195 protein-coding genes (2 of these 195 only partly in view) are annotated in these 230,686 nt (G+C 60.8%); 91 read left to right on the top strand and 104 right to left on the bottom strand.

What is annotated here, in order from left to right:
- Positions 1-44: the beginning of a thiol peroxidase gene (gene tpx, locus PSH64_RS12550; RefSeq protein WP_105342071.1), read on the bottom strand. 457 nt of this gene lie to the left of the window's left edge; only the first 44 of its 501 coding nucleotides appear in the window; its start codon is at positions 42-44; its stop codon lies beyond the left edge, outside the window.
- 325 nt (positions 45-369) lie between these two features.
- Between tpx and PSH64_RS12545 the strand changes: the two genes are divergently transcribed.
- Positions 370-795 carry a YciI family protein gene (locus PSH64_RS12545; RefSeq protein ID WP_019579276.1) on the top strand — a complete coding sequence of 142 codons (426 nt, stop codon included), beginning with the start codon at positions 370-372 and terminating at the stop codon, positions 793-795.
- A gap of 128 nt (positions 796-923) precedes the next feature.
- On the opposite strand, the gene PSH64_RS12540 is transcribed toward PSH64_RS12545, so the two are convergent.
- The 4 genes from PSH64_RS12540 to PSH64_RS12525 all read right to left on the bottom strand — a co-directional run bounded on the left by PSH64_RS12540 (position 924) and on the right by PSH64_RS12525 (position 5,931).
- Complete coding sequence (locus PSH64_RS12540) at positions 924-1,367, bottom strand: polyketide cyclase (RefSeq protein WP_305480824.1); 444 nt, start codon at positions 1,365-1,367, stop codon at positions 924-926.
- Between the two features lie 63 nt (positions 1,368-1,430).
- Complete coding sequence (locus tag PSH64_RS12535) at positions 1,431-2,999, bottom strand: S-type pyocin domain-containing protein (RefSeq protein WP_305480823.1); 1,569 nt, start codon at positions 2,997-2,999, stop codon at positions 1,431-1,433.
- A gap of 105 nt (positions 3,000-3,104) precedes the next feature.
- Positions 3,105-3,380, bottom strand: coding sequence for a bacteriocin immunity protein (locus tag PSH64_RS12530; RefSeq protein ID WP_230172559.1), 276 nt, complete (start codon positions 3,378-3,380; stop codon positions 3,105-3,107).
- The gene (locus PSH64_RS12525; RefSeq protein WP_305480822.1) at positions 3,370-5,931 is read right to left on the bottom strand and encodes an S-type pyocin domain-containing protein; all 2,562 of its coding nucleotides are present in this window, start codon (positions 5,929-5,931) and stop codon (positions 3,370-3,372) included. The genes PSH64_RS12530 and PSH64_RS12525 overlap by 11 nt, the downstream gene beginning before the upstream one ends.
- Positions 5,932-6,230: 299 nt before the next feature.
- On the opposite strand from PSH64_RS12525, the gene PSH64_RS12520 reads away from it, so the two are divergent.
- A complete protein-coding gene (locus PSH64_RS12520; protein WP_305480821.1) occupies positions 6,231-6,368 on the top strand; it encodes a hypothetical protein in 138 nt (45 codons plus the stop codon).
- A 59-nt stretch (positions 6,369-6,427) separates the two neighbouring features.
- Here PSH64_RS12520 and PSH64_RS12515 read toward each other — a convergent pair whose 3' ends face one another.
- The 4 genes from PSH64_RS12515 to PSH64_RS12500 form a co-directional block, all read right to left on the bottom strand.
- Entirely contained in the window at positions 6,428-7,099 is a 672-nt protein-coding gene (locus tag PSH64_RS12515; RefSeq protein ID WP_305480820.1) for a DUF3313 domain-containing protein, read from the bottom strand.
- 120 nt (positions 7,100-7,219) lie between these two features.
- The gene (locus PSH64_RS12510; protein WP_105342081.1) at positions 7,220-8,188 is read right to left on the bottom strand and encodes a hypothetical protein; all 969 of its coding nucleotides are present in this window, start codon (positions 8,186-8,188) and stop codon (positions 7,220-7,222) included.
- Between the two features lie 283 nt (positions 8,189-8,471).
- Positions 8,472-8,966: a DUF934 domain-containing protein gene (locus tag PSH64_RS12505; protein WP_305480819.1), complete on the bottom strand. Its 495-nt coding sequence runs from the start codon at positions 8,964-8,966 to the stop codon at positions 8,472-8,474.
- On the bottom strand, positions 8,963-10,636 hold the full coding sequence (locus PSH64_RS12500) for a nitrite/sulfite reductase (protein ID WP_305480818.1): 1,674 nt from the start codon (positions 10,634-10,636) through the stop codon (positions 8,963-8,965). Before PSH64_RS12500 ends, PSH64_RS12505 begins: the two co-directional genes overlap by 4 nt.
- A 428-nt stretch (positions 10,637-11,064) precedes the next feature.
- Here PSH64_RS12500 and ccoN point away from each other — a divergent pair, with 428 nt between their 5' ends.
- Entirely contained in the window at positions 11,065-12,492 is a 1,428-nt protein-coding gene (ccoN, locus tag PSH64_RS12495; protein ID WP_305480817.1) for a cytochrome-c oxidase, cbb3-type subunit I, read from the top strand.
- Positions 12,493-12,507: 15 nt separating this feature from the next.
- Positions 12,508-12,729: a cbb3-type cytochrome c oxidase subunit 3 gene (locus tag PSH64_RS12490; protein WP_305480816.1), complete on the top strand. Its 222-nt coding sequence runs from the start codon at positions 12,508-12,510 to the stop codon at positions 12,727-12,729.
- A gap of 135 nt (positions 12,730-12,864) precedes the next feature.
- On the opposite strand, the gene PSH64_RS12485 is transcribed toward PSH64_RS12490, so the two are convergent.
- On the bottom strand, positions 12,865-13,359 hold the full coding sequence (locus PSH64_RS12485; protein ID WP_305480815.1) for a hypothetical protein: 495 nt from the start codon (positions 13,357-13,359) through the stop codon (positions 12,865-12,867).
- A gap of 248 nt (positions 13,360-13,607) precedes the next feature.
- On the opposite strand from PSH64_RS12485, the gene PSH64_RS12480 reads away from it, so the two are divergent.
- From PSH64_RS12480 to PSH64_RS12465, 4 genes are all read left to right on the top strand, one after another.
- A complete protein-coding gene (locus PSH64_RS12480; RefSeq protein WP_105342095.1) occupies positions 13,608-14,975 on the top strand; it encodes a hypothetical protein in 1,368 nt (455 codons plus the stop codon).
- A gap of 73 nt (positions 14,976-15,048) precedes the next feature.
- Positions 15,049-15,984, top strand: a complete 936-nt coding sequence (locus tag PSH64_RS12475; protein WP_105342097.1) for a halovibrin HvnC — start codon at positions 15,049-15,051, stop codon at positions 15,982-15,984.
- Entirely contained in the window at positions 15,981-16,451 is a 471-nt protein-coding gene (locus PSH64_RS12470; protein ID WP_105342099.1) for a DUF2599 domain-containing protein, read from the top strand. Before PSH64_RS12475 ends, PSH64_RS12470 begins: the two co-directional genes overlap by 4 nt.
- A 112-nt stretch (positions 16,452-16,563) precedes the next feature.
- On the top strand, positions 16,564-17,256 hold the full coding sequence (locus PSH64_RS12465) for an aspartate/glutamate racemase family protein (protein ID WP_105342102.1): 693 nt from the start codon (positions 16,564-16,566) through the stop codon (positions 17,254-17,256).
- A 1-nt stretch (position 17,257) separates the two neighbouring features.
- Here PSH64_RS12465 and PSH64_RS12460 read toward each other — a convergent pair whose 3' ends face one another.
- From PSH64_RS12460 to gspG, 21 genes are all read right to left on the bottom strand, one after another.
- Entirely contained in the window at positions 17,258-17,776 is a 519-nt protein-coding gene (locus PSH64_RS12460) for a GNAT family N-acetyltransferase (protein WP_105342104.1), read from the bottom strand.
- Positions 17,777-17,882: 106 nt separating this feature from the next.
- A complete protein-coding gene (locus tag PSH64_RS12455; protein ID WP_105342106.1) occupies positions 17,883-18,869 on the bottom strand; it encodes a LysR family transcriptional regulator in 987 nt (328 codons plus the stop codon).
- 159 nt (positions 18,870-19,028) lie between these two features.
- On the bottom strand, positions 19,029-19,979 hold the full coding sequence (locus PSH64_RS12450; RefSeq protein ID WP_305480814.1) for a peptidylprolyl isomerase: 951 nt from the start codon (positions 19,977-19,979) through the stop codon (positions 19,029-19,031).
- Entirely contained in the window at positions 19,976-20,455 is a 480-nt protein-coding gene (locus tag PSH64_RS12445; RefSeq protein WP_305480813.1) for a YbjN domain-containing protein, read from the bottom strand. Before PSH64_RS12445 ends, PSH64_RS12450 begins: the two co-directional genes overlap by 4 nt.
- 20 nt (positions 20,456-20,475) lie before the next feature.
- Positions 20,476-21,105, bottom strand: coding sequence for a DNA repair protein (locus PSH64_RS12440; protein ID WP_305480812.1), 630 nt, complete (start codon positions 21,103-21,105; stop codon positions 20,476-20,478).
- A 17-nt stretch (positions 21,106-21,122) separates the two neighbouring features.
- Positions 21,123-22,823 (bottom strand): putative porin, encoded by a 1,701-nt coding sequence (locus PSH64_RS12435; protein ID WP_305480811.1) that lies wholly within the window; start codon positions 22,821-22,823, stop codon positions 21,123-21,125.
- 40 nt (positions 22,824-22,863) lie between these two features.
- A complete protein-coding gene (locus PSH64_RS12430; RefSeq protein WP_305480810.1) occupies positions 22,864-23,568 on the bottom strand; it encodes a TonB C-terminal domain-containing protein in 705 nt (234 codons plus the stop codon).
- A 2-nt stretch (positions 23,569-23,570) separates the two neighbouring features.
- Positions 23,571-23,996, bottom strand: coding sequence for a biopolymer transporter ExbD (locus tag PSH64_RS12425; RefSeq protein ID WP_105342120.1), 426 nt, complete (start codon positions 23,994-23,996; stop codon positions 23,571-23,573).
- 11 nt (positions 23,997-24,007) lie between these two features.
- Positions 24,008-25,816: a DUF2341 domain-containing protein gene (locus PSH64_RS12420; protein ID WP_305480809.1), complete on the bottom strand. Its 1,809-nt coding sequence runs from the start codon at positions 25,814-25,816 to the stop codon at positions 24,008-24,010.
- Positions 25,817-25,835: 19 nt separating this feature from the next.
- Positions 25,836-27,431: a ShlB/FhaC/HecB family hemolysin secretion/activation protein gene (locus PSH64_RS12415; RefSeq protein ID WP_305480808.1), complete on the bottom strand. Its 1,596-nt coding sequence runs from the start codon at positions 27,429-27,431 to the stop codon at positions 25,836-25,838.
- A 53-nt stretch (positions 27,432-27,484) separates the two neighbouring features.
- Positions 27,485-28,096 carry a transposase gene (locus tag PSH64_RS12410; protein WP_105342128.1) on the bottom strand — a complete coding sequence of 204 codons (612 nt, stop codon included), beginning with the start codon at positions 28,094-28,096 and terminating at the stop codon, positions 27,485-27,487.
- A 329-nt stretch (positions 28,097-28,425) separates the two neighbouring features.
- Positions 28,426-40,890 (bottom strand): filamentous haemagglutinin family protein, encoded by a 12,465-nt coding sequence (locus PSH64_RS12405; protein WP_305480807.1) that lies wholly within the window; start codon positions 40,888-40,890, stop codon positions 28,426-28,428.
- 210 nt (positions 40,891-41,100) lie between these two features.
- Positions 41,101-42,273 (bottom strand): substrate-binding domain-containing protein, encoded by a 1,173-nt coding sequence (locus PSH64_RS12400; protein ID WP_305480806.1) that lies wholly within the window; start codon positions 42,271-42,273, stop codon positions 41,101-41,103.
- A 694-nt stretch (positions 42,274-42,967) separates the two neighbouring features.
- Complete coding sequence (locus PSH64_RS12395) at positions 42,968-43,327, bottom strand: DUF6124 family protein (protein WP_105342135.1); 360 nt, start codon at positions 43,325-43,327, stop codon at positions 42,968-42,970.
- Between the two features lie 362 nt (positions 43,328-43,689).
- On the bottom strand, positions 43,690-44,901 hold the full coding sequence (gene gspF, locus PSH64_RS12390; protein ID WP_305480805.1) for a type II secretion system inner membrane protein GspF: 1,212 nt from the start codon (positions 44,899-44,901) through the stop codon (positions 43,690-43,692).
- Positions 44,901-46,319, bottom strand: coding sequence for a type II secretion system ATPase GspE (gspE, locus tag PSH64_RS12385; protein ID WP_305480804.1), 1,419 nt, complete (start codon positions 46,317-46,319; stop codon positions 44,901-44,903). The genes gspF and gspE overlap by 1 nt, the downstream gene beginning before the upstream one ends.
- A gap of 142 nt (positions 46,320-46,461) precedes the next feature.
- The gene (gene gspD / locus PSH64_RS12380; RefSeq protein ID WP_105342145.1) at positions 46,462-48,843 is read right to left on the bottom strand and encodes a type II secretion system secretin GspD; all 2,382 of its coding nucleotides are present in this window, start codon (positions 48,841-48,843) and stop codon (positions 46,462-46,464) included.
- Positions 48,840-49,397 (bottom strand): type II secretion system protein GspM, encoded by a 558-nt coding sequence (gspM, locus tag PSH64_RS12375; protein ID WP_305480803.1) that lies wholly within the window; start codon positions 49,395-49,397, stop codon positions 48,840-48,842. The genes gspD and gspM overlap by 4 nt, the downstream gene beginning before the upstream one ends.
- Positions 49,390-50,565 (bottom strand): type II secretion system protein GspL, encoded by a 1,176-nt coding sequence (gene gspL / locus PSH64_RS12370; RefSeq protein WP_305480802.1) that lies wholly within the window; start codon positions 50,563-50,565, stop codon positions 49,390-49,392. The genes gspM and gspL overlap by 8 nt, the downstream gene beginning before the upstream one ends.
- Positions 50,562-51,548 (bottom strand): type II secretion system minor pseudopilin GspK, encoded by a 987-nt coding sequence (gspK, locus tag PSH64_RS12365; RefSeq protein ID WP_305480801.1) that lies wholly within the window; start codon positions 51,546-51,548, stop codon positions 50,562-50,564. Before gspK ends, gspL begins: the two co-directional genes overlap by 4 nt.
- An 8-nt stretch (positions 51,549-51,556) precedes the next feature.
- The gene (gspG, locus tag PSH64_RS12360) at positions 51,557-52,015 is read right to left on the bottom strand and encodes a type II secretion system major pseudopilin GspG (protein ID WP_105342155.1); all 459 of its coding nucleotides are present in this window, start codon (positions 52,013-52,015) and stop codon (positions 51,557-51,559) included.
- A gap of 147 nt (positions 52,016-52,162) precedes the next feature.
- Here gspG and gspI point away from each other — a divergent pair, with 147 nt between their 5' ends.
- The gene (gene gspI / locus PSH64_RS12355; RefSeq protein WP_305481144.1) at positions 52,163-52,546 is read left to right on the top strand and encodes a type II secretion system minor pseudopilin GspI; all 384 of its coding nucleotides are present in this window, start codon (positions 52,163-52,165) and stop codon (positions 52,544-52,546) included.
- Between the two features lie 145 nt (positions 52,547-52,691).
- On the opposite strand, the gene PSH64_RS12350 is transcribed toward gspI, so the two are convergent.
- Positions 52,692-53,123 (bottom strand): type II secretion system protein N, encoded by a 432-nt coding sequence (locus PSH64_RS12350; RefSeq protein WP_305480800.1) that lies wholly within the window; start codon positions 53,121-53,123, stop codon positions 52,692-52,694.
- Between the two features lie 121 nt (positions 53,124-53,244).
- Between PSH64_RS12350 and gspH the strand changes: the two genes are divergently transcribed.
- Complete coding sequence (gene gspH, locus PSH64_RS12345) at positions 53,245-53,697, top strand: type II secretion system minor pseudopilin GspH (RefSeq protein ID WP_305480799.1); 453 nt, start codon at positions 53,245-53,247, stop codon at positions 53,695-53,697.
- Positions 53,694-54,302 carry a type II secretion system protein J gene (locus PSH64_RS12340; protein WP_305480798.1) on the top strand — a complete coding sequence of 203 codons (609 nt, stop codon included), beginning with the start codon at positions 53,694-53,696 and terminating at the stop codon, positions 54,300-54,302. Before gspH ends, PSH64_RS12340 begins: the two co-directional genes overlap by 4 nt.
- 136 nt (positions 54,303-54,438) lie before the next feature.
- On the opposite strand, the gene PSH64_RS12335 is transcribed toward PSH64_RS12340, so the two are convergent.
- From PSH64_RS12335 to PSH64_RS12325, 3 genes are read right to left on the bottom strand one after another with little or no spacing between them, the layout of a single operon-like run.
- Positions 54,439-55,377, bottom strand: a complete 939-nt coding sequence (locus tag PSH64_RS12335) for a FecR family protein (RefSeq protein ID WP_305480797.1) — start codon at positions 55,375-55,377, stop codon at positions 54,439-54,441.
- A 37-nt stretch (positions 55,378-55,414) separates the two neighbouring features.
- Positions 55,415-55,960, bottom strand: a complete 546-nt coding sequence (locus PSH64_RS12330; protein WP_105342168.1) for an RNA polymerase sigma factor — start codon at positions 55,958-55,960, stop codon at positions 55,415-55,417.
- Entirely contained in the window at positions 55,957-56,640 is a 684-nt protein-coding gene (locus tag PSH64_RS12325; RefSeq protein ID WP_105342169.1) for an STN domain-containing protein, read from the bottom strand. The genes PSH64_RS12330 and PSH64_RS12325 overlap by 4 nt, the downstream gene beginning before the upstream one ends.
- Positions 56,641-56,831: 191 nt before the next feature.
- Here PSH64_RS12325 and PSH64_RS12320 point away from each other — a divergent pair, with 191 nt between their 5' ends.
- The gene (locus PSH64_RS12320; RefSeq protein ID WP_105342170.1) at positions 56,832-57,179 is read left to right on the top strand and encodes a hypothetical protein; all 348 of its coding nucleotides are present in this window, start codon (positions 56,832-56,834) and stop codon (positions 57,177-57,179) included.
- Between the two features lie 232 nt (positions 57,180-57,411).
- Here PSH64_RS12320 and PSH64_RS12315 read toward each other — a convergent pair whose 3' ends face one another.
- Positions 57,412-57,852 carry a carboxymuconolactone decarboxylase family protein gene (locus PSH64_RS12315; RefSeq protein WP_105342171.1) on the bottom strand — a complete coding sequence of 147 codons (441 nt, stop codon included), beginning with the start codon at positions 57,850-57,852 and terminating at the stop codon, positions 57,412-57,414.
- A 208-nt stretch (positions 57,853-58,060) separates the two neighbouring features.
- Between PSH64_RS12315 and PSH64_RS12310 the strand changes: the two genes are divergently transcribed.
- The 3 genes from PSH64_RS12310 (at position 58,061) to PSH64_RS12300 (ending at position 60,485) form a co-directional block, all read left to right on the top strand.
- On the top strand, positions 58,061-59,494 hold the full coding sequence (locus PSH64_RS12310; protein WP_305480796.1) for a PLP-dependent aminotransferase family protein: 1,434 nt from the start codon (positions 58,061-58,063) through the stop codon (positions 59,492-59,494).
- A gap of 123 nt (positions 59,495-59,617) precedes the next feature.
- Complete coding sequence (locus PSH64_RS12305; RefSeq protein WP_105342173.1) at positions 59,618-59,911, top strand: putative quinol monooxygenase; 294 nt, start codon at positions 59,618-59,620, stop codon at positions 59,909-59,911.
- A 154-nt stretch (positions 59,912-60,065) separates the two neighbouring features.
- Positions 60,066-60,485, top strand: a complete 420-nt coding sequence (locus tag PSH64_RS12300; RefSeq protein WP_105342174.1) for a cupin domain-containing protein — start codon at positions 60,066-60,068, stop codon at positions 60,483-60,485.
- Between the two features lie 178 nt (positions 60,486-60,663).
- Here the strand turns inward: PSH64_RS12300 and PSH64_RS12295 are convergent, their stop codons facing one another.
- Positions 60,664-65,571 carry an NAD-glutamate dehydrogenase gene (locus tag PSH64_RS12295; protein ID WP_105342175.1) on the bottom strand — a complete coding sequence of 1,636 codons (4,908 nt, stop codon included), beginning with the start codon at positions 65,569-65,571 and terminating at the stop codon, positions 60,664-60,666.
- A gap of 514 nt (positions 65,572-66,085) precedes the next feature.
- On the opposite strand from PSH64_RS12295, the gene PSH64_RS12290 reads away from it, so the two are divergent.
- The 10 genes from PSH64_RS12290 (at position 66,086) to PSH64_RS12245 (ending at position 79,296) form a co-directional block, all read left to right on the top strand.
- Positions 66,086-66,439, top strand: coding sequence for a hypothetical protein (locus PSH64_RS12290; RefSeq protein WP_105342176.1), 354 nt, complete (start codon positions 66,086-66,088; stop codon positions 66,437-66,439).
- Positions 66,440-66,708: 269 nt separating this feature from the next.
- Positions 66,709-67,668 (top strand): MoxR family ATPase, encoded by a 960-nt coding sequence (locus PSH64_RS12285; protein WP_008067939.1) that lies wholly within the window; start codon positions 66,709-66,711, stop codon positions 67,666-67,668.
- Positions 67,669-67,673: 5 nt separating this feature from the next.
- The gene (locus PSH64_RS12280) at positions 67,674-68,618 is read left to right on the top strand and encodes a DUF58 domain-containing protein (RefSeq protein WP_105342177.1); all 945 of its coding nucleotides are present in this window, start codon (positions 67,674-67,676) and stop codon (positions 68,616-68,618) included.
- Entirely contained in the window at positions 68,615-69,109 is a 495-nt protein-coding gene (locus tag PSH64_RS12275) for a DUF4381 domain-containing protein (RefSeq protein ID WP_105342178.1), read from the top strand. The genes PSH64_RS12280 and PSH64_RS12275 overlap by 4 nt, the downstream gene beginning before the upstream one ends.
- Entirely contained in the window at positions 69,102-70,196 is a 1,095-nt protein-coding gene (locus PSH64_RS12270; protein ID WP_305480795.1) for a VWA domain-containing protein, read from the top strand. Before PSH64_RS12275 ends, PSH64_RS12270 begins: the two co-directional genes overlap by 8 nt.
- The gene (locus tag PSH64_RS12265) at positions 70,193-71,929 is read left to right on the top strand and encodes a VWA domain-containing protein (RefSeq protein ID WP_305480794.1); all 1,737 of its coding nucleotides are present in this window, start codon (positions 70,193-70,195) and stop codon (positions 71,927-71,929) included. Before PSH64_RS12270 ends, PSH64_RS12265 begins: the two co-directional genes overlap by 4 nt.
- Positions 71,926-73,566 (top strand): BatD family protein, encoded by a 1,641-nt coding sequence (locus PSH64_RS12260; protein ID WP_105342184.1) that lies wholly within the window; start codon positions 71,926-71,928, stop codon positions 73,564-73,566. The genes PSH64_RS12265 and PSH64_RS12260 overlap by 4 nt, the downstream gene beginning before the upstream one ends.
- Positions 73,567-73,820: 254 nt before the next feature.
- Positions 73,821-75,065, top strand: a complete 1,245-nt coding sequence (locus PSH64_RS12255; RefSeq protein ID WP_105342186.1) for an exonuclease SbcCD subunit D C-terminal domain-containing protein — start codon at positions 73,821-73,823, stop codon at positions 75,063-75,065.
- Positions 75,062-78,703: an SbcC/MukB-like Walker B domain-containing protein gene (locus PSH64_RS12250; RefSeq protein ID WP_305480793.1), complete on the top strand. Its 3,642-nt coding sequence runs from the start codon at positions 75,062-75,064 to the stop codon at positions 78,701-78,703. The genes PSH64_RS12255 and PSH64_RS12250 overlap by 4 nt, the downstream gene beginning before the upstream one ends.
- Positions 78,700-79,296, top strand: coding sequence for a glutathione S-transferase (locus PSH64_RS12245; RefSeq protein WP_105342191.1), 597 nt, complete (start codon positions 78,700-78,702; stop codon positions 79,294-79,296). Before PSH64_RS12250 ends, PSH64_RS12245 begins: the two co-directional genes overlap by 4 nt.
- Positions 79,297-79,466: 170 nt before the next feature.
- On the opposite strand, the gene PSH64_RS12240 is transcribed toward PSH64_RS12245, so the two are convergent.
- The 6 genes from PSH64_RS12240 to PSH64_RS12215 all read right to left on the bottom strand — a co-directional run bounded on the left by PSH64_RS12240 (position 79,467) and on the right by PSH64_RS12215 (position 82,173).
- On the bottom strand, positions 79,467-79,724 hold the full coding sequence (locus PSH64_RS12240; protein WP_105342194.1) for a hypothetical protein: 258 nt from the start codon (positions 79,722-79,724) through the stop codon (positions 79,467-79,469).
- The gene (locus tag PSH64_RS12235; RefSeq protein ID WP_105342196.1) at positions 79,721-79,933 is read right to left on the bottom strand and encodes a hypothetical protein; all 213 of its coding nucleotides are present in this window, start codon (positions 79,931-79,933) and stop codon (positions 79,721-79,723) included. Before PSH64_RS12235 ends, PSH64_RS12240 begins: the two co-directional genes overlap by 4 nt.
- Positions 79,934-80,048: 115 nt before the next feature.
- Positions 80,049-80,174 carry a hypothetical protein gene (locus tag PSH64_RS12230; protein WP_280523858.1) on the bottom strand — a complete coding sequence of 42 codons (126 nt, stop codon included), beginning with the start codon at positions 80,172-80,174 and terminating at the stop codon, positions 80,049-80,051.
- A 205-nt stretch (positions 80,175-80,379) separates the two neighbouring features.
- The gene (locus PSH64_RS12225) at positions 80,380-80,559 is read right to left on the bottom strand and encodes a hypothetical protein (protein WP_105342199.1); all 180 of its coding nucleotides are present in this window, start codon (positions 80,557-80,559) and stop codon (positions 80,380-80,382) included.
- A gap of 155 nt (positions 80,560-80,714) precedes the next feature.
- Positions 80,715-81,890 carry a lactonase family protein gene (locus PSH64_RS12220; protein WP_305480792.1) on the bottom strand — a complete coding sequence of 392 codons (1,176 nt, stop codon included), beginning with the start codon at positions 81,888-81,890 and terminating at the stop codon, positions 80,715-80,717.
- A complete protein-coding gene (locus tag PSH64_RS12215; protein ID WP_105342203.1) occupies positions 81,877-82,173 on the bottom strand; it encodes a DUF5629 family protein in 297 nt (98 codons plus the stop codon). The genes PSH64_RS12220 and PSH64_RS12215 overlap by 14 nt, the downstream gene beginning before the upstream one ends.
- 376 nt (positions 82,174-82,549) lie before the next feature.
- Between PSH64_RS12215 and PSH64_RS12210 the strand changes: the two genes are divergently transcribed.
- A complete protein-coding gene (locus PSH64_RS12210) occupies positions 82,550-83,512 on the top strand; it encodes a transposase (protein WP_305478208.1) in 963 nt (320 codons plus the stop codon).
- 568 nt (positions 83,513-84,080) lie between these two features.
- Here the strand turns inward: PSH64_RS12210 and PSH64_RS12205 are convergent.
- The 3 genes from PSH64_RS12205 to PSH64_RS12195 form a co-directional block, all read right to left on the bottom strand.
- On the bottom strand, positions 84,081-85,661 hold the full coding sequence (locus PSH64_RS12205) for an aldehyde dehydrogenase (NADP(+)) (protein ID WP_305480791.1): 1,581 nt from the start codon (positions 85,659-85,661) through the stop codon (positions 84,081-84,083).
- 10 nt (positions 85,662-85,671) lie between these two features.
- Positions 85,672-86,664: an AraD1 family protein gene (gene araD1 / locus PSH64_RS12200; RefSeq protein WP_105345277.1), complete on the bottom strand. Its 993-nt coding sequence runs from the start codon at positions 86,662-86,664 to the stop codon at positions 85,672-85,674.
- Between the two features lie 150 nt (positions 86,665-86,814).
- Complete coding sequence (locus PSH64_RS12195; protein WP_305480790.1) at positions 86,815-88,137, bottom strand: MFS transporter; 1,323 nt, start codon at positions 88,135-88,137, stop codon at positions 86,815-86,817.
- A gap of 194 nt (positions 88,138-88,331) precedes the next feature.
- Here PSH64_RS12195 and PSH64_RS12190 point away from each other — a divergent pair, with 194 nt between their 5' ends.
- The 3 genes from PSH64_RS12190 (at position 88,332) to PSH64_RS12180 (ending at position 96,001) form a co-directional block, all read left to right on the top strand.
- The gene (locus tag PSH64_RS12190; protein ID WP_305480789.1) at positions 88,332-90,068 is read left to right on the top strand and encodes an IlvD/Edd family dehydratase; all 1,737 of its coding nucleotides are present in this window, start codon (positions 88,332-88,334) and stop codon (positions 90,066-90,068) included.
- A gap of 223 nt (positions 90,069-90,291) precedes the next feature.
- Complete coding sequence (locus tag PSH64_RS12185) at positions 90,292-91,011, top strand: FadR/GntR family transcriptional regulator (protein WP_181150703.1); 720 nt, start codon at positions 90,292-90,294, stop codon at positions 91,009-91,011.
- 274 nt (positions 91,012-91,285) lie between these two features.
- The gene (locus tag PSH64_RS12180) at positions 91,286-96,001 is read left to right on the top strand and encodes a dermonecrotic toxin domain-containing protein (RefSeq protein WP_305480788.1); all 4,716 of its coding nucleotides are present in this window, start codon (positions 91,286-91,288) and stop codon (positions 95,999-96,001) included.
- 63 nt (positions 96,002-96,064) lie between these two features.
- Here PSH64_RS12180 and PSH64_RS12175 read toward each other — a convergent pair whose 3' ends face one another.
- The 8 genes from PSH64_RS12175 to PSH64_RS12140 form a co-directional block, all read right to left on the bottom strand.
- Positions 96,065-98,449 carry an RND family transporter gene (locus PSH64_RS12175; RefSeq protein WP_105345290.1) on the bottom strand — a complete coding sequence of 795 codons (2,385 nt, stop codon included), beginning with the start codon at positions 98,447-98,449 and terminating at the stop codon, positions 96,065-96,067.
- A gap of 28 nt (positions 98,450-98,477) precedes the next feature.
- Positions 98,478-99,545, bottom strand: a complete 1,068-nt coding sequence (locus PSH64_RS12170; protein WP_305480787.1) for a YCF48-related protein — start codon at positions 99,543-99,545, stop codon at positions 98,478-98,480.
- A gap of 405 nt (positions 99,546-99,950) precedes the next feature.
- Positions 99,951-102,608 carry an aminopeptidase N gene (gene pepN / locus PSH64_RS12165; RefSeq protein WP_305480786.1) on the bottom strand — a complete coding sequence of 886 codons (2,658 nt, stop codon included), beginning with the start codon at positions 102,606-102,608 and terminating at the stop codon, positions 99,951-99,953.
- 10 nt (positions 102,609-102,618) lie between these two features.
- The gene (locus tag PSH64_RS12160) at positions 102,619-103,449 is read right to left on the bottom strand and encodes a DUF2797 domain-containing protein (protein ID WP_105345297.1); all 831 of its coding nucleotides are present in this window, start codon (positions 103,447-103,449) and stop codon (positions 102,619-102,621) included.
- Positions 103,446-103,706 (bottom strand): YeaC family protein, encoded by a 261-nt coding sequence (locus PSH64_RS12155; protein WP_007937782.1) that lies wholly within the window; start codon positions 103,704-103,706, stop codon positions 103,446-103,448. Before PSH64_RS12155 ends, PSH64_RS12160 begins: the two co-directional genes overlap by 4 nt.
- Positions 103,707-103,737: 31 nt before the next feature.
- Positions 103,738-104,607 (bottom strand): rhomboid family intramembrane serine protease, encoded by an 870-nt coding sequence (locus tag PSH64_RS12150; RefSeq protein WP_105345299.1) that lies wholly within the window; start codon positions 104,605-104,607, stop codon positions 103,738-103,740.
- Complete coding sequence (locus tag PSH64_RS12145; RefSeq protein ID WP_178114263.1) at positions 104,604-105,578, bottom strand: metallophosphoesterase; 975 nt, start codon at positions 105,576-105,578, stop codon at positions 104,604-104,606. Before PSH64_RS12145 ends, PSH64_RS12150 begins: the two co-directional genes overlap by 4 nt.
- Entirely contained in the window at positions 105,575-106,465 is an 891-nt protein-coding gene (locus PSH64_RS12140) for an NAD(+) kinase (RefSeq protein WP_007906781.1), read from the bottom strand. Before PSH64_RS12140 ends, PSH64_RS12145 begins: the two co-directional genes overlap by 4 nt.
- 101 nt (positions 106,466-106,566) lie before the next feature.
- Here PSH64_RS12140 and PSH64_RS12135 point away from each other — a divergent pair, with 101 nt between their 5' ends.
- Positions 106,567-107,517 (top strand): DUF1853 family protein, encoded by a 951-nt coding sequence (locus PSH64_RS12135; RefSeq protein WP_305480785.1) that lies wholly within the window; start codon positions 106,567-106,569, stop codon positions 107,515-107,517.
- A gap of 103 nt (positions 107,518-107,620) precedes the next feature.
- Here PSH64_RS12135 and PSH64_RS12130 read toward each other — a convergent pair whose 3' ends face one another.
- Both PSH64_RS12130 and PSH64_RS12125 read right to left on the bottom strand, forming a co-directional pair.
- Positions 107,621-108,904, bottom strand: a complete 1,284-nt coding sequence (locus PSH64_RS12130; RefSeq protein WP_305480784.1) for an arsenic transporter — start codon at positions 108,902-108,904, stop codon at positions 107,621-107,623.
- Positions 108,905-109,139: 235 nt separating this feature from the next.
- Positions 109,140-109,700, bottom strand: coding sequence for an NADPH-dependent FMN reductase (locus tag PSH64_RS12125; RefSeq protein WP_305480783.1), 561 nt, complete (start codon positions 109,698-109,700; stop codon positions 109,140-109,142).
- A gap of 184 nt (positions 109,701-109,884) precedes the next feature.
- On the opposite strand from PSH64_RS12125, the gene PSH64_RS12120 reads away from it, so the two are divergent.
- The gene (locus PSH64_RS12120) at positions 109,885-110,121 is read left to right on the top strand and encodes a hypothetical protein (protein ID WP_105345315.1); all 237 of its coding nucleotides are present in this window, start codon (positions 109,885-109,887) and stop codon (positions 110,119-110,121) included.
- An 88-nt stretch (positions 110,122-110,209) separates the two neighbouring features.
- On the top strand, positions 110,210-111,103 hold the full coding sequence (locus tag PSH64_RS12115; RefSeq protein ID WP_305480782.1) for a LysR family transcriptional regulator: 894 nt from the start codon (positions 110,210-110,212) through the stop codon (positions 111,101-111,103).
- Here PSH64_RS12115 and PSH64_RS12110 read toward each other — a convergent pair.
- The 5 genes from PSH64_RS12110 to PSH64_RS12090 form a co-directional block, all read right to left on the bottom strand.
- Positions 111,069-111,683 carry a GNAT family N-acetyltransferase gene (locus PSH64_RS12110; RefSeq protein WP_105345320.1) on the bottom strand — a complete coding sequence of 205 codons (615 nt, stop codon included), beginning with the start codon at positions 111,681-111,683 and terminating at the stop codon, positions 111,069-111,071. The two genes, PSH64_RS12115 and PSH64_RS12110, sit on opposite strands and share 35 nt — an antisense overlap.
- A gap of 14 nt (positions 111,684-111,697) precedes the next feature.
- Entirely contained in the window at positions 111,698-113,953 is a 2,256-nt protein-coding gene (locus PSH64_RS12105; RefSeq protein WP_105345322.1) for an Orn/Lys/Arg decarboxylase N-terminal domain-containing protein, read from the bottom strand.
- 305 nt (positions 113,954-114,258) lie between these two features.
- Positions 114,259-115,017, bottom strand: a complete 759-nt coding sequence (dnaQ, locus tag PSH64_RS12100; protein ID WP_105345325.1) for a DNA polymerase III subunit epsilon — start codon at positions 115,015-115,017, stop codon at positions 114,259-114,261.
- Between the two features lie 225 nt (positions 115,018-115,242).
- Positions 115,243-115,695 carry a ribonuclease HI gene (rnhA, locus tag PSH64_RS12095; protein WP_003180633.1) on the bottom strand — a complete coding sequence of 151 codons (453 nt, stop codon included), beginning with the start codon at positions 115,693-115,695 and terminating at the stop codon, positions 115,243-115,245.
- A gap of 92 nt (positions 115,696-115,787) precedes the next feature.
- The gene (locus tag PSH64_RS12090) at positions 115,788-116,546 is read right to left on the bottom strand and encodes a methyltransferase domain-containing protein (RefSeq protein WP_105345327.1); all 759 of its coding nucleotides are present in this window, start codon (positions 116,544-116,546) and stop codon (positions 115,788-115,790) included.
- A 65-nt stretch (positions 116,547-116,611) separates the two neighbouring features.
- Between PSH64_RS12090 and gloB the strand changes: the two genes are divergently transcribed.
- The 8 genes from gloB to fabI all read left to right on the top strand — a co-directional run bounded on the left by gloB (position 116,612) and on the right by fabI (position 127,482).
- A complete protein-coding gene (gloB, locus tag PSH64_RS12085) occupies positions 116,612-117,379 on the top strand; it encodes a hydroxyacylglutathione hydrolase (RefSeq protein WP_305480781.1) in 768 nt (255 codons plus the stop codon).
- A 99-nt stretch (positions 117,380-117,478) separates the two neighbouring features.
- On the top strand, positions 117,479-118,933 hold the full coding sequence (locus PSH64_RS12080) for a transglycosylase SLT domain-containing protein (RefSeq protein ID WP_305480780.1): 1,455 nt from the start codon (positions 117,479-117,481) through the stop codon (positions 118,931-118,933).
- 353 nt (positions 118,934-119,286) lie between these two features.
- Positions 119,287-121,116, top strand: a complete 1,830-nt coding sequence (locus PSH64_RS12075) for an extracellular solute-binding protein (protein WP_305480779.1) — start codon at positions 119,287-119,289, stop codon at positions 121,114-121,116.
- The gene (locus tag PSH64_RS12070) at positions 121,113-122,954 is read left to right on the top strand and encodes an extracellular solute-binding protein (RefSeq protein WP_305480778.1); all 1,842 of its coding nucleotides are present in this window, start codon (positions 121,113-121,115) and stop codon (positions 122,952-122,954) included. The genes PSH64_RS12075 and PSH64_RS12070 overlap by 4 nt, the downstream gene beginning before the upstream one ends.
- A 4-nt stretch (positions 122,955-122,958) precedes the next feature.
- Entirely contained in the window at positions 122,959-124,032 is a 1,074-nt protein-coding gene (locus PSH64_RS12065; protein WP_105345342.1) for a microcin C ABC transporter permease YejB, read from the top strand.
- A gap of 1 nt (position 124,033) precedes the next feature.
- On the top strand, positions 124,034-125,053 hold the full coding sequence (locus PSH64_RS12060; protein WP_007906755.1) for an ABC transporter permease: 1,020 nt from the start codon (positions 124,034-124,036) through the stop codon (positions 125,051-125,053).
- Between the two features lies 1 nt (position 125,054).
- A complete protein-coding gene (locus PSH64_RS12055; RefSeq protein WP_105345344.1) occupies positions 125,055-126,665 on the top strand; it encodes an ABC transporter ATP-binding protein in 1,611 nt (536 codons plus the stop codon).
- Between the two features lie 22 nt (positions 126,666-126,687).
- Positions 126,688-127,482: an enoyl-ACP reductase FabI gene (gene fabI, locus PSH64_RS12050; protein WP_007937760.1), complete on the top strand. Its 795-nt coding sequence runs from the start codon at positions 126,688-126,690 to the stop codon at positions 127,480-127,482.
- A gap of 77 nt (positions 127,483-127,559) precedes the next feature.
- Here fabI and PSH64_RS12045 read toward each other — a convergent pair whose 3' ends face one another.
- Entirely contained in the window at positions 127,560-128,744 is a 1,185-nt protein-coding gene (locus PSH64_RS12045) for a hypothetical protein (protein WP_305480777.1), read from the bottom strand.
- A gap of 979 nt (positions 128,745-129,723) precedes the next feature.
- A complete protein-coding gene (locus tag PSH64_RS12040; protein ID WP_305480776.1) occupies positions 129,724-130,578 on the bottom strand; it encodes a LysR family transcriptional regulator in 855 nt (284 codons plus the stop codon).
- A 110-nt stretch (positions 130,579-130,688) separates the two neighbouring features.
- Here PSH64_RS12040 and PSH64_RS12035 point away from each other — a divergent pair, with 110 nt between their 5' ends.
- Positions 130,689-131,114 (top strand): VOC family protein, encoded by a 426-nt coding sequence (locus PSH64_RS12035; RefSeq protein WP_305480775.1) that lies wholly within the window; start codon positions 130,689-130,691, stop codon positions 131,112-131,114.
- 17 nt (positions 131,115-131,131) lie between these two features.
- Here the strand turns inward: PSH64_RS12035 and PSH64_RS12030 are convergent, their stop codons facing one another.
- From PSH64_RS12030 to PSH64_RS12015, 4 genes are all read right to left on the bottom strand, one after another.
- Positions 131,132-131,752 carry a GGDEF domain-containing protein gene (locus PSH64_RS12030; protein WP_305480774.1) on the bottom strand — a complete coding sequence of 207 codons (621 nt, stop codon included), beginning with the start codon at positions 131,750-131,752 and terminating at the stop codon, positions 131,132-131,134.
- Positions 131,753-131,826: 74 nt separating this feature from the next.
- Positions 131,827-132,405 (bottom strand): hypothetical protein, encoded by a 579-nt coding sequence (locus PSH64_RS12025; protein WP_305480773.1) that lies wholly within the window; start codon positions 132,403-132,405, stop codon positions 131,827-131,829.
- A 1-nt stretch (position 132,406) separates the two neighbouring features.
- Positions 132,407-134,575 carry a xanthine dehydrogenase family protein molybdopterin-binding subunit gene (locus PSH64_RS12020; protein ID WP_305480772.1) on the bottom strand — a complete coding sequence of 723 codons (2,169 nt, stop codon included), beginning with the start codon at positions 134,573-134,575 and terminating at the stop codon, positions 132,407-132,409.
- A gap of 47 nt (positions 134,576-134,622) precedes the next feature.
- Complete coding sequence (locus PSH64_RS12015; protein ID WP_007937751.1) at positions 134,623-135,078, bottom strand: (2Fe-2S)-binding protein; 456 nt, start codon at positions 135,076-135,078, stop codon at positions 134,623-134,625.
- 245 nt (positions 135,079-135,323) lie between these two features.
- Between PSH64_RS12015 and PSH64_RS12010 the strand changes: the two genes are divergently transcribed.
- The 3 genes from PSH64_RS12010 to PSH64_RS12000 all read left to right on the top strand — a co-directional run bounded on the left by PSH64_RS12010 (position 135,324) and on the right by PSH64_RS12000 (position 140,550).
- Positions 135,324-135,827: a VOC family protein gene (locus PSH64_RS12010; RefSeq protein WP_105345361.1), complete on the top strand. Its 504-nt coding sequence runs from the start codon at positions 135,324-135,326 to the stop codon at positions 135,825-135,827.
- A 34-nt stretch (positions 135,828-135,861) separates the two neighbouring features.
- Positions 135,862-136,695 carry an AraC family transcriptional regulator gene (locus tag PSH64_RS12005; protein ID WP_105345362.1) on the top strand — a complete coding sequence of 278 codons (834 nt, stop codon included), beginning with the start codon at positions 135,862-135,864 and terminating at the stop codon, positions 136,693-136,695.
- 171 nt (positions 136,696-136,866) lie between these two features.
- Complete coding sequence (locus PSH64_RS12000) at positions 136,867-140,550, top strand: hypothetical protein (RefSeq protein ID WP_305480771.1); 3,684 nt, start codon at positions 136,867-136,869, stop codon at positions 140,548-140,550.
- A 25-nt stretch (positions 140,551-140,575) separates the two neighbouring features.
- On the opposite strand, the gene PSH64_RS11995 is transcribed toward PSH64_RS12000, so the two are convergent.
- Positions 140,576-141,163 (bottom strand): LysE family translocator, encoded by a 588-nt coding sequence (locus PSH64_RS11995; protein ID WP_105345364.1) that lies wholly within the window; start codon positions 141,161-141,163, stop codon positions 140,576-140,578.
- A 261-nt stretch (positions 141,164-141,424) separates the two neighbouring features.
- On the opposite strand from PSH64_RS11995, the gene PSH64_RS11990 reads away from it, so the two are divergent.
- The 7 genes from PSH64_RS11990 (at position 141,425) to PSH64_RS11960 (ending at position 146,253) form a co-directional block, all read left to right on the top strand.
- The gene (locus tag PSH64_RS11990) at positions 141,425-141,637 is read left to right on the top strand and encodes a DUF1059 domain-containing protein (protein WP_105345367.1); all 213 of its coding nucleotides are present in this window, start codon (positions 141,425-141,427) and stop codon (positions 141,635-141,637) included.
- Positions 141,638-141,847: 210 nt separating this feature from the next.
- Positions 141,848-142,147, top strand: coding sequence for a hypothetical protein (locus PSH64_RS11985; protein WP_105345369.1), 300 nt, complete (start codon positions 141,848-141,850; stop codon positions 142,145-142,147).
- 176 nt (positions 142,148-142,323) lie between these two features.
- Positions 142,324-142,944, top strand: a complete 621-nt coding sequence (locus PSH64_RS11980; protein WP_105345371.1) for a LysE family translocator — start codon at positions 142,324-142,326, stop codon at positions 142,942-142,944.
- Positions 142,945-143,021: 77 nt separating this feature from the next.
- Positions 143,022-144,104 carry a bifunctional transcriptional activator/DNA repair enzyme AdaA gene (locus tag PSH64_RS11975; RefSeq protein WP_305480770.1) on the top strand — a complete coding sequence of 361 codons (1,083 nt, stop codon included), beginning with the start codon at positions 143,022-143,024 and terminating at the stop codon, positions 144,102-144,104.
- A 46-nt stretch (positions 144,105-144,150) separates the two neighbouring features.
- Positions 144,151-144,963 (top strand): isocitrate lyase/phosphoenolpyruvate mutase family protein, encoded by an 813-nt coding sequence (locus PSH64_RS11970; protein ID WP_305480769.1) that lies wholly within the window; start codon positions 144,151-144,153, stop codon positions 144,961-144,963.
- A 74-nt stretch (positions 144,964-145,037) separates the two neighbouring features.
- Entirely contained in the window at positions 145,038-145,655 is a 618-nt protein-coding gene (locus tag PSH64_RS11965; RefSeq protein ID WP_305480768.1) for a DNA-3-methyladenine glycosylase, read from the top strand.
- A 109-nt stretch (positions 145,656-145,764) separates the two neighbouring features.
- Positions 145,765-146,253 carry a GFA family protein gene (locus PSH64_RS11960; protein WP_305480767.1) on the top strand — a complete coding sequence of 163 codons (489 nt, stop codon included), beginning with the start codon at positions 145,765-145,767 and terminating at the stop codon, positions 146,251-146,253.
- Here the strand turns inward: PSH64_RS11960 and PSH64_RS11955 are convergent.
- The 3 genes from PSH64_RS11955 to PSH64_RS11945 all read right to left on the bottom strand — a co-directional run bounded on the left by PSH64_RS11955 (position 146,250) and on the right by PSH64_RS11945 (position 149,038).
- Positions 146,250-147,536 carry an ATP-binding protein gene (locus PSH64_RS11955; protein ID WP_305480766.1) on the bottom strand — a complete coding sequence of 429 codons (1,287 nt, stop codon included), beginning with the start codon at positions 147,534-147,536 and terminating at the stop codon, positions 146,250-146,252. The two genes, PSH64_RS11960 and PSH64_RS11955, sit on opposite strands and share 4 nt — an antisense overlap.
- A complete protein-coding gene (locus tag PSH64_RS11950; protein ID WP_305481142.1) occupies positions 147,537-148,244 on the bottom strand; it encodes a winged helix-turn-helix domain-containing protein in 708 nt (235 codons plus the stop codon).
- Between the two features lie 185 nt (positions 148,245-148,429).
- Positions 148,430-149,038 carry a tRNA-(ms[2]io[6]A)-hydroxylase gene (locus PSH64_RS11945; protein ID WP_105345386.1) on the bottom strand — a complete coding sequence of 203 codons (609 nt, stop codon included), beginning with the start codon at positions 149,036-149,038 and terminating at the stop codon, positions 148,430-148,432.
- 159 nt (positions 149,039-149,197) lie between these two features.
- On the opposite strand from PSH64_RS11945, the gene PSH64_RS11940 reads away from it, so the two are divergent.
- Positions 149,198-150,061, top strand: a complete 864-nt coding sequence (locus PSH64_RS11940; protein ID WP_305480765.1) for a universal stress protein — start codon at positions 149,198-149,200, stop codon at positions 150,059-150,061.
- 44 nt (positions 150,062-150,105) lie between these two features.
- Here PSH64_RS11940 and PSH64_RS11935 read toward each other — a convergent pair whose 3' ends face one another.
- Positions 150,106-150,576, bottom strand: a complete 471-nt coding sequence (locus PSH64_RS11935; protein ID WP_052964219.1) for a DUF1289 domain-containing protein — start codon at positions 150,574-150,576, stop codon at positions 150,106-150,108.
- 409 nt (positions 150,577-150,985) lie between these two features.
- Here PSH64_RS11935 and acnB point away from each other — a divergent pair, with 409 nt between their 5' ends.
- Positions 150,986-153,595 carry a bifunctional aconitate hydratase 2/2-methylisocitrate dehydratase gene (gene acnB, locus PSH64_RS11930; RefSeq protein ID WP_305481141.1) on the top strand — a complete coding sequence of 870 codons (2,610 nt, stop codon included), beginning with the start codon at positions 150,986-150,988 and terminating at the stop codon, positions 153,593-153,595.
- 148 nt (positions 153,596-153,743) lie between these two features.
- Entirely contained in the window at positions 153,744-154,424 is a 681-nt protein-coding gene (locus tag PSH64_RS11925) for a glycosyltransferase (protein WP_105345425.1), read from the top strand.
- A gap of 12 nt (positions 154,425-154,436) precedes the next feature.
- Here the strand turns inward: PSH64_RS11925 and PSH64_RS11920 are convergent, their stop codons facing one another.
- Positions 154,437-155,717 carry a serine/threonine transporter gene (locus PSH64_RS11920; RefSeq protein WP_105345429.1) on the bottom strand — a complete coding sequence of 427 codons (1,281 nt, stop codon included), beginning with the start codon at positions 155,715-155,717 and terminating at the stop codon, positions 154,437-154,439.
- A gap of 364 nt (positions 155,718-156,081) precedes the next feature.
- On the opposite strand from PSH64_RS11920, the gene PSH64_RS11915 reads away from it, so the two are divergent.
- Positions 156,082-157,053 carry a 2-hydroxyacid dehydrogenase gene (locus PSH64_RS11915; protein ID WP_105345431.1) on the top strand — a complete coding sequence of 324 codons (972 nt, stop codon included), beginning with the start codon at positions 156,082-156,084 and terminating at the stop codon, positions 157,051-157,053.
- Here the strand turns inward: PSH64_RS11915 and tssA are convergent.
- From tssA to PSH64_RS11890, 5 genes are all read right to left on the bottom strand, one after another.
- On the bottom strand, positions 157,050-158,144 hold the full coding sequence (tssA, locus tag PSH64_RS11910) for a type VI secretion system protein TssA (protein WP_105345433.1): 1,095 nt from the start codon (positions 158,142-158,144) through the stop codon (positions 157,050-157,052). The genes PSH64_RS11915 and tssA overlap by 4 nt on opposite strands.
- Complete coding sequence (locus PSH64_RS11905; RefSeq protein ID WP_305480764.1) at positions 158,141-161,959, bottom strand: type VI secretion protein IcmF/TssM N-terminal domain-containing protein; 3,819 nt, start codon at positions 161,957-161,959, stop codon at positions 158,141-158,143. The genes tssA and PSH64_RS11905 overlap by 4 nt, the downstream gene beginning before the upstream one ends.
- Positions 161,956-162,723, bottom strand: coding sequence for a DotU family type IV/VI secretion system protein (locus tag PSH64_RS11900; RefSeq protein WP_305480763.1), 768 nt, complete (start codon positions 162,721-162,723; stop codon positions 161,956-161,958). The genes PSH64_RS11905 and PSH64_RS11900 overlap by 4 nt, the downstream gene beginning before the upstream one ends.
- 18 nt (positions 162,724-162,741) lie before the next feature.
- The gene (gene tssK / locus PSH64_RS11895; protein WP_105345440.1) at positions 162,742-164,073 is read right to left on the bottom strand and encodes a type VI secretion system baseplate subunit TssK; all 1,332 of its coding nucleotides are present in this window, start codon (positions 164,071-164,073) and stop codon (positions 162,742-162,744) included.
- A gap of 213 nt (positions 164,074-164,286) precedes the next feature.
- Complete coding sequence (locus PSH64_RS11890) at positions 164,287-164,736, bottom strand: type VI secretion protein (RefSeq protein WP_105345443.1); 450 nt, start codon at positions 164,734-164,736, stop codon at positions 164,287-164,289.
- 228 nt (positions 164,737-164,964) lie between these two features.
- Here PSH64_RS11890 and tssB point away from each other — a divergent pair, with 228 nt between their 5' ends.
- The 12 genes from tssB (at position 164,965) to PSH64_RS11830 (ending at position 178,012) form a co-directional block, all read left to right on the top strand.
- Entirely contained in the window at positions 164,965-165,513 is a 549-nt protein-coding gene (tssB, locus tag PSH64_RS11885) for a type VI secretion system contractile sheath small subunit (RefSeq protein ID WP_007937708.1), read from the top strand.
- 29 nt (positions 165,514-165,542) lie between these two features.
- Complete coding sequence (tssC, locus tag PSH64_RS11880; RefSeq protein WP_105345445.1) at positions 165,543-167,030, top strand: type VI secretion system contractile sheath large subunit; 1,488 nt, start codon at positions 165,543-165,545, stop codon at positions 167,028-167,030.
- Between the two features lie 168 nt (positions 167,031-167,198).
- A complete protein-coding gene (locus PSH64_RS11875; RefSeq protein ID WP_018929664.1) occupies positions 167,199-167,696 on the top strand; it encodes an Hcp family type VI secretion system effector in 498 nt (165 codons plus the stop codon).
- Positions 167,697-167,711: 15 nt separating this feature from the next.
- Entirely contained in the window at positions 167,712-168,155 is a 444-nt protein-coding gene (tssE, locus tag PSH64_RS11870; RefSeq protein WP_105345448.1) for a type VI secretion system baseplate subunit TssE, read from the top strand.
- Positions 168,139-169,932 carry a type VI secretion system baseplate subunit TssF gene (gene tssF / locus PSH64_RS11865; protein WP_305480762.1) on the top strand — a complete coding sequence of 598 codons (1,794 nt, stop codon included), beginning with the start codon at positions 168,139-168,141 and terminating at the stop codon, positions 169,930-169,932. The genes tssE and tssF overlap by 17 nt, the downstream gene beginning before the upstream one ends.
- Positions 169,896-170,921 (top strand): type VI secretion system baseplate subunit TssG, encoded by a 1,026-nt coding sequence (tssG, locus tag PSH64_RS11860; protein ID WP_305480761.1) that lies wholly within the window; start codon positions 169,896-169,898, stop codon positions 170,919-170,921. Before tssF ends, tssG begins: the two co-directional genes overlap by 37 nt.
- Before the next feature lie 2 nt (positions 170,922-170,923).
- Positions 170,924-173,467: a type VI secretion system ATPase TssH gene (gene tssH / locus PSH64_RS11855; protein WP_305480760.1), complete on the top strand. Its 2,544-nt coding sequence runs from the start codon at positions 170,924-170,926 to the stop codon at positions 173,465-173,467.
- Positions 173,468-173,511: 44 nt separating this feature from the next.
- Positions 173,512-174,093 carry a hypothetical protein gene (locus PSH64_RS11850; protein ID WP_305480759.1) on the top strand — a complete coding sequence of 194 codons (582 nt, stop codon included), beginning with the start codon at positions 173,512-173,514 and terminating at the stop codon, positions 174,091-174,093.
- Between the two features lie 2 nt (positions 174,094-174,095).
- The gene (locus PSH64_RS11845) at positions 174,096-174,659 is read left to right on the top strand and encodes a hypothetical protein (RefSeq protein WP_305480758.1); all 564 of its coding nucleotides are present in this window, start codon (positions 174,096-174,098) and stop codon (positions 174,657-174,659) included.
- 173 nt (positions 174,660-174,832) lie between these two features.
- A complete protein-coding gene (locus tag PSH64_RS11840; RefSeq protein ID WP_305480757.1) occupies positions 174,833-175,414 on the top strand; it encodes a hypothetical protein in 582 nt (193 codons plus the stop codon).
- Positions 175,415-175,447: 33 nt separating this feature from the next.
- On the top strand, positions 175,448-177,457 hold the full coding sequence (tssI, locus tag PSH64_RS11835) for a type VI secretion system tip protein VgrG (RefSeq protein ID WP_305480756.1): 2,010 nt from the start codon (positions 175,448-175,450) through the stop codon (positions 177,455-177,457).
- Between the two features lie 12 nt (positions 177,458-177,469).
- Entirely contained in the window at positions 177,470-178,012 is a 543-nt protein-coding gene (locus PSH64_RS11830) for a toxin-antitoxin system YwqK family antitoxin (protein WP_305480755.1), read from the top strand.
- A 201-nt stretch (positions 178,013-178,213) separates the two neighbouring features.
- Here the strand turns inward: PSH64_RS11830 and PSH64_RS11825 are convergent, their stop codons facing one another.
- A complete protein-coding gene (locus PSH64_RS11825; protein WP_105345468.1) occupies positions 178,214-178,609 on the bottom strand; it encodes a DUF4280 domain-containing protein in 396 nt (131 codons plus the stop codon).
- Positions 178,610-178,797: 188 nt separating this feature from the next.
- Here PSH64_RS11825 and PSH64_RS11820 point away from each other — a divergent pair, with 188 nt between their 5' ends.
- The 3 genes from PSH64_RS11820 to PSH64_RS11810 all read left to right on the top strand — a co-directional run bounded on the left by PSH64_RS11820 (position 178,798) and on the right by PSH64_RS11810 (position 182,101).
- On the top strand, positions 178,798-179,865 hold the full coding sequence (locus PSH64_RS11820) for a phosphotransferase family protein (RefSeq protein ID WP_305480754.1): 1,068 nt from the start codon (positions 178,798-178,800) through the stop codon (positions 179,863-179,865).
- Positions 179,866-179,890: 25 nt separating this feature from the next.
- The gene (locus PSH64_RS11815; RefSeq protein WP_052964181.1) at positions 179,891-180,658 is read left to right on the top strand and encodes an SDR family oxidoreductase; all 768 of its coding nucleotides are present in this window, start codon (positions 179,891-179,893) and stop codon (positions 180,656-180,658) included.
- Positions 180,659-180,985: 327 nt separating this feature from the next.
- On the top strand, positions 180,986-182,101 hold the full coding sequence (locus PSH64_RS11810; protein WP_305480753.1) for a Gfo/Idh/MocA family protein: 1,116 nt from the start codon (positions 180,986-180,988) through the stop codon (positions 182,099-182,101).
- 455 nt (positions 182,102-182,556) lie between these two features.
- Here PSH64_RS11810 and PSH64_RS11805 read toward each other — a convergent pair whose 3' ends face one another.
- Together PSH64_RS11805 and PSH64_RS11800 are read right to left on the bottom strand one after the other, a co-directional pair.
- Complete coding sequence (locus PSH64_RS11805) at positions 182,557-182,805, bottom strand: DUF1652 domain-containing protein (RefSeq protein WP_105345476.1); 249 nt, start codon at positions 182,803-182,805, stop codon at positions 182,557-182,559.
- 193 nt (positions 182,806-182,998) lie between these two features.
- A complete protein-coding gene (locus PSH64_RS11800) occupies positions 182,999-184,495 on the bottom strand; it encodes a helix-turn-helix transcriptional regulator (RefSeq protein ID WP_105345479.1) in 1,497 nt (498 codons plus the stop codon).
- A 169-nt stretch (positions 184,496-184,664) separates the two neighbouring features.
- Between PSH64_RS11800 and PSH64_RS11795 the strand changes: the two genes are divergently transcribed.
- Together PSH64_RS11795 and PSH64_RS11790 are read left to right on the top strand one after the other, a co-directional pair.
- Complete coding sequence (locus tag PSH64_RS11795) at positions 184,665-185,099, top strand: YeeE/YedE family protein (RefSeq protein WP_105345481.1); 435 nt, start codon at positions 184,665-184,667, stop codon at positions 185,097-185,099.
- 2 nt (positions 185,100-185,101) lie between these two features.
- Complete coding sequence (locus PSH64_RS11790; RefSeq protein WP_305480752.1) at positions 185,102-185,515, top strand: DUF6691 family protein; 414 nt, start codon at positions 185,102-185,104, stop codon at positions 185,513-185,515.
- Between the two features lie 36 nt (positions 185,516-185,551).
- On the opposite strand, the gene PSH64_RS11785 is transcribed toward PSH64_RS11790, so the two are convergent.
- Positions 185,552-186,835, bottom strand: coding sequence for a Zn-dependent hydrolase (locus tag PSH64_RS11785; protein ID WP_305480751.1), 1,284 nt, complete (start codon positions 186,833-186,835; stop codon positions 185,552-185,554).
- Positions 186,836-186,981: 146 nt separating this feature from the next.
- On the bottom strand, positions 186,982-188,466 hold the full coding sequence (locus PSH64_RS11780; protein ID WP_105345759.1) for an NCS1 family nucleobase:cation symporter-1: 1,485 nt from the start codon (positions 188,464-188,466) through the stop codon (positions 186,982-186,984).
- A gap of 622 nt (positions 188,467-189,088) precedes the next feature.
- On the opposite strand from PSH64_RS11780, the gene hydA reads away from it, so the two are divergent.
- The 3 genes from hydA to preA all read left to right on the top strand — a co-directional run bounded on the left by hydA (position 189,089) and on the right by preA (position 193,318).
- Positions 189,089-190,528, top strand: coding sequence for a dihydropyrimidinase (gene hydA / locus PSH64_RS11775; RefSeq protein ID WP_105345489.1), 1,440 nt, complete (start codon positions 189,089-189,091; stop codon positions 190,526-190,528).
- Between the two features lie 147 nt (positions 190,529-190,675).
- A complete protein-coding gene (locus PSH64_RS11770) occupies positions 190,676-192,043 on the top strand; it encodes an NAD(P)-dependent oxidoreductase (RefSeq protein ID WP_305480750.1) in 1,368 nt (455 codons plus the stop codon).
- Positions 192,044-193,318: an NAD-dependent dihydropyrimidine dehydrogenase subunit PreA gene (gene preA / locus PSH64_RS11765; RefSeq protein ID WP_105345494.1), complete on the top strand. Its 1,275-nt coding sequence runs from the start codon at positions 192,044-192,046 to the stop codon at positions 193,316-193,318.
- A 143-nt stretch (positions 193,319-193,461) separates the two neighbouring features.
- Here the strand turns inward: preA and PSH64_RS11760 are convergent, their stop codons facing one another.
- The gene (locus tag PSH64_RS11760; RefSeq protein ID WP_105345496.1) at positions 193,462-194,082 is read right to left on the bottom strand and encodes a TetR/AcrR family transcriptional regulator; all 621 of its coding nucleotides are present in this window, start codon (positions 194,080-194,082) and stop codon (positions 193,462-193,464) included.
- Between the two features lie 139 nt (positions 194,083-194,221).
- Between PSH64_RS11760 and copC the strand changes: the two genes are divergently transcribed.
- From copC to PSH64_RS11715, 8 genes are all read left to right on the top strand, one after another.
- Positions 194,222-194,587: a copper homeostasis periplasmic binding protein CopC gene (copC, locus tag PSH64_RS11755; RefSeq protein WP_305480749.1), complete on the top strand. Its 366-nt coding sequence runs from the start codon at positions 194,222-194,224 to the stop codon at positions 194,585-194,587.
- 3 nt (positions 194,588-194,590) lie between these two features.
- Positions 194,591-195,451: a copper homeostasis membrane protein CopD gene (gene copD, locus PSH64_RS11750; protein WP_305480748.1), complete on the top strand. Its 861-nt coding sequence runs from the start codon at positions 194,591-194,593 to the stop codon at positions 195,449-195,451.
- Positions 195,452-195,675: 224 nt separating this feature from the next.
- A complete protein-coding gene (locus PSH64_RS11740; RefSeq protein WP_105345503.1) occupies positions 195,676-196,626 on the top strand; it encodes a polysaccharide deacetylase family protein in 951 nt (316 codons plus the stop codon).
- A gap of 267 nt (positions 196,627-196,893) precedes the next feature.
- On the top strand, positions 196,894-197,718 hold the full coding sequence (locus PSH64_RS11735; RefSeq protein ID WP_105345505.1) for an NAD(P)-dependent oxidoreductase: 825 nt from the start codon (positions 196,894-196,896) through the stop codon (positions 197,716-197,718).
- Positions 197,719-197,754: 36 nt separating this feature from the next.
- Entirely contained in the window at positions 197,755-198,648 is an 894-nt protein-coding gene (locus tag PSH64_RS11730) for an SMP-30/gluconolactonase/LRE family protein (protein WP_305480747.1), read from the top strand.
- Between the two features lie 60 nt (positions 198,649-198,708).
- The gene (locus PSH64_RS11725; RefSeq protein ID WP_305480746.1) at positions 198,709-199,692 is read left to right on the top strand and encodes a TRAP transporter substrate-binding protein; all 984 of its coding nucleotides are present in this window, start codon (positions 198,709-198,711) and stop codon (positions 199,690-199,692) included.
- Between the two features lie 77 nt (positions 199,693-199,769).
- Complete coding sequence (locus PSH64_RS11720) at positions 199,770-200,297, top strand: TRAP transporter small permease (RefSeq protein ID WP_105345512.1); 528 nt, start codon at positions 199,770-199,772, stop codon at positions 200,295-200,297.
- Positions 200,298-201,578, top strand: a complete 1,281-nt coding sequence (locus PSH64_RS11715; RefSeq protein WP_105345515.1) for a TRAP transporter large permease — start codon at positions 200,298-200,300, stop codon at positions 201,576-201,578.
- A gap of 15 nt (positions 201,579-201,593) precedes the next feature.
- Here PSH64_RS11715 and PSH64_RS11710 read toward each other — a convergent pair whose 3' ends face one another.
- From PSH64_RS11710 to PSH64_RS11650, 13 genes are all read right to left on the bottom strand, one after another.
- Positions 201,594-203,321, bottom strand: a complete 1,728-nt coding sequence (locus tag PSH64_RS11710; protein WP_305480745.1) for a NahK/ErcS family hybrid sensor histidine kinase/response regulator — start codon at positions 203,319-203,321, stop codon at positions 201,594-201,596.
- Complete coding sequence (gene ercA / locus PSH64_RS11705) at positions 203,305-204,468, bottom strand: alcohol dehydrogenase-like regulatory protein ErcA (protein ID WP_105345522.1); 1,164 nt, start codon at positions 204,466-204,468, stop codon at positions 203,305-203,307. The genes PSH64_RS11710 and ercA overlap by 17 nt, the downstream gene beginning before the upstream one ends.
- Positions 204,469-204,709: 241 nt before the next feature.
- Entirely contained in the window at positions 204,710-205,843 is a 1,134-nt protein-coding gene (gene pqqE, locus PSH64_RS11700; RefSeq protein WP_305480744.1) for a pyrroloquinoline quinone biosynthesis protein PqqE, read from the bottom strand.
- Positions 205,840-206,592 (bottom strand): pyrroloquinoline-quinone synthase PqqC, encoded by a 753-nt coding sequence (gene pqqC, locus PSH64_RS11695; protein ID WP_105345529.1) that lies wholly within the window; start codon positions 206,590-206,592, stop codon positions 205,840-205,842. The genes pqqE and pqqC overlap by 4 nt, the downstream gene beginning before the upstream one ends.
- Positions 206,593-206,733: 141 nt before the next feature.
- Positions 206,734-207,648: a pyrroloquinoline quinone biosynthesis protein PqqB gene (gene pqqB / locus PSH64_RS11690; RefSeq protein ID WP_305480743.1), complete on the bottom strand. Its 915-nt coding sequence runs from the start codon at positions 207,646-207,648 to the stop codon at positions 206,734-206,736.
- Positions 207,649-207,702: 54 nt separating this feature from the next.
- Positions 207,703-207,774 (bottom strand): pyrroloquinoline quinone precursor peptide PqqA, encoded by a 72-nt coding sequence (pqqA, locus tag PSH64_RS11685; protein ID WP_081499480.1) that lies wholly within the window; start codon positions 207,772-207,774, stop codon positions 207,703-207,705.
- Positions 207,775-208,033: 259 nt separating this feature from the next.
- On the bottom strand, positions 208,034-209,554 hold the full coding sequence (locus PSH64_RS11680) for an aldehyde dehydrogenase family protein (protein WP_095055061.1): 1,521 nt from the start codon (positions 209,552-209,554) through the stop codon (positions 208,034-208,036).
- Positions 209,555-209,801: 247 nt separating this feature from the next.
- The gene (locus tag PSH64_RS11675) at positions 209,802-211,577 is read right to left on the bottom strand and encodes a PQQ-dependent methanol/ethanol family dehydrogenase (protein ID WP_305480742.1); all 1,776 of its coding nucleotides are present in this window, start codon (positions 211,575-211,577) and stop codon (positions 209,802-209,804) included.
- 322 nt (positions 211,578-211,899) lie between these two features.
- A complete protein-coding gene (locus tag PSH64_RS11670) occupies positions 211,900-212,838 on the bottom strand; it encodes a quinoprotein relay system zinc metallohydrolase 1 (protein WP_305480741.1) in 939 nt (312 codons plus the stop codon).
- A 15-nt stretch (positions 212,839-212,853) separates the two neighbouring features.
- Positions 212,854-213,603, bottom strand: a complete 750-nt coding sequence (locus PSH64_RS11665; RefSeq protein WP_305480740.1) for a quinoprotein dehydrogenase-associated SoxYZ-like carrier — start codon at positions 213,601-213,603, stop codon at positions 212,854-212,856.
- Positions 213,600-214,478 carry an ABC transporter substrate-binding protein gene (locus PSH64_RS11660; protein WP_305480739.1) on the bottom strand — a complete coding sequence of 293 codons (879 nt, stop codon included), beginning with the start codon at positions 214,476-214,478 and terminating at the stop codon, positions 213,600-213,602. The genes PSH64_RS11665 and PSH64_RS11660 overlap by 4 nt, the downstream gene beginning before the upstream one ends.
- Before the next feature lie 3 nt (positions 214,479-214,481).
- Positions 214,482-214,940, bottom strand: a complete 459-nt coding sequence (pedF, locus tag PSH64_RS11655) for a cytochrome c-550 PedF (RefSeq protein ID WP_305480738.1) — start codon at positions 214,938-214,940, stop codon at positions 214,482-214,484.
- 103 nt (positions 214,941-215,043) lie between these two features.
- The gene (locus PSH64_RS11650) at positions 215,044-215,172 is read right to left on the bottom strand and encodes a hypothetical protein (protein ID WP_305412407.1); all 129 of its coding nucleotides are present in this window, start codon (positions 215,170-215,172) and stop codon (positions 215,044-215,046) included.
- 161 nt (positions 215,173-215,333) lie between these two features.
- Between PSH64_RS11650 and PSH64_RS11645 the strand changes: the two genes are divergently transcribed.
- The 6 genes from PSH64_RS11645 to PSH64_RS11620 all read left to right on the top strand — a co-directional run bounded on the left by PSH64_RS11645 (position 215,334) and on the right by PSH64_RS11620 (position 220,564).
- The gene (locus PSH64_RS11645; protein WP_305480737.1) at positions 215,334-216,518 is read left to right on the top strand and encodes an ABC transporter substrate-binding protein; all 1,185 of its coding nucleotides are present in this window, start codon (positions 215,334-215,336) and stop codon (positions 216,516-216,518) included.
- A 33-nt stretch (positions 216,519-216,551) separates the two neighbouring features.
- Complete coding sequence (locus tag PSH64_RS11640; protein WP_105345552.1) at positions 216,552-217,511, top strand: YVTN family beta-propeller repeat protein; 960 nt, start codon at positions 216,552-216,554, stop codon at positions 217,509-217,511.
- Positions 217,508-218,245, top strand: a complete 738-nt coding sequence (locus tag PSH64_RS11635) for an ABC transporter ATP-binding protein (RefSeq protein ID WP_305480735.1) — start codon at positions 217,508-217,510, stop codon at positions 218,243-218,245. Before PSH64_RS11640 ends, PSH64_RS11635 begins: the two co-directional genes overlap by 4 nt.
- Entirely contained in the window at positions 218,242-219,033 is a 792-nt protein-coding gene (locus PSH64_RS11630) for an ABC transporter permease (protein WP_105345557.1), read from the top strand. Before PSH64_RS11635 ends, PSH64_RS11630 begins: the two co-directional genes overlap by 4 nt.
- Before the next feature lie 248 nt (positions 219,034-219,281).
- Entirely contained in the window at positions 219,282-219,839 is a 558-nt protein-coding gene (locus PSH64_RS11625; RefSeq protein ID WP_305480733.1) for a PQQ-dependent catabolism-associated CXXCW motif protein, read from the top strand.
- A 59-nt stretch (positions 219,840-219,898) separates the two neighbouring features.
- Positions 219,899-220,564, top strand: a complete 666-nt coding sequence (locus PSH64_RS11620) for a response regulator transcription factor (RefSeq protein WP_018929713.1) — start codon at positions 219,899-219,901, stop codon at positions 220,562-220,564.
- Positions 220,565-220,683: 119 nt separating this feature from the next.
- On the opposite strand, the gene nahK is transcribed toward PSH64_RS11620, so the two are convergent.
- From nahK to PSH64_RS11590, 6 genes are all read right to left on the bottom strand, one after another.
- Positions 220,684-223,317, bottom strand: coding sequence for a hybrid sensor histidine kinase/response regulator NahK/ErcS' (gene nahK, locus PSH64_RS11615; protein WP_181150700.1), 2,634 nt, complete (start codon positions 223,315-223,317; stop codon positions 220,684-220,686).
- Positions 223,247-224,410 carry a nitric oxide-sensing protein NosP gene (nosP, locus tag PSH64_RS11610; protein ID WP_305480732.1) on the bottom strand — a complete coding sequence of 388 codons (1,164 nt, stop codon included), beginning with the start codon at positions 224,408-224,410 and terminating at the stop codon, positions 223,247-223,249. Before nosP ends, nahK begins: the two co-directional genes overlap by 71 nt.
- 248 nt (positions 224,411-224,658) lie before the next feature.
- Positions 224,659-225,843 carry a porin gene (locus tag PSH64_RS11605; RefSeq protein ID WP_305480731.1) on the bottom strand — a complete coding sequence of 395 codons (1,185 nt, stop codon included), beginning with the start codon at positions 225,841-225,843 and terminating at the stop codon, positions 224,659-224,661.
- 208 nt (positions 225,844-226,051) lie between these two features.
- Positions 226,052-226,858 carry a sulfite exporter TauE/SafE family protein gene (locus tag PSH64_RS11600; protein WP_305480730.1) on the bottom strand — a complete coding sequence of 269 codons (807 nt, stop codon included), beginning with the start codon at positions 226,856-226,858 and terminating at the stop codon, positions 226,052-226,054.
- A gap of 9 nt (positions 226,859-226,867) precedes the next feature.
- Entirely contained in the window at positions 226,868-228,112 is a 1,245-nt protein-coding gene (locus PSH64_RS11595) for an FAD/NAD(P)-binding oxidoreductase (RefSeq protein WP_305480729.1), read from the bottom strand.
- 184 nt (positions 228,113-228,296) lie between these two features.
- Positions 228,297-228,632 (bottom strand): helix-turn-helix transcriptional regulator, encoded by a 336-nt coding sequence (locus PSH64_RS11590; RefSeq protein ID WP_026331709.1) that lies wholly within the window; start codon positions 228,630-228,632, stop codon positions 228,297-228,299.
- Between the two features lie 103 nt (positions 228,633-228,735).
- On the opposite strand from PSH64_RS11590, the gene PSH64_RS11585 reads away from it, so the two are divergent.
- On the top strand, positions 228,736-229,599 hold the full coding sequence (locus PSH64_RS11585) for an MBL fold metallo-hydrolase (protein WP_105345572.1): 864 nt from the start codon (positions 228,736-228,738) through the stop codon (positions 229,597-229,599).
- 170 nt (positions 229,600-229,769) lie between these two features.
- Here the strand turns inward: PSH64_RS11585 and bkdR are convergent, their stop codons facing one another.
- Positions 229,770-230,258: a Bkd operon transcriptional regulator BkdR gene (gene bkdR / locus PSH64_RS11580; protein ID WP_017339472.1), complete on the bottom strand. Its 489-nt coding sequence runs from the start codon at positions 230,256-230,258 to the stop codon at positions 229,770-229,772.
- Between the two features lie 185 nt (positions 230,259-230,443).
- Here bkdR and PSH64_RS11575 point away from each other — a divergent pair, with 185 nt between their 5' ends.
- Positions 230,444-230,686, top strand: partial view of a 3-methyl-2-oxobutanoate dehydrogenase (2-methylpropanoyl-transferring) subunit alpha gene (locus tag PSH64_RS11575; protein WP_305480728.1) — the beginning only. It continues 993 nt past the right edge of the window; only the first 243 of its 1,236 coding nucleotides appear in the window; it begins with the start codon at positions 230,444-230,446; its stop codon lies off the right edge, out of view.

Here is a 230,686-nt window from a genome sequence, read left to right as displayed (position 1 = left end):
CCGTTGACTTGAACCGGGTTGCCTTTAAGAGTGACTTGAGCCATGAACGGAGTCCTTCTGAACGTTGATGTGGAGAATTTTGACGAGGTCGAAGTTAACCACGAAATTGACTGACGACCTATGCAAAAACACAAATTGTCATGAGCCCGAGAGAGACCAGCCCGGCAACTGCAACCTATCGCGCGAAGGCTTCGATTTATTGATCTTCAGCGTCCCCCAAGAGGTCAATAGAAAGAGATCACAGCCATGGGCAACGCCTGCTGGGGGTATCAGAAGGTTTGCGGCGATCTTTCTTTGGCCGCGCTGTCGATTTAGCGCATGGCCATTCGACTAGACAGTGAGTCACTCAAAACCAGCGGAGACAAGACCATGCGATTCATGATCATTGTAAAAGCCAGCCCCGATTCCGAGGCCGGCGTGATGCCCAGCGAAGAACTGATGACCGCAATGGGCAATTACAACGAGGAACTGGCCAAGGCCGGCATCCTCATCGATTGCGATGGCCTGCAGCCCAGCAGTAAAGGTGCCCGTGTGCGCTTCTCGGGAGATAAACGCACAGTGATCGACGGCCCGTTCGCCGAAACCAAAGAGCTGATCGCCGGCTACTGGCTGTGGCAGGTGAAGTCAAAAGAGGAAGCGATCGAGTGGGTCAAGCGTTGCCCGAATCCAATGCCGGGTACAGAGGCCGAGATCGAGATTCGCCAGGTGTTCGAGGCCGAAGATTTCGGTGCCGAGTTCACCCCGGAACTGCGTGAACAGGAAGAGCGCGTGCGGGCGCAGGCGAAGAAGCACTGAAGCACACCTGACACACCCCTTACACCGTAGGAGCAGCCTCCGGCAGCTCCTACGCGCAGTTCTACATTCAACAATGATGTTTGTCTTCGCGAGCCAAGCCCGCTTTCACAACACCGCATATGGGCGGCTTAACCGAGCAAGCGCAACATATTGCGGTGGCGCGCCGAAAAAATTCTGCGCAGGTAGCCATTAACCAGCAACCACTCCACAGGTGCGCCGCCAATCGCCTTGTAAGTGACCAGGTCGGTGTAAAGCGTACCGCCGTCTGCTGCCTCGACCCGATGCTCATGACGAAAGACAGCCATCGGGCCTTCAAGCATTTCATCGATGAAATGGTGATGGCCAACCTCACGGATCACCACCGTCCAACTCAAAGGTATGACGTTAAACATCCAGTGCCGAAAGTGGAATTGATGGCCGGCTTCGATGCGCAGATTACTTAGGTCGACGTCGCTCAACAGTGTGACTCGCTCCACAAAGATCTTCGGAGCGTTGAGACCTTCCAGGCAAAACTCGAGGACCAGCTCGGGCGTGCGGTTGGGGATCAGGGTGGTAAGTTCCAGAACAGGCATAGACGGTAAACATTCCTTTGTTTGGCGGATACTTATTAGTCGCTGCGTTAGCGCAAAGTCACGCTAGGGTTTTGCTTGACCCATGGTCATTTCGGGATATTCGCGCCGGTCTCTGAACATGAGGTAAAGCGGGTCCAGGCCAGACGCAGGCGGGAAGACGACGATATAGTCATCGAAACGAATCGCCGCCATGTCGCTGAAGGACTCAAGCAAGGGCACAGGCGAAGACCGCAGGAACCCCAGCCGATACTCGGCGGCCGGCGCCAGGGTCGACGTGCTTGCAAAGGGAGCCGGAGCGCTCCAGCTCACGGTCTCCGGGACTGGCCCGTCAGCGGTGAAACAGTAGGTCTTCAGCGGCTCGCTCCAGACGGCGGCCCGTACCCTTACTCCGGGCGACAACGTGCTGCCATTAGTGGGCGTGAGAGCCACCTGGCACAATGTCTTTATTTCTCTCAGACCTCGAGACATCGTTCCTGGCGCAACAGTGTACATACCGCTGCTCAACCGGAACGGAAGATCGACCTCAGCGCCAGACGCAGCCAGGCTTTGCCAATCCTGGCCCTCGGTCGGAAGCAACTCGGACAGAGGAACGCTGATCCCATACTTCCCCACTTCGGCCCGACTGGAAAAATCGAATTGCAGAACGGCTGCGTATTGACCTTGATGCTCATCGGTTCCCGAGGTGATCTGCCAGGTAAACTCCGCCACCGCCGAACGCATGGCTTTTTGCAGCGCAACCCGATGGGTCTCCAAGGGTTGCGAAAGGCCGCCATCGAGGAAAATACCCGGTCGCGCATTGGCAAAGGCGAGCGGTGCAAAAAGCAGCCCGGACGTCTGAGTCGGCCCTGTTCCCTGCTGATAACGCTGATCGACGAGTTGTGTTTGCGCCGTCACCAGCAACGTTTCAGCGTCCACTTGAAAGCCGCGGAGGCGTTGATTGATCTCATTCAATTTCGTCAGATAACGGTCGTAAGTGGCGTTGATCTGCTGGGCGATGCTCTGCCACTGCGCGTGTTCGGATCCGGCGTAGGGCAGTTCACGGTGGGCGCTGTCTCGTTTGAACTCGATGCGCATTTTCCAGAATTCGTACCGGTGGGCTGCCAGACGCGCTTCAAGTTCAGAAGCCTCCAGGGCACGGATGTCCGCTTCACGCTCACGGATGTCCACGTGTGCGCTCTGTCGTTGACGCAGGTGCTTTATTCGTTGCTCGAACACAGTAAGTGCCGCTTCTGCCGCTCGCTCGGAGACCGTCAGATCTACAGCGACTTTTTGTACGTCAGCCAGGTTGTGTGCAATACGCCGCTGCGTCATCTGCGCCAGGGTCAACGGCGCTTTGGGCCCTGTCGCAACAGGTTTGGGGACGGGAATACTTTCCCCCTTGAACGCAGCACTGCCCTGTTTGTGGTGCCAGCCTTTGACGTAATACACGACCGAGCCGGATGAGTAGGCGTTGTAGCTAGCCTCTGGCGGATAAAACAGCAGGTCCGCACCTTTGGGGTGACCGGCGATGCGGTCGAAATGATTGATCAATTGATCGTGGTCCGTTTTCGGTAAATCGACAGCCCAGATCCTGTCGACCAGAGCCTGGAATTCCGGTTCGGTGTAATACTTGAGTGTTGTTTTTAGTTCCATCTTTATTGCTTCCTTGTTTCTGGCGCACAACTGCCCAGGTAACGACATCTGCTCATATTGTGATGAGCAGATGCGTGTGAATTGTTTGCGTTTAGATCAGTGCAGTTACTCTGGTTTGAAGCCGGGCTTGTTATTACGTGCACGCCATTCTTTGACTTCTTTCAGGATGCCCTCAGGACTGTCTTCCTGGCCTTCTTTGGGGTAGAAGATGACGTCTGAACGGCCTGGATGCTCAGTGACACGTTCAAAATGCGTGAGGAGTCTGTCCCTGTAATCCTCCAACGCCTGCCCTTTCAAACCACTTGATTGATTGGAAAACTCCTCCAAAAAAGATAAAAACTCCGCTTCTGTGTAGTCCTCCAGCCTCTCTTTAAAAATCATGATTGCCATTCCCTTTGTGCAGTTGAATATGACGTTTTGGAGTCATTACCGATATGTTGTCCAAGCCGTAGACCTCCCCACCTTTTGAAACTTCAACATCATGATGAAGTTCGAACGTTTTGCGTCCGCCGCTTTGGTCAGCTAACGGCGGGTACGGAGAGAGCCCCTCGCGCATTCTGTTCAAATTGTGAGCACTAAACTGGTGATTCAATGTCGTATCCGCCGCAACAGTCCTCCAAAACGCCCGCCTGAACCGATGAAAATTGGCAAACTCCCTCCCCCTTAGCTGATCCGCAATCTGGACAGGAACCGCCGCACCCTCTGCTCTTGCAGCCTCCCCCAACCAAATCCCTGTAACCGTCTGCCCAACCCCCGTAGCAACCCCCGGATCATCCCGCCGATCCAGAAACAACACATCCGACGAGGGCAACTCCATATCCGCCGGATACCCAGGAATACTGGCACCGATCTGCCCTTCGTCAACAGCCGGAAAGGTCTCGTTTTGCGGTAGGACCGGGATGACCGGGGTGCCGGGATAAACCGCTGGAATCGACGGTGTAACCGGTGAGGTTGTAGGATCGAGGTGTTCGATACCCGGCGGAACGAGAGGTGTCCAGGTTCCGACGCCAACGGGGTTAATCGGCCAAGGCAGAACCGCAGGGGTGATCCCCAACTGTCCGTGGGTGCTTTGCGGCGTGGTGATGCTGATTTTGTCGAGGTTGAAGGGGGTTTCACCCAACTCCGCAAGCTCTTGATAACGCAGCTCGAATTCACGCCGTTCACCAACCCAAGTGCTTTTTGGCGCATAGGGTGCAAAACCTTGTTCGATGCGTTTTTTATTGACCTCATCGAACTGGGCCGTGAGCGCCGGATGCTCGCCCAACGTTCGCCACAGCGTCTCGTCAAAAGCGCCGAACGAGTTGATTTCGCGACCTCTAAACTGATCGCCGATCTGTGTCGGAATGGCGGCGCCTGTCACCTTGCGTGCCGTTTTCCACCAGTCAGCCGTGGCCGGTTGACCGCTCCCAGTGACGACACCCGAACCCATGGGTGGCTGATTGAAGGACAGGTAAGTCGGTGGTAAGCCTGGTACGCAAACAATGCAGTCCTGAATGCGCAGGTCGACACCTACCGGGATGTGCTGGATCTGCGGCGTCAACTTCGCCAGCCCCGCCTGGCTCGTCGTGGCAGCCTGAGCGGCAGCGCCCGGCGCGAATTGAAGGTGCCTGGTCGGGAATCCGGGGATCTTTGCGTTGTAGAACCCGGTCAGCGGGTCGAGTACCGCATTGATGACCGGCACATCAGCATCAATCTCATCGCCGGTAGCGACAGCAATGATGGCGGTGCCCTCTGACACGGCTTCGGGTTTGAGCCGGTATGCCGCCTCCACCGAGCCACCGGAATCAGCAATCGATTGCAGTGCTCGACCATCGGAAAGCCCCAGCGCTTGCGCGGGAATGGCGACAGCCTGGAACAAACGCCGACGTTGCTCGACGCTCAACTCACTGTTGCCGAGGGTGGGCGAGTACACCATCGCGGTGACGAACACCGGCCCCGTTTTTGCGGCAATGCGTCCGAAATCGATGAGGGTGCTGACGGCAGACTGTACCGCCGCCTCAAGCACTGCCGCCGCTTGCCGCGCCACGAATGCGCCGTCACGCGTCAAAACCATCCCGCCAGCGGCAACCGAGGTAACGGGAATAGTCAGCGTGTTAGCCTGCCTGACCCGTTCAACCCGTACATCTTCATCGGCTTGCTGCTTGAAGCGAACCCGTGCTTCACGCTGCTCGGCGTACTGACGCTGGGCCTCCCACACGGCTTCCCTTTCGCGCCAGACGACTGTCTGCTCGGCATGATGCCTTGCCAGCGCATTGGATTTGTCCGTGAGCGCATTGATTTGCGATGTCAGCAATCGGACTTCATGGGCCGCGTTATAGGCGTTTTCCCATATCTGATGGCCGTCATTGAGTGCCTGACCAAACTGCCCCAGTCGCGTCAGGTAATCGTTCGAGGTGCGGGCGAATGGATCGTGTCCATCGAAGGACCGAGCAACCGCGTTTTTTGCATTGAGCTCGGCAGTTTTACGGGTGGTAAGCCCGTCGATCTCGTTTTTTTCCTTGGTTATCAGATAAAGCTGCCAGCGTTCGCTCGAGTCGCTATTGGGTGGCCGTCGCGCAGCCGATATTTCGTGTTCGAGAGATGACGCGAGTTGACCGGCCTTGTCGGCAAAGCGACGATCCACCTCGGCTCTGATGGCGTCATGACGCTGCGCCAGCCCCGCAAGAAACTGGTGAAGGGCCTGAACACGGGCCTGTTCCTGAGCCTGGGCTTGAGCCGCCTCGGCCTGCTCGCGCTCTTTTTGCTTTTTCTGACGATCCGCTTCTATGGCCCGCCTTCGGGCCTTTTGCTTGTTCTTGCTGGTTTTACCGAACCCGCCTGAAACCCCTCCGCCACCGCCAAAACCACCGCCAGAACCACCACTCGAAGCGGGCGGTCCCGACCTGATGACGACACTTCCTGACGATCCATCGTTATGTATTTGTTGTGCCATACAGTCACTCCTTGTCTGTAGGGCACAGCATGTCGATGGAGCAGTGGTCAGGTGCGGTACATAGTTATCGGATGGGATTTATATCGAAGGATCGGCCACCAAGCCGACACATCAAAAGGATGAGTTCGATAAAAGAGCAGCACGATCAGACGGTTGACGCGACAACCAGCTGCTAGAGTAAAAAAGGGCCTTCACTTGAGAAACGACCACTGCATCCCCTGGTTTTGGCGGCAATGACCAGCCACCGTTCACGCTATTGGCCAGACCGAATGTCATCTTCGGAAAATGAGGAAACATCTATGAAAGGTTTGCTTCGCGTCGCGGGATTCAGCCTGATGGCGCTTTTCGCCAGTTGTGGCGTCGGTGCCCAGACAATGCAAAGTCATGCGACGCCGATTGCGCTCACCGTCGCACCGGCCGATATCCAGGGGGGATAGCCAAAGAGATAGATCGTTCCCATGTATGGGAACGATCTTGCGCGAACAATAATCCCGCGTTACTTGGACTTGAACTTTACAAACGACTGATTCATGTCCGAAGCCCAACCATCGATCACGTTTTTCACGTCATCGACCTTCATCACCTGAGCTTCGTTTTCCAACGGTTTGCCGGTGCCCTTGCGCACCACCTGGGCGATGACTTTGTTGGTGCTGCCATCAAGAAACACCGCTTCGGTGGCCAGGTCGGTTTGCTGATCGCGAGCGCCGCTGGCGGTGGTGACGGCCGCCGCCACCAGAGCGATCGGGATCACTTCATACGGCTTGAGGCTTTCGGTCTTGCTGCTGACAGCGGTGATCGCCGCACGTACCACAATCACGCCTGGGCCTGGGCCGCTGGCCAGTGGCAGGGATTTACCCAGTTCGCGCTTGAGCGCCTGATCGTAGTAGCTGGTGATGCCGTTCAGCGTGGTCTGAGGGATTTTCACTGTCGGTTGCGGTTTGGGATAGAGCTGAGTCGGTTCGATGTAGGCACTGGTGTATTTGTTGACGTCGAGCTTGGGATCGACCCAGCGCATCACCACGGCGCCCGATGGCGACTTGGCTTCCTTGAGCTGACTGTAGTCCTTGAGAAAGCCAGAGTACTGGCCTGGCTCGACGACTTTGCTGGCGCAACCCACCACCCCGATCGAGGCGATGCACAGTGTGCTCATCATTAACGCAAGCTTCATGCTTTAACTCCTGTCAGAAGGACGGCAACGGTATTGCCTACGAGAGTTACAGGTATAGCTAATGCCCGGCGTTTTTGTATCGAAAATCACAATTTTCAGCTCTCGCCACGGTCGCGGCAATCACCACGAAGACCCGCTTTTCGCTGCCAACTCCCGTCGACTATTGGCCCGCATTGCCTTGATCAACGACACCGTACCCACCAGGATAATCACCGCACCGAACAGGAAGTCGATGGTGTACAGCTGAAAGTCGTTCAACGGCCCCACCAGGAACACCCGGATCGCCCCGATACTCACCAGCGTGGCGAGAAAATCGATGCCCGGCTCGTCGCGATAGAACACATGCAGCAGCGGCAGGCACATCACCAGCAGCAACAGCAACACAATCACCTTGAACGAGCCCTTGCGCTCGACGCTGAACGCGCATTCGTTGGCGCCGTAGGGCTTGTAGTCCTGCTCACTGATCAGCGAATTTTTCTCGTTGATGTACTCGACACGGTTGTACTTCTGGATCGGCGTAAAGGTGTTGGACATCTGCATGCTGGTGGTGACGTTTTTGAAGCGCAGGTCGACGCGCTCGTTCCCCTTGAGGTAGTACAACACCGGTTTGTAACCGTAGCGGTAGGTGTCGAACGGAAAGTCGGTCGCACGCCCCTGGACGTCGATGGGCCGGGACTCAAGTTCGGCGTAGGCACTTTTGTTGACCGAAGACAGGTTACGGCTCAGGGGTTTGATCTTGACCTGTTCCATGAAAATCGGCGCAACGCCGTAGGACCACTGCAGCGGCTCCATGCGCAGCCGCAGTTCGTTGCGGCCCAGGTCGTAGCGATCAAAGGTGCGCTCGGAAACGACAACCGCCCCCGAGAGCATGAACTCGCCGCGAACGTTGTTGGTGATGCGCAGCGACAGTTGATCCTTGCCCAACCCGCCGCTATCGCTGGCCGGCGGCGTGCCGCACCAGGCGTAGCTGTCGAACGCATCCCCGAGCTGGCCGTTACGGTTCTCTTTGAACACGTAAAAATAACTACCCCACAGGGCTGCCATCAGCAACAACGCGATCAGCCCTAAAATTTTCTTGCCCGCGCCCAAAACAGACTCCTTTCTTGACCGACTCCTTAATGAGGCGCGGACTCTACCAAAATGCCATCAGTGGCCCAAGCAAAAATACCCGGACAAAAAAAGATCCTTGTGGCAAAGAGGGCTAACGCCAAGCCGGTAAATTAAAACGCAGGACCTGTGGGAGCGGGCTTGCTCGCGAAAGCGGCGTGTCAAGCGACATCAATGTTGATTCTGCCGCCGTCTTCGCGAGCAAGCCCGCTCCCACAAGGATTGCGCTTAACTGAAGGGCTCGGGCAAATTCGCCGGGAAAACTTCAACGCCGCCGAAACAACGGCCTGGGCTCGATCACCGAACGCCCATACAACACGCTCATCCCCGCCAGGCCCTTGAGCGCATCTTCGGCAGACTTGTCTTCGCGCACGGCAAAGCTGTCGAAGCCGCATTGACGCATATGGCTGAGTTGATCACGCAGCACATCCCCAATCGCACGCAATTCCCCTTCCCAACCGAAACGCGTACGCAACAGATAGGCCTGGCTGTAGGCGCGTCCGTCGCGAAAACTCGGGAAGTCCAGAGCAATCAGCGGCAAGTCGGGGAACCACGGAATCAGGTTTGTCACTTCGTCGTCCGGTCCCAGCCAGACACCCTCGAGCGCGGTTGTGGTGTCGGCGTTAAGGGCCAGCCACTGGGGTAACGGCAGGATCAGCGGTCCGGCCGGCAGTTCACCGGTCGTTTCACGAATCAACTGCCACGGGTCATCGCGCACCCACTCGGCACCGCCCTCTCGCAAACGCAGCAGATTGTTCATGCCGACACCTCCAGCACCTTCGGATAAACCCGCTCCTTGAATGGCTCCAGACCGATGCGTGCCAGGGTATCGACGAACAGTTCTTCGCTCTCGCGGTAGCGCACGAACGTGCCGATGATCCGCTCAATCACATCGGGCACTTCGGCGGCACTGAAGGACGGGCCGATGACCTTGCCCAACGCGCTGTCCTTGCCCTGGGCGCCGCCGAGGGTGATCTGGTACCACTCGCTGCCGTTCTTGTCGACGCCAAGGATGCCGATGTTGCCGATGTGGTGGTGGCCGCAGGCGTTCATGCAGCCGGAGATGTTCAGGCTGATGTCACCCAGGTCATGCAGGTAATCCAGATCGTCGAAACGCGCCTGAATCGCTTGCGCGATGGGGATCGACTTGGCGTTGGCCAGGGCGCAGAAGTCGCCGCCGGGGCAAGCGATGATGTCAGTCAGCAAACCGATATTGGCACTCCCCAGGCCTTGCTCGCAGGCCAGGCACCATAGCGCGTAAAGGTCGGCCTTGGGCACGTCGGGCAGGACGATGTTCTGTTCATGGGCGATGCGGATTTCGCCGAAACCAAACTGCTCGGACCATTGCGCCACCGCGTCCATTTGCTCGGCCGTGACATCCCCCGGCGGCGAGGCGATGCCCGGTTTGGTCGACAGCGCCACGCTGGCGTAACCCGGCACCTTGTGCGGCTGAACGCTGCGCGTCACCCAACGGGCGAACGCCGGGTGCTCGGCCAGGCGCGTGCCGAAGTCCAGGTCGGTGCCGGCCAGTGAACGGTAATCGGGTGGCACGAAGGCACTGGCGACGCGCTCATACTCGACGTCGGTCAACTGCGCCGGACCGTCCTTGAGGTGCTGCCACTCCTCCTCCACTTCTTTGGCGAACGCTTCGATACCCAGCGCCTTGACCAGAATCTTGATCCGCGCCTTGTACTTGTTATCGCGCCGCCCGTGACGGTTATAGACCCGCAACACCGCTTCGACGTAGGACAGCAGGTGCTGCCACGGCAAGCCTTCGCGGATCTGCAAACCGAGGATCGGCGTACGCCCCAAGCCGCCGCCAACGATCACCCGCAAGAGCATTTGCCCACTGTCGTCGCGATAAAGATAAAGGCCGATGTCATGCATCATGATGGCCGCGCGGTCCTGCTTCGCCGAGCAGATGGCGATCTTGAACTTGCGCGGCAGAAACAGGAATTCCGGGTTGATGGTCGACCATTGCCGCAGGATCTCCGCCAGCGGACGCGGGTCCATCAGTTCGTCCGCCGCGACCCCGGCGAAGGCTTCGGTGGTGATGTTGCGCACGCAGTTGCCGGAGGTCTGGATCGCATGCATTTCCACTTGGGCCAGGCGTTCGAGGATGTCCGGCACCTGGGCCAGTTCAATCCAGTTGAACTGCATGTTCTGCCGGGTGGTGAAGTGGCCGTAACCACGATCGTAGTCCCGGGCAATGCTCGCCAGCGTGCGCATTTGCCTGGCGCTCAGCGTGCCGTAGGGAATCGCCACGCGCAGCATGTAGGCATGCTTTTGCAGGTACAGGCCGTTCTGCAAACGCAAAGGCAGGAACTCTTCTTCGCTTAACTCACCGGCCATGAAACGTTCGACCTGATCGCGAAACTGCGCAACACGCTCGAACACCAGGGCCCGGTCATAGTCGTCGTACTGATACATGTAGCTGCCACCTCATCAGGAATGTTGCGCAGAACCTGTGGAAGCTCCTGTGGCGAGGGGGCTTGCCCCCGTTTGAGTGCGTAGCACTCACAAGATCTTCGGTGTATCAGAGATTTTGGGGCTGCTTCGCAACCCAACGGGGACAAGCCCCCTCGCCACAGGCCGCTCCCACAGGAGTTGCGGTGGATCGAACTCTGCGGCTCGTTCTTGGGGTGCAACTATGCGGCAGCAGCGCAGCGTGTTACAGATTCAGCTAAACACTAAAAAACCGTATCAGGACGCGACTGATGGCCGCAGGCGTGCCCCGCATCTGATCCGTATAAATGAAAGTTTCCTGAGACTGTTTTGTTTCCGGCAGGGTTCCTACAGTTCATGGCATGCCAGACCGGGTGGCCTGGCAAGTCTTTGCAACCGTGGAAGAACTGACCATGAGCACAGCAACAATCGGACAGGCCTATAACTACAAGGTGGTCCGCCAATTCGTCGTGGCAACCGTGGTATGGGGTGTCGTCGGGATGGCGATGGGGGTATGGATCGCCTCGCAACTGGTATGGCCCGAGATGAACCTCGACCTGCCATGGACCACCTTTGGCCGCTTGCGCCCGCTGCACACCAGCCTGGTGATTTTCGGCTTCGCCGGCAGCGCGCAATTCGCCGCCAGCTATTACGCGGTACAGCGTACCTGCCAGGTACGGCTGTACTCCGACAAGCTCGCCGCGTTCACCTTCTGGGGCTGGCAATCGGTGATCGTGGTGATGCTGATCAGCCTGCCGCTGGGCTACACCACCACCAAGGAATACGCCGAGATCGAGTTCTCCGGCGCGGTATGGATGACGGTGGTGTGGGTCGCTTATGCCATCGTGTTCTTCACCACCGTGGTGCAACGCAAGACCAGACACATCTACGTCGGCAACTGGTTTTTTGGTGCGTTCATCGTGGTGATCGCCATGTTGCACGTGGTTAATCACCTATCGATTCCGGTGGACTGGTTCAAGTCGTACCCGGTGTATTCCGGGGCCACCGACGCCATGGTGCAGTGGTGGTACGGGCACAACGCAGTGGGTTTTTTCCTGACCACAGGCTTCCTGGGGATGATGTACTACTTCGTGCCGAAACAGGCCGAGCGTCCGATCTACTCCTATCGCCTGTCGATCGTGCACTTCTGGGCGCTGATCACCCTGTACATCTGGGCAGGTCCCCACCACTTGCACTACACCGCGCTGCCGGACTGGGCGCAGTCGCTGGGCATGGCGATGTCGCTGATTTTGCTGGCGCCCAGTTGGGGCGGGATGATCAACGGCATGATGACGCTGTCGGGTGCCTGGCATAAGTTGCGCACCGACCCGATCCTGCGGTTTCTGGTGCTGTCATTGGCCTTCTACGGTATGTCGACGTTCGAAGGGCCGATGATGGCGATCAAAACGGTGAATGCCCTCTCCCACTACACCGACTGGACCATCGGCCACGTGCACGCCGGAGCCCTCGGCTGGGTGGCGATGATCACCTTCGGCGCCATCTACCACATGGTCCCGAAAGTCTTCGGCCGCACGCAGATGCACAGCGTGCCGCTGATCAACCTGCACTTCTGGCTGGCGACCATCGGCACCGTGCTGTACATCGCCTCGATGTGGGTCAACGGCATCACCCAGGGCCTGATGTGGCGCGCGATCAACGACGATGGCACGCTGACCTACTCCTTCGTCGAAGCCTTGCAGGCCAGCCATCCGGGGTTCGTGGTGCGTTTCGCCGGGGGGGTGTGTTTCCTCAGCGGCATGCTGCTGATGGCCTACAACGTGTGGCGCACGGTACGGGTGTCGGATGTGAAGGTGGCCGACCTTGAAGCGCAGTTTGCCTGAGGCAAGGAGCCTGACATGATCGAGATGGCGTTGAATCTATTGGGTGTGCTGGGGCTTTGGCTGGCGGTCGAATACTGCCTCATGCACCAGACAACCGAGAGCCTGGACGATGCCAGCCTGATCCCGTTCGCCGATGACCCCGAGGTGGCGCGGCGGGTGGAATTGGCTACTGGCAAGAAAGTGAACGCCGTCGCGCCGGAGGAGTTAAAAACGGGTTGGGGCAAGCTCGAAATCTGATACACCACAATCAATGTGGGAGCGGGCTTGCTCGCGAAGGCGGTGTGTCAGGCAACAATGATGCCTACTGACACTCCCTCTTCGCGAGCAAGCCCGCTCCCACAGTGGTTATGTGTTGGTCACAAATAACACGCTTCAGTTGCGCTCGCGGGGAATCAGGCTCTGCAGCTGTTGCGCCAGGAAATTCGCATCAAAAGCAAAGACGTCCGGGTCTTTCAAGCCATTGGTCTTGCGCCATTGCCAAGCGCTTGACGGTGGCAGGCATACCAGCGAAATGCTGCCATACCGCGCGGCGGTCAATCCCATCACGGCCAGGGAAATCTGCCCACCCGCACCCATCACATCCGGTACAAACTCCACCGGTTTCCCGGCGATGACGATGGTCAGTTTCTCGGTCTTGAACGTCGAAATCTCGACCGGCACGCTCGGCCCGGACGCAACATACGCCTCGCGGCCGACTTCCAGCAGGTTCGGTGCCAGGACCGGTGCCAGCCACTGCTGGATCTGATCGAACAACTCACCAATGCGCGTCGCCCACACGGCCGATTGCGCTTCAAACAGTTGCTTCTTGTGCGCTTCGCTTTCTGCGTAGTGACGAAGCATCTCGCCCAGTTGCTGTACGTCGTCCATTGCGGTGTTCCTTTGGTTGAAGCGGTGCTGCGGATTTTGAGCATGGCAGATGTCGGGCGCGGGCGTATGACAAAGGTGCGAACGGCTACAGAGCCTCGGCAAAAAAAATGCGATGAACGGTCATTATTTGCCTGTTTTTCAGGGGTTCACCTGTCAGATCTGACAGTAGCCACACACAGTTCCATAGGGTTTGATAACTACGCCTGTTGCAGTTCAAGAGAAAATCTTACGGATAGCCGGAGCGTGAAATGAACAGCCCACTTGACATTAACAAAGTCTTCATTCCCGGATGGGTGACGCCGGTTATCCATCCCGGAAATCCCGAAGGTGGCGTACCGCTCTCACTCATCGTCAATCAGCTACTTTCGATTCTTGTCGACCCCTGGTTGAACATGAGCTCATTTGACTCAGCAGATCTGCTAGTCAACGGCTCGACAACCGCAACGGCCAACAAAATCATTCAGCCGGGTGAAGAAAACAAGCGGTTCACGATGAAGTTGCCTGAGGCATCGCTGCGCAACGGTATTAACGAACTGAAGTTACGAGTGACTCGGGTCAGCCAGGATCCCGAAACCTCGTTGTCACTGGTCGTACTCTTCAATACGCCGGGGCCGGGGGGTGTGGTACCCGGCTCCGGGGACAACCTTAACCTGTTCATGACGCTGCCCGCCGATGTCATCGCCAAGGGCGTGGATGCCGCGCGCGCCGCGCAAGGGGTGGACGTCACCTTGAGCTACGTCTATATGCGTGAACGTGATGTCATCAGACTTGATTGTGACGGCCAGGATGTTTTGCACACCGTAACCGCGGCAGAGGCTGTCGCTGGCCGCGTGGTGCTGACACTCTTCGCCAGGGATTTTTGGCAGGACAATCCCCGGTTCGCCCTGCGTTTCCAAGTAAAAGACCTACTTGGCAACCCCTCAGGCCCGCAAGCAGTCTGGTCACAAACCACCTACATCGATGTGCATGTACAAAAACCCCTGCTGGATCTCATCAAACCAGAGGTGCTGGAAGCCAAGGTTTCCAACGGTACCGTTATCGATTTTGAGAGGGACTTTTATGAAGCCAAACACGCGACGGTGAAGGTGGCATACACAGGTTCAAACCGGGGCCAAACCGTCAAAGCCTATTGGGTCGGGCGCGCCACGACCTATGGCAGTGAAATTCAAACCGTCTCGTATGCGGGGGAGAAGTTGACGTTTCTGATTCCCAGACATGAAGTGCTTGACTGTATCGGCACCAAGGCAGAGGTCAGGTACACCGTCAGGCTACCGGGTGACACTCTGGACCAACCGTCCAAAGACCTGAACCTCACGGTCACCTCACAGAAACATCACCTGCCGGCACCTACTTTGAATGCGGGCAAAGACAATCTCAGGGTCTACTACCCGACTCTCGAAGCCCCCTACAAGGTGCGAATTTCGCTGCTGGTTGGCAGTACCCGATACGACAGCGTCGAATACAACATCACGCAGCCCACATACACCAACGTTCCAGTGCCGCCTGCCTGGGTGAGCAACAACAAAGGAAAGGAAGGTCTGTTCAACTACACCCTGCATCGAACAGGCACAGCTGAACCCATTATTTTTTCATGGATTCTGCGAGTGATCCTCTAAGGGCTTCCCTTCAAAAAGCTGATCACTGCACACAACCCACTGACAAGGCGTCGTTAGAGACGAGGGATAAGTCATGCGCAAAATAATAGGTTCACTGTTAATCGCGTTGATGGTCGGCTGCACTCAAGTCGCTATACAACCGCCGAGTGAAGTAGGCACGCTCAACAATGTCCAGACGCTGAATGGCCCCGCCATCGCCACCCAGTTGAACACGCTTTACAGTCGAAAATGGCCTAACTGCAACAAATCGGACTCGCAGCCCGCATTCCTGTGTTCGGGTGTGACCCTCAGGGTCACGGTAAAAGACCCCGCCAACACCTATAAAGTCTGGGACCCCAGCCCCATTTCGGTAGAAAGTGGCGGGGTATCCTATTCCTATCTGCGGGCGGATGCCAATTTCGGGCGGCTGGCGTGGGGTTACGGTAATGGCTATATCCTGTATCCCATTTTTGAGGCACCGGCCGACAAGATCGATCTGGATTATCTGTGCTCGTACCCAATGGACGCATGGGGTTGGCACCGGAGCACGACGGAAGTTTGCGGTCCTTCCAAAGACTATCCCACTCAAAGTCAACTGTGCCAGAACGCTGGCGTGACCACTGCGCAACAATGGCTAGCCGTATGGAATATCGCGGGGGGCAACCCGAATTTGCGTCAATGTGGATTCGACATCAGAGATGAGCGCAATGCCGCAGCCGGTCCCGCGTTCTACCAATCCCTGGTAGCGAAACCCATGTTAGGTGCCACAGGGTTTAACGGACACAATGAAATCATCATTAAAGTCTGGACACCTGGTCAGCCCAACACATTCCCGATCATGGCGTTCTTTTACATTGCTGGTGGTACCGATCCAAAGCCACTAGCCGATGCGCAATACAACCAACGGGATTTCTACAACTCGACAAATCCGAAGATCGTGGTCCCGATTATTCGCTTGACGCCTGCCACTAGCGCCACGGGCACAGCCACTTTTACTTACGTCGCCGCAGATCAAGTGGTGACTCAATGAACACCCTGCTGTGGCGCACGCTCGGCAAAGCCCTGAGCATTCTCTCTCATGCGCTGATCGGCTTCGGTTTGATGGCTGGCATCAGCTCCCCCCCTTATGCGCAAACGGCAACACAAGCCCCTGACAGCTATATCCTTACCGTAGAACGCTGTGTGAAATACGTCGCAAGTGCGCAATGGGTTTACCGGGACTATCAGTGGTCGTTCTCCATCACGCCGACCCCGTGTGCGAGGAAGACACCGCCGGAGGGGACACCTTTCCTGTGGGACGAACTCTCCCGTGACTATTCCAACAGCCGCTACTGGAAAAACACCCATGGCATGCGTCACCAATTGATCTGTCATCTGGCGATTGCAAGAGATAAACCTCAGTGGAACCTGGAACCGTGGCGGCCTGATGTAGGGTATTCAAAAACCCTGGAAGCTGGTTGCAACCATGTGATCCCCTTGCCTGAACAGGCACCATGACACTTTCCCGAAAGAAGAGCATTACAGTTGGTTTTCACTGGTATTCGTCATTGAACAATTGGAAACTCCCAGGCTTTGCCTATCGACACACGCCATAGCCTGAGGAAATCCAATGCGCACCATCGGCCTTATCGGCGGCATGAGCTGGGAGTCCAGCGCCGAGTATTACCGCCTCATCAACCAGCAGGTACGCGATCGCCTGGGGCCATTGCGTTCGGCGAAATTGCTAATGTACAGCGTCGACTTCGGCCCTGTCGAACAGGCCCAGCATGCCGGGCGCTGGGACGATGCGGCGGCGATTCTGGTGGATGCAGCCCAGCGCCTGGAGGCTGGCGGAGCTGACTGCGTGGTGCTGTGTACCAACACCATGCACAAGGTGGCCGGGCAGATTCAGTCGGCGATCGATATTCCGTTCCTGCACATCGCCGACCCTGCCGCTCAGGCGGCACTGGATGCCGGTGCGCTGCGGGTGGGTCTGCTCGGTACTGCGTTCACCATGGAACAGGATTTTCTCAAGGCGCGTCTGATGACCAAGGGTTTGACGGTACTGGTGCCGGAGGCTGATGAACGCCAGGCCGTGCACCGGATCATCTATGACGAATTGTGCGGCGGGGTGATCAGTGAGGCGTCGCGCCAGGTCTATCAACGGGTGATCGAATCGCTGACCGCACGCGGCGCCCAGGCGATCATCCTCGGCTGCACCGAAATCGGCCTGCTGATCAAACCCGAGCACAGCGCCCTGCCCTTGTTCGACACCACCGAACTGCATGCGCAGGCGGCGGTGGCATTCGCGTTGGGCGACTGAGTCAGTCTGCCTTGAGCGTGCGACGCAGGCGAGCCATGCTCAGGGTATCGACCAACCGACCGTCACGCACGGCATAGTCGCGGAACAGGCCTTCGGTCTCGAAGCCGAACTTCCGATACAGGCCGATGGCCGCTTCGTTGTCGGCGTACACCGAGAGTTCGACCCGTTGCAGGTTCATCCAGTTATCGGCGACATCGAGCGCCGCCGCCAGCAGCTTCGAACCGACACCCTTGCCTTGCCAAGCCACGGCGACACCCATGCCAAAGCTGCCGGCGTGGCTGCGGCGAACTCGCGAAAACTGTTCCAGACCGATGTTGCCGATGACCGATCCCTGGTGCAGCGCCACCAGTTTCACCGCCCGTTCGTTGTCCGCCATCAGGCGTTGGCGCCAGACCTCGGCGGACTGAAACGGCATTTGCAGCACCTGACGGGCCACAGCCGGGTCGTTGTAGAGGGCGGTGACGCCCTCGACGTGGGATTCGTTGAAGCGTTCGAGGGTAATGACGGAATCGGCGGGCATGAGTGTTTCGTCCTTGATGCGTACATGGCCGCTTACTCTATAACGGTGCAAACCTCTGTGGCGAGGGGGCTTGCCCCCTCGCCACAGAGGTGTTCTTGCCAGAAGATCAGTCGAGCTGCTCGAACCACTCCCGCCGCTCATTGAAGGTGTTGCGGATCAGCTCGACGATGCCCTGCACCTCAGGCTCATTTCGGGAATCGGCATTGACCGCCATCCACACCTGGCGCTGCATCGGTTGGTTGAACAGCCCGGGCAACGCCAACAGCCCTCGATCGAATCGGCTCATGTAGTGCGGCAGCAAACCGATGCAGGCGCTGCAACGGATCATCTCCAGCATCAACTCATAGGAATGCAACTGCACCACCCCCGCCAGGCGCTGCTCCACCAGACGGTTCCATGGCCCAAAGGTCTCGACCTGACGGTCGTGCTGCCATTGCACCAGCATGAAGTCGGCCAGGTCACCCAGGCTGTCCGGGCGGGCCGCGACCCGCGAGTAACGTTTGGCAATGTGCGGCAGGTAGTCCAGCCGTGCCAGACGCTGGGGCTCGGTGATGGCAAAACTGGGGCCTGGCAGCGGCGAATCAGTGCCCGTCAGCCACACCACCACATCGGCGCTGATCGCCCGCAGGGACAGTTCACTGTCGAGGGAAATGATGTCCAGGCGCACACTGGCGTTGCGCCGCAGCAGCGCGACCAGGTCGCGACCGAGGATGTCGTGCAGGATCGACTCGGCTACGGCCAGGCGAATCAACGGCTGTTCGATCACCGGCAACTTGCGTTCGTGCACCAGCGCGATCAACCGTGCCTGCAACTGCTGGCCGTCACGACTCAAGGTCAGCGAACTGCCCTGGAACTTGAACAGTGAACGCTGCAGCTGATCTTCCAGCTGCGCCAGATGCTTGCGCAACAATGTTGCCCGCACATTGAGGCTGCGCGCGGCCTGCATGAAACAGCCGCAACGGGCGCTGACCATGAAATATTGCGCCACCTCGGCATCGATCCCGGCAGCCAGGGCCAGCCAGGATTCGGATGGCTCGCGCGAGGATCGGTATTCGACAACACCCTGACGTCCTGTGGGTTCTATGAATGACATCGATGACTCCCTGTCGATCTTTGTTTTAGGTACTCCACACATCCCCTGTGGGAGCGGGCTTGCTCGCGAAGGCGTCGGCACATTCAATGGAAATGTTGCCTGTGAAGGCCTCTTCGCGAGCAAGCCCGCTCCCACACTGGATCGCTGCGAACGGGGAAACTAACGTTTTTCCTCCAGCACTTTGTTGAGCTCGGCCCCGTCGATACTCAGCGTCGCGGTATTGAGCATGCCTTCCAGGTAGGCCTTGGCGATCTGTTCCTGACGCTGGGCACGCAAGGCCTGGGTCAGGCGTTCGCGCAGTTCGTCCAGGGTCGCGGTGCGGGCCGGTTGCTGCTCGGTGAGTTTGATCACATGGAAACCGGCCGCGCTCTGCACCGGTTCGGACACGGCCCCGACTTTCAGCCGCGCCACCGCGCCACGCACTTCCGGCACCAGTTGCTGCAACGGTTGCAGGCCGGTGTCGCCGCCTCGCTCAGCGCTGGCTCGATCCTGCGAATACTGACTCGCCAACGCCGCGAATTCCGTCGGCGCGGCCTGGGCTTTTTTGCTCAGCTCCGCAGCTTGTTTGCGCACGGCATCGAGATTTTGCGGATCGCTCACCCCAAGGAAAATCTGGCTGACCCGGTACATCGGCGGTGTCACCCAACCGGCCTTGCCGGCCTCATAGGCCTGCTGCAATTCGGCGGCGTTGGGATAATCGGCCGGTACCTGACTGACCGACTGCAAATAATCGCGAAAGACGATCTGCTCAGTCGCGGCGCGGGTTTGCCGTTCGACCTCCGGACGCTGGCGCCAGCCTTGGGCGTCGGCCTGTTCGAGTACGGCTTTCTCGGCCAGGCGCGAACGAATCCAGCTCTCCAGCGCCCCGCGATTGGCCCGCAGTTGTTCGCGGGACTCCGGCGCCAAGGTGGCGAGCAGTGCCTTGAGTTCTTCAGGGGCGACTTGCTGATTGCCGAGGCGCGCGACCGCCGGCGCACTCGTTGCCAAGACTGCCGATGGCGCCGGCTGCTGGGCCGCGACCGGGTCATTGCCCGGTCGCAGCCCCAGCGCAACAGCAATTACCAACACGGCCAGCGCCCCTGCGCCGGCCACTACCGTACGCTTTTTCACAGGGCTGGAACCTCTTGCGCGGGCGCCTCGGCGGTTTTAGCCTGGGCTTGCAACTGCGCAGCGTTCTGGCTGTATTCGCGCAAGTAAACGATGAATTCCTGAAGCAAGCGATCCCAGAGTTCAAGGTTGCCGCGCAAGTGCTCGTCGCTCACCCCGGCGGCCACCACCACGTCCATTTCCATCACTAGAAACTCGCCCTGCACCGACATCCGGGCAAACCGGCGCGAGGCATTCCACAGCTCCGCCAGCCCGGCCGGCAACTCGCCCTGCACGCGCAAGGCGCAACTGAAGGTGAAGTCGACGTAGCTGCCCGGCTCGGCTGCCGGGTTGCCGAAACGCACGGCGTAGCCGATGCCCTGGCTAGCGCTGAGCAACTGCACGATGCCGTTCTGCTCCGTTTGATTGACCCGGTAACCGGCGGCTTGCAGCACGTCGGTGAGGGATTGTGGCGATACGTGGCTGATCAATTGAGTCATGTGAAAGGCGTCCCTGTCATTCAATGGGCAATCGCGGCCTGGGGCGCGTCGAATTGCGTTTTATAGAGTTCGTCGCCAAACCCTTGGGCCAGCTCTTCGAACTTGACCCGGGCGCTGCCCGCGAACGGTTGGCGGATCTTCATCACCTCGGCGACGTCGATCTTTTCGTAGGCCGCGAGGATCTCCTTGGCCACGCCGTACATCTGTTGATTCTTGACCGAACATTGCTGCATTTGTGTGTCACGCTCGGCCAATTGTGTCGCAAGCCTTGCGCGTTCGGCTTCTTTGCCCCGGGCCATCACCAACAGCTCTTCATACGCTTTCTTGAATTTGCCGATCTGCTCGCTGCTGGCCGCCGCTTGCGCCTGGGCCTGGCTTCGCAGGCTGTCATGCTGACCGGCCAGTTGTTCGGCCACGCCCTTGACCTTGGCCAATTCCGCCGTCAGTTGCTTGATTTGCGTTTGTGCAGCCTTGGTCTGGCTCTCGGCCGCCACTTGCGCGGCGCTGGCCTGGGCCTGCTGACTTTGCAGGGCCTGCAACTGCTGGGTGGTGCTGCGCAATTGGGTGCGCAAGCGTTCCTCCATGCCTTCGGCGCTCGCCCCTTGAGTCAGCAACACCCCGAGGGCAAACAGCAGGATTTTTGTGTTCATGACGCTCTCCCTGCGCCTTAGAAGCGCGTGTTGATTTCCAGCTGCAAGACGTCGATATCGAACGGCGCGCCGTACACCGCTTCGGAACTCAGCCAGCGACCGGTGGCGAAGACGTTCTTGGCCAGGCCGTAGTTGCCGCCCAGGAAGTAGCCCTTGGCATTGGTGCCGCCGAGGTGAAACGACGAGTCGTTGAAGCCGTCCGGCAAGGCGTCCGGCTGGATGTACTTGTAGCCGGCGAAGAAGTTCCAGTCGCCCTGCTTCTTCAAGTCCAGCGAGTTGCCGAGGGTGAACTGCACCATCCAGGCATTGGCGCCACTTTCCACTTCGCCATTGCTGTCGAGGTTGTTGACGATCTGCCCCGCCGAGCGTTTGCGCATCTCCCCTTCGTCATAACCCAGGTTGTGGATGTAGTTGGCCTGGCTGCGCAGTTTGAAGTCTTCAGGCAGGTCGGTGTCCCACACGAGGTTGAGGTCCAGCAGGTTGAATTCCGAAGCCAGGCCGACGAATTGCGGTTGCGCCGTGGTGGCCGGGTTGAGCGGGTTGGGGGTGATGTCACGCAGCAGGAACACGCTGTTGCCCTTCTGCATGAACGCCGAGCGGCTGCCATCGCTGTCGCATCCCGGTGCGCCGGCCCAGGGTTCACAAGGACTGGAACGCTGGCCTTCGATGTCGTCGAAACGGTAGTAGGCCAAGGCGCCCTTCAGACGGTTGTTGCTGTTGATCGCCCAGTTGGCGCCGATCTGCGCGCCGTACAGCCACTTGTTGTCGCTTTCTTCCTTGTCGAAACCGTTGCTGGTGCTGGTGTCGTTGGTGTATTCCACCGGGAATGCGCCGACGGTGCCGAACAGGCCCCAGTCGCGGTTGAGCTTGTGGTCGAAGATCGCCGCCACGCCATCGAAGTTCAGGTCGGTGGAATAAAGCATGTCGGTGGAGAAGAACGGATTGGCGATCCGCCCACCGGTCAGGGTCAGTTGATCGGACGGTTTCCAGGTCAGGTAACCCTGATCGAGCCAGATGTCTTTTTTGCCGAAGCCGCCGCCGAGGGTCTGGGTGGTGGACACCGGGTTGTTGTCTGAACCGGTGCCGATGCGAATGCCGGCGGTCCATTCGGGTGAGATCAGCGCTTTCATGCCCAGGCGCGCCCGCAGGCGGAACAGGTTTTCACGGTCTTCGCGGCTGTTGAGCAATGGCGGCAGGTTGGTGCTGCTGTTGGGGTTCACGTCGTACGGGCCGTTATTGTTGAGCCTGGCGAAGTCGACGATTTCGTTGCTGTTGGTGCCCGAGTAGTAACGCGACTCGTCCCGCAGGCGAATGTCGCCGTCGAAGCTGATGCGCGAGACCCAGTCCGGGAAGGTGTTGGGCTGGGCCCAGTTTTCCTGTTTGGCGGTGGCCATGACCTCGGCCTTGACCTGGTCGCGGATCTGATCGCGTACCGCCGCCGGTACATATTGCACCCGTACATCGCCAGGCGCGGCAGCCGGGCCGGCCGCCACCGCAGTACTGGCGCTAGCCGCCTTCTGGGCCTGCACGGCTTCGTTCTGGGCCTGGGCAATCAGCGCCTCGGCCTTGTCCTGTTTCAATACGCCTTGCTCCACCAGCAAGCGGATCAGATTGATCGTGGCGTTTTCCGAGGGCGCAGGGGCTGCCGCTGCGTGCCCGACCAGGGTCGCAATGACCATGCCGACCGCCAGGGACAATCGATTCACGTTGGAAATCATCTGCACACAACTCCTTTTGGCAAAACCTGAAAATGTTCGGTTAACCCGGACGCCGCCCTTGCAGGGACAAGCGCACAGGCAAAGTCATGGAGGCCGGTGGCCGTTCGGTTAAATGCGGTGCGCCACGCAATGCAGCGAGCACCTGAGCGTCGACGTCCGGGTTGCCGCTGGACTTCACCAGCTCGACCCGGGTGATCTCGCCCACGCCGCTCAGCCAGACATCGGTCTGCAGCGAAAAAGCCAGGTTGCGCAGGTCCGGGTTTTCCCGCAGCAAGCGCTGGAAGGTGAACGCCAAAAACTGGCTGTACGTGCCGTTGCCCACACGCCCGCCTCCGGCACCGGCCATGCCGCCACCCTTGCCGGCGCCAATGTTGAAGGCGTCTTTGCCGGACTGGGCGTCGCCGTCCATTTGCATCGGGTTGGCGAGGTCATCGACGGGCGATGGCGGCGCCTCTTCTTCGGGCTTGACCTCCTGCGGTTCCGGCGCCGGTTCAGGCTCGACCATTTTTTCTTCCACGGGGGGTTGCGGCTCCGGTGGTTTTTCCGGCGGCGGAGGTGGCGGTGGCGGCAACGGAATAATCGTCGGCACTTTCGGTGCTTCCCGACGCACGCCGCTCATGTCGTTGGCCCACTGCCAGAGAAACCACGCGGCCACACCGGCCAGCAGCAGCCCCGCGCCCCACTTCGCAAAGCGCACGGGTGACGGCTTGACCGGCAACGGCTTGAAGGGTTGTTGTGCGGTCATGGTCAGCCCTGGGTCGGTTTGCCGGTGACGAGACCGACCTGGGACAGTTCGAGCCGGCGCAACAGGTCCAGCACCTCGATGACTTTCTGGTACTGCACCGTGGCGTCACCGCGCACGATCACCGGGAAGTCAGGGTTCTGCGCCTTCTCGATGCGCAAGCGGTCTTCGAGTTCCGCCAGGGTCACCGGGTAGGCATCGAGGAACACCTGGCCGCCGTCGTTGACCGAAATCGCCTTGGTCTTGGCTTCGGACAGCGACACCGAGGCACTGGCCTTGGGCAGGTTGATCTGGATGCCGGAAACCTGCGCGGTGGCGGTGAGGATGAACATCACCAGCACCACCATCAGCACGTCCACCAGGGGCGTGATGTTGATGCTGTCCACCGCTGCATCTTCGTCATCGTCGTGGGAGGCATTTACGGAAGCCATGTCGGTGCTCCTCAGGCCGGTACAGACGAATGGGGGTGATGGTCGCGGCGATGGGCCGATTCGCTGAACTGGCTTTCGCCATGCATCTCCGCCAGACGGGTGATGAATTCATCGACGAACACCCGCATGTCGGCGCTGACTTCCTTGTTGCGGGTGATCAGCCGGTTGTAGCCAAACAGCGCCGGGATCGCGACGAACAGGCCCATGGCGGTGGCCAGCAAGGCGGCGGCCATGCCCGGGGCGATGGCGTTGATGTTGACGTCACCGGCCATGGCCGTGCCGAGGAACACCACCATGATCCCCAGCACCGTGCCGAGCAGACCGATGTACGGGCCGCCGGCGATGGCGTTGGACAGCGTTGAGAGTTTTGAACTGAGCGCCTGGTTTTCGCGGGTGCGCACGCCATCCATCGAGCAGCGAATCGCTTCGATGGTCGCGGCCGAGACTGACGAGGTGTCGGCGCCCTGCTCGCGGCGGGTGCGAATTTCCTTCACCGCCACCTGATACAAGCGCCACAGCGACGAGTGCTGCAAACGCTGGGCGAGGTCCTGATCGTCGGCGAACATCTCCAGACGCGTACCGACCTTGGCGAACTGTTCGCGGAACGCTTCGTTGGCGGCGCTGACGCGGCTGACCATGCGGTTCTTGCGGATCATGATGACCCACGACTGGAACATCATCAGCACCAGCACCGCGATGATCACCCAGGCGTCCGCCGGCACGGCGTTGAGCAGGAAGCCGAGGCTGCCGAAGCCATAGCCCGACTGTTCTTCATCGACGCCGTAAGCCACCAGTTTCGACTCGGCGCCCTGGGAGTTGGCGTCTGCCAGCAACTGCGCGGCAGGTCGGGCAACCTTGGACAGGCGCAGCTCATCAATGGCGCCGGTGAACGGCTGATAAGTGGCGGGTGTTGTGCTCGGCAGATCGGCACCGATGGCCATGACGGAATTGAACGCCGGCATCGCTACGGCAAGGCTCGCGGTTTCACGCCCGTTGACATACAGCGAGACTTTACCGCCCTCGGCGGTCAGCGCCAGATGCTGCCATTGGCCTGGGTTCAACGGCTGGGTAGACGCGGCGCGCTGGCCGTCGATCTCCACGAATGGCATGCCCTGGTTCAGCCCCAGCAACAGGCTGTTCACCCCTTCGCGCCTTGCCAGCAGCAACTGCTCGCCATTGGCCTGATCCACACGCAACCAGGCGCTGAAGGTGAACGCGCTGCCGGCGTTGTGTTGCAGCGACGGGCTGGCCGGCAGCAGCAACGGCTGGCCACTGAACTGCAACGCTCGCCCCATCACGCCGTCGATGCTCGCGCCGGTCGCGCTTTGCGCGGTGTTGCCGTAGGCGGTGGTGTCCTTGGCCGGCGTACCGTTGGCGCCGTCGAAGTGATAGAGCGCGGTGAAGTTCGGGTCGAAGGTCAACTGACCGTTACCAGTGGCCGGGGCTTTCGGGTTGCCGTAATACATCCAGATGTCCTGGCGCTGACCACCCGAAATAACAGGTACATCGACCCAGATCAGCGCCATGCCCATCAGCGGGTCGAAGCTTTCGATCTGGTGGTTGAGCACGGTTTTGTCATCGGCGGCGACGAAGCGCAGGTCCGAACCGTCCTCCTTGACGCCATCGAAGGTGAAATTGCCGGTGTGCAGGCGCACCAGCAATGCCGTGCGGCCCAACGTCTCGTTGATCGCCGCGCCCTGGGGCGTGGTGTCCACCGAAATCTGTTTGCGGTAATGCCAGTCGTCCTGCCACCAGGCCTGGGCGGTGGCCGGGAGCACGAAGCCCAGGCAGATCAGGAAAGCGATGAATAAGCGCTGCATGAAAAATTACTCCGTAGGTTCAGAACGTCGCTTGCAGGTTGAAGTGCAGGCGCGATTCCTGTTTCGAGGTGTTCGGCCCTTCGAGCAGCGGATAGCCCCAATCCAGGCTGCCGGACAGCCATTTGCTCAAGCTCGCGCGGGTGCCCAGGCCGACACTGGCCAGGGCGTAATCGGCGTCCTGGTCGGGGAGCTCGTCACGCAGGTACAACTGGGCGCCTTCGGCGAAGGCGTAGAAGCGCCATTCCTGGACGTAAGTGCCCAGGTGCTTGGCCAGGGATGGCGTGCGCAGCTCCTGGGACAACAGGAAACCGTCGTCACCGGTGCGCTCGGCGGCCAGATAACCGCGCACCGAAGTCGCGCCGCCGGCCGAGAATTGCTCGTTGGAAACCAGCGGCCCGGACGCCAGCTGGAACGCGGCTTTGGTCGCGGTCTGCCAGTCATTGCCGAAGGTAAAGGTGTAGTTGCTGTCGCCCTTGAGCACGGCGAAGCTGGGGCTGGCGCGGTAGCGTTTGTAGTCGAAGTCTTCGTCGGAGCTGCCGTAACCGAACAGGCTGCGAGTACCGGCCACCAGACTCAGGCCGAGGCCCAGTTGTGAGTTTTCGGTGTAACGAAAGCCGTTGTAGGCGAAGGTGAACGGTGCGTATTGCAGCGGCACCTTGTCGCTCTCGCCGGCCAGGGTCAGGCGCTCGTCGAAGTCCTTGAAGTCGATGCCGGCCGACAACGAGTTGGACCAGTTGCCGCTGGACGGCAGCGTGTAAATCGCCGAGATCCCGTAGGAGTGGCCCTTGCCCAACACGTTGCTGCCACCGATGGTCGCGACGTTACTGTCGGATTGATAACCGGACAGTTGCACACTCCAGCGCTCGTTCAACGGCGCGGTGTAGGAACCGGACCAGACCTTGGCGTTGTCGGTGTCCTGGGGCGCGGTGAAATAGGTCAGGGAAATGCTGTGACCCAGTTGCCACAGGTTGTTGTAACCCAGGCTGGTGACGGCGCGCAGTTTCTCGGTGTCGGCGCTGTAATCGTTGTTCAGCCCGACGCTGGCCTGCCACGGATTCTGGTCCTCGACCTGCAAGTCCACGTCCATGGTGCCGGGGCGCTGCCCTTCACGCACCAGCGGCATCACCTGCCGGCCCGGGGTCTTGTTGAGTTGCGCCAGCTCGCCCTGGACCTTGCTGAAGTCCGGCACCTCGCCTTCTTTCAGGGCCGGCACGTCTTCGCGGATGTCCACGGGCGAATAGTGCTTGGCGCCGACTACCCGCACCCGGCCGACTTTGGTTTCGCTGACCTGCAGATAAACAATGCCGTCCTCGACCTTCTGCTCCGGCAACTCGACGAACACCGATTGATAACCACGGGCCTGATAAACCTTCTGCAGGGCTTCGCGGGCGCCTTCGATATCGTTCAGGGTCTTTTGCGGACCGAGGAACGGGTACACCGCTTCCTCGATCGCCCGAGCGTCGAGCACGGTGTTGCCGCGCACGAAGTATTCATTCACATCGACCAACTTTGCCGGCGCCGCACTGGCGGCCTCTTCGGCTGATACCGGCTGCACGCCGGCCGCCACCAGCAGCCAGCCCCACAGCGCCAGCCGTGACTTGAAAAGATGCTCCACACCACCCCCTGAATTCGTAATGACCGTCGCTGTTTGCCCAGCGCTCGGCCCACTCAATTGCTTGCTGTCGATGTCGCGGCGTGTTTGCCCAGCCAGGTGTGCAGCAGCGCGAAGTTCAAGGAGAACTCGGGCATTTGCAGCAAGGCACCGCAGAACACTTCGCCAATGATTTTCTGGATCAACTGCACCGCCCGCGGGTTGTTCAGCAGCGTGGCGATGTCGCGGCTCAAGACGTTGAAGCTCCAGACCTTCTGGTTCAGGTCCAGGCCGACGAACCAGCGGAACAGCAGGTTGTAATTGAGCTGTTCGTAGAGCTGCTGCTCGCTGGGCACCGAATAGAGCAACTGCAGCAGCAGGATGTGCATGACCGTTTGCGGGGCGATGAGCATGCCGGGCTCGGCATTGAGGCCGTGCAGGATGTCGCGGTGCTCTTCGAGCAGGTCGTCGATTTGTGGGCGCAGCAACACCAGTGAATGGCCTGGAGGGATGTAGCTGGACACTTCTTTCAAGGCGCCCTGCCAGTCATCCTGGGACACGATCCAGACCCACGGCGCGCCGTAGCGATAGACCGAAACCGGCTTCTTGCGCGCGGCTTCGACGATCTTCGACAGGCGCTGATCGAGTTCTTGCATGCCCACTTTCGAGTAGCGTTCCATAGTCCCCATTGCCTCACTCCCGGCTCCCGCCCTCGGCTGGAAAAGTGGTCTTTCGACCCCCTCAAGCACGTCACATAGGCATGACCGGAATGGCGATGTGCTACCGAACTTTTGTCACAAAAGCTTCATTCCGCAGATGGGAATTGCGCGGGATTTTCTGTGTACACCCATAAAATGTGGGAGCGGGCTTGCTTGCGAAAGCGGAGTGTCAGCCAAGTACTTATCTGCTGACAGGACGCCTTCGCGAGCAAGCCCGCTCCCACAGTTGGACTGTGTACATCCACCAGATTTGCAAAAAAAAGGCGACCCAAAGGTCGCCCAAACTTGCAACGAGAGTTCTATAACGTGAGGCTGCCCCGCTCCTCTTCGGTCAGGCGCTGCCGGGCCGATTCATCCAGGGTTCCGGCCCCCAGCACCTGCACCGGACTGTTCGGGTTGTACCCGGCCTCCGGCGCCCGACTCGCGCCATCGCGGGTCGGTGCCAATTGCTCGGAGCCGAAGCTCAACACCTGCACGGTGAACACCGACGCCTGATTCTGCCGTGCCGCCGCCTGCTGCTGACGCGCCACATCCTCCGCCGCCTGCGTGGCCGACGACGCCGCGGAACTGGCCGACGTAATCGCCCCGGTGTTCACCGAAGCGGTCATCGGCACTCCGGTCGACTTGCCTTGGGTCTGGATGTTCGCCGCGTTCACCACGGTCAACGCCGCGATGTTGACGTTGCCCGACACCCGAATCCCCGCCTCGCCGGCATCGATGGTGCCCAGGGGCGCGATCAGGTCGATGTCACCCGGCGCCACCTCGGGAATCGGGTTCAACGTGGCGATCCCCGCACCGGTACTCGGCACCGATGGCGACAGGGTCACGTTGCCCCAGGTGTCGTACAGACGTTTGGGTGGCGTGTAGACCACGGTGGTTTTCGAACCGCGACCGGCGTTGATGTCACCTTCAGCGGACCAGCCCATGATCGAGCCACCAAACGTAGTCATGATCCGGCTCTGGCCGAGCAAGATGCTGCCTTTGGCGTACAGCTCGATATCGCCCTTCCCTTGGGTAATGACGCCCGCCGTGGAGGGCGGCGCCGTGCCTTCGATGCCGAAGATCTGGCCACCGCCCGGCGTCAGCATCTGGATGCCACCACCAAAATCGGTGTGCACACCGGCGCCGCCGTACATCGTGATATCGCCCTTGTAGTTGATCGAATTCCCTGCCACGTCTTTGTCGGGGAACAACGCCGCAATCGTCTCGCGACCACGCACATAGCTGCCCTGACGCAAGCCACCCTCTTCGTTGTACTCGCGGCCGGCGGCCTTGAGTTCGGCGAAGTACACCTCACGGGCGAACACCCGGCGCTGCTCGGCCGGCAAGGCGGCATAGAAGCTGCGCGCCTGTTCCGCAGTTCCGCTGAAGCCATAACGAGCGGCCAGCCAGCCGGCCAGTTCGGTTTCGTAGGTCTTGGCGACTTTACCGTTCTGACTGGCCAGCCCAAGGCCGGTTTGAGCCAGGTTCGCGGCCGACAGATAGGGGGTGATGAAGCGATCGTAGTCAGGTCCGCCGGCACCAACCCCAGCCTGCATCACAATGCTCGCCCCGGCCCTGGAATCCCCCGGCACCACGGCACCGATGCTGGTCACGCTGACCTTGTCTTCCATCAGCAGATTGCGCCCGGCGGTGATCTCCAGCAGGCCGGGACCGGCGACGTTGAAGTTGCTGTAGAGGATGTCGCGTCCGGCGGAGGCGATGGAGATGTCATTCGGGTTGTTGTGGACGAACAGGTTGCCTGCGTGGGTATACGCCAAGGTTGTATCACCACCCACACCACCACTGAGGCCGGTACCGCTGCTGACAATGTCTCGCCCGGCCATCATCCAGACCGGCCCGCCGCCCTCGTACCAGGTTTGTCCAAAGCGAGAATCAGTGGTTGTGGTGAAGGTAATCGCCCGACCGCTGCTGACCGCCAGCAAATCGCCGTTCACGGCGTAAAAACGTGCAGGGTTGTCGTTAGCATACCCATCGCCGGCGGCACTCTCCGGACCAAAGGCAAACAGCGGGAAGATGTCAGTAGCACTGCCGACGCGGGCACGGTTGCCCGTTTCGGACAGATTGCTGCCGACTGTTCCTGTAGAGACAGTTGCCACAAATGCCGGTCGTTGAGGTGTCGCCATTGCACTGGAGGACGCACTCGATTGGCTGACGGTCAGATCTCCACCATAGATGGAATCACCGGCCAGGAACTGCAGTTCCCCACTCGCCGAAGGCGCGAGGACCAACGCAGGGCGCTGCCTACTGACACCGTTACCAGTGCCTGACCTGCTAGCCTCCCCATAGTAAAGACTGCCACTGGCCGCAACGGCTCGCAGAATGGACGGATAAACCATCGCCAGGTCCGTCTCCGTACCTTGGGTGTAAGGCGTCAGATTGCCACCCAATGAGAACAGATCAATGGCCGTGTGATCGGTCCATAGCGTGAACCAGCTGCGTCCCACAGCCCGGACGCCCGCGCCCGTGGTAAACGCCGAGCCGCTCATCAGCGGCGCGCGTCCAGGGTCCGCGACATCCTGGACCACCAGATCACCCAGCGTCGACAGCGCAAACGTGGCATCGCCGGGCATCAATGTCAGCCCGCCGGACGCTTTACCACGGGTCGCGCGGAACAGGTCATAGGCACGGGTTTCTCCTGGGGATTGGGAGTCGAGCGTATTACCGTAAAGAAGGTTGAGACTGCCCAGCGTCCCACTGTCGAGTTGAGCATGACCGCGCAGGTCGATCACGGCACCATTGAGATGCCCGTCGACGATGGTGCTGGCCGGATTGATTGCGCCGCTGACGCGCAGGTCAAGGTCGCCACCGCCGGTCAGTTGCACGCTGCCATCGGCGCCCACACGCCCGGTGCTGCCCACTGCCAGTACCAGCCCCTGGCTACGTGGGTTGATATTTTGAAAGGCGTTTCCGGCCAAGGTATTCAACACCCCGGCATCGCCCCCTACCTGTACGTTCAGGTCACCACCACCCAGGGTACCGAAGCCGGTGAAACCGACCATCAGATCGGCCTTTCCGGCCTGTGCGCCGGGGGTGTAACTGCCGAAGTTGATCCACCAGGCAGTCGGCTGCGCCGCACCACCGGTCGCAACGTCACCATTGCCCTGGCGCCATAACCAGTTGCCGACATTGACCGTGTCATAACCCCAATCACCTGGGTTGGGGCGTCCAACGCGACTGGTCGCTACATCCATACTGTTGCCAGTCAGGTTGCCGCCGACCTTCAGCGTCAGGTTGCCGCCAAAGTCCGGGTACCAGGCGCGATAGAGACTGCTGGTGCCGCCATCCACCAATTTTTCGTTTTCACCGAACGCGTCCGTGAGCACCTTGTCATCGGTCCCCCGCGCCCTAGGCTGGTTATAGGGATCATTGGCGTAGGTGGCGCTCGCCGAGGTACCAGCGGTATAGACACCGTACAGCGAATCCATTTTCAGATCGCCTGCCGCCAGCAACTCAAGGTCCGCCGCGCCGGTGCGAATCACGCTCCAGCGCTGACTGCCGGGCTGGTACTCAGGCTGACCGCCGGCCTGGCAGGCTGTCGGATAGTCAGTGCATAGCTCGGGATAGCCGATGGCGTCGAAGTCAATCGGCTGGCCCACCAAACTGGGATCACCCATGATGTCGGTCGCCCCCGACTCGGTCCACACCAGGCCGCCCGCCTTGCCATACATGCCATAGTGACTGTCGGCCAGGTGCAGGTCACCTCTGGCCGGCAGCGGTTGCACGATACGACTGTCTGCGGCCTCGGTATCAGCCCCGGCCATCAGACGCAAAGACCAGGATTGCGAACCTTCGGCCAGCATCGGCGCGATGGCCCAGTTGCGCCCCTGTCGGCCCGCGATTTCCGGCCGCAACTGCACCGAATCCACCCCGGCAGGCAGTTTCACATCGGTGCCGGACGGAATCAGCGCGCCACGGGCCAGCGCCAGATTGCCGACGAGATTCAACACATTGGTCTGAGCATTCATCGCCCCCGCGACGCTCGGCAACGGTACCCCCTTGGGCCAGATAAAGTTTTGCAAGGACGCGGCGCTGGTCAACAGGCTCCCGGCGCCCAGTTGAGAATCGGCGGCCAGGGTCACGTTTTGCTGCAACAAGGTACCGGCGGCGAACAACAGGTTGCCCACGTTATCGCGCACGTCGGCCGCCAGAACGGTGCCCGCCGGCAGTACCAGTGGCTGAGCGAGGGTCACGGCCATCGGTAAGCGAGTGCCGGCGACCACCGTCACGCCTTTGAGCGGTACGTCGTAGTTCAAAGTCGTCCCGGCCGGGAACGTGGTGCCGTCGGCCAGGGTAACGCCCGCGCCCGGCACGACGATATCGCCACCGGTGAAATCGATCCCCGGCAACAGTACCCAGCCCTTGTCGTCCTGGGTGTCCGGTGGCGGCGCGAAGCCGTCGTTGATGCTGCCGTAGATATTCAGGTCGCCGCCAGCACGCAATATCAGGCTACCGGCCTCGCCGGAGCCGTAGACGCTTGTTTTTTGCGTATGCGGGTTGAGGCTGGCGTAGCGATAACCCGACAGGTCCAGATCACCCTGCACCACCAGATCGCCATCGGCGGTGGCACTGACAATCTCGACACCGGGTCGCAGATGGAAGACGTCGGCATAACGGGCGTTATTCAGCCCCGCCAGTTTGCGCTGCATCAAGTCGTTGTTGGCCAGCGCGGCGTTGATGAACTGGATGCTCTGTTGATGCTTGCCGTCCAGATAACCCTGATCGATCACTTGATACGGTCGGCCGCTGGCCGCTGGGTCAGTGCCCAACGGCGCATCGTCGTACTGCCAAATGGCGTTCACGGCGATGGAACGCGCGCCCTGGATATCCAGATTGCCGCTGGCATCAATGGCGATGTCACCGTAGACCGGATCGGGAGCACTGAGCCCCATGCGCCGGGCGTTGAGCTCCAGGGTGCCGCGCGCGCGGCCATCGTTTTGCCCCGGCAGACTGCCGAAGGCCACGTCCGTGCCGTGACGCAGATCGATGCGCGCTCCGCTGGCCAGGGTCAATACGCCCTCCCGGGAGGTCAGGTCGATCATCGCCCGGTTCGGCGAGTCGATGATCTTGCCGTAGCTGTCCACCCGCAGGCGGCTGCCATGGGCATCGAGCAATGCGCTACTGCCCAGGGTCAGGTTGTTTTTCGCCGACAGGCGAATGCTGCCGACCCGCTCGCCACTGGCGTCCACCGTGCCGTTGACCCACAGGCTGCCGTTATCCAGCGACACCGTGATATTCGACGCCTTGAGGTCGTTACCAATGGCCAGGTCGCCTTGCTTGAGCTGGAAGCTGCGCGAGCCGAACACTTCGCCCTGATTCAAACGCTGGTTGAGCGCCGCGAACTGCTCACTCAAATGACCATTGCCGCCCAAGCGCTGAGCCTGGATTTCGACCTCACCGGCCAGATACGGCATGTAGGTGCCACCGGCGTCGTAGTCACCACTGCTGCTACCCAAAATGCTGCCTTGCAAGTCGACCATTCCGGCCGCCGAGCCCAATGCCACGGCACTGAGTTGACCGGCGCGGTTGTTGCGCGCCGACAGATCGATCCGCGAGCCGGCGCTCTGAAGAATGTTGCCGTTACGGCTCTGCAGAATAACTTCACCGCCGCTGCTGTATTTCGTCAGATCATTGAAGCTAATGGCACGCCCGGCCACGTCGATCAGCGCGCCATCCGTCAGCGTCAAGTCGTTGATGGCGTTGAGGGTCAGCTTGCCGCTGGGCAATACCACCGCACTCGCCAGATTGATGCGGCTGCCATTCAGTGACAGTTCAGCACCGAGGCCGACAGCGCTGGCTGCGGCGTTGGCCGTGCCGCTAACGTCAATGGCGCCACCGGCAGTGATGCGGTTGATCGAACCAGCTTCACCGGTCATCAACGACGTGACGATGTTCAGGTTGCCGCCGCTGTAACTGAAACCCTTCTGCGCGTCGAAAGCACCCTGGCTCTGGTACACCGCAAGACTGCCTTTGTGATTGGCGGTGATGCGCTCGCTGGCGCTCAGGGTGACGTTGGCAAAGCCCAGCGCCAGACGGTCCAGGCTGGCGACAGAATTGGGTTGCGCATAGTCGCCATAACCGAATTCGATGCGCTCGGCCAGAATGTCCAGACGCCCGCTGCCGGTGCCGGCACCGTCGGCGGTCACTGCACCGGGGGCACCTTGGGCACCATTCCAGATCAGATTGGACGTGTGAATGGTCGCCACATCGTTCGCGCCGCCGGCGCCATACATGGCCGGCGTGGTGAGCATCAGGTTGCTCAATCGCGAACGACCGGTCTGGGCGTCGTAGGTGTCGAGGCTGGCGCTGCCATAGAAGTTCATTGCATCAAGGGCGGCCAGCTCCAGGGTTTCCAGCGCCGGAGCGCCATATTCGGTGTCGCCTTGCAACAAGCGCTCGAGCACCGGCTGGCTCAGGCTCAAGCCGGTCGGCAACACATTACGCGCCGCTGCATCGGTCAATGCCTGGCTGCTGCCGACGTTAATGTTGGCCAGGGCCAGGGTCAGGTGACGTGTGCCGTAACGCACCTGATCGTCCAGTTCCAGGGATTGGCCCGTCGCCGCGACGATGCTGCCTTGCGAATAAAGCTGTGCCTGGCCGGTGCACAACGTGCTGAGGCATCCGCCCACGCTGATCGAGCCACTCTTCGTCTCGCTGCTAGTGCGAACATATTGCACGTTGCTCAAGCCATTGGAGACCACTAGCAGGTTGCTCGCCTGGTAAATGAAGCCATCACCGGCGTCAAACGCCACCGCGCCCCGGCCAATGGTGTTAATTGACGCCCCCTGTTCCACCACCAGATTGCCTGTCTCCGACACCAGGAAGACTTCCGGAGCCCAAAGGTTCGCACCGCTGCGCACGGAGATGTCCGAAGCGCTGCCAGCGTAAGAAAACTTGATGTAGTTACCCCCCTGGCCGTATTCCACGACTGGCAAGCGACCGATGATCATCCGCTTCGCTTGCAAGGCATCCAGACTGTCAGCCTGGAGTGTGACGCCGTCAAACCCCGGGGTGGCCTGTTGGCCCGCCCCAACGATTTCGATGTCTGCGTTGTACTGCGTCGACAACGCCACGACGGTACCGCCATACCCGCCCGCAGCTGCGTCGAATCTGCCGATGCCATTAAACGAAAACGCTTTTTCTTTGGCGCCCTTGAACATTGTCAACTTGAGCGTTTTCGCATCCACCGGCAGCATCGCTCGCGGCACGCCCAGACGAGCAGCATCGGCCAGTACAAATTGGGCGTAGCTGGTTTCGTTATATTGCGAGTAACGGCGCAACACGTCACCGGAGGTCAGGATCAACTGGCTGGCGATGCTGTCATGCAGCCCGGTGTTGGCCACCGACAGCGTGCCGGCGGTGGTCCACGAGCCGTTGCGCATCCGTTGCGCAGCGGCGACGCTGCCCAGCCCCGCCAGGCCGTTGACCTCGACCCGGAACGCCCCCGGCAACATGGCATAGGTGGACGGCATCAGCGTGTAGGTCCCCGCCGCCAGCCCTGGCACACCGGCACCAATCGTCACCTGTCGCCCGATCATCGGGTCCACCGCACCGCCTTCGGGCGCCACGGGTGCATAACCGCTCTGCTTGCCCGGAACGATGGCATACACCGGGTTGCTGGCCAGCCCCGGCAAGGTAAAACCACCATTGGCGCCGATTTGCACCAGCGGGTTGTAACGGGCGTCGGTCGAACCGCCACGACCGGAGACAAACCCGGTCCCCAGCAGATCGCCACCACCAGACAGGTCGAGAACGGCCCCTTCCTGTGCCGTGATGGACTGACCACCCAGGTTCACCCCGATGGTCAGATCACCGGACTGACTGCGCACGCTCCCTTGACCTATCAGCACCACGTTTTTGCCCGCATAGCTGTAGGTCTGGCCATCGACGGTACCGCCATAGGGCAACATCAAGCCTTGGCCGCTGACGGACGTCAGGCTGCCGGGGAGCAATTCGACCTTGGCCGTGAGGCCCGGCGAGGCCGCGGTGCCGATTTCAAGAAGTCCCAACGGTGCCCGCACGACACCACCTTGTTCGATCCTGGCTGCGCCGAGTTGCAATCGACCGAACGCCGAATACGGTACATCAGGTGTCCCGCTGACTGTGCGACCAATGGCCAGTGTTCGCGTCGGGTCGTATAGCGGCACCCCTGGTCCCGCGTCATACCCCCAGCCATAACCCGCCAGCACCCGCGCGCCGACCCCGGTGGCCGGGTATAACTGGGCAGCGCGCAAGGTCATATCGCCTGGGGTGATCAATTGCGTGGTAATGCCGTCCGGCATTCCCTGTCCACCAATGCCAGCGAGAAAGCGCAGATCGCCTCGGCTGTTCAGCTCGATCTGATCGAAGCCCTCACGCTCGACGGTGACGGTGGACTCTTCGGCGCGCTTGAACGTACCTTTGCTGCTAAAGCGCACGCTGCCTTGAACATCCAGCAGATCGGCATTGACCGCGAACAGCGCCTGGTTGTTCGCCGTGGACACAGTGGCGTCGAGCACCGGTCGGACGTAAACAGTCTTGTTTGGGTCATCCGGGGTCAGTATCCCCGCCAACAGTACATGTGGCGCGTTCAGCTCAACCCGGGTATTGGCGGCGGCGCCCTTGGCCAGACCAATGCCACGTGAATACAGGCTCAGGCTTTGGCCGGTGGTCAGCGACACATCGCCGGCCACACTCAGCAAGCCATTGCTGAGCAGCGCCACGGTGTCGAAACCGCCGGCCTGTATTTGATCAACACCCAGTTGGCCGCGACCGTAGACCAGCGAACCGGCATTCTCTTCAGGTGAGCCATTCAAGGTGCCAGGTAAATGCGTCTGGCTGAGAATCAACTCACGGACCTGCAACACTCGATCCGTGACAGTGGCGTTCGGGTAATAAGGCGTCTCCAGCACGACCGACAAACTGCCACCCGCCGCGCCCGCGCCGCCGGCCTTGGCGTTGAAGCTACCGTCCAGGTACAAGCCATTATTGGAGCCCAGAGAAATACTGCCGCCATTACTTGCCACCCAGGTTTTGCCCTGGCCGGGAATGTCCAGCAGCGCGCGGGCGCCGGAGGCTTCCAGGCGTGAGCCTTCGCGCAATACCACAAACAGGTCGGACGCCGTCGCCATCCCGGTTTTGCTGTCGATCTGGCCACCGATCACGATCTGGCCGCCATTGCGCACCTGCCCATAGGTCTGGCCACGGGCATCAACCGCCGTCGCCGCGCGGGCCGCGACATCGATCAATGCCTGTTCACCGAGCCAGATGGAACGGCCATGGCCGATGGCGTTGAGATTCTCGGCCGCCTGCCCGCTGACATTCAGCCCGCCCAGCGAGACCTGCCCACCCCAGGCATTCAACGTACCCTTGGCGGTCAGTTGGCCGATGCTGCGCAGGTTGATTGACTGGCCAGGATCAACGCTGATCACCGAGCCTTGACCGAGGGTCAACGCGGTAGTGGCCATATCGGCAGGCGTGGATTGTGCGGTGCCGGCATTCAAGCTCAGGCTGGCGCCTTTACGTTGGGTCAACACACCTTTGAGCGGATTTTCTTGATACAGGGTCGGCAGCCAACGCTCCAGCGCCGTCGCCGGTTCCGCGCCAGTGGCCGTCCGAGCGGCGTCTTCGCCGAAGCGATAAGCTGGCGCGGTCACCTCCACTTGGGCGCCGTCCGCGACGATCAAGCCTTCATTGCCGGTGATGTCGTAGGCCGAAAAACCCTTGTTGAAAAAGTCGGCGGCCAAGTGCAGCGTGTCGCTCCCGGGCGTGACGGCCGCCTCGCCGATCTGCACCTTGTGGGCCTGGATTTTCAAGGTGCCGCCACCTGTCACGCCTTCACCGCGCAACTCGGCCCCGAGCGTCAATGCACCAGCCCCTGATGTGCTGCTGTCACCCGCCGCCAGGGTCAGGTCACCGCCCTTGCCGCCGCGGGTCTTGCCGTCAGCCATCACCGCGCCGCCGGAGGACGCATCGATCAGGCTGCCCGCCTGCAAATCGATATCCCCGCTGCTGCGCAACGACACCGTGCCGCCGTTGAGGTACGGCAAACGACTGTTGTCGTCGGCATCGAGCAATAGATTGCTCCACAGGCCGGCGGTGTTCAGCCGCACGCCATCGGCCACCGTTACCTGAGCCTTGAAACCACTGGTGGGTGCCAGGATTACATCGCCCACCACGAAGTTGCTGTTGATATTGACCTGTTTGAGTACGTTACCCAGACGAATGCTGCCACCACGGGCGGTGAGGTCAGCGTTGGCCGTGACTTGCGGGGCGTACAAAGTGATCTCGCCGCCATCAGCCACGGTCAGTGCGCTATCGACCTGAACCTGTTGCCGGGCCGCGACTTTCACCGCGCCGAGCTGGAAACCACTGAGTTGATCGCCGTCCAGTTGCAGTTTGCCCTGCCGGTCGCTGGCCACCGCCGAGGTCAGGTCAAGGCCGGCGGCGATCTTCTGCTCGACATCGCCAATGAGCACCTGATTGAGCGTCGAGTTCAGGCCACTGTTGAGCGAGCCCGTGGCGGTGTCGTAAATCGGCGTGTAGTTGCCGACCAACAGCTGCGCCCTTCGCGCCACGGCGGTTTGCGATTGCCGGTAGCCGTCGAGACCGGAAATCGGTGCTTGCGTTTGGCGCTCGCCCTTGAACACTTCACCGACAATCTGCCCCTCGAGCACCGCGCTGGTGGTGGCGATCACCAGTTTGCCGGCATCGCGGCCCACGGTGTAACCATCCTCGAAGCGTTGCTTGGGAGCGATCAGCGGGCTGTAGTAATAAGAGGTCTGCCCCCAGCGCTCACTGTGCTCTTCGTAACCGTTGTAGAGCCCGGAATAGAGAATGTCCCCCGGTGCGCGCGACAACTCATACAAACGGCCATTAGGGCCCTTGAGCCAGGACTGGCGCACATAACCGCTCTGCACATCCAGCGTGCCGCCCGACAGATTGAGCTGCGCGTTCTGCTGGGTCACCACGTCATTGCCGGTGAAGGTCAAGGTGCCGCCCTGGGCCATCCATTCGCCGACGCTGTGATTTTGCGTGCCAAGGTAACCACCCACTTCCAGCAAACCACCGGCGGTGTACCAGCGATCGGTGGCGTAGCCGTTGGTACCGGCCGCTACGCGTACCAGCTCGCGCAAATCGACCCAGACGTCACTGTTGCTCAGTTTGCCGCCATCGCGGTTGACTGGGGCATCGCGCTGCTCGTTGCCCTGAACGTTGACCTTGATGCTGTTGGATTCCATCGCCACCTTGACGCCGATGGCACCGGACACGTCGATCGCCGCGCCCTCTCGCACCAGGCTGCGAACCCCGGCACTGACCGCGACCTGGCCGCCAGTGGCCAAGGTGATCGATCCATTCTGGAAATCGACACTGCCGCCACTGACGATCTCGACCCGCGACTGGTCGGTGCGGTCGGCCACGGCGCTGAGGTTGTTGAAACGCCCGGTATTGAGCGTGTTCGACAATCCGTCGAGCCCCGCCAGCGCCGCATTGCGCTGGCTGTCCAGCGCCGAGCCACCGGCGGCATCGAGCAGGATCGCCGTGGTGCTGCCCTGGCCGAGCGTCACACTGCCGGTGGTGTCGGTGGCCGAGTTGAGCAGGTGCACGGTGCCACGAATATCGACCGAGGTGCTGGCCACGGCCACGGCGTTTTGCTGCACTTGATGCCCGGTCAGGGTGATGTCGCCGGTAGACGCTTGAATCAGGCCGTTGTTGATCACCGTACCGGCGCTGCTGCCGGTTTTGAGCGCGGTGGCTACTTCATTGCCACGGGTGGTGGAGCGTTGGTTGCCACTGGTGCCGACACCGCGACGAATGTAAAAGCTGTCGCCGGCGGCCAACGTGGTCTGACCTTTGGCGGTGACGATGGAACCGGCGTTCTCCACTTCGCTGCCGAACAGCAACGCATAACCACCCGCATCGGTGGACGATGCCGCCTTGTGGGTTTCGATCAAGGCACCGCGCTCCACCAGCACTTTGCCGGCGGCATCGGCGAAGGTCGGCTGACTGCCGGTGGCGTCCACATACAGGCCGCGCTGGCTGAACTGTTCGTCGGTGATCGTCGCGGCGGCGGCTACCAGGTTGCGCACGTTGACCTGGCTGGTGCCGCTGAACACGATGCCGTTGCGGTTGATCAGCATCACCGTGCCGTCGCCCTTGATCTGACCCTGGATCTGACTGGGGCGCGCACTCGGGTCGTTGATGCGGTTAAGCACCGCCCAGTTCGATTGCTGCTTGAAGTCCACGGTGGTGTTGCGCCCGACGTTGAAGGTTTCCCAGTTGAGAATCGCCTTGTCGGCGGTCTGCTGAATCTTCACCGTGGTCTTGCCATCGGCCTGGGTTTGCTCGGGTGCCTGGGCATTGGCCCAGCCCTGGGTCAGGCTGTTGTCGACTTTCAAACCGCCCTCGCCCAAACCATCCGGCACAGTCTGCACTCGACCGAACGCAGCCTGCCGCCCCGCCGCTTGCGCGGCTTGCTGCGCGGCAATCGCGGCCACGGTGTTGTTGAGGTTGGTCAGTGAACGCTGCAATTGTTGATTGGCTTTTTGCTGCTGCGCCAGCGGTGGTGGCATGCCTGGCACTGTCGCCCCTGGCCGTGCCGCGCCGGCAGACTGCGCCGCGCCCTTGGCGGCAAACCAGCTGGAACTGAATGCGGTCGCCGCGTGGGCATTGCCGGCAACCATCAACAACGCAATGGCCTGGGCCAACGGCTTGAGCCGCAGTATCGACAGCTCGCCATCACGACGCGGGGCATTCGGTTTTGCCAGAGGTTTGCAGCGCAGCATCACTACTCATCCTTTCGATTTGCAGAAGGTCTGCAACGCCGTGCTATCAAGCGGCCAGCGTTGCTTATAGGGGATAGGCGGTTAAACGAGGGCGCGACCGAACTTCTGTCACGCAATATTCATCTGGCTGTTTTGCCCAGGTCACACGCAAAAAATCAGCAACGGCTTGCGCCGTTGCTGATCGGGTATTGCGGGTCGTTGAAGCGAGGGTTACAGCGGACGACCGATGGTGTTGCAGACGTTGGTGTTGCCGATGCTTTGAGCGCTGGTCGCGGTCAGGAAGGTGTTGCGGATCGCAGTCTTCCAGGCCAGTGGCAGTGGCACAAAGCGGTTGGCGGTGATCGCGGCGTCGTTGTTGCTGGCAGCGTTGGCACCGTAGTGACGGGTGAAGAAGTCACGCACTTGCGTGCTCTGGGTACCGTCGGCATAGCACTGGCTGAAGATCACGTTGGTGAAGCCCAGGATCGGGTAACCGGTGGTTGGGTAAGCCACGACACTTGGATCGGTCGGGCTGGTGGTGGCGGCGAACACTGGTACCCAGGCGTTAGGGTTGGCGCGGTTGGCAGCGGCAGGCACAGCGACGGCGGCGATGGCTGCCGACACATTGGCAGGTGCTGGCGAAACACCGGCAACCTTGGCGACTTTGGTGGCGTCGTCCAGGCCAGCCAGGGTTGGCGCGGCGTAGTCCGGGCTCATGTAGGTGATGCGACCATCACCAGCATTCAAGGCCGTCATCACAGCCTGGCTGCCAACCGCAGACACGGCATTGGCCGGCAGGCCACCGCTGTAGCTGGAAGCGAAGTTAGTGGTGATGGCGAAGGTGCCGGTCTCAGCGCATTTGGCGTTCAGGAAGCGGGTGAACAACTCGCTGGTACCGCTACTTTCACCACGGTAAACCACTGTGATCGCGCCAGTACGGCCGGAACCGGTGATCTGGCTCCAGTCGGTCAGACGGCCGGAGAACACGCCGCACAGTTGGTTGACGCTCAGATCAACGTTGGCCGTGCCGGTTTTGTTGAACGGAATGGCAACCGAAGTGGCCACCGAAGGCACCTGGATCAATGGACCCCAGGCAGCGCCATGGGCCGACACGTAGTTGCTCAATTCGGTAGCGCTGAGTTTGGAATCGCTACCGGCCCAATGCACGTTCTTGCCGGTGGTGCCGGCCACGAACTTGGTGTAGTCGTTGTTCAGGAAGGCAGCCTTGCCGTTGCCGCTACCAACACCGATGTAGGCGGCGAAGCCGGTGGTCAGTACGCCAGTGGTCTGGTACAGCGGTTGTGGCAGGGTCGCGCCACCACCGTTGATGTCAGCCATTGCAGCCTGTGCCGAGCACAGGGCAGCGAGGGTCAGGGATACCGCGAGAACGTTGCGCTTAAACATGAAGAGTCTCCTTTCATCGTGTTCGTACGTTGGGTGAGTTGCTCGTGCATGACGCCATGGCGCTCAAGTCCTGGGCCCGGAACCGCTAGGGTCGAACGGCGTATGGGGTGAGGCCATGGGTCAGAAGTTCGCAGCTTCCAGTGACAGATAAAGGAAAAAACCTCGGGAGCCGGGCGTTGATTTTTCGGCAGATTCTCGGGTGTTCGAGGGGGCTTTCAGCGGTGTTTGCCGCGAGTTTTTCGGCGGCTTGGCCGACGCTTGGCTGGAGGGCTTGATGGCTCGTTGCACATGACAGAACGACGAACCCGAGGATGATGGGATTGGGGCTCGGGTGATGGTGCGAGGCTTGAAAAATAATTTTGTGGGGGTGAAAAAATCTTGTGAACCCGTCCTTTTTCGTTTGCTGTCCGTATAACAGTAAACGTCCCGAACATGTCGGACGAACATGTCGGGGCGTTTACAGAAACCACCATCAGTGCGTTTCACACAGACTGTTTAGAGTGGTTTTTCATTTTTCTCATGCACAAATGCTTTTGTGGCGAGGGGGCTTGCCCCCGTTCGGCTGCGCAGCAGTCGTAAAACCAACGAATGCGGTTTATCTGATGCAACCGGGGGGAATGGTTTTGGGGTCGCTGCGCAACCCAACGGGGGCAAGCCCCCTCGCCACAATAAGTGCTCTCACCCCAGACTTTCGTCAGCCTTGCGGATCGAGGTTATCCAGCACCCGGTTCACCGCCAGTTCACCGAGCATGACCACCGATTGAATCCCCAACATCACGTTGCGATGCGGCATGTCCATCAGCCCGGCGAACTCGCTGAGCATCATGCTCGCTGACGCCAGGGATTCGCAGGCGTTGACCAGCAGGGTTTCGTTATCGACCTTTTCACCGACATGGTAAATGGTGCTGGGTTTGCGCGCGGTGTCTTTGGGGATGGGTGGCTTTAGGTAGTGGTCGAGGGCGCGGTCGGCGGCTTCGTGGAGTTTTTTGGAATCGAGGGATTCGTAGGGGGAAACGTCGTCGGGTGCCGGTGGATTGGGTGTTGGTTTGAACATAGATGAAACTCCTAATTGAAATTAAGGAGCCGTCACCCTCGCTACCAAACGAAAGGTGGTGGCCATACGCGGGTTGGTAGACCGGCAATTAGGACCCGGCGCTCCCGAAGGAGCCCTGCGCATGGCCACCATAAAACTGAGACCTGAAAAGGCCTGCAACGGTGGCGCTATGCGCCTAATTGTCGGGCTACCAAACCCGATCGCTGTTTTTCAGCGACAGGGAAACGATATAGCTCCGGCCAAAGGCGCACTAGCCGGCGGATTCTGGCGTAGTCGTAGGCAGCGGCGCAAGGATGTGTAGGTTGGGTGAGTTTCTGGAAGTGTCGATTAAACATCACCGTTTAAAATCAAAAGATCTTGCTTCACTGCACCAACTGGTTGATCTCGATGATCGGCAGGAGCACCGCCATGACGATCACCAGCACCACCCCGCCCATGACCACGATCATCAATGGCTCTAGCAACGCGGTCATGCCCATGGCCCGGCGTTCGATATCCCGGGACAGGGTTTGCGCGGCGCGTTCGAGCATCGGCGGCAGGGAGCCGGTTTTCTCGCCACTGGCGATCAGGTGGATCAGCACCGGCGGGAAGACTTTCTCGACCCGCAGCGCGGCGGCCAGGTTAACCCCCTCGCGAACCTTGGCCGTGGCGTCGCTGACGCTCAGGCTCAAGCGGTCGTTGGACAAGGTCTGGCGCGCCGCTTCCAGCGCCCGCAACAACGGCACTCCGGCGCCGCCGAGAATCGCCAGGGTCGAGGCAAATCGCGCGGTGTTCAGCCCCAGCACGAACCGGCCGATCAACGGCAAACGCAGGATCCGACTGTGCCAGTTCAAACGCGCCGCCGGATTGCGCAAATACAGGCGCCAGCCCCAGAAACCGCCCGCCATCACGCTGAAACACAACCAGCCCCAGCCACGAATGAAGTCACTGGCGTTGAGCATCGCCAGGGTCAGCCCCGGCAGGTCCTGGCGCGCCTGGGAAAACGCGCTGACCACCTGCGGCACCACGTAGCTGAGCAGAAAGATCACGATGGCAATCGACACCAGCCCCACCACACCTGGATAGATAAACGCGGTGAGGATCTTGCCCCGCAGGTTGTTGCGCTCTTCGATGTAATCGGCCAGCCGCTCCATGACCTGGGCCAGGTCACCAGACTCCTCGCCCGCCGCGATCAACGCCCGATAGATCTCTGGAAAATCCCGTGGCCGCGCCGCCAACGCTTCGGCCAGGCGCATGCCGCCACGCACATCGGCGCGCACCGCGCTCAAGGTCTGGGCGATGTGCTTGCGTTCGGCTTGCTCCACCGTCGCGCTCAACGCCGCCTCCAGCGGCAGGCTCGCGCCCAGCAGGCTCGCCAGTTGCCGAGTGGCCCAGGCCAGGTCGTTGTCCGAGAGCTTGGCGCTGAATAAGCCACTGCCGCCGCCGGCAGGTGTGTTGCTCTCGATCTGCACCAACAACGCGGTCAGCCCACGGCTGCGCAATACGCCGAACGCCGCGCTCTGGCTGTCGGCTTCCAGATGGCCGGCCTCGATTTTGCCGTTGGCGTCGGCGGCTTCAAAACGGTAGCGGTTCATCAGGCGTCCCGTGTCACACGAAGGATTTCTTCCGGCGCGGTGGCACCGCTGCGCACCCAGCGCTCGCCGTCTTCACGCATGCTGAACATCCCGGCTTCGCGGGCGGCGGCTCTCAAGGCCTGCTCGCCAGCGCCCTGATGGATCAGCGTGCGAATGTCATCGTCGATGCAGAACAGTTCGTGAATGCCGGTGCGACCGCTGTAGCCGGTGTGGTTGCAGGCGGCACAACCTACCGGGCGCCAGGTGCCGGGTGCGGCCGGGTCTTGCTGTTTGCAGTGCTGACACAGGCGCCGCACCAGGCGTTGTGCGAGCACCCCGAGCATCGATGACGCCAGCAGAAACGGTTCGACGCCCATGTCGATCAGCCGGTTGACCGCCGACACCGCGTCGTTGGTGTGCAGCGTCGCCAGCACAAGGTGACCGGTGAGCGAAGCCTGCACGGCGATTTGTGCGGTTTCGAGGTCGCGGATCTCGCCGATCATGATGATGTCCGGGTCTTGCCGCAAAATGGCCCGCAGCGCCAGGGCGAAGGTCATGTCGATCTTGGCGTTGACCTGGATCTGGCTGATGCCCGGCAAGTCGTATTCCACCGGGTCTTCAACGGTAAGGATGTTGCTGGTGCTGGCGTCCAGCCGTGCCAGCGCGGCATAGAGGCTGGTGGTTTTGCCGCTGCCGGTGGGGCCGGTGACCAGCACGATGCCGTGGGGTTGGCGGATCAGGTGGTCGAGTTTGCCCAGCACCTGCGGGTCCATGCCCAGGGTTTCCAGTTGCAGGCGCCCAGCCTGTTTGTCCAGCAGGCGCATCACCACCCGTTCGCCATGGCCGGTGGGCACCGTGGAGACGCGAATGTCGATCGGCCGCCCGGCCACGCGCAAGGCAATGCGGCCGTCCTGGGGCAGGCGTTTTTCGGCGATGTCGAGTTGCGCCATGATCTTGATCCGCGACACCAGGGCGCCGTGCAGCGCCTTGCGCGGCGACACCACATCCCGCAGCGTGCCGTCGACCCGGTAGCGCACCACCGAATGGCTTTCATAGGGTTCGATGTGAATGTCGCTGGCCTCGTCCCGCGCCGCTTGCGTGAGCAAGGCGTTGATCATGCGGATCACCGGGGCGCCGTCCTGGGTGTCCAGCAAGTCGGTGATTTCCGGGATGTCCTGCATCAGCCGGTCGAGATCGACTTCGTTTTCCGCCGCACCGACCACCGCCGCCGCGCTGCCGGTGTCGGCATAGGCACTGGCGAGCAAGCCGTCGAGTTCTTCGTCGCGCACCCGCTCCAGCCGCGCCGGGCCGAACTGGCGCCGCACTTCGCTGATCGACCAGCCCGGCGTCGACGGGCACACCGTCAATACCGCACCCTCCTCGCCGGTGCGCAGCAGGATGCGCTGGGCCTTGGCCCAGGCGTAGGGTAATGCGCTCATGACAATCCCCTTATCTGCAACACGCTGAAGATCCCCTGTGGGAGCGGGCTTGCTCGCGAAAGCGGTGTGTCAGTCACCACCCTGCTGAATGTGCTGACGCCTTCGCGAGCAAGCCCGCTCCCACAGGGGAATGGTGTGCTGGTCACTGATGCGTACTCGCTTCAACCGGCACCGCGCGAATGGTCGCCCGTGGCTGCGTATTCGACATCGGCACACCCTGGGCCGCCGTCGGCAGTTGCGGTGCCTGCATGTCCGGCATGGCCCAGCTGCGTTCCGGTTGCAGCCCGCCCTGGGCGCGGCGCATGAAGTCGTAGCGGTTGAGGGTGATGCTGCGCCCCGCCGCGCTGTCGCGAATGATGTACGGGCGCAGGAACACCATCAGGTTGGTCTTGGTGATCGTCCGGCGTTCATTGCGAAACAGCGCGCCGATCCCGGGAATCGTCGACAACCACGGCACCGCGTCGTTGCTTTGGCTGTAGCCGTCCTGCAGCAAGCCACCGAGCACCATGATCTGCCCGTCATCGAGCAGGATGCTGGTGTCGATCGCGCGTTTGTTGGTGACGATCCCGGCGGCGGTCACACTGTTGGACGCGCGTTCGTCAATGCTGCTGACTTCCTGATAGATGTCGAGCTTGACCGTACCGCCTTCGGAAATCTGCGGCCGCACATTGAGCTTCAACCCGACCTCTTCACGGGTCACGGTCTGGAACGGGTTGTTGCTGGTGCCTCCGCCGCCGGTGACATAGCTGCCGCTGACGAAAGGAATGGTCTGGCCGACGAAAATACTCGCCGCTTCGTTGTCCAGGGTCAGCAAATTCGGAGTCGACAACACGTTGGTGCCGCCCTTGCTCTTCAAGGCGCGGGCGAGCACTTTGAGGTCGAGGATCTTGCCGATGCCGGGAACGTCCACCGTGCCGTTGACCAGGCCCAGGTTCAGGCCCGCAGGCAACACGTCGATACTGGTCTTGCCATTCAGGTTGAGCCCCGAACCGCCGAGGTTGGCCCCGCCGATCACGCCGTTGCCACCCAGATTACCGGTCTGCCATTGCACGCCGAATTCGCTGGCGTCGTCCTCGCCGACTTCGACAATCAGGCTTTCGATCACCACTTGCGCACGGCGCTGGTCGAGCATGTCGATGACTTCGCGCAGGTTGCGGTACACCGGTTCCGGCGCGGAAATCAGCAGGGTGTTGGTGGTGCCATCGGCCTGAATGGTCACGCCGCCGGCGCTGAAGGCGACGTTCTGTTCACTCTGCTGGCCTGTCTGGCTGCCGGAAGCGCTGGTGCCCTGCCCATAACTACTGCCAGCCGTGGTGCCGCTGGTTGATGTAGAAGTTTGCGAGCCGCTGCTGCTCTGGCTGCCACTCGCCCCGTTCTGGCCACCGCTGGTGTTGCTGCCCATCGCGCTGAGCACCGAACGCGCGCCGTCGCTGCCGCCGCTGTCGCTTTCCCCGGTGAGCAGGCCGCGCAGGGCCTGGGCCAGTTTCCCGGCCTGGGCGTTGCGCAGGTACACCACGTGCAGGTTGCTGGGGTTGCTCTGGGCGTTGTCGAGTTTGTAGATCAGGTTACGTGCCAGCTCGGTGCGCTCCGGGCTGCCGGCACGGATGATGATCGAGTTGGAACGCGGGTCGCCGATCACCGAGATCTTCTGCGTCGGATCGTTGCCCGGCGCCTCCAGCAAGTCCGACACCATGCCGGCGATGTCCACCGCGATACCGTTCTGCACCTGCACCACGTCGGTGTCGATGGCGCTTGGGGTGTCGATGCCCTGGATGATTTGCGCCACCCGCGACAGGTTTTCGGCGTAATCGGTGACGACGATGGTGTTGTTGCCGGGGTAGGCGTTGATCGGGTTGTTCGGCGACACGATCGGGCGCAGCACCGGGATCAGGTTCACCGCGTTTTCGTATTGCAGGCGAAAGGTGCGGGTCAGCATGCCGTTGCCGGCCGGTTTGTCGGCGCTGTAAATCGGCCCGCCGAGCAACTTGGCGTCAGCCTCCGGCACCACTTGGGAAACCCCGCCGACATCGACCACGCTGAAGCCCTGCATGCGCAGGGTTGCCAGCAACATGTCATAAGCCTGATGCGCCGGCACCTGACCTTCGGACACCAGCGTCAGGTTGCCCTTGACCCGTGGATCGACCAGAAACTGGCGACCGGTGGACCGTGACAGCGCACGCACCACCGCCGGGATATCGACGTCGACAAAGTTCAGCGTCACCGGTTGGTTGCCCAGTGGATTGCCCGATGGCGCGCTGTCGGCCGATAGCGCATTGCCGCGGCCGGGGCTGCTGATTTTGTGTTGCACGCCCGACGGCTGCTTCAACTGCGCCTGGGCTCTTTGCCGATCGGCCAACGCATCGCCGGTACGGTGAGTGTCGGCCAATGGGCGGCCCAATTCGCTGTCCACCAGCAACGGTGGCTGTTGCGTCGTGGCGGTGTTGCTGCACGCGCTCAGTGCCAGCAATAAAAACGGCGCGGCCATGCGGCACTGACGCGCATACAGAGAACCTGACCACTTCATGAAGCTTCCTTAGCGCCAAGCGCCTGATCCATGCGAACGGTTCCAGACAGAGTGCCTGCCGTGTCATCGGGCAGAGGTTCGCCTGCACGCTGCAAACGAACCTCGACCACCTCAAGGGAAAATTGCCGGGGGTTGCCCAGCAGCCAGCCGACCACGGCGTCTGCCGGGGCCGTATCGAACGTCAAGCGCCAGGCTTGGGGTGTTGTGGTGTCCGGCACCTGCAATTGGTAATGCCCGGCCAGGCCGCCCGCTTCAAGACTCTGGCGCAGGGCTTGTTCGAGGCCCTGTGCAGAGGGAGGCCGCGCCACTTCACGCAGCAACACCTCCAGCGCTTCGGCCTGGGAGCGCAGCTTCGGCGTCTCGGCCTGCCAGTAATCGATTTTTTTCAGCGGTGGCTGAATCAGCAGCAGCCAGGTCAACAGACCGGTGAGCACCAGCGCCATGCCCACGACCATGCGCTTCTCACGCAAGGCCAGGCCTTGCCAGATCGCACGGGCGCGCCCGTTGAAGTGCTGCCAGCGGGCGTGGTGAACCTCCAGAGAATATTTACTCATCGTCAGCCCCGCCGGCGTTGTCTGCATGGCTGGCCGCAGGTTCGGAGGCCGGACGCAAGGTCCAGCCGTCATCGGTGGCGTCGATGGCAATGCCGGCCTGGGTCAGCGCGGTTTGCCACTGCTTGTCGCTGCCGGTTTTGCGCGCATCGCTCAGCAAGCTCAGTTGCAACTCGCCGTTTTCAAACACCATTTGTTGCACGCTGCCAGCGATGAAGGGCATGCCGCTGCCGGCCTGCAGCACCAGGCTGGCGAAACGCTGAGTGGGGTCAATCGCGGCACCGCTCTGGCGGGCGGCCAATTGCTGACGCGCCTGTTGCAGCGGATTAAGGATCACCGGCAGTTCAGGGAAGGCCTGTTTCACTCGCTGACTCATGTGCGCCTTGAGTCGCTGGCCCTGGTTCGCTTCGCGGGCGGCGTACAGGTTCAGCCCCACGGTCCAGACCGCCACGGCCATCGCGCCAAAGGCCGCTGCCCTGCCCCAGCCCGGTTGCCCGGCACTGCGTTGTTGAATCCCGCCATGCAAACCCCAGCCGGGCAAGGCACCGCTCCAGCGTTGTTCGGCGGGTAAGCGTGTGACGGTGGCCTCCGACGGCGCTTCACCGATCCAATGCACGCTGGCGCCGGCCTCCAGCAACAGATCGTTCAACGCCTCATCCACCGCCGGATGCACCACGGCGTGCTGAAGGCTGTGGCGCACCCACAGATGCCCGTCCCGAATGCAGGCCACCGGGCCGTTTGCAACCGGCAAGCAATACGCCCCTGGATACAAACCACGCAGGGTCAATCGTGCCATCCGCAATAGCTGACCGAACTGGCTCAGCCATTCGCGGGGCAACCACGCGATGTGCACGCGCCCCTGCTCGTCCCGTGGGCTGTGAGCGATGTGCATCCGCTCGCTGGCCCCGAGAATCAGCGCCTGTGCCGCGCACTGCACCGCCGCTGTGGTTTTACTGGCCGGCAAGAGCGGTAAGTCGATACTCGCCAACAGGCTGTCCTGGGGATGCAGAAAAAACGCGATCGCCGGGGCTTTTCCGCCCTGGCCCAATTGCAGCAAAGTGCTTCGGCCCTCGCCAGTCACCTGCCCCTGCCGGTCCAGCCAGGCGAACTCCAGCGGGCTGTCGAGGGTCAGGCCGGCCAATGGCGGCAAGGCGATGCGCAATTGCTTCATACGCCCACCCGTGACCAGATCACCTCGGGTAAGCGGTCTTCGCTGCGGTGCAACAAGGCCTCGAGACTGACCCGACGCTGATCGCTACGAGCCTTGCCCCTCAAGCGAAACCAGTCGCTGGTGATGCCGACCTTGATGGTCACCAGCTCAAGGTGGGGCATGCGCAGCCGGTTGACGAAATCCCCGCGATTGATGAACCACTGGCCACTGTCACGCTCGGCGATCAGCGCCTGAGCGCGCTCGACCGACAGCCCCGGCACATAAGCGGCCAGCACCGGTGCGCTGGCGGTGTTGCCGTTGAGCCAAGTATTGGCCGGGAGGATGGTCAGGTAAGGAGAGATTTGCGCCAGCAGCGCGTCATTCATGCCTTCGACACTGCGCAAATCGTCGAGGCTGCGCAGCATCGGGCGGGTGGGCAATTGAGGTTTGCGTACGGCATTCGGCGAGGTATCGCGGCCGCTGTCGAAGCCGCTCTCGGGCGGTGTTTTGTCCGCCCGTTCAGGGTTCAACAGGCGTGGATAGGAGGCGATCACCCGCTGGCTGATGCGTTGGCTCAGAGCCCCATTGACCCCGATCAACTGGCACAGGCGCTGGAAATTCACCAGTTGTTCCTCGTCGATCCGTTCATTGGCGACCAGGTTGCGCAGATTGAATTTGCCCTGCTCGTCTTCCAGCCGGCCTTCGAATGGCAAGTCACGACCGTCATTACGCGCCAGCACCAAGGGCTGCGCCCACGGCTGATCGAGACGGGTCAACGGGTCACGTCGGCGCGCATCCCACAGCAGATGCCGACTGATCTCGATACCGCCGTGCAGTACCCAGGCGCCCTGCACCCGCGACTGTTCGGCTTCAAGGCTGCGGGTAAACACCGTTTGCCGGGTGAGCATGCCCCCGGCAATCACCGCCACCACCGCCGCGATCAGCAAGGCACTGATGATCGCCATGCCGCGCTGCTTCGCCACTGCCAGCGAATAGGCTTTCATGAGCGCGCTTACAACTGCCAGGAGCCGATATCGGCATTCACGCCCTCGCCATCAGGCTGGCCGTCGGCACCGAGGGAGAAGATATCGACTTCGCCGTTAGCGCCCGGATTCAAATAGTTGTAGGGACGGCCCCATGGGTCATTGGGCAGGCGTTCCAGATAGGAGCGCCAGTTGCTGTTCTTGGCGTCCGCCGGGCGTTCGACCAGCACTTTCAAGCCCTGGGTCATGCTCGGATAGGTGCCGTGGTCCAGGCGATACAGCTTCAAGGCTTGCATCAGGCCGCCAATGTCCTGTCTGGCGGCCGTGGCCCGGGCCTGGTCCGGGCGGTCCAGCACCTTGGGCACCACCATCGCCGCCAGAATCCCGAGAATCACTACCACCACCATGATTTCGATCAGGGTAAAACCCTGCTGCCCACGAGGCAGGCGGGGCTTGTGATCCAGCAACTTGCAGCGCGCGATATCCATCTCGACATTCCCTGGCTTGATTCGATTCGACGCGCAGTGTTGCAAGAAGATATGTCAGTGATGTTGAAAATCCTCGGGAGTTTTGGTCGTCAAGCCGTCAAGCCCGGACGCTACCGTCAAGAGCTGTCCAGACTGCCCGAGCGCCTGATGCGAAGCCCTCCCCGAGAAGCCGGTTTCACCTTGATTGAAGTGTTGGTGGCGCTGGCGATCATCGCCGTCGCCATGTCCGCGGCGGTGCGGGTGGCCGGGTTGATGACCCAGAGCAACGGCCTGCTGCGCGACAAGTCCATCGCGCTGCTGGCGGCCCAGAGTCGCCTGGCCGAACTGCGCCTTGAGGGGCGTTTGCCGCTGGGAGCGAAAGCGATCGAATGCGATCAGGGACGGTTGCTGTTGCGCTGCGAACAGGCCATCGACAACGCGCAGAACGGCCGCCTGCTGAGGGTCGATCTGCAAGTTTTCGACCGCAGCCGCGAAGCGCCGCCACTGGCCCGACTCGATACCTTGCTCAATCGGCCAATAACGCAAAAGTGAGGGTGCCAAGGTTAATGCCAGTCAGTGACGGTGCGGACCCTGTGGGAGCGGGCTTGCTCGCGAAAGCGGTGTGTCAGGCGACATCAATATTGACGGTGCCGCCGTCTTCGCGAGCAAGCCCGCTCCCACATGGATCGCGCTTAGGCTAGGGTTGAGTCAACACGGGCAGGAACGGTGACTCCGGCAGTTTGTCGAGCACCAACCGGGTTTGTTCAGTGCCGCGCTCGATCACCACGGCGTCGCCTTCGATGGCCACGACTTTCACTCCTTGGCTCACGCGCTCGCCCACCAGAAAACTGCGCGGCGGGCCATCGTTGAGGCTGAGGATGGCCACGGCGCCACGGCGGCTCGCCAGCACGCCACCGACCCTGATATCAACCGGTGCCGGCTGGTTGGAAAACCATTGCAAGGCCGGGTTGTTGGAGCGCTCGGCAATCAATTGCGGCGCTGCATCCGGCGTTCGGGACTCAGCGGAAGTCAGCAACAGCGATGACCAGGTGACGACGCCTGCCAGGGTCGCCAGCAAGGCAACGGCCTGGACACCCTGGGCCGGGGAAAACCGATCGGTGAACGACATGGGCTGAATCTCCTTTTAGTCCCTGTCCCTGAGCCTACCGCTTAATTCTCACGTTTTTATTTCACACACCCATCATCTTTGCCGTGCAGGATAAAAACCGACGCAAAGGAGCGCGCAGTCGATGAATGGCTTCAAACAACAGGGCTTTACCCTGATCGAGTTGATGGTGGTGCTGGTGATCATCGGCATCGCCAGCGCGGCGATCAGCCTGAGCGTCAAACCGGACCCGCTGCACTTGCTGCGCAAGGACGCCGAGCGTGTCGCTCAACTGCTTCAAGTGGCCCAGGCCGAGGCCCGCGCCGATGGGCGGCCGATCACCTGGCAGGGCGACGCCAAGGGTTTTCATTTCAGTCGCCGCAATGACCGCGACCAAGGCTTCGACCATTTCGACAACGACCCACAATTGCGCCCTCGCCCCTGGCAGACGCCGGGAATGGAGGTGCGCGTGGAGCCCAGGCAAACAGTCGTGCTGAACGCCGAGTGGATCAACCCGCCCTTGCAACTGAAGCTGTCGGACGGGCTCAACAGCATCAGCGTGCAACGCAACGCGGCCGGCCAGGTGAGCGTTCAATGAAAACCCAACAAGGTTTTACCCTGATCGAAGTGATGGTGGCGATCATGCTGATGGCCGTGGTCAGCCTGATTGCCTGGCACGGCCTGGACAGCGTCACCCGCGCCGACACGCATTTGCAGGCCAGCACCGAGCAAACCGAAGCCCTGCTGCGGGCGCTGAACCAGCTGGAACGCGACGTCGCCATGCGCGCCAGCCTCGAGCTGTCCGAGCCGGCCAGGCCCGGCGTAGATGACGAACCGCCCAGCGCCCCGCCTGCGCTGACCGTGCGCAGCACCGACGGCAAGGGCTTTCGCCTGGACGTGATCCGCGCCGCGCCTGAGCAGAATGGCGAGTTGCAGCGAGTGCGCTGGTGGCTCAAGGGCGACACGCTCTACCGGGCGCAGGCGCCATCGCGCAGTCAGTATCCGCTGCCGGCCCCCACCGGTGGAGTGGCCGTGCTCAATGACGTCAGCGAAGCCGCGTTGCGGGTGTGGGAAGTGGACAAGGGCTGGAGGAAACTGAGCGGTAACCGGCGGGAGAATCCGCTGGGGATCGAGATCAGCCTGACGCGGCAGACGCCTCAGGGGGTTGAGCGGTATCGGCAGGTGATGGGGCCTTTGGAGTGAATCAGGCGGACCGCGTCATCGTTCTTCGCAAGCAAGCCCGCTCCCACATTGACCGTGTGAACACTGGAGATCAAATGTGGGCGCGGGCTTGCCCGCGAAGGCGTCAGTCGCAACACCCATAACCTCAGGCCAACCGCTAACTGAGCACCACCACCCCACCCGGCAATTCAGTGCATTTGGCCCCATACGCATCACGAATCAACAACGCCACCCCCGCCAGCTGGTCCAGGCTGAAGCGTGCCTGCACCTTGCGTTTGCCCAACTCGCTGTTGAGCAACAGCAACATGCCGGGACGATAGCGATTGATCTCGTCGATCACCGTCGCCAGCGTGGCGTCGTTGAACACCAATACCTGCTGCCGCCAGGCGATCACCGCCGACGTGTCGACCGTTTGCGGCGCGCTGACTCGCCCGGCGTCGTAGGTCAGTTGCTGGCCTGATTCCAGACGAATGCTGTGCCCCTGCACATCGACCTGCAACGTGCCGTCCAGACAGGTAATGCATACGCTCTGATCGATATTACGCAGATTGAACCGAGCCTGGCTTGCACTCAACCAACCTGCCCCAGCCTGCACCTTGAGTGGCGCCTGAGCACGGGTCAGGACTTCGACTTCACCGCTGACCAGTTCGAAGTTACGCGCGCCATCGGCACTGTCACGGCGATTGATACGGGTCTGGGTATTGAGCTCCAGGCTCACGCCATCCGCCAGATCGACCCGGCGCTGCTCGCCGACTTCCGTGATGTAGTCTGCGCCCAGTCCGGAAAAACCACCCGGCACGGTGCCGCGAATCAGCAAAAACGCCGCAGACGCCGCCATGGCACCGCCCAGAAACGCTCGCCGTCCGAGATGTCGCGGCGCCTGCAAACGCTCGGCGGCGGGTTGCAATTGCTGCCATAACAGCTTGCTTTGCTCGAATGCGCGGGCGTGCTCCGGGCTTTGCGCGCACCACTGGCGCAAGGCGCGGGCGTCGGCGACGGTCGCCCGGCCCGAGGTCAAAAGGATCAACCAGTCCCGGGCTTCGCTTTGCAGCCGATCCTGGGGTGTCGCCTCAGGGGATATACGGAAGATGTTCAAGCGCGGGGATACTCACGGATTAATCTGGACTCTTCTCTCAAGACGGTTTTCCCGCGCCGGGACCGAACCGCTGAATGACTTTTCTTTCCAGGCGCGCGGCGCAATGGCCCAAAGCGGCCTTGATTTCCTTCTCGACCATCCGTGTCGAAATGCCGAAACGCTGGGAGATTTCCAGGTGCGGCGCCTCTTCCAGGCGCGCGGCGATAAAAATCTTGCGCCGCCGCGCCGGCAGTTCGTACAGCGCTTTGAGCAGCGACTGAATCTCCTTCTGGCCACCCACCACCCGTGCCGGGTCGAGCGCGTCGTCGGACACCTGCAACAGCTCCTCCACCTCACTGCCGGTCAGCAGCCGGGCGTCCGCCTGGCGCCGGTCTGCCGCGATGTTCAGAGCCATGCGATAGAGGTAGGCGTTGGGCTGCGCGATGTTCGGCGGTGGGTCCATGCGGTCGACCCGCAGGTAGGTTTCGTGCAGGACGTCGTTGGCCAGATCCTCCGAACCCAGGCGCCTGCGCAAGCGCCCCTTGAAATCGTCATAGGACGTCAGGAACAGCCTGACCATCGCACTTTGCCCGGTGTCTTTCATCCCCCGGAAACTCCTTCCCATTGTGTGCATTCCATGCGCTTTCCTGACGGTTGCGGGAGCAGAAGCAGCGTGACCGGCTGGCCAAGAGCGCTGGGCGCCGGTCGTTCTATTCTGAGGTTGCGTAAACTTTCCACCAGCGCCGAATCGCGCTGACCATCACCCGTGGAACTGACCAGGCGGCTGTGCTGCACCACACCGTCTCGACCGATCCACAGTTGCAACAACGCCCGAAAACTCCCCGGCCGGGTCAATGGCGAGCGACACAAGCGACGTTCGAGCGCCGTTTGAATCGCCGCCGCATAGCTGCCGCCCGCAACCGGCGCAGAGTTTGCAACCGCGCCCGCCTGCAAGGGCACTTCGGCGACCTGAGCCACTTGCAAGGTGAAGGCGTCCGCTCGGGCATACCGGGCCATCAGCCCGCTGCCACTGAGCATCAGGCTCAGCGCATCGGTCGCATTCAGGCGTCCTTTCACAGCGATCGAACGACGACCTCGGGTCAACTGTCGATCCACCAGAACAGCCATGCCGGTGGAACGACTGAACCGCTCGAGCGCGCTGGTCAGTGCCTGGGCCGGGATATCCAGCTCCAGCGGTGCATAGGGATCGACCGGGCCGGCCGATGCAGCCGATGACACCAACCAAAACAGCAACGCCAGGCAAGCCTGGCGAAAGTGAGTCATTAAAACCTGGCGCCCGTCCCTGGCTCTGCCTCGCTGCACGGCTGACGTACCCCTGAAAACCGTCATCCTGAGGGCTGTATATGAATCTGATGTGACGGCCGGTGCAAAAAAACCATCACGGGCCGTTACAGCGCTTTGCTCTAGACTCACGCTTCAGAGCGGTCCGTTCGTGGCCGGCCAGGAGGCCTTCAATGAAACATCTGTCGAACCTTGCAGCGGGCGCGCTGCTGATGAGCGGGTTGTCACTGGCGCACGCGGGACAGCCGTCGGGTTGCGTCGAAGTGACCGTCGATGGCTATAAGGCACCGGACTACAACTGCCTCAGCCAGCAGATGGGTAACAACCCCGAGGGAACCACCGCCGCACAGAAAAATCAGGAGGCGATGAACGTGCCGATCAGCAAACGGCCGCCCCATCAGTTGGGCCTGGCCACACCAGCCGCCACCGGCACGCGCATGGGCAATACCTTCGGCACGTCAGTGAAACCGCAGCGGCCGGCTCCGGTGACCGGGACTTCGCCGCTGCTCAATGGCAAGTGATCAGTCGCTGCGAGAACTTCAGGCCTCCCTGCTCTGTGGCGAAGGGGCTTGCTCTGATGCCAGTCAGTTAAGGTGCGGAACCTGTGGGAGCGGGCTTGCTCGCGAAAACGGCAATACATCCAGCATTGATGTCGACTGACACACCGCTTTCGCGAGCAAGCCCGCTCCCACATGGATTGTGGCAAGCTCCCTCGCCACAGTTTTTCTCGCTCGATTCGAGACGCGCCATTGATCAATCACTGGGCGTTTGCCGAAAGCTCACCGCCAGGCGATTCCAGCTGTTGATGGTGCTGACAGCCATCGTCAGATCGACCAGCTCGCCTTCACCGAACTGCTCCCGGGCCAATGCATAAACGTCGTCCGGCACGTGGCTTTGCGCAAGCAGGGTCACCGCTTCGGTCCAGGCCAGGGCCGCCCGCTCCCGAGGGCTGAAAAAGCCGCTGTCGCGCCAGACCACGATCGCATACAGCCGCCGATCGGTCTCGCCGAAACGGCGCGCGTCCACCGAGTGCATGTCGGTGCAGAAGGCGCAGCCATTGAGCTGCGAGGCGCGGATTTTGATCAGGTTCAGCAGCGCCGGTTCGATGCTCAGGTCGCGGGTCAAGGCCTCCATGGCGATCATGGCTTTCATCGCCGTGGGCGATGCGCTGTAGTAATCCAGGCGAACGGTCATGGCGGCGGCCTCGTGGCGCGAATCGGTATTTCCACGGTAGGCCCAGATGCATCAGTGTTACAGAGCCAATTCAGCGAAAAAATCGTGGACCGCCCAACAGAAGACCAATCGCCGGTTTTTCACCCACACAACTTCTGTGCAGTCACTCATGCGGGTAATCTGGCGCGACGCACAGTCGCCTCACAATCGCCCCAGGAGCCCCGCCGGTATGGAACTTCACGTTGTCATCAATGGCCGCAAGGACCTGGCGGGCCAGTTGTACCGGCAACTGCGCAACGCCATCGAATCCGGGCGTCTGGCAGCCGGCACGCAGCTGCCGCCCAGCCGTTTGCTGGCCGAACAACTGGGGATTTCGCGCAAGACCATTTCCGACACCTATTCGCAACTGACCTACGAAAACTTCCTCACCGGGGTGATCGGCAAAGGCACTTACGTCAATGCCCGGGCGGCGAAGGTGATCCGTAAACAGAGCCATTCGGAGCTGGCCAGCTTTGATGTCATCGAGCGCTGGCGCAACCTGCCGACGTTCTTGCGCCATCCGACGCTGGAAGGCTCGCTGCGCTACGACTTCATCGGGGGCGCCACCAGCAAAGGCCAGTTCCCGCAGGACGACTGGCGCCGTTGTACCTCCCATGCCTTGCGCCAGATCGCCGGTGCCAAGGGTTTCTATAGCCAGCCCGAAGGGCTGCCGGCGCTGCGTAATGCGATTGCACGGCATATCGCATTTTCCCGCGGGGTCAATTGCCAGGACGACGACGTGGTGGTGTGCAACGGCGCGCAGCAGGCGCTGGACCTGATTTCCCGGGTGTTGACCCAACCGGGCAGCCTCGTGGCCATGGAAGACCCCGGTTACCCACCGGCGCGCCTGTTGTTCGGGACTCATGGCGCAACGGTGGTCGGTGTGCCGGTCGATGCGCAAGGCATCCAGGTCGAGCGCATTCCCGATGGCACGCGGCTGATTTATGTCACCCCGTCGCACCAGTTCCCCTTGGGCATGCCCATGAGCCACGAGCGTCGGGTGGCGCTGCTGGAACGGGCCCACGAACTGGGGGCGATCATCATCGAGGACGACTACGACAGTGAGTTCCGCTATGAAGGCCGGCCCACCGACTCGCTGCAAAGCCTGGATGAGCGCGGCATTGTTGCCTACGTCGGCACCTTCTCGAAGACCCTGTTGCCGGAGTTACGGCTGGGGTATGCAATCTTGCCGCCGGCGATTCTCGAAGCGGTGATCAAGGCCAAGCAGCTTACCGACCGGCACACCTCCACCCTGCCCCAATGGGCGCTGGCCAAGTTCATCGCCGAAGGCTGTCTGCTCAAGCACATCCGGCGCTGCCATACGATTTACGCCGGGCGCCGCGAACGGATTCTGGCGCGCATGGCGGGTGACCTTTCGCCATGGTTTGAACCAGTGCCGACCACGGCCGGGTTTCACATGGCGGTGCTGTGCAAGGTGCCGATAGATATTCCATTGGTGATCGAATTGGCCAAAAAAGTCGAAGTGGGGCTCTATGCCCTGGACGATTTTTTTTACCAGCAAACGCCACGGGCCGGGCTTTTCCTGGGATTCGGGGCAATTGAAACCCTGGACATCGACATCGCCCTGGACCGTTTGCGGGACATTTTGCAGCAGGTTGGCTGAGGGATTGGTCTGCGGCTTTATCCGGTGATTGGCTATTGGCGGCCCGGGGGTGCAGGCCTATCCTGAATGGGCGTTATCCCTCAATGAGCAGGATTCGTCCGGCCTGATTCAGGAGTGTGAGTAATGTCCAACCAAGTGTTCAACACCGTAAAGGTACAGGCTGCCGCCGGTCGCTCGGACGAACTGGGCAAACAACTGCAAAAGATTGTCGACACCCTGCGCGAACTGCCGGGTTGTGATTCCTATATGGTCGACCGTTGCCCCGAGGACGACACCCGCTGGACGGTCAGCGCCCGCTGGCAATCGGAAGCAGCCATGCAAGCGCATTTCAACCGCCCCGAAGTGCAAGGTTTTATCGGCTTGATCGACAGTCGACTGGCCAATGCCGTCGACTTCAACAGCTTTCCAATCGTTTGAAACAAGATCAAAAGATCGCAACCCCGATAGCAGCTTGCGTTCGCTTGTAGCCTCGGTGATTGGTCCCCTGATCTTCCGGAAAATTGGCCGTTTGATTGCCCGACGGCGCGGCTTACCGTGGTCCCTGACGACTCACCACCACAGGTAATCAACCATGAATGCACTTCGTTTTTTTGCCGCCTCTCTCACCGCCCTGGCCCTGAGCGTTTCAGCCTCGGCATTCGCCGACAAAACCGCCGCCCCTTCGGAAAATGTCACCATCCTGCAGGATCAGATGCTGAAAAACGCCCCCGGCAAAAAGGCCTTGATGATCGAAGTCGATTACCAGCCGGGCCAGTCGACCATCGCCCATAAACACCAGGGTACGGCCATGGCCTATGTGCTTTCGGGGGAGATCACTTCTCAAGTCAAAGGCGAAAAAGCGATTACCTACAAGGCTGGCGAATTCTGGTACGAACCGGCAGGTTCGGAACATCTGGTCTCGAAAAATGCCAGCGCCACCCAACCCGCCAAACTGTTGGTGTTCATGGTGTTGGCCCCGGATGAGAAAGTGTTGATTCCTTTGCAGAACTGATCGCTGAGGCGATGCTGAGGGCCTTATCGCGGCTGTTGTTCAACGGTAATGAGTTCAACACACAAATCCTGTGGGAGCGGGCTTGCCCGCGAAGAGGCCCGACCAGCCGCCACAAAACCTTCAGACATAAAAAAGCCCCGCCTCTTTCAAGAGCGGGGCTTTTTCATTCAGCGCTTAATCAGGCAGCGGGCTCCAGCTCGGCGCTCGCAGTGACGGCGATAGCCGCAGGCACCACCGTTTGACCGCTCAACGCCACATCCAGCAATTCACGGTTGGCCACCGCGTACATGGCGTAGTCCGTACCGCTGGCGGCACGGATTTCCACCAGCATGGCGCGCCAGCGTTCGATCATGCCTTCGTGCTCTTCCATCCACAGCTCCAGACGCGTTTCCACGTCCTGAGTGCCATTGCCCTGTTGCAGGACGGAGATGGTGATCGCACGTTGTTGCCAGTCGACGTCATCGCGGAACGCTTCACGGGCCAGGGCCTGCCAGTTGTTTTCAACCGGCAGGGCACTGATCTGTTGCAGGTACCAGGTGATGTCCAGCGCACTGCCCACGGCGAAGTAGGCCTTGGCCACATCCGCCGGATCCTGACCGGTCACGTCGGAAGCCTCGATGATCGGCAGCAGGGTGTACAGGTGCGTGGTGCCAGCCACCATGCGTGCCAGCAACTCCGGCACACCGGCTTCGACGTACGCCTGATAGCGGGCCTGCCAGGTTTCGCGAATCTCGCCACTGAGCAGTTCGTCAAGCTTGAGACCCAACTCCTTCAGGTGCGGACCGAAGTGCGCGACGTCACGGGCGGCGTTCTGCTCGTTGCGACGGGCACGCAGGAACCAGCGCGTGGCGCGACGGCCCAGACGCATCAGCTCGTCCATCAGCTCCAGTTGTACGTCGGCCGAGACCTGATAATCCAGGGCTTCGATCTGACGGAACCAGTGCGGGAGATGGAAAATGTCACGCACGATCACGTAAGCACCGGCCACGTTCGCCGGGCTCATGCCGGTCGACTCTTTGAGCCGCTGAACGAAGGTAATGCCCATGTGGTTCACCAGATCGTTGGCGATCTGGGTGCTGACGATTTCGCGCTTCAGACGGTGACGGCGCATGGCGTCGGAGAACTTGCTCACCAGCGTCGGCGGGAAAGCGGTTTCCATGTCGCGGGTCAGGTAGTCGTCGTCCGGTACCAGGGAGTTGAGCAGCGCTTCCTTGAGGTCGATCTTGCTGTAGGAGATCAGCACCGACAGTTCGGCACGGGTCAGGCCATGGCCCGCCGCGACACGTTCGGCCAGTTGATCTTCAGTCGGCAGGAACTCGATGGCGCGATCCAGCTTGCCACGGCCTTCCAGATCGTTCATCAGACGCTTGTATTCAGCGATCCGCGCATAAGCGCGACGGGCCGCCAGGGACAGTGCCTGAGTCTGCTTGTAGTTGTTGCCGAGCACCAGATTGCCGACTTCGTCGGTCATGCTCGCCAGCAACTGGTTACGTTGCTTGTCGGTCATGTCACCCGCGTGCACGACTTCGTTGAGCAGGATCTTGATGTTCACTTCGTGGTCGGAGCAGTCCACGCCACCAGCGTTGTCGATGAAGTCGGTGTTGGAACCGCCGCCATTGAGGCCGAATTCGACACGACCCAGCTGAGTCATACCGAGGTTACCGCCCTCGCCCACCACTTTGCAGCGCAGTTCGTTGCCGTTCACGCGCAGTGCATCGTTGGCCTTGTCGCCGACATCGGCGTGGCTTTCGCTGCTGGCTTTGACGTAAGTGCCGATACCGCCGTTCCACAACAGGTCTACCGGTGCCTTGAGCAAGGCATTGAGCAGTTCGGTCGGGGTCAGCTTGTCGGCCTGAATGTCGAAGCGCTCTTTCATCTGCGGGGAAATCGCGATGCTTTTCGCGCTGCGCGAGAAGATCCCGCCGCCTTCGGACATGATGCTGGTGTCGTAGTCGGACCACGCCGAACGCGGCAGGTCGAACAGGCGCTGACGCTCGGCGAAGCTGCTGGCAGGCTCCGGGTTCGGGTCGATGAAGATGTGCAGGTGGTTGAACGCTGCGACCAGTTGCAGCTTGTCGGACATCAGCAAGCCGTTACCGAACACGTCACCGGCCATGTCGCCGACGCCCACCACAGTGATGCTGTCTTCCTGAACGTTGATGCCGCGCTCGCGGAAGTGGCGTTGAACGCCGACCCACGCGCCCTTGGCGGTGATGCCCATCTTCTTGTGGTCATAACCGGCCGAGCCGCCGGACGCAAAGGCGTCACCGAGCCAGAAGCCGTAGTCGATGGCGATACCGTTGGCGATGTCGGAGAAGGTCGCAGTGCCCTTGTCCGCCGCCACCACCAGGTACGGGTCATCGTCGTCATGCCGCACGACGTTGGCCGGCGGTACCAGCGCACCGTCTTTCAGGTTGTCGGTGATGTCCAACAGGCCCGAGATGAAGATACGGTAGCAGGCGATGCCCTCGGCCGCGATCTCGTCACGGCTGCCGCCCAGTGGCAGGCGACGCGGCAGGAAGCCGCCCTTCGCACCCACCGGCACGATGACCGAGTTCTTCACTTGCTGGGCTTTTACCAGGCCCAGGACTTCGGTACGGAAGTCTTCTTCACGGTCGGACCAGCGCAGACCGCCGCGAGCCACGTTACCGAAGCGCAGGTGCACGCCTTCGACGCGCGGCGAGTAAACGAAGATTTCGAACTTCGGAACCGGCTTCGGCAGCTCTGGAATCTGGTGCGGGTTGAACTTGAAGCTGAAGTAGGACTTGTTCTGACCGTGAGCATCGGTCTGGTAGAAGTTGGTGCGCAGGGTCGCCTTGATCAGGTCCAGGTAACGACGCAGGATGCGGTCTTCGTTCAGCACCTGAACATCGTCCAGTGCGGTCAGAATCGCGTGTTCCAGGCGTTGCTGCTTGTCTTCCAGATCGTCGCCGGACAGCTTGCGCGCCAGGTAGAAACGGGTTTTGAACAACCGGGTCAACTCGCGAGCGATGTCGGTGTGGTTGTTCAGGGTGCTGGCGATGTAACCCAGGTCGAAGCCCAGACGGATCTGCTTCATGTAACGGGCGTAGGCACGCAGCAGCGCCACGTCGCGCCATGGCAGGCCGGCGGTCAGCACCAGACGGTTGAACGCATCGTTCTCGGCATCGCCACGCACGATGTGGACGAAGGCGTCCTGCAAGGTGTCGTTGAGTTGCTGGATGTCGAGTTCCAGGCCTTCAGCGGCGGTGAATGCGAAGTCGTGGATCCAGAACTCGCGACCGCTGTTGTGGCGCAGGCGATACGGGAATTCACCCAGTACGCGCAGGCCGAGGTTTTCCAGGATCGGCAATACATCGGACAACGCCAGCGGCGTGTCGGCGTGATACAGCTTGCAGTGCAGCTCACGTTGGCCCGATACCTGACCCAGCGGCTGATAGAAGCTCATCACCAGCGGGTTCTTTTCGCTCAGGCTCAGCAGGTGCTGCATGTCGACCACCGCCGAGTGGGCGGCGAAACGCTCGCGGTAACCGGCCGGGAAGCCTTTCGGGAAGTCGGCCAGCACGTTGGTGCCCTGGGCTTCGCCGAAGCTCTCGACCACCAGGCTGGCGTAGTCGTCCTGCCAGCTGCGGCAGGCCTGCACCACTTCTTTTTCCAGCAGAACCGGGTCGATGTCCAGACGGTTCTTCGGATCGACCCGCAGAATCAGCTGCACACGGGCCAGCACGGATTCGGAGAAGAAGGTCCAGAACTCGCAGTCAGAGGCTTTCAGACGATCCATCAGCACTTGCTGGATCTTCTGGCGCACTTCGGTGGAGTAAATGTCACGCGGCACATAGGCCAGGCAGTAGCAGAAACGACCGTACGGGTCTTTGCGCAAGAATACGCGGATCTTGTTGCGTTCCTGGATCTGCACGATCGACATCACGGTGGTGAACAACTCGTCCACCGGGGTCTGGAACAGGTCATCGCGAGGCAACACTTCAAGCACCTGGGCCAGTTCCTTGCCCAAGTGAGCCTTGGCCTGGAAGCCCGAACGCTGCTCGATGATCTCGACCTTGCGACGAATGTAAGGAATGACCCGCACGCTTTCGCCATACACCGACGAGGTGTACAGGCCCATGAAGCGGCATTCCTTGATGACCTTGCCGTTGGCATCGATCTGGCGGATCGACACGTAGTCCGGGTAGGCCGGACGGTGGACACGGCTTGGGTGTGCCGCCTTGGCGAACGACAGCGGCGTTGGTTCACGCAGATAGTTGACGGCGTAGTCTTCGATGCGCAGGTCATCGACGGTCAGGCCGGCGCGCAGCAGTTTGGTCAGGCCGAGGAACGAGTTCTGGTCATAGACGATGTGACCGCCGTTCTGATCTTCGCCCACCACGAATTCTTCGTAGCCCAGGAACGTGAAGTGGTTGCCCACCAGCCATTCCAGGAAGCTCTTGATTTCGGATTTTTCTTCGGCGTCGATGGCGAACTGGCTATTGTCGATGCCTTCGATCAGCTCCTGGACCTTGGCTTTCATCGGTTCGAAATCGGCGACCGCGACGCGGACTTCGCCGAGAACCTGCTCCAGTTCCTTGGCCAGGACATTGAGTTCGGCCGTGTTGGCACAACGGTCGATTTCCAGGTACATCAGCGATTCTTGCAGAATGCCTTCGCCCTGGGTGCCCTTGGGCAGGACTTCCAACAGCTCGCCCTTGCTGCCGCGACGCACGCTCAGCACAGTGGTTTGCAGGGTATGGATGCTGTAACCGCGACGGTTCAGCTCGGTGCGCACCGAATCCACCAGGAACGGCAGATCGTGGTGCAGCACTTCGACCGCGGTGTGGGTCGACTGCCAGCCGTGACGTTCGTAATCGGGGTTGTAGACGCGCACTTGCGGTTGCGCGTGATCGAAGCGCTCAAGCAGGCGCCACGCAGAAAGGGTACAGCCGGCGAGGTCGGACAACCGACGCTGGGTCAGCTCGTCGAGGGAAATGATGCCGAAAAATTGTTCGGCGAACAGCGCCACTTGTGGCAGTGCCTGTTCACTGATGTGCTGCGCCAGTGCCGCTTGCAGTTGGTGCTGGAAGTCGGCTTTGCTGGCTGCGGTGAAGAACGCCATCTGTGGTACTCCGCTTGGGCTTGTTATTGATGGAAGCGTCGCGTGCAAACCCCTTTCGGGGCAATCCGTCACCCTGTTCCTGATTCTCGGGCAGAGGAAACAGGACGACAGTTGGGTGAAGCTGGACGAGACACTCAGGTCACATTCACCTTCCATTGAATGGGCATCTGCAAAAACGACTGGCGGGGCTACCATCGCAGCCATCGTCAATGCCTTTACGGGTGCTCATCCGTTGCGCAGCTTAACGAGTGCGGCAAGGGCCGTGCTTGCAGCGCTGCGACATATTCGGTCATCGGCACGTAACTCGCGGCATGTGCCTCGAACAACACTAGCAGTCATGCAGTAAAATGGGCACTTTATCCCCGGTTTTACGGCACCCGCGTGCCCGAAATGACCGAGGACGCCCCAAATGTTCACGACACCTTCTCTGACACTCAGCCGAGCAGAAATTCCCCAGGGCTGGCAGAATTGCCTTTTGTCGCGTTCACCACGCTCGCCGAGCCAGGATTTCCCCATGCAAATGACAACCGACCTCTTGATCGTCAACCCGTGTGACGAAGAAGAAGACAATCTGGCCATGCTCTGCTGCAACAGCCCCGAGGGCGAAATGTTCCTGATGAGCCGCTTTCCGGACGAGGACGAGCTGGAGATCATCTTCCACGACAAGCCTTCGGCCCTGGATGGCGTGAAAGTCACCCTCGGCCCTGACCGCCTTTTGATCGAAATCGCTGCCGCGGATGCCGATGCGCTGGGTGGTAATGATTCGCTGGAGATTCTGCACAGTACCGATGCGAGCGATCTGGCTGAGGTGGAAGAGACCTTGCAGAACATTCTCAAGGGGATTGGTACCTATATCAGCGAGCTTTGAACCTCGGAATTTCAGCTGAGCGGCCGCCTTCGCGAGCAAGCCCGCCCCCACAGTTAACCGCATTTTTTCTGGAAGAACGCGGTTAACTGTGGGAGCGGGCTTGCTCGCGAAGAGGCCCGAAAGGCCAATATCACTCTACGGCTCTATAACCTTCCCGCACTTTGCACAAAATGCCGTTAGTCGCCGCCCCCCGCGATGGATTAAAGTAACGCCCCCAGCCCTGGCGTTATTCGAACGTCTTCGGTCACCCTTTCCAGGAACAGTCATCGATGGAACATCGTGAAGCGCTGCTCGCGCTGCGAACCTTTCTTTCAACGCAGATTCTCGGCCAGGAAAAACTCATCGAGCGCTTGCTCATCGCCCTGCTCGCCGACGGCCACATGTTGGTCGAAGGTGCCCCGGGCCTGGCCAAGACCAAGGCCATCAAAGAACTCGCCGAAGGCATCGAAGCCCAGTTCCACCGCATCCAGTTCACCCCCGACCTGCTGCCGGCCGACATCACCGGCACGGAAATCTATCGCCCGGAAACCGGCAGTTTCGTGTTCCAGCAAGGGCCGATCTTCCACAACCTGGTGCTGGCGGACGAAATCAACCGCGCCCCGGCCAAGGTCCAGTCGGCTCTGCTCGAAGCCATGGGCGAACGCCAGGTCAGCGTCGGGCGCAGCACTTACGACCTGTCGCCGCTGTTTCTGGTCATGGCCACGCAAAACCCCATCGAGCAGGAAGGCACCTACCCGCTGCCCGAAGCCCAGCTCGACCGGTTCCTGATGCACGTGAAAATCGGCTTCCCCGACGCCACCGTCGAACGGCGGATTCTGCAACAGGCCCGTGGCGAAGCGCTGCACGGCGAAACCAAGCCCGAACGCCGGGTCAGCCAGCAGGCGATTTTCGCCGCGCGCAAGGAAATCCTCGGTTTGTACATGGCTGACGCCGTGGAGGAATACCTGGTGCAACTGGTCATGGCCACACGCATCCCGGCCAAGTTCGATCCGGAAATGGCCGAATGGATCGCCTATGGCGCCAGCCCGCGCGGCTCCATCGCCCTCGACCGTTGCGCCCGCGCCCACGCCTGGCTGGCCGGTCGCGACTTCGTCAGCCCGGAAGACATTCAGGCGGTGCTGTTCGATGTGTTGCGCCACCGCATCATTCTTTCCTTTGAAGCCGAAGCCGCTGGCATCGACCAGGACCGGGTGGTCCAGCGGATTCTCGACGTCGTAGCCGTCGCTTGACCCCGATGAACGCCATTGCGCCGCCCGAACCGGGCATCCGTGTCAGCCTCGCCGAGCTGATCGAGATGCGCCATCGCGTGCGCGAAGTGCAGCTGTTTTCCACGCCGAGCCAGCGCAGCCCGCTGATCGGCCTGCACCACTCCAAACTGCGCGGGCGCGGCGTGGACTTCGATCAGGTGCGGGTCTATCAGGCCGGCGATGACGTGCGCAGCATTGACTGGCGCGTCACCGCCCGAACCCAGGAACCGCACACCAAGCTGTTCCATGAGGAACGCGAGCGGCCGATCTTCATCATGGTCGAACAGAGCCGCAGGCTGTTTTTCGGCTCCGGGATGATGTTCAAATCGGTACTCGCTGCCCAGGCGGCGAGCCTGATCGGCTGGGCCGCGCTGGGTCATAACGATCGGGTTGGCGGGCTGGTGTTCGGCGACAACGAGCACTACGAGATCAAGCCGCGACGCAGTAAACAGAGCCTGTTGCAACTGCTCAACCGACTGGTGCGGGTCAATCAGTCGCTGCATACCGAGCGCGAGCCGGACCGCGACGCCTTCGGCATTGCCCTGCGTCGCGCCCGGGAAGTGCTGCGCCCCGGCAGCCTGGTGATCGTGATCTGCGACGAACGCGCCTTGTCCGACAGTGCCGAACAACAGTTGAGCCTGTTGTCGCGCCATTGCGACCTGTTGCTGCTGCCGGTGTCCGACCCGCTGGATCACGCCCTGCCCGCCGCCGGGCTATTACGCTTCGCGGAACGGGGCGCGCAACTGGAACTCGACACCTTGAATTTCGACTTGCGCCAGGCTTATCGCGCTCAAGCGGAAGCACGCATCGCTCGCTGGGAATTGCTGGCGCAGAAGTTGCGGGTGTTGCTGATGCCGCTGAGCACCCAGAGTGAAATGGTCGAGCAACTGCGCGAATACCTGAACCCACAACGTCCGGGGAAAGGTCGATGAGCAGCCTCGATCAACTGCAACCGCTGATTTCCCCGCCCCCCATCGACTTCTGGCCACCGGCGCCGGGCTGGTGGCTGTTATTGCTCTTACTGCCACTGATCGGTTTCGGCCTCTGGCAGTTGCGGCGCTTCATTCCGGACAAACGCCCTGTCGTGCGCGCCGAACAACCGCTGGACCCGGTGCGTCTCGCCGCCCTGGCCGAACTCGCCCTGATGCCCAAACCCTACGACGGCGCACCGGCCGGTGCCTGGCTGCAACAACTCAACGGGTTGCTCAAGCGCCTGTGCCGCAACCACTACCCCTACAGCCAGAGCCACACCCTGAACGGGCGCCAATGGCTGGCGTTCCTCGACAACCGCTGCCCGGCCGCCGGCCTGACGCGCTGGATGGTGCTGGTGGAAGGCGCCTACAAACCCGAATGCAAACTCGACGACAAGGCCATCGCCGGCCTGACTCAAGCCGTCGACACCTGGATTCGCAAACATGTTTGAGTTCGCCTGGCCGTGGGTCTTCGCCGTGCTGCCGCTGCCGTGGTTGATGCGGGTGTTGTTGCCGGTGGCCGACAGTGGCGAACCGGCGCTCAAAGTCAGCTTCCTCAGCGACCTCGAAGGCCTCGCTCGCCGCCGCGCCCGAGCCAACCTGCCGGCCTGGCGTCAACAGGCGCCGTTCATTCTGCTGTGGCTGTTGTTGCTGATCGCCGCGGCGCGTCCGCAATGGCTCGGCGAACCGCTGCCGATTGCCGCCAGCGGGCGCGACCTGCTGGTGGCGGTGGACGTCTCCGGCTCCATGGACTTTCCCGATATGCAGTGGCAGGACGAAGACGTCAGCCGCCTGACACTGGTGCAACATTTACTCGGTGATTTTCTCGAAAGTCGCGACGGTGACCGGGTCGGCTTGATCCTGTTCGGCAGCCAGGCCTATCTGCAAGCGCCGCTGACCTTCGACCGGCACACCGTGCGAGTGTGGCTCGACGAAGCGCGGATCGGCATCGCCGGCAAGAACACCGCCATCGGCGACGCCATCGGCCTGGCCCTCAAACGCCTGCGCCAACGTCCGGCCCAAAGCCGCGTGCTGATTCTGGTGACCGACGGCGCCAACAATGGTGGCGAGATCGATCCGCTGACCGCCGCACGTCTGGCGGCGAATGAAGGGGTGAAAATCTACCCGATCGGCATCGGCGCCGACCCGGAACAAAGCGGTACCCTGGGCTTCCTGGGCATCAACCCGAGCCTGGACCTCGACGAGCCGGCCTTGAAGGCCATCGCCGAGGCCACCGGCGGCCGGTATTTCCGTGCCCACGACGGCCAGGAATTGCAGGCGATCAAGGCCACCCTCGACCAACTCGAACCGGTGACCCAGCAACCCACGCAGGCCCGCCCGGCCCAAGCGTTGTATCACTGGCCTCTGGCGATAGCCCTGCTGCTGAGCATGCTGCTGGTAGTCCGCGTACGCTGGCCGGATAACCCGTTGCAACGTCTGTTCACCGAGAAGCTGTTTACCAAAGAGCGGTTTCTGCAAACGCCACTGCCCGACTGGCGTCAGCGGCTCAAACGCCTGCGTCTGCGGAGGCGCCGATGATAGCTCTCTGGCCGCACTGGTTCCGCCCTTGGTGGCTGTTATTGCTGCCGTTGCTCGGCTGGCTGCTCTGGCAACTCTGGCACCGGCAGAAGCGCGCAGGTCGCTGGCAAATGATTCTGCCACCGGCCTTCCATGCCGCATTGCTCAGTGGCGGCAGCGGTCGCGAGAGCAAATTGCCGTGGATCGCCCTGGGCCTGGCCTGGGTGCTGACCGTGCTGGCCCTGCTGGGGCCGAGCTGGCAGCGCGTCGAGCAAACCAGCCAGAAACCCGCCGACCCGCTGGTGGTCTTGTTCGAGCTGACCCCGGAAATGCTCGCCACCGACGTCGCGCCCAACAGGCTGGAGCAGTCCCGGCGCAAACTGCTGGATCTGCTGCAGAATCGCAGCGACGCGCAGACCGCCATCGTCGTCTACGCCGGCAGTGCCCACACGCTGGTGCCGCTGTCGGATGACCTGTCGACCAGCCGCAACCTGCTGGACGCACTCAAGCCGTCACTGATGCCCCAAACCGGGCATCGGGCCGACTTGGCGGTGGCCAAGGCCCTGGCGCTGCTGGATCAGGGTGCCCTCGGCCAGGGGCGAATCCTGTTGATCGGTTCGTCATTGACGGAACAGGAGCGCCAAGGGATCCGTCAGGTGCTGGACGACAAACCCACGCAATTTCTGATGCTCGGCATCGGCACCGCCGAAGGTGCGCCGATCGCGCAGGACGACGGCAGTTTCCTCAAGGACGATCAGGGCGCGATCCTGGTGCCACATCTGGATGGCCCCAGCCTGAAAGCCTTTGCCAACGGCCTGGGCGGACGTTATGCCCAGGCACGCCTGGACGATGCCGACCTGCACGACCTCGGCCTGCTCGACGGTCCACGGAACCTGCGCAGCGACGGCCAGACGTTGCGCCTCGACACCTGGGCCGATCAGGGTTACTGGCTGCTGCTGCCGCTATTGTTGCTGGCCGCCTGTGCCGGACGGCGCGGCTGGCTGTTCTGCCTGCCGCTGCTGTTCCTGCTGCCGCAACCGAGCTATGCCTTCGATTTCGAAGACCTGTGGCTGCGTCCCGACCAGCAGGGTTTGCGCTTGCTCAAACAAAAGCGCCCCGCCGAAGCCGCGCAACACTTCGAAGATCCGCAATGGCAAGGCGTGGCGCTCTATGAGGCCGGCGACTACAGTGGCGCCGCCCAGCGGTTTGCCGAAAGCAACGACGCCCATGCCCACTACAATCGGGGTAACGCCCTGGCCAAAAGCGGCGAGCTGGAAGCGGCGCTGGATGCTTACGACCAGGCGCTGGAACGTCAACCGGACCTGCGCCCGGCCCTGACCAACAAGGCACTGGTGGAAACGCTGCTCAAGCAGAAAACCGCGACGCCCCCCGTTGAGCCGGACAAGACCGCCGACAGCGACTCGCAAACCATCGGCCAGGAACCACCACCGGGCAGCGCCACCCAGCCGAGCGATGGCGAACCGAAAACCGACGCTCAACAGACCACGCCGGACGCCGCGCCGCCGACCGCTACGCCCCCGCAACCCGGCGCCAATGAGGTGCCGGGCAGCGAGTTGGGGGATGAACAAAGCACCACGCCACCGCGACGCCCGGCCAGCGACATGCTCGAAGGCGAACAGCAACAGGCGCTGGAGCAATGGCTGCGCAAGATCCCGGACGACCCCGGCGAACTGCTCAGACGCAAATTCTGGTACGAACAGCAACAACATCAGGATCAGGGAAAAACTCGATGACCCGCTTCACCGCCTTCTCGCTCGCACTGCTTTTCTGGACTGTTCAGGCCCAGGCTGCAGGGCTGGTCGCCAGTGTCGATCGCAGTCGCCTGAGTTCCGGGGAGACGATCGAACTGACCCTGGAGTCCAGCGACGTGACCCAGTTCGGCAAACCCGACCTGACTCCACTGGAGCCGTTGTTCGAAGTACGCGGCACCCGTCAGGTCAACCAACTGAACACCCTCAATGGCAATACTCAAGCGACCACCCGCTGGATCATCACCCTGCTGCCTCGGCAGAACGGCAGCGTGGTGATTCCGTCGCTGCAACTGGGCGACGCGCAGAGCCAGCCGATTACGGTGCAGGTGATCGAGAGCGAAACCCAGGACAGCAGCAACACCCTGGCACCGGTGTTCATCGAAGCCAGCCTCGACCAGAACAGCGTCTATGTGCAGGCTCAGGCGATCCTGACCTTACGTATTTACCATTCGGTGTCGCTGTTCGACGACAGCAGCCTGACCCCGTTGCAGATTCCCGATGCACGCATCGAACAGCTGGGTGAATCGCGCACCTACGAGAAAGCCATCAACGGCCTGCGCCATGGCGTGATCGAAATGCGCTACGCGATCTATCCGCAGCACAGCGGTGTATTGACCATTCCGGCGCAGGTGTTCAGTGCCACGCTGGTCGATACCCAGCCTTCCCCGGACGCAACATCCCAAGGGCCCAAAGCGGGCAAGTTGATGCGCGTCACTTCCGCCGAGATCCCGTTGACGGTCAAGGCCAAACCCGGTTCTTACCCAGCCGATGCGCCCTGGCTGCCGGCCCGCAGCCTGAGCCTGGGCGAAAGCTGGAGCCCGGAACCGGATCATGCGCAGGTCGGCGACTCACTGACCCGCAGCCTGACCTTGAACGCCGAAGGCCTGGCCAGTTCCCAACTGCCACCGTTGCCCGCCACCGAGATCAACGGCCTGCGGCGTTACCCGGATCAACCGGTGCTGAGCAACCAGAGCGGCGAGCGCGGCTTGGTCGGCAGTCGCGAGGACCGTGAGGCCCTGGTGCCGACCCGTAGCGGCGCGATTGATTTGCCGAGTGTTGAAGTGGTCTGGTGGAACACCTTCGAAGATCACCTGGAACACAGCAGCCTGCCGGCCCGCACGTTGCAAGTGGCGGGCAATCCGAGCCTGATGGTCGATACACCGGCGAGCAGCCCCCTGGCGATGCCCGGTGCGAGTAACGAAGCCCTGTGGTGGTGGAAACTCAGTACGCTGATCCTGGCCTGCACGACCCTGCTGGGCTTCGGCCTCTGGTGGCGGGCCCGCTCGCAACCGGCGATCCAGCGGGCGGCACAGACCGGCCCGAGCCCTCGCACCCTGCTCGACGACCTCAAGCGCGCCTGCCAGGCCAACGATTCCCACGCCACCCGCCAGGCCCTCGACGCCTGGGCCCGGCAACAACCGGAAACCCTGGCCGACATGGCCGCCCGCTTCGTGCCGCTGTCCGATGCGCTGGACGGCCTGAACGGCGCGCTCTACAGCGAAACCGGCCAGTATTGGCAAGGCGAAGAACTGTGGCGGGCCATCCGGGCGATCCCGACGGCCGAAGGGGTTCAAGGCGTGGTCGGCGACAGCGGGTTGCCGCCGCTTTACCCTAAATAGTCCCGACCAATGGGATGAAGGGGCTGTTGTGGCGAGGGGGCTTGCCCCCGTTCGGCTGCGAAGCAGTCGTGAATCCAGGCGACTCGGTAGCACTGAAGAATTGTAAGGGGCGCTTCGCACCCCAACGGGGGCAAGCCCCCTCGCCACAAAATCAGTGCCTGACCACATCCCCTGTGTTTGCCAGTAAACTCTCCCCTCTTTAGCCGCCATCATTCTTCTCGCGGCCATCACCTTATTTTGTTGCGGAGTACGCCTTGCGTCTGTTTCACACCTCCGACTGGCACCTTGGGCAGAACCTGCACGGCCAGGAGCGCGATTTCGAGCACGCCTGCTTTCTCGAATGGCTGCTGCGTCAGCTGAAGCTGGACCAGCCCGATGTGCTGCTGATCGCCGGCGATATCTTTGACACGGTCAATCCGCCGGTCAAAGCCCAGGAACGCCTCTACGATTTCATCGTCAGCGCCCACGAACAGCAGCCCTTGCTGACCATTGTGATGATCGCCGGCAACCACGACTCCGGCTCGCGGATCGAACTGCCCGCGCCGTTGATGCGGCGCTTGCGCACTCATGCCCTGGGTCGCGTGCTGTGGCTGGATGACGGTCAACTGGATGCCGAACGCCTGTTGCTGCCGTTGCCGGATGCCTCGGGTGAAATCGCTGCCTGGTGCCTGGCCCTGCCGTTCCTGCGCCCCGCCGAAGTGACCGGCGCGCAGCTGGGTGACAACTATTTGCGCGGCATCGGCCAGGTTCACGAATGGCTGATCGAGGCGGCGAACGCCAAGCGCAAGCCGGGCCAGGCGCTAATCGCCATCAGCCATGCGCACATGGCCGGCGGTTCGGTTTCCGAGGACTCCGAGCGCAGCCTGATCATCGGCAACGCTGAAGCCCTGCCTGCCAGCCTGTTCGGGCCGAGCATCAGCTATGTCGCCCTCGGGCATTTGCACAAGCCGCAGAAGGTCAACGGTGAAGAGCGCATCCGCTACAGCGGCTCGCCGATCCCGCTGTCATTCTCCGAGATCGGTTATCAGCATCAGATTCTCGACATCAAACTGGATGGCGAAACCCTGCTCAGCGTCGAACCGAAGCTCATTCCCCGGCCGGTGAACCTGCAACGCCTCGGCCCCGCGCCCCTGGCGGAGATCCTGTTGCAACTGGCCGACCTGCCCAACATCGACCTGCTCGCCGATATCCAGCGCCAGCCGTGGCTGGAAGTGCGGGTGCGTCTCGACGAACCGCAACCGGACCTGCGCCATCAAGTGGAAACGGCCCTGCAAGGCAAAGCGGTACGGCTGGTGCGGATTGCCGCCGAATACGCCGGCAACGGCAGTCGCGATGGTGTCGATGACGGCGCCACCTTGATCGAACTGGATCAGCTCACACCGCAGGAACTGTTCAGCCGCGCCTGGCTGGACAACTACGGCAGCGAGGTCGACGAGCAAACGCTCAAGGACTTCGCCGAGCTGCTGCAAGACGTGCAGATGGAGAGCGAGCAACCATGAAAATTCTCGCGATCCGCTTGAAAAACCTCGCCTCCCTGGCCGGGCCGTTTGAGATCGACTTCACCGCCGAGCCCTTGGCCAGCGCCGGCCTGTTCGCGATTACCGGGCCAACCGGCGCCGGCAAAAGTACGCTGCTCGACGCGCTGTGTCTGGCGCTGTTTGGCGCCGTACCGCGGCTGAACAACGCTCAAGCGTCCGCCAAAACCCCGGACGCCGATGGCGAAATCAGCACTGGCGATCCGCGTACGCTGTTGCGTCGCGGCACCGGTGAAGGCTTTGCCGAAGTGGATTTCGTCGGCATCGATGGCCGTCGTTATCGCGCACGCTGGGAAGCCAATCGCGCCCGGGAAAAGGCCGCTGGCAAGCTGCAAGCCAGTCGCCAGAGCCTGCGCGACATCGATCAGGATCAACTGCTCGCCAGCCAGAAACTTGAGTTCAAAAGCCAGATCGAGTCCGTACTGGGTCTGAACTTCGAACAGTTCACCCGCGCCGTGTTGCTGGCCCAGAGCGAGTTCAGCGCGTTCCTCAAGGCGGACGACAACGATCGCAGCGAACTGCTGGAAAAACTCACCGACACCGCGCTCTACACCCGCCTCGGTCGCCGCGCCTTCGACAAGACCAAAGAAGCACGGGAAGTTCATAAGCTGTTGCAGGACCAGGCCACCGGGGTCACGCCGCTGTCGCCTGAAGCCCGGGCCGAACTCGATGAACGCTTCAAAGAGGCGCAGCAACAACTCAAGACCCAGCAGGCACAGCTCAAGCAATTGGAGTTGCAACACACCTGGCTCAAGGACTTGCGCCAGTTGCAGGACGCGCAACAGAGCGCCAGCGAGCAACTGCAAACCGCCCAGCGACACTGGGACAGCCTGGCCGGCGAGCGCTTGAAGCTGACTCGCCTGGAGCAACTGGCCCCGCAACGGCATCAGTTCGCACGCAAGACCGAACTGACCGCCCAGCTCGCCCCGCTGGCCGCGCAGATACAGCAGCATACTCAACGGCAGACCCAACTGAGCGAACGCCAGACTCAGCTCGAACACAGCCTGAATGCCGCGCAAACGGCGCTGGCCGCGGCGCAGAGCCAACACAGCAACAGCGCGCCACTGCTGCGTCAGGCCTTCGAGGAGCAAAGCACCCTCGCCCGCCTGGCCAAGGACGCCAGCCTCAGTGCCGACCTCAAGCAGCAGGCAGAACTGGCCTGCACTCAAGGCCAAAGCACGATTCAGGGTTTGCTCGAGCAACAGAAACAGGTCGCAGAACGCTTGCAGCGAATTGCCACCGAGCTTGAGCAGAGCACTCATCTGGCGCCGCTGAGCGATGCCTGGAACGCCTACCGCGATCGCCTGCAACAACTGATGCTGATCGGTAATCGCTTGAACCAGGGCCAGACCGAACTGGCCGCCCTGGAACAAAGCGCCACCCGCGCCGCCGAAGATCTGGCCACCCAGCGCCAGAGCCTTGAGGTGCTGTACAAAGAGGCCGGTGCCGAACCCGAAGCCGTGGCCGAGCAGATTCAGATCCTCGGCAGTCTGCTACAGGACAACCGCAAGCAACTGCGGGCCGTTGAAGAACTGACCCGGCTGTGGGCCAGCCAGCAGGAACTGGACAAGCGCGGCACCGAACTTCAGCAGCGCCAGCTCGCCGCGCAGCAGGCGCGTGATCGCCTGACCCAGGACGGCGTGAAGACCAAGGCCGAACTGACCGTCGCCGAACAGACCCTGACCGTCACCCGCGAATTGCTGGAACGTCAGCGTCTGGCGCGCAGTGCCAGCGTCGAAGAACTGCGTGCGCAACTGCAGGACGATCAGCCGTGCCCGGTCTGCGGCAGCCCGGACCATCCTTATCATCAGCCTGAAGCCTTGCTGCAAAGCCTCGGCCGACATGATGAAAGCGAACAGGCCAACGCCCAGAAAGCCGTCGACCTGCTCAAGGAAAAACTCACCGATCTGCGCGCCGAAGTCGGTGGCTTGATTGCTCAGCAAAAAGAACTGCTGCAACAGCAGGAACAGCTCGCGACTCAGCAACAAAGCCTGGCACCGAGCCTGGCAGCGCACCCTCTGTCCGCTCAACTGTTGGCCCAGGACGCAAACAAGCGCGATGCCTGGCTGACCCAACAAAGCAGCCAGTTGAACCAAAGCATCACCCAGGACGAACAACGGCAAACCGCCCTGCTCACCCTGCAACAGGATGCCGCGCGCCTGGCGCAGCAACTGCGCGGCGCCGAAGCGGCCAACCAACAGGCGACACAACACCTGCTCAACCAGCAGCGGGAGTTGAGCAGCGATCGCCAACGCCTGGACGAAGAACTGAGCGCCTTCAGCAGCCTGCTGCCAGCCGAGACGCTGGAAGCCTTGCGCAACGAACCCGCCGCGACCTTCATGCAGCTCGACCGGCAGATCGCCCAACGCCTGCAACAACTCGACCAGCAGCGCGATGAACTCGTTGAACAGCAACAACGCCAGCAGACGCTGGACAAAGAACAGGACCGCCAGCAGACCCGCACCCAGCAACTGGACACCGCGCAGCAGCAGTTCAGCGCGTTGGCAGGGCAACAACAGGCTTGCCAGGAAAAACTGACGCAACTGCTGGGCGAACACGCCAGCGCCGAACAATGGCAACAGCAACTGGATCAGGCCGTCGAACAGGCGCGCAATGCCGAAGCGACGGCCAATCAGGAACTGCAAAGCGTGCGCACGGGGCTGGTGCAACTGGCCGCCGAACTCAAGGCGCAGCAGGAGCGTGCGCAAGCCCTGGAAAGCGAAGACCGCGAGCTGAGCGGCAAGATCGCCGACTGGCGCGCGCAACATCCTGAGCTGGACGACGGCGGACTGGAAGCACTGCTCGGCGTCGACGACCAACAGGTCAGCGAACTGCGTCAGCAATTGCAGCAGAGCGAAAAAGCCATTGAACAAGCCAAGGTGCTGTTGCAGGAGCGGGATCAGCGTTTGCTCGATCATCAGGCGCAGCACAACGGCAACCTGGATGCCGAGCAACTGGCTACGGCGCTTGCGGAACTGCAAAACCTGTTCGCCGCCAGCGAGCATCGTTGCGCCGAATTACGCGCCGAGCAGACCGAGGATCAGCGTCGACAGAACGCCAATCAGGCGCTGGCGCAGCAGATCGCCGACGCCTACGCCGAGTACCAGCGCTGGGCACGCTTGAATGCACTGATCGGCTCGGCCACCGGCGACACCTTCCGCAAAATCGCCCAGGCCTACAACCTCGACCTGCTGGTGCATCACGCCAACGTCCAGTTGCGGCAACTGGTGCGGCGCTATCGCCTGAAACGGGGCGGCAGCATGCTCGGGTTATTGGTAATGGACACCGAGATGGGCGATGAACTGCGCTCGGTGCATTCGCTGTCCGGCGGCGAGACGTTCCTGGTGTCGCTGGCCCTGGCGCTGGGTCTGGCATCGATGGCGTCGAGCACGCTGAAAATCGAATCGCTGTTCATCGACGAAGGTTTCGGCAGCCTCGACCCGGAATCCCTGCAACTGGCCATGGATGCCCTCGACGGCTTGCAGGCGCAGGGGCGCAAGGTCGCGGTGATTTCCCACGTACAGGAAATGCATGAACGGATTCCGGTGCAGATCCAGGTCCATCGCCAGGGCAATGGCCTGAGTACCCTGGAGGTGAAATGATCACGCTGTATTCGTTCCGCCGCTGCCCCTACGCCATGCGCGCACGCATGGCCCTGAGGTATTCGGGGGTTGCGGTGAATATCGTCGAGGTCAGCCTCAAGGCCAAGCCGGCCGAAATGCTCGCACTGTCGAGCAAAGGCACGGTGCCGGTGTTGAGCGTGGACGGCCGGGTGATCGATGAAAGCCTGGAGATCATGCGCTGGGCGCTGGCGCAGAACGATCCGCAGGACTGGTTGCTCAAGGACGATCCTGTCGGGCAGCGTTCCATCGCCGAGCTGATCGAAGAAAACGATCAGGTGTTCAAAGTGCACCTCAATCGCTACAAATACGCCGAGCGTTATCCCGAGCAGCCAATGACGTTTTATCGCGCCGAGGGCGAGGTGTTCTTGCGCAAGCTGGATCAGTTGCTGGAGGGGCGCGACTACTTGCTAGGCGAGCACCCGAGCCTGGCGGATGTCGCCTTGATGCCATTCGTACGGCAGTTCGCCCATGTGGATCGCGAATGGTTCGGGCAGACGCCTTATGTGCGATTGCAGGGCTGGTTGCAGCGCTTTCTGGAATCGGATCTGTTCACCGGTGTGATGCAGAAGTAGCCTTTGTAGCAGCTGCCGAGCGTGCGAGGCTGCGTTCGGCTGCGTAGCAGTCGTAAACTCGGCTGATGCGGTCTGACTGATGCACCGCAAGCTCTGGTTTTACGACTGCTTCGCAGCCGAACGCAGCCTTCGGCAGCTGCTACAGGTGTGGGTGTGTGCAGGTAAGGGAGTCAAGCCAACACTTCACACATCCCCAACGCCGAGCAATCCACCTGGAATGGCCCGAAAAATTCGCCATTGGATTTGCTCGGCGGATTACCCACCAGCAACTCCAGCGCTTTGGCGGTCTGGATGTTGTGGGCGATGTTGTGATTGCACTCGATGGCCCGTGCCAGCGACCCCGCCGAGCCCTGCCCGATCCCCAACAACGAGGCGCCATTGGTCATGAACGCCAGAAAGGCAATGACCCAGAGTTTGCGTCCTTTCATGCCCCTGCCACTCCCGCCACATCAATGTGATCGACTACCGAGTGTCGAGCCTGATGTTCGAACTGGATGCCGGGATAAGCGACCTGAATCGGAGCTTGAAGGCTGTGTTGCGATTGAGCCGAAAGGCTGACGACCAACACCATGACCACATAAAGACCGATGGCCAGGTAGGCGCCGTGTTTGGCAGAAGTGAGGATGGTGCTGGCCATGGTGTTCTCCGTGGGCATGTTTCAGTGCCCACAGAATCGATCAAAAAAGCCGTGATAACCACTCAGGGTTATCCATAGTAACCATCAGCTTCGTTGATCATTAAGCCAGTCTATTTCAGTCTTCAATAAAACTCATCAAGCGCTCGCGGGCCGCGTCCGGCTCGCTGGGAGCGGGCTGGGCAGCCGACAGAATCGGGGTGGAGTAGAGAAACAGGAGAACCACTGCCAGACGCATCGCCATGCTGTCGATCCTTTTAGGGAAGGAGTCAAAAAATCAGCGTCAAATTTAAACACATGGCCATGTGATATCAAGCAATACATTGATAGCAATATGATGCTGTCGTAAATGCGTTATGCAGGAGCGACATCACTTCGGGGCCTTTCGAGCCTTACGGATCGATCGGCAAGTGACTTCGCTCCTGCATAAAGGGCGCAGGGCTGACATTTCATTGTTGGGTTTTGTGATCCAGCGCGGCATAAAAGTTAGCGCTCTGTTGCAGGTACTTCTGGGTGTAGCTTTGGGTGTTGGATTTTTTGTCGCTGATTTCAACGTTGGCGCTGGCGGGCAATGCAACAGTGGCAGAGATAGCGGAAGCGGCGATGACGGAGAAGAGATTGAAGTTCATGGCGGTAATCCTCGATTCAGTTGGCTTGCTTGCCCGGTTGGGCCGTGAAGCAAACTTAACTCCCGAGGGTCGGCGCCTTGAAATGCTTTGTAGCATTAGCCGATATCAGTCTCATTAATAGAAGGTTGCAGGCCCCATCAATCGGGGCCTGCGGCCTATTGACGCAGCAGGAACTTGAGATCGCTCGGGGCATCCATCGGCAGTTTCTGCACGGTTTTGCCCAGCAGACCGGTCTTGGCGTCGCGCTCGACGACGACAATCTGGTTGCTCTTCTGGTTGGCAATCAGCACGAATTTGCCACTCGGATCGAGGCTGAACTCGCGCGGGTGATCACCGTCCACCGAGCGGCGCTGAAGCTCCTTGAGGTGCCCGGTTGCCGGGTCGATGGCGAACACCAGCAACTGATTGGCGGTGCCACGGTTGCTGACGTAAAGGAACTTGCCATCGGCCGAGGCATGAAGCGCCGCCGCAGCCTTGCCCGATGTGGGCAGCCCCGCCGCCAGATCGACCAACTGCGTTTGCACGAGTTTGCCGTCCTGATGGTCGAACACCGCCACCTGTGCGCTCATTTCCAGGGTCAGCCAGGCGTGCTTGCCATCAGCGCTGAACAGCAGATGTCGCGGCCCGCTGCCGGGTGGCAACGGGACGGACGCGGGTTTGGCGGCAGTCAACGGCAGTTCCGGATTGGCCTTGGGGTCGAAGCGATAGATAAAGATCTTGTCCGCGCCCAGGTCATTGGAAAACACGTATTGACCATCCGGCGAAGAGATCGCCGAATGCACGTGCGCCGACATCTGCCGCTCGGGGTCGATCCGGCTGGACGGATGACCGCTCATCTGCACGACGGGTTTCAGCTTGCCATCGGGGCTCACCGGTAACACTGCCAGGGTGCCGCCCGGGTCCTCGGCCACCGAGTAGTTGCTGACAAACAGATGGCTGGCATCGCCGCTGACGCTCGAATGGGTCGGTTCGTTGCCCAGGGTTTGCACCTGATTGATCAGGCTCAGTTCATGGGTTTTCGGATCGATGGCGTAACTGCTGACGCGCCCTACCGGATCGGCCTGCCCCGGGCCGTTTTCGTTGACCGCGAACAAGCGATGTTGATCCTTGGACACCGTCAGCCAGGAGGGGTTGGCGCTCTTCACCACTTGCAGGGGTTTGGCATCGATCTGCCCGGTGCGGCTGTCGAAGTTCAGGCGATAAATCCCCTGGCTCTGGCCGGCGGTGTACGAGCCCACCAACAACTCGTAGCTGTCGACCGGCGCTGCCTGCACGCCCATCGCGCCGACGCTGCCGGCGATCAACAGTGGCCAGAAGTTACGCATCCTCATTCGTTTCATCCTCGTCATCCTGACCGCCAAACGCTTCCATGGGCACCAGCCGGTGTTCGCCGGAATCACCGGTGATGATCCAGCTCTTCAGAGAGGGGTCGAACGTCGCCGCCGCGATCTGGGCCATGGTGAACTCCCAACGCTTGAGCGCCCGACCGTCCATGCATTCGATGTGCAGGTTGTCGTCTTCATCGAGGGAGAAATCGAAAGCGTGCAGCCCGTCGATCTCCAGCATGTCGCAGTGTTCGAGGGCGTTGAGCAAGGTGTCGTTTACGGCAGTCATGGCAGTCAATCTTTGAATGGGAAAGGGCAATGATAGCTCAATGTGGAAGCGGGCTCGTGTCGGTCACAACACTCGCACACGACACCGAACACATGTGGGAGCGGGCTTGCTCGCGAAGACGGCGGCACATCCAACATCGCAGTGACTGTCAGATTGCTTTCGCGAGCAAGCCCGCTTGTATGTTTAGACTTGAAGGGGTGGGTGGGACTAAAAGCCCGATTCTGACTCTAGCCAGTACAGACCGTGGGAGACTTCGTCCCACCCCTTCTACCTAAAAGCGCCAATAAGGAATTCATCGGCTAGGCCGACGATAGAGACAAGCCAGCGCAACGGTAGACCCCAACAAGCTCTTAAACCCTAGCTCCGAGGATTCGTCATGACAATCCTTACTTCGCAAGCGGTCGTGGGTGTTGATGTGGCCAAGGCTGAGGTGCTCGTCTATCGCGCCGATCTGCAAACCACACAAGCCATCTCCAATAATCGAGCAGCACTCAAACGTTGGCTCAAGACGCTGCCCGCCAAAAGTGGCATTGCCGTTGAGGCCACCAACATTTACCACTTGGACACGGTTGAGTTGGCCTATGAGTTGGGTCATCAGGTCTACGTCGTGGACGGTTATCGCTTGAGTCATTACCGCCGCAGTGTCGGCCAACGAGCTAAAAATGATCCGTGTGATGCTCGTCTTCTGGCTCGGTATCTGGCGCATGAACAGGGTGGGTTACGCGCTTGGAGCCCGCCGCCCAAGGCTTACAAGGCCCTGCAAAGCCTGCTTCATCGACGGGCAGCACTGATCAAGGCGCGTGTCAGCCTGGCTCAGAGCTGGGCCAATGAGCCGCGCCTGGAAGAAGAGCTGAAATGTCTGATGGAGACGTTTAAGCGCTCGGATTTGGCCATTCAAAAACAGCTGCGTGACCTGAGCAAAGAGGCCGGAGCCGCCGAAAATATTGAGCGTTGCAAGGCCATTGAAGGCGTTGGTGTACTGACGGCAACTGGATTTGCGACGGCTTTTTTGCGTGGCGAGTTTAAGGACAGCAATGCCTTCATCGCTTTTTTGGGCATGGACTTGAGGGTCGATGACTCGGGAAAAAAGACGGGGAGTCGCAGTCTGACCAAGAAAGGGGATCCGGAAATACGACGTCTGGCCCACAACTCGGCCATGGCCGCCTGTCGTTCAGCGACCTGGAAACCATTTTATGAAGGGTACCTGGCCAGAGGTTTCAAGAGGACTCAGGCCCTGGTAATCCTTGCCCGAAAACTCGCCCGGGTGGCGTTCGCTCTGATGAAAAACCAGAGCGAATACCAACCGAATCGACCGTTGCAGGGTTGTCCTGCAACATAGAATCTCCCACAATGGGCCAGTGCCGGTCACAACATTCGCGAACGACACTAAACACAGGTGGGAGCGGGCTTGCTCGCGAAGACGGCGGCACATCCAACATCGCAGTGATTGTCAGATTGCTTTCGCGAGCAAGCCCGCTCCCACAATGGGCCAGTGCCGGTCACAACGTTCGCGAACGACACTAAACACAGGTGGAAGCGGGCTTGCTCGCGAAGAGGCCGTCACATTCAACATCAATGGTGACTGTCAGATTGCTTTCGCGAGCAAGCCCGCTCCCACAATGGGCCAGTGCCGGTCACAACATTCGCGAACGACACTAAACACAGGTGGGAGCGGGCTTGCTCGCGAAGACGGCGGCACATCCAACATCGCAGTGACTGTCAGATTGCTTTCGCGAGCAAGCCCGCTCCCACAATGGGCCAGTGCCGGTCACAACATTCGCGAACGACACTAAACACAGGTGGGAGCGGGCTTGCTCGCGAAGAGGCCGTCGCATTCAACATCAATGGTGACTGTCAGACTGCTTTCGCGAGCAAGCCCGCTCCCACAAGGTGATTGTGTTCGGCGGTTAGAGTGCATCGCGCGATGGTTTGCCATCGACCAGGCGCTGGATGCGCAACGGATTGCCATTCTTCAGCGCCTCCGGCAGCAGGCTGTCGGGGTAGTTCTGGAAGCACACCGGGCGCAGGAAACGGTCGATGGCCAGGGTGCCCACCGAGGTGCCGCGCGCATCGGAAGTCGCCGGGTACGGCCCGCCATGGACCATCGCGTCGCAGACTTCCACGCCGGTCGGATAACCGTTGAGCAAGATCCGCCCGACCTTCTGCTCCAACAAGGGCGTCAGCTCGCCGAAGCGTTCGAAGTCCGCCGGCTCACCGATAATCGTTGCCGTCAGTTGCCCGTGCAAGCCGTTCAGCGCAGCACTGAGTTGCGCTTGATCCGCCACTTCGACGAACACCGTGGTCGGGCCGAACACCTCCTCTTGCAGCACTTCATCGCCATCGAGCAACAGGCTCACGTCTGCCTTGAACAGTTGCGGCTGCGCCTGATTGCCTTGTTGCGGGTTGCCGGCCAGATGCTCGATTTTCGGATGCGCGAGAAGCTTCTGCAGGCCCTTGCCATAGCTATTCAACGTACCGGCATTGAGCATGGTTTGCGCCGGCTGATCGCCGATCAGCCCGGCCACCTGTTGCACGAACGCACTGAACTGCGGCGAGCGAATGCCGATCACCAGACCCGGATTGGTACAGAACTGCCCGCAGCCCTGCACCACCGACGCCGTAAGGTCACGGGCGATGCTTTCAGCGCGAGCTTGCAGCGCCGCCGGCAACACGATCACCGGGTTGATGCTCGACATCTCGGCAAACACCGGAATCGGCTGCGCCCGCGCCGCGGCCATGTCGCACAGCGCCCGGCCACCTTTCAGTGAACCGGTAAAACCGACCGCCTGAATGGCCGGGTGCTTGACCAGCGCCTCGCCCACTCCACCGCCGTAGATCATGTTGAACACACCGGCCGGCATGGCGGTTTTCTCGGCGGCGCGGATCACCGCGTCGGCCACCCACTCAGCGGTTGCCATATGCCCACTGTGCGCCTTGAACACCACCGGGCAGCCGGCGGCCAAGGCCGAAGCGGTGTCGCCGCCGGCCGTGGAAAACGCCAACGGAAAGTTACTCGCCCCAAACACCGCCACCGGTCCCAGGCCAATGCGGTACTGACGCAGATCGGGACGTGGCAATGGCGTGCGTTCAGGCAGCGCCCGATCGATCCGCGCGCCATAGAAATCACCACGTCGCAGCACCTTGGCGAACAGACGCATCTGGCCGCTGGTGCGCCCACGCTCGCCTTGAATACGGCCGGCCGGCAACGCGGTTTCACGGCAGACCACAGCCACGAACTCATCACCCAAGGCGTCGAGCTCATCGGCAATCGCATCGAGGAACTGCGCACGCCGTTCGGCGCTCAGGCTGCGATAGGCCGGGTAAGCCGCAGCGGCAGCCTTTGCGGCGCCATCGACTTCTTCAGGGGTCGCCTGATAGAAATCGTGGGACAAGACCTCGCCGGTGCTGGCATCGACGCTCTGGAGTTTGACGGTGCCGGCAGCGCTGCGCTGGCCGCCAATGTAGTTGTGACCAAGAATCCGGGTCATGGGTGTCTCCTTAAAGTGTGCCGACGGTGCCGGGTTCGAACGCCGCTTCAACGGGTTCAATGCCGTTGATCAAAGGCGCGCCGAACTCGGCCTGGCTGATCTCGAACACATCACCCGGTTGGGTGCGGATGCCGTCAGCGAAGGACAGGGTCGCGGTGCCGAAGAAGTGAATGTGCACGTCGCCGGGGCGCAGGAACTGGCTGTACTTGAAATGGTGGTATTCGAGGTTTTCCAGGCTGTGGCACATGTTGGCTTCGCCACTGAGGAACTCGTTCTGCCACAGCACTTCGCCGTCGCGCAGAATGCGGCTGGTGCCTGCCAGGTGTTGCGGCAACTCACCGACCCTAAGCTCCGGGCCGTAACTGCAACTGCGCAATTTCGAGTGAGCCAGGTAAAGGTAATTCTTGCGCTCCATGACGTGATCGGAGAACTCATTGCCCACCGCGAAACCGAGGCGATACGGTTTGCCATCGTGGCCGATGACATAGAGGCCGCTAAGCTCCGGCTCCTCCCCCGCATCCTCGGCAAAGGGCGGCAGCGGAAACGGCTTGCCCGGTCGCACGACGATGCTGCCATCGCCCTTGTAGAACCATTCCGGCTGCACGCCAGCCTGGCCGGCTGCCGGTTTACCGCCCTCCACGCCCCACTTGAAGATGCGCATGGTGTCGGTCATCGCCGCTTCGTCGCCGGCCTGCTGATGCATTTTGTCCCGGGCCGACGCGCTGCCCAAATGGGTCAGGCCGGTGCCGCTGACCAGCATGTGTGCCGGGTCCGGGTGATCCAGTGGCGGGAGGATTTGCAGATTGGCCAGCAGCGCCGAATAGTCGTGGCTGATGCCCAGGCCCAGGGTTTGAACCTGTCGCTCAAGGTTGCCCCCCGCCTCGATTGCCGCCAGCGCCAGATCCCGCACCGTGCGCGCAGCCTGCACTTCGCGTACCTGATCGCCTTCGACCACACCGACGCGGCGTTCGCCATTACTCAATTCGAACTGAACTAAACGCATGTCTTTCTCCTGTTAACGCAAACTTCAAAACAACGCAGGACCTTGTGGGAGCGGGCTTGCCCGCGAAGACGGCTTAACATTCAACATTTATGTTGGCTGACACTCCGCATTCGCGAGCAAGCCCGCTCCCACATTTGAGCCGTGTTGACCTCAGGTACGGGTAGCCCCCCGGGCACTGGCCGCGAACTGGTCGGCCGGCAACACATGCTTGCGTTCCAGCAGGCGATACACCACACCGGTCAGGACCAGGCCGAACACCATCACGCCAGACAGGAAATACAGCCCCGAGGCCAGGTTACCGGTGTATTCCTTCAGCGCACCGATCACGAACGGACCGATGTAGCCGCCGAGGTTGCCCACCGAGTTGATCAAGGCGATGCCCGCCGCCGCACTGGCGCCGGCGAAGAAGCGCCCCGGCAAGGTCCAGAACACCGCCGTGCAGGAAAACAGCGCGAACGCCACCAGGCACAGCGCCGCCAATTGCAGCACCGGCACCGACAGCCAGGCGCTAAGGAACAGGCCGATGGCACCCAACACATACAGCACCGCCAGATGACCGTAGCGATCATTCAGACGGTCGGAACTGCGCGGCACGATCAGCAAACCGATGATCCCGAAGATGTACGGCACCGACGACACGAACCCGGTCACCAGGTCTGTGCCGCCGAACTGCTTGATCAGCGTCGGCAGCCACAAACCCAGGCCGTAGATACTCAGGGTCACCGGCAGATAGAACAGCGCCAGCAGCAACACCCGTTTGTCCTTCAGTGCATGCAGCGGATTGCCGTGGCGGGTCTGGCCGTATTCGGCGAGGTCCTTTTTCAGTTCACCGGCCAGCCAGTCTTTCTCGGATTGATCCATCCATTTCACTTGGTCCGGGCCGTCCGGCAAGTAGCGCAGCACCGGCCAGGTCAGCAGGATCGCCGGGGTGCCGATGACGATAAACAACCACTGCCAACCGTGCAGGCCAAGCACGCCGTCCATACCGAGCAAACCGCCGGACACCGGGCCGGTGATCATCATCGCGATGGGTTGGGAAAGGATGAACAGCCCGAGGATCTTGCCGCGATGGCGAATCGGGAACCATTGGGTGATGTAGTACAGCACCCCCGGGAAGAACCCGGCTTCAGCCGCGCCAAGCAAAAAGCGCATCACATAGAAACTGTGCGGCCCCTGGACGAACGCCATGCCGATGGTAATGGCACCCCAGGTAACCATGATCCGCGCGAACCAGCGCCGGGCGCCAAAGCGGTCGAGCATCAGGTTGCTGGGGATCTCCAGCAGAAAGTAACCAATGAAGAACAGCCCGGCACCGAGCCCGTAAGCCGCGTCACCGATGCCGATGTCAGCGCCCATGTGCAGCTTGGCGAAACCTACCGCGGAGCGATCCACATAAGCGATCAGGTACAGCAGGATCAGGAAGGGAATCAGTTTCAGCGTGATGCGACGAATAAGCCGCAGTTCCTGGCTCATGAGTTCGGTCTCCGATTGTTGTTTTTATAGAACCTCGGGGGACGCCTCTCGCGGAAAACCGCCAGGGCCGATCCCTCCGTTGAAGCCGACTATATAGTAATACTATTTAACCAACAACACTTCCAAACCGTGGAAATTACGCTTATGTTAGGCCATAGCTTGCACAATATAGTCATACAATAAGAGAACCGATCATGTCTGATAAGAAACCCACCCTGCGCTCCGCCCAATGGTTTGGCACTGCCGACAAGAACGGCTTCATGTACCGCAGCTGGATGAAGAATCAGGGCATCGCCGACCACCAGTTCCACGGCAAGCCAATCATCGGCATCTGCAACACCTGGTCGGAACTGACCCCGTGCAACGCGCATTTCCGCCAGATCGCCGAGCATGTCAAACGCGGGGTGATCGAAGCGGGCGGCTTTCCTGTGGAATTCCCGGTGTTCTCCAACGGCGAATCGAACCTGCGCCCCACCGCCATGCTCACCCGCAACCTGGCGAGCATGGACGTCGAGGAAGCGATTCGCGGTAACCCGATCGATGGCGTGGTGCTGCTGACCGGTTGCGACAAAACCACTCCGGCGTTGCTGATGGGCGCGGCCAGTTGCGACGTGCCGGCGATCGTCGTCACCGGCGGGCCGATGCTCAATGGCAAGCACAAGGGCCAGGACATCGGTTCGGGCACCGTGGTGTGGCAGCTCAGCGAACAAGTGAAAGCAGGCACCATCACCATCGACGACTTCCTCGCGGCCGAGGGCGGCATGTCCCGTTCGGCCGGCACCTGCAACACCATGGGCACCGCGTCGACCATGGCCTGCATGGCCGAAGCCCTCGGCACTTCCCTGCCCCACAACGCGGCGATTCCAGCGGTGGATGCGCGCCGGTATGTACTCGCTCACATGTCCGGCATGCGGGCGGTGGAGATGGTTCGCGAAGAATTGAAACTGTCGAAAATCCTCACCAAGGAAGCCTTCGAAAACGCCATCCGGGTGAACGCCGCCATCGGCGGTTCAACCAACGCGGTGATCCACCTGAAAGCCATCGCCGGGCGCATCGGCGTGGAACTGGACCTGGATGACTGGACCCGCATCGGTCGCGGCATGCCGACCATCGTCGACCTGCAACCCTCCGGGCGCTTCCTGATGGAAGAGTTCTACTACGCCGGTGGCTTGCCTGCGGTGCTGCGCCGCCTCGGCGAAGCCAACCTGATTCCCAACCCGAACGCCCTCACCGTCAACGGCAAAACCATTGGCGAGAACACCAAGGACGCGCCGATCTATGGCCAGGATGAAGTGATCCGCACCCTCGACAACCCGATCCGCGCCGATGGCGGCATCTGCGTGTTGCGCGGCAACCTGGCGCCACTGGGTGCGGTGCTCAAGCCTTCAGCCGCCAGTGCCGAGCTGATGCAACATCGCGGGCGCGCGGTGGTGTTCGAGAATTTCGACATGTACAAGGCACGGATCAACGACCCGGAACTGGACGTGGATGCCGACTCGATTCTGGTGATGAAGAACTGCGGGCCGAAGGGTTACCCGGGCATGGCCGAAGTCGGCAACATGGGGTTACCGGCGAAGCTACTGGCTCAAGGCGTGACCGACATGGTGCGGATTTCCGACGCACGCATGAGTGGCACGGCGTACGGCACGGTGGTCTTGCACGTGGCACCGGAAGCCGCCGCCGGCGGGCCTTTGGCGGTGGTGAAGGAAGGCGACTGGATCGAGCTCGATTGCGCCAATGGCCGTTTGCATCTGGACATCCCCGACGCCGAACTGGCCGCGCGCATGGCCGATCTGCAGCCGCCGCAACAATTGCTGGTGGGCGGTTATCGTCAGTTGTACATCGACCATGTGCTGCAGGCGGATCAGGGCTGCGACTTCGACTTCCTGGTTGGCTGCCGCGGCTCCGAAGTCCCCCGCCACTCTCACTGACAGCATCAACCAAATGTGGGAGCGGGCTTGCTCGCGAAGAGGCCATCACATTCAACATTGATGTTGACTGATAGTCCGCCTTCGCGAGCAAGTCGGATCACCGCACTGCCGCTCCCACATTTTGATATTCATCTGATTCAGGACCGTGCTTGCTCTGGCGACCGTCCTCGCTGCGCCTGCTATCATGCGCAGCACCCCATCGCACAGGATCGCGCCGTTCCCCATGGATTACCGCAAACCCTCCGACCGCAAAAGCATGCACTCGCGCATCGTCCAGGAACTGGGCATGCAGATTGTCTCGGGACGTTTCAAACCGGACGACAAACTGCCCGCCGAAGCCCTGTTGTGCGAGGAATACGCGGTCAGCCGGCCGGTTCTGCGCGAAGCGACCCGAGTGCTGGTCGCCAAGGGGCTGGTGTATTCCCGTCCGCGGGTCGGCACCGTGGTCAAGCCGCGCCGGGAATGGCACATGCTCGACCCGGACGTGTTGCACTGGCTGATGCAAAGCAGCCCGCAGAATGAGTTTTTCAACCTGCTGACCAGCGTGCGCAGCATCATCGAGCCGGCCGCCGCCGCGCTGGCCGCGCAATTCGCCACCGACGCAGACATCGCCTCCATCGGTGAAGCCTACCAACGCATGGAAGCCGCGCCGACGCCTGAAGCGCTGTTGCAGCCGGACCTGGATTTCCACAGCCGCATCGCCGACGCAACCCACAACGACTTGCTGGCGAACCTGTGCAACATGCTGTCGGTGGCGATTGCCGAAGCCTTGAAGCACTCCAACCAACGGCCGAACCTGCATGAACTGGCGCTGCCTCGGCATAAGGCAATTCTCACGGCTATCGAGAATCGCGATGCGCTGGGTGCGCGGCATGCGACGTTGGTGCAACTGGACGATGCGCGGAATGCCCTGAATGTGGTGCTCGGCACCGATCCCTCATAACCACCACACTTCCCTTGGGCGTACTCGCGCAAGCGGTGTGTCCGTCAGCACAGGTATGGAATGGCAGACCACATTCGCGAGCAAGCCCGCTCCCACAGGTGTGTGTGAAATCCAAGATATGAGCATAGCCGCGACTGGATGGCGGCTTTTTCCTTGCCGCCACGTAGCCGTCACTTAGATCATCGAATTGCCGGATGTGCGGTATCCCGTTACCGCACATCCATTGCGGCTTCGCCTTACTTTGCGTAACTCAACCCATGCAAAGGATTGCATCATGCCGATACCTGCATCCCCCCCTGCCACGGCGGATTTGACCAACATCATCGTGCACGCCGTCAGCGCCCGCTTCAGCTCCCGCCCCACCCTGCGCTCGGAAACCGCTCGCCTGCTCAAGGACGGCGTACTGGAAAAATACCCGCAACTGGACTTTGACCCTGAGCGAACCAAAATCGCGCAGCCGATTCCCAACGGGGCCTGGCGCCTCACGTTGCTGCTGGACTTGGTACTGGATTATCTGGCCAGCGGCACACCTGTCGATTTCAGCGAGCGGTTCGGTCGTGCCTGCTTTCTGACCAACCGTGCGCCCGCGCAACTGACTGTCGGCAAAACCACATCACGCCTGCCTGATCTCCAGGTGATTGCGGGGGTCATCCTTGAGCTACCCGACTTGCTGCACATCGGGCTTCAGGAATCGCTGACCCTTTACTGGAATGAGAAGGACGAGACCGGCGTCAGCCGCTGGCAATGGCTGGGAAACTTGCTGGCCGGCGTCCTGCAGACATCCGCGACCCGCCTGTCGAAAAGCAACCCGGTGCAGGCCGGGATTCTCGCGGAGCTGGCCAGCCACCCGGACAACCTGCAGCGTCTCCAGCAACCCTGGTCAAAAGGCCCCATACAAGCCTGCACCCTGCAAACCACCCTGACCAACGGTGACGTCTCCATTACGCTGCAGGCCTCCGAGCTCCTGGTGACTTGTGGTGAAACCCATTTGTTGTGCAGCGTGACCGGCAAAATCGAGCCCTTCGCTTCCCTGGAAGCTTTCGGCCTGGCCTGGGGCGCACGGTTTCAGCAGGCATACAAGGCCGATGTCATCACCTGGAAGCGGTTTGAACCGGACGGCAACATCTTTGACATCCAGGCTGCCCTGCTCCTGAACCGGCAACTGGAAGATCTGGCTGCGCTCAAACTGCCCGCCAGCCGGGGCCTGGGCGAGTTGGCGAAACACGTTGACGCGATCACCGACATCGCCACGCTGTTCATCGACAGCCAACCGGACGATGCGGTTTTTCAACCGATACAGGCATCGATTCCCAGGTGGTTGCAAGCGGCGACACCCACTGACCGCATGGCCTATCGCAAGCACGTCCTGGCCATGGCCAGCGTCAAGCAACAGACCCAGGGGCGCACCTTCAACGATGGCATCGACGACCTTCGTACGTTTGCCCGAAAAGCCCTGCACAAGCAGATGCAGGAAGATTATCCGCTGGCGCCCGGTTACAACTCCGACGAGCTGGAACTGACCTTTCATGTGCCCGTCGGTGACCTCGGCAGCGGCTACATCGAAACCGTCAAAATGACCCTGACCGAGCTGGCGATCAAAAATCTCGCCGCAAAACCCAAGGGCCGCATGACTGTCCGCCACACGGGAGATCAACTGATTCAGCAGTGGACTACCGACGCCTATCTGCTGGACCTGGTGAGCCGGGTCAATGTCGGCCAGCACTATCCCGAACTGATCGAAACCTTGCTGCTCGGCGACACCGACGACGCACGGGAGCGGGAACGATTGTTCGCGCTGGAACTGTCGGTTCATCTCCCCCTGCTGGCCCTCGAGCATTCGATCAAGGGTGAGCACGGGTTCACCCATCTGGGGTATCGCTATGTCGATGCGTTGATGAATCGAACCGCCGCCGAACGGGTCGTCGATGAACAGGCCGTGGTCATCCGACCCCTGGCGTTCCAACGCAAGGGCGGCGCCGACTGTGATGTGGCCGCCAACATGTTCATCATCGAGCCCAAAGACTTGCAGGCCACGGGTCCACATATCCTCTATCGCCCGTTGTACACCCCATCACTGCAGCAATACGCCGCACGCAGCGACTTGCTCAAAGCGGTCGCGCAACAGGGCGCGCTGCAAACCAGCGTGCTGACCTGGCTCCCGGACCGCGCACGTCCGGTTTACGACAACAACGGTTTCAACGAACCGCATATCAACCACTTTCACATCGGCGACGAGTTCTCGCCGCCCGACAAGCCGAAACCGGCGATTCTGGCAGGCGACGAAGCTGCGGCCCAGTGGCTCAGTGCAGTGGAGGAAGGTCGATTGCCGGCCAGCCTGTTCGCCAGCAACGCCCGGGCGCTGGCCGATCTGGCTGACAGGCAAGCGGTGTCCAATGCCGAAAGCCGTTGGGCGATCATCCTTGAGGGTGGCTGGCTGGTCTTTAACAACCTGGTACTGCCACTATTACGCGGCCCGGCGATGCTGGTGGGCTGGATGCTGCAAATCACCCACAGCCTGATCAACGACCTGCCCGCACTGGACAGTGATGACCCGGCTGCCCGGAATCTGGCCTGGATCGATGTGCTCTTGAACATCGGCCTGCTCCTTTTGCATGTCGCACGAACTCAAGGTGAACGGCCTGCACTGGCGCCAGAGCGCATGGGCAAAGACGCTCCGGTGACCCTCGATTCGCTGCGGCGTCTGTTGCCACTGGACTTGCTGCATCCCGAGACAACCATCACTCAAGAAACACCCGGACTGCCCTCCGAACCGCCGGGCAGTGGCAATACGTTGCTGGATTTCAACCTGTCGACCGCTCGGGACTCGACCTCGGCGCGGCTGTTCAACAAGCTGCTGGCGGTCAAGGTTGCATGGCCGGCGTCCCAGCCAGAGCCCGTTGCAACCGGTCCGTTCAAGGGGCTGTACCGCATCGACAACAAATGGCACGCCACGATCGCCGGCCTGCTGTTTCGCGTGAGCGTCGTGCCCGGTTTCGGTGAGGTCTACCTGGTACATCCCGAGCATCCCGACCATCCGGGCATCAAGCTCAAAACCGATGGGTATGGCCGGTGGACGCTGGATCAAGGGCTGAAACTGCTCGGCGGAGGACGTAACGCCAGGCGGGATGCCCTGCGTGAGAGCAAACAGCAACGCATCAGCCTGCTGGAACTGAATCTCCAGGAGTTTTTGCAGCAGCAGACACAGGTGCAAAAACGCGTTGATATCGCGGAAAAACTGATGGAGCTGAAAAAAAACGACCCCGCCAGCAGCGAGCAGGATCGCGCGACTTTTCGCCAACGGTTCGCGGACGAGCTGGACAAACAGAGCGAAACCTATGTCACGGCGCTTGCCGAAATCCGCGAAAAAAGCGCTCTGAGCAAATCCGACCCCGATCCAAACCTGCAGCGCAGCCTGCTGGAGAATCTCATCAACAACGCGCGCAAACGTGTTGTCATCGCCGACCGGGAACGGGAAGCCACCAATCGAACTTACGCGGACTTGACCCGCGGTATCGAACACTTGCGCGAAGCAATCAAGGACAAGGGCAACGTCGTACTGGATCGATACTTCGAATTCATGCGCAGGACCTCCGAAGTCAACGAAACCATGATCAGGTTCTACGAAGAAGCAGAGAGCCGACTTGCGGAGCTTAAACACCTGTCTCGCTTGGGCTTGGAGGACTGGAAACGGTTGACCGACAATCGCTCCGAGAATGAATTGACCGCCTTGCGAGTCAAGTCCTACCAACTGAGCATCTTGCGGATTCTCAGCCTGAAGGAACTGGGGAGCGCCACCATGGCCCCACTCGAACGCGCACTCGATCCCCTGATGTTGCTGTCTCGCTCCCATTCCGAACTGCAAACGTCTCGCACGTATAACAGCAGCGATCGGATCGCCGTTCTGGACAACCTGGTCGATCACTACCGCAAAGCACTCGACGGGCTTGAAAGTATCGGTATCTTCAATGCCGAAGATTTACAGCCGGCGGCTTTCAATCGCCTGCGAGAGATCATCGGTGAACTGCGCCTCGATGCCGAGCGACGTCTGGCCGACGACCTTCAAAACCTCCCGCAACCTTCGGCCTCCGAGCCCGCTCCGCCTTCACCCGGAACCAGCAAGCCCCCGATCCAGCGCCCCTCTTCATGGGCCAGTCGCAAACGGGTCATCAAAACCGCCAAGGGCACTCTGATCGGCGATATTCGCCCCCGCGTGGCTAACCAGGGCGGAGACATTGTTGATATCAACGGTCCACTCGAAGATGCGCCACTGGCTTCTTTCCATGAACATGAGCCGAATGTCTGGGTAGAAATGGTCGAGGTCAGGCAACCCGCACCCAAGGCCTCCGCGCACTCCTACGCACAGCTCAAAGGGGATGCCCGCAAGGCCATCGCCAATGTCGACAAGCAGGTAAGGAAAATCGAGGGTTACGCGCAACGCGCAAGCTCACCCAAGGAAATTGAAGAGCAATTGCAACGCGAAGCACAAAAGCTGACCGGGTATGCCGAGGGCCTTGAACATCATGAGGCACCCTCGCCAAACCGGGAACAAGATGCCTCGTTAATCAGCGATTTACGCGATCACGCGCGAGCCCTCGACAGTAAGGCATCGGAACTGCGCATCCGCATGACACTGGCCCAGCCCCCCAGCAGTGAGGGTGTGGAGTATCTGTTACGGTGCAAGGAGGTTTACCCGCGCATGATCGGCAATCGCGTGCAACTGAAAACCGGACGTAAAGACTTCATGCAGGAGTACGTCCTGTTGAACAAAGACGATCAACCCTGGTGGTACGCGCATTTTCACTATGCACGCTCCAACGATGCCAAGGCGCAATATACCCAGGCCCATCTGAAAACCAGTGAACAACGCTTCGAAACCTACGAATCGGCGATGGCCAAGGCTACAGATCCGAAACAGAAAATCGATATCCACCGCGGGATCATCAGCAAGGAACTGGCCAACAGTGCATTCCTGACGCTACAACCACGCTGAGTGATTCGCTCCCCCATAAAAAAGCCGCAACCTGAGTTGCGGCTTTTTGGTTCAGGCTGACGCCTAGTGAGCAAACAGCGAGTTGCCCTTCTGCCCCGCCAGTTTTTCCGGCTTGATCAGGAACCGCGCCAGTGCCGGCAACAACCACAGTGCGCCGAACATGTTCCAGAGCAGCATGAAGGTCAGCATCAGGCCCATGTCAGCCTGGAACTTGATCGCCGAGAAGATCCAGGTGCACACGCCGATTGCCAGGCACAGACCGGTGAACAACACGGCTTTACCGGTGGACTTCAGCGTCTGGTAGTACGCCTCTTGCAACGGCAGACCGGCACGCAGGAAGCTTTCCAGACGGCTGTAGATGTAGATGCCGTAGTCCACGCCAATCCCCACCCCCAGCGCCACCACCGGCAAGGTCGCCACTTTCACGCCGATGCCCATGAACGCCATCAGGGCGTTGCCGAGGACCGAGGTCAGCACCAGCGGCAGTACGATGCACAAGGTCGCCGCCCAGGACCGGAAGGTGATCATGCACATGGTCGCGACGCAGATGTACACCAGAACCAGAATGGTCAGTTCGGAGCGCTTGATCACCTCGTTGGTGGCGGCCTCGATCCCGGCGTTACCGGCGGCGAGGATGAACTCCAGGCCTTCCTTGTTGTTGTCCTTGGCAAAGTCCTGCACCGCATGCACCGCGCGATCCAGGGTTTCGGCCTTGTGATCGTTGAGGAACACCAGCACCGGGGCCAGGGAGCAATTGTTGTTGTACAGGCCATCGGCGCGGGCGATGGAGTTGTTCAGCACGTCCGGGTTACGCGACAGGGTTTCCCATTTCAGGTTGCCCTCGTTCATGCCCTTGATCATCTGCTTGGACACGGTCACCAGCGAGATCGCCGACTGCACGCCCTCGGTGTTCTGCATCTTCCACATCAGCTCGTCGATCGGTGCCATGGCTTCATAGCGCGAGCAACCTTCGGGCTTGGTCTTGACCATCACTACCAACACGTCGGAACTGGTGGAGTAGTTGTTGATGATGAAGCTGTTGTCCTTGTTGTAACGCGAGTCCGGACGCAATTCCGGCGCGCCCTGGTCGAGGTCGCCGATTTTCAGGTTCTGGCTGTACCAGAGGCCACCGCCGAAAGCGATCAGCGCCAGGGCAATGGAAACCGGTGCCACTTTCGGGCTGGCGAAGTTCGCCAGCAGGCGCCAGAACGGATGCTCGCGGTGCGCGTCTTTCTTGCTGCGGTCGACGGCGCGTTTACTGATACCGACGTAGGAAATCGCTACCGGCAGCAGGATCAGGTTGGTGAACACGATCACCGCCACGCCGATGGACGCGCCGATGGCCAGTTCGCGAATCACGCCGATGTCGATGATCAGCAGCGTGATAAAGCCCACCGCATCCGCGAGGATCGCGATCATCCCCGGCAGGAACAACTGACGGAATGTGCGCCGTGCCGCAGTCAGTGCGTTGTCCGCCTCGCTGGACTGCAAGGCGATACCGTTGATTTTCTGCACGCCATGGGAAATCCCGATGGCGAAGATCAGAAACGGCACCAGCATCGAGTACGGATCCAGCCCGAAGCCGAAAAAGTGCATCAAGCCCAGCTGCCAGACCACCGCCACCAGTGTCGTACTCAGTACCGCCACGGTGCTGCGCATGCAGTTGGTGAACCAGTACAGCAGGATCAGGGTGATGACGAAGGCGACGCCGAAAAACATCACCACCATGACCAGCCCATCGATCAGGTCGCCGACTTTCTTGGCGAACCCGACAATGTGGATCTTCACGTTAGGGTTCTGGGCTTCGAACTTGTTGCGGATCTTGTCTTCAAGTTCATGCGAGAACTTGCGGTAGTCCAGCGCCAGTAACTTGCCCTGGTCTTGCGGGTCCGGGTAGGACTCCAGCAGCGGGATGTCGACGATGCTCGACTTGAAGTCGTTGGCCACCAGGCGCCCGACCTGCCCGGACTTGAGCACATTGTTGCGCAACAGGTCGAGGCTTTGCTGGGAACCGTTATAGCTCTGGGGGATCACTTCACCACCGGCGAAGCCCTCCTCCGTCACCTCGGTCCAGCGCACGCTCGGGCTCCACAGCGACTTGAGGCCGGAACGGTCGACGCCGGAGATGTAGAACACCTCGTCGTTGATCTGGCGCAGGGTTTCCATGTACTCCTTGGAGAAGATGTCGCCATCGGTGGCTTCCACGGAAATCCGCACCGTGTTGCCCAGGTTCGCCAGATCGTTGCGGTGCTCCATCATTTTTTCAATGAACGGATGCTCGAGCGGGATCATTTTTTCGAAGCTGGTGGACGGTCGGATCAGCGTCGCCTGCCAGAACAGGAAAATACTGACCAGCAGGCAGATGACGATCACCGCCGGGCGGTTGTTGAAGATCAGGCGCTCAAGAAACGTCGCCTTGTCCTGATGAGGAGTGCTTAAGGATGTCATAGACCCGCCTTCTTATTATTTGCCCGGCTCATTTGGACGACCCGTTTGTTCCATTCTCTGCGCCGGTTGGCGAGGTGACGCGCACGCCGCCCTGGCCAGCCAGAATCAGATTACCGTTACCCGCCGCCGTGACCGACGAGACGGAAATGCGATCGGGACGGTTGAACACGCTGAAGGTTTCGCCGTCGTCGCTGCTGCGAATGACACTGCCGCCGTTGCCGACGATCACGATGGAGCCGTCGTCGAGCAGCGTGGCGCCGGACAGGCCGAATTCCAGCGCACCCCGTGCAGCCTTGAGTTCGACCTGTTCCCAGGTGGTGCCGAAATCCGTGGAGCGGTAGAGATTGCCCCGCAAGCCGTAGACCAGCAGCGTGCCCGGTTGCGCGGTGCCGATCACGCCGAACAGCGAGCCCTCGTAGGGGCCTTCAAGCTTTTCCCAGGTCTGCCCCTCATCGGCGGAACGGAACATGCTGCCCTGCTCGCCGACGATGAAAATGCCGGAGTCCTTGACCGCGGCAATGGCGTTGAGGTGGTACTGGTCTTCGTTGTCCAGGCGATCGCTGACATCTTCCCAGTTTTTGCCACCGTCGGTGGTTTCCAGCAAGGCACCGTAGGCGCCCACGGCAAAGCCGCTGTTGACGTCCTTGAACCAGACATCCAGCAGCGGCGATTCGCGTCGCAGGTCTTCGAATTGTTTGGTCCAGGTGACCCCGCCGTCTTCACTGGCGAGGATCTGCGCGTCATGGCCGACCGCCCAACCGTGTTTGTCATCGACGAAAAATACCGCCGTCAGCAGTTGCCGGGTCGGCACCTTGGCTTGGGTCCAGGTCGCGCCCTGGTCATCGGAATACAGAATATGCCCGCGATCGCCGACCGCCACCAGGCGTTTGCCGGCATGCACGACATCGAGCATCAGGCCTTTGCTGGCCTTGGCGGATTCAATGGAATAAACCACGTCGGAGGTCGGCGCGGCAGCGGCCAGCACAGGGGCCGACAACACCGCACAACCCAACAGCGAGAGCGCTGTAGCCAGCAACGCGAATCTGCGTAACGCCGGCGGGCGGCAAATACTCACACCCATGACAGGCTCACTCATAGACCTTCCCCCATTATTATTGTTAGGTCGTTCAACCCTTCAGGGCGCCGTAAGGGGTGCTCACCGGAATTGCCCTATTCAGAAGCATAGTCCTGAAACCCGCAATCCAGAGCCCCTTCGGAAGCTGGGCTTATCCTATCGGGGTTTGGAAAGGTCTGACAATCGACGCCGCGTTATGTTTTGTTAACCAGGGCGATATGGGGTGTGGGTGAATGGGGAGGTATTTCGAGGGGTAATTTTGATCGTGTGATAGCGGTGTCTGGTCTGACGCCTTCGCGAGCAAGCCCGCTCCCACATTTGATCTCGGGTGTTCGCATGACCTATGGCGGATAGAGATCTAATGTGGGAGCGGGTTTGCTCGCGAAGAAGGCACCGCGGTCTGCCTGGCAGCCCGCGGTGTCAATATCAGGCCAGGCTCTTGCTGACCACTTCGTACACATCGCTGGACAGCTGCCCCGAAGCGAGAATCCGCTCCAGCTCGCCTTTCATCAACGCCTGACGGCCGTTGTCGTACTTGCGCCAGCGCGTCAGCGGCGCCAGCTGACGAGAAGCAATCTGTGGATTGAAACCGTTGAGCTCAATCACCAGATCCGCCAGGAACCGATACCCGGAACCGTCGGCCGCGTGGAAGTTGATCAGGTTCTGCCCGGCAAACGCGCCGACCAGTGCGCGCACCTTGTTCGGGTTCTTGATGTTGAACGCCGGGTGTTGCATCAAGGCTTTGACTCGCTCCAGACCACCGGGCAACGTGCTGCCCGCCTGGACACTGAACCACTGGTCCATAACCAGCGGATTGTCCTTGAAGTGCTCGGCGAAGGTCGCCAATGCCGTGGCTTTCTGCTCTTCGAACGGCGAATTCACCAGCACCGCCAACGCCGTCAGACGCTCGGTCATGTTGTCGCTGGTGTCGAACTGCTCAAGGGTCGCCGACAGAACTTCCGGCTTGCCGCTGAGCATCAGGTAAGACAGTGCAATGTTTTGCAGCGCGCGGCGGGCGAAATGCTCGGCCTCGGCCACATACGGGGTTTTCTTCGACAGATCGCGGTTGGCCTGATAACGCAGCCATAAGGCCTCGAACAAACCTTCAGCCAATTGCTTACGGGCAAACTCGCGAGCCGTGTGAATGGCGTCTACATCAGCCACTTCACTGATCTCAGTCAGGTACGCCTCGCCCGGCAGCGAGAGCATTTCGGCGACCATGGCCTGATCCAGCGTCTCGTCGGACAGCACAGTACGCAGCGCTGCAACCAAACGCTGGTCCAGCACCAGCGCTTCGCCCTTCTGCTGCTGAGTGATCAGCTCTTGCAGCACCTGCACCGACAATTGCTGACCGGCATCCCAGCGGTTGAAACCATCGCTGTCGTGCTGCATCAGGAACATCAGTTGATCGCGGTCGTACGGGAAGCTCAGCTTCACCGGTGCCGAGAAGCCGCGCAGCAACGAAGGCAGGGGCTTTTCAGCGATGTCGACGAAGGTGAAGGTCTGCTCGGCTTCAGTCACCGAAATAACCCGCGAGGTGCCTTGAGCACTGGCTTCACCGGCGAGACGCAGGGCAATCTCGCCGCCCTTGCTGTCCAGCAGGCCCAGTTCCACCGGAATCACGAACGGCAGTTTTTCCACCTTGTCCGGAGTTTCCGGGCAGCTTTGACGGAAGGTCAGGCTGTAGGTTTTTGCCGCGGCGTCGTAGGTCTCGCTCACCGCCAAACGCGGTGTGCCGGCCTGGCTGTACCAGCGCTTGAACTGGGTCAGGTCGACGCCGTTGGCATCTTCCATGGCCTTGATGAAGTCGTCACAGGTCACGGCCTGGCCGTCATGGCGCTCGAAGTACAGGTCGCTGCCTTTGCGGAAGCCGTCAGCGCCAAGCAAGGTGTGGATCATGCCGACCACTTCCGAACCCTTTTCGTACACGGTCAGGGTGTAGAAGTTGGAAATCTCGATGAAGCTGTCCGGGCGCACGGCGTGGGCCATGGGGCCGGCATCTTCGGCGAACTGGTGGGTGCGCAGGTACGCCACGTCCTGGATGCGCTTGACCGTGGCCGAGTTCATGTCGGCGGAGAACTCCGAATCGCGGAACACGGTGAAGCCTTCCTTCAGCGACAGCTGGAACCAGTCGCGGCAGGTCACGCGGTTGCCCGACCAGTTGTGGAAGTATTCGTGGGCGACGATCGCTTCGACCCGCTGGTGCGCGGCGTCGGTAGCGGTTTCGGCACGGGCCAGCACGGCGCTGGAGTTGAAGATGTTGAGGCCTTTGTTTTCCATGGCGCCCATGTTGAAGTCGTTGACCGCGACGATCATGAAGATGTCCAGGTCGTACTCGCGACCGTAGACTTCTTCGTCCCAACGCATGGACTTCTTCAGGCTGTTCATGGCGTGCTGGCACTTGTCGATGTTTTCTGGCTCGACGTAAATGCGCAGCGCCACGGAGCGCTCGGTCATGGTGGTGAAGGTGTCTTCGACGCACCACAAGTCACCGGCCACCAGCGCGAACAGGTAAGCCGGTTTCTTGAACGGGTCTTCCCAGGTCGCCCAGTGCCGGCCGTCTTCGCCGGGACCTGAGGCAATCGGGTTGCCGTTGGACAGCAGCACCGGATAGCTGTGCTGCTCGGCGACCACCGTGGTGGTGAACGTGCTCATCACATCCGGGCGGTCGAGGTAATAGGTGATCTTGCGGAAACCTTCGGCCTCGCACTGGGTGCAGAACATGGTGCCGGATTTGTACAGGCCTTCCAGCGCGGTGTTGGTTTCCGGGTGGATCCGGACACTGGTGTCGACCGTGAAGCTTGTTGCGGTCGGGTGCAGGGTCAGATGGTTCTCGGTCAGTTGGTAGTCGGCGACGCTCAGCTCCTGGTCGGCCAGGGTCACCGACAGCAGCTCGAGTTGCTGGCCGTCGAGCACCAGCGGCGGCAGGCCCGGGCCACGTTCAGGGTTGCGGCGCATCACCAGTTGCGCATGGACCAGGCTGTGGTCCTCGAACAACTCGAAGGTCAGGTGCGTCTCGTCGATCAGGTACTCAGGCGCCTGATAGTCCTTCAGGTAGATCATCTTCGGTTGTTCGGTGCGCATGCTGGAGTCCTTACTGATGCACGGCGAGTTGGTAGGCCGTGTATTTACGAATATTGATCACGCCGGTGTCGAAAATCAGGTACTGGCCCTTGACCCCCAACAGCGTGCCTTCGGCAATCGGGTTCTTGTCCAGGTTGAAGCTGACGATTTTGGCCGGATATTGCTCGACCGGATAGCGGATCTCGAGCGGTTCGACGTCAGTAATGGTCTGGATTGCTTGTAGGCCGAATCGTTCCTGCAAACCTTGCAAACCTTCGGCGCAGCTTTCAAACAGCTGATCGCGAACCTGCGCCAGGTCCACCGACACCGCATCGCCCTTGAGTAAAGCACGCCAGTTGGTCTTGTCGGCAACCTGGCTGCGGAACAGGTCTTCAACGAAGCCCGACTGCTGGCGGGTCGAGACGCGCACGATCGGCAAGGCCTGGCTGGCGCCCTGATCGAGCCAGCGGGTCGGCAGCTGGGTGGCGCGGGTAATGCCGACCTTGATCCCCGACGAATTGGCCAGGTAAACCACGTGGTCGGTCATGCAGAACTTCTCGCCCCACTCTGGCTCCCGGCAGGTGCCGGCGTCGTAGTGGCAGCGCTCCGGGCTCATGATGCAGATGTCGCACTGGGCCAGTTTGGTCATGCACGGGTAGCAGTAACCCTGGCTGAAACTGGTTTTGGTCTTGCGTCCGCAATGGGTGCAGTGGATCGCCCCCAGGTATTCCAGGCGCACCGTGGTGCCTATCAATGGATTGACCGGCACCTCTGCATCACCCAGGCGAAAAGCGTACTGCACGTTCGGCCCGTCCAGGCGCGCCGACATTTTGCTGATTGCACCGCGGCCAATCTCGATCAATGGATGGCATCCGACTTGAACAGAATGTTCGGCACTTCGATCGACTTCGATGCGCACTCCTGCGGGCCCATGTAACCGGTGCGCTGTTCCTCGGGCAGGTTCTGGATTTCCCAGGCGATCATCGCTTGCAGGGACAGTTCGCGCTGCTCGGCGGTGAGTTTGCCACCGTCGGACCATTTGCCGATTTCCACCGCCAGTTTCAGGCTCTGGTAGATATCCGGGGTGATGTTTTTGATCATTTCGTTAAAAGAGGACATCAAGGGCTCCGCGCTCTTCATTCATAACTGTTTAGACGGCCAGTTTACGGCGGTTGTACAAACCGCCCAACAAACCGGTGAAGCATCCGATGAGTAACCCGCCGACGTGGGCTGCGTTGGCTATCTGGCCGAATCCGGCCATCGACACCAGCCCCGACAGGCACAGCAGCAGCCACACCAGCATCATCACCAACACCCCGCGGGGCAGGCGATACGCCGGGTTCGGTGACAAAAGCTGGAAGATCCAGCAATGCCCGAGCAGGCCGTACAGCACCCCGGACAACCCGCCAAACAGGGTCGGGCCGCTGAAAAGGAACTGGGCGTAGTTGGACACCAGGCTGAACAACAATGTCAGGCCGATCAGGTTGATGCTGCCTTGCCGCGACTCGATGCGCCGCCCCAGCTCCCAGTACCACATGCCGTTCATGGCCAGGTGCAGGATGCCGAAGTGGATCAGCATCGGCGTCACCAGACGCCACCACTGCCCCGCCGCCAGGCTGTCGGCCAATGGCGTGAAATGGATGTAGTCGCCGACCACGCGGAAATCGAGAAAGGTCAGCCAGCGCAGCGTCTCGAGATTTTCGCCAAGCAGCGTTACCACGCCGACGACCAGGCTCAGCAACAGCACGAAGGCCGTGGCCTTGCTGTGGCGCACCTGCTCGACAAAGCCTGGACGCTGCAGGGTCGGCGCCACCGGGATATCCAGTTGCTGATCGGGGTCGCCGGCCGGGAAGCGTTCGTACAGCGAGCGCACGTCTTCGCTGATGCTGGCCGGTACCCACAGCACCTGCTCGCCCGCCTCTTCGCTGACCCGATGGGGCACTTGCATGCGCTGCAGCAGTTTGACGAACCCGCTCAAATCCACCGCCAGCGGCAGACGCAATACCGCCACCGCCGTCATTGCAACACCTCCGGCCGCTCGACATCGACCCAGACAAATTTATGCGGATCGAGACGGGTTTCCTGATCCAGACGATAAGCGACCAGTTTGCCGTAGAGCACCGCGCTGTAATCCAGGCACGCGAGGTTCGGGCGGATCGGCGCCGGTTTGCCGCTGCGCCAGTAGTGGCCGACGAACAGCATCGGCTCATCGATGCCATAACGCAGCAGGTTATCTTTTTCACTGGACGACAATGGCGTGCGGGCCACCGGCTCTGGCAAGGCATCGGGCTGGAACACGATGTCTCCGTAGGTTTGCGGGTCGTCTTCCCAGAACTTGGTGCGGAAAAACGAACGCGTCAGGCCGTCGCCGCTGGTCATGGTCAAGCCGTGGGGCAAGCGCATGTCGGTGCCGCGCAGCAGGCGATCGAACACGGTGCAGGCAAAACTGCCCGGCACCGCGGAGGCCTGAAGGAAGTGTTCATCGATGCAACCGTCGGGGAACAACCCGCGCAACGGTTCGATCAGGCCGGCGTCCCAGCAGGCATGCACCACGCGGAAGCGCCCGGCATCGACGAATAATGGCAGCTCATAGAACCATTGCAGGAAGTCATGCCAATCCTGGGGGTGATCTTCGAACTGGGTCAGGGTTTCCTGAAGCAGGCGGGCGTGGCGCGGCGTATGTTCGCGCACGAACTGCTTGCCGCTGCCCGGCAGCGCCGGCGTGCTCCAGCCCAGGGCGTTGAATTCATGGTTACCCATGATGCACAGCGCCTGGCCGGCCTCGACCATATCGTGAACGATGTGCAGCGCCTCGCGAATCCGTGGGCCGCGGTCGATGATGTCGCCGAGGAACACCGCCATGCGCGACGGATGCCGCCAGACACCACCGTGTTTTTGATAACCGAGCCGGTCGAGCAAGTGCTCAAGGGTCAGAGCGCAACCGTGCACGTCACCGATCAGGTCGTAGCTACGCGCGGGATCGAGCATCAGTCGCCTCCACCACCCAACTTGCTGCCCCAGCCGAGCTTGGTCCGGCAGACTTCATAGTAGTTGTGGTCGAGCGGGTGAATCAGCCGCAGTTTCTGCGCTTTCTTGCTGATGGTGATGGTGTCACCGGGCGCGCAGGTGAAGTGGTTCTGCCCGTCACAGGACACCTGCGGGTAAATCTGCATATCTTTGGACACGACGATTTTCAGCTCACTGTTGCCATCGACCACAATCGGCCTACCCGACAAGGTATGGGGGTACATCGGCACAATCACAATAGCGTCGAGCTTGGGATGCATGATCGGGCCGCCTGCCGACAGGGCGTAAGCGGTCGAACCGGTCGGCGTGGCGACGATCAGGCCGTCGGCCTTCTGGCTGCAGACGAACTGGCCGTCGATATACAGTTCGAACTCGATCATTCGCGTCGACTTGCCGGGGTGCAGCACTACATCGTTCAGCGCATCGCCTTGGCCGATGGCCTCGGCGTGGCGCCGGACTTCGGCTTGCAGCAGGAAGCGGTTTTCCACCAGATAGTGGCCGTCGAGCACTTCGGCGACTTTGACTTCCAGCTCATCGGGACGAATATCGGTGAGGAATCCCAGGCTGCCACGGTTGATGCCGAGCACCGGAATATTGTGCCGGGCCAGCGCCCGGGCGGCGCCCAACAGGCTGCCGTCACCACCGACCACAATCACCATGTCACAGACTTCACCGAGCATCTTGCGCGACGAGGTTTGCAGGCCATGGCCTGGCAGGACTTCGGCGATGGTGTCTTCGAGGATCACGTGCAGGTGACGATCGAGCAGAAACCGTTTCAGTCGGCGGACGGTATCCAGCACCTGAGAACTGCCCAGGCGACCGATGATGCCGATATTACGAAATTGCTCCATGGGGCCCCTAACGCGTGTGGCGGCGAAAAACACGATTATGGGCGAAAGCGTGGCGTAGACAAAACCCTTTCAGCCACGAGTTATGAGGCTATGCTCGCAAGATGATCCTATTTCCAGACTTGCTCCAGTTACCTCACCAGTTGCGCCACCCTGAAGTGCGCGACCTGGCCTGGGTCATCCTCGCGCCGCCGATGCTCGATGTCACGCCGTGGCCGCAGCGTCATCCCCTGGCCGGCAGCGACTGGGTGCAAGCGCCGGAGCGCCTGGAGCTTTGGCTCAGGCAACTGGATCGTGACAGTTACGACTTGCTGCACTGGCTGGCCCAGGCCAGGACCCGGCGCCTGGGCCTGTACTACGAGCGCCTATGGCAGTACGCCGTGCGGCACGCGCCGGGGATCGAGCTGATTGCCGCCAACATGCCGATCCGTCGCGAAGGCCATACCCTCGGCGAGTTGGACATGCTGCTGCGCGATCGCGATGGCGTGCATCACCTGGAACTGGCGATCAAGCTCTATCTCGGCCCGCAGAACGGCGACGGCCATGACACCGCGCAATGGCTTGGACCGGGTTGCCATGATCGGCTGGACCGCAAACTGGAACACCTGAGCCGGCATCAACTGCCGATTTCCGCACGGGCGGAAAGCCGCGAGGTGCTGGCGTCGCTGGATATCCAGCAGTTCAGTGCGCATCTATGGCTGGGCGGTTATCTGCTCTATCCATGGCCTGGGCGGGCCGAGTCACCGAGCGGGGCACATCCTCAGCATTTGCGCGGCAGCTGGCTGCATCAGAAGGACTGGGCGGATTTTGTCGTGCAGCGTCCATTCGGTCGCTGGCAACCCCTGCCCCGCCATGCCTGGCTGGCGCCGGCGCACTATCCCGAGGAGCAGACCTGGAGCGCTGAACAGCTGAAGGCGTGGCTGAGTGATCTGGACCCGCTGGCACCGGCGCAATTGATGGTGCGGCTGACAGAGAATGCCAAAGGGGATTGGGAAGAGGCCGAGCGGCTGTTCCTGGTGGCCGATCTTTGGCCGAATGTGCCGGGCAGTGGTTGAGTTTTGTGGTGAATCGACCGGCCCTATCGCGGGCAAACCCGCTCCCACAGGATCACGCTAAACCCTGTGGGAGCGGGCTTGCCCGCGATAGCGCCAACCCGGTCTAAATGGATAACCGCAACGCCAAGGCCGCCAGCGTCACCAACAACACCGGCACCGTCAGCACAACCCCGACCTTGAAGTAATAACCCCAGCCAATCCGGATATTCTTGCGTTGCAGCACATGCAACCACAGCAAGGTCGCCAGACTGCCGATCGGGGTGATTTTCGGCCCCAGGTCGCTGCCGATGACGTTGGCGTAGATCATCGCCTCCTTCGCCACGCCGGTCGCCTGACTGGCATCGATCGAGAGCAAGCCGATCAGCACGGTCGGCAGATTGTTCATCACCGACGACAGCAACGCGGTCAGCACCCCGGTGCCCATGGCCGCGCCCCACACGCCGTAACCGGCAAAGCCGTCCAGCCAACCGGCCAGATACCCGGTGAGCCCGGCGTTGCGCAGGCCATACACCACCAGGTACATCCCTAAGGAAAAGATCACGATCTGCCACGGCGCTTCTTTCATCACCTTGCGGGTGGATATCTTGTGGCCACGGGCGGCTATGGCCAGCAGCAGCGCGGCGCACACCGCGGAAATCGCGCTGATGGGAATGCCCAGCGGCTCAAGGGCAAAGCAGCCGAGAAGCAGAATCACCAGCACGACCCAACCGGCATAAAACGTCGCGGTGTCGTGAATTGCGCTGGCCGGGTCTGCCAATTGCCCGGGATCGTAATCACGGGGAATGTCGCGACGAAAGAACACCATCAACATCACCAGGGTCGCCGCCACGCTCACCAGGTTGACCGGGATCATCACCGCGGCGTAGCGGTTGAAACTGATACCGAAGAAGTCTGCGGAAACGATGTTCACCAGGTTCGACACCACCAGCGGCAGGCTCGCGGTGTCGGCGATGAAACCGGCGCCCATCACGAACGCCAGGGTCGCCGCCGGGGAAAAACGCAGCGCCAGCAGCATGGAAATCACGATTGGCGTGAGGATCAGCGCCGCCCCGTCATTGGCGAACAACGCCGACACCAGTGCGCCGAGCAGCACCATATAAGCGAAGAGCTTGCGCCCGCTGCCCCGCCCCCAACGGGCCACATGCAACGCGGCCCAGGCAAAGAATCCCGCCTCATCCAGCAGCAGGCTGATGATAATCAGCGCAACAAAGGTGCCGGTGGCATTCCAGATGATCTGCCACACCAGCGGGATATCGCTCAGGTGCACCACCCCGGACAGCAGCGCCAGCACCGCGCCGAATACCGCACTCCAGCCAACGCCCAGGCCTTTGGGTTGCCAGATCACCAGGGTGATGGTCAGCAGGAAAATCAGCGAAGCAATGAACATAGTGACTCGGATCCAGCTCGACGGAAAAACGAAGCGGGGAATATAGGGAGGATCGAACAGGCCGTAAAGTGAAGGTTCTGTGGTGTGCTCAAGACGCAGAGCCTGTGGGAGCGTGGCTTGCCCGCGAAGAACGATGACGCGCAGTACCTGAAAAACCGCAACGCGTTCTTCGCGGGCAAGCCCGCTCCCACAGGGATTGTGGTTTACCGCAGGGATGGGTCAGAACCTCATGGGGTCATGGCTTTTTATGCTGCTCAACCCACTGCCCATACGCATTGATGAATTTCTGCAAGAACGGCTTGAGCGACTCCGACAACTTGCCCGCCTCGTCGAACGCTGAACCGGCGCCCCCCAGGTAGGCTTCCGGTTGCTGCATGCACGGCACATTGAGAAACACCATGGACTGGCGCACGTTGTGATTGGCGCCAAACCCGCCGACGGCGCCCGGTGAAGCGCTGATCACCGCACCCGGCTTGCCGTCCCAGACACTCTGGCCATAGGGACGCGAACCGACGTCAATCGCATTCTTCAACGGCGCCGGCACCGAACGGTTGTATTCCGGGGTCACGAACAGCACCGCGTCGGATGAGCTCACTTGTTGTCGGAAAGTGCTGTAGGCTGCCGGCGGCGACTCACCATCGATGTCTTCGTTGTACAGCGGCAAATCGCCGATTTCGACGATCGTCAGCTTCAGATTGGCAGGCGCCAGCTCGGCCAGCGCCAGCGCGACCTTGCGGTTGATCGATGCTTTTCTCAGGCTGCCGACCAGAACGGCGATCTCGTAGACGTTGCTCATGGAAGATTCTCGACTGTTCGAAGGAAAGAGCTTCTAGTTATAGATGATCAAATGACGATTCAACCAGCGGACGACGGAAAATCGCCGCCCCTGACTATTTTTTTCCTGTAGGAAAACTTACCTCGCCCAACCACGGTCTACAGAACCGCAAATTGAGTGATTTATCTCCAGAGGTTCTAAGCAGATGGCAGCAGTACTCGTCGGTCAGTTCCATGCAAGAGACGCGGAAGGCCGTGTTTATTCCGTGCATGAGTTCCAGGAATCCACCCCGTCGCACGACGGCCTCGCCGGCTCTGCGCCAGTCACCACCTATAAGCTGGCCATTGGCGACCGGGTCAACAAACTCGACGACAAGGAGTTTCTGCTGGTGCAATCGGGCGTTACCCTGATTCGCGAACCTGAAACGAACGTTGCCTCATAACCCGGTGTTATGAGCAGAAGTCATATGCACGCACTTGAGTTAGGATTCAGTGACTGACTCCCTCACCTGCTGAACATGGACTTCACGCATGCGTTTACGTCATATCGAAGTGATCCAGGCGCTCCTGCAGACCGGTCACCTGGGCACCGCCGCCGAATGGTTGCAGTTGCCCGTGACCGAGGTTGAACGCACGCTGCGCGATGCCGAGGATCAGTTGGGTTTCATGCTGTTTGCCAGCGTGCGTGGCCGCCTGCAAGCCACGCGCGAGGCGCGGGAGTTACAGGTCGAGATCGCCCACGTCTACGAAGCGCTTGAGCCGGTCCAGCGACTGGCCAGCAGCCTCAAGCAGTATCTGGCCCCGCCCCTGCGAATCATCTGCACCCCGCCGCTGGCGCAACACCTGTTGCCACAAAGCATCGCCGCCTTGCGCCGGCGTCTCCCCGACGCACCTTGCACCCTGTTGAGCCAGCCAACCCGCGAGATCGTCAGAAGCCTGCTGCTGCGCGAAAGCGAGCTGGGTCTGAGCCTGCACGACCCGGACCACGCCGATATTCATTGCCAGGTCATCGCACAGGGCAAGCTCCAGCTATTGGCGCCCCACGGCTGGCTGCAACCAAAACAGAAATACATTTCGCTGCAAGACCTGGCCGGCCAGTCGCTGGTCGGCCTGGAAGGTCACGACCCGCTCAGCCCGGCGCTGGACAACAAGCTCCATGCGCTGCGCCCTGCCCCGGTCATCCAGACCCGGGTGCAGACGCATCAAATGATGCGCAGCATGGTCGAGGCCGGTGAAGGCCTGGCGATCGTCGACCCGTTTACCGCACTCGGCGCCAGATCGGCCGGGCTCGATGCCTGTCCGCTGGCGCCTGCGGTGCCGATCAATGTCTATGCCTTGCGCCTGAAAAACACCGAACCCTCTTCGGCTATTCAGACGCTGCTGGACATCATCACGGAACAAGCCGTGGCGATGCTGGCGAGCTGAGCGGACTTTCCAGCGGGTTATCGAACAGTCGATACCAGAACAACGCCACTTCGGCGGTGTTCGGGTCGATCCCGCGATAGCGCAGATGATCGATCCCGCCGACCACGTAGCCACAGCGCTCATAAAGCCGACAGGCACCCAGGTTGTTGTTCTGGGTTTCCAGCATGATGCCTGGCAGCTTCTTCTTGCGACTCCAGAACTGCGCTACGTCCAGCAGTGCCTTGGCCACGCCATGGCGGCGCGCCGGTGCGTGTACCGCCAATTCATCGATATGGGCGAAGCCGTTCCAGTTGGTGCTGACCACCAGATGCCCCACCGGCTCGTCATCCAGATAGGCCATGAAAATCGCGCTGTCGGCAGCATCGTGAAAACTGCTGAACTCTTCGGGATCGATGCCGTAGCACTTGCGATACGGGGTGATTGGCGTCACCGGCCATTGCGCCACCGGCTTACCGATTGCTGCGGCACCATAGGCGGCGACTTCAAAACTGAAATCACTGCCCCAGATATAAGCCGCAAAACCCTCATCGGCAACACGTACCGAGAGGCCTGGGTATTTGGGATTCATGACGGGTTGCATACTTGGAAAGGTCCTCATTCCTTGATGCAATCGACGGTGTAGTGCCGTCCATTGCCCTCGTCTTCGTGCTGCAAGCCATGTACATCGGCGACAAAACCGGGAAAGCTACTGTCGAACGTACGGGCAAACTTCAGGTAATCGATGATCGAACGGGTCGACTCGGTGAAACGCTCGCCGGGCATGATCAACGGGATCCCCGGCGGGTATGGCACCAGCATCACCGCCGCGATCCGCCCGTCCAGAGCGTCGATCGAAACGGCCTCCACTTCCCCGCGTACCAATTGATCATAGGCGTCCGCTGGCTTCATCGCGACTTCCGGCAGCACCGTGTACATGCGTTTGAGGTGTTTGGCCGTGGCGTTGCTGCGATAACAGGCGTGCAATTGATCACACAGATCGCGCAGGCCCATGCCTTGATAACGGGCCATGTTCTGTTGCGCCACGCAAGGAAGGCAGGTGGCCAGGCTGACGTTGGCGTCGTAACTGCGCTTGAATTCCAGCAACTCGGTCAGCAGCGTGCTCCATTTACCCTTGGTGATGCCCATGGAGAACAGCACCAGGAATGAATACAGCCCGGTCTTTTCCACGACCAGCCCACGTTCCCAGAGAAACTTGCTGACCACCGCCGCCGGAATCCCCCGTGGGCTCAAGGCACCACCCGCCGTCAAACCGGGCATCACCAGCGTGACCTTGATTGGATCGAGCAGCACATAGTCGTCGGTCACGCCGCCAAAGCCGTGCCAATCGGCGTCGGGCTGCAGCAGCCAGTCTTCGGTGACCACCTGTTCGATTCCTTCGGCCGACGGAGGTTGCCAGATGGAAAACCACCAGTCATCGGCAGCGATATGTTGGCGCAGATTGGCCAGGGCCCGGCGAAAGCTCAGGGCCTCGTCGAACATTTCCTGCAACAGCGAACGACCGGCCGGGCCTTCCATCATCGCCGACGCCACGTCCAGCGAAGCAATGATGCTGTACTGCGGCGAAGTCGAGATGTGCATCATGAACGCTTCGTTGAAACGATCGCGATCCAGCTGCCGCGCTCCGCCGTCCTGAACATGAATCATCGAGGCCTGGCTGAATGCCGCGAGCAATTTATGTGTGGAGTGGGTCGTGAACACCAGCGGGCTGTCTGCGCTACGGGAAGTGCCCATGCCGTAACGGCCGGCAAAGAACTCGTGGAATGCCGCGTAGGCGTACCAGGCTTCATCGAAATGCAGCACCTCGACGCTGTTGCCCAGGCTTTGCTTGATCAGCTCGGCGTTGTAACAGAGGCCGTCGTAAGTCGAGTTGGTCACCACCGCCAACTTGACCTTGGGCTCGCGGCCCTGGGTCAGTGGGCTAGCGTCGATCTTGGCCTGGATTGATTCGCGGCTGAACTCGCTCAACGGAATCGGGCCGATGATCCCCAGTTCATTGCGCTCCGGACACAGATACAGCGGGATCGCGCCGGTCATGATGATCGAGTGCAGCACCGACTTGTGGCAGTTGCGATCCACCAGCACCAGATCATCGCGGGCCACCATGGAATGCCAGACGATCTTGTTGGCGGTTGAGGTGCCATTGATCACGAAAAAGGTGTGATCGGCGCCGAAGTTGCGTGCCGCTCGCGCTTCCGCCTCGGCCAGGGGACCGGTGTGATCGAGCAGCGAGCCGAGTTCCGGCACCGACACCGACAAATCCGAACGCAGGGTGTTTTCGCCGAAAAACTGGTGGAACGCCTGCCCTACCGGGCTCTTGTGATAGGCCACGCCACCGCCATGGCCGGGGGTGTGCCAGGAATAATTGGAATCGGCGGTGTGCTGCACCAGTGCCTTGAAGAATGGCGGCAGCAGCCCGTCCAGATATTTGCGCGCCGCGCGGGCAACCTGACGGGCAAGGAATGGCACGGTGTCTTCGAACAAATAGAGGATGCCGCGCAGCTGATTGAGCTCGGCCATGGCGTCGGCCGGGGCGTTTTCCAGGGTGACCTGCTCGCCCAGGGCGAAGATCGGCAGGTCCGGCGCGCGAACCCGTGCCCGGCGGATCAGCTCGGCCATGTTCTGCAGAAGATGAGCATTGGTGCTGGCGTCTTCGGCGGCAATCAACATGCAGGCGAGGCCGTGATGGGTCGAGGCGACCATGCGTCCCTCGGTGTAATCGACCGCCGAGACAATGCTGAAGCCTTCCTGCTCCAGCTCCCGGGCGATGCCCCGCACACGATCACCGGCAACGGTGTCGGCCTTGATGTCGCGGTGGACGATCAGGACCGGGAATTTCAAATCTTTATACATGAGGCTCGGCGTCCTGAGGCGGCAGACCGTGGCCTGCCAATAACCTCAGGGTAGAGGGTTGGAGCGCATGTGGCGAGCGGGATGCCCCGTGGCGGGTCGGCTGACGCACCAATATGTGGCCTGACACCCCGGATGAGAGAGGATTTTTGTAATGGAGATTTTGGAGGGACAGGTTTTTCTGTGGCGAGGGGGCTTGCCCCCGTTCGGCTGCGCAGCCGTCGTAAATCCTGCCAATGCGGTGAATTTGAAAAAATCCGGGGCCGCTTCGCGCCCCAACGGGGGCAAGCCCCCTCACCACAAGGGACTCAGGCCTGAGCCTTGGCCTCGGCCAGTTGCTGCCACAGCGACGGCGCACCGGCGGATTTGGCGATGGCTTCCAGCCGCGCGAGGTGCTGGGCCAGATCCTCTTCACTGGCGCGGATGATCCGGGTTGGCTGACGATCGGCCGGCAGACGACGGATTTCCGTGGCGGAGTTGTCCGCGCCTTCGCCGGTGCCATTGCCGTCGGACGCGTTACCGGCCAGCGACAGGCTGGTCTGGCCACCGGTCATGGTCAGGTATACGTCGGCGAGAATCTCGGAGTCGAGCAAGGCGCCGTGCAGTTCACGGCCGGAGTTGTCGACGCCATAGCGTTTGCACAAGGCGTCGAGGCTGTTGCGCTGCCCCGGGTGACGTTCCCGGGCCATGATCAGGGTGTCGAGGATCGTGCAGTGTTGCGTGATGTCTGCGCGATCGTGCTGCCCCATCAGGGCAAATTCGTTGTTGATGAAGCCAACGTCGAACGCCGCGTTATGGATGATCAGCTGTGCGCCCTTGATGAACTCGAAAAATTCATCGGCCACTTCAGTGAAACGCGGCTTGCCCACCAGGAATTCATTGGTAATGCCGTGGACGCCGATGGCGCCTTCATCACTCTCGCGATCCGGTTGCAGGTAAACGTGGAAATGCCGGCCGGTCAGGCGCCGACCGATCAACTCGACACAACCGATTTCGATAATCCGGTGGCCGTCGGTCACCGGCATGCCGGTGGTTTCGGTATCGAGTACAACGGATCTGGTGGCCATCAGTGCTCAGCTCTCAACGGGTCAATCGTGCAAAAGCGGCGATATTAACACGCTCGCGGGATCGGGCGTGCGCCTGCGATGCGCTCTGTCAGGGACACCGCATCACGGCCTTCGCGAGCAAGCCCGCTCCCACATTCGACCGAGTTCTCTCAGGGGAATACGATTAAATGTGAGAGCGGGCTTGCTCGCGAAGAACGATGACGCGGTACGTCGGTAGAACCGGAATCAGGCCTGCTTGTACCCGCGCACTTCATCCACGCCACGGTTGGCCAGTTGGTCGGCCCGTTCGTTGCCGTGATGACCGATGTGCCCGCGCACCCATTTCCAGGTGACGTTGTGGCGGTTGACCTGCTCGTCGAGCAGCTTCCACAGGTCGGCGTTTTTTACTGGTTCTTTCGCTGCGGTTTTCCAGCCGCGCTTTTTCCAGTTGGCCATCCACTCGTTGATGCCTTTCATCACGTACTGGGAGTCGGTCACCAGCAATACGTCGCAGGAACGCTTGAGTTCCTCCAGGCCGCGGATCGCGCCCATCAACTCCATGCGGTTGTTGGTGGTGTTGGCTTCGCCGCCCCAGAGTTCTTTTTCAACGCCCTTGCACACCAGCAACGCCCCCCAGCCGCCCGGGCCAGGATTGCCCTTGCAGGCGCCATCGGTGAAGAGTTCTACGCTATCGCTCATGCCAATCTATCCAGAAAATGCGGTGGCTCGCCGATCGGCGACCGACAATGCCCGAGGCCGGGGCGAACCCGACCAGGAAAATAAAATGTGGACTACGGTTCGAGATGACGACGGTTGACCTTGGCCATCGGCAACGGGATCAGCTTGCCCATCGGTTCACGCCGTTCCTGACGCACCGGCCGCAAGCCCACCACGATTTTGCGCGCGACCAATAAATAGAAGCCGCCACCCGACAATTGCCAGTCACCGGCCTTGCGTTCCCAGCCCGCCAGACGGGCCTGCCAGGCAGGTGAGGCAAGCGGCGGACGATAGCACCCGAAGCGGCGTTTCTCCAGCGCGAAGCCCAGCAGATTGAGCCAGTCGCTGACTCTGGACGGTGAAATGCAACGGGCCTTGCGCAAGGCGTCATGGGCGAATACATGACGCAGGCCCCAACTGCTCCAGGGGTTGATCCCGATAATCAGCAGATGCCCGCCGGGGCGCACACTGCTCGCCGCTTCGCGCAGCAGACCATGGGGCGACAGGCAGAAATCCAGCCCATGCTGCAACACCACCACATCGGCAGCGTGCTCGCTCAAGGGCCAGGCCTGCTCCTCACAAACAATCTCGACCCCCGGCAACGGCGCACCGAGCCGCACATTACGCTGCACCTGCGGTGCCGACGGTGGCGTCTGTGCCGAAGGGCCGTAATGCACCAGGTAACCGCCGAAGAAGCGCCCCAACTCGTCTTCGAGCATGCGTCGTTCTTCGTCCAGCAAAAATTGCCCGATGGGGCCGGACAACCAGTCACGGGCCGCACTGATCAATGCCAGCCAGTCAGGATCAGCCTGAGCGAACGCTTTATCGGTCATTGCATTCTCCAACGCGCCAGGAAGTTCTAAGATGCGCCAATGTTTTCCGCTTGGCGAATCCGACGATGATACAGATCAGTGCCCTGCCCGCCTTCACCGACAACTACATCTGGTTGTTACAAGACCACAGCACCCGGCGCTGCGCTGTGGTCGATCCGGGCGATGCCGCGCCCGTAGAGGCGTGGCTCGCGGCGCACCCGGGTTGGGTGTTAAGCGATATTCTGATCACTCATCACCATCATGACCACGTCGGCGGCGTCGAGCGGCTGAAAAAAGCGACAGACGCAACCGTCTATGGCCCGGCCAATGAAACCATCCCGGCGCGGGACGTGACCCTCAAGGACAACGACCGGATCAACGTGCTGGGCTGGGACTTCGATGTCATCACAGTACCAGGCCATACCCTCGGGCATATCGCCTATTACCACCGTGGTCATTTGTTTTGCGGCGACACCCTGTTCGCCGCCGGTTGCGGACGCTTGTTCGAAGGCACGCCCGAGCAAATGCATCACTCCCTGAGCCGCCTCGCGGCGCTTCCCGAAGATACGCTGGTCTACTGCACCCACGAATACACCCTGAGCAATCTGAAGTTTGCCGTGGCGGTCGAACCGGGCAATCCCGACACCCGCGAACGACTGGCCAAAGTGACCCGGCAACGGGAAGCCGGGATCATGACGCTGCCTTCGAACCTGGCGCTGGAAAAGCTCACCAATCCGTTTTTGCGTACCGGCGAAACATCCGTTAAAGAAAAAGTGGACGAACGGAACGGAACCGAAAACCGGGCGCCGAGTGCGGTCTTTGCTGCTTTGCGGGCTTGGAAAGATACGTTCTAAGACGCCTGCGCGATGGTACAAAAATTCTGAATGGTTGACCGCAGGGGGTGTGCTTTCTAGAATCGCCCGACATTTTCGCCCGGAACTTACTTCCAGCCAATGTCGTCACCTATTCGAAAAGCCATCAATTCAGACGCATTGACCCGCTTGGCTCAAGCCATCGCGGTGGCTGTGTCCGCCACTTTGGCGGGCTGTTCAAGCCATGTGCCGCAGACCGACGCGACACACACACCGAATATCGCCGCGCGAGCCAAACAGAAACCGATCTGGCTCAGCGAAAAACCAACACCGCAAATTCCACAGGACGTCTGGGAGCGCATGCGCCAGGGCTTCCAGTTGCAGGACAACCTGGGCGTCAACCCGCGCATCGAGCAACAGCGCCTGTGGTTCGCCAGCAACCCGTCCTTCCTCGAAAACGCCGGTGAACGCGGCAGCCTCTACATTCACTACATCGTCGAACGCCTTGAAGAACGCAACATGCCGCTGGAACTGGCGCTGTTGCCGGTGATTGAAAGCGCCTACAACCCGATGGCCTATTCCCGGGCCGATGCGGTGGGTCTTTGGCAATTCATTCCTTCCACCGGGCGTTACTTCAACCTGCGTCAAACCCGTTTCTATGATGGCCGTCGCGATATCACCGCCTCGACCACCGCGGCCATGGATTACCTGACCCGCCTGCACGACATGTTCAACGGTGACTGGCTGCTGGCCCTGGCGGCCTACAACGCTGGCGAAGGCACGGTCAGCCGGGCGATCGAGCGCAACGAGAAGCTCGGTCTTCCAACCGACTACTGGAACCTGCCGCTGCCAGCGGAAACCCAGGCCTACGTGCCGAAGCTGCTGGCCTTGTCGCAAGTGGTCCTGGCGCCTGAAGCCTATGGCGTGAACCTCAAGTCGATCGCCAACGAACCGTACTTCCAGGTCGTCGAAATCAACCAGCGCATGGACCTGTCCAAGGTTGCCGCGGTGGCCAACATCGACGAAGACGAACTGTTCCAGCTCAACCCGGCCTTCAAGCAACGCACCACCATCGACGGCCCCCAGCATCTGCTGGTGCCGACGTCCAAGGCGCAACTGCTGACCGCCAGCCTGTCGACCATGCGTCCTGAGGAGCTGATCAGCCAGCGGCCGCTCAAGCCGGTGTTCGAAGGTGCCGACGACAGCGAAATCGCCAGCATCAAGCGCGCCTACCGGGTCAAGCGCGGAGAAAATCTGGCCTCCATTGCCAAGGCCAACAAGGTCGACGTAAAGGACCTGCAACGCTGGAACAAGCTGAACGGCAAGAACCTCAAGGTCGGCCAGACCCTGGTGATGCAAGACACCGCCAAGCGCAGTTCCGGGCGCGTCAACACCGTAGTGGCGGCGAACAGCAAAACCGGCAACAAGTCAGACAAACAGAAGCCGCAGACCCAATACAAGGTCCAGCAAGGCGACTCGCTGTACATGGTTGCCAAACGCTTCAACGTTGAAATGCAGCACCTCAAGCGCTGGAATCCTCGGGTTGGCCAGGCACTGAAGCCGGGGCAGATGCTGACGGTTGCTTCCCCGCATTAAGTTGTCAGACTTTGGGGCATTTTGTGGCGAGGGGGTTGCCGGTCAGTTAAGCGCAATCCATGTGGGAGCGGGCTTGCTCGCGAAGACGCCGGCACAGTCAATATTGATGTCGCCTGACACACCGCTTTCGCGAGCAAGCCCGCTCCCACAGGTTCCGCGGCTTAACTGACTGGCATTAGGGCAAGCCCCCTCGCCCCCCTGGCCCCAGGCAAGCTCCCTTGCCACAGGTTCTGCGATCCGCCGGGCCCCCACCTGGCAATCAACAGCGCATTAAGCCCCCGTCTTTTTCCTGTCGATACAAGCTGTTACTGTACGGCCCACAAAGCCCAAGCCGCCTGGATCGGATCTCTGACTTGAAGCGTCCCCTCCTTCTCCTGATCAGCCTGGCCTTGAGCTCCTCCGCAAGCGCGACGATCAGCGAAAGCCACGGTTATGCGCAGTTCGGCACGCTCAAGTACCCGGCCAGATTTACCCACTTCGACTGGGTCAACCCGCAAGCGCCCAAGGGCGGTACGTTGCGGGTGATGGCGTTTGGCACCTTCGATACGCTCAACCCTTACACCTTCAAAGGCTCGAGCCCGGTTTCCACGGCGAATTTCCTGCAATACGGCATCAACGAACTCAACGAACCGCTGATGGTCGGCACCGGCCAGTACGCGCCGTCGGGCGATGAGCCGACGTCCAGTTATGGCCTGATCGCCCAATCGGTGGAATACAGCGAGGACCGCAGCTGGGTGGTGTTCAACCTGCGCCCTGAAGCGCGTTTCCACGATGGCACGCCGATCACCGCCTACGACGTCGCGTTCTCTTACCGCCTGCTGCTCAAGGAAGGTCATCCGCAATACCGCACCAACCTTCAGGAAGTGTCGCGGGTCGACATCCTCAACCCGCAGCGCATCCGTTTCGTCTTCAAACGCTCCGGCAATCCCTTGCTGATCCTGCGCCTGGGCGAGTTGCCGGTGTTGCCCCAGCACTACTGGAAAGGTCGCGACTTCAAGGCCACCACCTTCGAGCCGCCGCTGGGCAGCGGGCCGTATCGCATTACCTCGGTAACGCCCGGACGGCAGATCGTCTTCGAACGGGTCAAGGATTACTGGGGCAAGGATTTGCCGGTCAATCGCGGCAAGTACAACGTCGATCGCATGGAAGTCGAGTTCTACCGTGATAGCGACGTAGCCTTCGAAGCATTCAAGGCCGGCGAGTTCGACATCTACATCGAGCATCAGGCGAAGAACTGGGACAACGGTTACGACTTCCCGGCGGTGCGCCGTGGCGAGGTGATCAAGGCGCAGATCCCGCACCGGATTCCGACCCAGAGCCAGGGCCTGTTCATGAACACTCGGCGGCCGACCTTCGCCGAGATCAAGGTCCGTGAAGCGCTGGGGCTGATGTTCGACTTCGAGTGGACCAACCGCACGCTGTTCAGCGGCGCCTACGCACGCGCCATGAGCTATTACCCCAACAGTGAGTTCTCCGCCACCGGACTGCCGGTCGGGCACGAATGGCTGTTGCTCAAGCCCTATCGCGATCAGTTGCCCGCCAAGCTGCTCACCGAGCCGTTCAGCCTGCCGCAGACCGAAGGCCGCGGCATTCCAAGGGAAACCCTGCGCAAGGCCTTGGGGCTGCTTGCCGAGGCCGGCTGGAAGCTCAGTGGCCAGCGGCTGCAGAACGCCATCGGCCAACCGTTGCGCTTCGAGATCCTGCTGGTCAACCCGAACCTGGAACGCATCCTTCAGCCTTACGTCGAGAACCTCGCCAGCATCGGCATCGACGCACGGCTGCGCACGGTCGATCGCGCCCAGTACAAACAGCGCCTCGATCAATTCGATTTCGACATGATCCTGATGACCCTCAACCAGACCCTCAGCCCGGGCCTGGAGCAATGGCAGTACTTCCACTCCAGCCAGGTCGGGGTCAAGGGCAGCAAGAACTACGCAGGCATCGCCAACCCGGTGGTGGACCATTTGCTCGAACAACTGCTCGCCGCCCAGACCCGGGATGAACAAGTCGCCGCCGGCAAGGCGCTCGACCGGGTGCTGCTATGGCAGCACTACATCATTCCCAACTGGTACCTCAATTATCACCGCTTGGCCTACCGTAACCGGTTCGCCTTCGTCACCACGCCGCCCTACACCCTGGGCCTGAGCGCGTGGTGGCTGAAATCTTCGGAGAAAGATCAATGAACCCCGTACGCGCCCTGCTCTTGCAGGCCAGCGGTCTGTTGTTCGCCGGGCTGGCCTGCGCCGCCCCGCAACATGCCCTGACCCTGTACAACGAGCCACCGAAATACCCGGCCGACTTCAAGCACTTCGATTACGTCAACCCCGACGCGCCCAAGGGCGGGATCTTCCGCCAGGCCGGATTCGGTGGCTTCGACAGCCTTAATCCGTTCATCAGCAAAGGCGTGCCGGCCGACGACATCGGCATGATCTACGACACCCTGGCCAAACAGGGCCTGGATGAGCCGTTCACCGAATACGGCCTGATCGCCGGCAAGATCGAGAAAGCCCCGGACAACAGTTGGGTGCGCTTCTACCTGCGCCCCGAAGCACGCTTCCACGATGGCCACCCCGTGCGCGCCGAAGACGTGGTGTTCAGCTTCCAGACCCTGATCAAGGACGGCGCCCCGCTTTACCGCGGCTATTACAGCGACGTGGAAGAAGCGATCGCCGAAAACCCGCTCACCGTGCTGTTCAAGTTCAAGCACAACAATAACCGCGAACTGCCGCTGATTCTCGGCCAGCTGCCGGTACTGCCCAAGCATTGGTGGACCAGCCGCGACTTCAACAAGGGCAACCTGGAACTGCCGCTGGGCAGCGGCCCGTACAAAGTCAGCGAAGTGAAGGCCGGGCGTTCGGTGCGCTACGAGCGGGTCAAGGACTATTGGGGCAAGGACCTGCCGGTCAATCGCGGGTTCTACAACTTCGATGTGATGACCACCGACTACTACCGCGACAATACCGTCGCACAGGAAGCGCTCAAGGCCGGTCAGTTCGATTACTGGCTGGAAATGTCCGCAAAAAACTGGGCCAAGGCCTACAACATCCCGGCGGTAGCCGAAGGGCGGCTGATCAAGGAGGAGATCCCCAACGGCAACCCCACCGGCATGCAAGGCTTCGTGTTCAACCTGCGTCGTCCGGTGTTTCAGGATGTGCGTGTGCGCCAGGCGCTGACCCTGTTGCTGGACTTCGAGTGGACCAACAAGCAACTGTTCAACGGCGCCTACGTGCGTACCCGCAGTTACTTCGAAAACTCGGAAATGGCCGCCACCGGCCTGCCGGACGCCGATCAACTGGCGATCCTCGACCCGTTCCGCGGCAAGATTCCCGAGCAAGTGTTCAGCGAGGCGTTCCAGAACCCGCTGACCGACGCCAGCGGCATGATCCGCACTCAGCAGCGCAAGGCCTATCAACTGCTGCAAGAGGCCGGCTGGCGGATCGTCGACGACAAAATGGTCGACGCCACCGGCAAACCGGTGACCATCGAATTCCTGCTGGCCCAGACCGAGTTCGAACGGGTACTGCTGCCGTTCAAGCGCAACCTCAGCGACCTGGGCATCGATCTGGTGATTCGTCGGGTCGACGTCTCGCAATACATCAACCGCGTACGCTCCCGGGACTTCGACATGATCGTCGGCAGCTTCCCGCAATCCAACTCACCGGGGAACGAACAGCGTGAGTTCTGGATGAGCGCCGCGGCCGACAAACCCGGCAGCCGCAATTCCATGGGCCTGAAAGACCCGGTGGTGGACCAACTGGTCGAGCAGCTGATCAACGCCGATTCGCGCAAAAGCCTGGTGGCCCACGCCCGAGCGCTGGACCGGGTGCTGCAATGGGGCTATTACGTGATCCCCAACTGGCACATCAAGACCTGGCGCGTGGCGTACTGGAACCACATCGGCCACCCGAAGGTTTCGCCCAAATATGACATCGGCATCAACACCTGGTGGGTCAAGCCCGACGCAACACCTGCGATAGAAGTCGAAACCAAACTGCAAGCCGACCCTGCGGGCACGGAGTAATCAGATGCTGGCGTATATTTTTCGGCGACTGCTGCTGATCATCCCGACCCTGCTCGGCATTCTGCTGATCAACTTCGTGATCATCCAGGCCGCCCCCGGTGGCCCGGTGGAACAGATGATCGCCAAGCTCGAAGGCTTCGAAGGCGCCACCAGCCGCATTGCCGGCGGCGGTGCCGAAGTGTCGGTGGCAGGTTCCGCCTATCGCGGCGCCCAGGGCCTGGACCCGGCACTGGTCAAGGAAATCGAGCACATGTACGGCTTCGACAAATCGGCGCCGGAACGCTTGTGGATCATGATCAAGAACTACGCCACGCTGGATTTCGGCGACAGCTTCTTCCGCGACGCCAAGGTCATCGACCTGATCAAGGAAAAGATGCCGGTGTCGATCTCCCTCGGGCTGTGGAGCACGCTGATCATGTACCTGGTGTCGATCCCGCTGGGGATCGCCAAGGCGACACGCCACGGCAGCCACTTCGACGTGTGGACCAGCTCGGCGATCATTGTCGGCTACGCGATCCCGGCATTCCTGTTCGCCATCCTGCTGATTGTGGTGTTTGCCGGCGGCAGCTATTTCGACTGGTTCCCGCTACGGGGCCTGACCTCGAACAACTTTGATGAGCTCAGTATCGGCGGCAAGATCCTCGATTACTTCTGGCACCTGGCGCTGCCGGTCACCGCACTGGTAATCGGCCACTTCGCGACCATGACGCTGCTGACCAAAAACAGCTTCCTCGACGAAATCAACAAGCAATACGTGGTCACCGCCAAAGCCAAGGGCCTGACCCGTCACCGCGTGCTCTACGGCCATGTGTTTCGCAACGCCATGCTGTTAGTGATCGCCGGTTTCCCATCAGCACTCATCGGCATCTTCTTCACCGGCTCGTTGCTGGTGGAAGTGATCTTCTCCCTCGATGGCCTCGGCCTGATGAGCTTCGAAGCGGCGATCAACCGCGACTACCCGATCGTCTTCGGCACGCTGTTCATCTTCACGCTGCTGGGGCTGGTGGTGAAGCTGATCGGCGACCTCACGTACACCCTTGTCGATCCGCGTATCGACTTCGAAAGCCGGGAGCATTGAGATGAACCTGTCCCCTCTCAATCGCCGACGTTTCGAACTGTTCAAGGCCAACAAGCGTGGCTGGTGGTCGTTGTGGCTGTTTCTGATTCTGTTCGGCGCAAGCCTCGGCGCCGAGCTGATCGCCAACGACAAACCGCTGGTGGTGCATTACGACAACGCCTGGTACTTCCCGGCGCTCAAGCGCTATCCGGAAACCGCGTTCGGCGGCGAATTCCCGCTGGAAGCCAACTACAAGAGCCCGTACATCCGCGAACTGCTCAAGGCCAAGGACGCCTGGGTCGTCTGGGCGCCGATCCCCTACAGCTACCAGAGCATCAACTACGACCTGAAAGTCCCGGCCCCCGCGCCACCGTCCGCCGACAACCTGCTGGGCACCGACGATCAGGGCCGCGACGTGTTGGCCCGGGTGATTTACGGCTTCCGGATTTCGGTGCTGTTCGCCCTGACGCTGACCATCCTCAGCTCGATCATCGGCGTGATCGCCGGCGCCTTGCAGGGTTTTTACGGCGGCTGGGTCGACCTGGCCGGGCAGCGGTTCCTGGAAATCTGGTCCGGGCTGCCGGTGCTGTACCTGCTGATCATCCTCGCCAGTTTCGTGCAGCCGAACTTCTGGTGGCTGCTGGGGATCATGCTGCTGTTTTCGTGGATGAGCCTGGTGGATGTGGTGCGCGCCGAGTTCCTGCGCGGGCGGAATCTGGAATACGTGCGCGCGGCCCGGGCGCTGGGCATGCAGAATGGTGCGATCATGTTCCGCCACATTCTGCCCAACGCCATGGTCTCGACCATGACCTTCATGCCGTTCATCCTGACCGGCGCCATCGGTACGCTGACCGCCCTCGACTTCCTCGGCTTCGGCCTGCCACCGGGCGCGCCGTCCCTGGGTGAGTTGGTGGCCCAGGGCAAATCCAACCTGCAGGCGCCGTGGCTCGGTATGAGTGCGTTTGCGGTGCTGGCGTTGATGTTGAGTTTGCTGGTGTTCATCGGCGAGTCCGCTCGCGATGCCTTCGACCCGAGGAAGTGAAATGAATCAGGACAATCTGATCGAAGTACGCGACCTGGCCGTCGAGTTTGTCGTTGGCGAGCACGTTCAGCGGGTGGTCGAAGGCGTCAGCTTCGACATCAAACGTGGCGAAACCCTGGCGCTGGTGGGTGAAAGCGGCTCCGGCAAATCGGTGACCGCTCACTCGATCCTGCGCCTGCTGCCCTACCCGCTGGCCCGGCATCCGTCCGGCACCATCACCTATTCCGACCGGAACCTGCTGGAACTGAAAGAGAAAACCATCCGCCATATCCGCGGCAACCGGATCGCGATGATCTTTCAAGAGCCGATGACCTCGCTCAATCCGCTGCATTCGATCGAGAAACAGATCAACGAGGTATTGGGCATTCACAAGGGCCTGACCGGCAAAGTCGCGACCAGGCGCACGCTGGAATTGCTGGAAATGGTCGGCATCCCGGAACCCGAGAAGCGCCTCAAGGCCCTGCCCCACGAACTGTCAGGTGGCCAGCGCCAACGGGTGATGATCGCCATGGCCCTGGCCAACGAACCGGAATTGCTGATCGCCGACGAGCCGACCACGGCGCTGGATGTGACCGTTCAGCTGAAAATCCTCGAATTGCTCAAGGAATTGCAGGCTCGTCTGGGCATGGCGTTGTTACTGATCAGTCACGATTTGAACCTTGTGCGAAGAATTGCGCATCGCGTATGTGTCATGCAGCGTGGTTGCATCGTCGAACAGGCATCGTGCGAAGAATTGTTCCGCGCGCCGCAGCATCCGTACACTCGGGAACTGCTGGCAGCGGAGCCCAGCGGCAAGCCGGCGACCAACAGGATTGGCCCGCCGTTGCTGCAGGTCGAGGACCTGAAAGTCTGGTTCCCGATCAAGAAAGGCTTTTTGAAAAAGACCGTCGACCACATCAAAGCGGTGGATGGCATCAATTTCAGCCTGCCTCAGGGCCAGACCCTGGGGATTGTGGGGGAAAGCGGTTCCGGCAAGTCGACGCTCGGCCTGGCAATTTTGCGGTTGATCGGCAGCAAAGGCACCATCCGTTTTGAAGGCAAGCAGCTAGACTGCCTGTCGCAGCAACAGGTTCGGCCGCTACGGCGGGAAATGCAGGTGGTGTTCCAGGACCCCTTCGGCAGCCTGAGCCCACGGATGTGCGTGAGCCAGATCGTCGGCGAAGGCCTGCGGATCCACAAGATGGGCACCGAGGCGGAGCAGGAACAAGCGATTATTGCGGCACTCAAGGAGGTAGGCCTGGATCCGGAAACCCGGCACCGCTACCCCCATGAATTTTCCGGTGGGCAGCGGCAGAGAATCGCCATTGCCCGGGCTTTAGTGCTAAAACCGGCGTTGATTCTGCTGGACGAGCCGACTTCGGCCCTCGACCGCACCGTGCAACGCCAAGTGGTGGAGCTGCTACGTTCACTGCAAACCAAGTACAACCTGACGTATCTGTTTATCAGCCATGACCTGGCTGTCGTCAAAGCGCTGAGCCACCAGCTGATGGTGGTCAAGCATGGCCAAGTGGTCGAACAGGGAGACGCGCAAAGTATTTTTGCCGCCCCCCGACATCCGTATACACAGCAGTTGCTGGAAGCCGCTTTTCTGGCACCAGCCACTGCGCAATAAACCTGAAAGAGAGGAGCAACACATGGGTTTTCTCGCCGGTAAGCGCGTACTGATCGTCGGTGTCGCCAGCAAGCTGTCCATCGCATCCGGCATCGCTGCCGCCATGCATCGCGAGGGCGCTGAGCTTGCCTTCACTTATCAGAACGACAAACTCAAGGGTCGTGTCGAAGAGTTCGCACAAGGCTGGGGTTCGAGCCCTGAGCTGTGCTTCCCGTGCGACGTGGCCAGCGATGCAGAGATCGCCAAGGTCTTTGAAGAGCTGAGCAAGAAGTGGGACGGCCTGGACTGCATCGTGCACTCCGTCGGCTTCGCCCCGGGCGACCAACTGGACGGCGACTTCACCGAAGCCACCACCCGTGAAGGTTTCCGCATCGCTCACGACATCAGCGCCTACAGCTTCGTGGCCCTGGCCAAGGCTGGTCGCGAAATGATGAAAGGCCGCAATGGCAGCCTGCTGACCCTGTCGTACCTGGGCGCCGAGCGCACCATGCCGAACTACAACGTAATGGGCATGGCCAAGGCTTCCCTGGAAGCTGGCGTACGTTACCTGGCCGGCTCCCTGGGCCCGGACGGCACCCGCGTCAACTGCGTATCGGCTGGCCCGATCCGCACCCTCGCCGCTTCCGGCATCAAGAACTTCCGCAAGATGCTGGCCGCCAACGAAGCGCAAACCCCGCTGCGTCGTAACGTCACCATCGAAGAAGTCGGCAACGCCGGCGCCTTCCTGTGCTCAGACCTGGCGTCCGGCATCAGCGGCGAAATCATGTATGTAGACGGTGGTTTCAACACCACCGCCATGGGCAACATCGAAGAGTAATTTTCGGTTAGCCGTTAAAAAACCCGCCGATGTCAGGCGGGTTTTTTTATGTCAGCGGTATTCGTATGGCTGTGGACTCAACTCTGGATTCCAAATATTTTCGGACTTCGAGGAGCCCCCGCATCAACGGCAGCAAGGATGCGCTGGTTGGTCACTATCAGGTCAAACAGATAGCTGTCCTGATCGTGGCGGGCAATCCCATTATCTCCAAACCCCCTATCAAGATTGCCTTTAGGCAGAACACGCAACCAAAATGCCTTTGTAGTCCTGCCTGCGTTTCCTCCTGCAACAATGCACCCATCTGACTGCACAGCGACAGAGCGACAATCTACAAAGTAACCCGGGAAGTCAGCCGGGATGTCGACGGTAAGGGTTTTACCATCATTGAACGATGGATCGTATGCGCCATCGCCTGTGATTTTGGATATTGATGCACGAAAAGGAGTGCCGAAATAGCCCACACAAAAAATGTTGTTCTCGTGAACAATCACTTTTCGCATCCCGTTGTTACTTGTTGATTCCCAGTATCCGGATTGCCCAAATGATGAATCACGCCCCCCTAGGGGGAAGTACCTGGCCAGCGCCTTCGTTGGGATTGAGTTCTCTCGCTGAACCGTTCCTCCTACCAGGATTTTTCCGTCGTCCATAACCGCGACACTTACGCCTTTCGATTTCTGATCGTTGAACTGGACGATGATGCTTCCACTATCACCAAACTTATGATCGGTATCGCCATTCGGCTCAAAACGATGAAGCAGCGTTTCTTCTTTCTCGGTGTCGCCGTCTTTAAACCTGTGAGCCAGTAACAATATTTTTCCATCTGCTTGCACACACCCCGAAGGGCCTGAGACATCCCTATCGGGAAGGATGTGGTTTTCAAAAATCAAATCGGGACTCCCGTTTCGGTTAAACCTCGTAAAGGCCGGTTGCCGGTTAGACATATCCTCCCCAAGTAGTCCTATCAAAATAATTTTGCCGTCCGGCTGCATTAATAGTTGTACCGGTAACGAATCAACCCCTGAAGCGAAAGCCCATTTGCTGACACCGTTTTGTCCAAATTGAAGATCCTGCGTTCCATCCTGAAAGATGTGATACAGCCAACACTCCCTGGATACCCAAGCAACTAAAAAGAAACCACCTTGACCATCAGCTACGATCGATCTGACGGAACCAGTGCCACTTGGAACATCGTATTTGCCGTCGACCGCAAATGAGGGATCCAGATCACCAGGGTTTACGGTAGAACTGTTCTGATTGGCCATTTTCCTCGTCCTTCAAGAAGTTTGCTTTTCGAAAAGCCCGACATTTCATTCTGGTAATCAGCAGGAAAAGTCCAAGCATTGACGTAGCCCACTATTGCGCCTGCAAGTGTTCTTTAGCACCTGTAAAAAATGAGAGTTTTTATATCTTTACAAGCCACATCAATATCCTTACAGCCACACTCCTTGTTTCCTGGGCCGTGGCCGAGTGCCTACAACAGACACCGGGCAAACAACTGCTGGATCGGTTGTGTGCCCAACGGGATGACCCGCGCCGATCTTCAATCAACGAAGCGCAAACCCCGCAGTGGCTACGTCAGCTCTGGATACCTAGTATTTGGGGTTTAAGGGAATTGCCCGAATTAATGGCAGCGATTATGCGCTGGCTACCACTCTGCACAATCAGGTCACGCAAGATACTTGGCTGGTCATAATTAGAGATCCCTCCATTACCAAAGGCCAAGTCAAGCGTACCGTCACCCTGGACGCGCAGCCAGAAAGCAGTAGTTGTATTACCGGCGTCACCTCCCGCGACGACATTTCCATCTGACTGCACCGCAACAGCATCGAACAAGACAGACCATCGAGCGATATCGGCAGGAACATCAATCAGAAGAGTCTTTCCATCATTGACCGCACATGCGGATATGCATCACTCAATATGGCGCTCGACAGAAAGTTTCGGCACCTGTAATAACTGGTAGTTTTAATATCTTCGCGAGTCACTTTTATCGCTTTGCAACTCTGGACTGAACCAGGGCTTCGTTCGCGCCGCGTCCTGCATTAGTGGTGAAATCATTTACGTAGACGGTGGTTTCAGCATCACTGCGACTAGCTAACGACACCCAGGACTTTCGGACCTTGAACCAGAGTGCGAAAACTGAAAAAATCATCATTGTCAGAAATAACAGTTTTCGTGTCTTCAAGAGCCAAAATACATTCTTTACAGCACATACCTGCTGCATCTGCTTTAGCCAGCCATTTATGTGAGGCAGTTGGCAAATAGCTGCTGGATCGGCTGTGTACGCTGGCTATAACGCTGCAACAACACGATCTCCCGGTAGAACGTCAGCTCCCCCAGCGGGATGATCCGGACCTTCGCCCCATGCTCCAGCCATAGCCCCGCCTCGGGCAGCAGTGATACGCCGAGGCCGCACTCAACCATTTTCACGATCGCTTCCAGCTCGTCGAGTTCCAGCGCTACTTGCACATCAATCTGCTGTTCACGCAAAAACCGCGTCACCAAACGCCCACCAAACGAGTTACGGTCGTAGCGCACGTGCGGGTAGCTCGCGAGGATTTGCAACGGGTCATCGCCTTCAACGTCCATCGGCACGATCAACACAAACGGTTCCCGACGAATAACCTGCGCCGACAGCTCCTTGGGCAGTTCGAACGGCGGCTTGATCAGGATCGCCAGGTCCACCTCTGCGGTATCGACCTGGCTCAGCAGATTCAACGACACACCCGGTACCAGTTTTGGCTCCAGTAACGGCGCCTGCTGCCTCAACCGCAACAATGCCTGAGGCAGCAGCCCGGTCTGGACCGTGGCCACTGCGCCGATCTTCAACTCGCCACGAAACTCGCTGATGTCATCACTGACGGCCATACGATTGAAGATCTCGAGCATTTCCTGAGCCATCGGCAACGCTCGCTGCCCTGCGGCATTGAGAAGCGCCTGACGTCCGGTGCGATCGAACAGACGAATGCCCAACGCCTGCTCCAGATTGCGAATCTGCGCACTGACCGCCGACTGAGTCAGGCCGATGTGCATGCCTGCCGCCGCGAACGTGCCATGGCGCGTCACGGCAATGAAAGTTTTCAGTTCCCGCAGCATACAGCCCCCAATTGATCGAAATAATTTGAGCTCGCTGCAAAAATTATCGTCTTTCAATCAAAAAGCACAGGACTAAACTCAACCTCAACTCCCCCCTCGAGGTTCATCCGATGCAACTGTCGCCTTTTCACTTGGCCATCCCGGTTTACGATCTGGACGCTACCCGGCGTTTCTATGGCGAGGTGTTCGGCCTGGAAGAAGGTCGTTCCAGCGATCACTGGGTCGACTTCAACTTTTTCGGTCATCAACTGGTGATTCATCTGGCGCCAAAAAACGCTTCCCAGGAAGCCGCCCATACCAACGCCGTCGATGGCCACGACGTACCGGTGCCGCATTTCGGCGTGGTATTGGGGATGGAACAATGGGAGGCGCTGGCCGACCGCTTGAAAGCCCTGGGTACACACTTCGTGATCGAGCCGGGTATCCGGTTTCAGGGATTGGTGGGCGAACAAGCCACGATGTTTCTCTTCGACCCTTGCGGTAATGCCTTGGAGTTCAAGGCGTTCAAAGATATCGACCAGTTATTCGCCCGATAACCCGCCAATGGCGCCCTTCAAGAATGACGGGTGTCGAACTGTCGGGCGTGCAATGCCTTGTCGACCGAGGCCAGCAAGTCCTGCGCCGTTTCGGGTAGCTGAGAGTCGAACTCGATCTGCCCGACACTGAAGCGAATGTCATAGCCTCGATGCACCGTGGCATTGCGCTCATCGAGCATTTCTTCGAGCCGTGCCCTGATCGCGGAAATTTCCACCGCGTTGGCACCGGTCAACAAGGCAGCAAACTCATCGCTGCCCAGCCGGCCGATCACATCGCTTTCACGGAAGGCGATGCGCAGCACATCGGCGAAGGTCTTCAGGGCATCGTCGCCCTCGGCCCGACCATGCAACTGGTTGATGCGCTTGAAGTCATCGAGGTCGAAAAACAACAGGGTCGCCGGTTGGCCCAACTGCCGGCAGGCGTCCAGCGCCAATTGGGCCAGCGCTTCGAAGCCCTGACGATTGGACAGCAGCGTCAACTCATCCATGCTCGCCATCTGCACGCCCATCAGCTCTTGCTCGGCCTTGCGCGACAAATCGCGCAGGACATCGCGCCCTTGCGCTGCGCTATCGAGGACGTTCGGCGTGCGCATGTCTGCGCCAGCGCCGGGCTTGACCGGTTTACCTGGGTTTAGCATCACTCACTCCCTTGATAAGTATGAACGTTAGAGTCGCTCACACCCGATTTGACTCCCTATAAATACGCCGCTGGTCAGCTACCTGTCACCGGACACGGTCCTCCAGCGTCCGCCCAGCGCTTGAACTGGCTGACGAAGATGTCGTGGGGCACTGGCACCGGTGCCCGTCCCTCACCCGGATGCCAGCCCCAGAGCACCAGTTTGTCCTCGCTGACATGCTTGATCAGCGCCGCAAAATCGCGGTCGCCATTACTGGAACGGTCCTTGATCATCGCGCACAACTTGTCGGACGGCAGACCGATCCAGGCCATTTTGTGCACCGCGGGCGGCAGGCTCCAATGCGGCGCCCCGGGCGGTGCGTGGGGCCCATAACTGGCGGGCGGATTGCTTTCGGCATGGCAACTGGCACACGGCAAACCGGCCGCGCCCTTACCGTCCATCCCGCGAACCACATTCATCGCGTGAGGCACCCCGGCATTGAACTGCAACGGCGAATCGCCGGGGATATGGCAATTCTGACAACGGGGGCTCTGGAACACCTTCTGTACCGTTTCGAACGCCTTGAGCGCTTCTTTATCGTCAGCGAACAGGTCCGAGGCATAGCCACTCAGCCCGATCAGCACCAGCGCGCCCAGCACCAGATGTCGTCTCATGTCACACCCCCGACAGTTGCAATGGCAGTTCCCGCAGACGCTGCCCGGTCAGGGCAAACACCGCATTCGCCACAGCCGGCGCCACCGGCGGTACACCCACCTCGCCAATGCCGCCGGGTTTGTCGTTGCTGGGGACGATATGCACCTCGACCACCGGCATCTCGTTCAGGCGCAGCACCTGATAGTCGTGATAATTGGACTGCTGCACCTGGCCGTCCTTGAACGTCAGTTTGCTGTGCAGGGTAAATCCGAGACCGAAAGTGATGCCCGATTCCATCTGCGCGGCGATGCCTTGGGGGTTGACCGCAATGCCGCAATCCACCGCACACACCACCCGGTGCACGCGAATCGCCAGGTTATCCTGCGACACCTCCGCCACTTGGGCGACGTAACTGCCGAAAGACTCATGCACCGCCACGCCCAACGCATGCCCGTCCGGCAATGGCGCCTTCCAGTTGGCTTTCTCCACCGCCAGATTCAACACCCCCAGATGCCGCGGGTGCGCCTTGAGCAACGCTCGCCGATATTCCACAGGATCCTTGCCCGCGGCATCTGCCAACTCATCGATCAACGATTCCATGACGAATGCCGTGTGGGTGTGTCCCACCGATCGCAGCCACAGCACGCTGATGCCGGTTTGCGGCGAATGCAGATCGACCTGGTGATTGGCCAACCCCTCAAGATAAGGGCTGTCAGCCACGCCTTCGACGGAGGTTTTGTCGACCCCGTCCTTGACCATGGTCGCCGCGAAAGATGTGCCCGTCAGGATCGACTGCCCGACCAGCACATGTTTCCAGGCCATCGGCATGCCGTCGGCACCCAGCCCGATGCGCGCCTGATGCAAGAACGCCGAGCGATAGTAACCGCCGCGAATGTCATCTTCTCGGGACCAGACGGTTTTCACCGGCCCGCCCGCCGCCTTGGCGACATACACGGCTTCGCTGACAAAGTCCGAAGTCGGGTTGGCCCGACGCCCGAAACCGCCACCGAGGAATTGGGTATGGATCTCGACCTGTTCGGGTTTGAGCCCGGTGATCTTCCCGGCAATCATCTGATCCAGGGTCTGAAACTGCGTACCGGTCCAGATTTCGCATTTGCCCTCAGAGATTTTCACTGTGCAATTGAGCGGCTCCATCGGCGCGTGGGCCAGGTACGGCACGCTGTATTCGGCCTCAATCGTCTTCGTTGCTTTGCCCAACATCGCCGTCGGATCCCCGGCCTGGCTGGCCGAGGTACCGGGGGTGGCAGCGAGTTTACGAAAGCTTTCCAGCAGTTTTTGACTGTCGAGCCCGCTGTTGGGCCCCAGATCCCATTCGACCTTCAGCGCATCGCGCCCCAGCTTCGCCGCCCAATAATGATCAGCAATCACCGCGATCCCCGTGGGCACCTGCACCACTTTGTGCACGCCTGGCACCGCCAGCGCCTCGGCGCCCTCGAAGGATTTGACGCTACCACCGAATACCGGAGGCCGAGCGACCACCGCCGTCATGAGCCCGTCGAATTGCACGTCCATGCCGAATTTGGCCCGTCCGGTGATTTTCTCCGGGGTGTCGAGGCGCCTGGTGGGTGTGCCGATGACCTTCCAGTCCTTGGCTTCCTTGAATTTGATCGAGGCCGGATCCGGTACCGGCACCTTGCCGGCGTCATCCGCCAATTCGCCGTAAGTGGCGCGCTTGTCGCCGGCGATGACCACGCCCGATTCGGTGCGGATCTGCGAAGGCGCGACATCGAAGCGCTTGGCCGCTGCTTCGATCAGCATCAGGCGCGCTGCCGCTCCGGCCTGACGGTAGCGATCGAACTCCATCCAGGTCGAGGTCGAGCCGCCGGTGATTTGCATTCCGCCAAACCCCGGCAGGCCATAGTCGGCGGCCGAGGCGGGGGCGTGTTCGACACGGATTTTCGACCAGTCGGCGTCCAGCTCTTCGGCGATCAACATCGTCAGGCCAGTCCAGATGCCCTGGCCCATTTCCGAATGGCCGAGCAGCACGGTGATGCTGTTGTCGTTCCCGATACGTAAAAAGGCATTGGGCGCGAAGACGTTTCCTTGATTCTCGGCCCCCAGGGCAAAGCGATGGCCACCAGGAATGACAAAAGCCACCACCAGACCGCCACCCAACATGGCACTGCCCTTGAGAAAAGTGCGACGCGAGACAGGGTTGATGCTGTTCATTGCTCAGACTCCCTTCAACGTAGCTTCTACATAGCTTCAACGTGGCCTCAACCGATCTCGGCGGCGCGTTTGACCGCTGCGCGGATTCTTGGGTAGGTGCCGCAACGACAAATGTTGCCGGACAGCGCCTGGTCGATATCGCTGTCGGTGGGTTTGGGGATCTTCGCCAGCAACGCGGCTGCCGACATGATCTGCCCGGACTGGCAATAACCGCACTGGACCACGTCGAGCTCGGCCCAGGCCTGTTGCACCGGATGCGAGCCGTCGCTGGACAGGCCTTCGATGGTGAGAATTTTCTGCCCGTGAGCCACTGCCGTGGCGGGCGTGATACAGGAGCGCAACGGCGCGCCGTCGACGTGCACGGTGCAGGCGCCACACTGGGCCATGCCGCAACCGAATTTGGTGCCCGTCAGGTGCGCGACATCACGCAGCACCCAGAGCAACGGCATGTCCGCGGGGACATCCAGTTCCTGGTCCTTGCCATTGATGTTCAGGGTCAGCATGCGGGTTTCCTCAGACTCACGGTGTTCTGAAGGAGCGCCTCTACCGCGACGGTTACGCGCGCCTTCGGTTATCCCTACAGCTAAGCGCAATTTGACCCGCAAGCCATGTTCATCGACCACCGGTCACCGCCGCCCCGTAGCAGCTCGGCAGCTGCTACGGACTTGTCGATCTACGGCGCCACCCGTCCACTGCGGACTGGCTACGCTGATAATCCAGTGTGTTCAACCTGCCGAGGACAACCGCCATGCAACGCTTTCCAAAGCTTACGCCCTGCCTGTGGTTCGACGATCAGGCCGAAGCCGCCGCGAAGTTTTACTGCTCGATCTTCGATCACTCGAAAATCACCGCGATTACCCATTACGGCAAGGCCGGTCAGGAAATCCATGGCCGTCCGGAAGGTTCGGTGATGACCGTCAGCTTCGAGCTCGACGGCCAGACGTTCACCGGCCTCAATGGCGGGCCAGTGTTCACCTTCAATGAAGCGGTGTCGTTCCAGGTCAACTGCCAGAACCAGGAGGAAGTCGACCACTTCTGGGGCAACCTGTCCGCCGGCGGGCCCGTGCAGGCGCAGCAATGCGGCTGGCTGAAGGATAAATTCGGCGTGTCATGGCAGATCGTGCCGATAGCGCTGATGCACATGATGCAAGACCCCGACACGCACAAGTCCCAGCGCGCGATGCAGGCGATGCTGCAAATGAAAAAACTCGACATCGCCGAACTGGAACGAGCCTTTGCCGGCCAGAGCTAATACACTCTGGCGCTGGCCCACCGAGGACTCCGAGATGAAGCACATCGTCGCCAAAGATGCAGACAAAGCCCCGCGCTTCTGGCGCGACGACGCCCTGCCCTTCATCGAAGCCCGCTCCATCGCCGACGGCCGCGAGGTCTGCTACGCACGGCATTCCCACGAACACTTTTCCATCGGCGCGATCACGGCTGGGCGCAGCACCTATCTCCACGAGCACTCGGCGTTTCAGGTCAGCGCCGGCACCGTGGTGTTGATGAACCCCGGCGATGTGCATGCCTGCAATCCGATTGACGACCAGCCCTGGTCATACCTGATGCTGTACGTCGAGACACCCTGGCTGACCGACTTGCAGCATCAGCTCGGTTTCAGCCAGGACTTGGCGTTTCGCCGGTTTTCCATCACCCACAATCGTGACCTTGAGCTATTCACCGGCCTGAAGAACCTGTACGAGGTCTTGGTCGATCCGCAGCAGGACGTACTGCGCAAGCACAGTGCGGCGGTGGAGTTTTTCACCGAGGTGCAACAGCGGCTCAACCCGGTCGATCAACCGCTGCGCGAACCCAATTTCAAGCTCGAACGGGCCGCCGACTATATCCGCGACAACTGTACGCGCATGCTCAAGCTCGAAGACATTTGCGAAGCGGCGCAACTGTCGCCGTCCTACCTGATCCGCGCCTTCAAGCAGCATTACGGCATGACACCCCATGCGTTTCTGGTCAACCGGCGCATTCAGTTCGCCCGGGATCGACTGCGCAGCGGCAGGCTGATCGCCGATGTCGCATTGGAAGCCGGGTTTGCCGATCAGGCGCACTTTCAGCGGGTGTTCAAACAACATCTGGCGGCGACACCGGGGCAATATCGCGGGTAAGTTAATACATCGACAAGTTCCCCTGCCAAAAACAGGATAGTTAATATCAACCCACCAACCCTGCCTGCAAAAGTCATATAAAGTCATATAACTAAAATGACAACGCCAAGAACTCTTATTTAAGCTCCCTTCCCACGCAACAACCCAACATCAGAAGATGGAGCTTCTTACTTGAATACCCCAGACAACCACGTATTTCATTCCAGCAATCGACGCGAGAAACAATCAGTCATTGAAGCCATTACCAACTTCCTCAGCGATGAAGATGTCATGGCAACCGTTGGATGGTCCTGGGATCGTGTATCCGTTAGCTGCGACCCGGATTCAGACTTCTCCCACCTGCATCGTCCAGGTGCAACCTGCCTGGCCAGGCTCATCCGGCAACCCGACTTTAAAAAGATCGCGGCCGAACATGGCATTCCCCGAACGGACATCTTTCATGTCAATGAACATGGCCACCTCTTTTATTCCTATGACAACATCAGTACCCATGAAGTCAACGGCGAGCTGGTTACTGTCAGTTTCTTCTCCGAGCGTAACGACATCGCCCATCACTTCACTGGCATTGCCGATTTCGCTGAACAACTGCGCCTCCTGTCTGGCAGCGCCAAGTTAACCGGCGGGTGGGTGACCTCCACCGAAAAAATCACAATAAGCCAGTGGTTGCGTTTTCACGGCCTGCCACTTCCGAGCAATGCGGAAAGTGCAAGAGAGTTAATCGACTTACTGAATGTCAGCACCCTTCCAGCGTCATCGTCCCATGGGAACTACTGGGAGTTGCTGAACAGCCCCAAAGACTCACCGTTCGAACTCACAGAGCAAAACCGCGCTCTCATTCGTGACGTGATCGAGGAAGAAACCGGAGGCGAACTTCCTTTGGTTGCGCTTTATGGCCATGCGCTGAAACTTGAAAGTTTTTCCGCCGACAAACTGCCCACCAGCCAAGGTTACCGCCTGGCACAGTTGATCGATATTGCAATATCGAGCTCGAATAATGGGCATGCGTTCATGACGGCATTAGGCTGGTTCGCTGAAGAAAACGGCCCCAAGCCCACCGAGCAGTTCATCGAACAGCTGATGATTGCGGTGATGCTGCTTGACCTTGATCCGGAACTGGACAGCGCCAATACCTCATTCGCCGGTTTTGACCTCTACTCGAAACGTTACTTGCTGCTTCCCCCCTCAGTGGTACGCACGCAACTCGAACAGCATCTGGTCAGCCAACTGCAGCTCGACGCCATTATTGCCCCGCTCGTCACGGAACTGGTCCTGGGTGGCATGGCGCCGGAATATCTTGCCGATGAACTGCCATCCAATCTGCGGATCGGCACACCGGCGTGGGTCGTCTTCACCCAGGCCGTACACTTTGCCGAAGCGATCACCCCCGGTGTTTCCCGGAGCATGAGCTACCAACACCTGCTGGGGTTCGCCCGCGCATCGCAATTGACTCCCGAGCTCAAAGCAGTGTTTGCCACACACTCGGCTGACCCCGTGATCACCTGGGCGCTGATGAACGAGCTGATCGTCCGGGACTCAGAGGGCAACCTCAGTCAGCAAGCCGTTTCCGTGGCGACGCAGGAGTACAAGCAACATGCGGACATGATGACGAGCGCCTTGATTGATCTGGGCAAACCGCTGCCCCATCGCAAGGCGATCGCGCTTAAAGAACTGAAATCCCAGGTGCCGGATTGTGACCCCGAGGAACTGTTGGTCAAACATCGCGGAACAGGCGGCGGCGCAGGAAGGCGGGTATCGGTTGTCGATCTTTACCTGGGCGACGAGCTTCACACCCAGGATTGGGATCGAACCAAAGGGACCAGCATTTACGAGGCTTTCCCTGATCTGGCTGACATGTACCCCGTTGCGGATTTATTTCAGCAAGCGATCCACAATCATCACAACTCAATGACCGAAGCATTGTCGGCCATTATCAACGTCACCTTTTCGCAACTAAGCCCGACGGACAGGTCGTTCATCGAGAACGGCCATCTGGGTATCTATAGTGTTCAGGAATACACAACCACCCGATTTACCAATATTCCCAACCCGACGGGCGTAGCAAGACCAGCGACACCCGTTCCAGGGAAAACGGGCCGTTATGGCGTTCTCATTTGTGCGGTACTCGATTCAGAGCTTCGTTGTTATCAACTGTTTCCAATGAGGACGGAATGCGTATACAGCGAGGAACTTGGCGAAGTGTTTCGCCCTCTCTTCATGGCCAGTGAGTCCGCTGTAGCGACGTTTGTGAACCACAAACACCATTTGGAAGGCCGTCTGGATATACAGGCTTATCGAGCGAACACGGCCCCCCGCAGCTATTCCCGGTCCGCCTTTTTCATCCGCAAGATCGGTGAATTCAACCCATCGTCGGCCAGTGCAGACACCCCCTCGCCGAACCGCTACTTTCGTTCCACGCGAAAAGAAGCAATCAGCGACCTTATTGCAAAAGAGAACCCCTATTTCACTGTAGATGAACTGATGCAACTGGGCCTCGATCAGACACGACGGGAAAAAGCGATTGAAAAGACCGACGCCATCTTCACATTCGTTCTGAACCTGATCATTCCGTTCAAGGAATGCGTCGAGGAGCTTTCCTCGGGGGTTGCTGCCCGACAGAACCGCGCCATTCACGGCTGTGTCATGGACGCGGCGGCCCTCGCTGTTTCCTTTGCCGTCGTCGGCATTAAAGTTGCCGCTATCAGCGCCAAGGCCACGACCCTGGTCTCCAGACTCCTTTCCACGTCCAAAGTTGTTGGCAGTACGGTCATCAGCCTTTTCAACCCCATTGACGGAGTGCCTCAACTGCTCAAGGGCGGCGGAAAACTATTGGCTCGGGGCGTGAAAAAACTAGGCGCGCATGCGCTCTCCACCCCGTACCTGGCTCGGCGGCAGTTGCGCAATCTGACAGGCGTGAACAGCTATGATCTGCTCCGGGCCATCAACCATACCGGCGCAGGACCCCGGATTCGAATGTCGCTGGACACGGTTGCCCATGGTCGAGCGTTGTTCAAGGACGACAGCATTCAAACCGTTGAACAGATCGTGAGCCGCCTGGGCAACAAGAACAGTCGACTGCCGGATGGCGCTCTGCCGTCCGAACTGGAGCATCTGTTCAACAATGCGCTGGTTGAATCAGCGCTCGGACTCAAGCAAGCGCAAGATCTGCAGGGATTGATCGGTCGAGCGCCTGTTGATGATCTTTTCAAGGCTGTCCTGGAAAAAGCTCAATACAGCTACACCAGCGCCCGCTCCGCATCCGGTGCTCAAGGTTACGCCGATACACTGGCAACCTTTGCCCAGGTCGAAGCGAAAAACGTCACCTACATGAAGAATTACCAACAAAACGTATTACAGCAAGACCTGGGCAAGGCACCGTTTAATCAGGTCATGCCAGAATCAGCCTTCAATCCAATGGGCTTTACCGATAACTCGCAAAGGGCCGGCGCCTGGATCGTCAATGGTTCTACCTCCCCTGGCAACGACCTCGACAGCATCGTTGCGGTGCTGCGCGAGTACGCCGGCAATCAAAAAACACTGACTGATCCGACCGTGATCAAACAGCTGCATGCCCGTATCGCGCCAGCCACCTCGGACGTCGTGCGCGTGGGCGTCAATGACAAGAAATATGCCAGCAACATCAGTGGATTCGCCGCGATGGAACAACATCTGAAAACACTGAACGCCAGTCATGAGCATTTCGACAAACAATTGCTGGCGACCGTCGTAGGTTTCCATGGTCTGGGCGACGGTAATGGCCGTACGGGTCGTGCCCTGTATGCCATCAGCCAGCTTCGAAACAACCGGTTCACACCGCTGACAAAACAAGAGTTCAGTTTGCTGCACGGACTCGATTAAGGTGAATGCCTGAGAGTGTTGCCACTTAGAAAAACAACAAATACGCCGCACTCACCCCTAGCAACATTGCCATGAGCCGGTTGAACAAACGCATGCCTGCAGGATTATTCAGATAACCCTGCAGACATGTCCCGGCGTATGCCCAACAGCCGACAGACACATAGCAAATCACCAGATACACCGCCGCAAACTGCCAGACCAGCCGCGCCTCGCCGTCCGCGACGAACGCGCCCATGCCCGCTACACAGGCCAGCCACGCTTTCGGATTGAGCCATTGCATCATCGCGCCATATAACATCGACGGCGCCCGACGCGATTTATCCGCATCGATGCGGCCATCGTCCGCCGCCAGTTTCCAGGCCATGAACACCAGAAACGCTGCGCCCGCCAGTCGCACCACCTGCGTCAGTGCCGGCCACAGCCGCAATACCTCATGCAACCCCAGCCCCATCAAGACCAGCAACAAAACGAAGCCCAGCGTTGCCCCGGCGACATGCCGCTGACTGGCGCGAAAACCAAATTGCGCCCCTGAACTCAATGCCACTATGTTCACCGGCCCCGGTGTAATGGAAGCGGCCAGGGCAAACGCTGCCATGGAAAGAATCAGACTCATTGCATACCTTCTTCAATTCAGTTGAACCCGGGCTCAAGGTAAAGAGCCAGGGGAACGCTGTATTGAAGAAAACACCCCTTGCCTGTTCCGCGATGCGTGTCGCGCCCTTATAGCCGCGCTGTCACGGCCCCCCTTATGGCGGGCCTATACTTCAAGAGTCGGCACACTCGATGCGCCAGGCAATCATGCTGGATGCAGTGGCGCATCGAGTGATCGTTAACGCAGGCCACGGCCTGCCTTCATCGTCGGGAGGAGAAAATCATGGCGCGTAAATACATCGACTGCCGCGAGTTCCCAAGCGATTCCAAATGCTCGGTCGCGCTGTCCGCAGACTCTGAAAACGAACTGCTCGAGGCCGCCGCACAGCATGCGGTCAGTGTTCACAAACACACCGACTCACCGCAACTGCGTGCTCAACTGAAGACGATGTTTCACGACGGCACCCCGCCTGTTGAAGCACCGCGTCAGGCTTAGGGCTGCCGAAGGCTGCGGTCTTGGGTTTTGTTCTTCAGCGGGATTGGTGAAGATCAAGATCAAAAGATCGCAGCCTTCGGTCGTTGCATTTCGCCTGTCGCCAGGCGCTTGGCTAAGCTGAATAAATCGGGGGTGAACTGAAACCTGAATGATAACGGCCATCAGCGGATCTGGCTTGGCATCAAGACGGTACTCCCGAAGGAGACGACTATGTATGCGGTGATAAGAACCTACCTGGGTGCTGGAGCAAAGCAGCTTTTCGATCTTCTGGAAAAACGCCATACCGACGTCGACACGGCGCTGCGGACAGTGCCTGGCCTCGTCAGCTACACACTGCTCAATACCGGTGATGGCGGTACGTCGGTGACTGTTTGCGAGGACAAGGCCGGCAGCGATGCGAGCATGAAAGTTGCGCGCGACTGGATTCAGAAAAACGCCTCGAATATCCAAGCGAAACCGCCGATCGTGACGGAAGGCCCGGTCATTGTGCAGATCAATAACACCCCTTAAAGGCATGGAAAGGGATAGACCACGACTTGAGGCAAATGCCTGGCAATCGTGATCTGTCCCTTTTTTCCGCCTGGCACAAAAACAAAAGTGTGCTGCGACTTGCGTCTTCTGCTGTACGGGGAAAGTCTTCCACCGTCCGTGATAAAAATACCGCTCTCGTTCCTGGAGCCTCGTTCATGGACCTCACAACCCTCTTGCTGTTTCTGCCGGCCTGTTTCGCCCTGAACATGGCCCCCGGCCCGAACAATCTGCTGTCGATCAGCAACGCCACCCGTTATGGCTATCGTCGCGCCTGTGTGGCCGGTGTCGGGCGCTTGCTGGCGTTTGCCGGGATGATCGGCCTGGCCGCCGCCGGGTTGTCGGTGGTCCTGCAAACCTCGCAATGGCTGTTCTCTGCAATCAAGATCGTCGGCGCTGCTTACTTGTTGTACCTGGCGTGGCAACTGTGGCGCGCCAATCCCGAAGCCGAACAGCACATCACCGGCACGCCGGTGGGGATTCTGGCCTTGGCGCGGCAGGAGTTTCTGGTAGCGGCGGGTAATCCCAAAGCGATCTTACTGTTCACCGCATTCCTGCCTCAGTTCGTCGACCCGACCCAGGCGGTGCCCCCGCAATTCGCGGTGCTCGGCGCGTTGTTCCTGATGCTGGAATGGATCGCCATCAGCGCCTACGCCTACATGGGCCTGCACATGCGTCGCTGGTTCGCCGAACCTCGGGGCAAGCGGATTTTCAACCGTTGCTGCGCGGGGTTGTTATCGGCGGCGGCTTCGGTGCTGTTGATGGCGCGACGGGCGTGAAATAAACGTGCCCGGTGCGCGAATTCCCTGTCGATTTTCCGGTGGAGGCGTCGGGTGACGCGGCTTAAGCTCAACCCATGAACCTACAAAACGCTTTGCTGCCACCCCACGCCGAGATGGTTCGCGCCATGCTCGAACGCGACACCGCCTATGAGGGGGTGTTCTTTACCGCGGTCAAAACCACCGGGATCTTCTGCCGCCCCAGTTGTACGGCGCGCAAACCGAAGCCGGAAAACGTCGAGTTCTTCGCCCACGCCGATGAGGCGATGTCAGCGGGCTATCGGGCCTGCCTGCGGTGCAAGCCGCTGGACGCCGCAGCCATCGCGCCGGACTGGGTGCAACGACTGCTCGAATCCGTCGACGCCGCCCCCGACCTGCGCTGGACCGATGCCCAGTTGCTGGCCGAGGGCATCGAGCCGCTGAAACTGCGCCGCTGGTTCAAGCAGCATTTCGGCATGACCTTTCACGCCTGGCTGCGCAGCCGACGCCTGGGCATCGCCCTCGGAGGTATCAAACAGGGCGAATCCATCGACGACGCGGCGTTCGATTCCGGCTACGAATCCCTGAGCGGTTTTCGCGATGCGTTTCAAAAGTCGTTCCACATCACACCCGGCCGCGCCGCCCACAGCGAGCCCCTGCTGTTCACTCGGCTGACCACGCCGCTGGGGCCGATGATCGCCATGGCCGAACGGCGTGGGCTGGTGCTGCTGGAGTTTCTCGATCGACCGGCATTGACCAGGGAAATCGAAGAACTGCAGAACCGTTATGGCTACGTCGTGGCCCCCGGTCACAACGGCCATTTGCAGCAGATCGAAGAAGAACTGGCGCAATACTTCGCCGGCAAACGGAGCGAATTCAACGTGCCGCTGCACCTGCCCGGCAGCGTTTTCGCCAGGCAGGTGTGGACTGAACTGACCAAGATCCCGTACGGCCAGACCAGCACCTATGGCGCCATTGCCGCGCAACTGGGCAAGCCCGGCGCCAGCCGCGCCGTGGGCATGGCCAACGGGCAAAACCGTCTGGCGATTGTGTTGCCCTGTCATCGGGTGATCGGCGCAGATGGCTCGCTGACCGGCTATGGTGGGGGTCAACCGCGCAAGGCGTTTCTGCTCAGGCTGGAAAGCGCCGCGGTGCAAATCACCCAACAACTGGCATTCTGATCACTCCAGAGTTTCTTCAATAAGAAGTCATAAGGAAGGACATTCGATGGACACACTCGACAATCAATTTCACCAGTTGCACCAGAGCGGCCTGCTGATTCTGACCAACGTCGCCGACGCCACCGGAGCGCGACTGGTGGAACAACTGGGCAGCAAGGCCGTCGCCACCAGCAGCGCGGCGGTGGCCTGGGTTCACGGTTATCCGGATGGCAACAGCCTGCCGCTGGAACGGCTGGTTTCCACGGTCGAATCTATCGCCCGGGTCATCAGCGTGCCGTTGAGCGTGGACATTGAGGCAGGTTATTCCGATGATCTGGAGCGAGTTGCGCAAGTGGTCGACGCGGTGATCGCCGCCGGTGCCGTGGGGATCAATATCGAGGATGGCGCCTCTGCGCCCGACCTGCTGGCCCGCAAGATCGAAGCCGCTCGCCAGGTTGCCAATCGCCGGAACGTGAAGCTGTTCATCAATGCCCGCACCGACGTGTACCTCAGGGGCCTGGTGCCGGCCGAAGATCGCGTGGCAGAGACGCTCAAGCGTGCCGCGTTGTATCAGGCGGCCGGTGCCGACGGGCTGTTCGCCGCTGGCGTCACCGCGGCGTACGAGATCGACGCCTTGTGCCGAGGCACAACGCTGCCGCTGAACGTGCTCGGCTTCCCGGGCCTGCCTTCACCTGAAGAACTGCAAGCCCTTGGCGTGCGCCGTTTGAGCGCCGGTTCGGGCATCGCCGAATTCCTTTATGGCGCCATGGCCGGCCTGGCCAAAAGCTTTCTGCAAACCGGCACGCTCGACAGCAACCACCTCAAGGCCTTCACCTACGGCCAAGTGAACGCCCTGCTGGCCCCGACCGGGAAAGTTTGACCGCAAGCAATGGAGTGCGGCGCTGCGGGGGGACGACTAGTCTTCCCGCAGTCACCCGCCCCTCAGGATGCTCCATGCCCGACACCTATCAATTGGCCAGCGAATTTCTCTCGGCCCTCGATGCCGACTGGCAGCGTCACATCAGCGCCATCGGCCCTTGCCTGCATCAACCCCATGCGGCACGCGATCCTTATGAGTCGCTGGTGCGGGCGATTGCCTATCAGCAGCTGCACGCAAAGGCCGGCGACGCGATCGTCGGCCGATTGTTGGCATTGTTTCCGGCGAACACCTTCCCCAGACCCGAGCAGATCCTGGCGACCGACTTCGAGCAGATGCGCGCTTGCGGCTTTTCCGCCAGCAAGATCGCGACCCTCCAGGGCATCGCTCAAGCGGCTCTGGACGGCGTGGTGCCGGATTACGCCACGGCGCTGGCCATGGACGACGAAGCGTTGATCGAGCGCTTGATTACTTTGCGCGGGGTCGGGCGCTGGACCGTGGAAATGCTGTTGATCTACAGCCTGGAACGACCGGATATCTTGCCGGCCGATGACTTTGGAGTGCGCGAGGGTTATCGGCGGCTGAAGGGGTTGGAGGTACAGCCGACTCGTAAGCAGATGATTGAGATCGGGCTGGCGTGGAGCCCTTATCGGACGGTGGCGGCGTGGTACTTGTGGCGAGTGCCCAACCGTTAGGTCCCAAGCCCCGTACCGCGAAGGCGCCCGAACAGCCACCATAAATTCAACTGCCCGGACACGCCGACGGTCTAGTCTGTCTTGAGTCATCCCCCCATCGGAGGCTCCCATGCAGCTCGAAGGCTCCTGCCATTGCGGCGCGGTATCATTCAACCTGACCAGCGCCCACCCCTACCCCTATCAGCGCTGCTATTGCTCGATCTGTCGCAAGACCCAGGGCGGTGGCGGGTATGCGATCAACCTGGCGGGCGATGCCCAGAGCCTCAAGGTACGCGGGCGCAAGCACATCTCGATTTACCATGCGCGGCTCAAGGACGAAGGCGATAAACGTGCCCGACGCAGCACCGCCGAACGGCATTTCTGTTCCCTGTGCGGCTCGGGACTATGGCTGTTCAGCCCTGAGTGGCCGGAACTGATTCACCCGTTTGCCTCGGCCATCGACACCCCGCTACCGGTGCCGCCGGAACACACCCATCTGATGCTCGGCTCCAAGGCGCCGTGGGTGGAAGTCGAGGCGCATCCGGGGGACCAGCAATTCGAGGTCTACCCGATAGAATCCATTGCCCAGTGGCATGAACGCCTGGGCTTGAGCCGCTAATCCAAATGCGCCCAGGTCATGCGAAACGACGCCCCGCCCCACGGCGAATCCGCCACTTCCACTTGCCCGCCATGGGATTGAGACACCCGCCGCACCAGCGCCAGGCCCAGGCCGAAACCACCGGTGCGGCGGTCGCGGCTGGCATCGAGGCGCGAGAACGGTTCGAAGATTTTCGCCCGCCCGTCCAGCGGCACGCCCGGCCCATCGTCGTTGACCTGCACTTCGTAATGATCACCGGTACGCACCAACGACACTTCCACCCGCTCATTGGCATAACGAATGGCATTGCGCAGTAAATTGATCACCGCACGGGCCATGAAACGCGGTTCAATACGAACCTCGTCGATCTGACATTCAACAATCAGCAATTGCACCCCGGCGGCTTCCGCCTCCAGCGCCACGCTGCCCACCACACTGTCGAGCCAATGGCTGGCCTGGATGTTCTCCCGGGTAATCACCGTGGCGCCGCGCTCAAGGCTGGCGTACGTCAGCAGCTCGGAAACCATTTCCTCCAGTTCGCCGAGGTCGGCGTACATGTCGGCAATCAATTCGCGGTTCTGGCTCTGATCGGGTTGCTGCTTGAGTTGATCGAGCTCGAACGATAACCGCGCAATCGGCGTGCGCAGCTCATGGGATACCGCGTTGGTCAACTCGCGCTGATTGGCGATCAGCCCCTCGATGCGCGCCGCCATCAGGTTGAAGTGTTCGGCCAGGTCGCGGATGTTCGAACGCTTGGACAACTGGATGCGCACCGACAGGTCGTTGTCACCAAAGCGTTCGGCGGCCAGGCGCAGTTTCTCCAGATCGCGCCAGTGCGGGCGCACCCAAAAGAACAACACGAAACCGATCATCACCGCGATCATCAGATAGGCCGCGGCAATATAGAACGGCATCAGGCTCGGCTCGTCCGGCAGCTTGATACTGAGCAGCTGCGAACCTTCGTCAATCCGCGAGATGAACTGGGTGTACTTGTCGCGAATCACCAGCAGGCCCTGGGCCAACTCGGCGTTCTCCTGATCGGTCAGGGACAGTTGATCGCTCTCGACCAGGGTCAGGCCCAAGCCGTAGTGAGGACGCACGGTTTGCAGTTGTCGCTCCCGGGCCGGGCCGTCCAGGCCGCGCAACTGCTCGACCAGCGACCAGGCCTGACCACGCACCGCCTCTTGGTTATAGCTCTGCATCTGCCCGTCGAGAAGCGCATCGAACGTGCGCTCGACGGTTTGCAGCGCCAATACCAGGCCCGCCGTCATCACCAGAAACAGCCCAAGGAATAACCGCAGCATTTACAACTCCCACGCAAACGGATTGAACAGGTAACCCTTGCCCCACACAGTCTTGATGCACACCGGCTCGCGCGGGTTGTCCTTGAGCTTGCCGCGCAATTTGCTGATGTACACGTCGACGCTGCGGTTGAGGCCGTCGAAGGCGATACCGCGCATACGGTTGAGGATGTCGTCCCGGGACAAAATCTTGCCGGCGGCGCTGGCCAGCAACCACAGCAATTCGAATTCCATGGTGGTGAGGTCGATACCCTCGCCCGCCAAACGCACTTCGCGGCAACTGCGGTCGATGCTCAGATGGCCAAACTCCAGCGAACTGCACACGCTGCTGTCCGGCATCTGACGGCGTTGCAAGGCGCGCAGACGGGCGAGCAGCACCGGGGGTTTGATCGGTTTGATCACGTAGTCGTCGGCACCGGATTCCAGGCCGAGGATGTGATCGAGGTCGTCTTCCTTGGCAGTGAGGATGACGATGGGCGTGTCGGATACGCTGCGGATCTCGCGGCACACATGCAGGCCGCTCTGGCCCGGCAACATCAGGTCGAGTACGACGACTTTCGGTTTGAACTCAAGGAAAGCGGCCATCGCCAGGTCGCCACGGTGCACCTCGCGGACCTCAAAGCCGTGTTGGGCCAGGAAATGCGCAATCAGCCCGGCGAGCTTCTCGTCATCTTCCACCAGCAATACTTTGCCAAAACCCAGGTTATCCATAACGACCGTCTGCCAACCCTTGAATGAAGTGGGCGGCATTATGGCGCCAATCGGTGACGGGACGGTGATCGCAGGCAGCAAAAACCGGCCACGAGGGCCGGTTTTTGGCGATGTTTCATTCTTTTAAGAGTTTTTAACAATTCAGACGCAGAAGATCGGCATTTGCAAGCCGCGCTCCTACCGCGTTATGCGGCGGCCGGGACACCGCTGTGAAAGCGGAACTCCACGTCCGGCGATTCGATCAGTTCCTGCTCGGCAGCGCGAACCCGGTCAATGACCTGCGCAATGTCCTTGGCATCCCCGTACTGGTAGGCCAGCTTCAGATAGCCCTGGAAATGCCGCGCTTCGCTTTTCAGCAGGCCGAAATAGAACTTGCCCAGTTCCTCATCCAGATGCGGCACCAACGCCTCGAAACGCTCGCAGCTGCGGGCTTCGATGAACGCGCCGACCACCAGCGTATCCACCAGCTTCACCGGCTCGTGGCTACGCACCACTTTGCGCAGCCCCGAGGCGTAACGCCCGGCGGACAACTGCCGCAGCTCGATCTTGCGCTTTTTCATCAGGCGCATGACCTGCTCGTGATGCACCAGTTCTTCCCGGGCCAGACGCGACATCAGGTTGATCAGATCGACGTGGGAGTGATACTTGGCAATCAGGCTCAACGCCGTGCTGGCCGCCTTGAATTCGCAGTTTTTGTGGTCGATCAGCAGCGTTTCCTGATCCGCCAGCGCAGCCTGGACCCAGCCATCAGGCGTGCGGCAGCCGAGGAACTCGTGAATTTCGGGAAGGATCATGGGGCTCACGGATAAAAGGTTCAAAACGAAGGGCGCCGATTATACCGGCCTGCCGACAGACCACCAGCCGCCACCGTTGATATGCATCAAGTCGCGAATGCCCGACCAGCAACTATAGTTGTCCAACGCAGTGTTTTTACCTTCCTGGAGAACCCGATCATGCAAGCCATTCGCAGCATTCTGGTGGTCATTGAACCCGAACACTCGGAAAGCCTGGCGCTCAAACGGGCCAAATTGATCGCTGGCGCGACCCAGGCTCATCTGCACCTGCTGGTCTGCGATAAAAAGCATGATCACAGCGCGATGCTCGGCGTGCTCAAGGCGGCCCTGCTGGCGGACGGCTACAACGTCACCACCGAGCAAGCCTGGAACGAAAGCCTGCATGAAACCATTATCGATGTGCAGCAGGCGGAAGGTTGCGGCCTGGTGATCAAACAGCATTACCCCGACAGCCCACTGAAGAAAGCGCTGCTGACGCCCGAGGACTGGAAGGTGTTGCGCACCTGCCCGACACCGGTGCTCCTGGTAAAAACCGCCGGTTCCTGGAAGGACAAGGTGATTCTGGCGGCGATCGATGTCGGCAACACCGATGACGAACACCGTCATTTGCACAACACCATCATTGATTACGGCTATGACATTGCCAGCCTGGCGAAGGCCAAGCTGCATGTGATCAGCGCCCACCCCTCGCCGATGCTATCGGCGGCCGACCCGACCTTTCAGCTCAAGGAAACCATCGAGGCCCGTTACCGCGAGCAGTGCCAGGCGTTCCAGGCCGAGTTCGACATCGACGACGACCACCTGCACATCGAGGAAGGCCCGGCGGATGTGTTGATTCCGTACATGGCCCATAAGCTGGGGGCCTGCGTGACGGTGATCGGCACCGTGGCGCGGACCGGGTTGTCGGGAGCGTTGATCGGGAATACGGCGGAAGTGGTGCTCGATGCGCTGGAGAGCGATGTGCTGGTGCTCAAGCCGGACGAGATCATGGATCATCTGGAAGAGATCGTGACCCAGCATTGAGATTTTCGGCGTCAAGTAGATCGCCATCGCGATGCTTTCAAGGGTTACCCGCCGAAGGCATCCTTGAGAAATCCCGGCGCAATGTAGCGCTGGTAATGCGCTTCGGACAGCAGGAAAAATTCCCGATCAATGGCATCGCGCAATTCCGGCAGGTTCCAGTCGCGGAACTCCGGCAGCAGCACCATCCCGTAGGCCTCCAGATTATTGATGACCCGCGCGCCCCGGGCGATCAGCTGATAAGCCCAGCAATACTCCGACTGATGCGGCACAAAGCGGATCTTGCGCTGCTCCAGTTGCAGGCGCAGCAACGCCGGATCGAAAATTTCCAGTTTACTGGCCATCACTTGCGACAACAGTTGCTCAAGACGCAGCCATACGGCGCGTTTTTCTTCCTCGTTGTAACCGTTCCAGTGAATCACTTCATGGTGGAAACGCTTGCAGCCACGGCACACCAGATCACCGTAAACAGTGGAGCAGAGGCCGACGCAGGGGGTCTTGATGGTCTGATTGGGCATAGGTAGGCAAAACACGGGAAAGCAGAACAGGTCGGCATGTTAGCCCTTTGTCTAACATTCATCACCCCTCAAAATTCGGGGGCTAACTTACCTTTAATTTTTTTTTGCCGTAGAATCAGCCAGCCTTTTAAGGCGCCAATGTCCGTTAAGAAGCTGTTTTCAAAGCGTCACGAGCACAGTCGTTCCTTCAGAGCGGTGTTGGCGAAGGGTTTTTCCAGCGGGGAAAAGCCCAACGCCAACCCTCATCAGCTCCCCGTTCTGCAGGCGTAAAACTTTGAAAGCAGCTTCTGTAAGGAATTGCCGGTAATTCTGGCTAAGCGGCCCACAACGCCACGCAGCGCATGAGTACGGCAATTTCGGGATGAGCGTCCCGGACACCCATTTGGGACCACTGATGAGGGTAATAACTGTGCTTGAAGCCTACCGCAAACATATCGAAGAGCGCGCAGCACTGGGTATCGTTCCCCAGCCGCTAAACGCCGAACAAACTGCAAGCCTGGTCGAGCTGCTGAAGAATCCCCCGGCTGGCGAAGAAGCTTTCCTCGTTGACCTGATCACCAATCGCGTTCCGCCTGGAGTGGACGAAGCCGCCTATGTAAAGGCCGGTTTCCTCTCTGCCCTGGCCAAGGGCGAAGCCAAATCCCCTCTGATCGACAAGAAACGCGCGGTTGAACTGCTCGGCACCATGCAGGGCGGCTACAACATCGTGACCCTGGTAAACCTGCTGGACGACGCCGAACTGGCGCCAGTGGCTGCCGAAGAACTCAAGCACACCCTGCTGATGTTCGATGCCTTCCACGACGTGGCTGAAAAAGCCAAGAACGGCAACGTTCACGCCAAAGGCGTGCTGCAATCCTGGGCTGACGGCGAGTGGTTCAAGAACCGCCCGGTGCTGGCCGACAAGATCAGCCTGCGCGTGTTCAAGGTCACCGGCGAAACCAACACCGACGACCTGTCCCCTGCTCCAGACGCCTGGTCGCGTCCAGACATCCCGCTGCACGCCCTGGCCATGCTGAAAATGGCCCGTGACGGCATTGTTCCGGACGAGCAAGGCAAGACCGGCCCGATGAAGCAGATCGAAGAAATGCGCGGCCAGGGTTTCCCTATCGCCTACGTCGGTGACGTGGTCGGTACCGGTTCTTCGCGTAAATCGGCGACCAACTCGGTGCTGTGGTTCTTCGGCGACGACGTTCCTTACGTGCCGAACAAGCGCGCTGGCGGTTTCTGCTTCGGCAGCAAGATCGCTCCGATCTTCTACAACACCATGGAAGATGCCGGCGCACTGCCAATCGAGTTCGACGTTTCCAACATGAACATGGGCGATGTGATCGACCTGTACCCGCATGCTGGCAAAGTCACCAAGCACAACAGCGACGAAGTCCTGACCACCTTCGAAATGAAGACCCCGGTTCTGCTGGACGAAGTCCGCGCCGGCGGCCGTATTCCGCTGATCATCGGCCGTGGCCTGACCGAGAAGGCTCGCGCCGAACTGGGTCTGCCACCGTTCGACCTGTTCAAGAAGCCTGAAGCACCGGCCGAAAGCACCAAGGGTTTCACCCTGGCGCAGAAAATGGTCGGCAAGGCTTGCGGCCTGGCAGAAGGCAAAGGCGTTCGTCCTGGCACCTACTGCGAACCGAAGATGACCACCGTGGGTTCCCAGGACACCACCGGTCCAATGACCCGTGATGAACTGAAAGACCTGGCGTGCCTGGGCTTCTCCGCTGATCTGGTGATGCAGTCCTTCTGCCACACCGCGGCTTATCCAAAGCCGATCGACGTGACCACCCACCACACCCTGCCTGACTTCATCATGACCCGCGGCGGCGTTTCCCTGCGTCCGGGCGACGGCATCATCCACTCGTGGCTGAACCGCATGCTGCTGCCAGACACCGTGGGTACCGGTGGCGACTCGCACACCCGTTTCCCGATGGGCATCTCGTTCCCGGCCGGTTCCGGTCTGGTCGCGTTCGCCGCAGCCACCGGCGTCATGCCGCTGGACATGCCGGAATCGATCCTGGTGCGCTTCAAAGGCAAAATGAAACCTGGCATCACCCTGCGTGACCTGGTTCATGCCATTCCTTACTTCGCCATCCAGAATGGCCTGCTGACCGTCGAGAAGAAAGGCAAGAAAAACGCCTTCTCCGGCCGCATCCTGGAAATCGAAGGCCTGGAAGGCCTGACGCTGGAACAGGCTTTCGAGCTGTCCGACGCATCGGCCGAACGTTCGGCTGCCGGTTGCACCATCAAGCTGTCGAAAGAGTCGATCACCGAGTACCTGCAGTCCAACATCACCCTGCTGCGCTGGATGATCGGCGAAGGCTACGGCGATGCACGTACCCTGGAACGTCGCGCTCAAGCGATGGAAGCCTGGATCGCCAACCCGCAACTGATGGAAGCCGATGCCGACGCCGAATACGCCGAAGTCATCGAAATCGATCTGGCGGACATCAATGAGCCTGTGCTCTGCGCACCAAACGATCCGGACGACGCCCGTCTGCTCTCCAGCGTCGCTGGCGAGAAGATCGACGAAGTGTTCATCGGTTCCTGCATGACCAACATCGGTCACTTCCGCGCTGCCGGCAAGTTGCTGGAACAGGTCAAAGGTCAGCTGCCAACCCGTCTGTGGCTGTCGCCGCCGACCAAAATGGACGCTCACCAGCTGACCGAAGAAGGCTACTACGGCATCTACGGCAAGGCCGGCGCACGCATGGAAATGCCAGGCTGCTCGCTGTGCATGGGTAACCAGGCACGTGTAGAGCCGAACTCCACCGTGGTGTCGACGTCGACCCGTAACTTCCCGAACCGTCTGGGTGACGGCGCGAACGTCTACCTGGCTTCGGCCGAGCTGGCGTCCGTTGCGTCCATCCTGGGTCGCCTGCCGACCGTCGAGGAGTACATGGAATACGCTGGCAAGATCGACAGCATGGCGGCCGATGTTTACCGCTACCTGTCCTTCGACCAGATCGCCGAGTTCCGTGAAGCTGCTGCGAACGCCAACATCCCGGTCGTTCAAGCCTAACGCTACAACGCCATGAAAAACGCCGCCCATCGTCAGATGAGCGGCGTTTTTTTATGCCTGATGCCAATTGCCCAGCTACGCTTTGCCTGATATCGGCACCAGGACAGCGTGCCACGAGGCCTGACAGGCCTTAACTCACGGAGGAGTCATGCGGGTCATCTTGATCGCCATCGGTTCGGCCGATGACATTTTCCCCTTCATTGGCCTGGCCAATGCGCTGAACCTGCGCGGCCATCGCGCAACCCTGTGCAGCCTGCCGGCGTTCAAGGCCACCATCGAGCAGTACGGGCTGGAATTCGAACCGTTATGCCAGGAAGATGCCGACGAGCCACCCCGCCTCCACGGCTCGAAAACCGCCTTGGCCATGCAGTGGAACGCGGCCTCACACCTGCTCGAACCGACCTATGACTACCTCGCGGCACGGCGTCACGAGGACATCGTGGTGGTGGGTTCGTTTTGGGCGTTGGGCGCACGCGTGGCCCAGGAGCGGTTTGGCATTGCGTACCTTTCGGTACAGATTTCACCGTTCTTGCGCGAGACCCACCGGCTGACGCTGGACCACCTCTGTGCGCCACAACTCAACGCGTTACGCGCCAAAAAGGGCCTGGGCGGGACGGTCCAGCACGTGGTCAGCCAATGGATGCATTCGCCGGACGGCGTGATCAGCCCCTGTCCCGAGTGGTTCGCACCGCAGCAGGCCGCTGCGCCGGCAACCCTGTGCAAGGCCTGTGAAAAGGCCGTTGCGGCCATCGAGCACTGTCACCAGCGAAGCAAAGGTCGTCTGGCCAGGCAGTCGAAGGGGGCGATCAACCAGGACAGCCCCGATTGATCGCCCGCCGTATCAGGCGGTGAGCGAGTAGATCAACGCCGAAATCGCCACCAGCCCTACCAGCGTCACGAAAACGTTGGAGGCTTGGCCACGATAACGCGCCATGGCCGGCACCTTGCGGATCGCGTACATCGGCATCAGGAACAGAATTGCCGCGATGACCGGGCCACCCAAGGTTTCGATCATCCCGAGAATGCTCGGGTTCAGGGTCGCGACGATCCAGCACACCACCAGCATGAACGCAGCGGTCATGCGGTCCAGGGTCTTGGGCGCCGGGCGTTTGCCGCTCTTGACGATCAAACCCTTCAAGCCTTCGCTGGCGCCGATGTAGTGGCCCAGGAACGACTTGGAAATCGCCACGAAGGCGATCAACGGCGCCGCGAAGGCGATGGTCGGGTTGCTGAAGTGGTTGGCCAGGTACGACAGGATCGACAGATTCTGCGCCTTGGCCTCCGCCAGTTGCGCCGGCGACAGGGTCAGCACGCAGCTGAAGACGAAGAACAGCACCATCACCACCATCAACAGGTGGGCGCGGGACAGGATCTGCGAACTGCGCTCTTGGGCATGAGTGCCGTAGCGACGTTTCTGGTCCACCGCGAACGCCGAAATGATCGGCGAATGGTTGAACGAGAACACCATTACCGGAATCGCCAGCCACAAGGTGTGCAGCAGCGCCGACGACTCAGGCAGCGTGGACGCGGTGCTGAGGATGCCGCCGTTCCAGTGAGGAATCAGGAACACCGCCAGGAACAGCAGCGCGACGATGAACGGATACACCATCAGGCTCATGGCCTTGACGATCACCTGCTCACCGCAACGCACCACGGCCAGCAGGCCGAGAATCAGCACGAACGACAGCACGGCGCGCGGTGGCGGCATGATGTGCAGTTGATGTTCGAGGAAACTGCCCACGGTGTTGGTCAGGGCCACGCTGTAAATCAGCAGGATCGGAAAGATCGCGAAGAAATACAGCAAGGTGATCAGCGCACCGGCCTTGATGCCGAAATGTTCTTCCACCACTTCAGTGATGTCCGCGCCTTCACGGCCGGACAGCACGAAGCGGGTCAGGCCACGGTGTGCGTAAAACGTCATGGGGAACGCCAGCAACGCCAGGATCAGCAACGGCCAGAAGCCGCCCAGCCCCGCGTTGATCGGCAAAAACAGGGTACCGGCCCCGATTGCCGTGCCAAACAGGCCCAGCATCCAGGTGGTGTCATGGCGATTCCAGCTTTCGAGGCTCGCTGGTGTCGCCGTTACATAGCGTTCGTCGACGCTATTGGCCTGATCATTCATCCGGTCGGATCTCCGCTTTCCGGTCACTTGCCACCCGGCCAGGACGAGTCGGAAAAACCCGACAGGCAGCGCCCTGGCCGAAACAGGGGCGCGATTGTCCGGGATTCGTCATCAGAAGCAAAGACTTAGCTGAGCAACGGTTTTACGGATCAGATGGGGTTGGCGCGACGCGCGGACAAATCCTCTGCATCTGCCGCGCACTGATCTAGTGTTGTATCTAAGAAGCTCGCCGGTATCGCCAACGCCTGCACGGGTGCTTGCCAACCAATAGCCTATGATCGCTGATCATTGCCAACCCGCACTGGAGTCAGCAATCTGACGCGACGTTCGAGCCCCGACACTCCGCTGCCCACAGGAGCCCAGCATGACCGCAACTGTTCTGGTACTGGTTGAAACCATCAATGAATACCTGCCGATTCTCGAACATCAGGGCTTTCATTTGATTCTGGCCCCGACCCCGGCCGAGCGCGCCACCGCCATTGCCCGACAGGGCAGTCAGATAGAGGCGGTGCTGACGCGCGGCCCTTTGGGCCTGTACGCCAATGAAATCGCCGCCCTGCCCAACCTCAAGATCATCTGCGTGATCGGCGCCGGTTACGAACACGTCGACCTGCAAGCCGCCGTCGACCGGGGTATCACCGTGACCAACGGCGCCGGCGTCAATGCCTCTTCCGTCGCCGATCACGCCATGGCGTTGCTGCTGGCACTGGTTCGTGACATTCCTCGGGCCGATGCTGCCGTCCGTCGGGGCGAGTGGCCGAAAATCATGCGCCCTTCCCTGTCCGGCAAACACTTGGGCATCCTCGGCCTCGGCGCCGTCGGCATGGCTATCGCCAAACGTGCCGCCAATGGTTTCGACATGAAAGTGAGTTACCACAACCGCCAGCACCGCAGCGACGTGCCCTACAGTTATTGCTCGACGCCTACCGAACTGGCGCGCCACTCGGATTTCCTGATAATCGCCACCCCAGGCGGGATCGGCACCCAACACCTGATCAACCGGCAGGTGCTTGACGCCCTGGGGCCCAACGGCTTCATCGTCAACATCGCCCGGGCCAGTGTGATCGTCACCGCCGACCTGATCAGCGCGCTGGAACAGCGACGAATCGCCGGCGCCGCGCTGGATGTCTTCGACAATGAACCCCAGGTGCCGGAGGCCCTCAAGGGACTGGCCAACGTGATTCTGACGCCGCATGTCGCCGGATTGTCGCCGGAGGCCACCCAAGGCACCGTGGAACTGGCCGGCAAAAACCTGACGGCGTTCTTTGCCGGCCGACCGGTACTGACCCCCATTGCCTTGCCACCGCCTTCGGTGGCCACCCGGCAAAACAACTAAAGAACGCCCAACAGCGTCCAGAGCCGCCGGGATTCGGCATCGGCGCTGATCAGTTCACCCAGCAGTTCGCTCAGGGGCTTGTTGCCCCACTCCACGCCCCGCTTGATCAGATAGGGCACCGGGCTGTGGGGTTCGGTGCGCGCCAGGTAGTCGGCGATCAGCAACAACTGCCGGTACGCCTCTTCACGATTCGCCGGCTCGCTGAACACCTGGGGGACTGGAAGCGCTTGCGGCACAGCGGCCGGGCTCGATGCCACCGCCGCAGGCAGGTCGACAGGTGTTGGCGGCGGGGTCGGTTTTCGTGGATGCATGGCGATGAACTCCTGAACCAGCGTCAACAACGCGTCGATCACGTCCTGCAACGCCTTGAAGCCCGGGGCCTGGTTGCCAAGCCAGGCGTCGCTCCACACCTGCAGGCGTTGCAAGTGTTGCTGGCTGAGCAGCAGACTGCCCTGGCTACGCAGCCAGAATGACAACGGCGTGGCGCGAATCTGTTCGGTGACTTTCTTCTGTTCGTTGCGTGCGTTCTCGGCCGAGGCCTTGGCCGCTTTGCCGTCGTTGGCCAGCACCTGTTGCAACTGCAACCGGCGCCAGGCGTCCAGACAGAAGCCGTCGAATTCGTGGTTATGCCGCTCGAACAGCGGCACTCGGGTCAGCAGCACTTCAGCGTAGCGTCGAGCCAGCCATTCCAGCGGTATCACTCGCCATGACTGGTCGCCGTCCTCGGCCTGTGGGTGCAAGTGTTCGGGGTAGCGCTCGCATAGCCCGGCCACCAGCGCCAGACTGCCCGGCAACCCTTCGAGCCCGTCCTGATGCAGCCAGGCCTCCCCCAGCCAGGCGCTGAGCATCAAATCCTTGCTGCGCTCGAGCAGCAGGCTCGTGGTCAGCTTTTCCAGTTCCGGCCACTGGGCGCGCTTGATCGACGACTGCCACACCCCGGTGGGCAAACTGGTGTCGTCCTCTCGGCGCAGTTCACGCAACCGGTCGAACTCGGGTTCATAACGCAAATCCTGACCACAAGGCGCCTCCTCGCTGATCGGTTCGAGCAGTTGCGCAATCAGTTCCGGCAACGGTGTTGAAGGTTGATTCACAGGCCCTCCTCCTCATGGGATTCAATGGCCGCGGTCGACCGGGTCACCATGAACGGTGAACGCGGAGCCCGGGTCGGCAACGGTTGAATGGACAACGGCAATTTCGAGCCCTGGGTCATCAACGACAGGCGCACAAACATCAGGGTTTGCTCGGCGGTGCTGGCCTGCGAGGTCACGGGCAGGCGCAAGGTCAACGGAAAGTCCGTGTAGTCCATATTCGGCTGGCGCTGCATCGACGCATGCGAACGCATCAAGCGCAGCAAAGACCATGGGCCGCCGTACTCCCAGCCCGCTTCCAGATCCCGCACCACCAGGCTCGGCTGTAACGGATCGTTGGCCGGGCGCTGATAGCCATTTCTGGCCCAGCGCAAGGTCAGCCGGATCGGCTGGCCGACCATCCAGCGCAGGTTCTGCTGAGCTTCGCCGGGGTAGTTGATCTGTTGATTGCCGGCATTCAAGCCCCAGGCAATCACCTGATCGGCACCGCGCTCCTCCTCTCGATCGGTGCGCCAGCGCACGTCCATCTCCAGCCCCAGCACACCGCTCTTGTCGCGCACAAACATCGGGCCCAGCCAGGTGCTGGCTTGCTTCAGGCGATTGAGAAAGTCTTCGGCGGCCAGACGCTCCGGGGTCTGGCTCAGCACCAATCCGGCCTGTGCCACCGGCAAACGCTTGTCGATCAGTTCCAGCAAATGCTGGACCCGGGCCGGGTCGGCATCGCTGGCCTGCAGACCATTGGCAAACGGAAAGCGCTCCGCCAGGTACTGGTTGAAATAATTGGCCAGCTCATTCCACGCAGCCGCCGCTTGCTGCTGTTGCAGGAACTGGCAGCGTTGCATGGCGGTTTGTTGCAGATCCACCGCCCGCAATGCCAAGGTTCCGCGCCCGCCGGACAGGTTGGCGGTTTGCAGGATCTGCCCACAGGACGCGACGTCCATTTCGATGAAGTCACGGCTCACCAACTGCTCGATCTGCGCCGGCGAACTGGCGGGGTTCTGATCTTTGTATTTGAGCAGTTCATCGTTGAGCGCACTGAACTGCGTCACCCGTTCGTAATCCAGCGCCGAGAGGTTCTGTTGCTGGACTTTCAGCCATTCCAGCGCCGCAGTGCGGCGCTCGGTGATGCCGAGCATGGTGTTGAACTGCTGCTTGAGGTTCAGTTTCAGATCCTGCACGTCATTGGCGCCATACAGTTGCAGGCCGAGGTTTTTCGAACCGTCCCACTGACTGATTTCGGTGCGCCCGCTGAACAGGGGCTGGGCGACGATTTCATCGAGGCCACTGACGATGTCGGCCAAGGCGCGGCGGTTCAAGGCGGTTTGCAAACGCGTGGCCAGATCGCTGCGGCGCACCTCGATAAAGGCTTTTTGCAAGGCAATCGCCTGAGGTGCCTGCACATCGAAGACGCCACTGTGGACCTGCGCATTGTGCTCGCGCAGGCTCGACAACATGGCCTTGACCACCGCGCCTTCGGCCGCTTGCAGCAACGCGCCACGATACGCCGGGGGAATGCGCGGCAGCTCTTCGGCGGCATAACTCTTGTAACTGGCGAAGTAATTCAGCGCGCTGTCGAGGTCGTCGCCATCGACACCACGCCCCTGTCCATCCGGGACGTCGGACTGATCCGCCTGTAAGGCGATGGCGACAAAATCGCGTTTGAACAGCGCCTGCACCGCGTTGTTCAACTGCACCACGTGCTCTTGCAAGATCAGTTGCCCGCTGCCTTGCTGGATCAGCAAATTATCCCGGGCTCCGGCCTGGGTAATCCACTGGTCACGAAAGCTCTGCTGCAACTTCGACGCCTGTTGATCCAGCTGCTGTTCGACTTGTGGCCCCAGCAACGTGCTTTGGCGCACCTTGTCCATCATCGCGCGGTAACCGGGCACCAGATCCTGCCCCTTGCCCCGGCTCCACGCTGAGTTGGTCAGGCTGATCAGCGCTTGCAGGTCGTCGATCAGCGCTCGCAGGTCTTCCAGCTCGGTGAGGGAATTACCGCTGCCGACCTCCAGCCGCTCCAGATGCAAGCGCAGATAACCGGCCTGACGGACAAAGTTGTCAGCGAGGAAATACTGGTCCAGCCAGCGCTCCATGAGCCCGAGGAAGTTTTCCTCGATCTGCGCGCGCTCGACGGTGAGGTCCAGCGGTTTCAACTCGCTGTTGTCGGCATCCAGCAGCGCCCGGTTGTAAAAACCGGCGCGGTGCAGAGTGCCGGCGTTGAGGTTCAGGGACAGGGCATTGTTACTCAGCAACACCAGGTCTTCGAGCGGCGCCTTGGTATTGTTCAGTGCTTGATTGAACCACTGGTTCTGCTGCTCCAGACTCACCGCACACTCCACCAGCTCCGTGGCCTTGACGTAGTTTTGCCATTGGGCCGGATCTTCGCTTTCGACGTTGCCCCGTCGCTCGGTGTTGCGAATGGTCTTGAGTTGCGCCAGGTCCGCGCTCAACAGGTCGCGCAACGGCAGCAACAAATGGCTGCGGGCGGTCAGCCGTAACTCGTTCTCCAACTGCGCATCCAGCGAGGAGAACCAGGAAGTCGGATACACCACCGAGGTAAAACGCCAGCGCGGCGCCTTCTCCAGCACCCGCCAGAAACCCTGGACGTTGCGCCGGGTCGCCTCCAGCCGATGGGATTCATCCGTGACCGCCGCGTAATTTTTCTGTGCCCCTTGCATCAGGCGAGACAGCTCGTGGGCATCCTTTTCCGAGTCCTGCCACACCCAGAGCATGCCGGCGCCCCAGAGCAGCGCGACCACCAGCGCCACCCCACCGGTCACGCGCTGCCAGCGCTGACGCAGGCGTAACAGACGCGGCACCACCTGGGCCAGACCGCGCTCGGCGACCACCCGGCGCTGCCACAACTGCCGGGCGAAAGCGCTTTGCTGCAAGCCGGTGTCGTAGGCCGAAAACCCGTCGGCGCTGTCGTCCGAGGGCTGGTTGGCGGTGAAATAGACACCGCGAAAACGCGGCGCTTCGCCTTGCGCATTGCCCTGGAAAACCGGCTCCAGCAAGGATTGCAGATGACGCCGCAAGGCTTCGAAACGTTCCGGCAAACCATACAACTCGCCGCTCAACTGCCCGGACAAGGCGCCGATTTCGATGATCGATTCCGCCAGGGCCCGGTTGACCTGATCCAGCGCCTGATCACTCCATTGCGCCTGCCAGACCGCATCGGGCCCGTAGGGCGAAGACCAGCCCAGTGTGCGTTCGCGGGCTTCGAGCGGCAGCGCGGTGATCAACTCCTGAAAGCCCGGCAACTCTTCCATGCCGGTAACGACCACGTACACCGGCAGGCTCAAGCCAAAACGTTGCAACAGATCGATAAAGCGTCGACGCGCCGCCAGGCCCAGGGCCGCCGCCTGCTCGGCATTGCCCAGCCGACTGATCGGCACCGTCCAGATCACTCCGTCCAGCGGACGCTGACTGCGCAGGCGCAGGATCAACCCCAGCAAGCGCCACCAGCCGCCCCGTTGCAGGTGCATGCCTTCATCCGGCAAAAACAGCGCCTGGGGCACCACCAATACCGCCCCTTCGGGGTCCGACCACCAGCGACCGAACCAGGCAGGTTTGTCAGTGGGCTGCAAGCGCCACTGGGTGCATAACTGGGTGCCCTGGGTTTCGTTGCCGAGCATCAGCAGCCAGGGAATCTGGTAACGATCCTGGGTGCCCTGCTCCTGTTCCATCTGCCGCACCGCCAGGTAAAAACTGCGGATCGCCGCCCCGCTTTGCGTGCGCAACCACCAGACCGCCACAGCGACAATCGCCAGCACCAACAGCACGGCGATGATCAGGCCGATAATCCCCAGCGTGCTCATGAGTCTTGCTCCGAGGTGGCCACCGAATCGGTCAATTGCAGGACCGGTTCGAGCTCCTGGCGAATGTCACGCCAGAACAACTGCCCCAACCCGGTCAGCAGCAGAACCACGGCGAGAATTCCCAGGCCCAGGCGAAAGCCATCGGGCAACGAAAGTCGTACCGGCAATTGCAGCGGTGTCACCGCCGAAGGCTGTTCGAGCCGGGCACTGACGTCGGCATAATCCGCCTCGTGCTGCCAGGCAAAGGTGAACAGCGCCAGGCGCCATTTTTCATGCTGGGCCTGATTCTGTTCGCCCCGCAAACGCCCCTGAAAGCCCAGTACCAGGCACTGCAAATAGACATTGGCCAGATCGCGCGTGGTGGGAATCTGCTCGTCCAGCAGTTCCTTGATCGCCAACGGTATCCGCTCACCAGCCTGACGGCTGGCGTACATCCGCGATTCCAGGGGTTTGTCCTGCCACGCCGACTGGCCCGGCCACGGCGTGAACAGCAAAGTTTCATCGACCAGCGCGACAAAGGCATAGACCAGCGCCTGGACTTGCTCGGTGGCCGCATCACCGACTTTGGCGAATGCGGTTCGCCACAGTCGTTGGGAGATTTGCGTGGACAGTTCGACCACCGCCTCCACCAGCGCTTCGTCTTCGCTGTCCTTGGGCAACTGGCTCCAGTCCTGGGACCATTGCTGCCAGGCCTGGCGAAAAGCACTGCTCAGCGGCGCTTCCTGAAGGCCTCGTGTACCCGTCCCGGCATTCCCCTCAGACATATGACGTTCCTTCCTTGATCAAGCACTTTCATTCGCCTGGGCCACAAACAACACCACTTGCCATGGGCTGCTGGCCGGTTTCGAAGCCGGGGCGGCAATCAGCAACGGCAACTGTCCGTCGAACCATTGGCCTTCGGCCGTCACCACGAACAACCGCGTATCGTCGCCGACGCTGTAGGCCACTTGCTCATTGCGACTCATGGCCTGATGGGACAAACCGCTCATGCGCTGACGGCTGAGCAACGGGATGTGCGGCTGCGACGCGATGATCGCCCCGCGCAGCCATTCGCTGGCGGCCTGCTCGCTGGCACCGTTGGGCATGCGCAAACCGATGACCAGCCGTTGGCTCGGCTGGTCGTCGGGCAATTGAATCGAGAAGGACTGTTCGTTGCGTTCGAACGCCAGGCTGCGATAACCGGCGCGGATCAGTTCGAGGGTCTTTTCCAGCCAGTCGAGCACCGTTTCATAGCCGCGTTGCAGCTCGAGGAAATCCAGTGGGGCGAATGCCGGAACCCCGGCCAATGGATCGAGCGCCGACCACGCGCCGGCCAGCCCGAGCAACGAGCCATACAATGCCTGCGGCGTAGCCACGCGACTGTTCAGCAGGCCTTCGACTTCCGGCAATCGCGCCCACAGCGCCGTCAACTGGCGCCGAATCTCCATCGCGTCGTCCTGATTGCCGGCCAGCTGCGCCTGGCGCAGACGACCGGCAAGGAACATGCATTTTTCCCGAGCCCTGGCACACAGCCCCGACACGCGCCGGCCCACTACCGACTCGGGCAACAGGCATGGCGTCGGCGGGGTGTAAGGCAACTGAAGAAAGCCACCGCCCTCCTTGCGAATTCTCAGCAACGGCAGGCAGATGGAATCCGCCTTGTTCAGTTGCGTGCACAAACGTGGATTCGGACGCCAGACGGTGATCGATTCGGGGGACTCGCCGCTGGTAAGGTCCGGCAGCGCATCGCCGACCACCGACTGCAATCGCCCCTTGAGCGGCAGCAACTGACCGGCACGCCACAGCGGGCTGACCGCCAGGTACACGGTGACGGTGGCGTTGTCGGTGGCGTCGATCGCTTCACTGACGTCGAGCTCCAGCATCGGCCCGACACCGGCCTGCAGATTGACCGGCAAACCATCCGGCAACGTCGCCTGCAAATGGAGCAGGCGCACCAGCCCGGCGCTCAGTGCCGAGGGATCGAATTCAACCCGGGTCACGCCCCAGAACCACGGATTACACGCCTGGGCGAAATGCGCTACCAACGCTTCTGCCCGCAGCCCCTGCAATTGAAAATGCTGGGGCAGCAACTGCATGCCCTCATGCCAGCAAACCGCGTCAGGTAGCAGACTCATACGACTCCTTTCGACCTCTTGTGGTGCCTGACTTGAACATCAGCCCCTGTGGGAGCAATCCTGTGGCGAGGGGGCTTGCCCCCGTTGGGTTGCGAAGCAGCCCCAAAATCGCTGATGCACCAACAATCTTGTGAGTGCTACGCACTCAAACGGGGCGGTGCGGCGTTCCGACAAGCCCCCTCGCCACAGAGCCCCCTCGCCACAATCCGGTGTTCAGTTCGGGTGGTCGCTGACCAGCGTCATCTCGCGACTGTCGAACTTGAGCCAGGCGTTGCTTTGATCGTCCAGCCGCAACCGGTGTGCTCCGGGAGTGTTATAGCTGGCGAAGACTAAAAGTCCAGCTGCCCGCTTGCCCCCCAGCGGGAAGGGTTGTTTGTCGATGAATTGGCCGGGCACCAGCTCCAGTCCCCAGACTGCCATCAGCTGTCGATAGTCGCGCTGATACTGCTCGCGTTCGGCGAACCACTGGCGGGCGGTGATGCCCGACAGTTGCTTGAGCAAGTCCGGATCGTTCACCGCAATGAAGTCCACCGCAATCGGGGTGTCATCGTTGGCGCGAGGCGCGACGTCCAGCGTCAGGCTATCGAGATCGACGCGAGGCCCGAACAACGAACACCCGGCGAGTGACAGGAGCAGAACCCAAGAAAAAAAACGTGCGTACAAAATGAATTTTCCTTTTCTCGACACGGTCCAAAAATGTTTTTTGTTTGCTTTTTTATAGACCTGTTCTAGCGTCTTGGGTAGTTCGGTCGGCACGACGAATTTGGAAGGTTCGTCAAAGGAATGACAGGTCCTCTGCCCTCCCTTTCTAACCTACGGTCCAGTAAGGGAATGCGATGAAACGGGCCTCCCGATGCATTGCACCCGCCTCATGCATCGGAGTCAGCCACCATGGCAGAAAGTACTCAGCACAAGCTAGACAGGGTTCGCCCACCCCGGGTGCAAATCACCTACGACGTCGAAATCGGCAACGCGATCGAGAAGAAAGAATTGCCGTTGGTTGTCGGTATTCTTGCCGACCTCTCCGGCAAGCCTCTGGAACCACTCCCGAAATTGAATGAACGGCGTTTCACCGAAATCGACCGCGACAACTTCAATGAAGTCCTCGCCTCGATCGGCCCGCGCGCCACCTTGCAGGTCAACAACACCCTCAGCGGCGACGGCAGCAAACTCAACATCGAGCTCAACTTCAAACACATCGATGACTTCGACCCGGTCAAGGTGGTCGAGCAAGTCACTCCGCTGCGGCGCCTGTTCGAAGCGCGCCAGCGTCTGCGCGACCTGCTGACCAAACTCGATGGCAACGATGATCTGGACAAGCTGTTGCGTGACGTCATTGCCAACACCGAGGGACTGCAGGAGATCAAATCGGCCCGTCCGGACACCGCCGCTCCCGCTCCTGCTGGCGACAGCGAAGCACCGGCTGAACCGCAAGCCTGATCGTTCATCCACCCAGGGAGAATTTTGCCATGCCCGCCTCATCCGCCGCCCAAAGCCAAGTCAGTGACAGTACGACCGAGACTTTGTCCCTGCTCGACCAAATAATCGCCAAAGGCCGCATGGCCCATGACGACAGCCAGCAGGATTACGCCCGCGACATGCTCGCGGAATTCGCCACCCAGGTCCTCGACGAAGGCATGGCCATCGACAAGGACACCGTGGCGATGATCAACGACCGCATCAGCCAGATCGACGAGCTGATCAGCGCTCAACTGAACGAAGTGTTGCACCACCCGGACCTGCAGAAACTCGAAGCCTCCTGGCGCGGCCTGCACCTGCTGGTGAAGAACACCGAGACCAGCTCCCGGCTGAAGCTGCGCCTGCTCAACGTGGCTCAGAAAGAGCTGCAGAACGACCTGGAAAAAGCCGTCGAGTTCGACCAGAGCGCACTGTTCAAGAAGATCTACGAAGAGGAATACGGCACCTTCGGCGGCCATCCGTTCAGCCTGCTGGTGGGTGACTACACCTTCGGCCGGCACCCGCAGGACATCGGCCTGCTGGAGAAACTGTCGAACGTCGCGGCGGCCGCTCATGCGCCGTTCATTGCCGCTGCCAGCCCACGGCTGTTCGACATGAACAGCTTCACCGAACTGGCCGTGCCACGGGATCTGTCGAAAGTGTTCGAGAGCCAGGAGCTGATCAAGTGGCGTTCGTTCCGCGAAAGCGAAGATTCGCGCTACGTGTCGCTGGTGCTGCCGCACTTCCTGCTGCGCCTGCCTTACGGTCCTGACACGTCGCCGGTGGAAGGCATCAACTACGTCGAAGACGTCAACGGCAGCGACCACGGCAAATACCTGTGGGGCAATGCCGCGTGGGCCTTGTCGCAACGGATCACCGAAGCCTTCGCCAAATATGGCTGGTGCGCGGCGATTCGCGGTGCCGAAGGCGGCGGTGCGGTCGAAGGCCTGCCGGCCCATACCTTCCGCACCACCTCCGGCGATCTGTCGCTCAAATGCCCGACCGAAGTGGCGATCACCGACCGTCGCGAGAAAGAGCTCAACGACCTCGGTTTCATCGCCCTGTGCCACAAAAAGAACAGCGACGTGGCGGTGTTCTTCGGCGGCCAGACCACCAACAAATCCAAGCTCTACAACACCAACGAGGCGAACGCCAACGCGCGGATTTCGGCGATGCTGCCGTACGTGCTCGCGGCCTCGCGTTTCGCGCACTACCTGAAGGTGATCATGCGCGACAAGGTCGGCAGCTTCATGACCCGCGACAACGTGCAGACCTACCTCAACAACTGGATCGCCGACTACGTGCTGATCAACGACAACGCGCCGCAAGAAATCAAGGCGCAGTACCCGTTGCGTGAAGCCCGGGTGGATGTGACCGAGGTCGCCGGCAAGCCGGGTGCCTACAAGGCCACGGTGTTCCTGCGGCCGCACTTCCAGCTTGAGGAGCTGACCGCGTCGATCCGCCTGGTCGCGACCCTGCCGCCACCGGCAGCCGCCTAAAGTCGGTGAAACCTCTGTGGCGAGGGGGCTTGCCCCCGTTGGGGCGCGCAGCGGCCCTTGCTTTTAGGTCTGCTGCGCAGCCCAACGGGGGCAAGCCCCCTCGCCACAGGTTTAGGGTTCGGCAACCGTTCACGTGTCTAAATTGAATTTCTTCAGGAGTTTCATGCGATGGATGCAATCATTCTCGACCTCGGCGGCGACATCAAAGGCGATAGCCTGCTCGAGGGTTACAAGGACAAGATCGAAGTCATGTCCTACAGCCACAACGTGGCGATGCAGGTGACCAACGACGTCAGCAACTCGGAGCGCACCTCCGGCAAGCCGCACATCGGCGAATTCACCCTGACTAAATTCGTCGACAGCTCGACGCCCTCCCTCAACGAATATTGCTGCGCCGGCAAACCGATCCCCGAAGCCAAGATCACCATCGGCCGTAACGCCGCCGAAGGCAGCGGCAAGCTGATGCCGTTCATCATCTACACCCTGACCAACGTGGTGCTGTCCAATGTCAGCGTCAGTGGTGGTACGGGTGGCAAACCGGTGGAAACCATTTCCCTGAACTTCACCAAGATCAAGTGGGAGCTCACCGCCCAGAAAGACGACGGCACCAAGGAAGGCACGGCCGCCTCGACCTGGGACATGGCCGCCAACAAGCTCGTCAAGTAAGCGGACGCGTCGGCCATGGCAGGCACCGGCATGCTCCCACCGCTGTTCGAGCGCCTCGCCGCCAGCGAGGTCGGCACCGTGCAGGCGTTCGATCGCCAGGGGCTGCTCGACTCGGTACACACGGAGTTGCTGCGCCTGTTCAACACCCGACGCGGCTCACGTCCGCTGACCTCCCCGCCGAGCATTCTCGACTACGGCATCGCTGACTGGACGGCCTTGCAACAGCAGCGCAGCGATGACCGTCGTCAGTTGGCGCGGGAAGTCCGCGAGGCCATCAACCATTTCGAACCGCGCCTGCAACTGGGCGAGGTCCAGGTCAATCCGGTCCCCGGCCATCCGCAGCAACTGAGCATTCGGCTGGTGGGCGAGTTACGCAGCGGCCAGCAGCACTGGCCCGTGGCCTTTGTCATCGAGAAGGCCAGCCATGGTCTTGAGGTGCGTCATGAGCGACTCGATTGACCCGCAACTGCTCGATTATTACCAACGCGAACTGACCTGGCTGCGCCACGCCGGAAGCGTTTTTGCCGAGCGTTATCCCAAGGTCGCCAGACGCCTGGAACTGTCCCCCGGTGAATGCCCCGACCCGCATGTCGAACGCCTGCTCGAAGGTTTCGCCTTGCTCGCCGCACGCCTGCAACGGCGGCTCGATGACGACTACGCCGAATTCAGCGATGCCTTGCTCGAACAGCTTTACCCGTTGGCCATGCGGCCGCTGCCGTCCTGCGCGATCGTGCAGTTCGAGCCGGACCCGAGCAAGGGCAACCTGAACGATGGTTATCCGTTGCCACGGGACACACCACTGTTCGTGACCACCAGCAAAGGCGAGAGCATCCACTTTCGCACCAGCGCCGCGGTTCGGTTGTGGCCGGTGGAAATCAATGAAGCGTTGCTGCTGGGCAGCGACGAAGCCCAGGCCCTGACCGGTGTGGCGCAAGCACGCTCGGCCCTGCGCCTGAGCCTGCGTTGTTTGGGTGAAAACCAGTGGTCGACGCTGGCCATCAAACAATTGCGCGTGCACCTGGCCGCCTCCCCGGTGATCAACGCCTGCCTGTATGACCTGCTCGGCGCCCACGCCGTGAAGGTGCTGGCCGGACCGGTCGGCAGCGTGCCGGTCATGCTGGCGGGATTACCGCAAATCGTCGGTTTTGCCAGCGACGAAGTGCTGTTGCCGGACGAGGACGGTGTGCATCCGGGCATGCGCCTGCTCGCCGAGTACTTTGCGTTCCCGGACAAATTCAACTTCTTCGACATTCCATTGGCCGGCGCCGCCAGCGATAGCCAGACGCTGTACCTGTACATCGTGTTCGACCGCGCCCCGGCCAACCGTCTGCACCTTCAGGCGAGCGACTTCGCCCTGGGCTGCGCGCCGGCAATCAACCTGTTTCCGCGAACATCGGAACCCCTGCGCCCGGACGGTACCCGCAGCGAGTATCGCCTGGTCGCCGACAGCCACCGGGAAAACAGCGTCGAGATCCACAGCATCCGCGCCATGCGCGCCAGCTCAAGCCAGGGCGTGCAACGGGTGCCAGCGTATTACGGCAGCCAGCATATCGGCGGCGACAAACAATGCTATTGGCATGCGCGGCGGGTCAGCGGCATGACCCCGAATCGGCTGGGCACCGACCTGATGGTGAGCCTGGTGGACACCCGGCTCGATCCGCTGACCGAGGCCAGCGAATACAGCCTCACCGCCGAATTGCTGTGCACCAACCGGCACCTGGCCCAGAGCCTGCCCGCCGGCACGCCCCTGGGTTTCGAACGACCGGGGCCGGTGGCCTGGGCCCGTTTGCGTAACCCGCCGAGCCCGCAGAGTTTGCCGCGACTGGACGGCGAATCGCGCTGGCGGCTGGTGTCGCAACTGACCCTCAATCATTTGTCACTGGTCGAGGGGTCGCAGGCGCTGGATGCCCTCAAGGAAATCCTCCAGTTGCACAACCTGCGTGACGAGGCCAGCGCCTTGCGGCAGATCGACGGCTTGTTGAGCCTCGGCTGCGAACGGGTGATCGCCCATGTCGGCGAAGATGCCTGGCGCGGCTGGCGCAATGGGCTGGAAGTCCGGCTGCAACTCGATCCGCAGCATTTCGTCGGCAGCAGCGCCGTGTTGTTCTCAGCGGTGCTGGCGCAGTTCTTTTCACTCTATGCCACGGCCAATCGCTTCGTGCGCACGGTCCTGGTCCAGTCAGACAAGGAGGTCAGGACATGGCAACCCCAAGCTGGCATGCCGCTGTCCCTCTGAGCCTGAGCCAGAAGCTGCGGCGTGATCCGCAGGCGTTCGAGTTGTTGCAGGCGTTGTTGCTGCTGGAACGCGAACACCCGCAAGCCGAATCCCTGGGCAGCGGCACCGCCCCTCAAGCAGAAGCCTTGCGCCTGCGCGGGCCGTTGACACCGCTGTTTTCCGCCAGCGAAATCGAAAGCCTGACCCAGGAAGCGGGCCAGCCACTGACGCTCACGACGCCAGTGTTCGGCCTCGGCGGGCCCGATGGCCCCCTGCCCTACGCCTATCAGGAATGGCTGCAACAACGGGCCCGGGCCAAGGATCATGCACCGGCCGAGTTTCTCGATCTGTTCCAGCATCGCTTGCTCAGCCTGTTGTACAAGGTTATGCGCAAACACCGGATCGCCGTCGGCTTCACGGCCCCCGGCGCGTCGCCGGTGCAGGCGCAACTTCGGGCCCTGACCGGGCTGTTGCCCAAAGCCTTGCAGGAACGCCAGGCCGTACCCGACTCCGCAGTACTGGCGTGCAGCGCGTTGTTTGCCGACGGTCGTCGCTCGTTGGCCGGTTTCGCCGCAATCGTGCGCGAGCACTTCGAGCTGCCGGTAGAACTCAGCGCCTATGAAGGTGCCTGGCGGGAAATCCCACCGGCCAGTCGCAGTCGACTGCAACCGGGCGGGCGCAACCTGCAACTGGGAAGTAGCGCGGTGGCCGGCACCCGGGTCTGGGATGAACACGCCGGCATCCGCCTGACCCTCGGCCCGCTGACCTCGGCGCAGGCCGCGCAGTTTCTGCCGGACGGTGAAGCCCATCCGGTGCTGGCCAGTCTCAGCGCGCTGTATTTCGGCCCCGACCTGGATTGCACGCTGGTGCTGTTGGTGCGCGGTGCCAGCCCGATGAAACTCGGTCGTCAGGCCCCGCCCTTGCTCAGTTGGAACGGCGGCCTGCAACGCCAGACCAGCCTCGCCGTGCAACGGATCGAAACCCGCCTTCGTCAGCTGGAGATCACCTGAACATGGAACTGGCCAGCTTGATCGGACGCCTCAACCCGGACAACCGCCGCGCCCTCGAACGGGCCGCGCAGCGCTGCCTGCAACGGGGTCATCATTACGTCGAAATCGAGCACTTGCTGCTGGAGTTGCTGGACATCGAGGGCGGTGACTTCGCCTGGCTGCTGCCGCGCTTCGGCCTGGAGCGCGATGCCCTGACGGCGGAAATCAACAAGGCCCTGGAACTGTTCAAATCCGGCAGCACCCGCACCCCGGCGCTCTCGGCGCACACCATCGGCCTGCTCGAAGACGCCGTGGTTCAGGCCAGCGTGCTCGGCCTCGAAAGCATTCGCTCCGGCTTGTTGCTGTTGGCCTTGCTCGACCGCGACGAGCGCCGCAGCCTGCTGCTCAATAGCGCCTCGTCGCTGTTGAAAATTCCACGGGAAGCCTTGCGCAGCAACTTGCTGGAGTGGACCGAAAACTCGCGCGAACACGTTGGTGGCACGCGGCCGGTCAGTGCCAGCAACCCACAACCGAAACAGGACTCCGTGCTCGACCAGTTCACTCAGGACCTGACCGCCGACGCCCACGCCGGGCGTATCGACCCCATCGTCGGCCGCGACGGCGAGATTCGTCAGTGCATCGACATCCTGCTCAGGCGTCGGCAAAACAACCCGATCCTGGTCGGCGCGCCGGGGGTGGGCAAAACGGCGGTGGTCGAAGGCCTGGCCTTGCGCATAGCCGCCGGGGACGTGCCGCCATCGTTGCAGGAAGTCAGCCTGCGGGTACTCGACCTCGGCCTGTTGCAGGCTGGCGCCGGGGTCAAGGGCGAGTTCGAGCAACGCCTCAAAGGCGTGATCGACGCGGTGCGCAGCGCCGACAAGCCGATCATTCTGTTCATTGACGAAGCCCACACCCTGATCGGCGCTGGCGGCGCGGAAGGTGGCAGCGACGCGGCCAACCTGCTGAAACCGGCGCTGGCCCGTGGCGAGTTGCGCACCCTGGCCGCGACCACCTGGCTTGAGTACAAAAAATACTTCGAGAAAGACCCGGCCCTCGCCCGGCGTTTTCAGTTGGTGCAAGTCGAGGAGCCGGACGAAATCACCGCCGTGGAAATGCTCCGTGGCGTGGCTGCGAAACTGGAACAGCATCACGGCGTGCAGGTGCTGGACGCGGCGATCCACGAAGCGGTGAAACTGTCCCACCGCTACATCTCTGGGCGCCAGTTACCGGACAAGGCCATCAGCGTGCTCGACACCGCCTGCGCCCGAGTCGCCCTCGGCCAGCATGACGTGCCGCCTCCCCTGGAAAGCCTGCGCCACCGCCAGCAGAGCCTCAAGGATGAAGTCGAACGCTTGCGTCGCGAACAGGCCACCGGGCTCGATCACCGTGAACGCATCACCCTGCTGGAAACCGAATCCGTGGGTAACGTGCAGGCCATTCGCGAACTGGAAACCCGCTGGAACGAAGAACGGATCGCCGTGCGCGAACTGCTGGAAACCCGCCGCGAACTGCTCACCTTGAGCGAACGCGCCGACAACGACAAACCGGACGAAGCCACCGACAGCCGCATCGATCATCTGGCCGCCGAACTGGTGCGCCTGGAGGCTGGGCTGGACGCCATTCGCCAGGACGATCCGCTGGTGCCGGAACAGGTCGACGGCAAAACCGTGGCCGCGGTGATTGCCGGCTGGACCGGCATCCCGGTGGGCAAAATGCTCGCCGACGAAGCCCATGCCGTGCGCACCCTCGGCCAGCGCATGGGCCTGCGCGTCATGGGCCAGAGCACCGCGCTGAACACCATCGCCCAACGCCTGCAAGCCTACCGCGCCGGCCTCACCGACCCACAGAAACCGGTCGGCGTGTTCCTGCTGGTCGGCCCTACTGGCGTGGGCAAAACCGAAACCTCCTATGCGTTGGCCGACGCGCTGTATGGCGGCGAACGCAACCTGATCAGCATCAATCTTTCCGAGTACCAGGAAGCCCACACCGTCAGCCAACTCAAAGGCGCCCCGCCCGGCTACGTCGGCTACGGCAGTGGCGGTGTACTCACCGAAGCGGTGCGGCGCAAACCCTATTCGGTGGTGCTGCTGGACGAAATCGAAAAGGCCCACCCGGATGTGCTCGAAGCCTTCTACAACGTCTTCGACAAAGGAGTCATGGAAGACGGCACCGGGCTGGTGGTGGACTTCAAAAACACCGTGATGCTCGCCACCAGTAACGTCGGGGCTGAGTTGCTGCTCGACACACCGACCGCGCAACTGGGCACCGATGCCTTCAACGAAGCGCTGCACAACGTGCTGCTGAAAGCCTTTCGCCCGGCGTTCCTGGCGCGCATGACGGTGGTGGCGTATCGACCGCTGGATGAAGCGACGCTGGAAGGAATTGTGTTGGCGAAGCTGGAGAAATTGCGTGGGCGGTACAAAGCGGCGACCGGGAAACAGTTCGAGTTCGATGCCGGGATTGTGCAGGCGGTGTTGGCCAAGTGCAGCGCGGCGGGTGCGCGGGATGTTGAAAACGTATTGATGACCCAGGTAACTGGGAAACTGGCGGAGTGGGTGTTGGAATAATCCCTCAACCCATTCCTCTTGTTTTATCTCGGAGGAGTCGTCTGATGCCCTATAACCCGTTTGAAATCAAAGATCTGGATACTAACAGACCAGAAAACATGCTCGACGAAGATAAAAATTGCGTGGCAATGTCTTTTTCCAGAGTACTGGGAATAAACGTACACACCACCATCAATTTTTTCTTGCAAAAGGGCTGGATCAACTCAGCAAAAAAACTTGAAAACGACATCATTGTCGAAAGCATTGCAGAAAAATTATGTATGGGAAAAATATATAGCAACACACCCTGGGGTGAACTTAAAACTTCCATGGCGAAGGACGTGGACGGTCGATATTTGGCAGTTAATACCGGAGTTCATGGATTTAACGAAAGTTCAAGCACCGTCGGACATGCGTTCTGCATCATCAAGAAAGGAGGACTAGGTGTCGCCGGAAATAATGCAGAAAAAAAGAATGCTCCCTACCATAGCCAAATAGCCCACATGCACAAAATTACGGTGTGGGGCCCCGTACTTTGGTGCCCTTACTTCGGTATTGCGAAGCCGTTAAAAAATGACACACGGTCCGACCAGAACACTCGGGGCGCCACAATGCAACCCTTGAGACAGTCACGAAAAGGGAGATAGATATGACGAGTCTAAATTACTGTTTGAGCCGACTCAGAGGCGAACAAGGAGTCATTGCTTTTGGTGACAGCGAGGACTGGTGTGTGACCCGATTCGACAGTGACGATGACACGCTGGAGGTTTATTGGTCAGAACCAAATGCCCCATATCGACGGACCAGCGCCTCACAGCATTCCGAAGGGGTATTTCGCCCATGGGGTGGACATGCCGAGATGCAGATGATCAGAGGTTTTCAAGAGAGCATCGTTCAGTACGGCGCTATACCTTATCTGGTTGAAATATTTATAAGCAGAAGCCCTTGTTCGCGCTCACAGGCATTCAATGTTGCGGGCCACGTATACCCCGTAGGTTGTGGGAGAAAAATTCTGGAATTGGTAAACGTATATCCCGCAGTTTCAGTCTGGAAAGTTGTCTACAACCAGGTTTTTTCTGGTTCAAGGAACGCACCCGATGAGGAAGCTACCGCCCAGGCGGAGTTCATGATTAACCGACTCAATCAACACCCTCGTGTAGAAGCATTATTATGGGCCGAGTACCAACATCGCCTGCAACCTGCTGGACAATAGCAATGAAAAGAATAAAAAGCAGACGGATTTATGCTTTGCCAAATAGAACATGTCGCTGCGGGCAGTGCTCACTAAAGAAACCAAGGAGAAGAAAAGAAGAGAAAAAGGGGACGGCGCAGGTGACAGGTAAATTGGCGGCGTGAACTGAGCGGGGTTTTCAACAGGAGATAGACATGACGGAAGTCCATAAAGTCGGTCGTTACGCAGGCGGCAATGTAGCCATGTCAGGGGCAAATCCCCTGTACGCCACCTGGCTGGCCGCCAACCACGCCACGAATGGCGGGACCATTCCCGACCTGGCCAGTATTTGCCATGAGTCCTCTTCAGCCCGTCGCGCCCTGGCAGGCTCGGGAGCGTCTCATGGAACCTGTTTCGCCGTGGTCGAACATTTCGACGCCTCGCGTAGCGTACTGATGTACAAATTCGGCGACAGCGCCCTGAAGCTGGACCTCCTCGGAAACTACACCACCACGACCAAAAAAGTCGTCACGACCTTGCGCGGGCATGCGGAAATCAGTGCGTTAGTCCAGGCGATCAATAGCGTCGCACTGCCGGACGGTGATTACGGCAACTTCGTCACCCGTATCTATATCGAACTCAGCCCCTGCCCTCTTTGCGGGCCGCAACTCAGTCCCTATGTCGCAAATTCGGTAGTGATGTACAGCTACGTTTACGGAAATGACCGAGAGATGGATGGGTGGGTCAGCGATAACCAGGCTGCAATCCATGAAAAAGGCGGCAAGTTCAAGTGGTAAGCCCTCCCTTTATCCGCCAACCGAGGCCATTCAATGCCCCGCACTGCCGACAGCAACACCAGCCTTTCCCTCACCGCCGCTTCACTGTCGGTGCTTTACCCTGAGTCGCTGTCCGGCGAAGAAACCCTGAACGCCCTTGGCTCACAAATTCTGAATGGCCTCAACGACGGCACCTCGCTCACCCTGACCACCGCCGTCGCCACCCACGTCACCACCACCCTGCACAACGACGCCCTCACCCGCCCGTTGGACGCACTGGTCGCCGAAATCCGCCAACTCCCCGCCGACGCCACCGCCGAGCGTTATCAGCTTGTACTACGGCCATGGCTCTGGTGGCTGACCCTGGCCAGCAACAATCGCGTGTTCCAGAACCTCAGCACTTCAGACATCGTCACCACCATTTTCAAGGCCCATGCCTTCACCGACTTCAAGCTCTCACTCACCGGCACTTACACCCCGCGCGAATACTGCGTGCAGTACGGCGAAACCGATTTCGCGTTCGTTTCGCGGCTGCTGGAAGAAGAAGGGATTTTCTGGTTTTTCACCCACGAGGACGGCAAGCACACGCTGGTGCTGGGCGACAGCAACGACGCGTTCGTGCCGATCCCCAACGGGCCGAAGGTCAGCTATCTCGGCCAGCAGTTGGGCGAGCGTGAATTGCATGGCATTCGCTCCGGGCAAGTCTGTGTGCAAGCGGTGGCCGGGGTGTATCGGGCGACGGATTATGAATTCACCACCCCGACCACTTCGCTGTACGGTCAGGCTGAAGCGGTGGCCGGGCCACGGTCGATGTACGAACATCCGGGTGGCTACAACGCCAAGGCTCGGGGCGATGCGCTGACCAAGCAGCGGGTCGACGGGTTGCGCAGTCAGGAGAAGCGTTTTGTCGGTGAGAGTGACTGCCGCTGGCTGGTGCCGGGGCACTGGTTCACCCTCGCCGGGCACGATGATTCAACGTTGAACATCGATTGGGTAGTGACGGCGGTGACACATGACGTCAGTCACGACAGCTATCGCAATCGCTTCGAGGCAATCCCCAAGGCCACGCCGTACCGCCCGGAACGCATCACCCCCAAACCGCGCATGCACCCGCAAACGGCAATTGTGGTCGGCAAGGCGGGCGAAGAAATCTGGACCGACGAGTACGGCCGGATCAAGTTGCAGTTCCCGTGGGACCGCGATGGCAAGAACGACGAAGCCAGTTCCTGCTGGGTGCGGGTGGTGCTGCCCTGGAGCGGCAAGGGTTTCGGCATGCAATTCGTGCCGCGCATCGGCCAGGAAGTGATCGTGACCTTTATCGATGGCGACCCGGATCGGCCGCTGGTGACCGGTTGCGTCTACAACGGCGACAACGCCCTACCCTATGCACTACCGGCCAATCAGACCCAGTCCGGGATCAAGACCCAATCGTCCAAGGGTGGCGGCGGTTTCAACGAGTTGCGTTTCGAGGACAAGAAGGATGCAGAAGAGGTGTTTTTGCAGGCGCAGAAAGACCTGAAGATCAACGTGCTCAACGACACCACCGCCACAGTCGGCCATGACGAAACCCTGACCGTACAGAACGCCCGCACCCGCACGGTGAAGGACGGCGACGAGACCGTGACCCTGGAGAAAGGCAAACGCAGCGTGACCATCCAGACCGGCAGCGACTCGCTCGATGTGAAAGACAGCCGCACGGTGACCGTGGGCGCTGACCAGACCCACAGTACCGGCGGCAATTACACGCACAAGGTCACCGGTGATTACAGCCTGACGGTAGACGGCAACCTGACCATCAAAGTGACCGGCAGCCTGACCCTGCAAAGCGGCGGCAGTTTCTCGATCAAGAGCGGCGCCGATCTGGCGGCCGAGGCCAGTACTTCGATCAGTCAGAAGGCCGGCACCTCCCTGAGCAATCAGGCGGGCACCTCATTGGAGAACAAGGCCGGCACGACCATGACCAACGATGCCGGGATCAGCCTGACCAACAAGGGCGCCGCTTCGCAGACCGTGGATGGCGGCGGCATGCTGACCATCAAGGGGGGTCTGGTGCAGGTCAACTGACAAGGAGAACCCATGGCCATCACGCCGCTGGATTTGCAACAGAACGATAAACAGCTCAAAGGGCGCTTGCTCGATGGCCAGCTCGACGGTGCGCTGCACATCAAGGATGACGGGCGCGCGCAGGCTGATTTGCACTACAGCCAGGGCGAACTGCAAGGCACCTCCCTGCTCTACCACCCCAATGGCAAAGTCTCGGCGCAGTTGCCGTTTGTCCATGACAAGCTGCAGGGGGTTGCCAGTTTCTATGCCCCGCAAGGCTGGCTGCAGCGCAAGGCGACTTACCACCGAGGGCTGCTGCATGGCGAGGCGTTCAATTACTTTCCCGATGGGCAACTGGCCGAGGTCGAGTGCTACCGCGACGGCGTGCGTGACGGGCGCTATCAGCGCTTTCATCCCAATGGCAAACCGGCCGTCGAAGCCCGTTACCTCAACGGTCAATTGCTGGAGCCGGAACAGGGCTACGCCGCCGATGGGCGACCGCTGGACGCCGAGGGCAAGCCGATCTCACGGGTGCGCTGGTGGTTCAGGCGCTGGAGCGATCCTGCTCAAGCCTGAGCCTGTTGTGTTGAATGTTATGGCCCCATCGCGGGCAAGCCCGCTCCCACAATGATCACTGTTGTTCGCAAATACTGCATTCACATGAAATCCCCTGTGGGAGCGGGCTTGCTCGCGAAGAGGCCGGCATATTCAACATCGATGTCGCCTGACACGCCGCCTTCGCGAGCAAGCCCGCTCCCACAGTTTGATCATGTGCAGTCAGGGAATCAGCATCTGCATCTGCCCCGGCATCGCGATTTTGATCACGCCGGCCCAGTTGCACATCAGGGTGCTGTTGGCATCGAGGGCCGGCATGCCGCCCAGCAACAGGGTCGGCGCGCCGCCGGGGATCCATGGGGTGGCGGTGGCCGGGATGCACGGCATCGGCGTCAGCACGCCAAGCGCCGCGGCGGTGGCGGCCGCGACCATCGGGTTGGCCATGCTCATGCACGTGCCGAACGGCATGACGTTCACCAGCGGAATGTGATCCATGATGTTCGCCGCCGGCATGCCACCGGTCATTGTGCGATTCACCGGCAGCACATTGAGAACCGCCGGCGCCGCGCCGAAACTGCACTGCAGGGTCGCGGTGGCGCACACTTGCGGACAGCCCATGTCGAATCTCCTTCCTGGAAGCGGTGCTCCCTCAACCATAGCCCGCCGCGCCTGTTCGCGCACATCAGGAACACTGATTATCCGGCAACACGCTAACCTATAAGACCGTGCCGCGCTTGTGGCCACTCCGGCGCGCCATTAGATTAGCCAATGATGTCTGGCCTCCAAAATAAGCAGAAGGGATAAGCATGGCGCTTACTGACCAGTCCACCCGTATCCGCTCTGGCGAAGAACTCGATGCCAGCCTGATCGATCCGTACCTCAAGGCGCACATTCCGGGCCTGAGTGGCTTGCCTGTGATCAGCCAGTTTCCGGGCGGCGCGTCGAACCTGACTTACCTGCTGGAATACCCCGAACAGGAATTCGTCCTGCGTCGGCCGCCATTCGGCCACAAGGCCAAGTCCGCCCACGACATGGGCCGTGAATTTCGCATCCTCAATCAACTGCGGGACGGTTTTCCCTACTGCCCCAAGGCCTATGTGCACTGCACCGACGAATCGGTGATCGGCGCCGAGTTCTATGTGATGGAACGGGTCAAGGGCATCATCCTGCGCGCCGAACTGCCACCGGAACTGGGCCTGGATTCGGCGAAGACCGAAACCCTGTGCAAGAGCTTCATCGACAAGTTCGTGGAACTGCACCGGGTCGACTACACGGCCTATGGCCTGGGCGACCTCGGCAAACCCGAAGGTTATGTCGCGCGGCAAATCAAAGGCTGGAGCGAGCGCTACGAAAAAGCCCTGACCCCGGACGCACCGAAGTGGGAAGCGGTAAAGGCCTGGCTCAACGACAAGATGCCGGCCGATCACCCGACGTCGAGCATCGTCCACAACGATTACCGCTTCGACAACGTGATCCTCGACCCCAACAATCCGATGCAGATCATCGGCGTGCTGGATTGGGAATTGACCACCCTCGGTGACCCGCTGATGGACCTGGGCAACACCCTCGCCTACTGGATCGAAGCCGACGACCCGGCACCGGTGCAACTGATGCGCCGCCAGCCAAGCCACGCCCCCGGCATGCTGACCCGCCGCGAATTCGTCGATTACTACGCCGAGCGCTCAGGCATCCAGATCGACAATTTCGACTTCTACTACACCTATGGCCTGTTCCGCCTGGCCGGCATCGTGCAGCAGATCTACTACCGCTTCTTCCATGGTCAGACCCAGGACAAACGCTTCGCACAGTTCATTCACATGAACAAACTGCTGGAGCAAATGAGCCTGCAAGTCATTCAGAAATCCAGCCTCTGATCGGGCCACATAACAAGGAAAAATCATGTCCAAGACTCAGTTGTTCGACCTCGACGGCAAGATCGCTTTCGTCTCCGGCGCCAGCCGCGGTATCGGTGAAGCCATCGCCAAACTGCTGGCGCAGCAAGGTGCCCACGTGATCGTTTCGAGCCGCAAGCTCGACGGCTGCCAGCACGTCGCCGACGCGATCATCGCCGCCGGCGGCAAGGCCACCGCCATTGCCTGCCACATCGGTGAGATGGAACAGATCACCCAGGTCTTCGCCGCCATCCGCGAACAATTCGGGCGTCTGGACATCCTGGTCAACAACGCCGCGACCAACCCGCAGTTCTGCAACGTGCTGGACACCGACCTCAGCGCCTTCCAGAAAACCGTCGACGTGAACATTCGCGGCTACTTCTTCATGTCGGTGGAAGCCGGCAAGCTGATGCGCGAACACGGTGGCGGCAGCATCATCAACGTCGCCTCGATCAACGGCATCTCGCCGGGGATCTTCCAGGGCATCTACTCGGTGACCAAGGCAGCGGTGATCAACATGACCAAAGTGTTCGCCAAGGAATGCGCGCAATTCGGCATTCGTTGCAACGCCCTACTGCCGGGCTTGACCGACACCAAGTTTGCTTCGGCGCTGGTGAAAAACGACGCGATTCTACAAACCGCGCTGCAGCAGATTCCGCTCAAGCGCGTGGCGGATCCGAGTGAAATGGCCGGTGCGGTGTTGTACTTGGCGAGTGATGCTTCCAGCTATACGACCGGGGTTTCGCTGAATGTGGATGGCGGGTTCCTGTCCTGATTCGGTTTTGCGAATAAACCAAAGGCAGCCTGTCAGTTAAGCCACGGAACCTGTGGGAGCGGGCTTGCTCGCAAAAGCGGAGTGTCAGGCGACATTCATGTTGACGGTGCCACCGTCTTCGCGAGCAAGCCCGCTCCCACAGAGATTTCGCTTAACTGACCAGCATTAGCCTCAAGGCTGTTTGTTTTTATTTGCGCGTGCCCCGCGTAGAAAGGATCGGTGCCTCCAGAGCAAGCCAACAAAGAATATTTATTCCACCAATTGCATTTGGGGAATTTTTATTCCATTAATAGCCCTCCTGAAAATAAAAACCCAAGGACCCCGGCTATGCGCGAACTCGGTATCGGACTCATCGGCACAGGTTTCATGGGCCGCGCCCACGCCTTGGCCTTTCGCAACGTCAGCGCCGTTTTTGAATTGCCGCTGAAGCTCAAACTGGCCGCCCTCGCCGACGCCGATCCGCAGCGCGCCCGTCACTGCGCCGACACCTGGGGCTTCGATGCAGCCCATAGCGACTGGCAACAGCTGATCGACGACCCGAAGGTCAACCTGATCGCCATCACCACCCCCAATCATCTGCACTACCCCATGGCCATGGCTGCCATCGCCGCCGGTAAACCGGTGTACTGCGAAAAGCCGCTGGCGGTGAGTCTCGAGCAGGCCAGTGCCATGCGCCTTGCCGCCAAAGCCGCTGGCGTGGTGACGCGGGTGGGTTACAACTATCAGCACAATCCGATCATCGGCCTGGCTCGGGATTTGATTCAAAACGGAACGCTGGGGCAGATCATCAGTTTCCAGGGCGAGTTCAGCGAAGACTTCATGGCCGATCCCGTTTCACCCTGGTCCTGGCGCTGTGACACCGATTACGCCGGCGGCGCCCTGGCGGACCTGGGCAGTCATTTGCTGGCCATGGCCCGTCATCTGCTGGGCGACGTCGAGGCGGTGTGCGCGGATACCCAGACCGTACACGCGCAACGCCCCGTTACATTGGGTGGTCAGGAACGGCGCGAGGTCGCGGTCGACGATCAGGTCCACGCGTTGCTGCGGTTCGCCAATGGCGCGCGAGGGACGTTCAGCAGCAGCTGGCTCAAACACGGCTACAAGAATCACCTGAGTTTTGAAATCAGCGGCACCCAAGGCACCCTGGCGTTCGATCAGGAACGCTTGAATGAACTGCGGCTGTATCGTGCCGGGCAAGGCGGTTTCCAACGGCTGCTGGCGGGGCCGGATTTGCCGGGTTACGCCGCCTTCAGCCCGGCGCCGGGGCACCAGTTGGGTTACAACGAACTCAAGACCCTTGAAGTGCATGAGCTGGTGATGGCGCTGGCCGGACTCGGCCAGGACGGCACCGATTTCGAGCAGGCATGGGAAGTCGAACGCCTGGCGACGGCGATTCGTCTGGCGGCACGGGAGTCACGTTGGGTCAGGATCGAGGAAATCTGAAGCGCGACTCGGGCCATACCCGCCAGCCGCGCACAGCGCCGCTGGCGGTACGCCAGACCAGGCTTACTGAGTGACGCAACGGGTCAGGGTCGTGGTTCGGGTCACCTGCCCCTCAGCCCTCATATCACCCTGCACATCGGTACTTTCGGTGGTCGAGCAGGTGCGAACCGGCGTCGGTGGCGGCGCCGCAGGGGGTGGAGGCGGAGGACTGGCACAACCACCCAGAATCGCCATGCAGAGTGCGAGCGACAGTGGCGAAAAAGCAAATTTTCCAAAACTGTTCATAGGCTGACCCGCGGTAAGTAATCGACATTTTCCGCGACTCGAAAACCACACCGCGCACCCGCGGCCCTGTCACAGAAAAGAAATACCCTCGCATTCCTTATAGCTTAGCTACCCGCCAATGCCAGAAAGACAGCAACAACTCCATTACCGCGGCCTGCGGGATATGACGCCTAAAGAGCGGAGGATCGATGCAAGCCACTGCTTTCAAGCTCATAGCGCAGCTCTTCAATCAAGGCTGCCACTGCCTTCGGCGTCCGGAGCGTCGCCACGCTCAACCCGCTGACCACCAGATCCACCTGCCCTGTCGCTGGATGATAAAGCTTCACCGTCAACGAATTATCCCCCGTAAGCGCACACTCACAGGCCAACGGCGAAAAGCTCCGCTCCAACTGCGTACGTAATTGCGCCAGATAATTCATCCCGACTCACCTTGGCGACGGCGCAAAATCCACTGCCCGCTTGTTCTGTTCGCACCCATGTGGCTGTTCCTATAGCTGCATCGAAGAGGAGGCGATAGCGGGCCCAAGCCACGTCTCGCACCCTCACAGCCTAGAAAAAGCCCCACCCGATCAACACATGAAATTGCACCATCCCCACTAGTGCATTTGCACCTTAGCGCAGCCCCCTGGAGCGGCTCTCGCTGGAAAACAAACCCCGCTCCCGGGCCCAGACGATCGCTTCACTGCGACTGTGCACGCCGAGTTTGGAATACACCGTCGACACATGATTGCGCACCGTATTGGGTGCCAGTTTCAGACGCGCGGCGATCTCCTTGTCGGCCAGGCCTTCACAGATCAGGCCGAGCACATCGCGCTCCCGGGCGGTCAGGTCGGTGAACGACACACTGGGCAACTGCGGCGAACTGACGTTCTTCACGTTGGCGAGTTTTTCGATCAGCGTACGGCTGAACCAGGACGCATCTTTCATCACCTCTTCGATCGCCGACACCAACTCCAGCTCGGTGCGTTTGCGCTCGGTGATGTCCATCAACACCAGCAGGTAGCAAGAGCCGTCCTGAATATTCACGGTGTCCGCCGAGACCGCACAATCAATCAGCCCGGCATCCTTCCTGCGCACCCTGACATCGACACGATCCACGCGCCCGCTTTTCTCCAGGGTCGCAAACAGTCGCGTGCGGGCGCCCGCGTCATCGATGAAGCCGAGTTGCGCCACGGTCTTGCCGAGCACTTCATCATTGGGAAATGCAAGGGACTCCAGGAAGGCTTCGTTGACGTCCATCACCACTTGGTCGGCGGCGCGGCACACCAGGATCGGCACCGGCGTCAGGCGAAAGGCTTTGGCGAACCGTTCCTCGCTCTGGCGCAGGGCGATTTCGGCCTTATGCCGAAGCTCCATGTCGACGAAGGAAAACAGCATGCAAGCTTCGTCGTTGAGCTCAAGCGGTTGCCCGGCAACGATCACCTGCTTGCTGCCACCGTCGGCCAATTGCAGCTCGGCCTGCATCTGCGGAATGGTGGCGCCGTCACGCAAACGCTGCTTGGCCAAGTCCTTGTTCTCGGCGCGCTCCAGCACATCCAGCTCATAAGCCGAAGCGCCGATCACCTGATCACGGGCATAGCCAGTCATTTCCACGAAGCCCTGGTTGACCTTGATGTAGCGTAAATCGCTGAGGCGGCAGATCACGGCCGGGGCCGGGTTGGCGTTGAAGGTCTTTTCGAAACGCTGCTCGGCGCTGGCCCAGTCGGTGACGTCGTTCATGATCAGCACCAACGATTCCGGCTCACCGGCACGGTCCGCCAGCACCATGCTGCGCACGCTGTGAACCCAGGTGCGCTCTTCATTTTCCAGCTGCGTCACCTCCACCATCACATCGCTGAACGTCTCGCCACGGGCCACGCGGCTGATCGGATAGTTCTCTATCGCGACCGGATGATTGTTGCGATAACGCAAGGCAAAACGCTGGGCGTACTCCCCGGCATTGGCCCCCAATTCGCCAATCTCGCTGACACCGTGCATGGCCAGCGCGGCGTCATTGGCCCAGAGAATGGTCTGGTCGAGCTCCAGCAGAATCACCCCATCGGACAGGCCGGCGATGATCTGCTGCAACTGGCGGCGATTGGTTTCGGTGGTCAGGACGTCCTGGCTCATTGCAGCTCCACAATTGCGGCGGCACCTTTGCGCGCGGCCCAGTGAAGATTACGACCGCAGGCGCTTGTGATAGTGCAAAGCCCGGCACCCGCAGCCCTCCCAAAGTAGCCCTATGCTCAATAGGAAAAGAGTGGTTTAGTGCCGCTCCTTGCCTATCCGGAGAGTTGCCATGACGTTTGATTCTCTTCACTTCACCCCGTGGTCCGCCCTCGCGGGAGGGGTCCTGATCGGCCTTGCCGCCAGCGTAATGGTAGTGGCCAACGGGCGGGTTGCCGGGATCAGCGGGCTGTTGGGCAGCCTGCTTGAGCGTAATGATTCAGGACGGGGCGAAAAAGCCCTGTTCCTGCTCGGACTGTTGGCGGCACCGTTGGTGTGGGTGCTGTTTCATGCGTGGCCGGCCATCGAATTCAAAACCGGCGCGGTGGGGCTGATCATCGCCGGATTGTGTGTCGGCGTCGGCACTCGTTATGGCTCCGGCTGCACCAGTGGCCACGGTGTGTGCGGTATCTCGCGCCTGTCACCACGCTCCATTGCCGCGACATTGAGCTTCATGTTCGCCGGCTTCGCGACGGTGTTCGTCCTGCGTCATCTGCTGGGGTATTGAGCATGCGCAAACTGACCGCTTTCCTCGCCGGCCTGCTGTTCGGCATCGGCCTGTTGCTGGCCGGCATGGCAAACCCGGCCAAAGTGCTGGGGTTTCTGGACATTACCGGTGTGTGGGATCCCTCCCTGGCGCTGGTCATGATCGGCGCCATTGCCGTGGCCTGGGCACCGTTTCATTGGGCCATGAAACAACCAACGTCCTTGCTGGGGGCGCCGATGCAGTTGCCGGTCAGCCGTGAGCTGGACCGACGCCTGATCGGTGGCAGCCTGCTCTTCGGCATCGGTTGGGGCATTGCCGGCATCTGCCCCGGCCCGGCACTGGTGTTGCTGCCGACAGGGCACTGGCAGGCCTGGGTATTCGCCATCGCCATGCTGGCGGGGATGCTGATGTTCAAAGCACTGCAAACCCGCCGTTGAGCATCCCCGCTGCCTATTGCCCCGCTAGGCCAGTGGTCAAGCCGCCTGCTTGCCACTGGCAATCGCCTGCGAAGCCGCCAGCATCGCCCGCAACAACACGGCGCACCCGGCGGCCAGGTCGTCGGGCGCGGCGTTTTCGATTTCGTTATGGCTGATACCGCCTTCACAAGGTACGAAAATCATCCCGGCCGGGCCGAGTTCGGCGAGGAAGATCGCGTCGTGCCCTGCCCCGCTGACGATGTCCATGTGCGACAGGCCGAGCCCTTGCGCCGCGCCGCGTACCGCTTCGACGCAACCTTTGTCGAAGTACAGCGGCGGAAAATCGGCGGTGGGGGTCAGTTCGAAGGTCAGGCCGTGTTCCTCGCAAGTGGTTTCGATGACCTGGCGGACTTCGGCGATCATTGAATCGAGTCGCGCCGGTTCCAGATGACGGAAGTCCAGGGTCATGCGCACTTCGCCGGGAATCACGTTGCGCGAGCCGGGGTAGGCTTGCAGACAGCCGACGGTGCCGCAGGCGTGGGGTTGATGGCCGAGGGCGGCGCGATTGACCGCGCCGACGATCACCGCGGCGCCGACCAGCGCGTCCTTGCGCAGGTGCATTGGCGTCGGGCCGGCGTGGGCTTCGACACCGCGCAGTTTCAGGTCGAACCATTTCTGCCCCAGCGCGCCCATCACCACGCCGATGGTTTTGTGTTCGTCCTCAAGGATCGGGCCTTGCTCGATGTGGGCCTCGAAATACGCCCCCACGGCATGGCCGCTGACCTGGCGCGGCCCGGCATAGCCGATGGCGTTCAGCGCTTCGCCGACGGTCACGCCCTCGGCATCGACCTTGGCCAGGGTTTCCTCGAGGGTGAATTTTTCCGCGAACACGCCGGAGCCCATCATGCACGGGGCGAAGCGCGAGCCTTCTTCGTTGGTCCAGACCACCACTTCCAGCGGTGCTTCGGTTTCCACGCCGAGGTCATTGAGAGTACGCAAGACTTCGACCCCGGCCAGCACGCCGAAGCAGCCGTCGAACTTGCCGCCGGTGGGCTGGGTGTCGATGTGGCTGCCGGTCATCACTGGCGGCAGGTTCGGGTTGCGACCGGGGCGGCGGGCAAAGATGTTGCCGACCGCGTCGATGCTGACGGTACAGCCGGCCGCCTCGCACCACTTGACGAAGATATCCCGGGCCTGGCGGTCGAGGTCGGTCAAGGCCAGTCGGCAGACACCGCCCTTGACCGTGGCACCGAGCTTGGCCAGGTCCATGAGCGACTGCCACAGACGGTCGCGGTTGATGTGCTGATGGGTGGATTGCAGAACGTCTATGGCTGCGTTCATGGTGATCTCCTCAGGCAGTTGTTATTGGTTTCTTCATGAAAATTGTTGGTGACTGTGAGGGATGGCCCCTTCGCAAGCAAGCCCGCTCCCACATTTGGAATGCATTTCAAATGTGGGAGCGGGCTTGCTCGCGAAGGGGCCATCCCTCACACCGCCGATTTCACAGCAGTCGGGCTCGGCCGCATCGAACACAAACCGTAATAAATCAGCCCACCCAGGGCCGAGCCGGTGAACCAGCCGTAGCTGTAGAACCAGCTGAAGGCATCGCTGCCCAGCGACAGCAGCGTCAACACCACCGGCACGCCGAATGCAATGAAACCAAACCAGTTCCACGCCGGGTACACGTCGTCACGATAGAGGCCGGCCAGATCCAATTGCTGTTTCTTGATCAGGAAATAGTCCACCACCATGATCCCGGCGATCGGCCCCAGCAGGCTCGAATAGCCGAGCAACCAGTTGGAATACACCGTCTCCAGGCTTAGATCCGAGACGATCAGCCCGAGCTTTTTCAGCAGTTCATGGGCCATCAGCGCCAACCCGACCAGGCCGGTCAGCATCACCGCTTTGGTGCGGTTGATAAGCTTGGGCGCGACGTTCTGGAAGTCGTTGGTCGGCGACACGATATTGGCCGCGGTGTTGGTGGACAGCGTGGCGATGATGATCAGCGCCATGGCCAGTGCCACCCAGACCGGGCTCTGAATATGACCGATCAGGGTGACCGGGTCGGAGACGGTGACGCCCACCAGTTTGACCGACGCGGCCGTCATCACCACGCCAAGGGAGGCGAACAGAAACATGGTCAGGGGCAAGCCGATGATCTGCCCGATGATCTGATCCTTCTGGCTTTTCGCGTAACGGCTGAAGTCCGGAATATTCAGCGACAACGTGGCCCAGAAGCCGACCATGGCGGTCAGCCCGGCAGCAAAGTAACTGGCCACGCCGGCCCCTTCCGGACGCTTGGCCGGGATCGCCAGCAACTCGGTCATCGATACATTCGGCATGGCCCACACCAACAGGCCCACACCCACCAGTACCAACAACGGCGCCGAGAGGGTTTCCAGCCATTTGATCGAGTCCGCGCCGCGAATCACCACCCACAGGTTCAAGGCCCAGAACAGCATGAAGCCAATCACTTCACCGGTACCGCCGAGAGCCTTCCAGCCATCGAACACCGAGCCGAGAAACAGGTGAATCGCCAGCCCGCCGAACATGGTCTGGATGCCGAACCAGCCGCACGCCACCAGGGCACGGATCAGGCATGGAATGTTGGAGCCGAGGATGCCGAAGGACGAGCGCAGCAACACCGGAAACGGAATGCCGTACTTGGTGCCGGGGAAGGCGTTCAGGGTCAGCGGGATCAGCACGATGATGTTGGCAAACAGAATCGCCAGCAGCGCTTCGCCAACGGTCAGGCCGAAATAAGCGGTGAGCACACCGCCGAGGGTGTAGGTCGGCACGCAGATCGCCATGCCGACCCATAACGCGGTGATGTGCCATTTGTTCCAGGTTCGTTCGTGCACCTTGGTCGGTGCCATGTCGTGGTTGTATCGGGGACTGTCGAGGACATCGCTGCCGGCTTCGAGCTCAAACAAGCCGTCGCGCTCGGTCACTTGCGATCTGATCTGTTGCATGGCCGCTCCACTGTTCTTTTGATTATTTTTGCTCATCAGAGGCTGGCGCAATGCGCGCGAGCCGGACGATGGCCGGAGAAACTGACAACTTTTACGGACCGGCCACGGTGCCAGCGGCGGCATCAATAAACGTGCCGGGTGCCCCGCTTGCGCCTCGGGCAGTGCCATAAAACTTCGCTAACCAACTGATGTTAATCAGCTTTATTTATCCAACTAACGAGTCCCCGGTCAGTTGCCATGTCACTCAGGCCGAATGCCAGGCAAGTTGTCCGAACAGTCAGGACTCAATCTGGTGCGTCGATCTTTTTTTAAATGGTTGCGCATCAACCATAGACCATCCTCAAGCGGCTGATTTCACATAGAAAATCTCGTCTATTTTTAGAACCTGTCAAGTGCGTCAAAATGGTGAGAGGCCTCACCATTTTGGTGATTTTCAATTTAAATCGTTATTTATCAATCAGTTAAAACAGTCATAAGCTTATAAAAAATATTCTTGCTCATTCCATAAACTCAGACTAGTTTCTATTCCTGACAGCGCTGACAGGAATACACCTGTTTGCGTCGGCTTCATATAAAACATTTAGAACCGGCATCAGTCGGTCATGCCTGCGAGGAACTCGGAATGTCTCTGTTGATCCGTGGCGCCACCGTTATTACCCATGATGAAAGTTATCGCGCCGACGTCTATTGCGCCGATGGCGTGATCAAAGCCATCGGTGAAAACCTCGATGTTCCCGCCGATGCGCAAGTGCTCGACGGCAGCGGCCAATACCTGATGCCCGGCGGCATCGACCCGCACACTCATATGCAGCTGCCCTTCATGGGCACGGTGGCCAGCGAAGACTTCTTCAGCGGCACCGCGGCGGGGCTTGCCGGCGGCACCACCTCGATCATCGACTTCGTGATCCCCAACCCCCAGCAATCGTTGATGGAGGCGTTTCATCAATGGCGCGGCTGGGCCGAGAAGTCGGCGTCGGATTACGGCTTTCACGTCGCCATCACCTGGTGGAGCGAGCAGGTTCGCGAGGAAATGGCCGAGCTGGTCAGCCAGCATGGGGTCAACAGCTTCAAGCATTTCATGGCTTACAAGAACGCGATCATGGCCGCCGACGACACCCTGGTGGCGAGTTTCGAGCGCTGCCTGGAATTGGGTGCGGTGCCGACCGTGCACGCGGAAAACGGCGAGCTGGTCTATCACCTGCAACGCAAGTTGATGGCCCAGGGCATCACCGGGCCGGAAGCGCATCCGCTGTCGCGGCCTTCACAGGTGGAAGGTGAAGCCGCGAGCCGGGCGATCCGCATCGCCGAAACGTTGGGCACGCCGCTGTACCTGGTCCACGTCTCGACCAAGGAAGCCCTCGACGAAATCACCTATGCCCGCGCCAAGGGCCAACCGGTCTACGGCGAAGTGCTGGCCGGGCATCTGCTGCTGGACGACAGCGTTTACCAACACCCGGACTGGCAAACCGCCGCCGGTTACGTAATGAGCCCGCCCTTCCGTCCTCGCGGCCATCAAGAAGCCCTTTGGCATGGCCTGCAAGCGGGCAACCTGCACACCACCGCCACCGACCACTGCTGCTTCTGCGCCGAGCAAAAAGCCGCCGGCCGTGACGACTTCAGCAAGATCCCCAACGGCACCGCCGGGATCGAAGACCGCATGGCGGTGCTCTGGGATGAAGGGGTGAACACCGGGCGCTTGTCGATGCAGCACTTCGTTGCCCTCACCTCCACCAACACCGCGAAGATCTTCAACCTCTATCCGCGCAAGGGCGCGATCCGTGTGGGGGCCGATGCCGATCTGGTGCTCTGGGACCCGGAAGGCACCCGGACGATTTCAGCCAAGACCCATCACCAGCAGGTCGACTTCAACATCTTCGAAGGCAAGACCGTGCGCGGCGTACCGAGCCACACCGTCAGCCAGGGCCGAGTGGTGTGGGCCGATGGTGATTTGCGCGCCGAGCGTGGCGCCGGGCGGTATATCGAACGGCCGGCGTATCCGGCGGTGTTTGATTTGCTGAGCAAGCGGGCTGAGCAGCACAAGCCAGTTGCTGTGAAACGCTGAAATCGAGGCCTTCGCGAGCAAGCCCGCTCCCACGGGGGAACGCATTCCAGATGTGGGAGCGGGCTTGCTCGCGAAGACGGCAGTCCTGACAACACAAAAACCAATGCCCGCCAGAGGCAGTACCTCAATAACCGTGAGGCCGACACCGTGATCAAGACCCTGAACCACCTCCCGCATCCCCATGAGGACGCGGCCACCCTCGCTGGCCACTTCACCGACCTGGCACCGCCGCTCAACGACCGTCAGGCGCACCTGGAAGCCTCGCGCTGCCTGTATTGCTACGACGCCCCGTGCGTGAACGCATGCCCGAGCGACATCGATATTCCGTCGTTCATCCGCAATATCCATCAGGAAAACCTGCAGGGCGCGGCGCATAAAATCCTCTCGGCCAACATCCTCGGTGGCAGTTGCGCCAGGGTCTGTCCGACGGAGATCCTCTGCGAGCAAGCCTGCGTGCGCAACAATGCCCAGGAATGCGCGCCGGTGCTGATCGGCCTGTTGCAGCGCTATGCCGTGGACAACGCGCACTTCAGCGAACACCCGTTCCAGCGCGCCGCCGCCACCGGCAAGCGCATCGCCGTGGTGGGTGCAGGCCCGGCCGGTTTGTCCTGCGCGCACCGCAGCGCCATGCACGGCCATGACGTGGTGATTTTCGAGGCCCGGGAAAAGGCTGGCGGCCTCAATGAATACGGGATCGCCAAGTACAAGCTGGTGGACGATTACGCGCAGAAGGAACTTGAGTTCCTGATGGGGATTGGCGGGATCGAGATTCGCCACGGGCACAAGCTCGGCGACAACCTGACCCTCAGTGAACTGCATCAGCAATTCGACGCGGTATTCCTCGGCCTGGGTCTCAACGCCAGCAAACAATTGGGCCTGCCCAACGAAGAGGCCCCCGGCCTGCTCCCCGCCACCGACTACATCCGCGAACTGCGCCAGGCCGATGACCTGACGCAGCTGCCGCTTGCCGATCGCTGCATCGTCCTTGGCGCCGGCAACACCGCCATCGACATGGCCGTGCAAATGGCCCGCCTCGGTGCCCGGGACGTCAATCTGGTGTACCGCCGTGGCGTCGCCGACATGGGCGCCACTGCTCACGAACAGGACATCGCCAAGGCCAATCAGGTGCGGCTGTTGACCTGGGCGCAACCCGAAGAGGTATTGCTAGACAACCAAGGCAACGTGCGCGGCATGCGCTTCGCCCGCACCCGCCTGGTGGAAGGTCGCCTGCAAACCACCGGCGAAACCTTCGAACTGGCCGCCGACGCGATCTTCAAAGCCATCGGCCAGGCCTTCGACGCCAGCGCCCTCGCCGATCCGCTGGCCTGTGAGCTCAAGCGTCAGGGCGATCGCATCCTCGTCGACGAACAGCTGCGCACCAGCATTCCCGGCGTGTATGCCGGCGGCGACTGCACCAGCCTCGATCAGGACCTCACCGTGCAAGCCGTGCAGCACGGCAAGCTGGCCGCCGAGGCGATCAACGCTCAACTCATGCTCAATGTGGAGGCTGCGTAAATGGCCGATCTCTCGATTGTCTTCGCCGGCATCAAAGCCCCCAACCCGTTCTGGCTGGCCTCCGCGCCGCCGACCGATAAAGCCTACAACGTGGTCCGCGCGTTTGAGGCCGGTTGGGGTGGCGTGGTCTGGAAAACCCTGGGGGAAGACCCGGCGGCGGTCAACGTGTCGTCACGGTATTCGGCGCACTTCGGGGCTAACCGTGAAGTCATGGGCTTCAACAACATCGAGCTGATCACCGACCGTTCGCTGGAGATCAACCTGCGGGAAATCACCCAGGTCAAAAAGGACTGGCCGGACCGTGCGCTGATCGTGTCGCTGATGGTGCCCTGCGTCGAAGAGTCGTGGAAAAACATCCTGCCGCTGGTGGAAGCCACCGGGGCCGATGGCATCGAACTGAATTTCGGCTGCCCCCACGGCATGCCGGAACGGGGCATGGGCGCGGCGGTCGGCCAGGTGCCGGAATACGTCGAACAAGTCACTCGCTGGTGCAAGACCTATTGCTCGTTGCCGGTGATCGTCAAGCTCACGCCGAACATCACCGACATCCGCGTCGCCGCCCGTGCCGCCCACCGTGGTGGCGCCGATGCGGTGTCGTTGATCAACACCATCAACTCGATCACCAGCGTCAATCTGGAGCGCATGGTCGCCAATCCCGCCGTCGGCAGCCAAAGCACCCACGGCGGTTATTGCGGCTCGGCGGTGAAGCCGATTGCATTGAACATGGTGGCCGAAATCGCCCGCGACCCGCAGACCCAGGGCTTGCCCATCAGCGGTATAGGCGGCATTGGCAGCTGGCGCGATGCGGCGGAATTCATTGCCTTGGGCAGCGGCTCGGTGCAGGTGTGCACGGCGGCGATGTTGCATGGCTTCCGGATTGTCGAGGAGATGAAGGACGGTTTGTCACGCTGGATGGACAGTCAGGGCTACGCCAGCGTGTCTGAGTTTTCCGGGCGGGCGGTGGGCAACACCACGGACTGGAAGTACCTGGACATCAACTATCAGGTGATTGCGAAAATCGATCAGGAGGCGTGTATCGGTTGCGGCCGCTGCCACATCGCTTGCGAAGACACCTCGCACCAGGCGATTGCCAGCCTCAAACAAGCGGACGGCACGCATAAATATGAAGTGATCGATGAAGAGTGCGTGGGCTGCAACCTGTGCCAGATCACCTGCCCGGTGCAGGATTGCATCGAGATGGTACCGGTGGATACGGGCAAGCCGTTTCTGGACTGGAACCATGATCCGCGTAATCCGTACCATGTCACCCCCTGAAGTCGGTGGCGTCTGAACGGACGCCTTCGCGAGCAAGCCCGCTCCCCCACTGGATCACCTTCGTGCACACAACCTGTGTTCGCCAAAGATCTAATGTGGGAGCGGGCTTGCTCGCGAAGGGGCCAGTAGCAGCACCGCCAACCTCAAGGCTCCAACCCGATCCCGCGCAAGATCACACTGGTCACCGTCTGCACCGCCCGCTCGAACTGCATGTCCGACAACGGCTGATGATCATTCAGGATATTCACCTGGTGATCGAAGTCGGCGTAGTGCTGGGTCGAGGCCCAGATCATGTACAGCAGGCAGGAAGGCTCCACCGGCAGGATGCGTTTGTCTTCCACCCACTGGCGGATTTTCGCTTCTTTCATCTTGGCCCAGTCGTACAGGCTCGCGTCCAGCTTCTCACCCAGGGTCGGTGCGCCATGGATGATTTCGTTGGCCCAGACTTTCGAACCGTACGGCCGGCTGCGGGAATGGTTCATCTTGGCGCGGATGTAGCTGCTGAGCACCACGCGCGGGTCGTCGAACATCTCGAAGCACAGGGCGTCCTGTTTCCAGACCTCCAGCAACCCCAGCAGCACCGCGCTGTACAGCTCGCTCTTGGTGCTGAAGTAGTAATGCAGGTTGGAGCGTGGCAGTTGCACCTCGGCGGCGATGTCGGCCATGGCGGTACTGCCGAAGCCTTTTTCGGCGAAGACCTTTTCGGCCGCCAGCAGGATTTTTTCGACGTTACTGCGACGAATCTCGATCTTGTGATTGCCCATGAGGGCTCCCTGACAACAGCGTTGGTCAAGACTAGCATCCGCTCTACGTCGCGGCGACAGGGGAAAACGAAACTTCGTACAGCGGTCCCGCGGCAGGTAAACTGCCCGCCACTTTGAACCTGCCGCTGAGGTCTTCACGATGCTGCTCAAGAACGCCCTGACCACCGCCGCCCTGCTCGGCTCGCTGCTCGCCGCCTCATCGGTATTTGCCCACGCCCATCTGAAAAGCCAGACCCCGGCGGCCGACAGTACCGTGCAGGCGCCAACGGAACTGCGCCTGGTGTTTTCCGAAGGGGTTGAAGCAACGTTCACCAAAGTGACGATCAGTAAGGACGGTGCCGACGTACCGGTAAAAAGCCTCGCCACCGAAGGCAGCGACAAGAAAACCCTGATCGTCACCCCGGCAGCGCCGTTGGCCGCGGGCGATTACAAAGTCGAATGGCACGCCGTGTCGGTCGACACCCATAAAAGTGAAGGCGCCTACCGCTTCAAGGTGGGTCAGTAATTCATGCCCGAGGCGCTGGTGCTGTGCCGCTTCCTGCATTTCACCGTGGTGCTGATGCTGTTCGGGGCCTGGGTGTTCAGGCCTTTGCTGTTGGGCCGTGCAACGAAGGAGCTGGATCCGGCCCTGGCGCGAGCGACCCGCTGGCTCAGCGCGGTGGCGTTGCTCAGTGGCGTCGGCTGGTTGCTGCTGATCAGCGCCAGCATGGCCGGCTCGCCGGAGGCGGCATTCGACCCGGCGACGCTGGGCCTGGTGCTGAGCAATACCTTTTTCGGCCAGGTCTGGCGCTGGCATCTGCTGCTCAATCTGTTGCTCATGGCAGTGCTGTTGACGCCCTGGCGTTCCAGCGTGCCCCTGCGTGTCGGTCTTTCCAGCCTGCTGCTGGCGACCCTGGCTCCGGTCGGTCATGGCGCCATGCTCGATGGCCTGCAAGGCCAACTGTTAATCCTCAACCAGATTGTTCACCTGACGTGCGTCGGCGCCTGGCTCGGCGGGCTGATGTTGCTGGTGATGATCCTGCGCCAACCGGCCGATCATCCCGTAAGCGCGATACTGCAACGCTTCAGCGGCATCGGTTACGCGTTGGTGGCGGGACTGGTGATGACCGGGCTGATCAACGTGCGGGTATTGACCGGAGCATTCTGGCCGACGCCGTTGCTGTCCGGGTTTGCGCTGATCCTGTTGATCAAGGTCGTGCTGGTGATCGCGATGCTCGGGTTGGCGCTGTTCAATCGGCTGCGGATCGAGGATTGCCAACAGCGCCCGGGCCTGCTGCATACCAGCGTTGTGCTGGAATGGTTACTGGGGATCGGCGCAGTGGCGGCGGTTTCGCTGCTGGGCACCCTGCCCCCTATGATCACCCCCTGAATCACCCCCAATGTGGGAGCGGGCTTGCTCGCGAATGCGGTCTGTCATTCAGCATTGATGTCGGCTGACAGTCCGTCTTCGCGAGCAAGCCCGCTCCCACACTGGAGGGTGTGTTCGGCGGGATTCGTAAATTCTGTTTAAAGGTCTTCTCGCCCGCGGCGGATTTTTCCGGGGCGCTCCAAATGACACCCTCGCGGCACTGTTCAACTCAAAAGGTGCCCCCTATGACCACCGCCCTTTGGCAACGCTCCCCCCGCCTGCTGAAACATCTGCTGGCCGCCGCCCTGCTGCTGCCGTCCCTCGCGTTCGCTCAGGAACGCCCGTGGCCGGATGGCTCGCAACTGGTGATTTCGTTCTCCATGCAATTCGAAACCGGCGGCCAGCCCGACGGTGCCGAAAGTCCGTTCTCCGGCACTCCACTGCCCAAGGGTTATCCGGACTTGCCGGCACAGACCTGGTTCGACTACGGCTACAAGGAAGGCCTGTGGCGGATGCTCGACCTGTGGGACCGCAACGGCATCAAGGTCACGTCCCATGTGGTGGGCGAAGCGGCGTTGAAACACCCTGAACTGGTGCGGGCGATCGCCGACCGTGGCCATGAAGTCGCCGCCCATGGCATGCGCTGGGCCGACTCTTACAACATGAGCTACGAGCAAGAGAAGGCCTTCATCGGCGACGGCGTCGAGGCGGTGCAGAAACTCACCGGCCAGCGCTCGGTGGGCTACAACGCCAACTGGCTGCGACGCAGCCCCAATACCCTGAAAGTGCTGCAGGACCTGAACTTCACCTATCACATCGACGACGTCAGCCGCGACGAGCCGTTTGTGACACTGGTCCGTGGCAAGAAATTCGCCGTGGTGCCTTACACCCTGCGCAACAACGACATCGTGCTGATCGAAGGCCGGCACTTCTCGGCGCAGCAGTTCTACCGGCAACTGGTGCTGGAATTCGACCGCTTGTACGCCGAAGGCGTTAGCCAGCGGCGGATGATGTCGGTGAGTCTGCATGACCGCATCGGCGGCACCCCGGCGATGGTCGAGGCGGTGGAGCGCTTTATCCGTTACGCCAAGTCCCATCCGAAGGTCAGCTTCATGCGCAAGGATCAGATCGCCCAGATCGTGCTGACCGAAAAGAACCCGCTGATCGATAACACCGAGGCGGCGTACAACCATTGACTCAGGTGAATGCAGCCCTCGCCGGGGCTGCATCCTTCGCCAAGTCATCGTATAACCCCCTCTTGGCCGGATGTTTATCCGGTTCACTGATAGGTCACCATCACCGCGATCTATTTCAGCACCCGCTCGCCTGCAATATGGAATGACCCTCCGTCAATTTCCACGAGCCTGTCGTTGACAAGCACCGGAAAGCCTACCAATACTTCGCCGAGTCATACGACAACCTACAACAAATCAATAACAACAACTCCATGTACAGGGACTTTCATGACGACCACCTCCCCAGTCCGTGCGCCTTTCAATCGCCTGCTCCTGACCGGCGCTGCCGGTGGCCTCGGTAAAGTCCTGCGCGAACGCCTGCGGCCATACGCCAACGTGATCCGCCTGTCGGACATCGCCGCCATGACACCGGCCATCGATGACCGCGAAGAAGTCGTGCCGTGCGACCTCGCCGACAAGCAAGCGGTGCACCAGCTGGTCGAAGGCGTGGACGCGATCCTGCACTTCGGCGGCGTGTCGGTGGAGCGTCCGTTCGAAGAGATCCTCGGCGCCAACATCTGCGGGGTGTTCCATATCTACGAAGCGGCCCGCCGTCACGGCGTGAAACGGGTGATCTTCGCCAGCTCCAATCATGTCATTGGCTTCTACAAGCAGGACGAAACCCTCGACGCCCACTCCCCTCGCCGCCCGGACGGCTACTACGGCTTGTCCAAGTCCTACGGCGAAGACATGGCCAGTTTCTACTTCGATCGCCATGGCATCGAGACTGTCAGCATCCGCATCGGCTCCTCGTTCCCGGAACCACAAAACCGTCGAATGATGAGCACCTGGCTGAGCTTCGGCGACCTGACACAGTTGCTCGAACGCGCGCTGTACACCCCGGATGTCGGCCACACCGTGGTGTATGGCGTGTCCGACAACCAGCACGTCTGGTGGGACAACCGTTTCGCCGCGCACCTGGGTTATGCACCGCAAGACACGTCCGAAGTGTTCCGCGAAACAGTCGAAGCCCAGCCGATGCCCGCCGAGGATGATCCGGCCCGGATCTATCAGGGCGGTGCCTTTGTCGCGGCCGGGCCGTTCGGCGACTGAGCCCTCCCCCATCACAACCCAAGGGAATGAGTTGCCATGCAAGCCGAATTGATTGTCGATGCCCGCAATGCGGTCGGTGAAAGCCCGGTGTGGGTCCCCGAGGAAAACGCCCTGTACTGGGTCGATATTCCGGCCGGTGGGTTGCAGCGCTGGAGTGCCGACAGCGGACACGTTCACGCCTGGAAAACCCCGCAAATGCTCGCCTGCATCGCCCGTCACAGCGCGGGTGGCTGGATCGCCGGCATGGAAAGCGGATTGTTTCACCTGCATCCGCACAACGATGGCAGCCTCGACAGCGAACTGCTGGCCCACATCGATCACACCCGCCCCGACATGCGCCTGAACGATGGGCGCTGTGATCGTCAGGGGCGGTTCTGGGCCGGCAGCATGGTGCTGAACATGGGCGCCAACGCCGCTGACGGCCGGCTCTATCGCTACAGCGCCGGGCAACCCGGACCACTCGCCTCCCGACTCGGCGATTTCATCGTGCCCAATGGCCTGGGCTTCAGCCCGGACGGCAAGACGATGTACCTCTCGGATTCACACCCGAACGTGCAGCAGATCTGGGCCTTCGATTACGACATCCACAGCGGTACGCCGTCCAACCGTCGACTGTTCGTCGACATGCATCACTTCCTTGGGCGCCCCGATGGCGCCGCCGTGGATGCCGAAGGTTGCTACTGGATCTGCGCCAACGACGCCGGGCTGATTCACCGCTTCACCCCCGCGGGTCGACTGGACCGTTCCCTCCCCGTGCCGGTGAAGAAACCGACCATGTGCGCCTTCGGTGGCAGCCGGCTCGACACGCTGTTCGTGACCTCGATCCGCCCCGCTGACGACCATGACGCACAGTCCCTGGCCGGCGGCGTATTCGCCATCACCCCCGGCGTTCAAGGTTTACCCGAACCCCAGTTCAACGACTCGCTTTAACCGCTCCCGCCGCATCGCTGTGCCTTGAATAAAAAAATAACAAGACTGGAGAAACGCCCCATGGACTTCAAACGCACGTTGCTCGCCGCTGCGCTTCCCATCACTGCAGCGCTGACCTTCACCCTCAGTAGCGCCACCCAGGCGCTGGAAATCAAATTCGCCGACATCCACCCCGCCGGTTACCCGACCGTGATCGCCGAGGAACAGCTGGGTAAAACCCTGGTGGCCGACAGCGACGGCAAACTGACCTTCAAGATGTTCGCCGGCGGTGTGCTCGGCTCGGAAAAAGAGGTGATCGAACAGGCTCAGGTCGGCGCCATCCAGATGGCCCGGGTCAGCCTTGGCATCGTCGGACCAGTGGTGCCGGACGTGAACGTGTTCAACATGCCGTTCGTGTTCCGCGACCAGGCGCACATGCGCAAAGTCATCGACGGTGAGGTCGGTGACGAGATCCTCGACAAGATCACTCACTCCGAATTCAACCTGGTCGCCCTGGCCTGGATGGACGGCGGCACGCGCAATATCTACACCAAGAAACCGGTACGCAGCCTCGCCGATCTCAAAGGCATGAAGATCCGCGTGCAAGGCAACCCGATGTTCATCGACACCATCAACGCCATGGGCGGCAATGGCATCGCGATGGACACCGGCGAGATCTTCAGCGCCTTGCAGACCGGGGTAATCGACGGCGCGGAAAACAACCCGCCGACCCTGCTCGAACACAACCACTACCAGAACGCCAAGTTCTACAGCCTGACCGGGCACCTGATCCTGCCCGAGCCGATCGTGATGTCGAAAATCACCTGGGAAAAACTCACCCCCGAGCAGCAAACGCTGGTGAAAAAAGCCGCCAAAGCCGCACAGGCCCAGGAACGCACGCTGTGGGACGCCAAATCTGCCAGTAGCGAAGAGAAACTCAAGGCTGCCGGCGTCGAGTTCATCACGGTCGACAAGAAACCTTTCTATGAAGCCACGGCCTCGGTCCGGGAAAAATACGGCGCGCCTTACGCCGACCTGATCAAGCGCATCGAAGCCGTTCAGTAACCCTCCCTGACATTCATGAAAGGCCCGGTACCGTTGACGAGTGGATCGTCAGCGGCGCCCGGTTACGGTGAAACCCGATGAAGAATCTGCTGCTGCGCATCAACGACAGGATTTACATGACCTGCATCTGGGTCGCCGGCCTGTCAGTCCTGGCCATTGCCCTGATCATTCCCTGGGGCGTCTTCGCCCGTTATGTCCTGGGCACCGGTTCGAGTTGGCCGGAGCCCACCGCGATTCTGCTGATGATGCTGTTCACCTTCATTGGCGCCGCCGCCAGTTATCGCGCCGGTGCGCACATGGCCGTGGCCATGCTCACCGACCGCATGGCCCCCGGACTGCGCAAGACCATGAGCATCGTTTCGCAGCTGCTGATGGCGACCATTTGCCTGTTCATGGCCATCTGGGGCACCAAACTCTGTCTGTCTACCTGGAACCAGTTCATGAGCTCTCTGCCCACCCTGCGTGTGGGCATCACCTACATGCCGATCCCCGTGGGCGGTGTGCTGACGTTGATTTTCGTGCTGGAAAAACTCTTGCTCGGTGACCAGAGCAACCGTCGGGTCGTGCGTTTCGATCTGATCGAAGAAAGCGAAGGGGCGGCATGAATGGACGCATTGATCCTGTTGGGCAGTTTTATCGCGTTGATCCTGATCGGCATGCCGGTCGCCTACGCCCTGGGGCTTTCAGCCCTGATCGGTGCGTGGTGGATCGACATCCCGTTCCAGGCGCTGATGATTCAGGTCGCCGGTGGCGTGAACAAATTCTCGTTGCTGGCGATTCCGTTCTTCGTGCTCGCCGGGGCGATCATGGCCGAGGGCGGCATGTCCCGGCGATTGGTGGCTTTTGCCGGCGTGCTGGTGGGGTTCGTGCGCGGCGGGTTGTCGCTGGTGAACATCATGGCCTCGACCTTCTTCGGGGCGATTTCCGGCTCTTCGGTGGCGGACACGGCATCAGTCGGTTCGGTGCTGATTCCGGAAATGGAGCGTCGCGGCTACCCGCGGGATTTCTCCACCGCAGTGACGGTCAGCGGTTCGGTGCAAGCCCTGCTGACGCCGCCCAGCCATAACTCGGTGCTGTACTCGCTGGCTGCCGGCGGCACGGTGTCGATTGCCTCGCTGTTCATGGCCGGCGTGGTGCCGGGCCTGTTGATGAGCGCGTGCCTGATGGTGCTGTGCCTGCTCTTCGCCAGAAAGCGCAACTACCCCAAGGGCGAAGTCATCCCCATGCGCCAGGCGCTGAAAATCTGCGGTGAAGCGATGTGGGGCTTGATGGCGATGGTGATCATCCTCGGCGGTATTCTCTCGGGCATTTTCACCGCCACTGAATCAGCGGCGATCGCGGTGCTCTGGTCGTTTTTCGTCACCATGTTCATCTACCGCGACTACAAATGGAGCGAACTGCCCAAGTTGATGCACCGCACGGTGCGCACCATCTCGATCGTGATGATCCTGATCGGCTTCGCTGCCAGCTTCGGCTACATCATGACGCTGATGCAGATCCCGGCGAAAATCACCACGATGTTCCTGACCCTGTCGGACAACCGTTACGTGATCCTGATGTGCATCAACGTGATGCTGCTGTTGCTCGGCACGGTGATGGACATGGCGCCGCTGATTTTGATCCTCACGCCGATTCTGATGCCGGTGATTCTCGGCATCGGCGTGGACCCGGTGCAGTTCGGCATGATCATGCTGGTAAACCTGGGGATCGGCTTGATCACACCGCCGGTGGGCGCGGTGCTGTTCGTCGGCTCGGCAGTGGGCAAGGTCAGCATCGAAAGCACCGTGAAAGCGCTTATGCCGTTCTACGGCGTGCTGTTCCTGGTGCTGATGGCCGTGACCTACATCCCGGCCATTTCGCTGTGGTTACCGCATTTGGTGTTGTGACCCGTTGAAAGATCGCTACGCCAACAGCTGAGTGAGCACCGCGCGCAACTTGCCGGGCTTCACCGGTTTGTTCAGCAATGGCGCGTCGAGTCGCTGCAACGAACGCCGACACTGGTCGGTGCGGTCGGCGGTGATGATCACCGCCGGTATCGCCTGGCTGAAATGCTCGCGCAAATGCCGGACCACCTCACAACCCACCACCCCGTGATCCAGGTGGTAGTCCGCCAGAATCAGTTCCGGCGCCTGCCCTTGCAAGGCCACCAACGCGGTGGCCTCGTCGGTGGCGGTGACCACCTCGCAGCCCCACTGCCCGAGCAGCGCGCTCATGCTTTCAAGGATGCTGACTTCGTTGTCCAGTACCAGCAGGCGCCGGCCCGGCAACGGGTTGCCGGTGCTCGGCTGCGGTGCGGCCTGACTGATCGGCAGTGGAATCTCATGGGAAATCGGCACCTCGATGCTGAACATCGAACCGCGCCCCGGCAGTGAATGCACCTGAATCCGGTAATCCAGGATCTTGGCGATGCGTTCGACAATCGCCAGTCCCAGGCCCACGCCCTTGCGGTCGGCGGCACGGCCGACATCCAGTTGGTTGAACTCGAGGAAGATCGAGTCGAGACGATCCGCCGGGATCCCGCGCCCGGTGTCCCAGACTTCAATTCGCAGCGCGTCGCCCCGGCGTCTTGCCCCCAGCAGAATGCAGCCTTCGTCGGTGTAGCGGCAGGCATTGCTGAGGAAGTTGCGCAGAATCCGCGTCATCAGCCGCAAGTCGGTATGAATCGCGTAATCACCCATGTGCACCCGCAGGTTCAACCCGGCCGCCGCGGCCACCGATTGAAACTCCGAGACCAGCGGCGCGAACAGTTCGTCGAGGCGGTACAGGGCGATGTCCGGCTTCACCGCGGCCTGATCGAGGCGGGAAATATCCAGCAGGTCGGTGAGCAAGTCCTCGGCCCCTTCCAGCGCCTGATGCGTGCGCTCCACCAACACCTGCTCGACGTCGGGCAGCTTGCGCTCGCGCAAGGTCGAGATCAGCAAACGCGCGGCGTTGAGCGGTTGCAGCAGGTCGTGACTGGCGGCGGCGAGGTATTTGTCCTTGCTGCGATTGGCCGCCTCGGCGGCATCACGGGCGTCGCGCAAGGCTTCGGCGATCTGTTTACGCTCGGTGATCTGTTGTTGCAGATTGCGGTTGGCGTCCAGCAACTCATTGGTGCGCGCGGTGACCCGTTGCTCCAGTTGATCATTGAGCTGTTGCAAGCGCTCCTGGGCCTGTTTTCGTTCGGTGATGTCGGCGACGAACCCCTCCACCAGGCCTTGCTGATCAGGCTTGAGCAGCAGGTTCATCAACACGTCAAGGACGCTGCCGTCCTTGCGCCGCAGCTGGGTTTCATAGCCCAGAAGGCTGCGCTCGCGCTGGAGGACTTCACCGATGCGTTCCAGCTCTTGCGCGCCGCCGACGAACAACGTGCCCGCCAGGTCCGTCAGGGAAAACAGCACCTCCTGCGGGTCCTGATAGCCGAGCATCCGCGCCAGCGCCGGGTTGGCGGCGCGCATGCCTTCCTGCAGGCTGGCCTGGAAGATCCCGTGCACTGCGTTTTCGAACAGCCATTTGTAGCGGTTGCGTTCGGTCTCCAGTTCATCCAGGCGCGCGGCCAGTTCCGGGTAATGACTCTTGCGCGCCGAGTGATTGCCCAGGCCGAGCAACCCGGTCAGCGCTCGTTGTTGCTCGTCAGAGGGCTTCGCCATAGACGACCTCGACGTCGCGCTGACTGGACTCGCGCGGGTTGGTAAGGATGCATGGGTCATCCATGGCGTGTTGCGACAGGAACGGAATGTCCGACGTACTCACCCCGTGCAGACCCAGGGTTTCGTGGAAGCCGATGGCGTGCTTGAGGGCGATCAGGTGGTTGACCAGACGCCCGCAGATCTGCCGGTGATTCAGGCCACGGCAATCGATACCGAAGGTCTCGGCGATGACCTTGAAGCGCTCCGGCGCCGAGCTGTAGTTGAACGCCACCACGTGTTCCACCAGCACCGCGTTGCACAACCCGTGAGGCAGATCGAGGAATCCTCCGAGGCTGTGGGACATGGCATGCACCGCACCGAGGATCGCGTTGGAGAACGCCAGCCCGGCCTGCATGCTGCCGAGCATGATTTTTTCCCGCAGGGCGATGTCGCCGGGGTTGGCGATCATTTGCACCAGATTGCCGTTGATCAGCCGCATCGCCTCCAGCGCATGAGGGTCGGTGAGCGGCCCGTGACCGGTGGAAACGAAGGCTTCGATGGCGTGGACCAACGCGTCGATGCCGGTACAGGCCGACAGGAACGGGTCCATGCTCAGGGTGGTCTCCGGGTCGATCAGCGACACATCCGGCACCGCGGCCTTGCTGACGATGGAGAATTTCATGCGTTCCTGCTGATTGGAGATGATCACGAACTGCGACACATCGGCCGACGTGCCGGCGGTGGTCGGGATCAGGATCAGCGGCGGGCTGGGCATGCGCAGGGTGTCCACGCCCTCGAATTCAAGAATGTTGCGCCCGTGGGCGACGACGATGCCGATGCCTTTGCCGCAGTCCATCGGGCTGCCGCCGCCAATCGCGACGATCACATCGCAATGGTTTTCCCGGTACAACTCGGCACCGAGCATGACTTCTTCGATCCGCGGGTTGGGCGAAACGTCGCTGTACACGAAGTAATCGATGCCCTGGGCCTGCAGACTGGCTTCGACATCGGCGACCCAACCGGCGGCAATCACCCCGGGGTCGCTGACCACCAGCACCTTGCGGGCGCCGAAGGTCTTGGCGTAGTTGCCGACATTGTGCCGACAGCCGGCACCGAAGATGATTTCAGGCGAAACGAATTTACGCAGCTGGCTGAGGTTCTGGCTCATTGGAAAGCCTGTTTTTATTGTTTTGGAAGGTAAAGCCAACACTAAAGCATCCGGCTGCGAATGCAATCAGACCAATGGGTAGCAATTGCCTGGTGTGCCCTCAAATTTTGTATTCACCGAAGATCCCCTGTGGGAGCGGGCTTGCTCGCGAAGAGGCCGGCACATTCAACATCTCCATTACCTGACACACCGCTTTCGCGAGCAAGCCCGCTCCCACAGGGGATTTGTGTGAGTTCTCGATTTATCCGCGATAGATCAGCCGCGACGCCTTTTCATTGCGCAAGGTCAGGTGTTCCATACCCTGCCCCGGCGCGTCGGCTTCGTCCCGGGCCTTGAGAATAACGCTGTGGTGCGGTGACTTGCTGCACACCGGGTCGGCGTTGGCGGCATCGCCGGTGAGCATGAATGCCTGGCAGCGGCAGCCGCCCAGGTCCTTGTGTTTTTCATCGCAGGAACGGCACGGCTCTTTCATCCAGTCATCGCCACGAAAACGGTTGAAACCGAAGGAGTCGTTCCAGATGTGTTCAACGCTGTGCTCACGCACATTGGGAAACTGCACCGGCAACTGACGCGCGCTATGACAAGGCAACGCCGTGCCGTCCGGGGTGATGTCGAGAAACAGGTTGGCCCAGCCATTCATGCAGGTCTTGGGGCGCTCTTCGTAGTAGTCCGGGGTGACGAAAATCAGTTTGCATGGGTAGCCCTCGGCCTCAAGCCGCTGGCGATACTCGTTGGTGATGCGCTCGGCGCGCTGCAATTGTTCGCGGGTCGGCAACAGGCCGACGCGATTGAGTTCCGCCCAACCGTAGAACTGGCAGGTCGCCAACTCAACGAAATCCGCCTCCAGCTCCAGGCACAGCTCGATGATCTGCGCGATCTGATCGATGTTGTGCCGATGGGTGACGAAGTTCAGCACCATCGGGTAGCCCTGGGCTTTTACCGCTCGGGCCATGGCCAGTTTCTGGGCGAAGGCCTTGCGCGAGCCGGCGAGCATGTTGTTGACCCCTTCGTCGGCGGCCTGAAAGCTGATCTGAATGTGGTCCAGCCCGGCGACCTTGAAGTCGCGGACCTTCTGTTCAGTCAGGCCGATACCCGAGGTGATCAGGTTGGTGTAATAACCCATGTCCCGCGCGGCCTTGATCAGCTCGGCCAGATCCTGGCGCACCAGCGGCTCGCCACCGGAGAAGCCCAGTTGCGCGGCGCCCATCTCCCGCGCCTCGCGGAACACCCGAATCCACTCTTCCGTGCTCAACTCCTCCCCCTGTTGGGCGAAATCCAAGGGATTGGAGCAATACGGGCATTGCAACGGGCAGCGATAGGTCAGCTCCGCCAACAGCCACAACGGTGGGCCGGGTTGCTGTTCGATCGCGTTCACAGGGCGATCCCCCGATGCCAGACCCGCTCGCTGGTGACGCTGTGATACGGCGGGCGGTCCAGTTCATAGGCCATGCTCATGGCGTCGAGCATGCTCCACAGCACGTCGAGCTTGAACTGCAGAATCTCCAGCATGCGCTGCTGGCCCTCGACCGTGACGTAATGCGCCAGGGTAATGCGCAAACCGTGCTCGACATCACGCCGGGCCTGGCTCAGACGCGTACGGAAATAGTCGTAACCGGCCGGGTCGATCCATGGGTAATGGGCGGGCCAGGCGTCGAGCCGGGACTGATGGATCTGCGGCGCGAACAGTTCGGTCAGCGAACTGCTGGCCGCTTCCTGCCAGCAAGCACGGCGGGCGAAATTGACGTAGGCATCCACGGCAAATCGCACACCCGGCAGCACCAACTCTTGCGAGAGAATTTGTTCGCGATCCAGCCCCACGGCTTCGCCCAGACGCAACCAGGCTTCGATGCCACCTTCGCTGCCGGGGGCGCCGTCATGGTCGAGAATCCGTTGCAGCCATTCCCGGCGCACGTCGCGGTCCGGGCAGTTGGCGAGAATGGCCGCGTCCTTCAGGGGAATGTTCACCTGATAGTAGAAGCGATTGGCGACCCAGCCCTGGATCTGCTCGCGGGTGGCGCGCCCGGCGTACATGGCTTGGTGGAAGGGGTGGTGGATGTGGTAATAGGCGCCTTTGGCGCGCAGGGCCTGTTCGAATTCGGCGGGGGTCATGGGGGTGTCAGTCATTGCGGTTCTCCGGATTTCGCGGTGTCTGGTCTGGCGCCTTCGCGGGCAAGCCCGCTCCCACAGTTGATCGGTGTGAACATGGATTTTGTGTACACCAACAATCCAATGTGGGAGCGGGCTTGCTCGCGAAGGGGCCATCCGCTACAGCTCAATACTCATGCCGTCATAAGCCACTTCAATCCCCCGCCGCTCCAGCAACGCCCGCTCGGCCGAGTCTTCATCGAGGATCGGGTTGGTGTTGTTGATGTGGATCAGCACCTTGCGCTGGCGATTGAAACCTTCCAGCACTTCGAGCAGGCCGCCAGGACCGCTTTGCGGCAGGTGGCCCATCTCGCGGCCCAGGCTCTGGCCGACTTCGCACACGCGCATTTCATCGTCGCGCCACAACGTGCCATCCAGCAGCAGGCAGTCGGCGCGCTGCATCCAGCTCAATACCTCATCGTCGACCTGCCCCAGCCCCGGCGCATAGAACACCGATGCTCCGTTGCGCAGGTCTTCGATGAACAGGCCAATGGTGTCCCCCGGCTGCGGGTTGCCGCGATTGGGCGAGTACGGCGGCGCATTGCTGACCAACGGAATCGCGCGAAATTGCAGGTGTGGGCAGGCCGCGATGCTGAACGGTTCGCGGTCCAGCCCGATGGATTGCCACCGCAAACCACCGTTCCAGTGTTTGAGCATGCTGAACAAGGGAAAGCCGCTGCTGAGGTCTTCATGCACCCGCCCGGTGCACCAGACCGAATGCGGGCAGCCTTCGCGCAGGCTCAACAAGCCGGTGCAATGGTCGATCTGACTGTCCAGCAACACCACGCCGGCAATCGCCGTGTCACGCAGCCGCCTGGCCGGTTGCAGTGCAGGGAAGCTTTCGAGTTGCGCGCGGATATCCGGTGAAGCATTGCAGAGCACCCACTCCACACCGTCGTCGCTCAGGGCAATGGACGACTGCGTGCGGCGTTGCGCGCGCAGGTTGCCGTGGCGCATGGCGGCGCATTGGCGGCAGTTGCAGTTCCATTGCGGAAAACCGCCACCAGCGGCGGAACCGAGAACGCGGATGTGCATGGGATGGCTCCAGAAGGCAGGCCCGGCCAACGCGACGGCTGACCGGGCGATCAATCAACGGTTGGCGAAATACATCGTCACTTCGAAGCCAATGCGCAGATCGGTAAACGCGGGTTTATGCCACATGGGGTCAATCCTCTTCTTGTGCCGGATGATTCCGGTAAAGCCATTAATGCACGGGGGAAGAGATGACCGAATGCTACTTTCGAAGGAGGTGGCGGCGTGCGTTGGTAGGGGGTGTTGCGTGCTCTTCAAGTACACGGAGAACCCATGTGGGAGCGGGCTTGCTCGCGAAGACGGCGTCACATTCAACACATTGGTTGACTGACAGACCGCTTTCGCGAGCAAGCCCGCTCCCACATTCGGTGTGTGGCGTGCTTGTGGGTTAGAAGAACCCCAACGGATTGATGTCGTAGCTCACCAGCAGGTTTTTGGTTTGCTGGTAATGGTCGAGCATCATCTTGTGGTTCTCACGGCCGACACCGGACTTCTTGTAGCCACCGAACGCGGCGTGGGCCGGGTACAGGTGGTAGCAGTTGGTCCAGACGCGCCCGGCCTTGATCGCCCGGCCCATGCGGTAGGCGCGGTTGATGTCGCGGGTCCACAGGCCGGCACCGAGGCCGAACTCGCTGTCGTTGGCAATCGCCAGGGCTTCGGCTTCGTCCTTGAAGGTGGTGACACCCACCACCGGACCGAAGATTTCTTCCTGGAACACGCGCATTTTGTTGTGGCCCTTGAGCAGCGTCGGCTGGATGTAATAGCCGCTGGACAAATCGCCTTCCAGACGCTCGGCCGCGCCGCCGGTGAGCAGCTCGGCACCCTCCTCCTGGGCGATTTTCAGGTACGAGAGGATCTTGTCGTATTGCTGCTCGGACGCCTGGGCGCCGACCATGGTCTCGGTGTCCAGCGGGTTACCGCGCTTGATCTTGACGATCTTCTTCATCACCTCGGCCATGAACGGCTCGTAGATCGATTCCTGCACCAGTGCCCGGGACGGACAGGTGCAGACTTCGCCCTGGTTGAAGAACGCCAGCACCAGGCCTTCGGCGGCTTTCTCGATGAACTGTGGCTCGGCGTTCATGATGTCTTCGAAGAAGATGTTCGGCGACTTGCCGCCCAGCTCGACGGTGCTTGGAATGATGTTCTCGGCGGCGCAATGCATGATGTGCGCGCCCACCGGGGTGGAACCGGTGAAGGCGATCTTGGCGATGCGCTTGCTGGTGGCCAGCGCCTCACCGGCTTCGCGACCGAAGCCCTGGACGATGTTCAGCACACCGGCGGGCAGCAAATCGGCGATCAGCTCGGCGAACACCATGATCGACAGCGGCGTTTGTTCCGCCGGCTTGAGCACGATGCAGTTGCCGGCGGCCAGGGCCGGGGCGAGTTTCCAGGCGGCCATCAGCAGCGGGAAGTTCCACGGGATGATCTGCCCGACCACACCCAGTGGTTCGTGGAAATGATAGGCGGTGGTCAGTTCGTTGATCTCGGCGGCGCCGCCTTCCTGGGCGCGGATGCAACCGGCGAAGTAACGGAAATGGTCGGCAGCCAAAGGTACGTCGGCGTTGAGGGTTTCGCGCACGGCCTTGCCGTTGTCCCAGGTTTCGGTAACGGCGAGGATTTCCAGGTTCTGCTCGATGCGGTCGGCGATTTTCAGCAGCACCAACGAGCGATCCTGCGCCGAGGTTTTGCCCCAGGCATCGGCGGCGGCATGGGCGGCGTCGAGGGCTTTTTCGATGTCGGCGGCGCTGGAGCGCGGGAACTCGGCGATCACTTCACCGGTGACCGGTGAGGTGTTGGTGAAGTACTCGCCGTTGATTGGGGCAACGAATTCGCCGCCGATGAAATTGCCGTAGCGCGGTTTGAAGGAAACGACGGCGCCGGGTGTTCCAGGTTGTGCGTAGATCATGATGGGCCTCTGTCTGGGTCGATGCCTGTCAGGCCAACAGGCGATGAACCGATAGTAGAGAGCCCCGCCCGCCAGACGAATGCGCCGTTGGCAGGGGGACTCTCGTCATTTGGTAGTAGGTTTGCGCAAATCAAATGTGGGAGCGGGCTTGCTCGCGAAGGCGGTGTATCAGGCAATACACGTGCTGAATGTAAGGCCCTCTTCGCGAGCAAGCCCGCTCCCACAGGGTTATGCGGTGGACTTAGGGTTAGTGCTTGGCGACCAGGTCTTTGGGCAGCTTGAAGGTCCAGAGCATGCCGCCCTGGTTGAAGTCCTTGATGCGCTTGGCCACTTCGCCGCCCCACAGCGGTACCGCGCCGCCCCAGCCGGAGAGCACCGAGACGTATTGTTCGCCGTCCATTTCCCAAGTGATGGGCGAGCCGAGCACGCCGGAGCCGGTCTGGAATTCCCAGACTTTCTCGCCGGTCTTGGCATTGAACGCCTGCAGGAAGCCTTCAGGCGTACCGGTGAATACCAGGTTGCCCTTGGTGGTCAGCACCCCGCCCCACAGCGGCGCGAAGTTCTTGTGGCGCCAGACTTCCTTGCCGGTTTTCGGGTCGATGGCGCGCAGCACGCCGATGTAGTCTTCGTTCAACGGTTTGATGGTGAAACCGGCGCCGAGGAACGCCGCGCCTTTTTTATAGGCGATGCCTTCGTTCCAGATGTCCATGCCCCACTCGTTGGACGGCACATAGAACAGGCCGGTGTCGCGGTTGTAGGCCATCGGCATCCAGTTTTTCGCGCCGAGGAACGCCGGCGCTACAAACACCGAGCTGCCTTTGGCCTCGGAACCCGGCGCACCCGGACGGCTGGCTTCGTTGTAAATCGGCCGGCCGGTTTTATCCAGGCCGCTGGCCCAGGTAATCTTGTCCACGAACGGGAAGCCGCGGATGAATTTGCCGTTGGTGCGATCCAGCACGTAGAAGAAACCGTTACGGTCGGCGGTGGCCGCGGCTTTGATTTCCTTGCCGCCTTCGTTGTAGTTGAACGACACCAGTTCGTTCACGCCGTCATAGTCCCAGCCGTCGTGAGGGGTGCTCTGGAAGTGCCATTTGATGGTGCCGTCATCCGGGTTCAGCGCCAGGCGCGAGGACGAGTAAAGGTTGTCGCCAGGGCGCAGGTGCGAGTTCCACGGTGCCGGGTTGCCGGTGCCGAACAGCAGCAGATTGGTTTCCGGGTCGTAGTAGCCGCCCAGCCAAGGTGCCGCGCCGCCGGTTTTCCACAGATCGCCCGGCCAGGTCTTGCCCGCTTCGCCGCCGGAGATGCCGTTCTCTACCGCTTTGCCGTCCTTGTAGACGTAGCCCATGTGGCCTTCGACCGTTGGCCGGGTCCACAGCAGGTCGCCGTTTTTCGGGTCGTAGGCTTCGATCTTGCCCACCACCCCGAACTCGCCACCGGCCACGCCAGTGATCAGTTTGCCGTTGATCACCAGGGGCGCGGCGCTGATGGAATAGCCTTCCTTGTGGTCGGCGACTTTCTTGCTCCACACCACTTTGCCGGTGTCCTTGTTCAGGGCTACAAGCTTGGCGTCGAGGGTGCCGAAGATCACCAGGTCGCCATACAGCGCAACACCACGGTTGATCACGTCACAGCACGGGCGGATGTCATCGGGCAGGCGTGCGTCGTATTGCCAGAGCTTGCGGCCGGTGCGCGCATCCACGGCGAACACCCGTGAGTAGGAGCCGGTCATGTACATCACGCCGTCCTTGATCATCGGCTGCGCTTGCTGACCGCGCTGTTTTTCACCGCCGAACGAAAAGGCCCAGACCGGGCGCAGGTCCTTCACGTTGTCGACATTGAGGGTGTCCAGCGGGCTGTAGCGCTGACCCTGGACGCCCAGACCGTTGGTGACGACCTGCTCCGGGTTCTTGGGGTCCTGGAGAATGTCTTGATCGGTGACGCCGGCCAGTGCAGTGCCTGACAACAGCATGGCACTGAGCAGCACGCTCAAGACGAAGGGTTGGCGACGTGCGAGTTGGGTCATGACGGCTACCTCTGCGGTTTTTGTTATACCCGGGAAATTTTCCCGGTCTGGTGCAGATTCTTGGGCGCCGCCGCCCTTGCAACAATTGCCCGCAATGCGGAGATTTCTAGTTCCTTGGTACAGGGTCGCAGGAGATGGGAGTTTGCATCTGTGGAGACCTGGCCCCCCCACATTCTTGTGGTAGAAACCGGACCCCGTGGGAGCGGGCTTGCTCGCGAAGGCAGTGTGTCAGGCAACATCAATGCTGAATGTGCAGGCCTCTTCGCGAGCAAGCCCGCTCCCACAGTGGATCTGCGGTGTACACAGTCTCTGCGTTCTCGCCTTACTTGTCCGTGCCGGAATCGACTCGGCTCATCTGCGCGCGCTCATAGCGCGGGTACAAATGGCTGACGCTACGGATCAGTTCATAGCGGCTCAGGTTGATCCCGGCGAAACGTTCGGGGATGGGACTGCGGATCATCTCGGCCATGTCGCTGCCGTTCGCCGCACCGTCGCGCATCAGTTGATCGAGCCATGAGAGGTAATCGCGCATCTGCTCGAACGGTTTGTTGTCCGTTGCCACGGGCCCATGCCCGGGCACAATCAGCGTCCACGGCAATCCCTGAAGCGTGGCGAGATCCGCCAGCCACACCGACAACCCCGGGCTGTTCGGCGTGGTCAGGGCCCGTTGATAAAACACCAGATCCCCGGCAAACAGCACGCCGGTTTTCTGGTCGAGAATAGCCAGATCCGCGCCGGTGTGCCCACCCAGACTCAGCAGGCGCAAATCGTGGTTCCCAAAACTTTGCACGCCTGGCGTCAGGGTCTGCGTCGGCAACACCACTTCGGTGCCGCGCATCCAGTCGCCCACCAGCCGATACATGTTCTCGGCCATCGCATCACCCTGTTGATGCAACAGCTCGGTGGTACCGGCCAACGCGCCGATCGGCACGTCGGTGAACGCCTGATTGCCCAGCACATGGTCGGGATGGTGATGGGTCAGCAGCACCTGGATCACCGGTTTATCGGTGGTTGCGGCAATCGCTTTGCGCAGGGCTTCGCCGTAGCGCTTCGATGGCCCGGTGTCGATCACCACCACGCCTCGCTCGGTGACGATGAACGCGGTGTTGACGATGTTGCCGCCGTTGTTCCTGGCGAAATTATCGGTGCTGCCCTCCAGCAGCCAGGTGTCTTCGGCAATCTGCCGGGGCTTGAGGGCGTAATCGGGATCGGCCAGGGTCGGCAGGCTCACACAGATGAACAACAACAGCATCCAGCGCATCACACGCTCCTTGGGTCAGGGTATGGCCGCATCGAATTGATTGCCGCTGTTGTCGCGCAGCATCAGGCGCGTCTGTCCTGCGCCTTCGATGTCGAAAGCCAGGTTGGGGTTTTCGCTGACCGCCGGGAACAACTCCAGGTGCGCCAGCAACTGATCGTTTTGATCCCGCAGCTCGGCCTGGTTGATGAAGAACTCAGGGATGCCGCTGACCATGCCGTTATCCATTGGATGCGCCACCTGCAAACGCACGCGGCTGAATTCGCCACGGGGGTAACGACCGCCGAGCACTTCGCCGATGTGTTCTTCCCAGCCCGGCTGGGTGCGCACCACGCTTGGCGCCGTGCAGCCACCACCCGCCGCGTCGATCAGGGTCGAGCCGACATGCCACAGCCCGTCGCGGGTCAACACCGCCGCGCGCAATGGCGTGGCCTGTTCGACGCGGATGCGGATCGACAGCCAGGGCAGCACACCGGACAAGGGCTTGAAGTCGACGATTTTCGGCAACGGATTGAGTTCGGCCCAGGCGAGGATTCGCACCACCTCGCCCTTGAACGCCCGGGCATCGATTTCCAGTGGCACTTGCCGGGCGTCTTCGGCAAACGGCGGCGCCAGCAGCTTGACCCGCTCGTCGAACACGAACGGCGCGTCGCCGAGCATCTGCTTGTGATAGAACGCCCACATCACCGAGGGCACCGGATCGACTTCAACCGCCTGCGCGGCCAAGGGCAACCAACAGGCCAACAGCCAACGCGCGCGCCAGTTCATTGTTGATACATCTCGGGCACGTCATAGCGCAGGCCATAATGGGCATAAATGCTTTTGACCGTGCCCTCGCGAATCAACGCTTCCAGCGCCTCTTCCACCGCATAGGCCAGTTGCCGGTTGCTTTCATGCACCGCCATGCCGATCTCCCAGCGTTGCTTGCCCATGTTCGGGTAGGCGTTTTCCGCCAGCGCCACTTGCGGGTCGGCGGCCTGATGAACCTGCCAGTCGATCTCGCCGCGCATGGCCATCACCGCGTCGACTTCACCGGCCTTCATGGCGGCAAACGCCTGGGGCACGCCAGGGTAATGGTGGGTCTTGGCGGCGAGCATGCCGTTGAACACCGAGGTCAGGTAAAACGAGGGCACGCTGTCGACTTCGACGCCGATCGGGTGCTGCTGGAACACCGCGACGCTGGCCACCGAATCCAGCCGGCGACGGTCATAAGCCACTTGCCATTGTTCGGTCTGGTACGGCCCGAACATCACCACATGGCCGTTTTCCAGTTCGCCCAGTTCATTGCGTTTCTGTGAGTAATCGCGGTCGTAGGGCACGCGCATCATCAGGTCGGCCAGTTGCTGATTGTGCAGCTGACTGGCCCGCCAGATGTAATCGCGCAAGTCATCGTCGAGCTTCTCCCCGGCGGGAGCCCAGATCAGTTTCAGGCGTACCCCCATGGCCTTGGCCAGGGCCTCGGCCAATTCGACATCGACCCCGCGAGGCTGGCCGGCGTCTTCGAAACTGTAGGGGGCGAAATCCTTATAGACCGCGACTTTCAGCTCGGCGGCGGCGATCATTTCGTCATAGGTCCGGACCTGTGCCTGCGCTGCCTGGCAGCACAGCCACACAGCGCTGATCAACACCGCGAGCAGGCGCATGGGTCACTCCTCGACGTGCACGCTGTCCAGGTAGGTGCGCACCGCCCACAAAGCTTCCTGACTCAAGTAGTCGGCCATCTTCGGCATGTACACCCGGCCATCACGCACCGCGCCATGGCGCACCCGTTCGACGAACCACTCGTCACCGGCTTCGGCGACGTCGAGCTTGCGCAAGTCAGGGGCGATGCCGCCGGACTTGGCTTCCAGGCCATGACAGGCCGCGCAGTTCTGGTTGTAGGCCGAAGAACCGATTTCCAACGCTTTATCGTGCTCCGGGGAGGAACGATAGGGGTTTACCGCCGCCCAGCCATCGGCATCGACCTGCACACCGGCATCCTTGATCGGGGTCAGTCCCTTGGTTTCGACGGCCTGGGGTACCACGTTGCCGTGGGCCCAGACGGAACCTGCGCTGATGAAACCGGCCAGTAGTCCAACGAGCAAGGCGTTGCGTTTTGTTGTCATTGTTATGCCCTCAAGATTGCACGCAAAACCTCTTTGAAGAGGCTATGGCAGCCATCTTAGGAACGACTTTGCAGCAACCCCATGCTGCTTTGGTGGCCGCGGCCTACTCCCTTGGTAGTAGCGCTTGTGGCGCAGACCCCACCGATACCGGTCGCGCGCCGTGAAGCTTGTCGATGCCGATCAGGGTCAGGATCAGCAACAACGGCAGGAGCAGTGCCTTGAGAATTCGCATGGTCAATCTCCCCCCTTGAGTGATGGCCGTTGTAGCGCCCATGCTAAAACCGCACCGCTCGGGGTGAGTTACTACCTTGGTACTGGCCCATCGGTACTTTCTGCATATTTCCCCGCCCGTCCAGGGTTCCTATGCTGACGCTACCTGTGACGGAGTGCCTTATGCGCCAGCTCGCCCCTTATGCCTTGATCTACCTGCTGGCGATTGCCTGCGCCGCCGGGCTGGCGACCCAGAGTCAGGCGGCGGATGCGCCGTTGCAGGTGCGGATCGGCTATCTGGGGTATCGCCCCGATCCCGGGCCATTGCTGTCGAACGTTATTCCTGAACCGACCGATGCCGGCCTGCGGGGCGCTGAACTGGCGATCATCGACAGCAACAGCACCGGGCACTTTCTCAACCAGCGCTACGAGTTGGTCAGCGCCAATGTCGACAACCCCGACGCCTTGCTCGAAGCCGCCAAAGCCCAGCACCAACAAGGCCTGCGCCTGTTTGTGGTGAATGCGCCGGTGGAAACCCTGCGTAGACTCAGCGCGGCGTTGCCCGACAGCCTGCTGTTCAATGCCGGCAGCCCGGATGACAGCCTGCGCAGCACCGACTGCCTGCCGAACGTGCTGCACAGCCTGCCAAGCCGCGCGATGCTGGCCGATGCACTCGCGCAATTTCTGGTGCTGCGCAAATGGCAACGGGCGCTGCTGATTGTCGGCCCCACCGCCGACGATCAAGCCTATGCCGCCGCCCTGCGCCGGGCGGCGAAACGCTTCGGCCTGCAACTGGTGGCGGAAAAAGCCTGGAGCTTCGATAACGACCAGCGCCGCAGCGCCCAGGCCGACATGCCGCTGTTCACCCAGACCGCCGAGTACGACGTGGTGCTGGTGGCCGATGAACGCGGTGACTTCGGCGAGTACGTGCCCTACCAGACCTGGTACCCACGGCCGGTCGCCGGCACCCAGGGCCTGACCCCGGTGGGCTGGCACAAGACCGTGGAAACCTACGGTGCCGCGCAGTTGCAAAAACGCTTCGAAGCCCTGGCCGGGCGCTGGATGAACGATCGGGATTTCGCCGCCTGGATGGCCGTGCGCAGCATCGCCAGCGCGGTGGGCAAACTACGTCAGGCCGATGCCATGGCGATTCGTACGCTTGAAATCAGCGAGCAATTGCCGCTGGACGGCTTCAAGGGTCGCAAGCTCAGTTATCGGCCATGGAACGGTCAGTTACGCCAACCGATCCCCATCGTGCAACCCCGGGCGCTGGTCAGTACGTCGCCGCAAGACGGTTTCCTGCACCCCTTCAACGAAATGGACAGCCTGGGTTACGACAAAGCCGAGGTCAGTTGCCGCTTTCCCTGAAAGCTCTACAACCACAACAATAAGGAATCTGCCATGCGCCGCACCCTGCTTTCATGCGCTCTATTGCTCGCCGCCGGGCATGCGGCGGCCAGCACCGCCTGGGTCTCCAACGAAAAGGACAACAGCCTGAGCCTGATCGACATGCAGACCCTGCAAGTCACCGACACCCTGCCCGTCGGCCAGCGCCCGCGCGGCCTGTTGCTGTCCCACGACAACAAGCTGCTGTACATCTGCGCCAGCGATTCGGACCGGGTCCAGGTGATGGACGTCGCCACGCGCAAGATCATCAAGGAACTGCCTTCGGGCAAAGACCCCGAACAATTCGCCCTGCACCCCAATAATCGCTGGTTGTACGTCTCCAACGAAGACGATGCGCTGGTAACGGTGATCGATACCGAGACCTCCAAGGTGCTCGGGCAGATCAACGTCGGCGTCGAGCCCGAAGGCATGGCCGTCAGCCCCGACGGCAAGTGGGCGGTGAACACCAGCGAAACCACCAACATGCTGCACTGGATCGACACCGGCACCCAGACCCTGGCCGACAACACCCTGGTGGATCAACGGCCGCGTTTCGTCGAATTCAATCCCGATGGCACGCAGCTCTGGGCCTCGGCGGAAATCGGCGGCACGGTGACGATTCTCGACGTCGCCAGCCGCAAGATCCTCAAGACCTTGACCTTCCAGATCAAAGGCGTGCACCCGGACAAAGTCCAGCCGGTGGGCATCAAGCTCAGCGCCGACGGCAAGTACGGCTTTGTCGCCCTCGGCCCGGCCAACCATGTGGCGGTGATCGACGCCAAGACCTTCGAAATTGTTGATTATCTGCTGGTGGGCCGAAGGGTCTGGCAGATGGCGTTCACCCCGGATCAACGGCAATTACTGGCCACCAACGGCGTCAGTGGCGACGTGTCGGTGATCGATGTCGACACTCTCAAGGTCAGCAAATCGGTGAAGGTCGGGCGCTATCCGTGGGGCGTGGTGGTGACGCCATGAACGCCCTCGAGGTCAGCGACCTGAGTTTCGCCTACGGCCCGCGCGAGGCCTTGCGCCAGGTGAGTTTCAGCCTGGCACCGGGGCGTTTTGCGGCGCTGCTTGGCCCCAATGGCGCGGGCAAATCAACCCTGATCGCCCTGCTCACCCGCCTCTATGATCTGCAACGCGGTGATATCCGAGTTGGCGGCTGCTCGTTGCGCGACGCGGCACGCCCGGCGCTCAAGCAATTAGGGGTGGTGTTTCAGCAAAGCACCCTGGATCTGGACCTCAGCGTCGAGCAGAACCTGCGTTATCACGCCGCGCTGCATGGTCTGTCCCGACGCCAGACCAGGCTGCGGGTCGACGCTGAGCTGGCGCGCCAGGCCTTGACCGAGCGCCGTCGCGAGCGGGTCCGCGAACTCAATGGCGGCCATCGCCGGCGGGTGGAAATCGCCCGCGCGTTGCTGCACGAACCACGCCTGTTGTTGCTTGACGAGGCGAGCGTCGGCCTCGACCCGGCCAGCCGCCTGGCGCTCAACCAGCACATCCGCAGCCTGTGCCGCGAGCAAACCATCAGCGTGCTCTGGACTACTCATCTGCTGGATGAAGTGCAGCCCAGCGACGACTTGCTGATCCTGCATCAAGGCCGCCTGGTGGCCAGCGGGCAGGCTGATGCACTGAGCCTGGAACATGGCGGCGACCTCGGATCGGCCTTCACTCGCCTGACCACCTCTTCAGGGGCAATCGTCAAATGAACGCTTACTGGCAATGTTTCAGCGGTATCGTACTGCGCGAATGGCTGCGCTTTGTATTGCAGCGCACGCGGTTTCTCAGTGCGCTGGTACGGCCGCTGCTATGGCTGCTGGTGTTCGCCGCCGGATTCCGCGCGGCACTGGGCATCGCCATCATCGAGCCCTACGACACCTACATTCCCTATGAGGTTTACATCATCCCCGGCCTTGCCTGCATGATCCTGTTGTTCAATGGCATGCAAGGTTCGTTGTCGATGGTGTATGACCGGGAGATGGGCAGCATGCGCGTGCTGTTGACCAGCCCCCTGCCTCGCACCTTCTTGCTGTGCAGCAAATTGCTGGCGACGTCGCTGATTTCGCTGTTGCAGGTGTACGCCTTTCTGGCGATTGCCTGGCTGTACGGCGTACAACCGCCGGCCATGGGCCTGTTGCTGGCGCTGCCGGCGTTGCTGCTGGTGGCGTTGATGCTCAGTGCGCTGGGCCTGTTGCTGTCCAATGCGATTCGCCAACTGGAGAACTTTGCCGGGGTGATGAATTTTGTGATCTTCCCGCTGTTTTTCCTGTCGTCGGCGCTGTATCCGCTGTGGAAAATGCGCGACTCCAGCGAGTGGTTGTATTGGCTGTGCGCCTTGAATCCGTTCACCCATGCGGTGGAGCTGGTGCGGTTCGCGCTGTACGAACGATTCAACCCGTTGGCGCTGGCGGTGTGCGTGGGGCTGACGCTGGCGTTCGCCCTGCTCGCCGTGCTCACCTTCAACCCGCAACATGCCGCCCTGCGCAAAACTAACTAACACCACAATCCCCCTGTGGGAGCGGGCTTGCTCGCGAAGAGGACAGTCCATCCGACATCCCTGTTGACTGACACACCGCTTTCGCGAGCAAGCCCGCTCCCACATTGGATCTTCATTGAACACAGCATAGGTGTTCCATAAAACAGGACAAAATTACTACTTTAGTACTGGTTTACCTGTCTATCGTCGCATTCACAACGCACCGCTACTGGCATGTAATGGGTTCATAACTATAAGGACTGACCCCCATGCCGCGTGCCCGACGTGTTTTGCTGCGCCCTTCTTTCGCCGCGCTGTCGCTGAGCCTGGTGCTGGGCGCCGCGCAAGCCGAAACAGCGCTGTTCTCCGCCGACGGTTATCGCATCGGCCTGTACCGCAGCCCGACCCCGACCCAGCTCCAGGGCACGAGTATCATCGACACGCCCGGCCTGCAAGATCTGCTCAAGCAAACGCCCCGGCCGGTACTGATCGACGTCTACCGCCGACAATGGCTGCAGGGCCGTTTCATCGAAGACCAGCCCCACGAGAACCTGCCCGGCAGCCATTGGCTGGCCAATACCGGTGACGGCGATCTGACACCCGCCTGGCAAGACTATTTTGCGCGTAACCTGAACACATTGACCGCTGGCGATCCCGCGCAACCGTTGGTCTTTTACTGCCGCTCCGATTGCTGGCTGAGTTGGAACGCGGTAAAACGCGCCGCATCCATGGGCTATAAAACACTGTATTGGTACCGCGACGGTCTGGATGCCTGGCAAGCGGCGAATCTGCCCGTGATACCGGCCCGGCCCGAGCCCTTTCCCTGACCCGAGCGCTTGCGTGTTGTTGCCACACCCTGATCAAAAAAATAATGAGGTGAAAGGCCATGTACAAAATTCTGATTGCCGATGATCACCCGCTGTTTCGCGAAGCCATTCACAACGTCATCAGCGACGGTTTCCCCGGCAGCGAAGTCATGGAAACCGCCGACCTCGACAGCGCGCTGGCCCTGACCCAGGAACACGACGACCTGGACCTGATCCTGCTCGACCTGAACATGCCCGGCATGCACGGCCTCAATGGCCTGATCAACCTGCGCAACGAAGCGCCGACCATTCCGGTGGTGATCGTTTCGGCCGAACAGGACAAGCAGATCGTGCTGCAAGCCATCACCTATGGCGCGGTGGGGTTCATCACCAAATCGTCGCCACGGGTGCAGATGACCGAAGCCATCCAGCAGATTCTCAATGGCAATGTGTACCTGCCGCCGGACATCATCCGCACGCAAAAGAGCGGCGCCAGCCGGCGCATGAGCGAGACCCCGAGCTTCCCGCCGGAGCTGCTCCAGGCGCTGACCCGCAAACAGTTGCTGGTGCTTGAGCGCATGACCAAGGGCGAATCGAACAAACAGATCGCCTACACCCTGGAAATCGCCGAAACCACGGTCAAGGCCCACGTCTCGGCGATCTTGCGCAAACTCAATGTGCACAACCGGGTGCAGGCGATCTTGAGTGCCGGGGATATTGATTTCGGGTCGTATTTGCGGCGCTGAGTTCGCAGACCGAGTCGCCCCCTTCGCGAGCAAGCCCGCTCCCACATTAGATCTGAGTCGACTCGGTCATTGTGGGAGCGGGCTTGCTCGCGAAGAGGCCCTCAAAAACACCAGAAGCCTCAAGGCCTGCCGAGTAGATGACTCATCGCCGTCTTGAGCTTCATCGGCCGCACCGGTTTGTGCATCAGGGTGTGGCCCAGTTCGCGGATCTGTTGTTTGAGTTCATTGCTGTAGTTGGCGGTGATCATCATCGCCGGGATCGCCGAGGCGCGCCGGGCGTTGATGCGGGCCACGGCGTCGACACCGTTCTGCTCGTCATCCAGGTGATAGTCGGCGATCAACAGGTCGGCTTCGGCGTGATAGTTGTCCACTTGCCGCGCCAGGTCTTCCTCCGACAGCGCCGTGACCACCCGACAACCCCAGCCTTCGAGCAAGGTGCGCATCCCGGCGCAAATCGCTGCGTCGTTGTCCAGCACCCACACCCGGGCACCTCGCAGGCGCTCGAGCATCGGTTCACTCATCAATAAATTCGGCAACGCCTTCGGCGCCGTGGCGCTCAAAGGCACTTCGACGGAAAACATCGAGCCCTTGCCCGGCCATGAACGCACGTGAATCCGGTGGCCGAGAATACGGGCGATTTTCTCGACAATCGCCAGACCCAGCCCCAAACCGCGGTCCTGATCCGGGCGTTGCACGTCACCGCGCTTGAACTCCTGAAAAATCTCCTCCAGGCGGTTTTCGGCAATGCCCATGCCGCTGTCCCAGACTTCGATGGTCAGCCGCTGGTGATGGCGCCGGCAGCCGAGCACCACACGTCCGCTGTAGGTATAGCGAATGGCATTGCTCAGCAGATTACGCAGGATCCGCGCGAGCAACTGAATGTCACTGCGCACCAGCGCCGAACACGGGATGAAATGCAGCTCGAGGCCTTCACTGCGGGCCACTTGGGTGTATTCGGCGGCGAGGTTTTCCAGTAATTCGCTGAGGGCGAACGGCGCAATGTCGGCCTTGATCACCCCGGCATCCAGTTTGGAAATGTCCACCAGGGTGCCCAGCAGGTTTTCCACGTCTTCCAGGGAATTGCTGACGTTGCGCACTAGATTCTCGTTGGCCACCGGCTCCCGGCGCTCCAGCAACGCGCTGGTAAACAGCCGCGCGGCATTGAGCGGTTGCAGCAGATCGTGGCTGACGGCGGCGAGAAATTTGGTCTTCGACAGGTTGGCCTGCTCGGCCTCGAGCTTGGCCTCGCGCAAGCGTGATTCCACGCGGCGACGCTCGTCGATTTCGCGCAGCAATTGGTCATTGAGGGTGGTCAGTTCGGTGGTGCGTTCGCGCACCCGCAATTCAAGGTTCTGATAAGCCTGATGCAGCGCCTCGGCGGTGCGGCGGCGCTCGGTGATGTCGCGGATCAACACGAAAATCCCCACCACTTCCCCGCTGGCCAGGCGATTGGGCACGTAGGAGCGCAGCATGTAGCGCTCCTGATTGTTGATGTTGGTTTCGGCGAACTCGAACGTCACGCTTTCGCCGGCCAGGGCCCGGGCCACATAGGCCTCCAGGCGCTGATAGTGCTGCTCGCTGTGCACTTCGCGCAGGCTCTGCCCGAGCATCACGCCCCGGGGCCAGCAGTACCATTCTTCGTAGACTTTGTTGGTGAATTCGTAGACCAGATCGGCATTCAGGTAGGCGATCAGCGCCGGCACATGGTCGGTGATCAGGCGAATCCAGCGCTCGCTTTCGCTGAGGGCTTCGGCGTGTTGATAGCGTTCGGTGATGTCGGTGAAGGTATTGACGAAACCACCTGTGGGCAATGGATGGGTGCGGATTTCCAGGACCCGGCCATCGTACAGGCGCTGCTCGCATTCCTGCACGTACCGCCCGTTGGCATCGCGACTGGCCGGGGTCAGCAGGTTCAGTTCACTGTCGGCGATCACCTCGGCGAACGGCCGATGGGCCGCCACCGGAGCCAGGCCGCTGAGTTCCAGGAAGCGCCGGTTCCACAGTTCCAGAATGCCCTCGGCATTGACCATCGCCACCCCTTGGGACAGGTTGTCGACCGCCCGTTGCAGCAGGTGCGACTTCTGCGCCACGGCCTGCTCGCGGCGCAGGGTTTCGCTGAGTTTGACGTCGGTAATGTCGGTGAACAGGATCACCCGCCCGCCTTCCTGGGTCGGCCGTTCACTGACTTGCAGCCAGCGCCCGTTATGCAGGCGGTAGAGCAGGTTTTCGTCGGCATGCCCCCGGGGTTCTTCGCTGAACAGCCCGGTCGAGGTCATCAAGCGTTTGACCTCGCGCAGGCGCATCCCGGCGTTGATCCGCACCCGGCTGTTGCCCCAGAACGCCTTGAAGCGGCTGTTGAACAGCACGATCCGCTGCTCGGCGTCGAACAGCACAAAGGCGTCGGAGATGCTTTCGATGGCGTCGATCAAGTGTTGGTGGGCGGTTTCGGCCCGCAGCCGCGCTTCGCTGAGCAAGTGATTGCCGGCCTTGAGTTCGGCCATGGCCTGGTTCAAGGCATCGGTGCGCTCACGCACCTGCTCGGCCAGCACTACCGAATGCTGGAACGCCGCATACGGGTCGTTGCCCCGGGTGATGCCGGACTCGATGCGCTCGATCAGCGCGCCATTGATGCGCTGCAGTTTGTGGTTTTCGTGGCGCAGGCTGGCGATCTGCGCCTGAAGGTCAGCGCTGTCCAGGGGAGCGTCCTCGGGCAATGGCAACCCCGGTGAAGGTCTGGTTGATGTGCATGCCATTGAACTGTTCTCCGTAGGTATTGAAACCCATCACCCGTTGCTCCCGCAGGAACGCGCCGATCTGCTCGAGACTGCCGGCATCTTCCAGTTCCAGGCGCCTGAGAAAACAGTCGCAGCCGATGGTCAGCAACAGGTCGCCGAGACGTTCCTGTAAACCGTCGAACAGGTTTTGCAGGTTCGGCAGCATGGGGCCGGGGCGCATGACGGTAAGGACGATGCCGTTTTCCACCGCGCAATAGAAACTCAGGCTCAGGTCCGGATGAACCTGCTGGATCGCCCGCACGTAATACTGATCGTTGATCCGCACCGCCAACGGGTGCGCGGCAAAGACTCGGTAATCGAGGTCGGCCACCGCGACACCGATGTGCCGGGCGTACTCTTCGGCGGCGGGTTCGGCGTTGAGTTCGAATACCCGGCGCGAGGCGCTGTCGGCGGCGGTGACCACCAGTTTTTCGGCCCGGGGCAGGATGTGGTGGGTGGTGAACACTTCGAAGTCCAGCCAGGTATTGACCAGCACCACCACCGCCGCGCCGCTGTGAAACTCGCCGCCGAAATACACGTGGGTGTGGGTCAGGTAATTGTCGTCGCCAGCCGAACCGCCGAAATGCGGAATATCGCCCAACGCCGCGCTCAAGGCAGCGAGCACCATTTCTTCACGACTGGACAAGCCATCGAGCAGGGTCAGGGCAAAGCTGTTGCCCTTGATCGGCGCCAGGGTGTTGCTGCGACAACCACTGACCAGACGCTCGACCATTTGCTGGGCATCGATCAGGCTGAAATGCTCCATCTCGTCGATCAGTTCGGTGGAGATGGAAAAGTGTCGATGATCGAAACCCACGGCCGTCACGCAACTACGGCCATAACCTTGGGGGGTGATTTCGCCGGCACTGGTGCAGCCCACCAGGCGAATGCCGCCGAAGCTCTGTTGCAACGCCTGGCCCAGCGCCTGCAAGTCGTACTCGGCGGAACAGAAGAACAGCACGAAGCCCAAATGCGGGTGCAAAAGTTGTCGCGCCAGATCCTGCGCCGCTTGCTGGGCATCGATGGCCTGGGACATGGCACTGACCACACCGTCACTCTGAACCTGCTGCATCGTCGCCCCTCGCCTGTATGAGGCTCGAGTGTACGAAGCCTGCCGGCGGTGACGAATGCTACTTGGGTAGCGGGTGGGTGGTTCGATGGGATGAGAGGACGACAATATCTACAGAACACCACAAATCCCCTGTGGGAGCGGGCTTGCTCGCGAAAGCGCAGTGTCAGGCAACATAATAGTTGACTGGAAGGCCGCTTTCGCGAGCAAGCCCGCTCCCACATTGGATCTGCGTTGTGGCGACTGCGGGGTTACCAGGTCAACACCGCCCCCACCGCAAACGTATCGGTGTTCTCATTCTGGGCGCTGGTGTCGTGACCGTTGATTTCAAACTGGTTGTACTCGGCCACCAGCTTGAGGTTGTCGTTGACGTCATGGAACAGCGCAACGCCGCGAGTCTCGTAATCGGCACCGCTGCCCACCACGCCGTTGCCGTCGTCCTTGGTCTTGCCATAAGACAAGGCCAGACGGTTCTTGCCCAGTTTGTAGGAGCCCTGCAACAGGTAGCCGTCGCTGTCGACATTGCGCAGGGTCGGCTCGCCGGCGTTGTTGGTGAAGAACGGGTTGATGCCTTTGGCCTGGAAACCGGAACCGGTCAGCGACAGCCCGCCCATCTTCGCCTGCACGCCATAGCCGACGCCTTTGGAGGTGACGGACCCGACGCTGGAATCGGTGTTATCCGATGTCTGGTAGCTGCCATTGAGCCAGCTGTAAATCTTCGCCCCGCCGAGGTCGAACTGATAGGTGATCTCGCTCTCGGTGCGCGGGTTCTCCTGGTACGCCTTGCCGGTTGCGCTGCTGTCGTTGGTGTCGACCGGGTCCATGATCCCCACCGCCACCCGCAAGCCGTCCATGATCGGGGTGCGATAGGTAATCTGCGAGGTCGGGAACGGGTACGGATAACCGCTGCCGATGTTGCCGAACGACACCCCGCCGCCGTCCACCAGGCCCAACGTATCGCTGACCTGCCCATAACCGGCCAGCAGTTCGTCGAGCAGGATGTTGGAGCGGGCAAACAGGCCGAAATCCTTGCCGATCAGCACCTCGCCCCACTCCGGGTTGGCCACTGTGCCGTAGAACTGCCGCACGTCGATGGCGGTGTCGGTACCGTTGGTTTCGCTGTCGTTGATGGTCACCCAGAACGAGGCGCGGGCGCCGAGCTTGAGGTCATCGACCTGCTTGCCCATGTTGAAACCCAGATAGTTAGGTAAAAAACCCATCTTCACCCGCGCCTGGCGCCGGTCGTACTGATCGCCGGCCCGGTCCACGTCGCTGTTCACATAGAAGGCGTTGATGTAGCCATCGGTAGAGAACGTGGTCTGGTCCTTGTCGTACAGCATGATCTCGGCCTGGGCGATTGAGCTCAGGCCCAGGGATGACAGACTAACGATGAAAGCCGGCAAGAAACGATGCTTGAAGTTCTTATTGTTGTGCATGACGCGCTCCGCTACGGGGACTTGATGTCGGAGGCGATTATCGAAAGCGGACAGGCGGCGTCATACGCTGCCTTGGGGGCGGTTGTCAGATGCTTTGGACTGGCCGGTGGCGCGCGGCAAATTCGGTGTAAGACCACCCGCCGGCCAGGCCCGGAACTTAGGGTGTAAGCCTGTGGCCCCCACAGGCGTCCACAGGAACCGGTGCGCGCTAGGCGAGCGCTCTAAACAGCATGTAAACAGCGACCACCACGCAGACACTGGCGAAGCCCATCTGCAACCCTCGGGCTGGCACCCGCGCACAGAGTTTCCGGCCGAGGATCATCCCGACGATGCTGGCGACAATGAACGACACGCCCAAACCATCGATCCGTACCCCGGCGTGAAACGCGCCGATCACCCCGATGATCGAAATCAGGCTGATCACCATCAACGACGTGGCGACGATCCCGCGCATCTGCACATCGGTCAGTTGCTTGAACGCCGGCACTATCAGAAAACCGCCACCGACCCCGAGCAGCCCCGAGACAACGCCGGTCACCGCGCCGAGGGCTGCGAGGGTCGCGGTGCATTTGGCGGTCCAGGAAAAACGCCCGGTCTGCTGATCGAGCATGCAATTTTTCTGGCCCCAATTGGCATGGCCGTGATCGCTGGGACCGTCGTCGAGCTTTTCCGGGCGCAGCATCCGCCAGGCCACCATGATCATCAGCAAGCTGAACAGCACCTTCAGAATCTTTTCCGGCAACTGATGGGCGAAGTAGATACCCACCGGCGCAAACACCGCGCCGAGCAAAGCAATCAACAGCGCCGCGCGATAGCGCACCAGGCCATGGCGCAGACCGTCGACCGCACCGATCGCCGCCGCACTGCCCACCGCGAACAACGCGACCGGCGCCGCCTGGGTCATGGTCAGACCCAGCCCGAGCACCAGGGCCGGCACGGCAAGAATACCGCCACCGGCGCCAGTCAAACCAAGCACCAGGCCCATGAGCACACCGAAAAAACTGGCCAGCAACATAGGATTCTCTCAATCAACCTTGGACAGATGGGTCAGCCATTCGCGACCCTTGAGCAGGCCATTCCAATAGAACCACGGCAACAGGGTCGCCTTGAGAAACCAGGCCGAACGGCGCGGCACCGTCGGGTCGAGGGGAAAGGTCGGCAGCAACTTACCGGCATAACCGAACTCGGCGAGAATCACCTTGCCCTTCTCCACCGTCAGCGGGCAGGAACCGTAGCCGTCGTACTTGAGCGGCAACGGCTGCTGCTTGCGCAGGGCCAGCAGGTTTTGCGCCACCACCACGATCTGCTTGCGCGCAGCGGCGGCGGTTTTCGCGTTGCTGGTGGAGCAGACATCGCCCAACGCGAAGACATCCGGATAGCGCACGTGTTGCAGGCTGTGCGGGTTCACTTCGCACCAGCCGGCGGCGTCGGCCAACGGGCCTTGGCGGATGAAATCCGGCGAGACCTGAGGCGGCACGACGTGCAACAGGTCGAAGGTTTTTTCCTGCAGGGTCACGACGCCCGCAGCATCCTTGACCTCGAACCAGGCGGTTTTCGCCGGCCCGTCAACCTTGACCAGATTGGAATTGAAGGCCAGCCGGGCGTTGTACTTTTCGATGTACTTCATGAGCGGCGGCACAAACGTCGCCACACCGAACAATGCCGCGCCGGCCAGATTGAACTCGACGTCGAACCTGTTCAAAACACCGGTTTTGCGCCAGTGATCGCAGGACAAGTACAAGGCTTTCTGCGGTGCACCGGCGCATTTGATCGGCATCGCCGGCTGGGTGAAGATCGCCTTGCCGCCGCGCAATCCCTGGACCAGCTCCCATGTGTAGGCCGCGTGCTGATAGCTGTAATTGGAGGTCACGCCGTTCCGGCCGAGGGTGTCCTGCAGGCCTTCGATCTTCTCCCAGGCCAGGCGCAAGCCAGGGCAAACGACAAGGTTCTGATAACCGACGGTGCGGCCATCGTCGAGGGTCAGCTGTTGGCTGTCCGGGGCGATGTCGGTCACGGATGCCTGCAACCAGGTGGCCTGACGCGGCATCACCGAGGACATCGGACGCGCGGTGTTTTTCACCGTGTAAGCACCTCCGCCCACCAGCGTCCATGCCGGCTGGTAGTAATGCTGGCTGGCGGGTTCGATGACGGTGATGTTCAAGCCCGGATCGCGTTTCAGCAGGCTGGCCACCAGGCCAATGCCGGCGGTCCCGCCGCCGATTACCACAATGTCGGCACTGATGGATGGGCCCCAGTGTTGATCGTTCATCATTCATTCCTTGTTGTTGCACGCATGGCGCCGGGTTCAGCCCTGATGCCAGTCAGTTAAGTGCAATCCATGTGGGAACGGGCTTGCTCGCGAAAGCGGTGTGTCAGGCAACATCGATGTTGACTGTGCCGCCGTCTTCGCGAGCAAGCCCGCTCCCACATGAGATTTGCACTTGGCATCAGGTTCAGCCCCAGCTTTTCAGCACCGCTCCGCAGTACAACCCGGACAGCGTCTTCATCACCTGAATCACTTCGTGACTGGCTAAACCATAGAATATGTACTTGCCTTCACGACGGGTCGCGACCAATCCCTCGTCGCGCAGGATGCCCAGCTGTTGGGACAGTGTGGGCTGGCGCACGCCGGTCATTTTCTCCAGCTCGCCGACATTGCGCTCGCCCTGGGTCAGCTGGCAGAGAATCAGCAAGCGGTCCTCGTTGGCCAGGGCCTTGAGCAGTGCGCACGCCTTGGAGGCCGAGGCCCGGAGTTGGGCGACTTCACATTCGGTCAGACTGGATTGCATTTGCAGGATGCCTTCAACGTCACTTAAGCTGCGGACATTATGTTTAAACATAAAGTGTTGCAACCGGTTATTTTCCTCCTGCCCTTTCCACAGGTTCATGCCCATGTCTGCGCTGATTGAAGCCTTCCTCGACCCCGCATCGTCGACCTACAGCTACGTGATCTACGAGCACGATGGCGGGCACTGCGCGATTGTCGACCCGGTGCTCGATTACAACGCCGCCGCCGGGCGTACTTCGACCGTCCAGGCCGACAAGATCATCGCCTTCGTTCGCCAACACCAGTTGCAGGTGCAATGGCTGCTGGAAACCCATGCCCATGCCGACCACCTGTCGGCCGCGCCGTATCTGCGTCGGGAACTGGGGGGCAAGATTGCGATTGGTGAGTCGATCAGCAAGGTTCAGGGGGTGTTCAAGACACTGTTCAACCTCGAACCGGGATTTAGTGTCGATGGTTCACAGTTCGATCACCTGTTCGCCCCGGACGAGTCATTCCGCATTGGCAACCTCAAGGCCACGGCCCTGCATGTGCCCGGGCATACCCCGGCGGACATGGCTTATTTGATCGACGGCGACGTGATTCTGGTGGGCGACACGCTGTTCATGCCGGACGTCGGCACCGCGCGCTGCGACTTCCCTGGCGGCAACGCCCACCAGATGTTTGCCTCGATCCGCAAACTGCTGGCCTTCCCCGCCAGCGTGCGTCTCTTCGTCTGCCACGATTACCCCCCCGAGGGCCGCGCCCCGCAATGCCAGAGTACGGTTGGCGAGCAGCGCAAAAGCAACATTCATATCCACGATGGTATTGATGAGGCCGCCTTCGTCGCCATGCGTACCCAGCGTGACGCCGGATTGGACATGCCGACACTGCTGTTGCCAGCGATTCAGGTGAATGTGCGGGCGGGGAATTTGCCACCGGCGGAAGATAATGGCGTCACTTACCTGAAGATCCCCCTGAACCAACTCTAGCCCCGTAGCAGCTGTCGAGCACCGCGAGGCAGCGTTCGGCGGCGCAGCCGTCGTAATCCATCCAACGCGGTTTACCTGAAAGAACGCGGTTGCAGGTTTTGCGACGGCTGCGCCGCCGAACGCTGCCTCGCGGTGCTCGACAGCTGCTACGGCCGCTACAGCCGCGATCTTCAATTGGCCAGAGTCAGACCATTCGCCGGCAACGGCAACGCCGTCTTGTAGCGCACTTGCTTGAGCGCAAAGCTCGAACGGATGTTCGCCACCCCCGGCACCTTGGTCAGAAAGTCCATCATGAACCGCTCCAGGGACTGAATGGTCGGTACCAGCACGCGGATCAAATAGTCCGGGTCGCCGGCCATCAAATAGCACTCCATCACTTCAGGGCGATCCGAAATCGCCTCTTCGAAATGCTGCAGCGCCTCCTCCACCTGTTTCTCCAGGCTGACGTGAATGAACACATTCACATGCAACCCCAGCAGATCGGCATCCAGCAGGGTTACCTGCTCGCGAATCAGCCCCAATTCTTCCATCGCCTTGACCCGATTGAAGCACGGCGTCGGCGACAGGTTCACCGAGCGCGCCAGGTCGGCGTTGGTGATGCGCGCGTTCTCCTGAAGGCTGTTGAGAATGCCGATGTCGGTACGGTCCAGTTTGCGCATGAGACAAAAACACCTGTTTTTTATGTTTATGCAGATTTTTTATCCTCAAATGACCTCCAGCGCAACGAAACACAGAGAAATATTCTTCTTGGCCCGGCCTATGATTGTTGTAGGACAAGAATTCTTTTACCGAAGAATGACTGCCAGCTCACTACAAGAAATTCACAAGATCGAGCGTAGAAGCCATGAACCAAGCGTACGAACCGCTGCGCCTGCACGTTCCCGAACCCTCGGGCCGCCCGGGGTGCAAAACCGACTTTTCCTACCTGCATCTGACCGATGCCGGCTTGGTGCGCAAACCCCCAATCGACGTAGAACCGGCCGACACCGCTGATCTGGCCAGGGGCCTGATTCGCGTGCTCGACGACCAGGGCAATGCCCTGGGCCCATGGGCTGAAGGCGTACCCGTCGAGATCCTGCGCAAAGGC

Origin of the sequence: Pseudomonas sp. FP1742 (genome assembly GCF_030687145.1) — a bacterium.
Taxonomy (GTDB): Bacteria; Pseudomonadota; Gammaproteobacteria; order Pseudomonadales; family Pseudomonadaceae; genus Aquipseudomonas; species Aquipseudomonas frederiksbergensis_D.
The sequence above is the reverse complement of the archived record's forward strand: the minus strand, read 5'-3'. Positions and strand labels throughout refer to the sequence as shown.

Bases quoted from the DNA above. Each gene is read 5' to 3' on its own strand.
- PSH64_RS12545 (WP_019579276.1), top strand. From the start codon at position 370: ATGCGATTCATGATCATTGTAAAAGCCAGCCCCGATTCCGAGGCCGGC.
- PSH64_RS12540 (WP_305480824.1), bottom strand. From the start codon at position 1,367: ATGCCTGTTCTGGAACTTACCACCCTGATCCCCAACCGCACGCCCGAG.
- PSH64_RS12535 (WP_305480823.1), bottom strand. From the start codon at position 2,999: ATGGAACTAAAAACAACACTCAAGTATTACACCGAACCGGAATTCCAG.
- PSH64_RS12530 (WP_230172559.1), bottom strand. From the start codon at position 3,380: ATGATTTTTAAAGAGAGGCTGGAGGACTACACAGAAGCGGAGTTTTTA.
- PSH64_RS12525 (WP_305480822.1), bottom strand. From the start codon at position 5,931: ATGGCACAACAAATACATAACGATGGATCGTCAGGAAGTGTCGTCATC.
- PSH64_RS12520 (WP_305480821.1), top strand. From the start codon at position 6,231: ATGAAAGGTTTGCTTCGCGTCGCGGGATTCAGCCTGATGGCGCTTTTC.
- PSH64_RS12515 (WP_305480820.1), bottom strand. From the start codon at position 7,099: ATGAAGCTTGCGTTAATGATGAGCACACTGTGCATCGCCTCGATCGGG.
- PSH64_RS12505 (WP_305480819.1), bottom strand. From the start codon at position 8,966: ATGAACAATCTGCTGCGTTTGCGAGAGGGCGGTGCCGAGTGGGTGCGC.
- PSH64_RS12500 (WP_305480818.1), bottom strand. From the start codon at position 10,636: ATGTATCAGTACGACGACTATGACCGGGCCCTGGTGTTCGAGCGTGTT.
- ccoN (WP_305480817.1), top strand. From the start codon at position 11,065: ATGAGCACAGCAACAATCGGACAGGCCTATAACTACAAGGTGGTCCGC.
- PSH64_RS12490 (WP_305480816.1), top strand. From the start codon at position 12,508: ATGATCGAGATGGCGTTGAATCTATTGGGTGTGCTGGGGCTTTGGCTG.
- PSH64_RS12485 (WP_305480815.1), bottom strand. From the start codon at position 13,359: ATGGACGACGTACAGCAACTGGGCGAGATGCTTCGTCACTACGCAGAA.
- PSH64_RS12480 (WP_105342095.1), top strand. From the start codon at position 13,608: ATGAACAGCCCACTTGACATTAACAAAGTCTTCATTCCCGGATGGGTG.
- PSH64_RS12475 (WP_105342097.1), top strand. From the start codon at position 15,049: ATGCGCAAAATAATAGGTTCACTGTTAATCGCGTTGATGGTCGGCTGC.
- PSH64_RS12470 (WP_105342099.1), top strand. From the start codon at position 15,981: ATGAACACCCTGCTGTGGCGCACGCTCGGCAAAGCCCTGAGCATTCTC.
- PSH64_RS12465 (WP_105342102.1), top strand. From the start codon at position 16,564: ATGCGCACCATCGGCCTTATCGGCGGCATGAGCTGGGAGTCCAGCGCC.
- PSH64_RS12460 (WP_105342104.1), bottom strand. From the start codon at position 17,776: ATGCCCGCCGATTCCGTCATTACCCTCGAACGCTTCAACGAATCCCAC.
- PSH64_RS12455 (WP_105342106.1), bottom strand. From the start codon at position 18,869: ATGTCATTCATAGAACCCACAGGACGTCAGGGTGTTGTCGAATACCGA.
- PSH64_RS12445 (WP_305480813.1), bottom strand. From the start codon at position 20,455: ATGACTCAATTGATCAGCCACGTATCGCCACAATCCCTCACCGACGTG.
- PSH64_RS12440 (WP_305480812.1), bottom strand. From the start codon at position 21,105: ATGAACACAAAAATCCTGCTGTTTGCCCTCGGGGTGTTGCTGACTCAA.
- PSH64_RS12435 (WP_305480811.1), bottom strand. From the start codon at position 22,823: ATGATTTCCAACGTGAATCGATTGTCCCTGGCGGTCGGCATGGTCATT.
- PSH64_RS12430 (WP_305480810.1), bottom strand. From the start codon at position 23,568: ATGACCGCACAACAACCCTTCAAGCCGTTGCCGGTCAAGCCGTCACCC.
- PSH64_RS12425 (WP_105342120.1), bottom strand. From the start codon at position 23,996: ATGGCTTCCGTAAATGCCTCCCACGACGATGACGAAGATGCAGCGGTG.
- PSH64_RS12420 (WP_305480809.1), bottom strand. From the start codon at position 25,816: ATGCAGCGCTTATTCATCGCTTTCCTGATCTGCCTGGGCTTCGTGCTC.
- PSH64_RS12410 (WP_105342128.1), bottom strand. From the start codon at position 28,096: ATGGGGACTATGGAACGCTACTCGAAAGTGGGCATGCAAGAACTCGAT.
- PSH64_RS12405 (WP_305480807.1), bottom strand. From the start codon at position 40,890: ATGCTGCGCTGCAAACCTCTGGCAAAACCGAATGCCCCGCGTCGTGAT.
- PSH64_RS12400 (WP_305480806.1), bottom strand. From the start codon at position 42,273: ATGTTTAAGCGCAACGTTCTCGCGGTATCCCTGACCCTCGCTGCCCTG.
- PSH64_RS12395 (WP_105342135.1), bottom strand. From the start codon at position 43,327: ATGTTCAAACCAACACCCAATCCACCGGCACCCGACGACGTTTCCCCC.
- gspF (WP_305480805.1), bottom strand. From the start codon at position 44,901: ATGAACCGCTACCGTTTTGAAGCCGCCGACGCCAACGGCAAAATCGAG.
- gspE (WP_305480804.1), bottom strand. From the start codon at position 46,319: ATGAGCGCATTACCCTACGCCTGGGCCAAGGCCCAGCGCATCCTGCTG.
- gspD (WP_105342145.1), bottom strand. From the start codon at position 48,843: ATGAAGTGGTCAGGTTCTCTGTATGCGCGTCAGTGCCGCATGGCCGCG.
- gspM (WP_305480803.1), bottom strand. From the start codon at position 49,397: ATGAGTAAATATTCTCTGGAGGTTCACCACGCCCGCTGGCAGCACTTC.
- gspL (WP_305480802.1), bottom strand. From the start codon at position 50,565: ATGAAGCAATTGCGCATCGCCTTGCCGCCATTGGCCGGCCTGACCCTC.
- gspK (WP_305480801.1), bottom strand. From the start codon at position 51,548: ATGAAAGCCTATTCGCTGGCAGTGGCGAAGCAGCGCGGCATGGCGATC.
- gspG (WP_105342155.1), bottom strand. From the start codon at position 52,015: ATGGATATCGCGCGCTGCAAGTTGCTGGATCACAAGCCCCGCCTGCCT.
- gspI (WP_305481144.1), top strand. From the start codon at position 52,163: ATGCGAAGCCCTCCCCGAGAAGCCGGTTTCACCTTGATTGAAGTGTTG.
- PSH64_RS12350 (WP_305480800.1), bottom strand. From the start codon at position 53,123: ATGTCGTTCACCGATCGGTTTTCCCCGGCCCAGGGTGTCCAGGCCGTT.
- gspH (WP_305480799.1), top strand. From the start codon at position 53,245: ATGAATGGCTTCAAACAACAGGGCTTTACCCTGATCGAGTTGATGGTG.
- PSH64_RS12340 (WP_305480798.1), top strand. From the start codon at position 53,694: ATGAAAACCCAACAAGGTTTTACCCTGATCGAAGTGATGGTGGCGATC.
- PSH64_RS12330 (WP_105342168.1), bottom strand. From the start codon at position 55,960: ATGAAAGACACCGGGCAAAGTGCGATGGTCAGGCTGTTCCTGACGTCC.
- PSH64_RS12325 (WP_105342169.1), bottom strand. From the start codon at position 56,640: ATGACTCACTTTCGCCAGGCTTGCCTGGCGTTGCTGTTTTGGTTGGTG.
- PSH64_RS12320 (WP_105342170.1), top strand. From the start codon at position 56,832: ATGAAACATCTGTCGAACCTTGCAGCGGGCGCGCTGCTGATGAGCGGG.
- PSH64_RS12315 (WP_105342171.1), bottom strand. From the start codon at position 57,852: ATGACCGTTCGCCTGGATTACTACAGCGCATCGCCCACGGCGATGAAA.
- PSH64_RS12310 (WP_305480796.1), top strand. From the start codon at position 58,061: ATGGAACTTCACGTTGTCATCAATGGCCGCAAGGACCTGGCGGGCCAG.
- PSH64_RS12305 (WP_105342173.1), top strand. From the start codon at position 59,618: ATGTCCAACCAAGTGTTCAACACCGTAAAGGTACAGGCTGCCGCCGGT.
- PSH64_RS12300 (WP_105342174.1), top strand. From the start codon at position 60,066: ATGAATGCACTTCGTTTTTTTGCCGCCTCTCTCACCGCCCTGGCCCTG.
- PSH64_RS12295 (WP_105342175.1), bottom strand. From the start codon at position 65,571: ATGGCGTTCTTCACCGCAGCCAGCAAAGCCGACTTCCAGCACCAACTG.
- PSH64_RS12290 (WP_105342176.1), top strand. From the start codon at position 66,086: ATGCAAATGACAACCGACCTCTTGATCGTCAACCCGTGTGACGAAGAA.
- PSH64_RS12285 (WP_008067939.1), top strand. From the start codon at position 66,709: ATGGAACATCGTGAAGCGCTGCTCGCGCTGCGAACCTTTCTTTCAACG.
- PSH64_RS12280 (WP_105342177.1), top strand. From the start codon at position 67,674: ATGAACGCCATTGCGCCGCCCGAACCGGGCATCCGTGTCAGCCTCGCC.
- PSH64_RS12275 (WP_105342178.1), top strand. From the start codon at position 68,615: ATGAGCAGCCTCGATCAACTGCAACCGCTGATTTCCCCGCCCCCCATC.
- PSH64_RS12270 (WP_305480795.1), top strand. From the start codon at position 69,102: ATGTTTGAGTTCGCCTGGCCGTGGGTCTTCGCCGTGCTGCCGCTGCCG.
- PSH64_RS12265 (WP_305480794.1), top strand. From the start codon at position 70,193: ATGATAGCTCTCTGGCCGCACTGGTTCCGCCCTTGGTGGCTGTTATTG.
- PSH64_RS12260 (WP_105342184.1), top strand. From the start codon at position 71,926: ATGACCCGCTTCACCGCCTTCTCGCTCGCACTGCTTTTCTGGACTGTT.
- PSH64_RS12250 (WP_305480793.1), top strand. From the start codon at position 75,062: ATGAAAATTCTCGCGATCCGCTTGAAAAACCTCGCCTCCCTGGCCGGG.
- PSH64_RS12245 (WP_105342191.1), top strand. From the start codon at position 78,700: ATGATCACGCTGTATTCGTTCCGCCGCTGCCCCTACGCCATGCGCGCA.
- PSH64_RS12240 (WP_105342194.1), bottom strand. From the start codon at position 79,724: ATGAAAGGACGCAAACTCTGGGTCATTGCCTTTCTGGCGTTCATGACC.
- PSH64_RS12235 (WP_105342196.1), bottom strand. From the start codon at position 79,933: ATGGCCAGCACCATCCTCACTTCTGCCAAACACGGCGCCTACCTGGCC.
- PSH64_RS12230 (WP_280523858.1), bottom strand. From the start codon at position 80,174: ATGGCGATGCGTCTGGCAGTGGTTCTCCTGTTTCTCTACTCCACCCCG.
- PSH64_RS12225 (WP_105342199.1), bottom strand. From the start codon at position 80,559: ATGAACTTCAATCTCTTCTCCGTCATCGCCGCTTCCGCTATCTCTGCC.
- PSH64_RS12220 (WP_305480792.1), bottom strand. From the start codon at position 81,890: ATGAGGATGCGTAACTTCTGGCCACTGTTGATCGCCGGCAGCGTCGGC.
- PSH64_RS12215 (WP_105342203.1), bottom strand. From the start codon at position 82,173: ATGACTGCCGTAAACGACACCTTGCTCAACGCCCTCGAACACTGCGAC.
- PSH64_RS12210 (WP_305478208.1), top strand. From the start codon at position 82,550: ATGACAATCCTTACTTCGCAAGCGGTCGTGGGTGTTGATGTGGCCAAG.
- PSH64_RS12205 (WP_305480791.1), bottom strand. From the start codon at position 85,661: ATGACCCGGATTCTTGGTCACAACTACATTGGCGGCCAGCGCAGCGCT.
- araD1 (WP_105345277.1), bottom strand. From the start codon at position 86,664: ATGCGTTTAGTTCAGTTCGAATTGAGTAATGGCGAACGCCGCGTCGGT.
- PSH64_RS12195 (WP_305480790.1), bottom strand. From the start codon at position 88,137: ATGAGCCAGGAACTGCGGCTTATTCGTCGCATCACGCTGAAACTGATT.
- PSH64_RS12190 (WP_305480789.1), top strand. From the start codon at position 88,332: ATGTCTGATAAGAAACCCACCCTGCGCTCCGCCCAATGGTTTGGCACT.
- PSH64_RS12185 (WP_181150703.1), top strand. From the start codon at position 90,292: ATGGATTACCGCAAACCCTCCGACCGCAAAAGCATGCACTCGCGCATC.
- PSH64_RS12180 (WP_305480788.1), top strand. From the start codon at position 91,286: ATGCCGATACCTGCATCCCCCCCTGCCACGGCGGATTTGACCAACATC.
- PSH64_RS12175 (WP_105345290.1), bottom strand. From the start codon at position 98,449: ATGACATCCTTAAGCACTCCTCATCAGGACAAGGCGACGTTTCTTGAG.
- PSH64_RS12170 (WP_305480787.1), bottom strand. From the start codon at position 99,545: ATGAGTGAGCCTGTCATGGGTGTGAGTATTTGCCGCCCGCCGGCGTTA.
- pepN (WP_305480786.1), bottom strand. From the start codon at position 102,608: ATGCGCACCGAACAACCGAAGATGATCTACCTGAAGGACTATCAGGCG.
- PSH64_RS12155 (WP_007937782.1), bottom strand. From the start codon at position 103,706: ATGTCCTCTTTTAACGAAATGATCAAAAACATCACCCCGGATATCTAC.
- PSH64_RS12150 (WP_105345299.1), bottom strand. From the start codon at position 104,607: ATGACGGCGGTGGCGGTATTGCGTCTGCCGCTGGCGGTGGATTTGAGC.
- PSH64_RS12140 (WP_007906781.1), bottom strand. From the start codon at position 106,465: ATGGAGCAATTTCGTAATATCGGCATCATCGGTCGCCTGGGCAGTTCT.
- PSH64_RS12135 (WP_305480785.1), top strand. From the start codon at position 106,567: ATGATCCTATTTCCAGACTTGCTCCAGTTACCTCACCAGTTGCGCCAC.
- PSH64_RS12130 (WP_305480784.1), bottom strand. From the start codon at position 108,904: ATGTTCATTGCTTCGCTGATTTTCCTGCTGACCATCACCCTGGTGATC.
- PSH64_RS12125 (WP_305480783.1), bottom strand. From the start codon at position 109,700: ATGAGCAACGTCTACGAGATCGCCGTTCTGGTCGGCAGCCTGAGAAAA.
- PSH64_RS12120 (WP_105345315.1), top strand. From the start codon at position 109,885: ATGGCAGCAGTACTCGTCGGTCAGTTCCATGCAAGAGACGCGGAAGGC.
- PSH64_RS12115 (WP_305480782.1), top strand. From the start codon at position 110,210: ATGCGTTTACGTCATATCGAAGTGATCCAGGCGCTCCTGCAGACCGGT.
- PSH64_RS12110 (WP_105345320.1), bottom strand. From the start codon at position 111,683: ATGCAACCCGTCATGAATCCCAAATACCCAGGCCTCTCGGTACGTGTT.
- PSH64_RS12105 (WP_105345322.1), bottom strand. From the start codon at position 113,953: ATGTATAAAGATTTGAAATTCCCGGTCCTGATCGTCCACCGCGACATC.
- dnaQ (WP_105345325.1), bottom strand. From the start codon at position 115,017: ATGGCCACCAGATCCGTTGTACTCGATACCGAAACCACCGGCATGCCG.
- rnhA (WP_003180633.1), bottom strand. From the start codon at position 115,695: ATGAGCGATAGCGTAGAACTCTTCACCGATGGCGCCTGCAAGGGCAAT.
- PSH64_RS12090 (WP_105345327.1), bottom strand. From the start codon at position 116,546: ATGACCGATAAAGCGTTCGCTCAGGCTGATCCTGACTGGCTGGCATTG.
- gloB (WP_305480781.1), top strand. From the start codon at position 116,612: ATGATACAGATCAGTGCCCTGCCCGCCTTCACCGACAACTACATCTGG.
- PSH64_RS12080 (WP_305480780.1), top strand. From the start codon at position 117,479: ATGTCGTCACCTATTCGAAAAGCCATCAATTCAGACGCATTGACCCGC.
- PSH64_RS12070 (WP_305480778.1), top strand. From the start codon at position 121,113: ATGAACCCCGTACGCGCCCTGCTCTTGCAGGCCAGCGGTCTGTTGTTC.
- PSH64_RS12065 (WP_105345342.1), top strand. From the start codon at position 122,959: ATGCTGGCGTATATTTTTCGGCGACTGCTGCTGATCATCCCGACCCTG.
- PSH64_RS12060 (WP_007906755.1), top strand. From the start codon at position 124,034: ATGAACCTGTCCCCTCTCAATCGCCGACGTTTCGAACTGTTCAAGGCC.
- PSH64_RS12055 (WP_105345344.1), top strand. From the start codon at position 125,055: ATGAATCAGGACAATCTGATCGAAGTACGCGACCTGGCCGTCGAGTTT.
- fabI (WP_007937760.1), top strand. From the start codon at position 126,688: ATGGGTTTTCTCGCCGGTAAGCGCGTACTGATCGTCGGTGTCGCCAGC.
- PSH64_RS12045 (WP_305480777.1), bottom strand. From the start codon at position 128,744: ATGGCCAATCAGAACAGTTCTACCGTAAACCCTGGTGATCTGGATCCC.
- PSH64_RS12040 (WP_305480776.1), bottom strand. From the start codon at position 130,578: ATGCTGCGGGAACTGAAAACTTTCATTGCCGTGACGCGCCATGGCACG.
- PSH64_RS12035 (WP_305480775.1), top strand. From the start codon at position 130,689: ATGCAACTGTCGCCTTTTCACTTGGCCATCCCGGTTTACGATCTGGAC.
- PSH64_RS12030 (WP_305480774.1), bottom strand. From the start codon at position 131,752: ATGCTAAACCCAGGTAAACCGGTCAAGCCCGGCGCTGGCGCAGACATG.
- PSH64_RS12025 (WP_305480773.1), bottom strand. From the start codon at position 132,405: ATGAGACGACATCTGGTGCTGGGCGCGCTGGTGCTGATCGGGCTGAGT.
- PSH64_RS12020 (WP_305480772.1), bottom strand. From the start codon at position 134,575: ATGAACAGCATCAACCCTGTCTCGCGTCGCACTTTTCTCAAGGGCAGT.
- PSH64_RS12015 (WP_007937751.1), bottom strand. From the start codon at position 135,078: ATGCTGACCCTGAACATCAATGGCAAGGACCAGGAACTGGATGTCCCC.
- PSH64_RS12010 (WP_105345361.1), top strand. From the start codon at position 135,324: ATGCAACGCTTTCCAAAGCTTACGCCCTGCCTGTGGTTCGACGATCAG.
- PSH64_RS12005 (WP_105345362.1), top strand. From the start codon at position 135,862: ATGAAGCACATCGTCGCCAAAGATGCAGACAAAGCCCCGCGCTTCTGG.
- PSH64_RS11995 (WP_105345364.1), bottom strand. From the start codon at position 141,163: ATGAGTCTGATTCTTTCCATGGCAGCGTTTGCCCTGGCCGCTTCCATT.
- PSH64_RS11990 (WP_105345367.1), top strand. From the start codon at position 141,425: ATGGCGCGTAAATACATCGACTGCCGCGAGTTCCCAAGCGATTCCAAA.
- PSH64_RS11985 (WP_105345369.1), top strand. From the start codon at position 141,848: ATGTATGCGGTGATAAGAACCTACCTGGGTGCTGGAGCAAAGCAGCTT.
- PSH64_RS11980 (WP_105345371.1), top strand. From the start codon at position 142,324: ATGGACCTCACAACCCTCTTGCTGTTTCTGCCGGCCTGTTTCGCCCTG.
- PSH64_RS11975 (WP_305480770.1), top strand. From the start codon at position 143,022: ATGAACCTACAAAACGCTTTGCTGCCACCCCACGCCGAGATGGTTCGC.
- PSH64_RS11970 (WP_305480769.1), top strand. From the start codon at position 144,151: ATGGACACACTCGACAATCAATTTCACCAGTTGCACCAGAGCGGCCTG.
- PSH64_RS11965 (WP_305480768.1), top strand. From the start codon at position 145,038: ATGCCCGACACCTATCAATTGGCCAGCGAATTTCTCTCGGCCCTCGAT.
- PSH64_RS11960 (WP_305480767.1), top strand. From the start codon at position 145,765: ATGCAGCTCGAAGGCTCCTGCCATTGCGGCGCGGTATCATTCAACCTG.
- PSH64_RS11955 (WP_305480766.1), bottom strand. From the start codon at position 147,536: ATGCTGCGGTTATTCCTTGGGCTGTTTCTGGTGATGACGGCGGGCCTG.
- PSH64_RS11950 (WP_305481142.1), bottom strand. From the start codon at position 148,244: ATGGATAACCTGGGTTTTGGCAAAGTATTGCTGGTGGAAGATGACGAG.
- PSH64_RS11945 (WP_105345386.1), bottom strand. From the start codon at position 149,038: ATGATCCTTCCCGAAATTCACGAGTTCCTCGGCTGCCGCACGCCTGAT.
- PSH64_RS11940 (WP_305480765.1), top strand. From the start codon at position 149,198: ATGCAAGCCATTCGCAGCATTCTGGTGGTCATTGAACCCGAACACTCG.
- PSH64_RS11935 (WP_052964219.1), bottom strand. From the start codon at position 150,576: ATGCCCAATCAGACCATCAAGACCCCCTGCGTCGGCCTCTGCTCCACT.
- PSH64_RS11925 (WP_105345425.1), top strand. From the start codon at position 153,744: ATGCGGGTCATCTTGATCGCCATCGGTTCGGCCGATGACATTTTCCCC.
- PSH64_RS11920 (WP_105345429.1), bottom strand. From the start codon at position 155,717: ATGAATGATCAGGCCAATAGCGTCGACGAACGCTATGTAACGGCGACA.
- PSH64_RS11915 (WP_105345431.1), top strand. From the start codon at position 156,082: ATGACCGCAACTGTTCTGGTACTGGTTGAAACCATCAATGAATACCTG.
- PSH64_RS11905 (WP_305480764.1), bottom strand. From the start codon at position 161,959: ATGAGCACGCTGGGGATTATCGGCCTGATCATCGCCGTGCTGTTGGTG.
- PSH64_RS11900 (WP_305480763.1), bottom strand. From the start codon at position 162,723: ATGTCTGAGGGGAATGCCGGGACGGGTACACGAGGCCTTCAGGAAGCG.
- tssK (WP_105345440.1), bottom strand. From the start codon at position 164,073: ATGAGTCTGCTACCTGACGCGGTTTGCTGGCATGAGGGCATGCAGTTG.
- tssB (WP_007937708.1), top strand. From the start codon at position 164,965: ATGGCAGAAAGTACTCAGCACAAGCTAGACAGGGTTCGCCCACCCCGG.
- tssC (WP_105345445.1), top strand. From the start codon at position 165,543: ATGCCCGCCTCATCCGCCGCCCAAAGCCAAGTCAGTGACAGTACGACC.
- PSH64_RS11875 (WP_018929664.1), top strand. From the start codon at position 167,199: ATGGATGCAATCATTCTCGACCTCGGCGGCGACATCAAAGGCGATAGC.
- tssE (WP_105345448.1), top strand. From the start codon at position 167,712: ATGGCAGGCACCGGCATGCTCCCACCGCTGTTCGAGCGCCTCGCCGCC.
- tssF (WP_305480762.1), top strand. From the start codon at position 168,139: ATGAGCGACTCGATTGACCCGCAACTGCTCGATTATTACCAACGCGAA.
- tssG (WP_305480761.1), top strand. From the start codon at position 169,896: ATGGCAACCCCAAGCTGGCATGCCGCTGTCCCTCTGAGCCTGAGCCAG.
- tssH (WP_305480760.1), top strand. From the start codon at position 170,924: ATGGAACTGGCCAGCTTGATCGGACGCCTCAACCCGGACAACCGCCGC.
- PSH64_RS11850 (WP_305480759.1), top strand. From the start codon at position 173,512: ATGCCCTATAACCCGTTTGAAATCAAAGATCTGGATACTAACAGACCA.
- PSH64_RS11845 (WP_305480758.1), top strand. From the start codon at position 174,096: ATGACGAGTCTAAATTACTGTTTGAGCCGACTCAGAGGCGAACAAGGA.
- PSH64_RS11840 (WP_305480757.1), top strand. From the start codon at position 174,833: ATGACGGAAGTCCATAAAGTCGGTCGTTACGCAGGCGGCAATGTAGCC.
- tssI (WP_305480756.1), top strand. From the start codon at position 175,448: ATGCCCCGCACTGCCGACAGCAACACCAGCCTTTCCCTCACCGCCGCT.
- PSH64_RS11830 (WP_305480755.1), top strand. From the start codon at position 177,470: ATGGCCATCACGCCGCTGGATTTGCAACAGAACGATAAACAGCTCAAA.
- PSH64_RS11825 (WP_105345468.1), bottom strand. From the start codon at position 178,609: ATGGGCTGTCCGCAAGTGTGCGCCACCGCGACCCTGCAGTGCAGTTTC.
- PSH64_RS11820 (WP_305480754.1), top strand. From the start codon at position 178,798: ATGGCGCTTACTGACCAGTCCACCCGTATCCGCTCTGGCGAAGAACTC.
- PSH64_RS11815 (WP_052964181.1), top strand. From the start codon at position 179,891: ATGTCCAAGACTCAGTTGTTCGACCTCGACGGCAAGATCGCTTTCGTC.
- PSH64_RS11810 (WP_305480753.1), top strand. From the start codon at position 180,986: ATGCGCGAACTCGGTATCGGACTCATCGGCACAGGTTTCATGGGCCGC.
- PSH64_RS11805 (WP_105345476.1), bottom strand. From the start codon at position 182,805: ATGAATTATCTGGCGCAATTACGTACGCAGTTGGAGCGGAGCTTTTCG.
- PSH64_RS11800 (WP_105345479.1), bottom strand. From the start codon at position 184,495: ATGAGCCAGGACGTCCTGACCACCGAAACCAATCGCCGCCAGTTGCAG.
- PSH64_RS11795 (WP_105345481.1), top strand. From the start codon at position 184,665: ATGACGTTTGATTCTCTTCACTTCACCCCGTGGTCCGCCCTCGCGGGA.
- PSH64_RS11790 (WP_305480752.1), top strand. From the start codon at position 185,102: ATGCGCAAACTGACCGCTTTCCTCGCCGGCCTGCTGTTCGGCATCGGC.
- PSH64_RS11785 (WP_305480751.1), bottom strand. From the start codon at position 186,835: ATGAACGCAGCCATAGACGTTCTGCAATCCACCCATCAGCACATCAAC.
- PSH64_RS11780 (WP_105345759.1), bottom strand. From the start codon at position 188,466: ATGCAACAGATCAGATCGCAAGTGACCGAGCGCGACGGCTTGTTTGAG.
- hydA (WP_105345489.1), top strand. From the start codon at position 189,089: ATGTCTCTGTTGATCCGTGGCGCCACCGTTATTACCCATGATGAAAGT.
- preA (WP_105345494.1), top strand. From the start codon at position 192,044: ATGGCCGATCTCTCGATTGTCTTCGCCGGCATCAAAGCCCCCAACCCG.
- PSH64_RS11760 (WP_105345496.1), bottom strand. From the start codon at position 194,082: ATGGGCAATCACAAGATCGAGATTCGTCGCAGTAACGTCGAAAAAATC.
- copC (WP_305480749.1), top strand. From the start codon at position 194,222: ATGCTGCTCAAGAACGCCCTGACCACCGCCGCCCTGCTCGGCTCGCTG.
- copD (WP_305480748.1), top strand. From the start codon at position 194,591: ATGCCCGAGGCGCTGGTGCTGTGCCGCTTCCTGCATTTCACCGTGGTG.
- PSH64_RS11740 (WP_105345503.1), top strand. From the start codon at position 195,676: ATGACCACCGCCCTTTGGCAACGCTCCCCCCGCCTGCTGAAACATCTG.
- PSH64_RS11735 (WP_105345505.1), top strand. From the start codon at position 196,894: ATGACGACCACCTCCCCAGTCCGTGCGCCTTTCAATCGCCTGCTCCTG.
- PSH64_RS11730 (WP_305480747.1), top strand. From the start codon at position 197,755: ATGCAAGCCGAATTGATTGTCGATGCCCGCAATGCGGTCGGTGAAAGC.
- PSH64_RS11725 (WP_305480746.1), top strand. From the start codon at position 198,709: ATGGACTTCAAACGCACGTTGCTCGCCGCTGCGCTTCCCATCACTGCA.
- PSH64_RS11720 (WP_105345512.1), top strand. From the start codon at position 199,770: ATGAAGAATCTGCTGCTGCGCATCAACGACAGGATTTACATGACCTGC.
- PSH64_RS11715 (WP_105345515.1), top strand. From the start codon at position 200,298: ATGGACGCATTGATCCTGTTGGGCAGTTTTATCGCGTTGATCCTGATC.
- PSH64_RS11710 (WP_305480745.1), bottom strand. From the start codon at position 203,321: ATGGCGAAGCCCTCTGACGAGCAACAACGAGCGCTGACCGGGTTGCTC.
- ercA (WP_105345522.1), bottom strand. From the start codon at position 204,468: ATGAGCCAGAACCTCAGCCAGCTGCGTAAATTCGTTTCGCCTGAAATC.
- pqqC (WP_105345529.1), bottom strand. From the start codon at position 206,592: ATGACTGACACCCCCATGACCCCCGCCGAATTCGAACAGGCCCTGCGC.
- pqqB (WP_305480743.1), bottom strand. From the start codon at position 207,648: ATGCACATCCGCGTTCTCGGTTCCGCCGCTGGTGGCGGTTTTCCGCAA.
- PSH64_RS11680 (WP_095055061.1), bottom strand. From the start codon at position 209,554: ATGATCTACGCACAACCTGGAACACCCGGCGCCGTCGTTTCCTTCAAA.
- PSH64_RS11675 (WP_305480742.1), bottom strand. From the start codon at position 211,577: ATGACCCAACTCGCACGTCGCCAACCCTTCGTCTTGAGCGTGCTGCTC.
- PSH64_RS11670 (WP_305480741.1), bottom strand. From the start codon at position 212,838: ATGCGCTGGATGCTGTTGTTGTTCATCTGTGTGAGCCTGCCGACCCTG.
- PSH64_RS11665 (WP_305480740.1), bottom strand. From the start codon at position 213,603: ATGAACTGGCGCGCGCGTTGGCTGTTGGCCTGTTGGTTGCCCTTGGCC.
- PSH64_RS11660 (WP_305480739.1), bottom strand. From the start codon at position 214,478: ATGCGCCTGCTCGCGGTGTTGATCAGCGCTGTGTGGCTGTGCTGCCAG.
- pedF (WP_305480738.1), bottom strand. From the start codon at position 214,940: ATGACAACAAAACGCAACGCCTTGCTCGTTGGACTACTGGCCGGTTTC.
- PSH64_RS11650 (WP_305412407.1), bottom strand. From the start codon at position 215,172: ATGCGAATTCTCAAGGCACTGCTCCTGCCGTTGTTGCTGATCCTGACC.
- PSH64_RS11645 (WP_305480737.1), top strand. From the start codon at position 215,334: ATGCGCCAGCTCGCCCCTTATGCCTTGATCTACCTGCTGGCGATTGCC.
- PSH64_RS11640 (WP_105345552.1), top strand. From the start codon at position 216,552: ATGCGCCGCACCCTGCTTTCATGCGCTCTATTGCTCGCCGCCGGGCAT.
- PSH64_RS11635 (WP_305480735.1), top strand. From the start codon at position 217,508: ATGAACGCCCTCGAGGTCAGCGACCTGAGTTTCGCCTACGGCCCGCGC.
- PSH64_RS11630 (WP_105345557.1), top strand. From the start codon at position 218,242: ATGAACGCTTACTGGCAATGTTTCAGCGGTATCGTACTGCGCGAATGG.
- PSH64_RS11625 (WP_305480733.1), top strand. From the start codon at position 219,282: ATGCCGCGTGCCCGACGTGTTTTGCTGCGCCCTTCTTTCGCCGCGCTG.
- PSH64_RS11620 (WP_018929713.1), top strand. From the start codon at position 219,899: ATGTACAAAATTCTGATTGCCGATGATCACCCGCTGTTTCGCGAAGCC.
- nahK (WP_181150700.1), bottom strand. From the start codon at position 223,317: ATGGCATGCACATCAACCAGACCTTCACCGGGGTTGCCATTGCCCGAG.
- nosP (WP_305480732.1), bottom strand. From the start codon at position 224,410: ATGCAGCAGGTTCAGAGTGACGGTGTGGTCAGTGCCATGTCCCAGGCC.
- PSH64_RS11605 (WP_305480731.1), bottom strand. From the start codon at position 225,843: ATGCACAACAATAAGAACTTCAAGCATCGTTTCTTGCCGGCTTTCATC.
- PSH64_RS11600 (WP_305480730.1), bottom strand. From the start codon at position 226,858: ATGTTGCTGGCCAGTTTTTTCGGTGTGCTCATGGGCCTGGTGCTTGGT.
- PSH64_RS11595 (WP_305480729.1), bottom strand. From the start codon at position 228,112: ATGAACGATCAACACTGGGGCCCATCCATCAGTGCCGACATTGTGGTA.
- PSH64_RS11590 (WP_026331709.1), bottom strand. From the start codon at position 228,632: ATGCAATCCAGTCTGACCGAATGTGAAGTCGCCCAACTCCGGGCCTCG.
- PSH64_RS11585 (WP_105345572.1), top strand. From the start codon at position 228,736: ATGTCTGCGCTGATTGAAGCCTTCCTCGACCCCGCATCGTCGACCTAC.
- bkdR (WP_017339472.1), bottom strand. From the start codon at position 230,258: ATGCGCAAACTGGACCGTACCGACATCGGCATTCTCAACAGCCTTCAG.